The sequence below is a fragment of the Granulibacter bethesdensis CGDNIH1 genome (genome assembly GCF_000014285.2).
Taxonomy (GTDB): domain Bacteria; phylum Pseudomonadota; class Alphaproteobacteria; order Acetobacterales; family Acetobacteraceae; genus Granulibacter; species Granulibacter bethesdensis.
Genome location: NC_008343.2, coordinates 890,172 through 1,120,857, shown reverse-complemented (window position 1 = coordinate 1,120,857; position 230,686 = coordinate 890,172). Strand labels below are relative to the sequence as shown.

Here is a 230,686-nt window from a genome sequence, read left to right as displayed (position 1 = left end):
ATGGCTCCGAAGGCAATTACTGGGGCCATAATGCGGTGATCCGCACCAAGGCCTTTGCCGAACAGGCAGGGCTGCCGCATCTGAGCGGTCGCAAGCCCTTTGGCGGCCATGTGCTGAGCCATGATTTTGTCGAAGCGGCGCTGATGCGGCGCGGCGGCTGGGCCATTCACATGCTGCCTGCTCTGGCCGGAAGCTATGAGGAAAGCCCGCCTTCCCTGACCGACATCGCCATTCGTGACCGTCGCTGGTGTCAGGGGAATCTACAGCACGCCAAGATTCTGCCTGCCCGTGATCTGCACTGGATCAGCCGGGTGCATATGGCAATGGGGATCGGCTCCTATATCACGGCACCTTTATGGTTGCTGTTTCTGGTGCTGGGCATTCTGATCTCCCTGGAGAGTATTTTTGTGCGGCCAGAGTATTTCCCGCATCAGGGACGGGCTCTGTTCCCCCACTGGCCTTCCGTCGACCCCGTGCTGGCCATGTATGTGTTCATCGGCACCATGGGATTACTGCTGGCCCCCAAAGTTCTGGGTTGCATCGTCACCATGCTGAATGGTTCCGAGCGACGCGGCTGCGGCGGGGCGATCCGTCTGGTCCTCAGTATGCTGATCGAGACGGTCATTGGCGGCCTGATCGCCCCCATTGCCATGCTGATCCAGTCCATGGGTGTCGCCTCCATTCTCGCCGGGCGTGATAGCGGCTGGAACGCACAGAGACGGGACGACGGCAGCATTCCCCTGCGTGTGGTCATTCAGACATACTGGCAGCATACCGTCTTCGGTCTGGTGCTGGGCGGGGCAGCCATGCTCGTCTCCTTCCCGCTTTTTCTGTGGATGACGCCGGTTGTGGTCGGCATGGCGCTGGCCATCCCCCTTGTCAGCCTGACCGGAAACCGCGCCGCCGGGATGGCTCTGCGTCGGCTGGGCCTGCTGCTGATCCCCGAGGAATGCAATCCTCCTCGTGCTCTGGTTCGCGCCGGAGAGATCTATCATTCCCTTGCCGATGCTCCGGAGATGGAAGCCGTCATCCGTCTCCGTACCGACCAGACCCTGCTGGCCGCACATCGGGCAATGCTGCCCCCCCCGCGCCGACCGCGCATTGATCCAGTCGATGCCAACATCCTGGTGGCCCGCGTCAAAATTGCGGAGGCCGATACACTGACTCACGCGCTTACCTCTCTCAGTCGAGCAGAGAAAAGCGCTGCTTTGAATGATGTTGACGCTCTGGATGGCCTGGTTTCCCTGCCGGATCGCCAGTCCTGAACCCTATCCGTCTTTGAAGAAGTGAATTTTACGATGCCCGATCAGAACGAAGATTATATCTATGACGAGGCCAGCGGCGAGTGGATCAGTGCCGCAGAAGCCGCCCGGAAAGCTGCTGCCCCCGTGCAGGATGAAACGGTTCAGGTGAAAGATGCAGTCGGCAATATTCTGGCCGATGGGGACAGCGTGACGCTCGTCAAGGATCTGAAAGTCAAGGGTGCCAACCAGACCCTGCCACGCGGCACCGTGATCAGATCCATCCGTCTGACCGGTGACCCGCAGGAAATCGACTGCAAACACGATACGATCAAGGGATTGGTGCTCCGCGCCGAGTTTGTCAGAAAGCGCTGAGGCGCCGCTTTTCTGCATCCATAGTTGACAAGAATGGCGGCGGGATCATTGCATGACCCCATGCCGCCATTCTTTCTTTATCTTCGTACCATCCCGCGCAGCATTCTCCTGCTCCATACCGCTTTGATCGCCGTGAACGGGCTGGTCTGGCTGATCGCCTGGCAGGCTTTTGCCACCCGACCTGTACTGCTTGGAACAGCATTCCTGGCCTGGATTTTCGGGCTGCGGCATGCGCTGGATGCCGATCATATTGCCGCCATCGACAATACCGTACGCCGTCTGATGCAGGCGGGCATTCAGCCTCACCGCACAGGATTATGGTTCTCGCTCGGGCACTCCACCATTGTGGTGCTGGCCTGTGCGCTGATTGCAGTCTCGGCACAGCAATTTCAGACTTTACTGGAGAATATTCGCTTTTTCGGCGGCACTGTCGGCACACTGACCTCGGCCGTATTTCTGCTGTGTATTGCCGTTGCCAATCTGATGATCCTGCGCACGCTGTGGCAGCAGTTTCGTAACGCTCGCCAGCAAACAATGAGTCAGGCGGCATTGAATGACGCGCTGGACAAAAGCAGCCTTCTAAGCCGCCTCTGCCGTCCGGTGTTCGAGCGCATCAGCCAGCCATGGCACCTCTATCCGTTGGGGGTGCTGTTCGGGCTGGGATTTGATACCGCCACCGAAATCGGGCTGCTCGGCATCACCGCCACACAGCGTGCGGGAGGTATCCCGGCTTGGGAAATCATGATCTTTCCAGCCCTGTTTACCACCGGTATGACGCTGGTCGATACGCTCGACAGCAGCTTGATGGCTGGTGCTTACGGATGGGCTTTCAGCAATCCGCAGCGGAAACTATGGTACAATATTACCATGACGGCCATATCCATCACTGTAGCCCTGCTCATCGGATCGGTTGAAACACTCGGTCTGATCGGCGCGCATCTGCATCTCCGCGGGACGATCTGGCAAGATATTGCATCCCTGAACGATGATCTGGCCGATTTCGGCTTTCTCATCGTTGGCGTCTTTATTGTGATCTGGCTTCTTTCTGCCCTGGCCTACCGTCTTGCCGACCTCGATAACTCTGCCCACAGGCAGGAAAGATCGCCAGGCAACTAAAAGCTCCGGTCGAAGGGGGAAAAGATAAGTCTTCCTCTCTCTTCTCTTACAGCCCAGCGCTGAACAGCAAATAGAGAGCTGCCCATATCGGTGTCTGAATTGCAAAAACAAACAGCAAAGCTTGCTTCAGCGCGTCTTTCTGTTCCGGAGAAGACGCTGTCACACTGCTGCGCACGGGGCTGTGCATAAAACCGGAAGCGTAAGAAGAAAGTTGCATGGCCATCGAATGGCACTCCCTTGCTGGAACCTCATCCATTTGTCCGGTGGCAGTAGGGGAAGGAATATTCCTTCCCCTGTTCCGTCACTGGTCGGGACGAAGCGACAAGGGGAGCATGAGACTATTTAGGAGAGGCATTCAATATCAAAAATTCATGCATGCATTGCGTTTCATTTATTATTGAGTTTCCGCATGGGACATTCGTCCTGACCCAATAACACGCAATAAAATTACCCAGCGCCTCGACTCCATCTGAAACGAGTCTGTGATTTCAGCGCCCGCGCCAGGCCGACGCCCCCAGAAGACCTGTGTTGGAGCGCATTACCTGCATGATCGGTACATCATCCAGCAGGGCACGAAACCGCCCTTTTTCCAGAAACGCCTCAATCAGCGCATCGAAATCCATCATGGCGCGCAGACTTTTGCTGACATTTCCAATCAGATACACCCCGCCAATAGCCACTAAATTCAGCACCGCATCCGCTGCCACCGAGCCGAGCACGGCAGAAAAAACCTTGATTGCTTCCCGGCAGACAGGACAGGCCGCCTGCTCGGCCAGCCTTGTGACATCGGCCGGTTTTCCAAGCGCCAGAGAAATGCCCGCACGCTGCGCCAGTGCTCTGGCCATAGCCAGCAAACCCGGACCGGACAGCAGCCGCTCCGACGAGACATGGCCGTATTCGCGCGCCAGTTGATCGCGAATGAAGGTCTGGGTTTCATCACGCGGGCTGAACGTGCAGTGGCCGCCTTCGCTGGCCAAGATCTCTTCTCCATCCTTGCGACGCAGGATGAAGGCCATACCGAGACCGGTCCCCGGCCCAATCACTACTGCGGGATGATGCTCCATGACCTCACCTGATTTGATGATCGTCATTTCCTCATCAGGCGTTACCCGGATGGAGGCCGCCTGGGCTACGAAATCATTGATGATTTCCAGCCTCTTCAGCCCCAGTGCCGCTTCAGTCGAACGAATCGAGAAACGCCAGGGATTGTTGGTAAAAGCGATTTCATCGCCCTTCACCGGTGTCGCAACGGCAAACACCGCTTCCTCCACCTCCTGGCTGAGCGAACCACGTGCCTGCAAATAGGTTCTGGCCGCCAGTTCCAGACTGTCGAATTCCGCGACAGGCAGCTTGTGTTCATGCACAATAACGCCTTCCCCCATCGCCAGGGCGAAACGGACATTCGTGCCCCCGATATCGCCAATCAGACGAGGCGGAAATTCGGTCATGATGTGATCAACCCTGCTAGAAGAATGTCCTGTATCGGACTGCTTTGACGCCAGCACAACAAGCATCGGATTATTAAAAAATCTTATATAAAACAATCTGCTGAGAGCATTATATCTTTTGAGCAGACTGAGGAATGCGTTACACTCACTCCTGTGAACATGCTCGCCCCTCCCCGCGCACTTCTGGCGATCGCCGTCGTGTTCGATCTGATATGCCCCTGGAGCTATCTGGGTGTCAGGCGACTTCGTGAATGCCTTGCCAGACGAGCGGATATCAGCCCCGTGATCGAGTGGAGGCCTTTCCTGCTCAATCCGGACATGAAGCACAGCAGCGCGGGACGCGCCGACCATATCATCCGTAGACCAGGCACAGAAGACCGCACGCAACGGCTGCACCGCTCCATCACCGCGTTAGGGCGTCGGGAAGGGATCAGTTTTCGCTTCGACCTGATCAACACCCTGCCATCCAGTTTTGATGCCCATCGGCTGGTGCGATGGGTCGCGGAGCAAGCCACGGCTTATCACCTCTCCCATAGCAGCGCGGGCCTGAGTAATTTCAACACATCATTTTCCGCCCGTCCTGCCGATGCCGCCGGAGGCATGGTAGAACGCCTGTTTGCCGCCTGCTTCACCGAGGGGCGGGATATCGGGGATCTGGATGAACTGGCGCATATCGCTGCCGAGGCCGGATTCAGCCGGACCGACGCCCTGTCCTATCTGCGCGGCCCGGAAGGGCGCAGCGAAATTCAGCTTGCCACGGCACAGGCTCATCGGCTCGGCATCACTGGCGTACCCTGTTTTGTGTTCGACCATCATCATGCCATTGCAGGCGCACAGGAACCGCATGTGATCGATCGGCTTCTGGATGTCACGATAGCAGCGTTGGAGACCGCTTCAGCCTGTTGACACCGTGAAGCTGCTGGATGTGCTTCCTGAAAGCACGCACTCGGAGGCTTATGTAAGGTGCTGCGCAGCCCGGCTGGCTTTGCCGCATGCCCTTCAGATTGATGAAACAGCGGGGATGCCTCAACAGGGCCGATAGCGTCATCCCTCAGCAAGCGTATCGCGGCTGGCTCGTAGCCGGGCGACCCGGCGACCATCCATCTCCAGCACCTCGAACGTCCAGCCGGCAAAGGCGATCCGGTCCCCGGTTTTGGGCACCCGTCGCAAGATCGCCAGCACCAGCCCGGCTGCCGTGTGATAGCTGCCCTCGGCAGGCAGTTCCGGCAGGGAGAGACGGGATTTCAGCTCATCCGCCGCCATCATCCCGTCCAGAACCATCGTACCTGGCAGCGCATCAGGAGTCTGGGAGGATGTTCCGGTGCTGTCTCCGGCCTCACCGACAATGGCTTTCAGCACATCCGCGGCAGTGACCACCCCCTCGAAACTGCCATACTCATCCATGACCAGCGCCAGACCCAGAGTATCGCTCTTCAGCCTTTCCAGCGCGCCCAGCGCTGTCACGGTATCAGGCACCACCATCGGCTGACGCAGGGAGGCACCGATGGACAAAGGCTGCCCCTCCAGAAGGCGATCGAGAATATGCTTGGCCTGCACCACGCCCACCACATTGTCGATCGAACCCTCACAGACCACCAGGCGGGAATGAGGTGCTTCTTTCACTGCGGCGATGATATCTGCCTCCGTATCGCTCCGGTCGATCCAGGCAATTTCGTTTCGCGGCGTCATCAGGGCGCGGATGGGTTTGTCAGCGAGGCGCAGCACACGCTCGATCATGGCACGCTCTTCGGTTTCCAGTACACCTGCCTGCGTGCCTTCCGCCAGAAGGGCTTTCAGCTCCTCTTCCGTCACCTGCGGCTGGGAAGAACGGGTCAGACCGAACAGGCTCAGGACGACAGAGGATGAATAACCCAGCAGCCACACCGCAGGCCCCGTCACCTTCGCCAGCCACGCCACCGGCCTGGCCACCCTGACTGCAACCTGCTCCGGCCCCAGCAGGGCAAGCTGCTTCGGTACCAGCTCCCCCAGCACCATGGTCAAATAGGTGATGACAACCACCACGATCAGCAGGGCAATATCATTGGAAAAACGGGCCAGAACGGGGATCATGTCCAGATATCTGGCCAGATGATCAGCGATCCGCGCCCCGCCAAACGTGCCGGACAGAATCGCCACCAGCGTAATCCCTACCTGCACGGTCGGCAGAAAACGGTGGGGATCTTCCGCCAGTTCCCGTGCCAGTGTCGCGGTGGGAATTCCTTTCTGTTCCATAACCGACAGCCGGGCGCGACGGGCGGAAACCAGCGCCAGCTCCGCCATTGCAAATAACCCGTTCAGCAGGATCAGCAACAGGACAATCAGAAATTCAACCAGAATGGTCATCAAGAGAGGAAAGATCCTTACCAGGCGGGTAGCATTCTCATCGGGCCGTATTTTAACGCTTCATCCGATTTTGGCGATGTTACCAATGACAGGAAGCAACAGGATTTGCCAAATTATCATAAAAATGAGTCGTCAGCCGCACCGCTTTATAGCCTGATAGGGGATATCCTTTATCTTTCTCCTGCCATAATTGTTCTGTAAGAAGAATAAATCGCCTGATCGAAGAAAGTATGTCAGGCCTGTTTTGGTTGGAAATCGGTTCTCTCAATGGCACAGACTCCCCATCGTGAAGGTAGCAAGGTCGTCCGCACCCACTCCTTTGCCTTTGCCGGGATCACTGCCATCCCTGTGGAAATTCAGGTCCAGATCTCACCCGGCCTTCCCGCTTTTCAAGTGGTGGGTCTGCCCGACAAAGCGGTGGGAGAAGCACGGGAGCGGGTACGCGCAGCCCTTGCCTCCATGGGGCTGGCTCTGCCGCCACGGCGTATTCTGGTTAATCTCGCGCCTGCCGATCTGCTCAAGGAAGGCAGTCATTTCGATCTGCCCATTGCACTGGGTGTGCTGGCAGCAATGGATATCCTGCCAGCCTCCGATAGTGCCGGATATACCAGCCTTGGCGAGCTTTCACTGGATGGAGCCTTGCAGCCGGTGAACGGGGTGCTGCCAGCAGCCATCGGTGCGCATGCAGGCGGTCTCGGCCTGATATGCCCGGAACGGCAGGGCGGAGAAGCCGCATGGTCCGGGGCGGAACGCATCATTGCCGCACCCAACCTGCTGGCCATCATCAATCATTTTCGCGGCACACAGACGTTGCCCCGACCAGAACCGGCTGGTCAGGCGGAGGGATCGGCACTCCCAGACCTCGCCGATGTCAAAGGGATGGAGACAGCCAGGCGGGCACTCGAAATCGCCGCCGCCGGACAGCATAACCTTCTGCTGATCGGCCCGCCTGGCGCAGGCAAATCAATGCTCGCCGCCCGTCTGCCCGGCTTGCTGCCGCCCCTGACGCCATCGCAGATTCTGGATGTCAGCACGATTCACAGTATCGCAGGCATGCTGCGGGATGGCAGGCTGATCACCCGTCCCCCTTTCCGTGAACCGCATCATGGTGCCAGCCAGGCGGCCATTGCCGGGGGTGGACCGCGTGCCAAACCGGGCGAAATCTCCCTCGCCCATCATGGCGTCCTTTTCATGGACGAATTCCCGGAATTTTCCCGTCAGGTGCTGGAAGCCCTTCGAACGCCCATGGAAACCGGACAGGCAACAGTGGCGCGGGCTGCGGCACATATTACCTATCCCGCACGGTTTCAGCTCATTGCCGCCATGAATCCCTGCCGCTGCGGCTATCTCGGCACTCCGGATCGTGAATGCGTGCGCGCACCCGCCTGCGGCGATGGCTATCAGGCCCGGATCAGCGGCCCGCTGCTGGATCGTATGGATATCGTCGTCACCGTCCAACCTGCCACTCCGACAGAGTTGATGCGCGCTCCGCCTGGTGAAAACAGTGCCTCCGTGGCGGTACGGATCGAGGCAGCACGACAGTTTCGAGCCGCACGCCTCCAATCCGGCAAGCGGCAGAATGGTGCAGACCCTTCCCTGTCCCCCGAGGTAGCCGCTTTTGCAGAACAGGCCAGCCTACGCCTGAAATTATCGGCGCGTGGTTTGACGCGCATGATCCGCGTCGCCCGCACAATCGCCGATCTGGCACAGGAAGCAGACATTTCCCGCCTGCATCTGGCCGAAGCTCTCAATTTTCGCGTCCGGCAATGGCGTGGCTAAGGCCACCCCTCCTCATCCAGCCTGAACGCATCCGTAATCCTGCGCACCTGCCCGGCCATATCAACCACAATAACGTCGAATCTCACGCCTTCCGTACCATATTCCGGGTGTTGTGCCAGCACATACGAGGCGGCAGCAATCAGACGTTTGCGCTGGCGTGGGCCCAGCGCATGGGCTGCCTCGCTTAGGGTTGGCCGGTATTTGACCTCGACAATCGCCAGCAATCCGTCCATCTCGGCAAGAATATCGATCTCGCCTGCGGATGTACGCAGTCGCCGACCTAAAATCTGCCAGCCATCTGCTTCCAGTGCCTGTGCAGCGATACGCTCTGCCTCCAGGCCGTCACGGCTCGCCTTACCGCCACGGAGGACCTTTTTATCATGCTGCCAGATACTGTCGTTTGCATGTAAGCTGCAAAACACGCTGTCAGAAGGTAATGACAGACCACCACAGTCATCTTTCTTTTTGTTCATTGGCAGTGCTCAATCATGACAGTCACACGGAAACTGCGGCAGGTATGGGACAGGCTGTTTTTCACAAAACAAAGCCTGGCACGGCTCGCGTTCTGCGTGGCTTTCATAATGCCTTTTTCCCTCGCCGCCGAGACACCCGCACATCGGCCCTCCGCCCCTCATTCGTTTCCTCCGCTGGCCCGGGATGTAACCGCCGCCCATATGATGGTGGTAACGGCCAACCCGTTCGCCAGCCGGGCAGCATTGGATGTGCTGAAAGCAGGTGGCAATGCCATTGATGCCGCGGTTACCGCACAGGCGATGTTGTCACTGGTGGAGCCTCAGTCTTCCGGTCTGGGTGGAGGCGCCTTCCTGCTGTACTACGATGCAGCCACCCGGCAGGTTACCAGCTGGGATGGACGGGAAACCGCCCCTGCCGCCATCCCCCCCACCATTTTCCAGGATGCGACCGGCAAACCGCTCCCGCTGGACAGCGCCGGAATCGGAGGACGCGCCGTCGGGGTACCTGGCGCGCTGAGAATGCTCGAAGCTGTGCACAAGCTGCATGGGCAGCTGCTCTGGAAAGATTTGTTTACCAGCACCATTACCCAGGCGGAAAACGGTTTTCCGGTTTCTGCACTGATGAGCCGGGAAATCCGGGAAGAACAGAACAGCTTGATGGTACAGGAAGCCGCAAGGACTTATTTCCTGCCCAATGGCTCAGTTCCTGAGCCGGGTTACATATTAAAAAATCCCGCTCTGGCAGAAACGATGCGGAGCGTTGCCGAGAAAGGGGCAGATGCCTTGCTGACCGGTCGGATCGCCACCGACATTGTGACAGCGATCCGGCAAAGCCCGGCCTCCGGGACCATGACGATGGATGATCTGGCCTCCTATCAACCCCGTCAGCGCCCGGCCCTGTGCATGCCTGTCAAAATGCGGACAGTGTGCAGCATGGGACCGCCTTCCTCCGGAGGTGTCGCCGTCTTGCAGATACTCTCGATGCTGGAGGGCTTCGATCTGCGGCATCTGCGCCCCGACAGCGCCGAAGCGGCCGATCTGATCATTCAGGCCGAACACCTGGCCTTTGCAGATCGCAACCTGTTTCTGGCTGATCCCGATTTTGTAAAGATACCACTCCGCGGTCTTCTCGACCCGGCCTATCTCCGGCAAAGAGCCAGAATGATCCATCCCCGCCATGCGCCCTCCACGGTAGAGGCGGGCAATCCATCATGGTCCATGCCCGACCTACCCCCCGCCCAGGGTACACAGCCACCAAAACCGGAGCACGGTACCAGTCATATCAGCATCGTCGATGCGCAAGGTAATGCCGTGTCCATGACGACCACGGTGCAAGACGTATTTGGCTCCAAGCTTTTGGTTGACGGATTTATTCTGAACGATGAACTGACCGATTTCGCATTTGTGCCTGAAGAGGCAGGTAAGCCTGTTGCCAACCGGGTTCAGGCGGGCAAAAGACCACGCAGCAGCATGGCGCCAATCATTGTGCTGGATCAGAATGGAAAGCTCGACATGGTTACCGGATCGCCCGGAGGTGGCCACATTATCAGCTATGTCAGTCAGGCCATGCTGCTGTCCATGCGATGGAACCTGTCTCCTGCCCAGGCCATCTCGGCTCCCCATATCGGCACAACGGGTCTGAAATCCGATCTGGAAGCAGGGACTGAAGCCACCTTACTGGCTGATCGCCTGCTCCAGTATGGTCATCATCCTGCGATCATAAGGCTCAATTCAGGTCTCTCCATGATTATCAAAAAAGCAGACGGGCATCTGACAGGAGCAGCCGATCCACGGCGGGATGGTATTCCTTACGGAGAATAAAGAAGTATTAATTATACTTGTTGTCACAAAAATAAATCAACCGGATAAATTTGAAACTAGCATGTGAAACAAATTTTCACAATTCATCGGTTCATTACAAACGCTTCATTACTTAACGCATCATCCGAGTTGATGTTTTAATTTTAATCCCAACAAAAATTCGTTGTTGATCCATATCAAAATCCTGGTACGGTTTTTCTGACATGTTGTCTCTCTGCGCCAATCTTTCTTTTCTGTTTACTGAATTTGATTTTCTGGAACGCTTTCAGCAAGCTGCTTCAGCCAGTTTTTCAGGTGTGGAATGTCTTTTTCCTTACTCTGTACCAGCGGATCATATCGGCTCGATATTGAAAAAAACCGGACTGAAGATGGTGCTTATCAACGCTCCGGCAGGAAACTGGGAGAAGGGCGAAAGGGGTCTTGCAGCTCTTCCTCACCGGCAAGAGGAGTTCAGAGCAGGTTTTTTGCTGGCTCTACGCTATGCCAGAACACTGAACTGTTCGTTTATTCATTGCATGGCGGGCTTGTCTGAAACCAGCCACGACAATGTCGCCATGGAACAGTGCTATGTCTCAAACCTGATATGGGCTGCCCGCCTTGCGGCAGAGTCAAACATAACAATAACGATCGAGCCCATCAGCATCCAGACAATTAATAATTACTATCTAAAAACGGCAGACCAAGCTTCAAGAATAATTTCCTTAACAGGAATGCCTAATATTGGCCTTCAGCTTGATCTGTATCATTTATTTTTAACGGACACTATGTGGGAACAATCACTGAGAAAATGGCTTCCCCAAACACGGCATATCCAGATCGCTGATACTCCCGGCCGTCATGAACCTGGAACCGGAAATATCTCATGGACAGAGATATTCTCAATCATCAGAAATGAAAACTACCATGGCTGGATTAGCTGCGAATATAATCCGTTAACATCGACAGTAGATGGCCTGATGTGGCGGGATAATTATAAAATTTAAGCTTCATGGACACGTTTTTAAGAAATGTATTCTTTCCAGAGACACTTAAACAAATAAGTATTTTATCTTATTTTTGTTACAATTTTGGTTTTTAAATCTCATTTTTTTATATCGTATTTTAGTATAGTTTTAAAACTTGATATACTTTTAAAATCTTTCTGTAGCCCCTATTAGCTCTTTATAGCATTATTCTTTCAAAGCGTAGCAGGACACCCGACATTGATTATGCGTTTCTCGGAAATTGGTCAGCGCCTGCGTGCCTATCGCCTGGAGTCTGGATTACGCGCAGAGGAGATAGCAGCACGGCTGGGTGTCTCAAGAGCCGCGCTGTACCGATATGAAAAAGGTGAAGTCATCAAACTGGATACCGTGCAGAGGCTGGCTGAACTCCTGCAGGTTTCTCCTCTTTCCCTGCTGGGTGTCAGCATTGAGTATCAAAGCCGGCCTGTCGGATATTTCGAACGTGCCCGCCAGATTGAGGAAAATGCTGCCCAATTGCAGTTTGTCGGAGATGCGCTGTGCCATCTGACGATGCTGGATGAAACAGAAGCGTTTCTGGCCGAATCCATCATATCCCGCCATGCCGGACGATCGAAAGCAGACCGGCTTTACGTGGAGCAGCTTGTAAAGACGCTGAAAGAAAGGCGTGCAGCCTATGCCGCCCGAAGACCCAACCTCATTGCAATGTTATCCCCTTCTGCCATTTCTATTATGCTGCAACAGGGTATTGGCGGACCCGATTTATCGGAAGAACTGAAAGCATCCGCCCTTGTCGTGGCAAGACGGGAAGTTGAGCACATGGCCAACCTTCTGGAAACGGAGCCAATGGGATTGCAGTTCGGACTACTGTCACCTGGGGAAATCAACAGCCGTATGGTGATCGCACGGTCTCATTCAACAATACAGCTTGTCCTCAATCCGTTTCACACGGATACCGCACCCGACCTTCAAGAAGGGGTAGCGATCATTTCTTCTGCTGAGGAAATTGTGGTGTCCCATCAAAAAATGGCCGAAATGTGCTGGAAAAATTCAATCAAAGGTCATGAGGGAGCTAAAATTCTTCGGAGTATGCTGGGGTAGTCCTGGCCAAACGTCATCCTGCATGAACTGTACGTGGAATTTGTCCATCCGCTATGACGAGAAAATCGCCATTCCCATCCAAGCGATTTTCTCGTCAGCAAAGGCATGCCAGACAATTTTCTCAGCCTACCCTCCCACGCGGATACAAGAATTAAATTCCACAGTATCGTCTGGAAAGGGCGCCATGCTGTGGAGCCGATCTCATTCCTCAACCGGCGCTTCGATGGCGCACGGTTCAGCCTGCAGAATTGGGAAATCTGGCGACGTGGCAAGGCATCCGCAGTTCGACCATAATCCCCACAGGCGATACCCTCATTCTGATCGAATAGATACGGATTGCGGCACTGTCCGCCAGTCTTGACCCGGTCATGACCGAAATTCCTGCCGGTATGAGCCATTCCGGCGGAAATCGCCCGTTGTGAATGTCTGGAGGAGCCCGGTGTCACCCTGAAAAGGCTGATCCATACCAGGACAGGAAGTCTGAGAGCTGAAAACGAGGACATCCGTATCCGAATCGTTCATGCTCGTCAGGCGATTGAGGCCGCCATCCCCGGTCAGTTCAGCAATGTCGTAACGACGGTTGCCCTGCTCTGGCTGGCAGCACAACGTGACCGGATTATACGCGAGTGGCTCGGAAGGGACGAGTAATGGCAACACTGCCTGTTTTGGTCGACGCTGAGTGGCTACGAGAGTCGATGGGCGCGGCTGATCTGATCATTTTCGACGCAACAAAATTTTTACCCAATCAGGGCCGCAACGGTCATGATGACTACAGGCGCAGCCATATTCCCACGGCTATTTATTTCGATATCGACGCCATTGCCGATCAACAGACCAATCTGCCGCATATGGTTCCCCCACCCGGCCAGTTCGCGGCCCAGCTTGGCGCACTTGGCGTGTCCAACAACAGCAGGGTCGTTTTCTATGATCAGAACAGCATGATGTGGGCTGCCCGCGGCTGGTGGCTGTTCCGGCTGTTTGGTCTGGAGGCTGCCGTACTGGATGGCGGGCTTGATGCCTGGGTTCGGGCCGGTGGCCCGACCGAAAGTGGCGAGATTGCTCCCCTACCCGCTGCATCTGCCTTGTTGACCGACTGGCGCCCGAAATACGTACGAGGCATCGGCGATATCAAGGATAATCTGATATCCGGGGCCGAGCTGGTCTTGGATGCCCGCAGCGCGGAGCGCTTTGCCGGCGCTGCTGCGGAACCGCGCCCGGGCGTGGAATCCGGCCGGATTCCCGGCAGTCTCAATCTGCCTTTCAATCAGGTTCTGGCAGCCAATGGTACTCTGTTGCCGCCCGAGACTTTGCGTCAGCGTTTTGCTGCCGCCGGTATTGATGGCAGCAAACCAGTGATTACAAGCTGCGGAAGCGGCGTTTCAGCCTCCCTGCTCAGCTTTGCTATGGCGGTGGCGGGCCTGGAGGCAGCAGCCATTTATGATGGCTCATGGTCGGAATGGGGCAGCCGCCCCGATACTCAGAAGCAGCGTGATGCAATATAATCGTCCGGGACCGCGCACCCCATCTGATGCGCCCAATGAACATCCCGATACCAGACTGGTGCGGGCTGGCCGACCGGTGGCAAAATACACCGGTGTCGTGAACCCACCCCTCATCCGCGGATCGACGGTCCTGCAACCCGATACAGCGACGCGACGTCGTGAGGGAAAGCGCTGGCTGGAACAGTCCCTGACCTACGGGCTGAACGGATCGGAAACTCATTTCGCGCTGGAAAATGCCATCGCCGAAATCGAAGGCGGCACGCATTGCCAGATCGTATCCTCCGGTCTGGCAGCCTGTACAGTGCCTTTACTCGGTTATCTGAGCGCAGGCGATCACCTGCTGGTTCCGGATATGGTTTATGGCCCGACACGCGATTTTTGCGAAGGTCTGCTCAAACAATTCGGTATAGAAACAACTTTCTATACCGCTACGGCGACTGCACATGAACTCGCCCCTCTGTTCAGGCCGGAAACCAGAGTGCTGTTTCTGGAAAGCCCCGGCAGCCACACCTTCGAGGTGCAGGATGTTGCAGCGCTTTGCGCTCTGGCGCATCAGCACGGGGCGGTGACAATGCTCGATAATACCTGGGGCATTCGTCACTTTCAGCCATTCCAGCATGGAATCGATCTCTCGATTCAGGCGCTGACGAAATATGTCGGTGGCCATAGTGATCTTTTGCTCGGCTCTATCACTGTCAATGACGAAGCACATTGGCGCCGGGTGCGCAGCACGGCCGGGATGCTGGGGCAATATGCCAGCCCCGATGATTGCTGGCTGGCCCTGCGCGGTCTGCGCACCATGGCGGTGCGGATGAACCACCAGATGCAGAGCGCATTGCATATCGCTACCTTCCTGAGCGAACGGCCCGAGATTCAGCGCGTACTCTACCCAGCCCTGCCGGGCGATCCCGGTTATGAGATGTGGAAACGGGATTTCACGGGTGCACCCAGCCTGTTCGGTGTGGAGTTCAAGAGTTCCTTCACGACAGAGCAGAGCGACCGTTTCATCGATTCTCTCTCGATTTTTGGTCTGGGTGCCTCCTGGGGCGGCTATGAAAGCCTGATCATGCCGACCTACGGCACCATCCATCGCAGCCATGACATTCCGCTCGAAGGACCAACCGTACGCATCCATATCGGTCTGGAAGATCCGCAGGATCTGATCGCCGACCTGACACGGGCTCTGGATGCCATGCAGCGATGAGCGACGTGTTCGACATTATTCGCTTCAACGATCAGGGCCTCGTCACTGCTATCGCCCAGCAGCATGACACTGGCGAGGTGCTGATGCTGGCCTGGATGAACCGGGAAGCTATAGAGGAAACGTTGGCGACGGGTCGGGTCTGCTATTTCAGCCGCAGCCGGAACGGGCTGTGGCGCAAGGGCGAGACCTCCGGACAAGTACAGACGCTGATCGAGTTACGGGTCGATTGTGACGGGGATGCCCTGCTGGTGCTGGTCGATCAGCCCGGGGTTGCCTGCCATACTGGACGCCGGAGCTGTTTCTATCGGGCTATGGGCAAGGATGGCACCGTCACCACCCTGACAGAACCACTGATCGACCCTCATACACTTTACGGCAGCTGACAGAACAACTGACCCTTAGCCCTCGTCGAGGCGTTTCGCAGTTCTGGCGTGACGTCTCGACAGATCAAGGTAATGGGGTACGGTATCGGCGAACATGGCCTTGTCCTGCTCGCTGAGGCAGCGCTGGAGTTTCGCGGGAGAGCCGATCCACAACTCTTCCTCGCCTGTTATCTTGCCCGGCGTCAGCATAGCCCGTGCGCCCAGCACGCTGCCGCGGCCCAGTACGGCTCCATCCATCACCGTGGCTCCCATGCCGACAAAGCTGCCATCATGCAGTTCACAGGCATGCACAATAGCGGCATGGCCGATGGTGACATCATCGCCAATCAAAGTCGGATAGCAGACATGGTTCACATGAACGATGGTGCCATCCTGAATATTGCTGCGCGCACCGATTCTGATCCGGTTCGTGTCGCCGCGCAGGACACAGCCATACCAGACCGAGCTGTCCGGCCCGATCTCAACATCGCCAATGATCACAGCCCCCGGCGCAATCCAGGCCGAGGGATGAATGATCGGTGTTTTGCCTTCAAACGCGATAATCACGCGATACCTACTCCAGCCCCAGCATCAGGCGTGCATTCTGGATCGCCGAACCGGAGGCACCTTTGCCCAGATTATCCAACTTCGCCACCAGCACGGCCTGACGCCTGTTTTCATTGCCGAAAACGCGCAGTTCCAGATGATCCGAGCCGGAGGCATCTTCTGCGCGCAAGGTCGATACGACGTCCAGCACCCGAACCTGCCTCGCCGCGCTGTAATGGGTACGCAAGGCGGCTTCAAGATCGCTCGCTGAGGGCCGTCCCGGCAGATCATCGAGATGGAGCGGCACGGAAACCAGCATGCCCTGCGGAAAATGCCCGACCGAAGGCACGAAAATCGGCCGCCGTGTCAGCCCTGCATAGGCCATGATCTCCGGCAAATGCTTATGCTCCAGCCCCAGCGCATACAGCTCGAAAGCGGGACCGCCTTCCTTCTCATGCGCCTCAATCATGTTTTTGCCGCCGCCGCTATAACCGCTGATCGCATTGATGCTGAGCGGCTGATCCGGCGCAATCAGCCCAGCATCAATCAGCGGACGCAGCAGAGAAATGCTGCCGACGGCGTAACAGCCGACATTGGCGACTTTTCCGGCGCTGCGAATCTGCGCCTCCTGATCGGCCTGTAATTCGGCAAAACCGTATATCCAGCCCTCCGCCACACGATGAGCCGTGCTGGCATCCAGCAATTTGGGGGCGTTTCCTCCAAGAGAATCCGCCAGCGCAACCGTTTCCTTCGCCGCTTCATCAGGCAGGCACAGGATGGCAAGATCGACTTCAGCCAGAATAGCACGCTTGGCCTTCGGATCCTTACGATGCTCTGCGGGCAGACTGCGCAAGGAGACACCGGGCAGATCGCCCAGCCTTTCGCGGATGCCGAGGCCGGTGGTGCCACTTTCGCCGTCGATAAAAATGCTGTGTGTCATCTCGATCATGCCCTTCCATCCGCCGCTGCAGGATAGGCACCCGCCCCGCAAAGAAAAGAGGCGAGATAAAGAAAAGGCCGGACATTGCTGCCCGGCCTTTTTCCCACCAACCAGTGGAACTCAGCGCTTGCTGAACTGGAAGCTACGACGGGCCTTGGCCTTACCGTATTTCTTGCGTTCAACGACGCGCGGATCGCGGGTCAGGAAGCCGGCAACCTTGAGAACACTGCGCAGTTCCGGCTCATAGTTAACCAGAGCGCGGCTGATACCATGGCGGACGGCACCGGCCTGACCGGACAGACCGCCACCAGTCACCGTGCAGTACACGTCGAACTGGTTATAGCGATCAGTGACCAGGAAAGGCTGGGTGATCAGCATGCGCAGCACGGGGCGCGCAAAATAAGTGCCGACCTTCTTGCCATTGACCTGAATGTCGCCCTTGCCGGGCTTCACCCAGACGCGGGCGACGGCATCCTTGCGGCGGCCAGTGCCATAGGAACGGCCCTGTGCATCACGCTTCGGCTCACGGGAAGCAGCGGGGACTTCACCGGAAACGGTTGAACCCTGTGCGACCGCGAGATCCTTCAGATCGGCCAGGGTACGGGTCTGTGTATCGGACATAGAGGTCAGACCCTCCGGTTCTTGCTGTTGAGCGCGCCGACATCCAGCGACTTCGGCTGCTGGCCGTCATGCGGGTGGGATGCACCGGCATAAACGTACAGATGCTTCATCTGCTGACGCTGCAGCGGACCACGCGTAATCATGCGCTCCACGGCCTTTTCGACCACGGATTCGGGATGCTTGCCTTCAAGACGCTGGCGGATGCTGCGGCCCTTGATGCCACCGGCATAACCGGTGTGGTAGTAAAAGACCGACTGATCGGCTTTATTGCCGGTCACGCGGATCTTGTCGGCGTTGATCACGACAACGTTGTCGCCGCAATCGACATGGGGGGTGAACTGCGGCTTGTGCTTGCCACGCAGACGGTTGGCGATGATGACGGCAAGACGGCCGAGCACCAGCCCTTCCGCGTCGATCAATACCCAGTCTTTGTTCACCTCCGCGGGTTTCAGCGAGAGGGTGGTCTTCATCTAGGATGTCCTCGAGAATGGCAGTGGCGGACAAAACCGCATGCGTTCGGGTGGCGGCTTATGGCCTGCAATCCCCCGAACGTCAAGCATTTCTTTGTGTGGTATCATGATACCACACACCCTGAACCCCGGTCTGGTGGCGGTGATCGGCGCCACCGGTCGCACCGGTCTGGCGCTTTGCCGCGCTCTGTCAGACGCCGGTATGCCATTCCGCCCCGTGGTCAGAAACCCTGACAAATGGCTTTCCTGCGGTATCACGCAACCCGCCCATGCAGAAAATGACGTGCAGGTCAGAGGGGCCGATGTCACCCGGCCGGATCAGCTTCGTCATGCATTGGATGGTGTCAGCGCGATCGTCGCTACCAGCCATGCCAGCCATAGCGCCACCATCATCGAAGCGGCCCCTGAACAGGCCAGCCTGATCCTGATGGGCAGCACAAGGAAATTCTCTGCTTTCACGGACCCGCATTGCGCGGGGGTTCGCGCAGGGGAACAGGCTTTTCTGGAATCAGGGCGACACGGCGTCATGCTGCATCCCACCATGATCTATGGCGATCCAGAGGAACAGACGCTGCGTCGCCTTGCAAGGCTGATCCACAAAACACACGTTCTGCCGATACCGGATGGCGGGCGCGCCCTGATACAGCCGATTTATCAGGATGACGTCACACGCTGCCTGATCGCCGCCCTGTCGCACCCATGGAACAATGCCTCCACACTCGTTATTGCGGGGCCGGAGCCGGTCTCCTACGCGGAGTGTATCCGCCTTATCGCCCGGATATCCAAAGTGCGTGCGCCCCTGATCCTGCCGCTGCCTGCTTCGCTGATGCTGCATGGCCTTGCGCTGGGGCAGCGCATTCCCGCCCTCGCCCGCCGCCCTTTCATGAGCAAGCTGGAAGGAGAAATTCAGCGTCTGACAGAAAATCGCTCTTTCGATATCACACCGATGCGCCACATTCTGGGGATCGAGCCGATCAGCCTGAAAGATGGGTTGACGCGCAGCTTCAACCCGGCTCAAGCCTGATCCACCGCCCGGCCACGGAGAGACCCCCATGCCGATCAAAGACCGTATCGCCGCTTTTCAGGATGAAATGACGCAGTGGCGGCATCATCTGCACCGTCATCCGGAGCTGTCGCTGGAGGAAACCGCAACCAGCGCCTTCGTGCAGCAAAAATTGCGGGAATTCGGCGTGGACGAAATCATCACCGGGATCGCCGAAACCGGCGTGGTTGCCGTGATCCATGGCCGTGCGGCGGGGGGAACCATCGGCCTGCGCGCCGATATGGATGCTCTGCCCATCAAGGAAGAAAGCGGCAAACCCTATGCGTCTGCCAATCCCGGTGTGATGCATGCCTGCGGTCATGACGGCCATACCGCCATGCTGCTGGGGGCTGCGCGCGATCTGGCCGCGACAAGGAATTTCGCGGGCACGGCCTATCTGATTTTCCAACCCGCCGAAGAACAGATCGGCGGCGGTCGGATGATGGTCGAAGAAGGGCTGTTCGACCGCTTCCCCATGGAGCGTATCTACGGCCTGCATAACTGGCCGAGTTCTCCGGAAGGGGTATTCCAGATGGCCCCCGGTCCGGTCATGGCCGCGGTCGCCAATATCGACATCATCGTCACCGGCAAAGGTGCGCATGGTGCTCAGCCCCAGCGTGGCATAGACCCGGTGGTCGTGGCCGCCCATATCGTGACGGGGTTGCAATCCGTCGTCTCCCGGATCGTCGATCCAACCGACAAGGCCGTGCTGTCGATCACCCAGATCGCAGGCGGCAACGCTTATAACGTCATCCCGGAACGTGTGGAGTTAAAAGGAACCGCCCGCTGGTTCACGCCCGGCTTAGGTGAAGCCATGGAAGCCGCGGCACGGGGCATTGTGAACGGCATCGCCTCGGCCTTCGGTGCGCAGGTCTCCTTTACCTTCGACGTGCTCTATCCGGCGACCATCAACGATGCTGATGCAACGGAACGCGCCTGGAAAGCCGCCAGTGCCGTTGCCACAACCGAGAAACTGCCTGCTCCCTCCATGGGGGGAGAGGATTTCTCCTTCATGTTGAACGTCAAACCCGGCAGCTACATCATGCTGGGCAGTGGAAAGACGACGACCGATCCCGGTCTGCATCACCCCGCCTATGATTTCAACGATGCGATCCTGCCGCTGGGGGCGTCCTACTGGGTGACACTGGTGGAGCAGGAACTGCCGCTGTCCAACCAGCCTCCTCCTTCATCCTGAGCGGCACTGCAACGGATGCGGAACGATACGCAACGCTCCGTGGACTGATGCGTCTGGTAACAGGCGGCTTCGACCATAGCCGTCTGTTACCAACGGGCTGATAGAAATTTTGATCTTATCAATGCTGTCATCATCGCTGCTGCGCGTTCTTCATCCGGCTTTCTGTCTGGGTCTTTTATTATTGTCAGGGGGGTGTTCCCTGTCTGATTCTCACACCGCGCAACGGGCGAGAACGCGATTTGTCGGTCTTTCGGCGGTTGATCTGCAAACCTGTCTCGGCGCACCGGATCAAAAAAACACCGCAGGCGACACCACGATTTTGACATATTATGCCAACTCTACCGGCAATGGCGGCATCAATATCACGCTCCCGATTATCGGGGGTGGATTAAGCGTCTCTGGCGGTGGATACTGTCATGCGACCTTTCGGCTGGATCATGACCGGGTCACGCAAATTCACTATAGCGGCGAGAAAGATGCCCGTGGGGCACCGGATGCGTATTGCGCACCGATCATGCGGCAATGTCTGAATGATCTGGATGCATCCCAACCGGACGCACAGGCGGAACAGCATGTACCTGCCGCGTGGCGTCGCTACTGAACGGTTCCCGGCAATGCACTGTCGCGCCGTATCTGCCGGATGAGTCCCGCATGATCCAGATCGCCGTCCCCCGCTTCGCAGAGAGCACGGTAGAGAGCGGCCGCCGCTTCCGTCATCGGCAGTGAAAGCCCGAGCATTTTCGCCTCTTGCAGAATCATGCGCAGATCCTTGAGCTGGATCGCGGATTTTCCACCCGGAACAAAATTCTCATCCAGCATGCGTTGCCCGTGTTCACGCAGGATGCGGCTATCGGCAAAACCGCCCGCCACGGCATCCCTGAACCGCGCAGGGGAAGCGCCACCGGCTTCGGCCAGCACGAAAGCCTCCGACACCGCCCCGATCGTCACACCGACGATCAACTGGTTGGCCAGTTTCGCAAGCTGACCGGCCCCGATATCACCGATTCTGGTCATGCGGCCCAGCGCGGCAAAAACCGGAGCCAGACGGTTCAGCACCGCCTCCTCTCCCCCCGCCATGATGGCGAGGGTGCCATTCCGCGCACCGCCCTCTCCGCCGGAAACAGGTGCATCGACGTAAAACCGGGGCGATACTTTCTTTGCTTGGGCACGGGCACGCCATGGCTCGATGGAACTCATCACCAGCACGGTGCCATTCTGTGCCATAGTATCGACAAACCCGGTCTCCAGCACCGCATCGCAGGCCGGACCGTCGGACACCATCAGCAACGCGACATCGGCCCCATGTGCCGCATCAGGGGCTGATGTGGCCACCGGCAGACCGAGTTCAGCCGCTCGGACAGGATTGCGATTCCAGACTGTGACTTCATGCCCGGCATCGGCAAGACGGCAGGCCATCCACCGCCCCATGATTCCGGTACCCAGCACAGCGATACGCATCGGTAAGGCCTCACGCATCCATCAATGATGATATTGCCGGGACTATGCTGCTGATGCAGCATGAAAGGGCACTGGGGCGAGCGACGGGACTCGAACCCGCGACATCCAAGACCACAACCTGGCGCTCTACCATCTGAGCTACACCCGCCATGACCCAGTGCTGACCCCCCGGTTTACAACCGCAACCGGATGGGGCGGGGCGTATTTGACCGATCACGTCGCCCGCGTCAACGCCCCCTGAGCAGAAGAGGATCGATTTATGTCCCGAACACCTGCCTTCACCGACTGAAAAAGGCGCGCATTCGGGCAACTCCCTCATCCAGCACCTCATTCCGCTTGCAAAAAGCGAAACGCACAAATCCCTGAGGTGCATCCCGGTCATAGAAAGCTGCAACAGGGATCGCCGCAACCCCCGCCTTTTCTACAAGCAAACGGCAGAACGCCATGTCATCGGCCTCAAATCCCAGCCGACGATAATCGGCGATCAGAAAATAGCTGCCCTGTATGGGCATGACGTCAAATCCGATTTCGGTCAGACCATCATGCAGCCGGTCCCGCTTCTGTCGCAGACTGTCTGACAGTTCGGAAAAATAGCTGTCAGGCGCATTCAGCCCCACGGCCACGGCACGTTGAAGATTGGGGGCAATCGCGAATACCAGATTCTGGTGCACCCGCATCACGACCGACACCAGCGATTTCGGCCCGGTCACATAACCGACCCTCCAACCGGTCAGGCTGAAGGTCTTGCCGGCACTGCCGATGCGAAGGCAGCGATCAGACATGCCAGGCAAGGTGCGCAAAGGAATATGACGCGATGGAGCATACACCAGATGCTCATACACCTCGTCACAGATCGCATAGGCATCATGAGCCTGAACCAGTTCCGCAGTCAGTGCCAACTCATCGGGACCGAATACCTTGCCGCATGGATTCATCGGCGTGTTCAGCAGGATCGCCTTGGTTTTAGGACCGAATGCCTCCCGCAAGGCCTGCTCCGGCAGTGACCAGTCGGGGGCCTCCAGCCTGACGATACGGGGAACCGCGCCGATCATGCGAATGATCGGCAGGTAAGTATCGAACAGCGGCTCGAACAGGATGATTTCATCTCCCTGATCAAGCAGCGCCATCAGGCTGGCAGCCAGAGCCTCACTGGCGCCTGCCGTCACCAGCACCTCCGAATCGGGGTCTACCGTGATGCCGTAATGCCGGGCTTCCGACGACGCCACCGCCTGCCTCAATTCAGGCACTCCAGGCATGGGCGCATACTGGTTGCGTCCGTCCAGCAGAGCCTCTGACGCGGCACGCACAATGAAATCCGGTCCCTCCGTATCCGGAAAGCCCTGCCCGAGATTCACCGCATCATGTCTGGCCGCCAATGCCGACATAACCGTGAATACGGTGGTTTCAAGGGAGGACATCAAGGCATTCAATGGCTTCACGGCACGGCTCCTGTCTGTGCGCAGACTATGCGCGGCAGGCGAATGGTCGGCAATCACCCGCACCTGACTGGTAAAGACAGGTCATTATCGTCAGAGACCATCATATGCCTTGCAAACAGGCAGCCACCGCCCAATGATCAGGCGTCATAGACTGCACAATAATAAAGCATCTCGATATATCCCGCCAAAATCGTGTCGAGTTGCCGGTTGGCATGATGCATGCAAATCTGTTTCCCGAAGCATGCCTTCCGATTTCGGCAAGGCGGATCAATGTGGTAGAATAAGGCCGGCCGAAAATGGGTCGGCACGAAGCCGTGTGGAAACGCGAATGAAAAAAATCGAAGCCGTTATCAAACCTTTCAAGCTGGACGAAGTGAAGGAAGCCCTTCACGAAGTCGGCCTGCAGGGTATCACGGTAATGGAAGCGAAAGGATTCGGGCGGCAGAAAGGCCATACCGAGCTGTATCGCGGCGCTGAATACGTCGTCGATTTCCTGCCGAAGGTGAAAATCGAGGTGGTCTGCGAAGATGATCAGGTTGAACGCGCGGTGGAAGCAATCGTCAATGCCGCCCGCACCGGTCGTATTGGCGATGGCAAGATTTTCGTGACGCCTGTTGAAGATGTCATCCGGATCAGAACCGGTGAGCGTGGCGCGGCAGCAGTCTGATCCCGCACGCCTTGCCTGCCGGTTAATTTTTCACCATAGCCTGGCGTTTTACGGAGGTTGGTGACGTGTTTGCCCGCGTCAAACCCGCAAAACCCGGTTATGGCTGTCTCAAGCATGCGGTCGGCCCTATGGCCGGGGCATGTCAATCAGAAGCCTAATCTAACAGAGGAACAGGGCGAGTATGTCGGAAAAAGACTCGACGCCGGACAGCGTCTCTCGCGTGATGGACATGATCAGGGAAAACGCGGTCGAATATGTCGACCTGCGCTTCACCGATCCCCGCGGCAAATGGCAGCACACCGCTCAGCATATCTCCACCGTGGACGAAGATTCGTTCCGCGACGGTTTCATGTTCGACGGTTCTTCCATTGCCGGCTGGAAAGCCATCAATGAAAGCGACATGGTGCTGATGCCGGATCCGGAAACGGCCGTCATGGACCCGTTCGCCGCCAAGCCGTCCCTGATCCTGTTCTGCGACATCATCGAGCCGAGCACCGGTCAGTTCTACGCTCGTGATCCACGCGCCACCGCCAAGCTGGCCGAGCAGTATGTTCGCACTTCCGGCGTGGCCGACACGGTCTCCATCGGTGCGGAAGCCGAATTCTTCATTTTCGACAGCGTGCGCTTCGGCACGGGCGGCAATTTCGGCACCTTCCAGCTCGACAGCGTCGAAGGCCCCGGCTCCAGCATGAAAGACTATCCGGAAGGGAATATGGGCCACCGTCCGGGTGTCAAGGGCGGCTATTTCCCGGTTCCGCCGGTCGATGGCGACAGCGACCTGCGCGCCGAGATGCTGTCCGCCATGGGCGAGATGGGTCTGGTCATAGAAAAGCACCACCACGAAGTGGCGCAGTCCCAGCATGAGCTTGGCACCAAGTTCAACACGCTGACCCGCATGGCCGACGACATGCAGATCTACAAATACTGCGTGCACAACACTGCCCACAGCTACGGCAAGACCGCGACCTTCATGCCGAAGCCGGTCTATGGCGATAACGGCTCCGGCATGCACACCCACCTGTCGCTGTGGAAAGCGGGCAAGCCGCTCTTCGCCGGCAATGGCTATGCCGACCTGTCCGAGCTGTGTCTGTACTTCATCGGCGGCATCATCAAGCATGCCAAGGCGTGCAATGCCTTCACCAACCCGTCGACGAACAGCTACAAGCGCCTGATCCCGGGCTTCGAGGCTCCGGTGCTGCTGGCCTATTCGTCCCGCAACCGCTCGGCCTCCTGCCGTATTCCGTACACCACCAGCCCGAAGGCGAAGCGCGTCGAAGTCCGGTTCCCCGATCCGGTCGCCAACCCCTACCTCGCCTACTCCGCGCTGCTGATGGCGGGCATGGACGGCATCAAGAACAAGATCCATCCGGGCGACCCGATGGACAAGGATCTGTACGATCTGCCGCCGGAAGAACTGAAAGACATCCCCACCGTCTGCGGCTCGCTGCGTGAAGCGCTGCAGGCTCTGGAAGCCGATCACGAATTCCTGCTGCAGGGCGACGTATTCTCCAAGGATCAGATCGAGAGCTATATCGAACTGAAGTGGAAGGAAGTGTACCGCTTCGAACACACGCCGCACCCGGTCGAGTTCGAGATGTACTACTCCGCCTGATCGCCCGCGCGATTGGAGCGAATGGGAAAAGGGAGCCGGAAGGCTCCCTTTTTTCGTTATACAGCTTCATGCTGCACCAGATTTCAGATGCACAGGAATTGATGGCCATGACTCATCAGGACGACAAAGAACAGCGTTACCAGCGCGGGCGAAAAATGCTGCACACCCTGCATGGGCAGCACGGCCTGGACATCGTCGACGGGCTTGGTGCATTCGCGCCTGACTTCGCGCGTATGATCTATGAATTTCCATTCGCCGATATTTACGACCGCCCTGCCCTCGACCTGCGGTCACGCCAGATTGCAACGATCTCGGCCCTTGCCGCCATGGGCAATGCGCTGCCCCAGCTGGACGCCCATATTGCCGCTGGACTGCATATCGGGCTGACACGGCAGGAAATCATCGAGATCATTATGCAGATCGCTGTCTATGCAGGCTTTCCAGCCGCCATGAATGGTCTGGCAACAGCCCGCGCCGTCTTTGCCCGACTGGATGAGGAAGCCGCTAAGGTTTAAATCCTGCCGCTTAGCGCAGCCATCAGCACCGCCAGGCGGTCTCCAAGGCCTCGCTGCGATGGGTTAATGCTACCGAAAATGGGCCGGGCCAGATCACGGCGGGCCAGCACTGCGGGCAAAGCCGCCGCCATCCAGCCTCGTCCCACCCGGCCACGGCATAGCCGCAATCGCCGCTGCCCCTCGGTTGCCAATGCCTGCAAAGGGCCGGCAGCAATATTGCCTGCCTCATGCGGCGCGCTGGTCAGCGCCTCCGGCTCCAGCCCGGCTGCATGCAGCTCTGCCACTGGTACCAGAACGCGCCCCTGCGCGGCATGGGCACAGACCCCATGCACAACCCCGGCCAGCCCATATACGGCTCCCAGACGGCGCAGGCGCACCTGTTCCTGCTTGCCTGCCCCAAGGATCTGCCCGGCCAGCACAGCGACCTGTCCGGCTGTCTGCTCCAGATAATGCCATAGCGTCAGGGAATCGGGGAAAGACTCCTCCGTATCGGCTTCACGCGCCTCGATCAGAGCCAGCAGCCCTTCCCGATCCAGTTGTCCCGCTTTCAGCGCTGCCCCCAGCGGAGTCGCCAGTTCGTGGCGTTTTTCCACGCCTTCGACTACCTCCCGCCACCATTGCAGACGGATCAGCGCAACAATCGGCGTGCTGGCCACTTCCCTTGCCCGAACCAGTTCATGGTTCAAAGCGTATAGAAGCATGAGGCTTTCACGCCTGTCCGGGGCGGCAAACAAGGACGCGAAAAAACGATCCGGATCATACCGCCTGACAACGTGGGCAGCAGGGCTGAGAACAGGTTCATTCAGTGACGGGGACATGAAAGACCTGTCTTTCTGTCGCCTGTGTGCTTGACGGCGGAAAGCGGCGACAATAGCTCTGGCTCGACCATCAGAGACACAAAACGGAGACTCTGGACATGGCTTTTGAACTTCCCTCCCTGCCCTATTCGCTGAATGCCCTCGCGGCCAACGGCATGTCGCAGGAAACACTCGAACTGCACCATGGCAAGCATCATCAGGCGTATGTGACTGCTCTGAATGGTTTCGTCGAGAAAAACCCGGAACTGCAGGGCAAATCTCTCGAAGAGATCATCAAGGCCACCTATAACAAGGCCGATGTCGCCCCGGTGTTCAACAATGCCGGCCAGCATTGGAACCATATCGTATTCTGGCAGAATCTCAGCCCGAATGGCGGCCGGATTCCTACCCGACTCGAACAGAAGCTCGTCGCGGATTTCGGCAGCGTGGACACGTTCAAGGAACAGTTCAAGACCGCTGCCACCACCCAGTTCGGCTCCGGCTGGGCCTGGCTGGTGCTGGGTTCCGACGGCAAGCTGAAAGTGACCAAAAGCCCGAACGGCGTAAACCCGGTCGCGACCGATGAAGGCAAGGTTCTGCTGGCGCTGGATGTGTGGGAGCACAGCTACTACGTCGATTTCCGCAACCGCCGCCCGGACTACGTCCAGAACTATCTGGACAAGCTGGCCAATTACGAATTCGCTGAAGCCCAGCTGGGCTGAGCGCGATCAGGCATCGCCAGACGGAAAAGGGCCGGTCTCATGACCGGCCCTTTTTGTATCCGGACTCTGATATCCCTGTTCAGCCGAGCGCCTTTTTCAACGCCTCGTTGACCAGAGCGGGATTGCCTTTGCCCTGCATGGCCTTCATCACCTGACCGACGAAGAAGCCGAACAGCTTGTCCTTGCCGGAGCGATATTCCGCCAGCTTGTCGGGATTGGCCTCCAGAACCTGCGCCACCGCCGTATCGATCGCTCCGGTATCAGTCACCTGACGCAGCCCACGGGCTTCGACAATATCCGCCGGATGCTCTCCGGTTTCGGCCATGGCCTCGAACACTTCCTTGGCGATACGGCCATTGATGGTGTTGTCGGCCAGCAGATCGAGCAGACCGCCCAGCGCCTCCGCTGAAATCGGGCTGTCGGTAATGCTGCGCCCGGTGCGATTCAGCACGGCGAACAGATCGCCAGTGATGTAATTCGCCGCCAGACGGGCATCACGCCCCTTTGCCACAGTCTCGAAGAAATGGGCGCTGGCCTGTTCCGCCACCAGCACGCCCGCATCATACCGGGTCAGCCCGTATTCGGAGACGAAGCGCGCGCTTTTTTCATCCGGAAGCTCCGGCAGGGACGCTTTCAGCCCCTCGATCCAGTCCTCATCCAGAACCAACGGCAGCAGATCGGGATCGGGGAAATAGCGGTAATCATGCGCGTCTTCCTTGCTGCGCATGGACCGGGTCTCGCCGCGTGACGGATCGAACAGGCGTGTTTCCTGATCGACCTCCTCCCCTTCTTCCCAAATCGCGATCTGGCGCTTCGCCTCAGCCTCGATCGCCTGCATCACATAGCGGATCGAGTTGACGTTCTTGATTTCGCAGCGTGTGCGGAATGGCTCTCCGGCACGCCGCACCGACACGTTCACGTCGGCACGCATGGAGCCTTCCTCCATATTGCCGTCACAGGTGCCGAGGTAACGCAGGATCGTCCGCAATTTACGCAGATAGGCGCCAGCCTCCTCCGGGCTGCGCATATCCGGCTCGCTGACGATCTCCATCAGCGCAACGCCCGAGCGGTTCAGGTCGATGAAGCTGCGGGTCGGATCCTGATCATGCAGGGATTTACCGGCATCCTGCTCCAGATGCAGCCGGGTTACCCCGATCTGGCGCGTGGAGCCGTCCTGCAATTCGATCTCGATCGTGCCAGAGCCGACAATCGGATGTGCAAACTGGCTGATCTGATAACCCTGTGGCAGATCGGCATAGAAATAGTTCTTCCGGTCGAAACGGCTGACCGGATTGATATGCGCCTTCAGGCCCAGCCCGGTGCGGACCGCCTGCGCGACACATTCCCTGTTCAGCACAGGCAGCATACCGGGCAGAGCGGCATCCACCAGACTGACCTGGGAGTTCGGCTCCGCACCGAACGCCGTTGCCGCGCCGCTGAAGAGCTTGGACTGGCTGATGACCTGGGCATGAACCTCCAGCCCGATCACCAGTTCCCATGCGCCGGTTGCGCCCTCAATCGTGTAGCTCATCTCGTTTCAGGCTCCAGCATTCAGAGTATCGGCGCGCAAAGCGGGGCGATGAGTGAAGGCAGCCGCCTGTTCCAGCGCGGCCGAGACGGCAAAGACCGTTTCCTCATCGAAAGCCCGCCCGATGATCTGCAAACCGAGCGGCAACCCGGTTGTGCTCAACCCGGCAGGAATGGACATGGCGGGCAGACCGGCCAGATTGATCGGCACGGTGAAGACGTCGTTCAGATACATCGCCACCGGGTCGTCGATAGTCTCGCCCTGCGCGAAAGCCGCGCTCGGGGCGGTCGGGGTCAGCAGCGCATCGACCGAGCGGAAAGCCTCCGCGAAATCGCGGGCGATCAGAGCACGCACCTTCTGCGCTTTCAGATAATAAGCGTCGTAATAGCCGGCCGAGAGCACATATGTGCCGACCATGATGCGGCGCTTCACTTCGGCACCAAATCCTTCAGCCCGGCTGCGCTCATAGAGATCGTTCAGATCCCTGTTATCGCTGGAGCGATGGCCGAACCGCACACCGTCATAACGCGCGAGGTTCGAGGACGCCTCCGCCGGTGCGATGATGTAGTAGGAAGCCAGAGCATGCTTTGTATGCGGCAGGCTGACATCCACCACCTCGGCCCCGGCGGCACGAAGCATGGCGGCACCATTCTGCCAAAGCGTGCGGATTTCCTCGCTCATGCCATCAGCGACATATTCGCGCGGCAGGCCGATCCGCAGTCCTTTGACGCCACGCTGACAGGCGGCCTCGAAATCCGGCACCTCACGCATGGCGCTGGTGCTGTCACGCGGATCATGTCCGGCCATGGAACGCAGCAGGATCGCATTATCCCTCACTGTGCGCGCAAACGGACCGGCTTGATCCAGCGAGGATGCGTAGGCCACAATCCCCCAGCGGCTGCACCGCCCATAGGTCGGCTTGATCCCGGCAATACCGCAATAGCTGGCCGGCTGACGGATTGAGCCACCCGTATCGGTCCCGGTTGCCCCCAGCGCCAGATGCGCGGCCACAGCCGCCGCGGAACCGCCGGAAGAACCACCCGGCACCAGCACCGCATCATCGTCGTGGCGTTTCCACGGATTTTCCACCGGACCATAAGCAGAGGTCAGGTTGGCAGACCCCATCGCGAATTCATCCAGATTGGCCTTGCCGAGGATCACGGCCCCGTCACGCAGCATCCGCTCCGTCACCGCGCTTTCGTAAGGCGGCACGAAATTTTCCAGAATGCGACTGCCTGCCGTGGTGCGGATGCCCTCGGAGCAGAACATATCCTTGCTGGCGACCGGAATACCTGTCAGCGCCCCTGCCTCACCGGAGGCAAGAACGCGGTCGGCAGCAGCGGCCTGTGCGCGCGCCTGATCCGGCGTCACGGTGATATAGGCATTCAGACGCGGATTGAGAGCCTCGATCGCGCCGAGATGCGCATCGGTCAGCTCCCGCGCTGAAAAACGCTTTGCGCGCAGCCCGTCCCGGGCCTCCGCAATGGTCAGATCGGTCAGCGCGCTCATTATTCCACCACCTTCGGCACGGCAAAAAACGGTCCGGCACGGTCCGGCGCATTGGCCAGAACCTTGTCCGACAGATCGCCTTCCGTCACCACATCATCCCTCATCGGCGCAACGGCCAGGCTGGTCTCGCCATCCGCCTGTATATCCGCCGGGCCGGTCATCGGCGCGATTCCATCCACCGCACTGACATCCACCGCTTCCAGTTGGTCGACCCAACCAAGAATCGCGTTCAATTCACCTTGCAGCGCACCCAGATCAGCCTCATCCACATGAATGCGTGCCAGCCGGGCGATGCGCCGGACGACGCCGGTGTCCAATGCCATTTGATCGAAACCCTGTTCTTCCCAGAAGCAGCGGACCATAACGGTGCGCATGTCCCTGTTCAACGTGCCCGATCTGCAAAGCCGACTCTCCCGCAATCAAAGGCTGCTCGGAATCGATCCCGGCAGCCGGATTATCGGCATCGCGCTGTCCGACGTCCTGCTGGGGATCGCCAGCCCATACGGTTCAATCAGACGCGGCAAGCTCCGCGTCAATGCAGAGGAAATCGCCGCGATCGCCCGCAAGGAAGAAGCCGGAGGCATGATTATCGGCCTGCCTTTGTCGATGGATGGCAGCTTCGGGCCGGCGGCTCAGGCGGCGCGGGATTGGGCAATTGCACTTTCTGATGCGACCGGCCTGCCGGCCGCTTTGTGGGATGAACGGGAAACCAGCAGCCGGGTACATCAGCTTCTGATCAGTTCCGCCGATCTTGGCCGCAAGAGAAGGGCTGCCGTAGTGGATAAAATGGCCGCTGCCGTGATGTTGCAATCAGCGCTGGACGCGTTGCCGCCTATTTCTCACGCTGCGTCGGATCGCACGCCGCCGCCGTAACCCGCGCCAGCACCAGCATACGCCGGGCTGCGACTCCGGCACCCGCCATATCGCCCGCAACGTGGCGCAACAATGGATGGGTTCCCAGCGCCTGCAAGGCCGCATTCAGTGCCACATCCGTCGTCACCACCGCTGCCGCTGAAAGCGTCACCCGCCGCAACAGGGCCAACGTACCGAGCAGGCCGGGCCGCATCCCATGCAATGCCGCCACCTGACGCACCAGCCGCACGCCACGCCAGGCCACAAAAAAACCGTCCAGCGCAGGCGACGGAATCGCGGCCGTGGCACTGAACACCTGCACCGCCGCGGCACGGGCCAGCGCATCGCTCTCCTCTCGCAACGCCGCGACCGGGCCTGCCCGCAGCAGGGAGGCAATCGCGGCAGAAGACTTCGCTTCCTCGATGGCAGGCAGAACGTCCGCCCCATGACGCGCATGGCGCGACCAACGGCGTGCTGCTTTCCGCGCGGCATCAACATCATTGCCAAGAATGGCCGCCCGTTCCTGATCAACTGCCTTCAGAGCCAATAATCCGCGTGTCTCCCGCCAGAACCCAGCCCCCAGCAGACCGAAACCGGCGAGCGAAACCGCAAGACTGATTCCACCCAGCCATGCACTGCGTGCGAACTGATCCATCACGAAACCGACCGCCAGCAGGGCCGCAAACCCCACTCCCAGCAGCCCTGCTCCGGACGCCATCAACGTCAGCGTGCCGAGAGCAGGGCCGGGATTGAGCGGAATGGACGGCAATGCCTGTTCCAGACGCTCGGCGGGAAGGTGATCTGTCTCCACACGCGGTGCGATGAAGGGTGGGGTTTCAGGCTCCGCGAAGACCGGCTCCTTCAGTCGCGCAGAGGAAGGGGCAGATGCAGGAGACTCACCCTCTGTTTCCACACGTGGGGCAATAATGGGACGGGGCGTGACCGGATCACTCACAGCACATCCTCCAGCAGCCATGCGAGGAGTGTATCGAGACCAAGATGCGGAATGCCGGCCCGCCCACCCGCCGGCAGACGCATCGGCTCAAAATCCGGGGGAGCGAGAAAACGGTGCGCCCAGAATGATGGCTCAGGCGGCCGGTCAGGCACCTCGCCCGGATAGGACCGAGTGATGCGATCACTGCCGTTCAGCCGCCCGCGCACGGCAGAGACAGGATGGCCATCCAGCGTCCACACGAAATCTTCCGTGCAACGGACCGAGGCCATGGCGAAGGCACGTGTGCGCCCTCCACGCGCCGTTTCCTGCCGGAAGCGCTCCGGAACGCTATCCGTCAGCAAGCCCATCAGCGCCGCCAGATTACCGCGCTGACGCTCCGCGACGTGATCCGCCTTGCTGGCGACGAACGCAGCCCGTGCGATCGCGCCGGGCAACAGGGCCGAGCGGAGCCATTCCGGCAAAAATCGTCCGGCCTCACGCAGCAACGGAATGGAATCAGCCCAGCTACCGCGCCAGCGTAACGCCGAAGCCACCGCGCCCAGTGCAGAAGCCGCATCCGCATAAGCATCCGGTCCGGCATGGAGTGCCGATAGCAGATCAGCCATCACCACCAGCCGATCTACATGACCGAAGGAAGGCGCCATCAGTTCATCCCTGATTGCCTGACGATAACGGTCGTAACGCCCGCTCAGCAGTCCACCCAGCCCGCCACGGGCAAGGCTGGGAAAAAATCCCATCCATGGCGGCTCCAATCCCGGCGGAGGCATCAACATCCGCCCCGGCTGAAGAAAGGTCAGACCCTGCTCCCGCAGGCGATGGAGCATGGCGCGATACAGACGCGCACCCTCCTCCGCAATCGCCTCATCGGCAGAAGCCGAGACCGGCAGCGCCTTGACGAAGCCCAGAAATCCGGCGGCCTCTGCCTGCCCTTCCAGACGCGTCAGCACCGCGCCGGACCATTCCTCGTAATCCTGCGCCAGCATCGGCAGATCCAGCAGCCACTCGCCCGGATAATCGAGACATTCGAGGCGGATACGACGCTCCGGCAACATCGAGGCAAGACCGGAGCGACTGATCGTCAGATCAAGCGCGAGCATGGAAACAGTATCGGTCCGATCCGGCCATGCAGGCGGGTCCATCGCAAGAGACGCCATATGGGCGGCGTAATCAAATCTGGGGATGCTGTCCGTGCCGGATGGGGCGATAGCCACATTCAGAGTACGGCCTTGCAGTGCAGTCTGCAAAGCGGGCAGCGCGGCAAGGCCGGCCCCTTGCGCCAGAAGATTGGCCGCCACCGACGTCAGAAAGGCAGTCTTGCCGGAACGGGCCAATCCAGTGACGCCGATCCGTACCACCGATGTACCACCCAGAGCCGGACCGGCAATATCGTCCCAGCCCGGAAGCCTGAAACCGGACAGCGCCATACCGACTATTCCGGTCAGGACCGCTCGATCAGTTCGATTTTATAGCCGTCAGGGTCTTCGACAAACGCAATCACGGTCGTGCCGCCTTTCACCGGTCCGGCCTCCCGCGTGACACGGCCTCCACCCTGGCGGATCGCCTCACACGCAGCCGCCACATCCGGAACACCGATGGCGATGTGACCATACCCCGTGCCGAGATCGTAGCCTTCATCCTGACCCCAATTATAGGTCAACTCCAGACTGCCATCATCCGGCGTCGCCCCATATCCCACGAAAACCAGAGTGTAGCGTCCGGCTTCATTCTCACTGCGGCGCAAAACCCTCATCCCCAGCAAGTCCGTATAAAAACGAACGCTGGCATCCAGATTGCGCACACGGACCATCGTGTGAAGCATGCGGCCCTTCAGCATGAGCGTCTCCTGTTCAGGCAATGTCCGGTTTAAACGCAGCAGGATCGATTCCGATCAGAAAAAGACCACCTTCATCCGCCAGACGCACCATCTCCGCCTGGGCAGTCAGGATCGTGCCCCCTGCCTCGAACGCAATGCCGCGCAGCCCGGCCTCAGTGGCTGCCCGTACCGTGCGCGGGCCGAGGGTCGGCAGATCGGCCCTGCGATCCTGACCGGGTTTGACCAGCTTGATCAGAACACCACCCGGTCCCGGCCGGGCAACCGTCGCGCTGCGGGCCAGCATCGCATCCGTGCCTTCAATGGCCTCGACCGCCAGAGCAATCCCCTGCTGCACGACGCAGCCCTGTCCGACATCCACCGCCCCAAGCGCCTGCACCACCGCGATTCCACGGGTAATATCAAGCTGTGCGGTTTTATCCGGAACCACTCTGGTCATCACACCAGCCGGACCGACAATATCAGTCAACACATCGTGGGCACCGATGACCTGAAAGCCTTCTTCGGCCAGCACCCTCACCACAGCCGCCAGCAAGCCATCATCCCCGGCAAAGGCAGCCTTGCCAATCCGTGTCAGAATGCGTGCCCCTTCCGCATCCGGACGCAACTGCAGGATAGAAGGACGCTTGACCGGTCCAACCAGCACCAGATCGCGGCATCCAGCCTGTTTCAACAGAGCCAGAATACGTCCTGCCGCTCCCACACGAACAAAAGCATGAGGATAAGGCCCAACCACCTCAGGCTCGGCATGGCCTTCCACAGCGATGATGAAAACATCCCGACCGGCACGCATCGCAGCAGCGGCGACGCGACCCGGCAGATCGCCACTGCCAGCAATGATGCCGAGTGCCGGCGGCGCATCCAATGCCATCTTCATATCCGGCACGAAAGAGCCAGCCATGAGACCTCCTTCAAGACCAGCCTCAGCAACATGGGCAAGGCTGGATCAGGCTGGTTCAGCCCCGTCATCACGCACGCCATTGCGAATCAGACCACGATGGCTGGGAGCCGCAATAAATGCCAGCATCTCCGCGATCAGACGATCCTCGCCGTATTCCGCGGCAACACGCTGCACGCGCTCCTGAAACACCCCGTCATCGACTGAGGTATCACGATACAGGATGCGAAACGCCGCGCGCAGACGGTGAATTTCGGAGCGATCATAGCCCCGGCGCTTCAGACCGACGATATTCAGCCCGGCCAGCCATGCGCGATTACCCATCACCATGCCAAACGGGATCACGTCACGCTCAACGCCGGAAACACCACCCACCCAGGCGCAGCGACCGATGCGGACGAACTGATGGATCGCCGCTGCCCCCATAATGCCAGCATGGTCACCAATGGTCACATGCCCGCCCATAACCACATTATTGGCGATGATGACGTTGTTACCGACCTCGCAATCATGTGCGACATGCGCCACTGCCATCAGCAGGCAGTCGGAGCCGACTTTGGTAAGACCGGTGCCCGTGACCGTGCCACGGTGAATGGTGCAATGTTCACGAATCTGGGTGCGAGCACCGATTTCGGTACGGGTCGGCTCTCCACGGTATTTCAGATCCTGAGGAGCCAGACCGACAGAGCAGAACGGCCAGAGCGTTGCCCCCTCCCCGATCACCGTATGACCATCCACAACCACATGGGAGACAAGGGTCACACCATCCGACAGCTCTACATCCGGTCCCACGGCGCAGAATGGTCCGATGCTCACCCCTGCCCCGATTTTGGCCGAGGGGGATATGATCGCAGTGGGGTGGATCGTGGCGGGCTTCAACTCGGTCACTGGATTCATCATGCCTCAGCCTGCTGGGCAGGAGAAGGCCGCAGGATCATGGCTGCGAAACTGGCCTCTGCAACGATCTGCCCATCCACACGGGCTGTGCCGCGGAATTTCCAGACATTGCCACGATGCTGCAAGCGTTCGCACTCAATACGCAGTTGGTCCCCCGGCACCACCGGGCGGCGGAATTTCGCGCCCTCGATGGACATGAAATACACTACGCGCCCTTCAGCATCCGTCCCCAGGGCATCGACCACCAACACCGCTGCCGTCTGCGCCATGCTCTCGATGATCAGCACCCCTGGCATCACCGGATGATTGGGGAAGTGCCCGGCAAAATGACTTTCGCTGGCTGTGACATTCTTGATGCCGATGCCACGCTCGCCCCGGACGATGTCGATCACCCGATCAACCAAAAGAAACGGGTAACGATGCGGGATCATCTTCATGATACCCGCAATGTCGATAATAGTCCGGCCTTCGCCGGTTTCCGGCTGGTTCTCGGAAGGTACGCTCTGGTCCATCAGCCTCAATTCCCTGGCACGTCTATGTGCCTTATCTGCGGGCAAGCCGCCGTAACGTCGCAATCTGGCGGAAGAAATCCTTTGCCGGCTGAGCCGGAGATCCCACGATCTCGGCCCCTGCCGGGACATCCGCCATCACCCCGGCCTGCGCACCGATACGCGCACCGGAGCCGATCTTCAAATGGCCGATCAGTCCAGCCTGCCCTGCCAGAACCACATGATCACCCAAAGTCGTCGAGCCGGAGATACCAACCTGGGAGACGATTACGCAGGCCCGCCCCATTCGGACGTTATGGGCAATCATCACCAGATTATCGAGGCGTGACCCGGCACCGATCACGGTGTCATGCATGGAACCACGGTCGATGGTGCTGTTCGCACCAACCTCCACATCGTTCTCCAGCACCACCCGGCCAAGCTGCGGGACAGTGACGAAGCCTTCCGAGGACGGTGCAAAACCGAACCCGTCCTGCCCGATCCGCACCCCGGGATAAACATAGACCCGATCACCCAGAATGGCATGGCTGAGGCTGGCATGGGAGCCGATGCGGCAACTACGTCCCATCTTGACGCCTGCCCCGATCACCGCATGCGCGGCAATACGGCAATCCGGGCCGATCTCCACCCCTGCTTCGATCACCGCGAGCGGCCCGATCTGGGCAGAGGGATCAATGCACGCGGTTTCATCCACGACGGCGGAGGGATGAATACCTGGCTGCACCGGCGGCAGAGGATAAAACAGGGCTGCAACACGGGCCCATGCCAGATAAGGCTCCGGTACCACCAGAGCAATCACGCCGGCAGGTACCCGATCAACCATATCCGCCTTGATGATCACGGCCCCGGCACGAGTCTGCTCCAGCGCATCGGCATAGCGCCGGTTATCCAGAAAACTGACTTCGGAAGGCCCCGCAATCTGAAGCGGAGCCACGCCCGTCAGGGATAGCGTGCAGTCAGCCGGGATAGACGCACCCACTGCCTCAGCCACTGCTGCGACGTCATACGGACCGCTCCGCGCAAAAAATCGCGGATCGCCGACAACTTCCTGCACGCTCATGATATTCTTTACTTCTTTGCCGGAGGCTTGGCGGAAGGCTGGGCCGATGCAGGCGCAGCCTGATCGGTCTGCTTCGCCGGCTCAGACGGATCAGCCGCATTCACCTTCACAGCTGCATCCAGAACGCTCTTCGGCAGCTTCGCGTCTTCCTCCGTCGGTACCTTACCCGGCGGCGGGATGATCACTTCCGGCAGAATCTTGTTCAGCTGGTCGATCACCTCCTTGGTGATATCGAACTCATTCACATTCAACGCCACCTGCGCACGGTGCAGAACCAGATTCATGTTCCGGCTTTCTGCCACCTGACGGATGACCGCAATCAGAGTGCGCTCGATCTGGCCAAGTGAAACCTGTGCAGCCAACTGAATGGTGCGGTTGCGGTCACGGAATTTCCGCTGGGCTTCCTGCACACGTTCCTGCAACGCACGCTCACGGTTGCGCAGCTGATCGACCGACAGCTTGCCTCGATCCGCCTGGATCTGCTGCTGCATCTGTCGCCACACCTGCTGTTCTTTCTGGGCATCAGCCGCCAGTTCATTGCGGCGCCCACCGATCACCCGCTCCACCTGCTGGGCAGCGGTCGAGCCACGCATGACTTCCGGGACACCAAGCACACCGACAATCGCGGCGGGGGGCTGAGCGCCCTTTGTCAGCTTGGGAAGCTCCGGCACCGGCGGCAGCGGGATCTGCGGCAGAGGAGGTTCACCCTGCTCCTGCGGCTGCCCGGCCATCTCGTCAGAGGGAGGGGGAGCCTGTACAGGAGGGGCAGCGGGACGGGCACGAGGCCCGGGTCCGGCTGCGGCCCCTTTCTGCTGTCCCGGTATAAAATAGCCCTGCGCCAGAACCGGAGCGGAAGGCAGGATAATCGCCGCAGCCAACAAGGCAGAGGCGAGTGTTTGACGTTTTGTTTGCACTAGAACCTCGTGCCGAAACCGAAGCGGAAAATCTGGGTCTGATCGTAGGGTCCCTTAGACACTGGGGCCGCCACGTCAAGATTGATAAGGCCGAAAGGCGTTTGCCAGGACACCCCGACACCGGCACCCACACGGATGATGCCATCATCGTTCAACTCGCCGGGAGTGCCGCCCATGGAGGCCAACGCAGCAGCAGTGCGCTTGTTGGCCGCCTGTGTCAGACTGCCGATATCGACGAAAGCGCGACCGGACAGGCCGAGATCGGCAGAAATCGGGAGCGGGAAGCGTAGCTCTGTAGACTGGGTCACCAGCAAACGACCACCAAGGCTATCGCGGGAGACCGAGTCATGCGGACCGGCACCCCCCGACATAAAGCCGCGGAGATTGGCGCCGCCCATGAAGAAGTGGTCAATGATGCGTTCATTATCATCCGGAGAATAGAGATATCCCGCCCCGGCCGTCAGAGCGATCCCCCAAAGGTGATTGCCGGAGAAATAATCCAGCGGGATGTAATAGCTGCCATCCAGCTTGCCACGGACATAATTCACGCCACCGCCGATACCGGCATAATCAAGGCCAAACCGCACGACGAAACCGGTATGCGGGTTCACCACACTATCGCGATAGTCAATCGTGAAAGTCTGTCCGATCTGCGACAGCAGAGATGATCCAACCTGATCGCGAATGAAAATACTCGCATTGGTCGCTACGTTATAAACGGAGCGGGTGGTGATCGAGTAATCCCAGCTTTGGCGCAGATGTTCGTTGAACGCATACCCCATACGAGCCGAAGCACCGGTCCTGCGCTCGCTATACAAAGCGATACCGGTGTACCGGTTATCAAGAGAGGTATGATAAAGATCAACCCCCGCGACCAGATTACGATCCAGGAAATATGGATCGGTTACGTTCAAATTGGCCTGGCTCTGCGCCTGCGCGATGACGCCGCTGATACCCGCATCAATGCCTGAACCGATAAAGTTGCGCTCGCGCAGACCCACGTTCAGCAATGCACCGGCCGTGGTCGAGAAGCCGCCGCCAAGGGTCAGTTCACCCGTGGATTTCTCCGACACACGTCCGTTCAGCACGACCCTGTCCGCCGTACTCCCGGGAGACTGGGAGATATCAACCGAGTTGAAGTAACCAAGATTTTCAAGCCTGGCACGGCTGCGGCGAACATTCGCGGCATTGTAGGCATCGCCTTCCGCAAGGCGGAATTCACGACGAATGACCTTGTCCTTGGTGCGCGTATTACCGCTGATATCGATCCGTTCAACATAGACACGCGGCCCTTCGGTCACGTCAAACACCAGATCAACGATATGGGTCTCAGGATGACGCAGGATGCGCGGCTTGACCTGAACGAAGGCATATCCACGGTTCTGCACATCATCGCTGATGGCCTGAACCGACTGCTCCACGGCATCGCCGTCATACCAGTGATGGCTTCGCAGGGAGATATCACCCAGCAGCGTATCGCCTTTTACATGGCGCAGCTTCGATTCAACCGTAATCTTGCCGACCTTGTAGCGTTCCCCTTCATCCAGGACATAGGTGATGAAAAAGGATTTGCGATCCTGGGACAGCTCCGCATGGGCGTCGCGTACCTTGAAATCGACATAGCCGTTCTGGAGGTAGAAGCGACGAAGCAGTTCTTTATCGTAGTTGATCCGCTCCGGATTATAGGTGTCGGAACTGGACAGGAACCTCCACCAGCGTGTTTCACGGCTGTCCACAACTTCCCGCAGGCGGCCTTCACTAAAAGCCTTGTTGCCCACAAAGGCGATACGGCTGATCAGTGTGGCGTCACCTTCTGTGATTTCATAAATCACATCCACACGATTATCAGGCAGCCGCACAATCTTCGGCTCCACCGAGGCCGCAAACCGTCCACTCCCCGCATAGGCGGCCAAAATGGCCTGACGATCGGCCTGAGCCTGAAGCGGTGTGAACACGGCACGCTGACGAAGCTGCACGATCTTGCGCAGCTGCTCATCCGTCAGCTTGTGATTTCCCTCAAAAGCGACCCTGTTGATAATTGGATTCTCGACAAGTTTCACAACCAGCGTATTGCCTTGGCGGTCCAGCTTCACGTCAGAAAATAGACCGGTGGCATACAGGGTCTTAAGGCTGTGATCGATTCGCTCCGGATCGAACGGGTCACCGGGCTGCACGGCCATATAGGACAGAATCGTGCCGGTCTCGATCCGGTGATTGCCATCTATCTGGATCGTTTCAATCAAACCGGAACGGGAGGCGGCTTTAACTGCAGAAGCCTGCCGCTTTCCTCCTGCATGGGGTGGCACGGCTCCTGATGAATTACGGCCAGTCTGCGCCATCGCGACGCGATCCAGCGCCATCGGCAGCAGGCAGGTCGTGGCGAGCAACGCAGCACGATTCAATCTCAAGGCGTACCCCCTCGAACGAGTTGCCGCAGACAGGGCAACCATACAGATAAATCAGCACGGTCGGAACACAGGCCGCCGAACCATCAGCTGGCCTAGCTACCTCAGTGCAGCGCAACACGCCATAGCGACTTCCTTCACACTTTGCACATTCGGAATATTCCGCATCAACTGCGTCTTTGAGAGAACGCTCTCCATACCTTCAACCGATCAGATGGGAAAACCAGTGAAACAAACCCATCCGTGCCAGATCATTCCATGTCACAAAGATGAACAGGGTCGCCAGCAGCAGGAATCCGGCCTTAAGCCCGTATTCCTGCGCATGGGGCGACATCGGCCGCCCCCGGATCGCCTCGATCAGGAAAAAGACGAGGTGCCCGCCATCCAGAATGGGGATCGGGAAAAGATTGATCAGACCAAGATTGATCGACAGCAGTGCCATCAGGGAAATCAGGCTGGGGATCCCCAATTGCGCCACCTGCCCGGAAATACGCGCGATCGCCAGCGGGCCGCCCAGCTCTTTCGCGCTGCGCTGACCAGTCATCATCTGCCAGACGCCGGAGAGGATATTTCCGGTTTCCGTCCATGTCTGCGCCACACCCTGAACAATGGCCTGTCCAGGCGCCATGCGTTCCACAGTCACGGCACCGGCACCGATCCCCAGAACGCCAATCGTGAGGCCGTCCGCCACCTTGGCATGCGGCGTCACCGGAATGGTGATTTCCTTCCCGCCCCGTTCGACGCTCAGAACCAGACGCTGGTTCGGGTGCCCCACCACAGAATGCTGGATATCCTCGAACCGGCTGACCTGCATACCGTCAATAGCAACGATACGGTCATCATGCTGAAGTCCCGCCTCGGCTGCAGCGGATTGAGGCAGCACTTCCCCCACGACCGGCAAAGGAATCTGCCGTCCTGCCGTCATGAACAGCGCCGCAAACAGCACAATCGCCAACAGGGCATTGGCCAGGGGTCCAGCCGCCACCACAAATGCCCGCGAACCAACTGATTTTTCAAAAAAAGCCATACCGGGCCGAGGCGGCTGCACAGGTGGCGAGCCGGTATTGACCGGCTGATCTGCGCCCGGATTGTCGCCCGGACGTTCCATGCCGTACATCTTCACGTATCCACCCAGCGGCAGCCAGCACAGCCGCCACTCACAGCCACGCCGATCCCGCCATTTCACCAATGGCTTACCGAAGCCGATCGAGAACGCTTCAATATAAATACCGCTGATCCGGGCGGCCAGATAATGGCCCATCTCGTGCACGAACACGAGCACGCCCAGAACGACGACGAAAGACAGGACAGTGCGGATGGTTTCAGGCAGCATAAAAGCCTCTTTTTCGTCTCAGGCGGCGCAGGACTGCGTCAAGGATGCGGCAACCCGGCGGGCTTCCGCATCAACCGCGAACACTGTTTCCAGCGTTTCCACGGCAGGGGCGCCCAGATGCTGAAGTGTTTTATCCACTGTCTCAGCAATATCCAGGAAGCCAATACGTTTATTCAAAAATGCATCCACTGCGATCTCATTGGCAGCCGAGTAGATCGCCGGAGCACCTCCCCCGGCACGCAGAACTTCGCGGGCCAGACGCAGAGCGGGAAACCGGACCACATCAGGCTCCTCGAAATCGAGGCGCGACACGGCTGCCAGATCAAGGCGCCGCGCCTGTGTTTCTACCCGCTCCGGCCATGCAAGCGTATGGGCGATCGGTATCCGCATATCCGGTGATCCAAGCTGCGCCAGAACGCTGCCATCCTGATAATAGACCAGCCCATGCACCACCGATTGAGGATGGACAAGCACACTAATACGATCTTCAGTCAAAGAAAATAATCTTGCAGCTTCAATAACTTCCAGGCCTTTATTCATCATGGTCGCGCTGTCGATGGAGATTTTGGCCCCCATCGACCAGACCGGATGTTTCAAGGCTCGTTCCGGTGTGGCTGCTTTCATCTCCTCCAGGCTCGCGGTCCGGAAAGGCCCACCAGAGGCGGTTAATACGATCTTGTCCAGTCGTGTGATGTTACCATCAGCCAACGCCTGAAAAATAGCATTATGCTCGGAATCAACCGGCAGCAGGGTTGCTCCGGCCTGTTCGACCGCACGCAACATCACATCGCCTGCACAGACCAGAGCCTCCTTATTGGCCAGAGCAACGCTCCGGCCATGCTTGATGGCCTCCAGGGTCGGTGGCAATCCGGCAGCACCGGTGATCGCCGCCATGGTCCAGTCAGCCTCCAGCGCAGCGGCCGCGACCACCGCATCAGGACCGCAGGCACTGGCAATACCGCTATCTGCCAGACGTTCCTTCAGCACCGGATAGAAGTCCGGATCGGCGATCACTGCCAGCTCTGCCCCCAGCGCCAGCGCCTGATCCGCCAGCAAAGCGGCATTTTTTCCGCCCACCAGCGCTTTCACCTGATAGCGGCTACGATCACCCAGCAACTCAATGGTCTGTGTTCCGATGCTGCCGGTACTGCCGAGAATGGTGATCGTGCGCGGCCGTGCCGCATCATCGACCCGATCTTTCAGACCTGGAACCACTGCCCGTCTGGTTATTGCCACACCGCCACTCCTCGCCCCAACAACGCCGCCAGCACAGCCACCACTGGCGCCGCCGTCAGCAACCCATCCAGACGGTCCAGAAGACCACCATGACCCGGAATCAGTGTTCCGGAATCTTTGACTCCAAAACGGCGTTTCAAGCCGCTCTCCAGCAGATCACCACCCTGAGACACCACCGCAATCAGACAGGCGACCCAAAGCGCGCCGATAGCAGGACCGGAATGCAGCACCGGTGCAATGGCCAGCCCCGTCCCCATCGCAGCAACAACACCACCGACAGCACCGCTCCATGTCTTGCCGGGCGATATGGAGGGAGCAAGCTTTGGCCCCCCGATCAGACGTCCCGCAAGATAGGCTCCGATATCGCTGGCCCAGACGCTGATGACCAGAAAAAGAACATTCGCTCTTCCCACCACCGGGTCATAGCGCAGCCAGATCAGGGTCAGGAGACAGGCCCCCAAATAAGGCACTCCCGCCCCAAGCGTGAGCGGATGCCGTGCCGCCCTGCCCAGCCACACAATCAAAGCCCCACCTATCAGCAGAACAATCAGACCGGTTATGACATGATGGGCAACGGCGATTCCTCCACCCAGCAAAGTGAACAGGGGAACACCACTGCCCGGCCATGCTCGCTCCTTAGCCCCGCAGAGCCGGACCCACTCAACAGAGATACCGAGCGCAGCGATACCCATCAGGACTGCCCAGAACAATCTGCCTTCATACAGGCAGGCCAATGCAAGCGGGGCCATAACAGCCGCCGACAGCAAACGCAGGCGCAGATCCCGCCATTTTCCAGACGACGATGAGGCCGCATTCATCGCCCGTCCGGTCATCTTGTTCCCCCATCGCTCATATGGTGCTGGTGATCATAGCGGACGGGCACCGAAGCGCCTTTCGCGTCGACCAAACTCGGCCAAGGCCTGCTGAAAATGCACGGACGCAAAATCCGGCCACAGCACATCCATGAACACCAGCTCGGCATAGGCTGCCTGCCAGAGCAGGAAATTGGACAGCCGCCTTTCCCCGCTGGTCCGGATGATCAGATCAGGATCGGGCATGCCTGCCGTGGAAAGAAAAGAAGAAAACAGCGCCTCATCGAGCGCTTCCGGCACCATATGACCTGCCGCCAAAGCCTTTGCCGCGCTGCGTACGGCATTGATAATCTCCGCCCGGGCACCATAAGACAGCGCGATCACCAGATGAAGGACGGTATTACCAGCCGTCCGTCTTTCCGCCTGCGCCAGATCGTTCTGAATATCCTGCGAAAACCGGGAACGGTCCCCAATAATGTGCAGGCGAACCCCGTTTTCCGCCAATTCGTTAATTTCGCTGCGAATATAATGACGCAGCAGCCCGGTCAGATCGGTGACCTCCCCCGCCGGACGCCGCCAGTTCTCGCTGGAAAACGCATAGAGCGTCAGCCAGCCGATGCGGGCCTCAATCGCGGCCTGCACCACGCGGCGCACAGCCTGCGCACCCGCACGATGACCGGCAATGCGCGGCAGGCCACGGGCAGCAGCCCAACGGCCATTTCCGTCCATAATGATGCCAATATGCACCGGTAAGGGCGCAGCACCATTCGACAACACGCCTGTCTCCATCGTGGAGGCAGGCGCGAGATCAGGCGCATGAGCGGTTTTTTTCTGGAAGATCAATGAAGGATGCCCTGAAACAGACCCATCAGACCTGCCGAATGTCTTTTTCTTTTTCGACCAACGCGTCATCCACACGCTTGATGTAATGATCGGTCAGCTTCTGGACCTCATCGGACCATGTTTTAGCCTCATCCTCGCCGATCTCGCTCTTTTTTTCGTGGCCCTTGATCTGATCCATGCCATCCCGACGCACAGCGCGGATCGCAACACGGGTACTCTCGGCATAACGCCCGGCAGCTTTTGCCAGCTCGTTACGACGCTCTTCCGTCAACATAGGCAGCGGCACGCGGATCAGCTGGCCCTCAGTCTGCGGATTGAGACCCAGCCCGCAATCACGGATCGCCTTTTCAACCGCGCTGACCAGAGACCGGTCCCAGACCTGTACCGTCAGCATCCGGCTTTCCGGTACGCCGATATTGCCGACCTGTGTCAGCGGAACCTCGCTGCCATAAGCATCGACCCGCACCGGCTCCAGCAGGGCCGGGCTGGCACGACCGGCGCGAAGCCCGGCAAATTCACGACGCAGCGTTTCCAGCGCCCCATCCATACGGCGGGTCAGATCCTGCTTCAGCGTATTGAGATCGGCGGCCATGGTCGCTTCCTCTTTCATTCTGGGCCTGTTTCCGACCGGCATGACCAGCCAAAAATCAGGCGATGGAGCCGGTAGTTGGTCTTACTGAGTTTCCACGATCCGCGTGAAACGGCCTTCGCCGCGGATGACACGTCCGAAAGCCCCGGTTTCGTGGATATTGAACACGATGATCGGCAGATGATTTTCGCGGCAGAGACTGATCGCCGCAGCGTCCATCACAGACAGGTCACGGCTCAACACATCCAGATAGGTCAGTTCGTTATATCTCTCGGCATCCGGGTTTTTACGCGGATCGGCAGCATAGACACCATCGACCTGCGTTCCTTTCAGCAGGACGTTGCAGCCCATTTCGGCAGCCCGCAGAGCCGCGGCCGTATCGGTGGTGAAAAACGGATTACCGGTTCCGGCAGCGAAAATCACGACGCGGCCTTTCTCCATATGCCGCTGTGCACGACGGCGGACATAAGGCTCACAGACGCTGGCCATTGGAATGGCCGACTGAACCCGGGTGGGCACATTCAGCTTTTCCAGCGCCGCCTGCATAGCCAGCGCATTCATAACGGTCGCCAGCATACCGATATAATCGCCCTGCGCACGGTCCATACCGCTGGCTGCGGCAGAAACGCCACGGAAAATATTGCCACCCCCAATCACCAGACAAACTTCAACGCCGAATGCCACAACATCGGCAATGTCGCTGGCAATGGTCTGCACCATCGCCTTGTCCAGCCCGTATTCGCGGCTGCCCATCAGCGCCTCCCCCGACACTTTCAGGAGAACACGTTTATAAACTGGCTGTTCCGTCATGTCTGTTCCATCCACCGGCGGGGCGAACCTAAAGCGTGGCGGCCCGACGTGAAAGCATCATCACAGGCAAATTCGGCTTTTTCTGACCGAACTTCATTTCTTTCCGGCCGCCTGCCTGTCCGCTTTGCCGACAGACAGGCAGAGAAAGGCACGAAAAAGGCTTCTAAAGCCGTTCCAAAGCGGCACCGAGACGCGCGATATCGGCCTCCAGCGCTGCCAGCCGGTCGCGGTTTTCTTCCACGACCTCCGGCTTCGCACGGGCAACGAAATCGGCATTCTCAAGCTTGCGGACTACTTTCGCGGCTTCATCCCGCGCCTTGTCGCGCTCCCGCGTCAGACGTGTCCGCTCGGCATCCAGATCGATCACCCCCTCCAGAGGAATGACGAGAATGGCTTCATCCAGCACGGCCTGGGCACTGCCCTTCGGCAAGGCACCCTCCAGCGATGTCACGGACGAAGCACGGGCCAGCCGGGCAATCTGATCGCGCCACCGTTCCGCCCGCGCCACGGTCTCCGCCACCGCATCTTTCAGGAGGATCGGGGTCAGGGTTGAAGGCGGCACGTTCATCTCGTTACGGACGGTGCGAACCTCCCCGATCAGGCGTACCAGCCAGTCGATCTCCTGACGGGCGGCCTCCCGCGCCGGATCGCTGACGCCGACCTCCGGCCATGGCGCACGGATCAGGCTGAATTCCGGCCCGTAGCCAAAATGGTCCCACAGCGTTTCGGTCACATAAGGCATGGCGGGATGCAGCAGACGCAGCACCACCCCCAGCACATGGGCGGCAACAGCCTTGATCTCAGCCGCTTCCGGGGTATCAGTGGCCAACAGAATCGGCTTCGCCAGTTCGACGAACCAGTCGCAGAAAGTGTTCCAGACGAAGCGGTAGCAGGTGGCGGCATAGTCGTCGAAACGATACGCTTCCAGCGCCTGCGTCGCCGCCCGGATGGCATCATCCGCGCTGGCCAGAATCCACCGCGACAAAGGTAACGTGACAGTCGCGGGATCGAAGCCCGGCTCCGGCTTCACACCGTTCCGCTCACAGAACACGGACGCATTCCAAAGCTTGGTGACGAAGCGGCTGGCATCTTCCACCCGCTTCGGACCAAGCTTGATATCGCGCCCCGGCCCAGCCAGCAGGCAGATGGCAAAACGCATCGGATCGGCACCATGCGCTTCGATCAATGCCAGAGGATCGATCACGTTCCCCTTGGATTTACTCATTTTCTGGCCACGCTCATCACGGACCAGACCATGAATATAGACGTCGCGGAACGGCACCTGTTTCTGTATGTGCAGCCCCATCATCATCATCCGGGCAACCCAGAAGAAAATGATGTCAAAGCCGGTGATCAGCACATCCGTGGGATAATAGCGGGAGAGGATCGAGTCATCCTCCGGCCAGCCCAGCGTACTGAAGGGCCACAGGGCGGAGGAGAACCACGTATCCAGCACGTCCTCGTCCTGCGTCAGGGTCTCGCTGCCCCCATAGGCGGCCTGCGCTTCCTCAGCGGTTGCTGCCACATAGACGCTGCCATCAGGCGCATACCAGGCCGGTATCCGGTGCCCCCACCAGAGCTGACGGCTGATGCACCAGGGCTGAATGTCCCGCAGCCAGGCGAAGAATGTGTTTTCCCACTGCTTGGGGACGAAACGAGTATCACCAGACTCCACCGCAGCCACAGCCGGCTTTGCCAGCTCGGCAGCATTACAGAACCATTGCGTGGTCAGCAGAGGCTCGATCGGCACACCAGAGCGATCACCATGGGGAACATGATGGGTATGTGTCTCGATCGTTTCGAGGAAACCCATCTCCTCCAGACGTGCCACAATCGCCTTGCGGGCGGCAAACCGCTCCTGCCCCTCAAGCCCGGTGACAAAAGCCGGATCGGCTATATCTGTCGCCTCGGTACAGGTAATCTCGGCCAGCGTGATGCGCCCCTCGCGATCCATGATGGACGGCATCGGCAGATCGTGACGGCGACCGACGGCAAAGTCGTTGAAATCATGCGCCGGGGTGATTTTCACCGCCCCTGTGCCCTTTTCCGGATCAGAATACGTATCCGCAACAATCGGGATACGGCGACCGGTCAGCGGCAGGATCACACATTTCCCGATCAAGGCCGTGTAACGCTCATCCTCCGGATGGACGGCAACGGCGCTGTCACCGAGCATCGTTTCCGGGCGGGTGGTGGCAACGATGATACTGCCCTCCCCATCCTCCAACGGATAGCGGATATGCCAGAGATTGCCCCGCACCTCCCGGCTTTCCACTTCCAGATCGGAAATAGCGGTCTGAAGCTGGGGATCCCAGTTCACCAGCCGGCGATCACGATAGATCAGACCCTGCCGGTACAGCGTCACGAAGACATCCCGTACGGCGGCGGAAAGTCCCTCATCCATGGTGAAACGCTCCCGCCCCCAGTCGAGCGAAGCACCAAGGCGACGAAGCTGATGGGTGATATTGCCGCCGCTTTCCGCTTTCCAGCGCCAGACGCGATCCAGAAAGGCATCCCGGCCTATCTCACGCCGGCCTGGCGAACCTTCGGACGCCAGCAGACGCTCTACCACCATCTGGGTCGCAATCCCCGCGTGATCGGTGCCGGGCTGCCACAATACGTCCCGCCCCTGCATACGCCGCCAGCGGACCAGAGAATCCTGCAACGTAAACGTCAGCGCATGCCCCATATGGAGGCTGCCCGTCACGTTGGGGGGAGGAATCATGATGGTAAAAGGTGTAGCCGATGAGGCGGGGTTGGCGGCAAAAGCGCCCCCATGTTCCCAGCCCGCATAAATACGCTGCTCATTGGCAGCGTGATCGAAATTCTTGCTCAGCATGGCGCGTTCATACACGATGAAATCAGGCTGGGAAACCGGTCCACGTGCTCAGCAGATGGCCCCGGCCATCATGACAGGAGAATGGTCATCAGCCCTCCATATAGATCGGGCGGAACGGCATGATCCATTGCCCTTCCGCCCGCCGGATATGATGGCAGAGAAACTGCCGCAGTTTTACCGACCGGGCTGATTAACCGCCTCATCACCCGCACCAAACCAGCGATTTCTGACGGCCCTGTAATAGGCCGTCTCATCATACAGTGGCACAGGCAGATTGAGATCTCTGGCATTCAGCTGCCCGACCGCCTGCGCCACGCCATAAGATGCGTTAATCAACGAGGCGAGGCTGTTCACCAGATTGGTTCTGGATTGCAGCAGGTTCTGCTGTTGCAGCAGGACGTCATAAGTGGTGCGGCTGCCAACCAGCGCTTCCCGCTCAACCCCCTCCACAGCAATTTCGTTGGCACGGACCTGCGCGTGCTGACTCTGAATTGCGGCACGAGCAGCAATCAATGTCTGCCACGCAGAGGTAGCCTGCTGCACGGCTGTGCGACGCGCATCATCGACCTGCTTGCGGGATTGCTGCTCCGCCTGCCTTGCCTGACGAATGGCCGCATATTCAGAGCCACCTTGATAGATCGGAATCTGCGCTGCCAGAGCAACGGTGCCACCTGTGGACTCATAGCCTTTCTGGGATGAGCCAACCATCTGGAACCCGGTCGTCTGCAAGGCCAGAGTGGGCATCAAGGCCGCGTACTGGACATCAATGTTATCCTTGGCGGTTGCATTATCATACAATGCGGCAATGACTTTTGGATTGTTTACGGCTGCGAGCTTGGTCGCCGCATCCTGATCCCTTGCAGGGAGTTTCAACGGCTGAGGCGCATCGAGTGCTTCAGGCAATGCGCCAACCTGCTGGCGATAGGTTGCACGCGCCGTCTGAAGATTGCCTTCGGATGTCTGCCGCAGGGCACGGGCCTGAGCCAGTGCCGCCTCTGCCTGCGCCACGTCGGTACGGGTGATTTCACCCACTCTGAAGCGATCATTCGTCGCCTGCAACTGCCGGGCCAGAACCGATTCATTATTGATATTGATCGCCAGCAACTGCTGCTGCTGCACCACGGAGGTGAAGGCATTGATCGTGTTCATGAACACGGTCTGTTCGGTATCGATCAGCCTTGCCCGCTCCGCCATAACCGTATCCTCGGCCTGATGGGTGCGCGCCGTCACCTTGCCGCCCTGATAGATCGGCTGGGTGAAAGTACCCTGTACGGTATAAAATGGACGTTCCTGCCTGCGCAGCTGATCCAGGGAACCACCAAAAGCACCGAAAGCAAGCTGACCGAACCCATATCCCGGCTGCGCCGCCACCGTTACCGTAGGCCGCCAGCCAGACAGGGCGGTAGGCACGTTTTCATCAGTCGAACGCAGCTTCGCCCGTTCCGCCAACAGCGTTGGATTGGTAGAGTAAGCCGCCGCAAGGGCCTCCCTGAGCGTCACCGGCGGGCGAGCCTGAGCAGTGCCTGCAAAAGCGGCCAGCCCCTCAAAAATCACCACTCCGAGCATCAAAGCACTACGCAACGTCATCTCTAGACCCTTGTCCTTAACAGACCGCCCGTTATGCGGCTGCTTTTATTCTGCGCACGATATCGGAGACCGCAGATATCCCGTATGTCAAAACGAAAAAGCAGGGGCAGCCCGGAATTGCGGTAACAAGCGCGTCATGCAGTCGAATGATTCCACCCAGACAGGCCCGGATGTTCCCTGCTCCACAACCACAGCCTTGCCGGGACCGCCGTCCGGACGCAGCACGGTTACCAAACGGCCATTCTTCCGCAACTGCGATACGATCGCCTCCGGAATGGACGCTACGGCACCTTCAATCAGAATCAGATCCCATGGCGCATGATCCGGGCATCCAGCCTCCAGCTTCCCTGAAAGCAGATTGACCACCGGGGCATGGCGCCCAAGCGCAGTCTGGGCCACGGCACGCAACGTGTCGTCTTCTTCCAGCGCCACCACGGAAACATCACAGGACGCCAGAATGGCGGTGCCGTAACCAGTACCCGCCCCGATCACCAGACAACGTTCCTGCGCCACGGGAGCCGCCAGTTGCAGCAGGCGGGCCGTGATCAGCGGTTTCAGCATCACCCGGTCATCGGAGAGAGGAATGTCGTCATCAATATAGGCGAACTCGGCCAGATGCCTGGGCAAAAAATGCTCCCGCGGCAGATGGCGCATGGCCGTCAGAATACGGGGATCGGTCACCCGGTTCGGACGTATCTGCCCATCCACCATCACCGCCCTGGCATCTGTCGGAGGGGGCTGAAACTCCATCGGAGCGGCGGAATAAACAGGGGCTGCGCTATCCATGGTGACGATCCGTGACCGTTATTGCATCCTCATGATAGCTGCCCGAACGTAGAAGCGCCATGGCCTGCATGTCACACCTCTGGAATGGTTTCATATCATGATACATCCGGTTTTGCAGAAACCCCTCTTGACCATGCCAGGAGCACAGGACATAAGCCAGCCCCTGCCCTGAATACTTGATGGTCCGGTGGCAGAGTGGTGATGCAGCGGACTGCAAATCCGTGAATGTGGGTTCGATTCCCGCCCGGACCTCCACCCCGCTCAGGCGGGGGTGATTATTCCATATGATATTTTTACTGTTCCAGCGTTATCCGCTCAGCCTATCACCCGTACGCAATCAGGTGCCATAGCAACATGAGCCAGAATTTCCCCTCTCCTCCTCCCGGACTGCGCCTGGCGGTTATTCCGGTAACCCCCTTCGAGCAGAACTGCACATTGCTCTGGGATGAGGAAACGAACCGGGGTGTCGTGATTGATCCAGGTGGAGACGTAGCCTCCATCATGGCGGCCATCGACCATCATGGCGTTCTGGTCGAAGGTATCTGGCTGACGCACGGACATCTCGATCACGCAGGCGGCGTTGAGGAGCTGAAAACAGCTCTTCAGGACCGTTCAGGTCTGGCTGTGCCGGTTTCCGGACCGGATCGGCGTGATCAGTTCCTGATGGATGATATCGCCCGCCAATCCGCCGCCTACGGGATTCCGGGCATGAAAAATGCCACGTCCGACCGCTGGCTGGAGGAAGGGGACACTCTCTCCATCGGCAGGCATGTGTTTCAGGTTCTGCACTGCCCCGGCCATACACCGGGCCATATCGTTCTGATTCATCCTGCGCATTTCGCCATTGTTGGCGACGTCCTGTTTCAGGGTTCTGTCGGGCGCACCGACTTTCCCTATGGCAACACTGATGAGCTTCTGAACTCCATCCACACGAAACTACTTCCGTTAGGAGATGAGGTGGCCTTTCTCTGTGGCCATGGACCCGGCTCGACATTCGGTGCAGAGCGGAAAAGCAATCCTTTTCTGCAATAAGCATTCCGCCAAACGCTTACTATCCCCTGCACAGATGACAACCGGACCACTTCCCTCATGTCGCCTATTGCACTGCTGCTGATCCAAAGCCTGATCATTGTGGCCGGGCCAGTCCTGATATGGCACGGCCTGAAACTGCAACGCATTGTACCACTGGCGGTGTTACAGATCCTGTCCGGTATCGCCCTCGGCCCCAGCCTGTTCGGACGTTTTTTTCCTCACGCCTCTGCCTGGCTGTTCAACAGCACCAGCCTTGGCGCACTTAGTGGTCTGGCGGCAATCGCCGTACTTCTGTTCGGTTTCGTGGCCGGACTACATCTCACCCCCGGCAGCATGCGCGACAACAGTTCACGCGGCCAGTCAGGATTGCTGATCAGACTGATCGCAGGCAGCATTCTGGTTCCAACCCTGCTGGGGGGCATTGCCGGGCTGGCATGCGGGTTTTCCTTTCCGCTGGCTGCCGCCACAGGAATTTCCGCCGGCGTAACCGCCCTGCCGGTTCTGGCGGCAATCCTGCGGGAAAATGGCCTCTCCTCCTCTCGCCTCGGTCAAAGCGCACTGAGGATTGCCGCCGCCAATGATGCCGGATTATGGATTCTGCTCGCATTGTTACTTGCAGCCGGAAGCGATCACCGGTTTCTGCTGATCCTGCTGGTCGGTCCGATCTGGTTTCTCGGGCTGTCGAAACTGATACGCCGCGCTTCTCCATGGCTGCTGGGGCATGAAGACCGCCTTATGGCCGTGGCCGGAACCTATGCGCTGGCTTCAGGATTGCTGACCGAATGGCTGGGGCTACAATATATTCTCGGTGCTTTTATGGCAGGTGCGACGATGCCCGTCGCGCTGCGGGAAGATCTGCTGGTCCGACTGGAGTCCACCTGCATCACTCTGCTGATGCCGTTTTTCTTCATGCTGACAGGGCTTCGTACCTCCATCGACCCGCATGCCACCGAATTCTGGATCGTGCTGACGGTAGCCGTGCTGTCTGCCGTCATCGGAAAAATGGCAGGCGTCACCGTGATGGGACGTATCGGCGGAGAGTCCTGGCGCTTTGGTCTGGCCCTCGGGGCGCTGCTCCAGACCAAGGGGCTGATGGAGGTCATCGTCGTCAACATGCTGCGCACCGCACATCTGATCGATGATGACGCTTTCTCCGCCCTGATTGTCATGGCACTGATCTGCACCGCCATCGCCATGCCGTTGGCAAAGGGAGTGCTGCGCGACCGGTCAATTATGGTTGAAGCTGCCAGCTTCCTCCAGCGTCATCGGTCTTGAAACCGGGTGTTTCGCGAAGAAATCCACCGAGCGCCTGATATCCTCGATCAGCAGGGTCGCCAGATCAAAGCCGACCCCATGCCGTACCAGAATACGCTGGATCACCAGATCGTCACGATTGGCGGGCATGGAATAAGCTGGCACCTGCCAGCCGCGGCTGCGTAGCCGATCCGCCAGATCATAGAGCGTGTAGCCACCGATGCCGGTCCCGTCCTTTAACGTCCAGCACAGGGCCGGAATGCCGGTAGACGGGTCTCCATCATACAGGATGTGGAACGGGCCCATCTGGGCGATCTGCTTCGCCAGATATTGCGCGGTGACGTAACAGGCAGACTGGATTTTCGTGTATCCTTCCCGCCCCAGCCGGAGGAAATTATAATACTGGGAGACAACCTGCCCGCCCGGTCGGGAAAAATTCAGCGCAAAGCTCGGCATATCTCCACCGAGATAATTGACGTTGAAAACCAGTTCTTCCGGCAAATCTGCGGCTTCCCGCCAGATGATCCAGCCGACGCCTAGCGGGGCAAGACCGAATTTATGTCCGGATGTGTTGATCGACTTCACACGGGGTAATTGGAAATCCCAGACAAGGTCCGAGGCGCAAAAAGGAGCCAGGAAACCACCACTCGCGCCGTCCACATGAATGGGGATGTCGAGGCCAGTTTCCGCCTGCAATCGATCCAGTGCATCGCTGATCTCTCTGACCGGTTCATACTGACAGGTAAAAGTCACACCCAGAGTGGGGACCACGCCGATGGTATTTTCATCGACTCGCTTCAGTACTTCTTCCACATTCATCAATAAGCGGTCGCCCACGAGCGGAATTTCGCGCAGCTCGACATCGAAATAGCGGGCGAATTTATGCCAGCAAATCTGCACCGGGCCGCAAATGAGGTTGGGCCGATCTGCAGGAAGCCCCGCCGCCTGCCGTGCCTTGCGCCAACGCCATTTCAACGCCAGACCGCCCAGCATCGCGGCTTCTGACGAACCGACCGTCGAGCATCCCATCGTGCCACGCGGATCAGGCGCATGCCACAAATCAGCCAGCATCGCGACACACCGGTTCTCAATCTCGGCGGTCTGTGGGTATTCATCCTTGTCGATCATGTTCTTGTCGATCGACAGGTTCATCAACTCATGGATTTCGTCATCCACCCAGGTTTGGCAGAACGTGGCCAAATTCTGCCGCGAATTGCCATCCAGCATCAGTTCGTCACGGATCGACGCGAAAACATGACGCGGTGCATGCTCTTGCTGCGGAAATGCATATTTGGGCAACGCCACTGCCAGGTCACCGGATGCATACACATCGTCGAGCAGTTCGCTACGCATATTGTTTTCAGGACTATCCGCTTGCAAAACCCTGCTCCCCTCGCTGGTGAAGATAAAGGATGGCCTGACCCTAACGCATCCCGGGACCGGCTTGCGATGGAGCATAGTCTGAAAACGGCAAGTCATATAATTACATGGCGCGCCACACCGGCATGAACAGCTTGGCGGCGAAGGACGGCGGCTACCCTCTCGGCAGCCGCCGCGCGACATTTACTTGGTCGTATAGCCACCATTGACGAGGATGGTCTGGCCAGTCATCCACCAGCCGTCGGAGACGAGGAAGCGGATATAGGGGACGATGTCCTCGATGTCGGTCAGGCCGGTCTTCGAGAAAGCGGAGAGCGCCGCCGCGGTCTTGTGATAGGCCTGCGCATCGGCGCTTTCCTGACCATAGAAGAACGGGGTGTCCATTGGACCGGGTCCGATGGCCATCACCGAAATCCCGCGCTCGCCGAACTCCTTCGAGGCTGCGCGCGTGAAATGTTCGACCGGCGCCTTGGTGCCGGCATAGCTCGCATAGAAGGGCGTGAAGGCCCCGAGCAGCGAGGTGACCAGCGTTACGAGCTTGCCGTTGTCGTTGAGGTGCTTGCCGGCCTCCTTGATGAAGAAGAAGGCGCTTTTGGCGTTCACCGCGCTCATCTCGTCATATTCGGCTTCGGAAATCTCGACGATCGGCTTCTTCAAGACCTTGCCGACCGTGTTGATGGCGATATCAGGCCTGCCGATGGCGGCGACGGCATCGTTAAACAGGGTCTCGACCGCGCCCGCCGTCCTCAGGTCGGCCTGGATGGCGACGGCTTCGGCTCCGGCGGCCTTGAGCGCAGCCACCGTCGCGTCGGCATCGGCTTTCGTGGCCGCGCTGTTGTAGTGGATGGCGATGGCTTTCGCGCCTTGAGCGGCCAGATCGCGGGCAATCAGCCCACCCAGGTTTTTTGCTCCGCCGGCGATGATGACGGTTTTACCCTTGATGCTGTGATCGGTCATGGGGTGGTTTCCTTTGCCAGTACGCAGCCAAAACAACGACCGCTTTCCCAATGGGACCATATCGTCTGGTATTGGACGATAAAGACGATCATTTTGACATGACTTGTCAGAATTTCAGCATAATGGAGGCTCTCCTACCTGTGGATCGAATCGACCTGTTTCGTATTTTCAGCCGCGTGGTTGAATGTGCGAGTTTCACTCGTGCGGCGGATACACTCGGCATGCCTCGCTCCTCCGTCTCGGCGGCAGTCCAGGAACTGGAAGGGCGTGTCGGCGCCCGGCTGCTACATCGCACCACCCGCAAGGTCGCTCCGACCCAGGACGGGGCAGCCTTCTACCAACGGTGTCAGCGAGTGATCGCGGATGTCGAGGACACGGAAAATCTGTTCCGACAGATGGCGGCGCAACCCTCAGGCAGGCTGCGCATCGATGTGCCCGGTCGGATCGGTCGCCTCATCATCGCGCCGGCGCTTCCGGAATTTCTCGATCTCTACCCACAGATCAATATTGACCTCGGGGTTACCGATCGTGCGGTGAACCTGGTGGAAGACAGTCTGGATTGTGTGCTCCGGGTCGGTCCCTTGAGCGATTCGGGTCTGATCGCCCGCCCAATTGGCAGATTGGCGCTGATCAATGTTGCAAGCCCTGCTTATCTGGCACGACATGGAATGCCACAGGCGCTGGACGATCTCGGGCAGCATTGGGCTGTCAACTATGCATCCCCCTCCAGTGGCCGCGTTGAAGATTGGGAATGGATGGAAGACGGCACCCTGCACACCTTACCCATGCGCGGGCGCGTCACCGTGAACAGCGCGGAAGCCTATATCGCGTGCTGTCTGGCCGGCCTCGGCCTGATCCAGATTCCGGCTTACGACGTGCGAAGCCATCTCGATACTGGCGAACTGATCGAGATCATGCCGGAATATCGCGCCGACCCCATGCCAATGACATTACTCTATCCGCACAGGCAGCATCTCTCTCGCCGCTTACAGATTTTTGCTGACTGGCTTGAGGATCTGCTCAAGCGTTATCTGCTCGAACGGTAGGTTCGTAACGTGAAAGCTTATCAATGGTGACGCGTTCGTGCAGCGATTGAGGAAAATCGGTGGTCAAATAGTTCTCCAAGAACGGCAAAATGAGCCAAGTTGGCGCGCCCTGCTGGATTCGAACCAGCGACCCCTCGCTTAGAAGGCGAGTGCTCTATCCAACTGAGCTAAGGGCGCGCAGACGCAGCGGGAACGGGATGCCCGCGGACACTCAATGAGTCCAGTTATAAATTCGCCCGAACCTGAAATTATCCGAATACTGCTTTGGCCTGACCTTGCGGCCATGCGCGGTTTCAATCTCATAGTCGATGCCATTGGCATCGGCATAGGCAATCGCCGCATCGCGTGTGGGAAAGCGCAGACGCACCTGAGTCTGGGTTTCGGCGCCCCCAATCCAGCCCATCAGGGCATCGGGGGTGCGCTTCTGCTCAGCGGTGTAGACCAGCATCCACACATGGCTCCGGGCACGGCCGGACTGCATGGCGGATTTCGGAGTCTGATAGATACGCGCGCGCATTGGCGTCGATTCCTCATTCCCAGTGCCATGATCCAGAATCGGGGCGGCGGGACTCGAACCCACGACCTCCTGTACCCAAAACAGGCGCGCTACCAGGCTGCGCCACGCCCCGCTGATTCCATGGCCGTCATGAACATGTCCGGTCGGGGCGGACCGTATTGTCAGCCGCGCAATAACGCAAGGCTTATAGCATCACATGGCTGCAGATACTGTCCAACTGACCAGATCATCCGGCGTGTCGATGTCGATCAAACAGGCTCCATCCTCCATGGAAAGGCGGCAGAGCCTATGCTGCCAGCGATCCAGCAGAGAGGCTGCCCCCCGGTCACCGCTCAAGCGACTTAAATCTCTGTAAAATCTGGCACCCCACAGAACCGGATTACCACGTTGTCCTTCCCACACCGGTGCCACGATCGGGGCATGGATAGGATCGAATGCCGCCATCAGCCGGTCCATCACCCTATGCGACACGAAAGGCATATCGCCAAGACAGACCAGAACTGCATCCGCCGTTTCCTCAATGGCCGCTATTCCAGCCCGCAAACTGGCAGACAGACCCTGCGCGTAATCGGCTGCCACCATGATTGTCAGATCGCGGGTCGCCAAAGCGGACCGTATTTCCTCCGCATGATCACCCAGCACAACGACGACCTCCGAAGCCCGGCTTTGCAGCGCCTGATCGACGACATGAGTAATCATGGCTCTGCCATCCGGTCCGGGCTGTAACAGTTTATGCCGACCGCCCATCCTTCGCGATAAACCAGCCGCCAGAATGACCACAGCAATCCGGGGTGTAACGGCGGAAGAGATCTGCATGGGATGATAGTCTTCCGGAGTCATCTCATCCAGATCAGGGATGGACGAGGCTGTCCCCACCAGACCACCGACACCCATCGCCATTATATGCTCCGGGCCAGTTCCGAGACCGGCAAAAATCCGATGCAGGATATGATCCACCCCGTTCAGATCCAGCTTGCGGGCGCAACCAGGCATGATCACCACCGGCATCGACCCGATCCGGCACAGGCACAGCAGATTACCGGGATCAACCGGCATTCCGAAATGCACCACCTCCCCGCCCGCCAAAACCACGGCAGCAGGGGCGACATCCTCACGATCCACCACCGCCGAAGCACCAGCCACGAGCAGCACATCCACCGCTTCATCAGTCAACAATTCTACAGCCCGGGCTATCTCCGTTTCTTCATGCGGCACTTGCACGGGCGGCAGCAGGCATCCGCCGAGGCTTTCAATCCTGTGTCTGGTTGCGGTCTCTACCAGACTGTAAAATGTCTGCGGCGTGCCGGGCATCGTCGTGATAATCAGACCGACCCTGAGCATCCGGAACGGATGGAGTTGTAAGGGCAGCCTGCCTTGCAGAAGGATTTCCGCCTGCCGCAAGGCAGCGTCCGGTACAGCAAAGGGGATGATCTTGATGGTGGCTGCAATATCCCGCGGTCGCAGCACATGCCGCTCGGGCACAGTCGCAACGGTCATACCTGGATGCAGGCGGTTGAGCCGATCGATCACAATCGGTTCAATATCGATCAGGCCATAGGCGGTTGCACGCAGATTGACGCGTCCGGTTGCTGCCCTGCCTGCTTTCAGACCGTTCCCTTCCAGCAGGATACCAATGCGGCGAGCGGCCTCATTCTCTGGAATATCGCCAACCTCCAGTCGCGCGCAGACAATCTCTGACACCCCATGGCGGCACAGCAGAGCAATGTGATCCGACGTCAGTACGGTGCCTTTCCGAAGTACCGCATCCGGCAAACGATGCGTATGTGCCAGGACCGCACCGGTTGCCTCCAGCGGAGGAAAACGTCCGAATTTCATGCCGCATCCTGCCGTATCGCAAGCGCAGCCCCATGACGGACAGCCGAAATTTCAGCCAGAATAGAGAGGGCAATGTCCGTAGCGCGCCGTCCACCCAATTGCAGTCCGGCAGGTCCACGAACCCTGCCCAGTGCGGACTCATTCACGCCTTCATCCCGCAATCGCGCCAATCGTGCCGAGTGGGTACGGGCCGATCCCAAAGCGCCGATATAAAATGCCTGCGTCCGTAAAGCCGCCAGCAGCGCGGGATCATCAAGTTTGGGATCATGGCTCAGAACGATCACGGCCGTTCGAGCATCAGGTTTCATCGCGACGATCGCTTCATCCGGCCATGCCACACACAGATTGGCATCCGGAAACCGTTCTGCTGTCAGCAAGGCCGGTCGCGGATCGATCACCGTGCAGGCGAAACCGATTTTTGTCGCCAGTCCCGTCAGTATCTGTGCGACATGGACCGCCCCCACCGTCAGAAGACGCGCCGGAGGATGAAATGATTGCGTAAACTCCTGCTCCGTCAGCACGACGGATGGTCCGGCCTGCCCGTCCACCGGGAGAAGCTTCCATGTTCCTGTTGCCAGCGATCGGATCAAGGAAATCCCCTCCTCTCCCGGTTCACATGCAGCACGAATGGCATACAGCAGAGGAACATGCTCCTGCTGTATAGGCTCCACCAGAATGCGGACCTTGCCGCCGCAGGCCAGCCCGACTTCCCAGGCCCTCTCCTGCGTAACGCCATACTCAACCATACGCAGACGACCCGTGCTGAATGTCGTCATGGCCTCATCCACCACCGCAGCCTCAACGCAGCCACCGCTGACAGAGCCTGCAATACGGCCGTCATCCGCCACAGCCATCAAACTGCCCGGTGGTCTGGGTGAGCTGCCCCAGCTTTGCATCACCGTAGCCAATGCCACTGAAGCACCCTCTTCCTGCCATGCAACCGCCGTTCTGATGACGTGAAGATCGTCCGCGTTATTCATCCGCCCTCTTTCCGCAATGGGCTGTTTCCTTAATCAGAGATGGGCCTGTCCGCAGCGGGCCGCAATATCCGTCCCCTGATCGTCGGAATGAGGATTACTGGGCCAAGGACATTGGCGCGAAACGTCTGACAGAATAGAACCGTCTCAGATCATGCCGTTATCGGAGAACCCGGATCGTGAAGCGTCGTTTCCTGCTGAGTGTGCTGGCTGCCAGCCCGCTGATTATTTTTGCTCCTCAGGCCCATGCTCTGGATGATACAAAGCCACAGCCGGAGATGAAGCGGGAGCCTCTCATTGTGCATACCCATGATGGCCGGTCCGTGCCCTTTAAAGTCGAGGTTGCTCACACGGTGGATCAGCAGACCATCGGTCTGATGTGGCGTACATCAGTCCCGGCCGATGGCGGCATGCTGTTCGACTGGAACGCGCCGCGAAACAGCCAGATGTGGATGCGCAATACGCTGGTTCCTCTCGATATGGTGTTCATCAACGAGGATGGCACGATCCACGCCATTGCCGAGAACACGGTTCCGCGCAGTCTCTCAGTGATCGACAGCAACGGCCCGGTCCGTGCGACGCTGGAACTGGCCGCCGGCACGACCGAGAAAAACGACATCCGTGTCGGCGACAGGATCACCACTCCAGCCATTGCCTCCATGGCCGAAGCTGCCTCTGTTCCCGCCCGTGCTCCTGCGAAAAAGCCGGACTGAAACCCGGTTTATATAGAATGAAAGATCGCCGTATCCACGTCAGGGAAGATGAGTCGGGCGCACACTATTACGCGACCGACCGCATGCCTCCCTCCCTGCCGCCGGTTCCGGTGCGCGATCTGGCGAATGCCTGGGACGCGGCACGGGATGCGGCAGCCGCTCAGCATTGGGGACCTCCCCGGTTTTTCCGCTTTGCCGGGACGGATGACAGACCAGTGGAAATGGCCCTGACCGATGGGGATGCCCGCTGCTGGGCCTCGGCAATCGACGCAACCACCGGGCTGGACACCACACGGGGTATTTCCCTGCTGATCCGCCTGCTCGCCTTGATCGACCTGATGAGCCGTGCGCCGGCCCTGCGGCCCTATTTCTCGATTCAAAAAGGTGAGGTCAGCCTGCATCCTGCCTTGCTGCATCTGGCTGCTACCGAGATATTGACCGACACGGCCGGATTTGATGCCCCCCTGTTCCAGTCGAGGCTGGCGGCATTACCCAGCGCTCTGGCTTCCTCCCTGTAATCGGGAGAGTTTGGCCGAGACAGCAGCCATGACCCGGTTTACAACGCCGCTGCAGCGGTCATACGTCCGCGTCAGGGAAACAGGAGACGAACACATGACCGCAACGCCGTCAGGGCTGAAACGCCTGCTTCTGGTTGCTACAGGCGGGCTGATGATCAGCGGTTGCGCCGCGAGGATGGATGCCAGGCAGACCCAGGTGGCCGCTGCCTGTGCCAAACAGGCCGATGAAATCTTTACCGCCCAGAATCCTGACGCGGTCTACAGTGCCGATCGTTATCATGGCGGCGTCATGGATGCCCCCTATGCCGGGATCGGGGCACCCGGCGTCATTACCTCCGGCCTGTCCGACAGCTACGGTCATAATCGGAACGTCATCAACTGCATCCGTCGCAATGGCGGCAGTGGTCAGCAGCCGGTTGGCAGCCTTCTGCCCAGCACCAACATGCAGTCCAACTCCATGTAAGCCGCCGTGATCAGGGACGTGGCACATCCACACCTGACCGCGCGACGTTCAGCTTGATCAAGGAAATATCATCATGAGCAAAATCATCCGCACGGAGCCGAACAGCATTCTCTCCGCCGCTGTCGAGTATCACGGTTTCGTTTATCTTCAGGGCGTTGTCGCGGAAGACAGCACTCAGGACATTACAGGCCAGACCCATCAGGTTCTGGACCGGATCGACGCCCTGCTGGAACAGCACGGCACCGACGCCACCAGGCTGCTTCAGGCGCAGGTGTGGCTGAAAAACCTCGCTGACCGTCCCGGCTTCAATGCCGTGTGGGAAGAATGGATTGCCGGGCATGGTGGTCACCCCCCGGTACGAGCCTGCGTGCAGGCCGAGTTGGTAGATCCCAAAGGTCTGGTCGAGGTGATGGTCACCGCCTGCCGGTAACGAGTCGAAAATTTACCGAAAAAGGCAGGCCTGAAATATATTTCAGGCCTGCCTTTTCGATTCAGGCGCAGTCATGTGCCCTCTCCACCCCGATAATGACCGCGAGATGGAGGATTCATGAAGAAGATCGTCATCTGACGCAATTTACGGGGTTGTCAGCGACGCAACTCTGTTGCTAACCCATTGAATAGGTAATGGGGTGAACGGGGGTAGCATATGCTGGCATGGGCAACCGGCAAGAAGGTCTTGGGTTACGGAACAGCTATTGCGCTGTCCCTTCCACTTATGACCGGCACCGCTCAGGCACGTAGCAAACATGTTGCGGGTCGACAAGCAGGGGTGTCACATAATCACCATGCATCGTTGCATATAAAACACAGTCTTCAATACGCCTCCCGTCACCGATCTTTCTCCGCCCTTCAATGCGTTCCCTATGCCCGCTCTGTCTCCGGGATTGAACTCAAGGGGAATGCCGCAAACTGGTGGGATGCCGCTGAAGGCGTGTATGCCCGAGGAAACGCCCCCGAAACCGGCAGCATCCTCAATTTCCGTGCCAACGGTCATATGCGTCTCGGCCATGTCGCCGTCGTTGAACAAGTTATTAACAGTCGTGAAGTCTTGATTGACCACGCAAACTGGCGCGGTCCCGGCGCCCGTGGCGGTGTCAGCAAAGGCATCTCCGTCGTCGACGTATCCCCGAACAATGACTGGACCTCGGTTCGTGTAGCGCTCGGTCATTCCGAAACTTATGGAAGTGTCTACCCGACCTACGGTTTTATTTACGACCGTCCTGAGGGACAGTCTGGATCAGCCACAAGGATGGCATCAGCCTCCGTTCCCGACCTGAATCCGCCCCCGCGTAATCTGGCTCCTGCCGGTGGTCGTGTTGCAGCGGTGGTCGGGGGTTCTGACCAGCCAGTCTATCAGGAGGTTGCTCAAGCTCCTTCGTCTTCCCGCAAGCGGGGCATTGATCTCTCCGTTGGCAAACAGATAACGGCCGATCAGACGACAGGTTCAATGAATTTCGGTGCCGACCTGGCCACAGATTCGATCAACCATAATCTGCGTTAAACTATTTCCGGCGACCTCATAAACTGGCATCGCTGTCACTCTAATCGCCGTCACTCTATATGCTGTTTTTGAAACGGGTCTCGTATGCTTCAAAACGAGGCCCTTTTTGCTGGCATGCCGACATGCCAGAAACCATGACATGAAACTGTTTCTTGTCCTGCGCCATCATAGGCTGGCGTGCCTGTGGGGTGGCCTTTCGTTCTCAGCGATTGGCGACCAGCTCTACCTCGTTGCTCTCTCCTGGGCGGCTGTGCAAGCATTTGGGGCCAATGCAGGATATCTGACCGCCTTTCAGGGATTTTGTATTCTATTGGCCGCTTTTTTTGTCGGCCCCTGGGCGGACCGAAAGCCACAGTTCCGGGTGATGATCGGGGCCGATCTGATTCGCATGGTTTCTCTTGCTGCGCTGATCGGCGCATGGCTCATCAAGGGCGGTGTTTCAGCGCCATTTCTGCTTCAAGCCATTCTTCTGATTGCATTGGGACAGGCGCTGTTCAGGCCGGCCCTTCAGGTTGTCCTGCCGCAACTGGTGCCAGATCAGAGCGAGTTGCCAGCCGCCAATGCCCTGATGGACATGACAGACCGTGTTGCCAGATTGCTCGGACCGGTCATGATCAGCATGCTGGCGGGCTTTCTGCCACTGGTGCATTTTTTTACTGCCGATGCCATCACCTTTGCCATTTCAGCCATCGCAGTCTGGCTGACCGGTCGCAATCAGGTTCGTCAGGATGCCGCACCAACCCGCCACATACCGACGCCATGGCATGCCATTACTGCCAATCGCGGACATCCTTTGCTCTGGTATTCCTTCCTTATCGGCCCGGCAATCTGCGGTGCATGGTATGCGATTGTCTATCTGGCCCTGCCGCTGCTGATTACCCGGTTGCAGCCAGGAGCCACCGGCCTGTCATCCTATGGCGCAGTGATTGCCGCCTACGGTGTCGGCAACGTGCTGGGCATGATGATCGTGGGCAACCGTCCCCTCCCCGCCCTCCCCGCCTGCATGATGTTCGGAGGCACGGCATTGGTTGGAGCCGGTCTGGCCTGCATGACATTGGTGGCTTTACTGGCACCTCCTCACTGGATAGCACCAGGCCTTATGATCTGTGCCGCCATCGCCGGTACGGGAGGGCCATTCGAGGATATTCCCATTGCCATCCTGCGTCAGACCGTGCTGAACGCTCATGACGTTCCCGCTTCGGCCCGTGGCTTTCTGATTAGCTATAATGGCGGCATGCTGGCCGGGTTGGCGATTGCGCCCTCTATGCTCGCTCTGACAGGGCCAATCGGATTGATCGCCGGTGGCGGGTTAAGCATCGTCGCCATCGGCATGGCCGGCATTGTGCTCTATTCGCACACACCGGCCAGACAACCGGATCAGCTTCTGCAATGCTCGAACACGAGCACCGAACGCCCCGTCACCTGATACTGATCGCCCACCCGGAACAACGCCCCGCCATCATCATCAGGGATATTCGTGTCGATCAGGAGTCTCCATTCCTCTCCGCCGGGACAATCCGGCAGCGTAAAGGAAACAACATCCTGCCATCCATTCAGGATGATCAACAGGCTGGCATCCTGACCCGGCTCTTTCACCCCGGTCGGCTGGGCACGACCATCCAGCAGCATGGAGAAGGTACGGGTATTCCCGTCCTCCCATTCCTCCTGCGTCATGTCCTGACCGCTCGCGGATATCCAGCGCAACCCTGTGATCCCGGATTCATCACTCTGGTTTTCACCGGGAAATCGCGCTCGCCACAAAATGGGGTGCTGTTGACGTAACGCGATCAGTTTCTGCGTAAACCGGATCAGGGAATGCCCCTTCTCCTGAATATCCCAGTCAACCCAGCTGATCTCGTTATCCTGACAGTAGGCATTGTTATTGCCCTGTTGGGTGCGCCCGAATTCATCTCCTGCCAATATCATCGGGGTGCCGAGCGACAATAGCAGCGTACCCAACATGTTTCTGATCTGGCGCTGGCGTAAGGTTTCAATGTCCTGATCGTCAGTCGGCCCTTCGGCACCGCAATTCCATGAGCGATCGTGATCGCTACCATCGCGGTTATCCTCGCCATTCGCCTCGTTATGCTTGTCGTTATAGCTGACGAGATCATTGAGGGTGAAACCGTCATGGGCCGTCACGAAATTCACGCTGGCCCATGGCTTGCGACCACGATGATCGAACTTGTCAGGGGACCCTAACAGTCTGGGTGCCAGCGCGGCGGCACTTGCCTCACCCCTCCAGAAATCGCGCGTCGTATCACGGAACTGGTCGTTCCACTCCGCCCAACCGGGTGGGAAACCGCCCACCTGATATCCGCCCGGTCCGCAATCCCATGGCTCGGCGATCAGTTTCACACCCGCCAGAACAGGATCCTGCCCCACGGCGCGCAGGAAGCCGCTCTCGGTATCAAAGCCATCCGGCTCCCGCGCCAGAATCGTGCCCAGATCGAAGCGGAAACCATCGACATGCATCTCCGTCACCCAATAACGGAGGCTGTCCGTCACCATCTGAATAACACGCGGATGGGACAGATTGAGCGTGTTCCCGGTGCCGGTATCATTGATGTAAAATCGCTTCTGATCAGGCAGAAGACGATAGTAGGTCGCGTTGTCGATCCCCTTGAAAGACAGGGTCGCACCTTTTTCATTACCCTCGGCCGTGTGGTTGTAGACAACATCCAGAATGACCTCGAGTCCGGCATCGTGGAAGCGGGCTACCATTTCCTTGAATTCAGCCAGCACACGGTTGCGGTCGGCCGCGTAAAGCGGGTCCGGCGCAAAAAAACCGATCGTGTTGTAGCCCCAGAAATTCGTCAGCCCTTTTTCCAGCAGATGGCTGTCACGCACAAAGCTGTGAACGGGCAGCAACTCCACACTCGTCACCCCCAGAGCGCGGATATGATCCAGCACCGGCTTACTGGCCAACCCGGCGTAGGTTCCACGTAAATGCTCTGGAACCTCCGGATGACGCATGGTGTAACCGCGCACATGGGTTTCATAGGTGATCGTGCGGCCCCACGGAATGCCGGGGCGAATCTCCTGCCCATGCCAGTCGAAATTTTGGTCTACCACCACGCATTTCGGCATGAACGCCGCGCTGTCACGCTCGTCGAAAGACAGATCCTCCTGTTCCGAGCCGATCGTATAGCCGAAACAGGCCGGGTTCCAGTTCAGCTCTCCGATATGCACCCGCGCATAGGGATCGAGCAAAAGCTTATGAGGGTTGAAGCGATGCCCGGCTTCCGGCTCATAGGGGCCATGGACGCGGAAACCATAAACCGTGCCAGGGCCCAGGCCGGAGACATAGCCATGGAAAATTTCATCCGTATATTCAGGCAGGGTGATACGCTCTTTTTCCTGCGTGCCGCTTTCATCGAACAGGCACAGCTCCACCTTGGTGGCATGGGCGGAGAATAACGCGACATTGATACCTTCTCCGTCCCAGATCGCTCCGCGTGGATGGGGAAGGCCTTCACGAAGCCGACGCGAAACGATAGATGCCATGATAGAATATTCCCTGCTAAACTTAAAAATCCTGCGATCCACAATTCTGGCCCGCGCATTGAAACGACCGCATGGCATCGTGAGTTGCAGCCATTTCTTTTGCACTCAGCCTTTCAGAAGCAATCCTTCACCATGACATCGTTAACCGTGCAGTATTATAGCCCTCTCCCTCTGTTTGTCGGGTCTGTCTCATCCGCTGCGGCCTCCTCGGCACTGGGGATCATCGGTCTCAACTGCCTCCCTTCCCTGCCGGAAAGCGGGGGGGAAACCGGGCCAGTGAGACTGATGGCTGATCTTCCACTTCTCTGGCCTGAGCGGGTTGGTGCGGAACTGTGGCTTGCCTCTGACGCAACGTCGCGATGGGACAGCCGCCAGATTGGCCCTGATCAGGTCGTCAACGGAGAAAATGACAGGCTGTTTTTTGGCGCGGTCCGTATCAGCAATGATGTACCGCTGCGGGAGGCAAGTTTCCGGGCCTATCAGGCACTTTTCTCGGTCATTGATGAAAAAGGCTTTCCCCATCTGCTCAAGACCGCAAACTATATGCCGCGGATTCATGATATGGATGATGGGACAGAACGGTACCACCTGTTCAATCAGGGCCGGTTTGATGCTTTCTCTGCCCGTGGCCGGGAAGAAACCAGCGCCCCAGCCGCCTGTGCGCTTGGCACCGGCAGCGGAGGATTACTGGTCTATGTTCTGGCAGGGCGTCAGGCGGGCATACCGGTGGAAAATCCTCGCCAGATCAGCGCCTATCGCTATCCTGAACAATATGGGCCGCGCAGCCCGACTTTTTCCCGCGCCACTATAGCCACCACCGGAGAGCATGAGCGTTACCTGTTCATTTCAGGCACCGCCGCCATCACCGGGCACCAGAGCCTGCATCCGAATGATGTTGAGGCACAGACATGGGAGACAGTGGCCAATATTCGTGCCGTCATGCAAGCAGCACAAAATAAGGGATTTCAGGGGGATGCACGGGCACTCAGATTGAAGGCCTACATACGTCACCCCTCTGATCTGCCCGCTGTTCAGAGCATTCTCAATGATGCTTTCGGACCGGGTGCCACAGAATGCATCCTGCGCGCGGATATATGCCGTGCGGAGCTGCTGGTCGAAGTCGAAGGGTACTGTCCGGAACGCTAACCAGAGAAAAAAAGCCGTTCCTGTCGACAGGAACGGCTTTGCACAGATGGTTTCTAAACAATCAGAGCAAGTATCTCATAACGGATCAGTATCCAGGGCATAACCGGCAGCCCGTACCGTACGCACCAGATCAACTTCACCCTCTCCGTTCACGGCCTTGCGCAGGCGACGGATATGCACATCCACTGTGCGCGGCTCCACATGAATATCGGTGCCCCAGACTGAATCCAGCAGTTCCTCACGCGAGAAAACCCGCCGCGGATGTTGCAGGAAGAATTCCATCAGCCGGAATTCGGTCGGGCCGAGATGGATCGGACGGTTGTTCCGATGCACGCGATGGGTTGCCAGATCCATTGTAATGTCATGGAAGGTCAGCATGCCCTTCGCCGTGACCGGGCTGGCCCGGCGCAACAACGCGCGAATACGGGCTTGCAAAGCCTGCATGTTGAACGGTTTGGTGATGTAATCATCCGCGCCTGTATTCAAGGCCCGAACAGCATCCTGATCCTCGACACGGGCGGTCACCATAATGATCGGCAGATCACGGGTGCCGGGTTTCCGGCGTATCTGACGACAGACCTCGATACCGGACAGCCCAGGCAGCATCCAGTCCAGCAGGACCAGATCAGGCTGAACTTCCGACAGGCGATGCAGCGCTTCCTGACCATCAGAAGCTTCCTCGACACGGAAGCCCTGCTTTTCCAGATTATAGCGCAGCATTGTCGCCAATGCCGCCTCATCCTCGACAATCAGCACGGTTGGACGAATCTGGCCTGCTGGAGCCTCCGCAGGACGGGAACGGGTTTCTTCCTGTGCAAAGCGCATGATTATAAAGTCTCCTCGCCCTCGACGATTTCAGGGACCCGTCAGGATGTCGCATCCGGCGACGGACGCGCCACCATATAGGACGTGTTATCACTTTTGGGCCGTTCATCCGGCAAAGGATGACCGGAAACGGTATAGAACACCGTCTCCGCGATATTAGTGGCGTGATCACCGATCCGTTCAAGATTTTTGGCAATAAACAGAAGATGCGTGCAAGGCGTAATGTCGCGCGGATCTTCCATCATATAAGTAATCAGTTCACGGAAGATCGCATTATACATATCGTCGATCGCCGTGTCGGAGCGCCAGACTTCTTCAGCACGGCTGGTATCATTCTCACCAACCGCATCAATGATGGTCTTCATATTCTGCTGAACAAGCTGGCCCATATGAGCCAGACCGGTCAGACTGAAGGGCAGCGAAAACTGGTTCAGCACGATACCGCGCTTGGCAACGTTTTTGGAATAATCGCCAATGCGCTCCAGATCACTGGTAATTTTCAGCGCGGAAAGCACCATCCGCAGATCGATCGCCACCGGCTGGCGCAGTGCCAGAAGACGCACGATGAATTGCTGGATCTCGGTTTCCAACGCATCAATCGCAGGGTCGATATCAATCGCGCGATTGGCGGCTTCCATATCCTTGTTGATGATGGACGTCACTGCCAGAGCAAGCTGGTTTTCCACCATCCCGCCCATGCGCGTGATCATATCACTGAGCTGTTGAAGATCCTGCTCATAGCTTGAAACAATATGGGGTGAACCCAGTTGGTTGGTCATGGCATCAATTCCCGCGGGGTCAGCCGAAGCGACCGGTGATGTATTCCTGCGTGCGCTGCTCACGCGGGTTGGTGAACATGTCGAGCGCCGTGCCGACTTCCACCAGTTCGCCCATGTAGAAAAATGCAACACGATCCGCACAGCGCGCAGCCTGCTGCATGTTATGTGTCACGATGGCGATGGTGAAATCGCGCTTCAGCTCATCCACCAGCTCTTCAATCTTCAGAGTGCTGATCGGATCAAGCGCGCTGGTCGGTTCATCGAGCAGGATGACTTCAGGTTTTACAGCGATGGTGCGCGCAATGCATAGGCGCTGCTGCTGACCGCCGGACATTCCGGCGGCCGCCGTATGAAGGCGATCCTTGACCTCGCTCCATAGGGCGGCACGGGTCAGCGACCATTCGATCCGCTCATCCATCTCCGCCTTGGAAAGCTTTTCGTGCAGGCGGATGCCGAACGCGATGTTCTCATAGATCGACATGGGAAATGGCGTCGGCTTCTGGAACACCATGCCGACCCGGCTGCGCAGTACGTTGACATCGACATCTTTGCCGAGAACGTTCTCGCCATCCAACAGCACCTCACCCTCGGCACGCTGGCCGGGATAAAGCGCATACATCTTGTTCAGGATACGCAGCAATGTGGATTTACCACAGCCGGAGGGCCCGATCATGCCCAGAACCTGACGCTCATGAACATCAAGCGAAATGGATTTGAGAGCCTTGTGCGAGCCATAGTAGAAATCGAGGTTGCGCACGGCAATTTTCGGCTGACTTTCAACCATGACACGGGATGCGGCCATTGCGGCCAGACCGGCAGCAGCACTTCCGCCCGCATCATGGGAAGCCGTTCGGGAAACCTGGGAAACAGTACTTACCATTGTCTCACTGCCTTCTGCCCAGAATGGCACGGGCCAGTATGTTGAGGCCAAGAACGCCCAGTGTAATCAGCAGAGCGCCTGCCCATGAAAGAAGCTGCCAGTCCGAATAGGCGGAACCGGCAAATTTATAGATGGTCACCGGCAAGCTCCCCATTGGCTCTGCCAGATTCACCGACAGGTTGGGATTACCGAGGCTGGTGAACAACAGAGGCGCGGTTTCACCGGCGATACGGCTGATGGCCAACAATACACCGGTTGCTATGCCATCAATGGCGGCCCGATAGCAGATGAAAGTAATCACCCGCCAGCGCGGCGCACCGAGAGCGACCGCGGCCTCCCGCAACTGGGCGGGAAGAAGGCGCAGCATATCCTCGGTCGAGCGTACGACAATGGGAATGACCAGCACCGCCAGAGCCAGACAGCCCGCGATCCCGGAAAATGCTCCCGTCGGCCGCACGATCAGCTGATACATGAACAGACCGACCAGAATGGACGGTGCCGACAGCAGAATATCGGACACGAACCTGACCGCACTGCTCAAGACGGAGCCACGTCCGTATTCCGCGAGATAGGTTCCGACCAGCAGCCCCAGCGGCGTGCCGATCAACGTACCCAGCGCAGTCTGGATCAATGTCCCGACAATGGCGTTGCGAAGACCACCATGGGAGCCGGGGGCGCCTTCATCATGGGTAAAGACAGTCAGTGAAAGACCCGCCAGACCGTTTTTAAGCAGCGTGAACAAAATCAGCGCCAGCGCAGCCAGGCCAAGCAATGTCGCGAAACTGCACAGGCCGACGACAATGCGGTTTATCCACTGCCGTCTGCTATTGAGGCGCAAAGCAGCAGGGCTTTTTGCGACAGGACCATTCCGGGGCATTTTGACGCCCGCCGTGGCCGTGTTGGAAAGTACGGCTGTCATGCTCTGGCTGCCCCGGCTGAACGCGACCGCATCAGAAAGCGGGATGTCGCCAGCACGATAAAGGAGATGACAAACAAAATGAAACCCAACGCGAAAAGAGAGGAAAACTGAAGTCCACCCGGATTGCTTTCCGGAAACTGGAGCGCGACCAGCGATGCAATCGTATTACCAGGACCGAAAATACTGGTGGCGATCCGGTTGGTATTACCGATCACGAAGGTCACCGCCATCGTTTCACCCAACGCGCGTCCAAGCCCGAGCATGATACCGCCTACAACCGATACCCGGGTGTAGGGCACCACAACGGAGCGAACGACCTCCCAGGTCGTACAACCAAGCCCATAAGCGCTTTCCTTGAAAATGCCGGGCACGGTGGCAAACACATCGCGCATTGTTGCAGCTATGAAGGGCACGATCATCAATGCCAGGATCAACGAGGCCGTGAGAATACCATTCCCGTAGGCAGGACCGGCAAAGCGATCTGCCAGCCAGCCTGTCACCGGGCCAAGAACCGCCACGTTTTCCTCGGCATCCGCCAGCGAACCAAAAAACGAGATAATGGAAGGCTGAATTTTGGTCATGAAGGGGACAATGATGAAAAAGCCCCACATGCCGTAAATGATGGAAGGTACAGCCGCGAGCAGCTCAATTGCGATCCCAACCGGACGACGAAGCCATTGCGGAGCCAGTTCGGTTAGATAAACAGCAATTCCAAAGGCAATCGGGACAGCAATTACCAGCGCAATCACCGATGTGATGATGGTTCCGTAAATCGCGACCAGTGCACCATACACGTTATGTGGTGGATTCCAGGCCGATGACACCAGGAATTCAAGTCCGAATGCCCGGAACGCCGGCAAACCGCCGATGAACAGCATCAGGATAATCGCACCCAGCAAAGCCAGTACGAACAGCCCTGCTATTCGCACCAAAGCGCCAAAAATCCTGTCACCGGTCTGTGAGGGCGGCGTTCTTTTTCCATCACCCGGCCCGGATGGATGTAAAAAGACCGCTTTCTTATCTATCTGATGAACTGAGGCCATTCTGCCGCGCGCCGATTAAGGCTCGCCCCATTTGTCATGATCGAAAATAGCGTGCGCCACCTGCATTCAGGCAGGTAAGCCTGCCACCTCGGTACGGCACCCTACAGAGCACCGCACCGAAACGGGGAGAGCATCCCGGTTTGATCAGAAAACCGGCTTGCCATCCGCACCCTTGATACCATCGTGCCAGGCGGCGCGAATGGTGTCCTTCACGGATGCTGGCAGCGGGATGTATTGCAGATCGGAAGCCAGAGCATCGCCATTTTTAAAGCCCCAGTCAAACAGCTTCAGCACGGCAGCGGCTTTTGCGGTGCTGGTGGGGTTGGTCGGCACCAATACGAAAGTGGCGCTTTCGATCGGCCAGGAATTATCGCCTGCCTGATCGTTCAGGTCGATGGCGAAATTCTGCGCCTTGGTCCAGTCAGCCGCCGCAGCGGTGGCTGCGAAATTGGCAGGGGTCGGAGCCACAAACTTGCCGGCCTTGTTCTGCAGCTGGACAGTCACCAGATGGCTTTGGGTCGCATAGGCGGCCTCAACATAGCCGATGCTGCCCGGAATCTGCTGAACGGTGCCAGCCACACCCGCGCTGCCCTTGGCGCCAGAACCGGCGGGCCAGCTGATGGAGGTCGCACGACCGATCTTGGAGGCCCAGTCGCTGTCAACCAGAGACAGGTAATCTGTAAATACGAAGGTCGTGCCGGAGCCATCAGCGCGGTAAACCGGTGCGATCGCCAGACGTGGCAGCTTGATGCCCTTGTTGATTTCCTTGATCTTCGGATCATTCCACTGGGTGATCGTGCCAGCATAGATTGCGGCGATGATCGGACCAGTCAGCTTCAGCTCGTTGCTTTTGATGCCCGGGATGTTGACGATGACGTCAACTGCACCCATAGCGCTGGGGAACTGCAACAGTTTGTGGTCACGCAGTTTATCGGCCGACACCGGCGCGTCAGAGGCACCAAAATCCACGGTGCGGTTGAAAATCTGAGTCTGACCTGCGCCGGAACCGATCGCCTGATAATTCAGCGACACGCCTGTGGAGGGTTTTGCCTGCTCCGACCACTTGTCATAAAGCGGCGCTGCAAAAGAAGAGCCGGCGCCGACAACCTGCTGCGCCTGCGCGCAAGCCGGAGCGATCAAGCCAGCGCCAATCAGCACGGCAGCAATTGCCGAGGGAGCGAATTTCATGCGTCCTCCTGGATAATACCATTTCGAAACGGATCAGACCTGATGGCTGCCATAGCCCCTCAGGCGGTTCCGCTTCCAATACTCCAAAACCGTGCACATTCCTGCGAATCAAGCCGGCTGAAGCGAGGCGGACCCTACGGGGTATCCAAGACGCGACAATGACAAACAGATGACAGTTCTATGACAAACACAGAATGTCACATTCACGGAACACGCCCGCGAATGTGACATCCAGCTATGTTCAGGCATGCCCCATTCAGGCATGCCCCGCGGGCAGAAGCTGTAACAACGCCTCGGCACCCACACGGGTACAGAAGTCACCGAACCCTTCTTCGGCCTGCCGGTCCCGGGCAAAGGCTGCGAACAGCCTGTCCAGTGTCGGCTCGATCTGTTCTTCCTTGATCCTGTCAAGCAGGCGGAAAGACAGTCGCGTGCCTTCGAAATCACCACCAACATAGATCGCGTAATGGCCAGGCATGCGCCCGACCAGCCCGATATCGCCCGCATAAGTGCGTGCGCACCCGTTGGGGCAGCCTGTAATCCGCAACGAAATACGTTCGTTTTTCAGCCCGTGACGGTCCAGCACCTGCTCCAGCCCGGCCACCATCGGGTCTCTCACCCGCTCCGCCTCCGTCAGGGCGAGACCACATGTCGGCAGGGCCGGGCAGGCCAGTGTCCAGCGTGCCAAAGGAGTCAGATCTTCGGTAAGGGTCACACCCGCTTCACGCAGATGGGTCTCGATCGCGGACCGGTGTGCCGGGTCGACATCGACGAGGAACAGATCCTGCTGACCCGTCATCGTGACATTGACCTGATATGTCTGAACAATTTCTCTGATCGCCCGGCGCAGACGCACACCATCCGTATCGGCGATACGCCCGGACGGAACGGGAATACCCAGCCATAGCCGCCCATCTCCCTGCTCGTGCCAGCCCAGCAGCTCCGGCATACGGAACGGCTCCATCGGTAGCGGTTCAGCGAAGGGTTTGCCAAAATAGGTGACCAGCTCGGCTTTCACCCAATCCACCCCGCGGTCATCGACCACATATTTCAGGCGTGCCCGACGACGATTGAAGCGGTCGCCATAGTCACGCTGAAGCCTGATGACAGCCTCGACGCCAGCCAGCAATTCATCAGGTCCGACAGAGCCGATGACCGTCCCCAGACGTGGATAGGTCTCCGGCTTGTTATGGGTCATGCCAAGCCCGCCACCGACCGCCATGTTATAGCCAAGCAGCGTGTCACCTTCGAAAATCGGAATGATCCCGAGATCATTGGTCAACACGTCGATCGTATTATCGGAGGGGGTGGCGATGCCGATCTTGAATTTACGCGGCAGGTAGGTCTCACCATATAACGGCTCCTCCTCTGCCTCCGTGCCCAGATCGGCGCGGGCCGCCTCATCCAGAAAAATTTCGTGGTAGGCATGAGTCTTGGGCAGCAAAGCATGGGACAGGAAATTTGCATCCGCTTCCAGCCGCGCATGCACCGCATCCCGGATCGGGGCCGGGGTGGTTGTCACGTTGCGCACCACATCCCCGCAAGCCGCCTGGGTCGTCAGCAATGTCCTGTTGATGGCGGCAATGGTGGGCTTCAGATTTCCCTTGATAATACCGTGAAACTGGATTGCCTGACGCGTCGTGATACGCAGCGTGCCGTTGGAGTATTCATCGGCCAACCCGTCCAGAGCCAGATATTGCGCGGCGGTCATGCGCCCGCCCGGCATACGGACGCGCAACATGAAGGAATATTCCTTCTCCAGCTTCTGCTGTTTGCGCGCAGTCGCGGTGTCGCGGTCGAACTGCTCGTAGGAGCCATGAAATTTCAGAAGGTTGTAGCCATCCTCACTGACCTGAAGGCCCCCTTCCGCCAGCTCCTCCGCCAGACGACCGCGCAGGCCATGGCTGGTTTCCTTCAGAAGCTCCACGCCACTGCGCTTGGGAGAAACGGTTCCGTCCATGGCTTACGCCCCAATCAGATCAAATTCCGGCAGACCGGATTTCACAATCCGCCCCACAATTCACAAGGGGGGAAAGCCGGTTATTACCCGCCTTCCCCCATATTAGTCAGTATTACCGCTTCAGAGCCAGCGTTACCGCCTGCTCCACCTATTCCGGCAAGTGATCATGCCTCTTCCGGCAGTTTTACAACACGCAGATAAGGCTTCAGGGTCTTCCAGCCCTGCGGGAACTGTTCCTTCGCGGCATCGTCCGAGGTGCTGGGCGGGATGATGGCTTCTCCACCCTTTTCCCAGTTTACCGGCGTTGCCACCTTGAATTTGTCAGACGTCTGAAGGCTATCCACAACGCGCAGGATTTCCTTGAAGTTGCGGCCCGTGCTGGGCGGGTAGGTCAGGGTCAGGCGCACCTTCTTGTTCGGATCAATGATGAACACGGCACGCACGGTCACGTTGGGATCGGCTTCGGGATGGATCATGCCATACAGGGCGCTGACCTTGCGATCCGCATCGGCAAGGATCGGGAATTTCACGGTCTGGCCCTGGGTTTCAGAAATATCAGCTTCCCATCCCTTGTGGTTTTCGCCCGTGTCGACCGACAGGCCGATGACTTTAACGTTGCGCTTTTCCCATTCGGGGGCAAGGCGGGCCGCTTCCCCCAGTTCCGTCGTGCAAACGGGGGTAAAGTCTTTGGGATGACTGAATAAAATGCCCCATGACTGGCCTAGCCATTCATGAAAGCGGATCTTTCCCTGGTTACTGTCCTGCTCGAAATCCGGAGCCGTCTGGCCAAGCTGAATGCTCATTATAGTCCTCCTGGAGTATCGACACCAAAATCACGTTTTTACGTCGGCTTCCACCGATATCACATAGAAAAGATGTGGTTAACGCTTGCAGCCCCATGCCGCATATGCGTATGGAACATGACACACCTCATGCGGGCGGAAACGTGACCAGCGAGCGATCAGATAACAAACGTAATTGGTTCCGCCGCCGGCCGACGCAAGCCTGCCGCAGCCGCCCTTTTCAGCAGATCATCCAATGTGATGGCGGCCAGCTGGGCACGGACGGTTTCTTCCAGCTCTGTCCACAGCCGGTCAACCACAGCGACCTGCAATCTGCCGGTAGGGCCTTCATGACCCTCCCCGTCATCGGCCACAGCGACGGCCACGATGTCGGACACCCTGATATCGCGTTTGGGACGGCCCAGACGGTACCCCCCGCGTGGTCCACGGACACTTTCCAGCAATCCGGCCCGCGACAGGGATTGAAGCAGCGGCTCCATCCCCCGGCGTGCGAGGCCTATACGTTCCGCGATATCCGCGGCACTGACAGTATTGGTACGACTGCCATGGAAACCGACATCCAGCATAACGGAAATCGCCACCATGGCCCTATCACGACGCAGCAGCATGACGAGTCCTTAAATCACCGTTGCAAAGGGTGATATAGAGTTATGACGATAAGTGAAAGCACGAACAGATATGGATCGGCCGGTATGACCAATGAATCAGTCTCTCTGGGCGCCACGCCTGATCAGAATGGCCCCGATGCACAAGGCATAAATCATGAGGGCACGGTATCGGAGGACGGAAAGCCGAGCGAAGCCAAAGCCAGATCACGCGGCACTCGCAACAGGGCAGCCTCCTTGTCCACCACCGATTCTCTTTCTTCAGACGGGCTTCGTCGCCCCCAACCCCGCGGCAAAATCTACGACAGCATTCTCGATATTGTAGGTGGTACCCCTCTGATCCGCCTGCCTCGCCTGACTGTCGAGGACCGGCTGGTGGCCGATATCACTGCCAAGCTCGAGTTTTTCAATCCGCTCGGCTCGGTCAAGGATCGCATCGGACTGGCAATGATCGAGAAGGCGGAGGCCGCAGGCCTGATCCATCCGAGTACCAGCGTGCTGGTTGAGCCGACATCCGGCAATACCGGGATTGCACTTGCATTTGTCGCGGCTTCAAAAGGATACCGGCTGGTCGTGACCATGCCGGAGGGAGCGTCGATTGAACGGCGGAAAATGCTCCGCCTGCTCGGTGTGGATGTTCAGCTGACCCCTGCTCGTCAAGGCATGGCCGGGGCCATTGCACGGGCAGAGGCCATTATTGCCGCCACCCCCGGCGCATGGATGCCACGCCAGTTCGACAACCCCGCCAATCCGGAAGCCCATGCTGCCACCACCGCCGAGGAAATATGGGCTGATACAGATGGCAAGGTTGACATCATCGTCGGCGGTGCCGGTACCGGTGGAACACTGACCGGAATTGCCCATGCGCTGAAACCTCGTAAGCCCGGGTTACGCATCATCGCCGTCGAGCCATCGGAAAGCGCCGTTCTGTCCGGAGACGAACCGGGTCCGCACGGCATTCAGGGAATCGGGCCCGGCTTCCGCCCCACGATTTTGGACATGACACAAATCGATGGCATCATGCGGGTAGCGGAGCGTGATGCTCTGGCCGTGGCCCGGCGCGTGGCACGGGTGGAGGGACTGCCAGTCGGTATTTCCTCCGGTGCAGCCCTGCATGCGGCCCTCGAACTGGCCCGCAATCCCGCCAATGAGGGTCTGCTGATCGTCACGATCATCCCCTCCTTTGCCGAGCGGTACCTCTCCACGGCGCTGTTTAACGGGCTGTAACCGCAAAACCATGAAAATTGATGCGGACGTGCAAATGATGGGCTTCAGGGGCTTGCACGTCCGCCAGATGCCAGATAGAAGGCCCGCACCGCACAAGCAGGATGGGCGCGTAGCTCAGCGGTAGAGCATCGCCTTGACATGGCGGGGGTCACAGGTTCAATCCCTGTCGCGCCCACCATCCTGTTCCCTTCAAAATCAATATCTTCCATTTAACACAGCAAAGCATTTCAAGGCGTTCTTCATGCCTCACGATGCGTCCATTTTCCTCCCACGCGCTTTTGCGGAAACCCGTCATGCGCAAGCTATGATTGTGTGTATCGTCATCAGGACGTAATCGAGAGTATGGATTATCGGGTACTGGATATCAGCCAGGAAGGCCCCCTCAGCATCGTCCGGCCGGCATGCCAGACGGTGCCGATGGTTATTGCTTCCGGTCATTCCGGAAATCTCTACAGCCCTGATTTTCTGTCTATTTCCCGCCTTGATTACGACACCCTCCGCAAAAGCGAGGATTGCTTCGTCGATGAACTTTTCGGTGCAGCGCCCGAATTAGGAGCCCCGATCCTGCGCGCCCATTTTCCCCGTGCGTGGTGTGATCCCAATCGGGAAGCGTGGGAACTGGATCCAACCATGTTCGAGGAAACCCTGCCTGACTGGGTCAATACCGGCAGTGCAAGGGTCGAGGCCGGTCTCGGTACGCTGGCCCGGATCGTCGCTTCCGGCGAGCCGATCTATCGCCGCAAGCTGCTGTTTTCAGAAGCCGCGGCCAGAATCCATGATTGCTGGCAACCTTACCATATCGCGCTGTCACAACTGATTGAGGAAACCTGCAACCGGTTCGGTATGTGTTTGCTGATCGATTGTCATTCCATGCCCTCCCCTGTCGGGCTGCATGGCAACCGGATACCACGCCGTCAGAACGATGCCGACATGGTGTTAGGTGATTTGCACGGAACCTCCTGCGCCAATACCATCACCATGGCTGCGGAGGCCACTCTCCAGCGCCTTGGTTATGCCGTGCGACGGAATAACCCTTATGCAGGGGGCTATGTCACACAGCATTACGGACGCCCCGGAAAGGGCGTGCACGTCCTGCAAATCGAAATTGCCCGAGTCCTGTATATGGATGAGGAGCGTTATCTGAGGAACGCTCATTTCGCATTGATTCGTCAGGCCATGACATCCTTGATGAACGGGCTGGGGGCCACCGCCGCCCTTCTCTCCCGCGCCGCCTGAATAAGCAATCAAGGCAAAAAAATTGGCGGCGCCACGCAGGCACCGCCAAGTTTAGGGAGGAAACGTCCAAGAAAAGCAGCGCTGCGACATAACGCTACGCTACATGAGCGTAGATACGGTGTTTACCCGATTCACACAAGCATTTTTTTGCAGTGCAGCATCTCTAAAATCACAGAACCTGCCTTAATTTCCGCACAATCCGATCCCTGATTATAATCGACCGATCAGAACTTTTACGCATTCATGCCGGCAGAGGTTTTTCCGTTACGGAGGCAGTTCGCTCTCTTCAGGTGAGCATACGCTCCAGGGTCTCAAGCCTGTCAGCCTCTGACGCCGGTTTATCAGTCCGCAGCCTCGCTATTCTGGGGAAGCGCATGGCAATACCGCTTTTGTGACGGCCCGACCTTTGCACTGCATCAAAAGCGATTTCCAGCACGAAAGATTTCTCGACCTCCCGCACCGGGCCGAACCGGGCGATAGTGTGGTTGCGCACCCAGCGATCCAGCACAATCAGCTCCTGATCCGTAAAGCCGTGATAGGCCTTGCCGACAGGTACCAACTCCTCATGCCCACGACCGTCATCGCGCCATAAGCCGAACGTATAATCGGAATAGAAACTGCTGCGCCTGCCATGGCCACGCTGCGCATACATGATCACCGCATCAACCGTCAGCGGATTACGTTTCCACTTCCACCACAAGCCTCTGGGCCGCCCGGGCACGTAGGGACTGTCACCACGCTTGAGCATCAGCCCTTCGATCGAAGCCGCACGCGCGCCCTCCCGCAAGGCAATGAGGGCCTCTGCATTTTCCACCTTGATCAGGCCGGACAGATCCATGCGGAGCGGGGCCGCAACGGCAAACCAGCGCTCGAGATGCTGCCTGCGCTCATCAAAGGACAGGGCCCGCAGATCACGCTCCTGTTCATCGAACAGAATATCATAGAGCCTGACATGAGCCGGATGTTGCTTCAACGAAGCCGGGCCAGGAGATTTGCGGTTGAGTCGCTGCTGAAGATCAGCGAACGGAGCCACCTCTCCTTCCCGTGCAACCAGCAGTTCTCCATCCAGCACGCCGTCGAAATTCATGGTCTCCAGCACATCCGGAAAGGAAGCGGAGATATCATCGCCCGTGCGGGAGAAAATGCGCTTTCCCCCCGGCACGGAAACGAGTTGCACCCGGATACCATCCCATTTCCACTCCACCCGGTATTCAGAGAGGGAAAGAGTCTCCAGATCAGGCTGCTCCAGCGGATGGGCCAGCATGGGAGGACGGAACACGGGCGCACCGGCCGGGTCCGGTCTGGGACCATGCCCCTCGATCCATGCAAACAGCGTCAGATAGGGGGGTGTCAGACCGTGCCACACCTCCTCTATTTCATCCGGCTCGATCCGCCCCTGTGACAATCCGGCCAATGCCACTTTGGCCAGCCTTGCAGAGACACCAACCCGAAGATTGCCAGTCACGAGCTTGAGAATCGCGAACCGTACCGATTCATCCGACGAGTCCAGCCATGCGGATAATGTCTGCGGCAGGTCTATTCTGGTGGCGCTCTGAAGGGTCGTCACGACCTCTGCCAATCCGGGAGGGGCCATCGGAAGGATATCAACAGAGACCGGCCAGATCAGGGAGGTCGTCTCGGCCAGATCACCGACATAATCATAGGACAGGGCAAATAATTCGGGATCGACACGCTGCCCTGCCAATGCGCGAATCAGGCCCGGTTTCGCCGTGGCAAAAGACAGGTTACCTGTCAGCGCCGCCAACCCGTATCCGCGATCCGGATCAGGTTCGGTTTCGAAAAAACGTTGCAGCAGAGCCAGCCTGGCATTGCGCGACGGCGTATAGATCAGACGCTCCAGCAGGGCGGCAAAAGCGATCATACGGACTCTCCGCCCGTTGTAATCGCCTCTGTCCTCTCACTGCTTGTTATCCCGCCCCCCGCCACCGCGATATCGTCATCTTCCTCACCATAGCCGATGAGACGCAGGGCGCGGCCCCTCACCCCCATCAACCCGGCCGCATGGATCAGGGCTTCTTCCCGCCCGTGGGTCACCCAGATTTCAGGGGCCTGCACGTCCCGGATTGTGGCCAGCAAGGCGTCCCAGTCGGCATGATCGCTGATGACCAAGGGCAGTTCGACCCCTTTGGCGCGGGCACGTTGCCTGACCTGCATCCAGCCGCTGGCCAGAACTGGCACAGGATCATGCAATCGGCGCGACCAGCGATCAGCCAGCGCAGAGGGAGGCGCCAGCACGATCCCGCCACGCAAGGCCTCCTTCGGCACAGAGGTCACGGGGCGGAGATCGCCCAACCCCACACCAAGCGCCTCATAGGTCCGGCAGACATTCATCAACGCTCCATGGAGGTAGATCGGCGCAACCCATCCCGCCTGCCGCAGCAGCATGATCAGACGCTGGCATTTGCCCAGCGCGTAGCAGCCGACCAGATGGGTTCGCTCCGGAAAAACCGTGAGATTGTCGCACAGCTTGCGTATTTCCTGCTCTGCCGGAGGGTGGCGAAAGACCGGCAGGGCAAACGTAGCCTCCGTGACAAACACATCGCAGGGAACAGGCTGAAAAATGGCACAGCTCGGGTCGGGCGCACGCTTGTAGTCGCCGCTGATGACTACACGGCTGCCACGCCATTCCAGCACGATCTGCGCACTGCCCAATACATGGCCAGCCGGTTCCATGCGCAGTCCCACATCATTGATCGTGATCTTTTCCCCATAAGACAGTGGCTGCGGAGAGCGGGCTGCACGTTCCACCCCCATGCGGGTTTTCATGATGGCGAGCGTTTCAGGCGTGGCCAGCACCGCGCCATGCCCGGGGCGGGCATGATCGGCATGGGCATGGGTAATGGCGGCACGCTCCACCGGCACCACCGGGTCGATGAACAGATCAGCCGGTTCACAGTAAAGCCCCTGCGGCAACGGCCGAAGCCATGTCTCGGGATGGGGCGCGCTCAGATGCATGAGAAGATCAGGAACATGGACCGGTCCTGGCTGTGCGTGACGTCCGGCAAGACTGAAGGCAGGGCCATATGACGCAGAATGACCGGGAAAGTTCAGTGCCTGTAAGGCGTTCTCTTTTAACCCCTTCTCCTGCGACCATAAGAACCCCATTCTTTCCGCCATGCTTCAAACGACGCTCCCCCCTCGTTTTGCCGCCTGGTTCGAACGGCGCGGCTGGACGTTGCGGCGGCATCAGGCCGCCATGCTTGATGCCGCCGAAGCTGATCGCAGCGCCCTGCTGATTGCCCCGACCGGTGGCGGAAAAACGCTGGCCGGTTTTCTGCCCAGCCTGATCAGTCTGGCCAGACAGGCAGAGCTGCCAAAGGGACAGCCAGAGGGGCTGCATACCCTTTATGTCAGCCCGCTCAAGGCTCTGGCGACCGACATTGCCCGTAATCTGACTTCTCCGGTCCAGGAAATGGGGCTGCCGATCCGGATCGAGACACGCACCGGCGACACCCCATCCGGCCGCCGCGCCCGCCAGCGGGAGACCCCACCGCATATCCTCCTGACAACACCGGAAAGCCTGAGCCTGCTGCTGTCGCTGGAAGACGCCCCCACGTTTTTCCAGGGCCTGCGAACGGTAATCATCGACGAAGTGCATGCGCTGGCCGGCACCAAAAGAGGCGATCAGCTGGCCCTCTGCCTGGCCCGGCTGCGCCGTCTGGTTCCGGGTCTGCGCATGTCAGGTCTGTCCGCCACCGCCGCTCATCCTCAGGCACTGCGCGATTATATCGGCGGCGATGCAATCGTCATCGAGGAAGCGGGTGGTGCTCCCCCCCGGCTGGAGATGATGTTGCCATCCGGCCGGCTGCCATGGTCCGGGCATATGGGGCTGGCAGCAGCCCCCGCTATTCTGGAGCGGATCAAAGCGGCCGCCATGACGATTGTATTCGTCAACACCCGCGCGCAGGCCGAGCTTCTGTTTCAGGCGCTGTGGCGGCTGAATGAGGAAACGCTCCCCATTGCCCTGCATCATGGCAGTCTGGAGCTGGAACAGCGCGAACGCGTCGAACAGGCCATGGCTTCCGGTCTGTTGCGGGCCGTGGTGGCGACATCCTCGCTCGATCTCGGCATCGACTGGGGCGGAGTGGATCAGGTTCTTCAGATCGGCGCGCCCAAAGGCGTCTCCCGCCTGTTGCAGCGGGTGGGACGCGCCAGCCACCGTATGGATGAAGCCAGCAACGCCATTCTGGTGCCTGCCAACAGGTTCGAGGTGCTGGAATGCGAGGCCGCGATCATGGGAGTCTCTGCACGGGAACTGGATGGAGATCCTCCCGGCCCCGGCGGGCTGGATGTGCTGGCGCAGCATCTGCTCGGGATGGCCTGTTCCGCCCCGTTTCACCCGGATACGATGTTCGAGGAAGTGCGGCAGGCAGCGCCTTATCGCATGCTCGACCGCAAGGATTTCGACGATACGCTCGGATTCGTTGAAACCGGCGGGTACACGCTGTCCCATTATGAACAGTGGCACAGGCTGTTTCGGGACAGCGAAGGCCTTCTGCATGTGCGTTCCGACCGTGTGGCACGGCAATGGCGGATGAATATCGGCACCATCGTGCAATCACCGATGATCAAGGTGCGCCTGCGCGGAAACCGGGGCAAACGTGCGGAAGGACGGGGTAGCACACTCGGCGAGGTCGAGGAGTATTTCGCCAGCCAGCTTCGCCCCGGTGATACATTCATGTTCGGTGGACGTCTGCTGCGCTTCGTTCAGCTGCATGATACTGTGCTGGAGGCCGATGAAGGGGGCGATGGCGATCCGATGGTCCCGGCCTATGCCGGGGCCAGATTGCCGCTGACGACCAGCCTCGCCAATCGGGTCCGCGGAATGTTGCAGGATCGACAGGGATGGCAACACCTGCCTGATCCGGTCAGGGAATGGCTGGAGAAGCAGCGCATCCGCTCCCGTCTGCCGGGCCGTAATGACCTGTTGATCGAGACATTTCCGCGAGGTGATCGCTGGTACATGGTGGCTTACTGCTTCGAAGGAAGAAACGCCCACCAGACCCTCGGTATGCTGGTGACGAAGCGGATGGAGCGGCTCGGGATGATCCCGCTCGGCTTCGTCGCCACCGATTATGTGATGGCGACATGGAGCGCACGGCAGCCCACCGGTCTCGACCGGCTGTTCGAGGAAGACATACTGGGGGATGATCTGGAAGCATGGATGGCGGAAAGCTCCATGCTCCGGCGTATTTTCCGTCATGTCGCCGTGGTATCCGGGCTGATCGAACGACAACAGCCGGGGCTGAAGCGCAGCCGACGTCAGGTCACCATCAATACGGATCTGATCTATGATGTGCTGCGCCGCCACCAGCCCGATCATATCCTGCTGCGGGCAACCCGGGCCGATGCCGCATCGGGACTGACCGATATCGGCCGTCTGGCACTGCTGCTGCGCCGGGCACGGGGGCACATCCGGCATATGGCGCTGTCCCGCGTCTCTCCGCTTGCTGTGCCGGTTCTGCTGGAAATCGGCCGTGAAAGCGTTCTCTCCGCCGGGTCGGAGGAAATGTTGCTGGCGGAGGCTGAAGCGCTGGTCGAGGAAGCCATGATGGACGATGAGACGGCCCTCAACAAAAGGGTTTCTCCTCCCCGATATGCCAGCAGGTCATTGTCTGATGGACAAATCATGCAGGATGATCTGTTTGTAGCCCTCCCTCCGGATATTCGGCCCCGTCGCTGACCATGCAGTCTCGTCCAGTCCGCTCCATCCCCGCTTCCATCTCCGCCGGTGGGGAAACATTGCTGCTGGATCCGTCAGGCGCGGTATGGTGGCCGGCCGAGCGGATCCTGATGGTGGCCGATCTGCATCTTGAAAAAGGCTCTGCTGCCGCCATCCGTGGCTCCCTGCTGCCGCCATGGGACAGTGCTGCCACACTGGATGCGCTCGAAAACCTGATCCTGCATTACCAACCGGCGCAGGTCATTGCGCTGGGGGACAGTTTTCACGACCGCTACGGTCTGGAACGCATGCAGCCGCAGGATGCAGCGCGCCTGCATCTGATCAGCCAATCCACGACCTTCCGTTGGGTGCTGGGTAATCATGATCCGGTGGCCAGCAAGGGACTAAGTGGTACCTTTCATACCGAGCATGGCCTGAGACGGTTCATTTTCAGGCACGAAGCCGCACCAGTGCCGGACGGAACCCTGGAATTCTGCGGCCATCACCACCCGAAAGCGAGCGTGCCGGTAAGGGGTACATGGCTGACCCGTCCCTGTTTCGTGTTTTCGGCAGAGAGACTGATGTTGCCCGCCTTCGGCACCTATACTGGCGGGCTGGACATATCCTCCCCGGTGATCGCAAAGCTGTTTCCACAAGGGGGACGGATTTTTCTGCGCGGACATGGGCGGTTGTTCAGTTTTTCAATGCCCCCTGCCCCCATGCAGTCTGCAAACAGCCGCGCCATGCGAAACAGCTGAGACCAACTCGTGATCGATACGAAATGGCTCGCACAACCGCTGGCCGGGATGGTGTTTCTGTTCATGGATCGCCATACTGTCAGATCGCTGGCGACGATGCAGGATGGGTATGGGAGAGAAATTTATTACCGTGACGGACACACCAGCCCTGGACTCCGTCAGTACTTTTCCGCGGCATCCCCCCGCCGATGTTCCAATCCGCGTCATCGGCGATGTGCATGGCGATGCACGCGCGTTTACCCATGCCGTCACCACAGACCGTTTCATTATCCAGTTGGGTGACCTGACGGATGGCGGACCTGAAAACGGCGAAGTTCTGCGGATCATGCTCGACCTGCTTCATCGGGGGCGCGGGCTGTTCCTGCTCGGTAACCACGATCTGAGACTGGCCAGGCGGCTGGCCGGACGATCCGTCCGGCCTGATCCGACGCTTGAAGAAACCTGTGCGCAGATCGATACCCTCCATATCCCGCAGATCATTCATGCGATTGCCCATGCGCCAGCCTGGATTGTCAGCGGGAACCGCATCTTTCTTCATGGCGGTTTTCATACCGACATGCTGCATACCGCCCCCCCTTTCCCGGTTCCCATTCAGGATGGACGCGTCCATGGCGTGCTGGCCCGTGCGCTATATGGCGAACCCACCGGTCAGCTTCAGCCTGATGGTTATCCGGAGCGCAGTCTGCGCTGGGTTGACCGTATTCCGAAAAATCTCATCGTTTACTGCGGCCATGACAATCGCAGCCCGGACGGCCGTCCTCTGACGATGTATGGGCAACGTGGCGGAACAGCGATTTTTCTGGATACGGGGGCCGGGAAAGGCGGCCATCTGTCCTGGATAGACATCGACTCCTGATTGTCCTCCGGTCGTTTCCAGGAGTCTATTTTATGGTCAAAAGGGCAAAAATTCCTTTTTACCATACGGCGGAACAGGCCATGCTCCGTCATGAAGGCCATATCCAACCTGCGCCAGATGGCGCTGCGACGAAACGGGATCAATCCGCAAGCCGATGCGCCAGCTCCTCCTCCTCCGTCACGCCAAATCAGCATGGGACGACCCCAAACTTCCGGACCATGCCCGCCCCCTGAATGATCGCGGCCGGCGTGCAGCCGCAGCCATGCATAAAGCTATCAACGCGCTTGATCTGCGGCCGGATCTCATTCTGGTTTCCTCCGCCCGTCGCACCATCCAGACTCTGGAGGCGCTGGAGCCATGGCCGCATACTCCCCGTATAGAACGGATGGATGCGCTCTATCTCGCCTCATCCGAGCAGATGATCCAGGTTCTGAACAGCGTGCCGGAAACGGTCGGCTGTGTCATGTTGATCGGCCATAATCCCGGCATGCATGATCTGGCCCTGACGCTTGGAAATCCGGCAAGGGACGAGCGCACTGCACGCGCGCGTCTGAACGAGGGCTATCCGACATGCGGGCTGGCACAATTCGAACTGGACCAGCCCTGGTGGGGACTGTTACCCGGCGCGGCGCGGCTGACACGCTTCCTTACCCCCTCTGAACTGCCTGATATGGGCCAACATGATTGATACATCTGCATTGCCTCCAGTCGTGATCGATACCGTGGCTGAGACACCTGCTGCTGAAATGCTGGACCTTGTGCCGGAAACAGAACCAGGCCATGCCCCGGTGACGATAACAATGGCTTTTGATCCGGCCCTGGCAGAACGACTGCCACGCCTTGCACCGCTGTCACGCCAGCGCAAAGGCCGGATGAAAACGCGTTCGTTCCGGCGGATTTATCACGACACACCGGAGGCGGCCTTTTTTGCCGATCATCGGGCTCTGGTTGTCGATGGGGGAATGTGGCGCGTGGAAAGTCTTGCCACCCCCCCTTCGCTGCCCGGTTCGCAACTGGATGAACAGACTCTGATTGCGCCGATCGAAACCTTGCTTGCGTCGTACGGTATCGAGGGCGGAGTCATGCCGATCGCATCCGTGGAAGGACGCCAGCGCAGTCTCGTCCTGAGCGATCAGACACGGATGGACAGTGAAGAACTGACCGTCTTCATTGAAGACGGCACGATCCGTAATCTGACCGACGTGCTTCCCTTTGGCCGCATCCATATCCAGGGCGATGCAAGGGCCATCGCTGCATTGGCATCCGAGCTTCAGGAGAATGAGGAAGCCCGGCTTCGGATTCCGGAAACGCCGCTTTCCATGCTAGCCGTTTCCCACGGACGCGGACTGGCAGCCCGCCCCGCCGCCGGCCTGGCTGCGCCGGAGATTGATCCCGGCATCAGCACCGAAGATGCCGCACGGCATATCATCGGTCATCTGACGTTGGCATTGCTTTACTGGGCGCCACGTATCCGCCTGCTAAAACCAGGCGAAATCGACAAAGCCGCGCTGGAGCCTGTGCACCAGATCCGGGTGACGCTGCGCCGCCTGCGTTCAGCCCTATCGATTTTCTCCGCCGTACTGGCCTGTCCAGAGCTGGATAACGTCAAGGCGCATCTGAAAACAATCGGTACTCTGCTGGGGCCAGCACGCGATTGGGATGTATTTATCAGCCAGACTGGCCAAACCCTGCTGGACACCTTCCCTGACCATGCCGCACTGAAACGTCTGATGGAGCGGGCTGCAAAACAGAGAGAACAGCATTACCACACCTTGCTGGCCAGTCTGGAAACCCCCGGTTTCGACAGGCTGGGGCTATCCCTCGCCCTGCTGTGCCAGGTGCGGCCATGGCGACAGGCGATCCATACGCTCCATGATGAAGTGCGGCATCATCGTGAAGAATACCTGAACCAGCCAATCGAAATCTTCGCCGCCGGGGTACTGAAAAAACGCCTGAAAAAACTGCCCGCCAGCGCCCCGATCTCTGATCTGCCCACCGCCGCCCTGCATGAATTACGCCTGCATGCAAAACGTTTGCGCTATGCTTGTGAATTCTTTGCCGCCTGCTTCCCCCATAAACAGGGACGCCGGATGATCCGCCGGCTGTCAGAACTTCAGGAAGAACTCGGCATTCTCAATGACGGAGCCGTGGCGGCCGGGCTGATGCAGGAAATTGAGGGGAAAGACGGCGTGCAGGGCGCACAGGCCCGCGGCATCGTGCTGGGCTTCTCCGCCGCCCATGGGGCCAGCGCCAGACAGAAGATTATCGCCGCCTGGAAACATTTCCATGCGGCAAAGCCGTTCTGGAACTGATCGACTTTATCCCGGTCCACACGACCTTAACTTGGCAACGGCACCAGGATAGGCATTAATACGTCGCCCTTTCGGGAGAATGGCCATTCCCTGTCATGCAGCACCTCTCTGCGCATTCGGATATCGTAGGTCCGACCGATGTACCTGAAACACAAACGACGCATTTTCACCTCCTCAACCGCCCATAAACGCAGACCGTGGCGGCGATGGGTTATGCTCGGCAGCGTGCTGTCACTGGGCGGGATCGGGGGTATTGCGGTATTTACGCCGTCCCTCCCGTCGGTTTCCCTTATCTCGCTTCAGAATGTGCTCGACCAAATCAGAGGCAGCAGAACGGGGACAGAAACCCAGCGTGATATATCTTTGACTGCTTCACCCGCACAGGTAGCCGTCGTCGATGGAGAGACATTGCGGGTTGCCGATACGGTTATACGGCTGGCAGGGGTTTCCGCCCCCAATCGCGGGCAGCAATGCAGAACGCCTGATGGAAGCCGTTTCGACTGCGGTGCAGCCTCTGCCGAAGCTCTGGCGGAAATCATCAAGAATCGTCCCGTCGAATGTGAAATATTAGGGCACGATACCAACCACCATTCTCTGGCCATCTGTGAAACCCAGACAGAAGGCCAGGGAGCAAATCAGGGGACCGTCATCAATCGTGCAGTGGTTCAGGCCGGATGGGCCAGAGCAGAAACGTATGCGGAAGCACGTGCAGAAACGCGCTCTGCCCCCCTCAAAACATTGGGCCTGACCTCTGATGAGGAACAGGCACGGGCAGCCCATCGCGGATTGTGGCGCACGTATAGGCCGCAGTTTTAAACTTTCGCTGAAGATGGCGCGGCAGGGCTTGCCGTTTTTTTTCGCAAGTGCGAAGATTGCTCCAATAACGTCTCCTATGGAATGATCTTGCTTCTAATGGCATCATTCATCCCATTCGTTACACAGAATCTGAGTCAGGCGGTTTCCAGCCGCTTCTGCCATGAGGTGTTTGAATGAGCGGCTCCCCTACGCGCAGCGTCACCGTCCAGCTGAACGGCACGGATAAGTCGGCAACCTACCCGTTGCTCGACGGCACGCTTGGCCCTTCTGTCTTCGATATCAGGAAGATGCAGGGCGATCTGGGTGTCTTCACCTATGATCCAGGCTATGGCGGAACTGCCGCCTGCGAAAGCAAGATCACATTCATCGATGGTGATGAAGGCGTTCTTCTGCACCGAGGCTACCCGATTGATCAGCTGGCCGAGAAGTCGAGCTTTCTTGAAGTGGCCTATCTGCTGCTGAACGGTGAACTGCCGAAGCCGGATGAACTGACGGAATTCAGCACCGAAGTCATGCGTCGCACCATGCTGCATGAACAACTGCGCAGCGTGTTCCAGGGCTTCCGCCGCGATGCCCATCCGATGGCCATGCTCTGTGGCGTCGTCGGTGCTCTCAGCGCGTTTTATCACGACAGCCTGGACATCACGAATCCCGAACATCGGAATATCTGCGCCCTGCGCCTGATCGCCAAAGTGCCGACCATTGCGGCATGGGCGTATAAATACTCGATCGGCCATCCTTTCGTGTATCCGCGTTACGATATGGGCTATGCGGAAAACTTCCTCTACATGATCAACGGGCGCCCGTCGGAGGATTATAAGGGAAACAAGGTTCTGGAACGGGCCATGGACCGCATCCTGATCCTGCATGCCGATCATGAGCAGAACGCCTCGACTTCCACAGTGCGTCTGGCTGGCTCTACTGGCGCCAACCCGTTTGCCTGTATCGCCGCCGGTATTGCCAGCCTGTGGGGTCCGGCCCATGGCGGCGCCAACGAAGCGGTGCTGAAGATGCTGGCCGAAATCGGTCATGTCTCCAACATTCCTGCCTTCATCGAAAAGGTGAAGGACAAGAACAGCAATGTCCGCCTGATGGGCTTCGGCCATCGCGTCTACAAGAACTACGATCCTCGCGCGAAGATCATGCAACAGACCTGTCACGAGGTGTTGACTGAACTCGGCATCAAGGACGATCCGATGCTGGATATGGCGGTCGAGCTGGAGCGGATCGCGTTGAGCGATGAATATTTCATCAGTAAGAAGCTGTATCCGAATGTCGACTTCTATTCAGGGATCATCCTGAAGGCGATGGGCTTCCCAACCAGCATGTTCACCGTGCTGTTCGCTGTGGCTCGCACCGTCGGCTGGATCAGCCAGTGGCAGGAACTGATTGAGGATCCGGCCCAGCGTATCGGGCGTCCCCGGCAGATCTACACCGGCTATGGGCCGCGCGATTACGTGTCGGCCGATCACCGCTGATCAGGGTGGCGGCCTTGAATGGCCGCCGGTCTTTTCATGAGGATGCAAGCAAAAGCGCCGGGCAACCGGCGCTTTTCGTCTTTCTGCTGCCGCCTTTGTGACAAAGTGAATTATTTTGTCCAAAAACCATGTCCCTATGCTGACCTGAACCGCCCGACAAAGTATGTCAGGAGGGGACAGGGCTGTATTGGCACTTCAGTTTTTTGACCGTAAGGAATTCACTATGCGCGTTGTCTGGACAGCCGGTGCTTTTCTGATCGTGACCACGCTGGCCGCTTGCAGTTCCAGCAGTGGCGGAGGATCCCCACCCCGTAATGAACGCATCATCATTATTCCGGCGGGGCAGAGTGCAGTATGCTCTGATGGTCGTCTGCCGCCCTGCTGATGATCACTGCCGGGGACTGATCGGATGGGCACTGGATCGCCGCCTGATTCAGGCGCCTGATCAGCTGCCCGCTCAATACGACACCGGCCGGTTCCAACGGCACTCCCGCCTTGCGCAGCAGGTCCGCCGACCAGCGATTGCATGTATGGAGCATCGAATACCGGTCACGTGCCACATAAAATGCACCCCGTTTCCCGTCCTCGAAGCCGACCAGCCTCGGCTGACCTTGCGGATCGTCAGCCAGATCGTTCGCCACCCATGAGACCGCAGCTTCTATATCCTGACGGGGCAGCCGTAACCGGCTGACATGCTGCTGACCGTAAGCAAGCTCCGGTGAGACAGTCAGCCCGACCGCCTCGATCACCGCCGGGCCCGGCACTGGTCCCATAATATATTCGGATATGGTCTGCGGCCGGGCCGTCATGAAGGTTCGCTTGCCATATCCAAACACCACTGCCCTTGCATGGGGGAAGATGGTTTTGAAAGTGGCAAGACCACCCGTCAGGTCAACAGCATCGAAACCGATCGCAGTGTGCCAGCCATTGTCGATAACATAGAGAAAGCCGGTATCGACCGTCATATGACATGTCAGGTCACGCTCGGGAGTCAGCCGGGAACTACAGGCGACCAGCAGCGGAACACAGAACAGAGCGGTATAAAGAGGCCGATACCACCGATCCCTTAGTCGCACTCGCAACCAGGCGTCGGGCCATTGGCGCTGCGCACGATATGATGATCGATCCACTCCGCCACCAGACGCCGCGCTTCACTGAGCGGAGCCTCCGGATGATGAATGCGATAAAGCGTTGTGCAGGCCTGAAATGCCACCATGTCAGCACTGCCGCATGCACGCAGTTCACGATAGGCGGTAATGACCGCGCGTTCACACCGGCGTGTAATGTTGCTGACGTCGTTGTTCAAGGCCACATTTCCCGAAGTCGTTGCGAGTCATTCGCAATGACGTTCATTCTATCCTGCTACCCTCCGCGGCGCAAGCAAACAGCACGGGTTTTTCCCATGATCCCCTCAATTCGTCAGGCTGTCACGACCAGACATGGCGGTATGAGCATGGACGGAGCAATCATCAGACGCTAACAGCATGCAGCATCACATGATAACGGCAAGGACGAGAACACATGACCGCGTCGCATCTGACCAGTGAATGGGATCGTGACGCTGCCTTGACCACTGCGCGTCTGCTGCTGGAGATCAAGGCCGTCAATTTCCGCCCGGATGAACCTTATACGCTGACATCCGGCTGGAAATCCCCCGTCTATATCGACTGTCGCCGGATTATCTATTTTCCCCGGGCGCGGCAGAAAATCACCCAGCTCGCCATTGAAAAGCTCAGCCGCCATATCGGCTATGAGACCATTCAGGCCGTAGCGGGTGGCGAGACAGCGGGTATTCCCTTTGCCGCCTGGATCGCGGATGGCATGAACCTGCCGATGGCCTATGTCCGCAAGAAGCCGAAAGGCTTCGGCCGTAACGCTCTGATCGAAGGCGATACTCCGGAAGGGCTGAACACTCTGCTGGTCGAGGATCTGACCACCGATGGCGGTTCCAAGATCCAGTTCGCCCGTGCACTGCGCGATGCCGGGGCGCTGTGCAACCATGCATTCGTGGTATTTTTCTATGGTGTCTTCCCCGGCAGCTTTGAAACCCTGTCGGCCATGGATCTGACGCTGCATCACCTCTGCACCTGGTGGGATGTGCTGGAAGCCTGCAAGGATAAAAGCTATTTCAGCAGCGATGTACTGGCTGGCGTGCGGCGCTTTCTGGATGATCCGATGGGCTGGTCCGCCGCCCATGGCGGTGTTGCCAGCGCCGAGGAAGCCGCTGCACGCAAAGCTGCCTCCGCCCAAAAGGGTTAAATTCCGAAGGCCTGAATCCGAAACGGCATCAGGCAGGGCCGATGATGCAACCTGCCTGGTGCCGCAAACGTCTTCCTGAGCACGGCATCGTGGCAGGATGGAAGCGTATCGAGACATCATCCTGCCCTTGCAAAAGGGGATCGGTATGCGACTCGATGATCAGCGTGAAAGTAACAATATTCAGGATGATCGAGGTACTGGCGGCCCCTTTATTCCGGGTGGGATCAAAATTGGTGGTCTCGGCACAATCGCCATTGTGCTGGTCGGGCTTTATTTCGGCATTGATCCTCGTCTTCTGCTCAGCCTGACGGGAAATGGCGGCCCGGTTTCATCGCCCGTTCCCTCCCCCCTTTCCCCGGCGCAGCAAGCACAAAGCGATCCATCCGGATCGGATCCACAACGTCGGTTTGTCAGTCGCATACTGGCCTCGACAGAAGACGTGTGGAGCACCGTTTTCAAGGCCCATGGAAAAACCTACCAGCCGCCGATTCTGGTACTGTTTGATGGCACAACACGCTCAGCCTGCGGCACGGCACAGTCGGCAATGGGACCATTTTATTGCCCGGTGGACCAAAAAGTTTACCTCGACACATCCTTCTTCCGTGAATTGCAGGAGCGGCTGGGCGCAGGGGGAGATTTCGCCCGTGCCTACGTCATTGCACACGAGGTCGGGCATCATGTGCAAAACCAGCTCGGCATTCTGGGCAAAGTCACTCGCCGGCGAGAAGAAGCCGATCAAGGCACAGCCAATGCACTGTCTGTGCGGCTGGAATTACAGGCCGACTGCTTCGCCGGGGTCTGGGCAAAGCAGGCCAATGATGCCCGGTCTATCCTGGAAAAAGGCGATATCGAACAGGGCCTGAACGCTGCTGACGCGATCGGCGATGACCGCCTGCAAAAGCGTGCACGCGGCTATATCGTACCGGATTCCTTTACGCATGGAAGCTCATCCCAACGGGTGGCCTGGTTTCGCAAAGGGCTACAAACCGGAGAGGTGGAAGCCTGCAACACCTTCACCAGTCCAGCCCCCTGAAGCCGTCTGGCCGTTTTACCGCGCACGCCAGACCGTGTAGTCGGCCACCGCGCACAGGCTGCGACGAAGCGGGGTATCAGGAAAAATATCCAGTGCCCGCTTGGCTTTTTCCGCCATTATCCTGGCCCGTTCGAGGGTGAGGCCGATAGTGTCATGTCTGGCGATAAGGCGCAAAGCCTCCTCCAGATCATCCTCGGTCTGATCGCTCTCGCCAATAGTGCGCTGCCAGAAACGCTTTTCCTCCGCATCACCGGCATGGAAAGCAGCGAGTACTGGCAGTGTGATCTTGCCCTCACGGAAATCGTCACCAACGGTCTTGCCCAGTTTACGCTGATCCGCCGCATAATCGAGCGCATCGTCGGTCAACTGGAACGCAATTCCGAGACTCATACCGTAATCATATAGCGCCTGTTCCTCTTCAGCCGGACGCGCGGCAACCACGGCTCCGACCTGACAGGCCGCTGCGAACAGGGAGGCCGTCTTGCCCTCAATCACTTCCAGATAGCGTGATTCCGGCGTCTCCAGATCATTCTGCGTAGCGAGCTGGAGGACTTCGCCCTCAGCAATGGTTGCAGCAGCCTTGGAAAGGATCGCCAGAACCTGAAGCGATCCGTCCTCCACCATCAGCTGAAACGCCCGCGCGAAGAGGAAATCGCCTACCAGCACGGAGGCGTTATTGCCGAAAACCGCATTGGCACTGGCCATACCGCGCCGCATGCGGCTTTCATCGACGACATCATCATGCAGCAGTGTCGCGGTATGGATGAACTCCACGCAGGCTGCCAGATGGACATGCCGCGGCACCCCACCCGCCAAGGCGGTATCAAATCCACAGAGCCTGGCACTGGCCAGCGTCAACAGAGGCCGAAGACGTTTCCCCCCTGCTGCCACGATATGGGCCGCCAGTTGCGGGATCAGCGGCACCTGACTGTCCATACGATCTATAATAGCCTGATTGCACAGGGTCAGGTCGTCCTGCACCAGTGCGATCAGGCCCGACAAGGCACCTTCTACCCCTTCTGCATCAGACGGCGGCAGGATCATATCTGTATCCGGTGAACTGGCGACGACGCCCAAAGCTGTCTCCTGGACTTGATAAAGCGGTAATCTGATTCAGCCGCAGCCTGATAACCCCAGAGATTACCTCAGCTTGGCATCTCCCCGACATCGCTCACGCACTCTGCTGGATAAGATGTCATAAAAGGTTTTGTGCAGCCACGCACCCTATCGACAGGGATAAAATAGGGTCAAGGCATCCTGATCGACCGATCCTGTCAGAAAACAAGCCTTGCCAAGCCGCCCAACAGGCTCAAAAAACCTCCTCTTATGAACGAAAACAACGATGTCACCGAAGGCAGTCTGCTCAACGGCGCAATTGCTTACCGCCAGTTACGGACTGGTTTCCGCACCGGACTTGAACCGGTTCTGCTGGCAGCCGCGATTCCCGCACGGGCCGAAGAGCGCGTGCTGGAAGCCGGCACCGGTCCGGGAGCCGGGCTTTTATGCCTTGCCCATCGTGTACCTGGCATTCAGGGCACGGGAGTGGAAAAATCCAGCGACATTGCGACACTGGCCCGTCAGAATGTCCAGACCAACCATCTGGAAAACCGTCTGTCGATTATCACGCAGGATATTTTGGACTTTGCACAGGAGATGTCGGGTTCTCCATCAAACTATGATCACGTCTTTGCCAATCCGCCGTGGCATGAGGAAGCATCTTCCCCTTCCCCCGTCGCACTTCGTGATCAGGCGAAACGTCGCCATGCCGGGCTCGTCAGTCAGTGGGTGCAGGCACTGGGCAGCATGGTGAGGCCGCGCGGCTCGATCAGCCTGATCCTGCCCGCTGCACTGATCAGTGAGGCCATGACCAGCCTGCGTGAGGCCAAGGCCGGAGAGATCAGCCTCTATCCGCTATGGCCGAAAGCGGGACGGCGCGCCAAAATCATTATCGTACGAGGCATCAAGGCTGCCCGTGGGCCTGACAGGGTAGAACCCGGGCTGATGCTGCATCAGGAGGATGGCAGCTTTACCCCACAGGCTCATGAGATCCTGCGATATGGAAAAGCACTGGCTTTTTAACAGCGACAGCCGCGAAAACTGGTGGAAGCCAGTCTCAGAAGCTCTTCCCACCCGGATGACGAAGATGCCACAGCCGCTCATGGGCAGCAACGAGAGCCTCGATCGAGCGGCGGCGCGTTACATCCATTCTGGAGACTCGGCGGCTCATCATCATCTCCAGCACCTTGAGAAGACGATCTGCCACATCGAGCTCATTCTGATCACAGGCCTGATGAAAAGCTGACAGGATCTTGTCAGCAAGCTTCCGACTGAAACGCGGGGCACCCGGCACATCAATCTGCGGAACAGAGGACAGGAACTCGCTCATGAATGAGGGGCTTCCGACAGAATCGGGCGCAATGCAGCAGCCAGATCATTCGGGCTCATTCCTCCCGGGAACAGCCGATCAAACGATCCATCGGGACGCATCAGATAAAGATAAGAAGAATGATCCATGCTATAGTCTTTTCCTTCGCCTTTCCTAGCATAATATACATGATATTTTCTCGCAAAAGTTGAAATTTGCGCTTCTGTTCCGGTCAGGCCGATAATGGTGGGGTCAAAATGCGCCAGATAGGCCGCAAGTTCTGCCGGCCTGTCCCGGGCAGGGTCAATCGTGACGAAAACCGGTGCCAGCCGTCCTGAAAGCGCTCCCAGAGCCTTGATAGTTGCAGACATACTCTGCAATTCGGTAGGACATATATCCGGGCAAAACGTATAGCCGAAATAGACCAGCATCCAGCGTCCCCTGAGTGTCTGGTCTGTCACTGTCCGGCCATTCTGATCGGTCAATATGAAAGAACCGCCGATTCCTGCATGGCCATCAACCTCCTGACCGCGCGAGAAATTGGCCTCCTGCCCGGCCCCGCCCCCTTCCCCGAACAGGCCGGCGTGCCATGCCCCCATCACCGCCACGGCAGCAATTACCAGAATAAGTGCACCACGGCGGAAAAAGCGGCTGGCATATAGATCGGTCTTCATCAGGCGCTCTTCCAGAAAAGATGACAGCGAGTTATGGACTGATTTCAGGGCATTCTTGCGGCAAATAAATAAAGAGGGGCCTTAAACAAGACCCCTCTTTATTTTATTTCGTTCATTAGATGCTATTGCGTTATAATATTCCGATTTTGTTTGCAAAATGAGCCTTATGCAAACGCCTCTTCCCATGTCCCGACGGTTGAGGCACGGCTGTATTCTGTAGCACGATTTTCAAAAAAATTCGCATGCTCCACCGCATTGAGCATATCGTCGATCCATGGCAACGGATTACGCTCGACATGGAACAGCGGTTCAAGCCCCAGCTGAATCAGCCTGCGATCAGCGATATACCGGATATAAGATTTCACCTGAGCAGCATCCAGCCCCTCGACAGAGCCGAGTTCGAAGGCCAGATCGATAAAGGCGTCCTCATGCTCGACGATGGTGGCGCATATCTGACGGATCTCCTGGCGTAGATCCTCAGTCCAGATTTCCCTGTTTTCGTCGATAAAAACGTGAAACAGCTTGATGATCGACAGGCAGTGCAAGGTTTCATCACGCACCGACCAGCTGACGATCTGGCCCATGCCCTTCAGCTTCCCGAAGCGGGGAAAATTCAACAAAATTGCGAAAGAGGCAAAAAGCTGAAGCCCTTCCGTGAACGCCCCGAATGCCGCCAGCGTCTTCGCGATCTCACGCTTGCTGTCGACCGAGAAGCTATGCATGTAGTCGTACTTGTCCTTCATCTCCTTGTATTTGAGGAAGGCTGAGTATTCGACTTCGGGCATGCCGATCGTGTCCAGCAGATGGCTGTACGCGGCAATGTGAATTGTTTCGATATTCGAAAATGCCGAAAGCATCATCAGCACTTCAGTCGGTTTGAACACCCGACTGTAATGTTTCATATAACAGTTATTCACTTCGACATCGGACTGGGTGAAAAAGCGGAAAATCTGGGTGACCAGATGCTGCTCCACCTCGTTCAGATTGCGGTGCCAGTCCTTCACGTCATCGGCCAGAGGCACTTCTTCCGGCAGCCAGTGCACCTGTTGCTGCACCAGCCAGGCCTCATACGCCCATGGATAGCGGAACGGCTTGTAAACCGGATTTTCGGTCAGCAGATCAAAGCGGACAGGCACGTCCTGTTCTGCCTGGGGTGCCGCCCCCTGAATGGTCTCATCCGTCATGCCGAAAGCCTTTTTCTTTTTTCGCCGCCGTGAGCCGTCGTGAAGCGATCACACCGTCATGCCATTTTTACTGGCAGGACAGGCATTCCTCATAATTCGTGGTGCTGACCGCCGCCGCTGGAGCGGCCTTTGCCTGATGATCCAGATTGACCGCCTTTTCACTGACGGCATCGGCCCGCTGGATGGACAGGCTGCGGCAATAATACAGGGATTTCAGCCCGCGCTTCCATGCCAGCATATGCACCTGATGCAGGTCTCGCTTATGGACATTGGCCGGCAGGAACAGATTCACCGACTGGCTCTGGCAGATATAGGGCGTGCGGTCGGCCGCATGTTCGATGATCCAGCGCTGATCCAGTTCGAACGCGGTCTTGAACACGGCTTTTTCCGCCTCGGTCAGAAAGTCCAGATGCTGCACGCTCCCTTTGTTGAGGGTGATGCTGCTCCAGACATCCTCATTATCCTGTCCACGCTCAGCCAGCAGTTGCTGGAGATGGCGGTTACGGACCGTAAAGCTGCCCGACAGGGTTTTCTGCAAAAACACATTGGCGGCAATCGGCTCGATCCCAGGGCTGGCATTGCCAGCGATAATGGAAATGGATGCCGTAGGCGCAATCGCCATCTTGTTGGAGAAACGCTCGTTCAAGCCGTAATCCGCCGCATCCGGGCAGGCGCCCCGCTCGGCAGCCAGCATGCGCGAGGCTTTATCCGCCTGCGCACGGATATGCTTGAACATGCGCAGGTTCCACACTTTGGCGACCACGCTTTCGAACGGCACTCGCTCGGCCTGCAGAAAAGAATGGAATCCCATGACGCCCAGCCCGACCGAGCGTTCACGCATGGCGGAATATCGCGCCCGCTCCATCGTATCCGGCGCACGGTCGATGAAGTCCTGCAATACATTGTCCAGGAAAAGCATCACGTCCTCGATAAAGGTCGGATGATCTTTCCAGGCATGCCAGGTTTCCAGATTCAGGCTGGAAAGGCAGCAGACCGCGGTGCGCTGCTTGCCATGCTGATCGATTCCGGTCGGCAGGGTAATCTCACTGCACAGGTTGGAGGTCTTGACCTCCAGACCGGCCAGTTTCTGATGCTCCGGCAAGGCACGGTTCACATGGTCGGAGAAGACGATATACGGCTCACCCTGTTCCATGCGTGCGGTCAGGATACGAATCCAGAGCGCCCGAGCCGAGATCTTGCGGATAACGCTCTTATCCTTGGGGGAAAGCAGCGCCCACTCCTCATCGTGATCGACCGCACGCATAAAGGCGTCGGATAGCAGCACCCCGTGATGCAGGTTCAGCGCCTTGCGGTTGGGATCGCCACCGGTAGGGCGGCGCAATTCCACGAATTCCTCGATTTCCGGATGCCAGACCGGCAGATACACCGCCGCCGAACCGCGGCGCAGAGACCCCTGGCTGATAGCCAGGGTCAGGCTGTCCATCACGCGGATGAACGGGATCACGCCGGAGGTCTTGCCGTTCTGACCGACTTTCTCACCAATCGAGCGCAGATTGCCCCAGTAGGAGCCGATCCCGCCGCCCTTGGAGGCCAGCCAGACATTCTCGTTCCAGAGGCCGACAATGCCTTCCAGACTGTCAGAGGCCTCGTTGAGGAAGCAGGAGATCGGCAGGCCGCGCTTGGTGCCGCCATTGGACAGGACGGGCGTCGCAGGCATGAACCACAGGCGGCTCATATAATCGTAGATACGCTGCGCATGCTCCGCATTGTCGCCGTAATAGCTGGATACGCGGGCGAACAGATCCTGATAGGATTCGCCGGGCATCAGGTAACGGTCGTTCAGCGTCGCTTTCCCGAAATCGGTCAGCAGAGCGTCACGGCTGTCATCCTTGATAATCTGGCCACGGTCTTTCATCTGAACACCGGCATCGATCAGGGCTGCGGCAGAAGCCTCCGTGCCGACCGGGAGAAGCCCGCCGGAAAGACTGCCATCGGCTGCCATAGCCAGCATCGTCGTGGCATGCCTGAATGGTGCCATGAGGCAACTCCCTGAGTTCATTTCATCGCGGGTAACGGATCATGGCGCGGCATGTCTCAAGCCCGCGCCCGAACAGGTCTGGATGCTCTACGTTTGCGCCCTTGCCGTCAACTCATTTTCCCGGCCAAACCCCACATATATTGGTGAGGATCCCCCGTAACACACCATATAGGGTATTATGGATCGTGCGTTATCCCTGTTGTTTCAACAATTTGCAGCCCGGCTTCCCGCCCTGTCGCAGGGTTGGATAGACACCTGAATGACACGGTTGCGCGAAAACATCTCTCCCTCAAACTCCACCTGAAGTCATGGAGAAACAGAGGGTAAAGGCGGCGCGATTCTATTGATTGGAACAGGGCCGATCAGCTTGCCATAGCGGATGCGGCACGCCGGGCCTGCACGATGCGGACCACCTCCGGCTCCGGCCCACCGGCACGCCAGTCGAGCAGTTCCACCATATGCAAGGCTGGAAGGGAGTCACAACCAAGCTGCTTGATGCAGCCAATATTGCCTGCTGCGACCAGATCAGGCTGAAGCGCCCGTAGATTGCCGCGCTTGCGGTCCCTCAGCCGGGTCGCGATGTCCGGTTGCATGATATTATATGTCCCGGCCGATCCGCAGCAAAGATGAGGCTCTACCGGTTCCACCACCTGAAATCCGGCCTGAACCAGGAGATTTTTAGGCTCGGCACGAATCTGCTGGCCATGCTGAAGGCTGCAAGCGGCATGATAGGCTACGGTCAGGGGTGCCTCATCTTCCGGCAACGGAGTCGGAGTATAGCCGATGCGGCAGAGATATTCGGAAATATCCAGCGCCAGAGACGCCACTTTCTCCGCCTGAGCCGCCTCAGCTTCATTCCGGAACATGAAGCCGTAATCCTTGACGGTCGTGCCGCAACCGGATGTATTCACGATGACTGCATCCAGCCCTTCCCCCTCGATTTCCCGGCTCCAGGCGAGAATGTTGGCCCGGGCCGCGGCCATGGCACGGTCATGCTGGCCCATATGCTGGGTTAACGCGCCGCAACACCCCTGCTCCGCGGTCACGACCACCTCCACCCCCAGCCGGTTCAGCAGACGGATGGTCGCTTCATTGATGGAGGGAGACAACACCTGCTGTGCACAACCGGTCAGCAGGCCAACGCGCCGCTTCACAGTCTGCATTCCCGCCTGTCCGCGGTACAGGCCCGGTTTCACGGCATGACCGGACGAAGGGGCCTTTGGGGCCAGGTCCAGCAGAGCGCGCAGACGCTGACCCAGCAGATGGCCTTTCGGCAGAAGGGCCGGAATCACGCCGGCCAACGGGCGGGTGATCCGTGCCATGACCAAAGCCCCCCGGAGCAGCGAGACGCTGGGCAGAACCCGTGCCAGCACCGCCCTCAGCAGCCGGTCATGCCATGGCCGGTGATAGGTTTTCTCCACATGGCTCCGCGCATGGTCGATCAGATGCATATAGTTCACACCGGAGGGACAGGTGCTCATGCAGGAAAGGCAGGAGAGGCAACGGTCGAGATGTTTCACCACCTCCTGCGTGGCTGCACGGCCATTTTCCAGCATGTCCTTGATCAGATAGATCCGGCCACGCGGGCTATCCAGCTCGTCCCCCAGCAGCACGAAAGTAGGACAAGTGGCGGTGCAGAAGCCACAATGCACGCAGGTACGCAGCACCTGGTTGGAGGCCGCTATATCAGGGTCGCGCAGCTGCTCCGGCGTAAAACTGGTTTGCATGATTCTGCTTTTCTCCGCGCCTCACACTGCCGCCAGCCCGATGAATATCGAAGATGACGACCCTTTCTTGCCGAGGATTCCCCTACCCTGTCTATGCCCTTGTTCCAGCCGTCGAAAAGCCGGGTCATGAAGCTGTCAGGTCTTAACTCTCCCTTGCGAAGTGCCGCACAATGGTTCAACCCTGTCCGCCATGACAGAGCGCCCGGCCTCCCCCGCCACCAGAACCAAAGTCAGCCCCCAGGCCATTGATGCCGAGATCATACGACTGACCACAGAACGCGGTCCTGCTTCCTCCATCTGTCCGACCGAAGTCGCACGGGCACTGGCCCCGACGGAGGAATGGCGACGCCTGCTGAGCCAGGTCCGACGGCAGGCGGCCAGACTGGCCAGTGCCGGACTGATCGACGTACTGCGCAAGGGCAAACCCCTGCCACAACCGGTTACACCCGATACCATGCGTGGGGTGCTGCGCCTGCGCGTCCGGCCGAATCCCCCGGAGGAACCGAATTCTTTAACGCAGGATCAGGAACCGGCTCAGGGTTACTGACCGCATCGTGGGCCCGAGCCAAATGGTTACAATATTGATAACCATGAGCCAGCATCACGCCATTCCGGCAACCCTATCTTGAAATGCTTCCCTTTCTGACACTCCATCCGCTTTTCGACCATTCGCTGGCAGGGCAGGTTTCAACGCATGCATGATTTCGGCAAAATTCTACGGGGCGCCTGGCGGCTGACCATTCCCTATTTCCTGTCAGAGGAAAAATGGGTTGCGCTGGGTCTGTTGGCGACAGTGCTCTCCCTCAATCTGGCCCAGAACGGGCTGGATCTGGTCATGAATTACTGGCACGGCGCTTTTTTCAACGCCCTGCAGGAAAAAGACGCCTCCGCCTTCGTGCAGCTGTTCCTGTTCTGGTACAAGGGACAGGCCGGTTTCATTACACTGGCGATCCCGTCGATCATTTTTGGGGTGGCCTCGATCTATCTCCAGCAGAGCCTCCAGATTCGTTGGCGGCGCTGGCTGACCAAGCGCATGATTGATGAGTGGATAGATGACCGGATCTATTACCGGCTGGGTCTGCTGCATCAGGAAAACGATACCGCGACCGATAATCCCGATCAGCGTATCAGCGACGATATCCGCGACTTTACCTCCGACACATTGTCGATCGGCTTCAGCTTCATCTCCAACGCGGTCACGCTGGTGATGTTTCTGGGTGTGCTGTGGTCACTCTCCGGCGCAATGACGATCTTCGGCTTCCATATTCCGGGTTATATGCTGTGGGGAGCCCTCATCTACTCCATCATCGGCACGTTACTGACGCATCTGATCGGGCGGAAGCTGATCTATCTGCGCTTCGTCCAGCAACGTTACGAAGCCAATCTGCGCTTCGCATTGGTTCGCGTACGTGAAAACAGCGAAGGCATCGCCCTGTATCATGGTGAAGCGGAAGAGCGAGCCACCGCGAAATCACGTTTCGGGGATATCGTCATCAACTGGTATGCGATGCTGCGGCGCTATCTGGGGCTGAATTCCTTTTCCAGCGGCTATGATCTGATCGCTTCGGTTTTTCCCTATGTCATGGCAGCCCCGCATTATTTCAGCGGACAGATTACGCTTGGCGGGTTGCAGCGTACGTCGCAAGCTTTCTCGCGCGTGCAGGGATCACTCTCCTGGTTTGTCAGCAGCTATACGACGCTGGCAAGCTGGGGGGCGGTCGTCAGCCGTCTTTCCACTTTTCAGGACGCCCTCAACCAGGCACGCGCAGCAGAACGCAACCGTGCGGCTACCTTGTCGGGCGGGTCAGATACCACAGCGTCCAGCCCTGTTTCGGCCCATCCGAATGATGTCGTCGTCAAAGGATTGAATCTTTCCCTGCCAACTGGCGAGGTTCTGTTGCATCAGGATGAGCTGGTTCTGTCAGCGGGCCAGAATATCCGCATCAAGGGACGCTCCGGCTCAGGGAAATCGACTCTGTTCCGCGCGCTGGCAGGCATCTGGCCGTTCGGCTCCGTGCAGTCGATCCATATTCCGGGGCGCTTCCTGTTTCTGCCACAGCGTCCCTATCTTCCGCTCGGCTCCCTGCGCAGGGCGGTGACCTATCCTCTGAACCCTTCTTCAGTGTCGGATGAGCAGATTGCGGATGCCATGCATGCCATGAGGCTGGATCATCTGATTCCCCGTCTGGACCAGACCGATCAATGGTCGCATCGCCTGTCCGGCGGTGAGCAACAACGTATTGCTCTGGCCCGCGCCCTGCTGGTGCGACCGGACTGGCTGTTTATGGATGAGGCAACCGCCAATCTTGATTCCGAATCCGAACAGGAGGCCTATCAGGCGCTGCGGCAGAAACTGCCAGAGACCACCATCGTCTCCATTGCGCATGGTGAAGCGACCTCCGCTTACCATGACCGGACTGTGATTCTGCATCGACCGGAACCCGATCAGGCAGGAATACTGCGCCCGGCCTGAAACAGCATCGCGTAAGTCTCTCTCCCTGTCCGTCGTGACCAGCGGACAGGGAGGACCAGCTCTGCTATGATACCGGCATGAATGCCGACATTCCCCGGCCCATACGGCCTGTCCTGTGCGGAATCCCGGAAACGACGCTCTGGACCCTGCATGACCGTGCTGCCGAAGCAGCGCGGCCTGATGGCATTCTGCATGATCCTCACGCAATCCGCATGCGCAACGCGCTGATGATCGACTGGATAGCCCGTTTCGGAGCGGCTGACGGATCCTTTGCCGGGCGCAGCCGGGCGATCGACACTCTGCTGACCGACTGGCTGAGCAGGCATCCTGACGGCATGGTCATCTCCATCGGAGAAGGGCTGGAGACCCAGTCACGCCGGGTCGACAATGGCACCTGCACATGGCTTTCAGTTGATCTGCCCGAGGTTATCGCTCTGCGTCGGCAGATGCTGCCGGATACGGAGCGGTTCCGCAGCCTCGGCGTGGATGCTCTGGATACAGGCTGGCTGGAGGCAATTGATCCATCTCGCCCCTGCCTGTTCCTGATGCAGGGGCTGCTGATGTATTTCCCGCCAAATCGTGTCGCTCCATTGCTGCGGCATATGACGAAGCGTTTTCCTGCCTCCATGTTGATATTCGATACTGTGCCGGTCTGGTTTGCCACGCTGACCGCCCATGGGCTTCATAAAACGCCCCTCTTCACCGTGCCGCGTATGCGCTGGGGTATTGATCGCGACCGGATTGGTCCTACGCTTGCCTGCTGGTCCCTGAGCCGACCGCTTCACCTGATTCCCTATGGCGCTGTCAGGGGACGATCATGGATGGCATCACTCGCCCTCTCTCCTCAGAACAGACTGATCTCATCGCAGGGTCGTCGTTTTTCTCGGGATCGGCTGCCGGTGATTGTCACGCTGCCGCCTGCCTGATCATTGCAACCTGCCGGATCATCCGGCCAGACGATAAAGTGATTTTTCCTATGCCTTTTTATCCCCGCACTATCACTGCGTTCCTTGCCTCTCTTCTTCTGGCCGGATGCCAGCCTGCATCGGACAAAACCGCTTTTGTAACGCCTGCCTATACGCTGGACCGTCTGACCGCCGATCTTGCAGCGGAACCGAGTGCCACAAAAGTGTTGCAGCGCTGGTGCATCGGACGCGGGCTGATGCCGCCGGCCAGCCATGTGACGGCCCAGAAACAACCGGCCGGCAAAGTTCCGTCACAGGCGCTCGAGTCTCTACATCCCTCAGCAGGATACGATATAGTCACCCGCCATGTTCATCTGATGTGCGGGCCGCATGTGGTCTCGATTGCGACACTCGCCTACCTGCCGGAAAAACTGACGCCCGATATGAACCGTCAGTTGCTGCTGACCGATCAACCTTTTGGCAAAATCGTTCTGCCACTGCATTTCGAACGCCGACGTCTGGCGAGTGATTCCAAAATTCCTCAATCAACGGTGGGCGAAACACCCATTGAGGCTGACAGCCCTCCCAAACAGGCCATTCTGATCAATCGCGCCCTGCTGACCACCAGCGACGGTCAACCCTTCGCCTATGTCGAAGAACAGTATCAACGGGTCCTGCTGAATGGACCGGTTCAAGCATCCAGCCAGGGCACAGGTGACCACACTCAAAATTGAAGGTGAAATCCCTGCATAGTCTGGCATAGTAAAAACTTTATACGGCCACGCAACAGGGGTGGAGAGTCCCATGTTTTCTCGTTACCGTGCCGTTCCGTGCTTTTTCACTTTGTCCGCCGCTGCCGTGCTTTGCCTGACTGCCCCATGCCCGGCCCATGCCATACCGGATACATGCAGGCAGACCATCAAGGATATCGATATCGGAGATTCCAAACAGGCGCTGAAAAACGTCGATAATGCGCTGATGGAGGCCGATAACCGCGTTCTGTGGGAGGGTGGAGCACCTTTTTATTCCAATCTCGACCATGCCTCGAAACAAATATTGCAGGACGAGGTGATTTCTCTCTGCCGCCGCTATCCTTATCTTACTCTGGAGAAGGCGGCTGATCGGGGAATCTCCCACAAGACACGCAGCAAGGGATACGGACAAACACCAGGCACGCCGCTTTAAATTTTTCATTCCTGTTTCAGATTTTTAAAGGAAACCGATCATGAACAGGCATATGTTTTCTTCATTCCATTCTCTCCGTTTCGTAGGGGCGATCGGTCTGTTTTCCCTACCGGTTGCGGCCCTGCTCAACCCTGCTCAGGCTGCAGAAAATGATCAGTCATTCTGGCCGTCCGGAGCCAGACCGTACATCATCAGCCCGGCCAATGGCGCAGTGGTCTCAAGCCCCTTCACAGTCGTCACCGGGCTGAAAGGACTGGGGATTGCACCAGCCGGTGACGATCAACCGCGCACCGGCCATCATCATCTGCTGATCGATACACCTGCCCCCCAGGGTGAGGCGCTGGAGGAATCCATTCCGAAAGATGCCCACCATGTTCACCTTGGCGGAGGGCAGACGCAGGTTGATATCAAATTGCCGCCCGGCAAACATACGCTGCAACTGATCATGGGCGATGCCGGCCATGTGCCGCACAGCCATCCCCTGCTGTCGGAACCTGTGACCATTACGGTCAAATAACCGGGATCCGGTCTCCGCGCTCAAACCCCGGCCAGGACAGCAAGAACATGCCGTCCGTAGCGGTCAAGCTTCGATGCCCCCACTCCCTTGATACGACCAAGCGTTTCGAGATCGGTGGGGGCAGAAGTGGCGATGTCTCGCAGCACGCTGTCGTGGAAAATTACGTAAGGGGGAACACCCTGCTCCTTTGCCTCCTTCATGCGCCATGCCCTCAGCGCATCGAATTCAGCACGGATCGCATCCGGAATATTGTCAGAAACCGGATTGCTTGCCCTTCTTTCCTCACGCGTACGACGTGCTGGCAGGCGGGAAGCGGTCTCCTGTCGCAGAAAGACTTTCTCCGTACCACGCAGGACCGTTCGGACGCGATCAGGCACCAGCCGTAATCCACCATGGCCTTCCACATCCATATCCAGCATGCCTCTGGCAATCAGCTGCCGGATCACACTACGCCAGAAGGTGGCGGGACGATCCTTGCCAACACCGTAAGTCGGCAAACGGTCATGCTGATGACGCTGGATTCCCTCCGTCAACTCCCCCCGCAACAAGGCCACAATATGCAAGGCGCCGAATACCATGCCGGGCCGCGTATCTCCGGGTCTTGGCTGGCTGGTGCGATAAACCGCAGACAAAACTTTCTGCGCTTCCACCGAACCATCAAAAGTTTCTGGCGGTGCCGCACATAAATCGCAATGACCACATGGCTGCTCCATACTCTCGCCAAAACAGGAGAGCAGCGCCCGCGTTCTGCAATCGGCAGCTTCCGCCAGACCGATCATCGCATCCAGACGTTGCCGCATCACCCGCTTTTGACTGTCAGGCGCCACCGAAATGGACAGGAAATGCCGGGCACGGGCGATATCCTCGCCCCCATACAGCAGAAGTGTCTCACTCTCCTCGCCATCGCGCCCGGCACGACCGATCTGCTGATAGTAGCTTTCCGGACTGTCCGGCATATCCAGATGCACCACAAACCGCACATCAGGACGATCAATACCCATTCCGAACGCGATGGTCGCCACCATCACCACCGACTCCCCGCCGCGGAAACGGGTCAGGGCCACCTGCTTTTCCGATGGTGGCAAACCGGCGTGATAGGTGATCGCATCAATCCCTTTTTCACGCAAACGCTGCGCCGTACGCTCGGTCTTGGCACGGCTGCCGCAATAGATGATTCCCGCCTGATCACGATGCCGGGCCAGAAACGCCATCATCTGCGATGTTTCAGCAATTTTCTCGGCTGCCGCGATGCGCAGATTAGGGCGATGAAATGAAGCCGCATAAACCCGGGCATGCTCCATTCCGAGCGCACGGAGAATATCATCGCGCGTGCGAGCATCGGCTGTGGCCGTCAGGGCAATGCGCGGAACACCGGGGAATCGCTCCGGCAGGCGAGCCAGAGCGCGATATTCGGGGCGGAACTCATGGCCCCATTGCGACACGCAATGGGCCTCATCAATCGCAATCAGGGCGATACGCGATTCCGGCAACCGATCCATCAGACCGTTCAGCAATCGCTCCGGCGAGACGTAAAGCAGATCGAGTCTGGCATCCATCGCCGCCCTGAACACGGCCCGGCCCTGATCGGCTTCCAGCTCCGAATGGAGGGCGGCGGCATTGATACCCAGTTGACGCAGCGCCGCCACCTGATCGTCCATCAGTGCAATCAGCGGGGACACCACAATCGCCATCCCATCCCGGCAGAGCGCCGGAACCTGGTAACACAAGCTCTTGCCGCCCCCGGTCGGCATCAGAACCAACGCATCACCACCCTCAATCACATGAGCGATGGCGTCTTCCTGTAATCCTCGAAAAGCCGGATAGCCGAAAACCCGGCGCAGAACATCCAGCGCCGGGTTTTCCTGTGAGCGACCCGAAAAAGGGTGGAGCAGCCTGTCAAGCAAAGCCAATACCGAATATGCCGGTCATTGGATTACTTGCTGCTGACATCTCCGATATCAATATCCACGCGGCGCTCTGCCACGGCCAGATTGGATGCATCAACCGTGTGGACCGAACGTTCGATTCTGCTTTTAGCAATCCCGTCAGAGACCAGCTGATCCCGCACCGCATTAGCACGCAGCTTGGCCAAAGGTGTTTCCGTGACTGTAGACGCCTGATCAGAGGACTTACCGCCATAGCCTGACACGGTCACCTTCAGACCTGGATACTGCTTTGCGAGCTCCGCGGCATAGCTGACCACCTGAGTGGCCGCCGGATCGAGCACAGCAGAATCCTGCAGGAAGTAAACATTATAGGAACGCTGAAGCGCGGCTGGCTGAGAGCATGCAGCGGCGATCAGGGGCAAGCAAAGCAGGCTTAGGCGGCGCATGGCCGACTCCCTTGTTAAAAAGCTGTACCGTCTTACGACAAGGTGTGCCTCCGAAGGCGATGAGCGTCAACCGGCCTGATGAAAACCGTTGCGTTTCTGTCTACACTCGGCGCTGCGGCCTGCGGCCAGTGTGAAGTCTTTCCTCCGTCCAGCGTGCCAGACGCACAAACGGCAGACCGATCAGAAGATAGGCAGCGCCGATCATCAGACCCGTGCCGAAATAATCATAGTATGTGGTGGAAAGACGCACATAGGTCTGACTGAGTTCAGACAGGGTGATAACAGACAGCAGCGAAGAATCCTTCAGCGCAGAGATGAAATCATTGGTCATCACCGGAATCACCAGCCGGAATGCCTGTGGAATCACCACATGACGCAGGGCCTGGAAAGACGTCATGTTCAAGGCAATGGCTGCCTCGTACTGGCCATGCGGGACCGCACCCAGACCGGCACGGTAGTTTTCCGCCTCATACGCCGCGTAGTTCAGGCCCAGCGCCAGTACGCCAGCGAAAAACGGATCCAGCCTGATCCCCAGATTCGGCAGTCCGTAGAATACGAACAGTACCTGGATCAGCAGCGGCGTGCCCCGCATGATTTCGATATACATCACTGACAGCATACGCAGCGGGGCCGGGCCATATAATCGCGAGACCGCCAGCAACAATCCCATTGCCACCGCCAGAACCATAGCCAGCAGGGAGACTTCCAGTGTTGTGACCGCTGCATGAGCGATCAGCGGGATAAAACCGATATAGCGTTTAAATTTGATCCGCCATGCCGTGGCCGGTGCGTGCGCCTTTACAAATTCATCATAATAAACCGCCGGCTGTGTTATAGAGGTGTGATCCCCGGTGAACGTCTCCATAGCAGGCGTCCAGAGGTTCCACCGCTCCAGAATACGACGGAGGGTTCCATCGGCACGCATTTGGTCAAGAGCAGTATTGATCTGATCGAGCAACACCTGATTACCCTTGCGCACGGCAATACCGTATTCCAGGTGACCGATTGGTTTACCAATGAGTTTCAGGCTGGGATCTGTCGCTGAATAATACAGGGCAATCGGCCAATCGAGCAGAACCGCATCGGTACGGCCATTATGGAGATCGGTATAGGCGTCGATCTCCTCCTCATACACACGCAGGTTGATATCAGGGTGTTTCTGCAGAATCCGCTCGCCCACGCTGGCCTTGAGTGTGCCGACGGCATGGCCGTGGAGTGACTCCAGCGTATCCAGTCCCTTGCTGTCCTTACGGACGACGAGCTGTTCCGACGTTACATAATAGGGCTTTGAAAAATCAACGACCTCACGATGGGCGGGGGTAATTTCCAGACCGTCGATCGAGAAATCATACAGTCCCCGATCCAGGCCGGGGATAAGGCTGTCCCAACCATTCTGAACAAAGATCAGATTGCGATTGAGATGACGCCCGATCTCGTCAACAATGTCTTTTTCATAACCAATCAGGCGATCCTCACGATCTGGATCGTGAAAAATATAAGGTGCATCAGACTGCGCGTCAGCACCCCAGCGGAGATCATCCCCAGCCCGCACCGCTCCGGAATGCAGGCTGAGGAGCAGAACCATCAGGACAGCCAGCATACAACGCATCATGCGAACCGCTTCAGGAAACGGCGCGTCCGGGGATCGCGCGGGTTTTCAAAGATCTCGTCCTCGTCGGACACTTCGATGATTTCGCCACCTTCCATAAACACGATGTAATCGGAAGCATCACGCGCGAAGCGCATCTCATGCGTCACGATCAGCTGCGTCATGCCATCCGCATCCAGATCGCGCATGACCTGAAGCACCTCATCAACCAGTTCGGGATCAAGCGCAGAGGTCGGCTCATCATACAGCATCACTTTCGGCGACATGGCCAGAGCACGCGCAATGGCAGCCCGCTGCTGCTGGCCACCGGACAGCGTGCCGGGATAGCGATCGGCGAATGTGGCCAGACCGACACGGGAGAGCTGATGCATGGCCAGATCGCGCGCCGCAGCCTTTTTCAGGCCTTTCACGATCATCGGTGCCATCATCACATTTTCTGCCACTGTGCGATGCGCGAACAGGTGAAAGCCCTGGAAAACCATGCCGACCTGCTCACGCAGCGCATGGGCACGCTCCTCCATCGCATTGGTCCAGCGCTCATCTGTACCGGACCGTTCCAGTGCAATGCCGGCAACGGATATCCGTCCCGAATCAGGGATTTCCAGAAAGTTAATACATCTCAGGAATGTTGATTTACCGCAGCCTGACGGCCCAATGATCGACACGAGATCTCCTTGCTCTATCTGCAAGGAGACGCCCTTGAGAATCTCGGTACCGTCGAAACTCTTGCGCAGACTGTCGATCTGGACGATCGCATCTTCAACAGGAGAATCCGTCACGATTGCATGCCTTTTCAACCCATCCGGTCAGAAAAGCGGGCAAGCTCCCTCATGTCACGCATGAAATGATGACGTTCTGTTAATTGTTTCAGCTCTTCAGCTCATTGCAGGAACTGCCTGACCGCCAGACAGTCTGTAGATACGGTCCAGCTTCTCAACTCCTGTCAGACGATGGGCGATCAGCAGAACGGTGCGATCGCCGGCTACCTCGTTCAGGGTCAGAAACAATTCACGTTCGGTCTGTGCATCAAGACCGGCCGCCGGCTCATCCAGAATCAGGATCGGAGCATGGGATAACAGCGCCCGCGCCAGAGCCAGACGCCGCCCTTGCCCTCCGGACAGGCGGAATCCGCCTTCACCAACCCAGCTTTCCAGGCCATCAGGCAGGTCGCGAACCACAGCACCCAACTGCGCCGCATCCAGCGCCGCCCAGAGATCGGCCTCCTGCGCATCGGGCCGACCCAGCAGCAGATTGGCCCTGATCGTGTCGTCAAACAGATGCGTTGTCTGGGACAGCCATGCGAAATGGCCTCGCACCATATCGACCGGTAAGGTCGCCATATCGGTGCCTGACAGAAAAATATGTCCTGCCTCCGGCACAGCGAGGCGCATCGCAAGAGCGGCAATGGTCGACTTTCCGGCTCCTGAAGGGCCGAGCAGCGCAACCCGTGCACCCGCGGGCAAATCCAGACTGAGGTCATCCAGCACCAGCGGCCCATCCTGCCGCCAGCGGAACGAGAGATGTCTGAAAGACAGGGCCGCCGTTTTACCGCGTACCGGCCGCAGTCTTTCCTCCCGCAATCTTTCTTCAACATCTGCCACACCCTGCGGCACATTGCTTTCGGGCCTGGAGGCCGCTTCCAGCACGCGCTCCGCGGCAGCGGAGGCATGTCCGGCGAGCACACCGGCACGCGGCAGGCCCCCGATCGCCTCAAACGCAGCAATCGTCAGAAATGCACACCCGATCAAGGCTGCCGGACCAGTCGTCACGACATTGAGCGCGACCGCGAACAGCACAGCCGCTACGCCTGCCTGCCCAAACAGAAATGACGCCGCCGATGCCCATGCGGCACGGGCCGCCCCCTCACGCTGTGCCGTCAGCAGCAGCGCCTGGCGAGCCTGAATATCTGCCAGCATGCGGTCTTCCGCACCACAGGCCCGCACCTCTCTGAGACCAGTCAGGGTATCGAGGGTTGCAATCCGCAACCGACTCATGGAAGTGGTCAGCCTTGCGCCCTGCCCCGCTGCAGTGCGGGCGGAGATGACCGGCAGCACGAAAGCAGCCAGCACGAACAACACACCGACCACTATCGCCAGCATGGCATCCAGCCGCCCCAGCGCGTAAAGCAGCACCGGCAACAGCACCAGCGCCCCGGCAACAGGAACGACAATACGCAGATAAAGCCCGTCCAGCGCCTCCACATCATTGACCAGACGGGACAGCACGTCTCCGGCACGGCGGAAGCCCAATCCGCCTGCGGCATCACGCGCTATACCACGGAAAAACCAGACCCGCAGATCAGCCAGTGCCCGGAACATGGCATCATGCGTGACAACGCGCTCAAGGTAGCGCAACACCACCCTGGCCACACCGGTCCAGCGCAACAGCATGGGAGCGGCCAGCACGCCGAGCATCATGGCGGCCGCCACGGTACGACCTGACAGCATCATCAGCAGCGCCGCAGACAAAACGGCCAGAACCGAAACCACGATCCCGGCCAGCAACCAAGGCAAACGGTTACGCCACAGCGCGGCAACATCCAGCAGCGGGCGAAGAAATGCGGTCATGCCATCACCTTTCCATACATGGTCGGGAATGGTGCGGAAACGACACTGCCATCCCGCAGATCAATCCGATGACCCGGAAAAGCATGCGCAGCCGCGCTATGGCTGGCCAGCAATACGGTGCGGCCAACCGCCAGACGTTTCAGGCTGTCCAGAATATCAGCTTCAGTAACCGGATCGAGATGGGAAGTCGGCTCATCCAGCAGCAGCAGCGGAGCATTGCGAAGATAGGCGCGCGCAATCGCCACGCGCTGCGCCTGACCGCCGGATAGGCCATACCCCCCCTCGCCTATCATCGTCTCCAGCCCGTCCGGCAGGGCGCGGGCAAAATCGTCCACATGGGCATGACGGATGGCATCCAGCAGATCCTGCTCCGATGCTTCCGGGCGGGCGAACAGGATATTGTCGCGGATGGTCCCCGCAAACAGCATCGGTTTCTGCCCGACCCAGGCCGTCAGCCGGGAGAGAGCCGCCGGAACAATATCCGTGATGTCCATGCCGTTCAGGGCCACCCGTCCACTCGTTGGACGGGTAAAGCCCAGCAAAACCTCCATGATGCTTGACTTGCCCGATCCGGAAGGACCGGCCAGAACCACTGTCTCCCCGGCAGGAATACGGAAACTGACATCATGCAGGGCCGGGCCACGTGTCTCGTCCCACACCAGCGAGACATGATCGAACGTGACCGTCACACCACGTGCTTCAATGGTGCGAACCTGAAGAACGGGCTTTTCCGGTGGCTCCGGCAGGGCGGCGATGGCTTCGGCCGCACCGGTTGCGTGCATCTTGTCCTGATAGGCAAGCGAAAAGGCCCGCAGCGGCGCGAAAAACTCCGGCACCAGCAGCAGCACGAACAGCGCCCGCGCCGGATGACCTGCCTGACCGGACAGGATCGCCTGTCCGTAATGCAGCGCCAGACCGACCAGAGCTGCCGCCATCGCCAGATCCAGCACGGCGGAGGACAGAAACGCCACCCGCAACACCCGCATGGTGCGGCGGCGCAACTCATCGGCGGCGCGTCCCAGAGCGATGGCTTCATCCTCGGTCCGCCCGCTCAGAACGATGGTGGCAATGCCGCGCACCCGGTCCAGAAAACGGGCCTGCAGGCGGCTCATCGCCACGAACTGACGGCGGGAAGCGACCGCCGCGCCAATGCCGGAAAGCGCCATACCGAACGGCACCAACAGACCCGCAGCCAGCAAGGCCAGAGCCGCCCGCCAATCCAGTGGCAGGATCGCCAGCAGGATAAGGACCGGCGACAGAATCGCCAGAGAAGCAGCAGGAACCCAGCGGGAGAAAAATCCGTCCAGCGCCTCGATCCGATCCACGGCAATCGCCGCCAGCTCGGCGGAATGATATCCGCGCAGCAAGGAAGGACCAATGGCCAGCAGCCTCGCCATCACCTGATCCCGCAGCCGCCGCCGAGCCGCTGCACCAGCCGCCGCCGCATAGCGCTCCGTCATAGCCCCCAGAAAGGCGCGTATTGCCGCAATTCCCAGAAAAGCCATGGCATAAGGCAGTCCACCGACCATGGCGTGGCCAAGCGTGCCGCCGAAAACCGCTGCCAGACACCATGCCTGCCCCACGGCCAGAATGGTGCCGGTCAGGCCCAACAGGATGACATGGCGCGCATTCCGGCGGGCCAGCCCCCCTTGTTCCTTCAGCCACCCACGGGCAGGAGAATGACGCCTGCCCCCTGCACGCGCAGAGGAAGCGCCTGTCATCGGAGCGGAACCGGAGGAAGAACGGGTTTTGTCACGCATTATGGGCCGCTTCTTAACCTCTCGGCTCTGTCTTTGACAGGGTAATTCCTTAAATCCGGCTTTATGCCCGTGACACACGTATCGACCGGATCGAACGAGTTCCCGTTCAGAGCGTTTGAAAAGAGGATTTGCCGCATCCGGCGGGAAACCGGCATTGGGCTTTTTGTCCCTCCTTTCCATGGCAGGGAAAAGGACGCAGCCTGATGAATAAAAGCTTTTCTCTGGTCGTTAAGGGATACCATGATCACTCTGGAAGACGCCGTCAGGATCGCCACCGCCGCTGAAAAACACGCTCGAAAAATCGGGCAGCCGATGAACATCGCCATCGTTGATGGCGGCGGAAATCTGAAGCTTCACCATCGGATGGATGATGCCTGGCTCGGCAGCATCGACATCAGCATCAACAAGGCGTTCACCGCGCGTGCTTTCGATATTTCCACCAAGGATCTGGCGGGTAATGCCCAGCCTGGCCAGCAGTTCTACGGTATCCAGCAATCCAATCATGGGCGTGTCATGATTTTCGCAGGCGGAATCCCGCTGCGGCGCGATGGCAAAGTGGTCGGTGGAGTCGGAATCAGCGGAGGCTCCGGCGAGCAGGATCAGAGCGTGGCCGAAGCCGCCGCAGCCGCCTTCGAGCAGACGGGAGCCAAACCGCCGGCTCCCAAAACGAAAGCCTGATTATCCGGCTCAGGCGGAGGCGATCTCCAGGGGCTGCCACTCCGGAAACCCCTCCGCCGCCCATGCTTGCCGTGTGGCCTCATCGGGGACAGCTCCGGTCGTAAAGACCGTCTGTGCCCAGCATGGCGCAGCTCGTGGCAGACTGTCAGGCGCGGCAGTAGCCGCAGCGGTAATGGCTATTCTGGCCGCCTGCCGCGCCACCGCCTCTGCCGGATCGAGCCATGCCACCGGACGCGGCATGGCCTGCCGCAACCATGGAAGCAACCGTCCGTAATGCGTGCATCCCAGCGCCACCGCATCAATGTCGGGGATCATACCGAGAATACCGAGCTCGGCCCTGACGGCCTCAACCAGCACCGTTTCGCCACGGAACACAGCCTCCGCATAACCGGCCAGATGACGGGCGCCATGGGCATGAAGCGTACAACCCTGCCCGTGTTCCTGCATCAGGGCCGTCAGATAAGGACGGTCAACCGTCGCCGGGGTTGCCAGCAGACCGATCTGGCGGGTGGCACTGACCGAGGCCGCCCATTTCAGGGGCGGCACACAGCCGATAAATGGCAGATCATGCCGAGACCGCAGCGCAGACAATGCCAGCGTGCTGGCCGTGTTGCAGGCGATCACGACCATATCGGGCCGCAACCGGGCTATTGCCTGCTCCAGCACCGTCAGCACGCGGGTGACCAGAGCCTCGTCACTCATCGCGCCATAGGGAAACCCCGCCGTATCGGCGACATAGCCAAGGGTCGCCGCAGGCAGCATGCGCCGGATACAATCGGCAACGCCAAGGCCGCCAATGCCGGAGTCGAAAACCAGAATATGTGCGTCCGTCTTTCTCACCCGGGTGGGGTGCCTCCTTCATGATCGCGGGTCAAGAGCATATGCCGGATACTGCCCCCGTATGCTTGCCAGAGCTGCCGGTTTCCGCCACTCAATCGGAAAGATGACCGGTTGAGGATAGAATCCATGAACGCGATCCAGGCCATCGCCATTGCTATCCTGCAAGGCGCAACCGAGCTTTTCCCGGTCAGTTCACTGGGGCATGCCGTTGTCCTTCCGGCATTGCTGGGCTGGAGCCTGCCGCAACACAGCCAGACCTTCCTGCCATTTCTGGTGTTTCTGCATCTGGGTACCGCGGCTGCACTGCTGCTGTATTTCTGGCGCGACTGGTGGGCGTTGTTCAGCGGCGTTATCGGCTTTGCCCCGGCCCATCATGTACCGCAAGCGCGACGGATTTTTATGCTGCTGGTGGTCGCAACGCTGCCAGCCATCGTAGTCGGCGGCTTACTTGAGCATATGTTGCGGGCGCTGTTCGAATCGGCCCCGATTGCCGCGTTTTTTCTGGTGGTGAATGGCGGACTTCTTCTGTTCGGGGAGAAATTGCGAGGAGCCGCCAGCCCTTATCCCCAGACCAGCGATCATGAGGTTACAGAGCGCCGCGCCCTGTCTACCCTCACCGTCATGGATGCATTCACTATCGGCTGTTGGCAGTGCGCCGCGCTGATTCCGGGTATTTCCCGCTCTGGTGCCACCATTGTCGGCGGATTATTGCGCGGAATCGATCATGAAGCCTCCGCGCATTTCTCGTTCCTGATCGCATTGCCGATCATTCTGGGGGCCACCGTGCTGGAAGTGCCAAAATTACTGCATGCCGATATCGCACCAGGCGTATTCCAGACCGCCGCCCTGGCTGCCGTAGCAGCCGGCATCACTGCATGGCTCAGCACGGCCTTTCTGATGCGCTATTTCCGGGATCATGACAGTTGGGCGCTGAAGCCTTTCGCTTTTTACTGCATCATAGCGGGCCTTGGTGCGCTGGCGTGGCTGCATTTCGCCTGACACAAGACCGAATCCCAGACAAGGACGTTTCAGATGAACGCTTCTTCTGCATGGACAAGGCGCACGATGCTGTCTGCAGCCCTTGGCTCCGGTCTGGCCATGTCGCTGCCACCTCGCCTGGGCCATGCCCATAACGGCAAGCCGCTGGCAGCAACACCGCTGTCCCGTCTTGATCTGCCCTGGTGGAAACATCGCTGGGAAGAAAAACAACGCGAACTGCGTCAGAAGCCGGTCGATCTGGTGTTCTACGGCGACAGCATCACCCAGAATTGGGAGAAAACCGGCCCCGAACCCTGGCAGAATTTCGCCCCGGTCTGGAACCATTATTATGGTCACCGCCACGCCATCAATCTGGGCTACAAAGGCGATACCACCGCACACCTGCTGTGGCGGATCGAAAACGGGGAAGCCAGCGGCATCAATCCCCGGGCTGCCGTCGTGCTGATCGGTGCCAATAATTTCGGCAAGCTCCGCTGGCCTGCTGAACCGACCCTGCAAGGGATCGACGCCATCATAGAGTCCCTGCATCGCCACCTGCCGAAGATGCAGATTCTGCTGCTGGGTGTGCTGCCCTCCATTCGCAATGAATGGGTCGACGCGCAGACTGTGGCCCTCAACCGTGCCCTGCCCGGTCGCTATGACCATCGTGTGACCTTTCTCGATCTCCGCGCCCTGTTCATGAGCGGGGGAAAGGTGGATCGCACCCGCTTTCTGGACATCCATCTGACACCGCCGGAGCCGCCTCTTCACCCGGATGCAGCCACACAGGCGGCCATGGCGCAGGCAATGGAGCCGCATATAGCCCGTATGCTCGGGGATACGCCGGTGCGCTGAGTGGCGTGGCGGTTCAGCGTTTCAGGATGGATCCGAGAATACCACGCAGAACTTCCCCACCAACCTTGGTACCGACCTGACTGCCCAGGCTGCGGATGACGGATTTGGCAAACGCCTCACCCAGCCCCTGACGCCCACCATGGCTGCCGAGCACATCGCCGAGCCACCCGCCGCCTTCCCCGTTCCGGGACGGGGTCCGGACTTCACGCGGGGCGGGGCGGGAAACCGGCTCTTGCGGAGGATAAGGGGCTGAATCGGCCAGCCCACCCTGCCAACCATTGCTGTTCCAGACCGATCCTTGTCCGGATGATGGCGGCAAAGGTGCCGGTCCCATCGCTGTGCCCCAAGGGTCACCGCCCGGCTCGACCGGCGCAGGAGAAACAGGGGCGGTCTCTTGCTGGCTGGAAGTCGCGCGCCCGGAAAGGCGCTCATAAGCGCTGATCCGGTCAATCGATGCATCGTATTTCGTACCGACCGGACTTTTGCGGATGATCTCTGCCCGTTCCTCCGCCGTAATCGCCCCTATACGGGAGCGGGGCGGCACGATCTGAACCTTCTGCACGACAGAGGGTGATCCGCTCTCGTCAAGGAAAGAAACCAGCGCTTCACCGACTGCAAGTGATCCGATCGCCTCCTCGGTATTCAGCCTCGGATTCTGGCGGAACGTGTCCGCCGCCGCGCGGACTGCTTTCTGGTCCGCTGGTGTAAAAGCGCGCAGCGCATGCTGCACACGATTACCGAGCTGTCCCAGCACAGAGGCAGGAATATCCAGCGGATTTTGTGTCACGAAATAAACTCCGACTCCCTTGGAACGGATCAGACGCGCAACCTGCGTCACCTTGTCCACCAGCGCCTTGGGGGCATCATCAAACAGCAGATGTGCCTCATCGAAGAAAAACACCAGTTTGGGGCGTGCCAGATCACCCACTTCCGGCAAGGTCTCGTATAAAGTGGACAGCAGCCAGAGCAGCACAGTCGCATACAGGCGCGGGCTGTGAATCAGCCGATCCGCCGCCAGGATGTTCACTGCTCCTCGTCCATCCGGCGTGATCAGCAGTAAATCAGCCAGTTCCAGCGCCGGTTCACCGAAAAAGGCTTCTCCGCCTTCCTGTTCCAGTCTCAGCAGGCGGCGCTGAATCGTACCGATCGTGGCCTTGCTGACATTGCCGTATTCTGTGCCCAGCTCCCCGGCCCGCTCGGCCACGTGCGAGAGAACAGCCCGCAAATCCTTGTAATCAAGCAGCAGGAGGCCTTCATCGTCCGCTACCGCAAAGGCGATGGAGAGAACACCTTCCTGTGTGTCATTCAACTCCAGCATGCGTGAAAGCAGGATCGGCCCCATCTCCGCCACTGTGGCCCGCACCTTGTGACCGGAAACCCCGAATACGTCCCAGAATACGACAGGCGCGGCACGATAGCTGTAATCATGAACGCCCAGCCGGGACGCGCGCTGTTCCAGCTTCGGATTGGGGGCGCCCGGCTGCGACAACCCCGCGAGATCACCTTTCACATCCGCACACAAGACCGGCACCCCGGCAGCGGACAGGGATTCCGCCAGCACCTGAAGAGTGATTGTCTTGCCGGTGCCGGTCGCCCCTGCAATCAGGCCATGCCGGTTGGCAAAAGCGGGCAGCAGACGTGCTTCATGCTCACCAGTGCCGACCAGAATGGGGGTTTCTGTCATGAGTCCTGCTCCGTACCGTTTTAAAAAACCGGTCGTCGGAATCCTAGGATGACACCTGCGCCGTGTCATCCACTCGGCACATCACAATCAGGTAAGCGTTTTCCAGAGCATATAGGCGGCAACAACGAAAATCAGCCCGGCAAACACTGTTCCCAGCATGCCGCTGCGCCCGGCCAGATAGCGGCTGACGGCAATCCCGACCATGGATCCAGCAATACCACCGAGAATGAACATAATAGCGAGTGGCCAGTCCACCAGCCCGCTGAACGCATAACTTGCCGCTGTCGTCAGCCCGAAAGCCGTGACCGCAACCAGCGATGATCCTACCGCATTCAGCAACGGCATACCGGTAGAGGCCACAAGACCGGGCACAATCAGAAAACCACCGCCAATCCCGAAAAAACCGGAAAACAGGCCGGTTCCCAATCCGTATGCAAGCACTTTAGGAGCTTTTTCGCGGTTGCACTCCGCTCCCGGATTACCCTCCCGCTTGCGGCCCCTGAGCATCTGTACGGCAATGACAATCATCAGCAGAGCGAACAGAAACAGTAATTTCTGTCCGTTCATCATTTTACCAAGCACAGATCCACCCAGCGCACCAAGAACGCCCGAAGCCGCATACATGCCACCACAGCGCCATTTCACGGTATGCGCCCGCGCATGGCCGATCAATCCTGAAAAAGCATTGGCTGCAACAGCAAGAGCACTGGTGCCAATCGCCATATGCGGCGACGGCACCCCCACCAGATACACCATCAGCGGGACAGCCAGTATCGAGCCGCCCCCTCCCACCACACCAAGTGTCAGCCCGACCAGACTGCCGGACATCGCACCGAGCAGATATTGGGTGGTGCTCAGGATCATCCGATCCTCCCGCTCTACGCGATCAGGCGTCGTTACGTCGGGCAGGTTTCGCGAAAACCTCTTTGCCCTTCAGCATACCGTTCCAATAAAGTGAAGGCAGAACACGTGCTTTCAGAAACCATGCCAGACGTGTCGGACGTAGACCATCCAGCAACCATTTCGGGAATGTCGGCAGCAGCTTGCCACCATAGCCGAATTCCGCCAATACGATCCGGCCACGCTCAACAGTCAGCGGGCAGGAACCATAGCCGTCATAAACATAATCCGGTTCCTTATCATGCAGCGTCGCCAGCACGTTGCCTGCCACAACCGGTGCCTGTTTGCGCGCCGCAGCTGCGGTTTTCGCATTGGATGTACCAGCGACATCGCCCAGCGCATAGATATTCGAAAAACGCACATGACGCATGGTGGCCGGGTCGACCTCCACGAAACCATCTTTTCCAGCCAGTTCGCTGCGGGCTACGACATCAGGCGCGACCTGTGGCGGCACGACATGCAGCATATCGAAACTCCGCTCGATACGCTCGCCATCTTTCTCAAACGTTGCAGTGCGGGCGGGACCATCAACGGCCACCAGCCTTGATCCGAATTGAAGGGAAATGCCGTAGCGTTCGACATATTTCATCAGCGCCGGCACATAGGCCGCCACGCCGAACAGAACGCCGCCCGCATTGTGGAACTGGACATTGATGTTACGGAGCACGCCTGCGCTCTGCCAGATATCACATGACAGATACATTGCTTTCTGCGGTGCACCGGCACATTTGATCGGCATTGGCGGCTGGGTAAAGAGTGCACGGCCACCCCGCAATTCTTTTGCCAGACGATAAGTATAGGGAGCCAGATCGTAACGATAGTTGGATGTGACACCGTTTTTCCCAAGCGTTTCCGTCAGGCCAGGAATGGCATCCCAGTCAAGCTTGATTCCTGCGGCGACGATCAGCACGCTGTATTCAACCACCGTGCCATCCACCAGAACAACCTCGTTACTGGCAGGCGAAAAAGACCGCACGAAAGAGCGCAGCCATTGTGCACCCCCCGGGATCACCGATGCTTCGGAACGGCGCGTAAAATCGGCACTGAAAACACCGGCGCCAACCATCGTCCAACCGGGTTGGTAATAATGCTCCGTAGCGCCATCAATAATGGCAACGGACAGATTTTTCTGACGCTTCAGCAAACTGGCTGCGACCGAAATCCCGGCAGCGCCACCGCCGACAATCACCACACTGAAGGTTTTGCGTCCACCGACCGGCGCAAGCGGCAGAAGCTGGGGGCGAAGCGGTTCGACATTGAAACCTCCACTCTGCGCCAGAGCAACGATTTCATCCGGATCCAGAATGCCAGACTGCGACAAGGCCCAGATCGAAACCGCACGTTGTCCGGTGCGGCAATATCCCAGAACGGGATGAGGCATCGTTCTGAACGCCTCCGCCATTCTGGCCACCGTTGCACTGTCTGCCACCTGCCCTGCGGCCACCGGGAAAGAAGCGAACGCCAATCCATGGCGCGCAGCGGCTTCGGCGATCCGGGTGGATGAAGGCTGGCCTGCTTCCTCCTCATCCGGGCGCATACAGAAAATGCTGCGATATCCCTCGGCCGCGGCCTTTGCCACAGCCTCTTCCGTCAGTTGCGGAGCGGCCGTGAAACTGGAAGTGATTTTATGGAAGGACATCGCGCCATTTCCTGCTGATACAGACTTCTGAAGACAAACACACAGTCATTCGCCAGATCAGCCATTACAGCAGATTGACCGGCACTTTCAGGTAGCGAACCCCGTTCTTTTCCGGCTCGGGCAGACGTCCCCCCCGCATATTCACCTGCACGGAGGGAATAATGAGATCCGGCAGATCAAGCGTCGCATCCCGGGCTTCCCGCATGGCGACAAAACTTTCTTCATCAACGCCGTCATGGACATGGATATTATGCGCCCGCTGTGCGGCCACCGTCGTTTCCCAGGCGAAGTGGTCGCGATGGGGCGGCTTGTAATCATGACACAGAAACAGGCGTGACTCTGCCGGCAAGGACAGCAGACGGCGGATAGAACGGTAGAGCGTCCGCGCATCACCACCCGGAAAATCCGCCCGTGCCGTTCCGTAATCCGGCATGAACAGCGTATCCCCGATAAAGACGGTATTGCCGATGATGAACGCCATATCCGCCGGCGTATGCCCCGGTACATGGAGCGTCATGGCAGGAATGCGACCCAGCGCAAAGCCTTCACCATCCCCGATCAAACGCCCGAACTGCGATCCGTCACGCGCAAAGCTGTCGCCTTCATTAAAAATATCGCCGAACGTGTTTTGTACTGTCCGGATATGCTCGCCAATCATCAGCGTACCGCCAAGCTGCCCGTGCACCCATGGCGCAGCTGAAAGATGATCGGCATGCACATGGGTTTCGATCAGCCATTGCACGCTCAACCCGTTCTGCCGGACCCACTCCACAATCATGGCGGCATTGCCGGTAGAGGTACGTCCTGATGCCGCATCGTAATCCAGCACGCAGTCGATGACGGCGGCCTGCTTGCTGTCAGGATCGAATGCTACATGGCTGACAGTATGCGTTTGACGATCGAAAAAACTTTGCACCACCGGGCACAACCCATCCTGGACGGACTGCACAATCTGCCTGCATGCAGCCCCGATCACCGGATCAGGCGGGGCTGTCGGCATAGAGGAACAAGAAATCTCCGTCACGGCATCGGCATCCTGTGGTCAGGCAGCATCTGACAGCGCCACCGCATTGATATGGATAGGAAGCAAATATACATTGTTTCAGAAAGAATGAAAGTTTAAATTGACCTTCCCCGTTTGCTCCGTGCATGAAAGGTCATCCCGTTCATGAAAGACAGCTCTGGCCGGATGACACCCCCTGTTTCCCCTTCGACACCGATCGAGGAAAAACCGACGCACTCTGCCTGCCCACCCCGATTGGGCGACATTGTTCCCGGCTTTTGTGCCCGCACCACTCACGGGCAGGTTTCTCTGGCTGATTATCGTGGGCGATGGCTGATTTTCTTTTCCCATCCTGCCGATTTTACGCCCGTCTGCACCAGTGAATTCATGGCCATCGCCCGCGCTGCCGACCGATTTGCGGACCGCCAGTGCGATCTTCTGGGCCTGTCCGTTGATAGCCTGCATGCGCACCTCGCCTGGATTCGTGCCATCAAGGCGCAGTTCGGCATCACCATTCCGTTCCCGATTGTCGAAGACCCCTCCATGGTGATCGGTCGCGCTTACGGCATGATCGATCCATCCGCACCCGATTCTTCTGCTGTCCGAGGCACATTCTTCATTGATCCGCATGGCGTGCTGCGCGCCGCGATCTACTATCCGATGCAGGTGGGACGCTCGGTCGAGGAAATGCTGCGTCTGTTGATTGCTTTGCAGGAGACCAGCCGAACCGGCACCCTGACCCCAGAAGGCTGGCAACCCGGTGAGGATACGCTGCTGCCCGCCCCCGTCACGCAGGCCGAGATGGCGGAGATTACGGATCGCTGGCTCTGCCGTTTTCAGTCCTCCGTGCCCTGATGGACAGGTTCACCCTTACCCCGGAACAGGCCACCCGCGCTGCCGGACAGATGCGGCTTTATGCCCAGCCGCAACGCCTGCTGATCCTGTCGATTCTGCTGCAGGGTGAGCACAATGTCGGGGATATCGAAGCCGCAACCACGATCGTCCAGCCCGGGCTGAGCCAGCAACTGAGCGCCCTGCGGCAGGCCGGTATCGTCTCCACAAGGCGGGAGGCAAGACAGGTTTTCTATCGCCTGACCGACGAAATCTGTGCTGCACGCGTACGTGCTGCCCTCACCTTGTTCGGCGAGGCAACCCTGCCCGATAGCGTGACATCCGCCCCCGCATCCCCCCGCACGGCGTATGCGCCCTCATCCGGGGGCGCCATATTCGCCCGGATTGTATGAGATATTCTCCCTATCAACGGACCAGAGACGCAGAAAGATCGCGCAGCACACGTGGAAACAGCGCGGCATCATTCAGCGCCCGCGCAGCAACAAGAGCGCCCTGAATCAGGGCCACCGCTTCTTCCGCCCGCCTATGCGCCGTATGTTCAGCAACCCCGCCCCGCGTCAGGGCGTCCGCCAGCGCATCCCGCCACGCACTGAAATAGGTCATGATCTGCGTCCTGAACCTGTCCCGCGTCTCCGACAGCGCCCAGGCCCCCACCAGACAGACCCGGCCTCCACCACGAAAATAGGCGATACAGGCCTCGCTCATGGCGATTATGGCTGCCTTCGTATCGGTCTGCTCCCGTAGAGGGCGGAATACCTGCTCCTCGAACCAGCGTGCCACATCTGCCAGCACAGCCTCCGCCATATCCTGCTTGCCGCCGGGAAAGAGATGATAGAGGCTGCCCTTTCCAAGGCCGGTTCGCGCGGTGATCAGGCTGAGACTGGCCCCTTCATAGCCATGCTCCCTGAACACCTCGCCCAGCGCGGCAATCACCGACATACGTTCCGGCTGTTCCATCGCCGGGTTACAGCCCTAATTCGGTCAGGCCGGGATGATCCGCCGGGCGCGGTCCCGAACGATCCCATAAAAACAGGCGCTGCTCCTGTGTGATCGGAACATCATTGATGCTCGCATGACGCGCTTGCATCAGACCGTTTGCCGCAAATTCCCAGTTCTCGTTGCCATGTGAACGAAACCACTGACCGTGTTCATTCCGCCATTCATAGACGAAGCGCACAGCAATGCGATGATCGCCATAAGCCCATAGCTCCTTGATCAGGCGATAGTCATGCTCCTTCTCCCATTTCCGGGTCAGGAACGCCTCAATCTCCTGCCTCCCACGCAAAAATTCGGAGCGGTTGCGCCAGACACTGTCAGATGTGTACGCCAGTGCGATGCGTGCCGGATTGCGTCCGTTCCACGCATCCTCCGCAGCACGCACCTTCTTCACTGCATCTTCCCACGAAAAAGGCGGCAAGGGAGGACGGGGCTGATCCTGAACCGTAGCAGACATGAAGGCTTCCTTTGTACCGATCGGTACAATAGAGCTGTCCTGAAAAGATTTTGCAAGCCTGTCTGCTGTCAGGAAATCCGCCCCGGTCTCATCCCAACAGCAATCCGGCCACGGCCCCACTCATGCAGGTCGCCAGCGTTCCGGACAGCACGGAGCGCAGACCGAGTGCTGCGATTTCAGCCCGTCGCTCCGGCACCATGGCCCCCATGCCGCCGATCAGAATACCGGCAGAGCCGAGATTGGCAAAACCACACAGCGCATAGGTTACGATCAGCCGCGCATGCGCATCCAGGGTTCCAGAAGGCAGATGGGCCAACCCATTATAGGCCACGAACTCATTGATGATGGTCTTCTGCCCCATCAGGCCGGCCGCCACCCCGACCTGATCAGACGGGATGCCCGCCAGCCACATCAACGGACGAAAGGGCCATGCAGCCAGCTCCTGCAAACTGGGCGAGCCCGGCATCAGGAACAGAGCATCGTTCACCAGATGCACCAGAGCCACTGCAACGATCAGCACAGTCAGAATACCGATCAGGGGCGCGATACCATCCCGCGTTCCCTTGACCAGCGCATCAAGTGCTCCGGCCGGCGCTTCCTCAACAGAAAGTGATGCCCCCAACCCTTTTTCCTTGCCACGATCTTCAGCCGTATCGAAGGGAACCATCAACGCGGCCATCCCCAGAGCCGCCGGCGTGCTGATCACCGACGCCACGAGAATATGCCCCAACGCGCCCGGCAGGACCGGCCCGATCAGGCTGGCATACAGCACCATCATGGTTCCAGCGATTCCGGCCATGCCGCAGGTCATCACGGCGAACAGTTCCCCACGCTGCATCCCGGCCAGATAAGGACGAATCAGCAACGGAGCCTCGATCATTCCGACATAAATATGGGTTGCCGCCGCCAGTGCCAGCGCACCCGAAATCCCCATCACCCGGCGCAGCAGCAGAGCCAGCACACGGGCAACAAGCGGCAACACGCCCCAGTAATACAGCAGCGCGGACAGAGCGCTGATCACCAGCACAAGCGGCAACACCTTGAAAGCCAGAATGAAACTGGCTCCCGGCATTGTTTCCGCGAACGGTAACGGACCCCCACCCAGATAACCGAACACAAAACCGGTTCCGGCGTCGGTTGCCTCCTGCAGGGTCAGTGCCACCCTGTTTAATCCCAGTAGCAGGACCGCACTACCGGGAATACGCAGCAGAAGCAGCGCAAACACCATCTGGAGTACAAAAGCCGATATCACGACGCGCCACGGCACCCGCGCGCGCCGACATTCCCCCAGCAACCACGCGATCAGAGGAAATGCCGCCAGACCCAGCAGGCCCTGCCATGTCGCCATCACCATCACCCTTGTCTAATGGTGATCTTTGACATGCTGATCATGGGCACCATTGCCCCCGGTCGCCACGACAGCATCCACCGTTTGCGCGCCTGCGTGCTGAAATGTCAGGGTCAGCGGAAAATGATCACCGACTTTCAACCCCTGTTTCAGCCCCATCAGCATGATGTGATAGCCACCGGGGGCCAGACGCACCGTGCCATTGGCGGGAATATCGAGGCCGGAAGCGGTGTCCATATGCATGATGCCATGCTCCATCGTGGTCCGGTGCAACTCTGCCGAACTGGCCACGGGAGTGGAGAAAGACACCACCCTGTCACCCTCTCCGCGCCCTCTGATGGTCAGATAGGCAACGCCAGGACGTTCAGCACCAATGGAAGGACGCGCCCATACCTCACTGATGAGAGGCGGCTCGGCCTGTGCCGAAACAGACCCCAACACACAGGTTCCGATGGCCAGCAATGACAACACCCAATACTGTCGGCTCTTCATGAGTCCCCCTTCATGGATCCGTTGAAATGTCCGAAGTGTCAGAATAAGTCAGCGACTCTGCGGAGCGAGATCGCCGCTGCCCTCCTGTTACAACCGGCGTATGATCTCCGCTACTACGGCATCAGGACTCTGGCCGGCATCCACTGTCAAAGCATGCTCCGTATCGGCAGGCTCTTCCAGTGTCGCAAGCTGGCTGTCCAACAGGCTGGCAGGCATGAAATGTCCGGACCGATGCTCCAGACGCGCCCTCAGAATATCCGCTTTCACCCGCAGATAGATGAGGCGTCGATCTGGCACCCCTGTCAGAACCTGCTCACGATAAAGCCGGCGCAGCAGGGAGCAGGCAAGAACGCCCCCTTGCCCGGATTCAGCCTGCTTTTTGGCCCAGGCCGCAATGGTGGCAAGCCAGGGTGCGCGATCAGCCGCTGTCAGGGCAATGCCCGCTTTCATCCTGGCGATATTGGCTGCGGAATGGAAATCGTCCGCATCCTGAAACACCAGCCCAAGCCGCCGCGCCAGCGCCTGCGCAATGGTGGTCTTGCCGGAGCCGGAAACCCCCATCACCACCAGCAGCATGGATCGACAAACCGCCATAAGGGCTCAGGCCGAACGCTGCCAGCGTGTGACGCCCCCTTCACCAGCGATAATGACGGTTTCTGCACGGTGGATGAAAAATCCGGTCTCCACGACACCGACAATCTCCCGCAACGCCGCATCCAGTGTCTCCGGCTTACGGGAGCCGCCCATCGCTCCGAAATCCACATCAAGGATATAGTTGTGATTATCCGTGACATAAGGAGTGCCATCCGCACCACCCCTCAATACGGTACGGCCACCGAGCGCCTGAATACGCAGATCGGTCGCCTGCCAGCCGAAGGGAACCACCTCGACAGGAACCGGCAGAGACAGATTTTCGGACAATTTGCGATCATCGACAATAATGACCAGCCGCTCACTGGCAGCAGCCACCAGCTTTTCACGCAACAGGGCGCCGCCCATACCCTTGATGAGATTCAAGGTGCCACGCTCTACCTGATCCGCACCGTCAATCGTGAGGTCGATCCGCGGATGGGCACCCAGATCGGTCAGAGGAATGCCGCCAGCCTGCGCCTGCTCCGCCGTGCGGAGCGATGTCGGAATTCCCACGATCTTCAGCCCCTGAGCCACGCGTCTGATCAGCGCATCCACCATGCAGGCAGCGGTCGATCCAGTCCCAAGCCCAACCACCATGCCATCCTGAACAAGGGCTGCCGCCTCTTCCCCCGCCAGGCGCTTCAGCGCATCCGTATCCATCGTTCAGGCTCCCCACAACCATTTTATCCCGATACGGCACGATGATTCTCAGCCGCATCAGGCACATACAATAAACAAGATTTTAAAGTGACATACTCTGCTCAGAAGATGCACTCTCCGTCTGATGCCCCAATATCGCAGAAAGGTCACCAGTATGGCTGCCCTGAGCATGGAACCGGAAGCAAAGGCTATCCGAAGGCAATCGGATTTTCTTTCGCCCGCTCTCCCCTGCTCGATCATGCAGAACAAGCAAATCCGAGTACGGCGCAATCTCACAGCGCAGTGTCACAGGTTTGTCGTGTGAAGGCAGTTGCGGACGACGTGTTAGATGATAGGCTGCATACTCCAGACTGACAGTCCCCACTGACTGCACAGACGACATTTTTCTGAACTGGCAGATAATGGCCCTGGCTGATAACATACCAGGCATATGGCATGCCCTGCACCAATGGCCTCACAACGGGCCTTACCCAATCGTGTATAGGGATGGAACGCTTCTCTTCGTTCGACCGTTCACTGGGAACCCGTCATGCTGCTCCGGCACGCTGATAAGTGGTCTGCTACCTTCCCGGTCGCATCGCTCTGCTCTATTGGCCTGACATCGACATATTACGCGGAAGAGGATTGCCTTGATGGACACGCACCACCCCGATACTCGCGATACGGTTGCAATCAATACCATCCGTACCCTGGCGATGGACGCGGTCCAGAAGGCCAATTCCGGGCATCCTGGTACACCCATGTCCATGGCCCCTGTGGCCTATACACTGTGGCAAAATCACCTAAATTTTGATCCGACGGACCCGATCTGGCCGAATCGCGACCGTTTCGTACTGTCCATCGGTCACGCATCGATGCTGCTCTACGCGCTGTTGCACCTTACCGGCACCGAATCTGTCGACAATCAATACAATACATCCGGCCAGAAAGCGGTGACACTTCAGGATATCGAGCAATTCCGCCAGATGAGCAGCAAGACGCCGGGGCACCCCGAATATCACCATACCAGCGGTGTGGAGACCACGACCGGCCCGCTGGGTCAGGGCGTCGCCAACAGCGTCGGAATGGCCATTGCCGAGAAATATCTCGCCGCCCGCTATAATCGTCCCGGCTACACTTTGTTCGACTACACTATTTATGCCCTGTGCGGCGATGGCGACATGATGGAGGGTGTTTCTGGCGAGGCAGCTTCACTCGCCGGTCATCTCAAGCTTGATAATCTGGTGTGGATCTATGACAGCAACCACATCACGATCGAGGGCCGCACCAATCTGGCCTTCGGTGAGGATGTCGCCGCGCGGTTTGCCGCATATGGATGGGATGTCCATACTCTTGACGACGCCAACGACACTGCGAAGCTTGATGCGCTGCTAAGCCATATCCGGAGCGCCAAAACCGGCAAGCCGGCCTTTATTCTGGTTCACAGCATCATTGGCTGGGGTGCCCCTCACAAGCAGGATACGCATGAAGCTCATGGCTCCCCGCTTGGCGACGAAGAAATCAAACTCACGAAGAAGTTTTACGGCTGGCCGGAAGATGCCAAATTCCTTGTGCCGGACGGCGTTTACGAAACATTCGCCAATGGAATCGGTGCACGCTCTGCCCGTCTGAACAAGGAATGGCGGGCGCTGTTCGCCCGCTACCGCGCGGAATATCCCGATCTCGCCAACGAAATCGATCAGATCGAGAAACGAACCCTGCCGGAAGGCTGGGATAAGGACATTCCGGTCTTTGAAGCCGATGCGAAAGGCATTGCCACCCGTCAGTCCAGCGGCAAAGTGCTGAATGCCGTTGCCAAGCATATTCCCTGGCTGCTGGGAGGTTCGGCCGATCTCGCCCCCTCCACCAACACGCTGCTGACTTTCACGGATACGGCCGGTGAGAATGCGGGGGGAAGCTTCTCGGCTGAAAACCGCCTCGGCCGTAATTTCCACTGGGGTATCCGTGAGCACGCGATGGGGTCAGCGATCAACGGTATGGCGCTGTCAAAGCTGCGACCTTACGGCTCCGGCTTCCTGATCTTCAGCGATTACATGCGCGCTCCAATCCGTCTTGCCGCGCTGATGGAAATCCCGGCGATCTGGATTTTCACCCATGACAGCATCGGCGTAGGCGAAGATGGCCCGACCCATCAGCCGGTCGAACAGTTGATCGGCCTGCGCTCCATTCCCGGCAATATCGTGCTTCGCCCCGCCGACGCGAACGAGGTCGCAGAAGCATGGCGCACCCTGATCCCGTTCCAGCATCAGCCGGTCTGTCTGATCCTGTCGCGTCAAGCCCTGCCGACTGTAGATCGTAACAAATACGCATCTGCCAGCGGTGTCGCCCGTGGCGGCTATATTCTGGCTGACACGGATGGCGCCCCGGATGTGATCCTGATCGGCACCGGCAGCGAGGTGCAGCACTGTATCGCCGCACATGAAACCCTGGCTCAGGAAGGCATCAAGGCCCGCGTCGTTTCCTTGCCAAGCTGGGAACTGTTCGAGCGTCAGGATCAGTCTTATCGCGACACTGTCCTGCCTCCCTCGATCAAGGCCCGCGTTACCATCGAACAGGGTGCGACATTCGGATGGGAACGCTATGCCGGTTCTGAAGGCACGGTGATCGGGATGCACACTTTCGGAGCCTCTGCCCCGCTGGCAGAGCTGCTGAAACATTTCGGCTTTACCCCGCACGCCGTGGCCGAAGCCGCGCGCGAGCAGGTCAAAAAACACGCGAAAGCACGGTGATATCATGAGCGAAACCAAGAACCCCCTCGCCCAGCTCAACGATCACGGGCAATCGCCATGGCTGGATTTCGTCAGCCGCTCCCTGCTGGAAAGTGGGGAACTGGTGAAGCTGATCGAGCGTGACGGTGTACGCGGCGTCACTTCCAACCCCAGCATTTTTGAAAAAGCCATCGGCCAGAGCACGGAATACGATCCGCAGTTGAAGGAAACGCTCGACCGCGGCGATCTGGACATTTCCACGCTTTATGAAACGCTGGCGATCACCGATATCAGCCATGCTGCCGATCAGCTCTATCCAGTGTGGGAGCAGACGAAAGGTCAGGACGGCTATATCAGCCTCGAAGTATCCCCCTATCTGGCCCTGCGCACCCAGGATACGATCGATGAGGCCCGCCGGCTGTGGCAGACCGTCGACAAGCCGAATCTGATGATCAAGGTGCCAGGCACGGAGGCAGGCGTACCCGCCATCGAAACGCTGATCGCCGATGGCATCAATATTAATGTCACCCTGCTATTCTCGCTGAAAGCTTACGATGCGGTCGCCTGGGCCTATATCAAGGGTCTGGAGGCACGCGTCGCAAAGGGGGAAGACATCTCCCACATTGCCAGCGTCGCCAGCTTCTTCGTCAGCCGCATCGACGCCTCTGTCGAGAAAGAAGTCGAGCGCAAGCTGAAAGCCGGAGAAGGCGATGCCGATGTTCTGCGCAGCCTGCAAGGCAAAGTCGCCATTGCCAACGCAAAAATGGCTTATCAGCACTATAAGAAACTGATCGCCGATCCGCGATGGAAGGCACTGGAAGCCAAAGGCGCCCATCCGCAGCGTCTGCTCTGGGCCTCCACCGGCGTCAAGAGCAAGGATCTGCCGGATACGCTCTATGTCGAGACCCTGATCGGCGCCAACACGGTCAATACCATGCCGCCCGCGACCATGGACGCCACCCGCGATCACGGCAAAATTGCAACCACGATCGAGGACGATCTGGAAGCCGCACAGAAAACCCTGCACGACCTCGCCGCACAGGGCATTTCCCTCGATCAGATCACCACTGATCTGGTGGTCGATGGCGTACAGCGTTTCGCTGATGATGCCGACAAGCTCTACGGTGCCGTGGCCCAACGTCGTGCCCAGTTTTTCGATGGTGAAGCCACCCGTAGCGTCATCTCTTTCGGCTCTGACGCGCTGAAAAAAGATGTCGAGACCGAGACCGAAACCTGGCGTCACGACGGCCTGATCCGCGCCCTGTGGCGGGGTGAAAAGACTTTGTGGACCAATGCCGATGAAGACAAATGGATCGGCTGGCTGCACATCGTCGAACAGGAACTGGCTGATGCTGCAACGCTGACCCGCTTTGCTCAGCATGTCCAGGAAGGTGGTTATACCGATGTCGTGCTGCTCGGCATGGGCGGTTCCAGCCTTGGCCCCGAAGTGCTGAGCAAGACTTTCGGACAGCGCAGTGGCTGGCCGATTTTCCATATGCTCGACAGCACCGATCCGGCGCAGGTGAAGGCGATCCGTGATGCGGTGGCGTTGCCGACCACCCTTTTCATCGTCTCCAGCAAATCCGGCAGCACGCTGGAGCCGAATATCTTCAAACAGTATTTCTATGAAGCAGCGGGCAAGAACGGCCGTCATTTCGTCGCGGTGACCGATCCCGGCTCCCATATGGAAGAGGTTGCCCGACAGGATGGGTTTGCCGACATCTTCCATGGCGTGAAGAGCATTGGCGGACGCTACTCCGTGCTCTCCAAATTTGGTCTGGTGCCGGCAGCGGCTATCGGCATCGACGTTCCGGCTTTCCTGTCGAAAACGCTTGAAATGGTTCATGCCTGCGGTCCTTATGCACCTCCGGCACAAAATCCCGGGCTGCAACTCGGTCTTGCTTTGGGCGTCGCGGCGACAAAATACAAACGGGACAAGGTGACGCTGATCGCCTCCCCCGGCATTGCCGATATCGGCGCGTGGCTGGAACAGCTTCTGGCGGAATCGACCGGTAAGCAGGGCAAGGGGCTTATCCCTGTTGCCGATGAACCTCGTCTTGATCCCACCGCTTACGGGAATGATCGTTTCTTTGCCTATATCGCTTTGAAAGACGGTGAAGATGCTGAACAGGCTGCCTTTGTGGCGGCTCTGGAAAAAGCCGGGCATCCGGTGGCGCGTCTGACCGTTCCCAGCACGCTGCATATCGGGCAGGAATTCTTCCGTTGGGAAATTGCGACAGCCGTTGCCGGCGCCATCCTCGACATCAATCCGTTCGATCAACCAGATGTCGAAGCCAGCAAGATCAAGACACGCGAACTGACCGCCTCGGTTGAAAAAACTGGCTCTCTGCCTGAAGAAAAGCCGTTCTTCACTGGTGAGGGCATTGCTCTCTATGCCGATCCGCGCAATGCGGCAGCATTTGGCACCCCCACCAGCCTGGCAGCAGCGCTGAAGATCCATTTCGACCGGATCGGCAGCGGTGATTATGCCGCGCTGCTGGCCTATATCGAGCGTACCGAGGCCCATGAAGCCGCGATGCAGGATATCCGGGCACAGATCCTGAACGCGAAGCATGTGGCAACCTGCCTCGGTTTCGGTCCCCGTTTCCTGCACTCTACCGGACAGGCCTATAAAGGTGGCCCGAACAGCGGTGTGTTCCTGCAAATCACCACCGAAGATGCGCAGGATCAACCCGTTCCCGGCCAGAGCTACGGCTTCAGCATTGTCAAAGCGGCTCAGGCACGGGGGGATTTCGATGTACTGGCCGAGCGTGGGCGCCGCGCCTTGCGGGTTCATTTCACCAGCGGTGTCGAAAGCGGTCTCACGACACTTGCGGACGCAGTCAGACAGGCGCTGTCCTGATCTGATTGTTTATTACGCCTGCGCATAAGACCAAGCCTTATCGATTGTCTGCCCCGGCCATTCTCTACACCGGGGCAGACCAAAACCAGAAGGACTGACGAACCATGCAGATCGGCGTTATCGGACTGGGCCGTATGGGCGGCAATATCGTGCGTCGCCTGATGCGGGACGGACACAAGACTGTCGTCTATGACCGTGCCGCGGATGTCGTGTCCAAATTGTCAGATGAAGGTGCAACCGGAGCATCCTCCCTGTCCGATCTCGTCTCCAAACTGGATACGCCGCGCACAGTGTGGGTCATGCTACCGGCGGGGGAAATTACGGAAGCCACCATCACCGAACTTTCCTCTTTGCTCAGCAGTGATGATGTCATCATTGATGGCGGCAACACTTTCTATAAAGACGATATTCGCCGCGCCAAATCCCTGCGCGAAAAAGGCATTCATTACGTCGATGTGGGCACATCCGGTGGCGTATGGGGGCTGGAGCGTGGCTATTGTATGATGATCGGTGGGGATAAGCCGGTTGTAGAGCGGATCGATTCTGTTCTGAAAACGCTGGCCCCCGGTATCGGTACGATCGAGCGCACGCCGCATCGCGAAGGGTTCGATGCCCGTGCCGAGGAAGGCTATCTGCATTGCGGGCCGGCCGGGGCAGGCCATTTCGTCAAGATGGTCCATAATGGCATCGAGTACGGAATTATGCAGGCTTATGCTGAAGGCTTCGATATTCTGCATAACAAAAACTCCCCCGAACTGCCGGAAGATGAGCGATTTGAGCTGAACACCACCGATATCGCCGAGGTCTGGCGGCGAGGCAGCGTGATTTCCTCCTGGCTGCTGGATCTGACCGCCATGTCACTGGCACAGCATCCGACACTGGATAATTTTTCCGGCTCCGTCTCCGATTCCGGTGAAGGTCGTTGGACCATCAATGCAGCCATCGAGGAAGCCGTACCGGCCCCTGTACTGAGTGCCGCACTGTATACCCGCTTCCGCTCCCGCGAGGAGCATAGCTTTGCGGAGAAGATGCTCTCCGCCATGCGCTTCGGCTTCGGGGGCCATGTCGAGCAGAAAGGCTGATCGTCATGTCCTCCATTCCCAAAATGGGCTGCACGCGGGCGCAGGCTGAAACCAACAGCACGGTGTTCCAGCCCGCCCCTGCCTGCGACATGGTTATTTTCGGGGCAGGTGGTGATCTGACGAAACGTCTGGTGACCCCGTCACTCTACAGTCTGGCAGCATCAAAAATGCTGCCGGATGATTTTCGGGTTGTGGGCGTCGATATCGCCGATCTGGATACGGAAAGCTGGCGTCAACAGCTGACCGACATGATCCATTCTTTTATCGGCAAAAAAGGTGTCGAATTCGAAACAGATTCTATCGACGAAGATGCCTGGAAATGGCTGATGGATCGCTTCACCTATGTTAAAGGTGATTTCTCCGACAGTCAGACATTTAAAAATCTGGGGCAGTCTCTGCGTGATGGCAACCGTCTGTTCTACCTCGCTGTTGCAGACAGATTTTTTGCGCAGGTTATCGAACAGCTTGGCTCCGCCGGACTGACCGAGCAAAAAGATGAAGGGCCATGGCGGCGTGTCATTGTCGAGAAGCCTTTTGGCCATGATCTTGGATCAGCACAGGATCTGAATAAAAAAATCCTTGGTATTCTGAAGGAAAATCAGGTTTACCGGATTGATCATTTTCTGGGCAAGGAAACCGTCCAGAACATCATGATGATGCGCTTTGGAAATGGCGTGTTCGAAAATCTGTGGAACAACCACTTCATTGAACATGTGCAGATTACCGCCGCTGAAACGGTCGGTGTTGAAAAGCGTGGCGGCTTCTACGACCATGCCGGTGCCTTGCGGGATATGGTGCCCAACCATCTGTTCCAGCTGCTGGCTGTAACGGCGATGGAGCCTCCCGTTTCATTCGATGCGGATGCAGTGCGGTCCGAAAAAGCCAAGGTGCTTCAGGCTGTTCGTCTGATGGCCGAGGAAGATGTGGCCGACAATGCCGTCCGCGGCCAGTACGGTCCAGGCACCGTAAAAGGCGCAGACGTTCAGGGATATCGTTCCGAACTGAATGTGGATCCGCATTCAGCCACTGAAACGTTCGTCGCCATCAAGTTGATGATCGACAACTGGCGCTGGGGCAAGACGCCTTTCTATCTGCGCACCGGCAAGCATATGAGCGAACGCTGCACCGAAATCGTGCTGCAATTCCGGCGCCCTCCGTTCACGCTGTTCCGTGACACCGGGATCGAAAATTTACCGCCCAACCAGATTGTCATTCGCATCAGCCCGAATGATGGCATGTCGATTGATTTCAACGCCAAAGTTCCCGGGCCGACCGTGCAAGTGAAACAGGTATCGAGCGATTTCCGGTATTCTGATTTCTTCGAACGTCGTCCGACGACCGGCTATGAAACGCTGATCTATGACTGCATGATCGGCGATGCCACGCTGTTCCAGCGTGCCGATTTCGTCGAGGCAGGCTGGAGGATCGTGCAGCCCATTCTGGATGCATGGGCCAGGCAGACGCCTGATTTCCCGAACTACGCATCCGGCAGCAATGGCCCGAAAGAAGCCGATGATTTGCTGGCGAAAGACGGGTTCCAGTGGAGGGATCTTAATTCATGAGCCAGAATATCCGGCTTGTTCTGAGCGATGTCGATAATACACTCGTCACAAAACAGAAAGTTCTGACCCCGCGAGCAATCAAGGCGGTGCAGGCGTTGCGGGACAAGGGGATCAAATTCGCCGTAACCAGTGGTCGCCCTCCGATCGGGATGCGGATGCTGTTTGAACCCCTCACCCTTGATACGCCGATTGCGGGCTTCAATGGTGGCATGATCACCGATACCGCGCTTCATCCCATTCTGGCCCGCACTCTCAACCCGAATGCTGCGAAGCAGGCTGTCGAGATGCTGGAAGAGGCCGGTCTGGATATCTGGGTTTACACGGAGAAGCAGTGGTATCTGCGCAATCCCGATGCCGCGCATGTAGAACGGGAAGCCTGGACCACACAATCCGATCCAGCCGTGACTGACGATCTGTTTTCACTCCTGAACGACACTGTGAAGATCGTGGGCGTCAGCGATGATGGTGAACGCGTCAAAAGCGCTGAACGGCATATCAAGACCACACTCGGCAATCAGGCGTCAGTCAATCGTTCACAGCCCTATTATCTCGATATCACTCATCCCGATGCCAACAAAGGCGGCGTGGTGCGTTATCTCGCTGAATATTACGGCATTGAGCCTGCGCAGATCGCGGTCATCGGCGATTCAGCAAATGATGTGGAAATGTTCACGGTCGCCGGATTCAGCATTGCCATGGGCCAGGCGGATGATGAGGTTAAGGCGGAAGCCAGCGCCGTCACCAGCTCTGTCGAGGATGAAGGGTTCGCGAAAGCGATGGAGGAGCATTTTCTCTCATGACCAATCCCGGTGCGGCTGCATTGCCAGGACAACTCGTCGTGCTGGATACGGCACAGGCTCTTGCTGACCATGTTGCCGCGTGGCTGGCCGAGCGTATCCAGAAATCTCAGGCCCCGGTGCGTATCGCGCTGTCTGGCGGATCAACCCCCCGGAAACTCTATCAGACGCTTGCGCAGGCCCCGTGGAACAAGCAGATCGACTGGACCAGGGTGCATCTTTATTGGGGTGATGAGCGCTTCGTTCCGCATGATGACCCCGACAGTAACTTCCACATGACGAACGAAGCTTTGCTGTCCCATATCGACATTCCGCCCAGCAATGTTTTTCCCATTCCGGGAGAAGGCGATCCAGTCGTCATAGCTGAACGCTATGAAGCGAGGATGAAGGCGGATTATGGGACTGATACGCTCGATCCGGAAAAGCCGTTTTTCGACGTCGTGTTTCTGGGTCTCGGGGAGGACGGCCATACAGCGTCCCTCATTCCCGGCCAGCCCATTTTGAAAGAGCGCGAAAAATGGGTTGCCGCCGTATCGGAAGGCCGCCCGGAGGTCAGGATCAGCCTTACTTATCCCGCTCTGGAAAGTGCATCCGTGATCGCTTTTCTGGTGACGGGCAAAGGGAAGGCGGAGATTATCAAAGCTGTTCGTGAAGGCACCACCGACGTTCCCGCCACGCATCTATGCCCGCATGGTCAGGTGATCTGGTTTACCGCCGACGGAGCCGCCAGTCCCGAATAGAGGCTGGTGCCTTTAGGAACTGTTTAAACAAAAAGAGCATCTCTGATATTTAGATGGTCAAACCACCATCTAAAACATTTGTGGATAACTCAAAATATTTAATGATTTCAATGGCGTCCCATAGGGGATTCGAACCCCTGTTGCCGCCGTGAGAGGGCGGTGTCCTAGGCCTCTAGACGAATGGGACGAGGCATTGTGAGGGGCGCTCTATACATGCGGCCTCCTGCCAACGCAAGAGGCCGCCGCCCTATTATCTGGCTATCTCAGGAATCTGTGGGGCCAGAACGATCTGCGCGCGCACGGCACCGGTCGCCATATCGACGATCACCACGCGATCAGGGCCACCCCCTTGCAGATGGAGTGCCAGCCTCTTGTCGCTCAGCCCGACACTGGCAATGCGGGAACCGGACGGGGCCGGAACCGAGATGGATTGCGCGCCCTGCTGAAACCAGCCAGCACCGCCCATACGCTGCGGGATCAGGATGGCCAGAGCGACCACTCCCGCAATGATCAGAACACCCATCAGAATAACGGCGGCCTTCAGAAGCTGCTGCATGAACGTCCTTTGTCTTTCCTAAGCGATCATAATTGCGCTATCCGCGCCCCATGCCTGCCACCCCGAACGATCCAAGCCAAGCAGAAATAACGGTCTCCGCCGCCCCCGACGCAGTACCGGAGCGGATTGACCGCTTTCTGGCCATCCATCTGCCCGATATGAGCCGCTCCCGGCTGAAATCACTGATCGAGAGTGGCGCGGTCCACCGTGATGGGCAAAGTGTCCGTGGACCGGCTGAGATGGTGCGTCCCGGCAGCCTGTACCGGCTGCGTCTGCCCACCCCTGCTCCGGCCATTCCCATTGCTCAGCACATCGCCTTCCCGATCCTGTTCGAGGATGACGATCTGATTGTGCTCGACAAACCGGCTGGCATGGTGGTGCATCCGGCCCCCGGTAGTCCAGACGGCACGCTGGTCAATGCGCTGCTGGCCTATTGCGGGGAGAACCTGCCAGGAATCGGCGGAGAAAAGCGCCCCGGCATTGTGCATCGTCTGGATAAAGATACCTCCGGCGTCATGGTTGTCGCCAAGACGGAGTTTGCTCTGGCAGCCCTTTCAGCCCTGTTTGCGGCACGTGATCTGGAAAGGCTGTATACCGCGCTCGCATGGGGTGTCCTTACGCCCCGAGAAGGCGATATTGAAGGTGCCATCGGGCGCGACCCAAGAGATCGCAAGCGCATGGCCATTGTCCGTCATGGCGGCAAACCCGCACTGACCCATTACCGCGCCATGGCAACATGGTATGACGCTGTCACACGGATGGAATGCAAGCTTGCAACCGGGCGCACTCATCAAATCCGCGTGCATCTCTCCGCAAACGGACATCCCATCATCGGTGATCCGGTCTATCTGCGCCGCATTCCAGCCGTCGCAAAGAGTCTGGATCAGGATGTCAAAAACGCTTTGCTCGACTTTCCCCGCCAGGCGCTCCATGCCGGCGTGCTGGGGTTCAGGCACCCACGAACCGGTGAAAATCTGCGTTTCGAGACCCCATTGCCGGAAGATATGATGAGCCTCATCGATTTACTCGATCATAATTCATAGTTTATCATAATTTTAATGTTGACCGGACCAGATTGGTCCTTTATCTTTTTCACACAGACACGGTGCTGTGGGGTGCCCCACCGTGTCGGCCTGTCGTCTTTATCATTGCCTCATGCAGGGATGATGAAGCGACTATAAGGTCTTCCGGACACCCTTTCCGGTCTATCCTCCGGAACCGATGTGCCTTCTGCGCCTTATCATGGGCAGGACACAGCACATCGCCAGACGAAAGGAGCCTGTCCGTGGCCTCTGCCGTCATTAAAATCGCTCCTGAAGGCAACCTTTCCCGTTACCTTCAGGAAATTCGCAAATATCCCATGCTCACCCCCGAGGAGGAGCTGGACCTGTCGCGCCGCTGGCGTGACACTGAAGATATGGGTGCGGCCCATCGGCTTGTCACCTCCCATCTTCGTCTCGTCGCCAAAATTGCCATGGGTTATCGCGGCTATGGCCTTCCCGTTGGTGAACTCATCAGCGAAGGCAATGTCGGGATGATGCAGGCAGTCCGCCGGTTCGATCCGGATCGCGGCTTCCGTCTGGCAACCTATGCGATGTGGTGGATCAGAGCCGCTATTCAGGAATATATCCTGCATAGCTGGTCGCTGGTGAAAATGGGCACGACTGCGGCTCAGAAAAAACTGTTCTTCAACCTTCGCCGTCTGAAGGGGCAGATGCAGGCCATTGATGATGGCGATCTGAAGCCGGAGCAGGTGTCCAAAATCGCTACCTCGCTGAATGTGCCGGAGCAGGATGTGGTGCAGATGAACCGCCGCATGTCCGCCCCGGATCACAGCCTGAACGCTCCGCTGCGTCAGGAAGGCGAAGGAGAGTGGCAGGACTGGCTGGTCGATGATGCCGAGACACAGGAAACCGTGCTCGCGGATACTGAGGAATTGGGTGGCCGCAAAACCCTGTTGGCCAATGCCCTGAAAACCTTGAACGACCGCGAACGCCATATCCTGACCGAGCGTCGTCTGAAAGACGAGCCGACCACGCTCGAAGATCTGTCGCAGCACTACAATATCTCGCGCGAGCGGGTGCGGCAGATTGAGGTACGCGCTTTCGAGAAGCTTCAGAAGGCGATGAAAGCCGAAGTCATCGAACAGCGCCGCATAGCCGATCAGAAGGTCGAGGACTATCAACGCGCCACCGCAGCCTGATCGTCTTTCTTCTGCTTTCCACCCTAACACAGACAAGCGGCCCGGTTTTTCAACCGGGCCGTTTTTACAGGCGTCTCAACCCTCGAACGGGTCTTTCACCAGAATGGTATCATCCCGATCCGGGCTGGTGGAAAGCAGCGTGACCGGAACCTCGGTCAGTTCCTCGATCCGCCGGACATATTTGATGGCCTGCGCAGGAAGATCGGCCCATGAACGCGCGCCCTGCGTGGAGCCGGACCAGCCTTCCATCGACTCATAAACCGGCTTCGCTGCCGCCTGAGCCGCAGGAGAAGCAGGCAGACGCCGGAATGTCTCGCCATTGATCTGATAGCCGGTGCAGATTTTCAGCTCCGGCAGCCCATCCAGCACATCCAGCTTGGTCAGGGCCAGCCCCTGAATACCACCGACCTTCACCGCCTGCCGCACCAGCACCGCATCGAACCAGCCGCAGCGACGGCGGCGGCCGGTGACGGTCCCGAATTCATGGCCGCGATCACCAAGCAGTTCGCCGGTTTCGTCAAATAATTCGGTCGGGAACGGACCAGAGCCGACACGGGTGGAATAGGCCTTGGCAATACCGAGTACGAAATCGACCGCGCTTGGCCCCATGCCGGAGCCGCCTGCTGCTGTCGCCGCGATGGTGTTGCTGCTGGTCACAAACGGATAGGTGCCGTGATCGACATCCAGCATCACCGCCTGCGCCCCTTCGAACAGGATGCGCTGTCCGGCCCGCTTGATCTCATCCAGCCGTTCCCACACCGGTTCCGCATAAGGCAGAATTTTCGGCGCCAGCGCCAGAAGCTGATCGAGCAGCGCCTGCTTCTCGAAAGTTTCAGCACCCAACCCGGCCAGAAGGGTGTTGTGATGCAACAGCAGCTCGTCCAGCTTGGCGGACAGGGTTTCCGGCTCGGCCAGATCGGCGATACGGATCGCGCGGCGGGCAACCTTGTCCTCATAAGCCGGGCCGATGCCGCGGCCTGTGGTGCCGATCTTGCTGTCACCCCTCGCCTGCTCCCGCGCACGGTCGATAGCACCGTGCAGCGGCAGGATCAGCGTCGCATTATCGGCAATGCGCAAGGTCTCCGGCCCTACGGCCAGCCCCTGGGCGGAAACACGGGCGATTTCAGACAGCAGGGCCTCCGGATCGACCACCACGCCATTGCCGATGATGCCGAGCTTACCGCGCACCAGCCCGCTGGGCAGCAGGGACAGCTTGTAAGTCTGATCACCAACCACCAGCGTATGGCCCGCATTATGGCCGCCCTGGAAACGAACCACGACATCGGCGCGGCTGGCGAGCCAGTCCACGACCTTGCCTTTTCCTTCGTCACCCCACTGGGCGCCGATCACGGCAACATTGGCCATGCGCGTTACTCCATGAAATCAGGCAGGCTGCTCTATAACCTGCCATCCACAATGCGCTTGCGCGCTTAAAACACCACGCCGGTATGATCCTGACATATCATCGGGATCAGACCGGCAGGCAAAGAAGCAAAATCAGCTGCCCAATGCATCCGGCACAGCGACCAACGCACTGTCAGCAAGGACATGCACACAGCCCTGCTGCCGTGCCGCTACGAAGTGATCCGATGCATGAGCGCCGGCAACACCATCCAGGGCCGCCACCGTCACAAAGCCCTGACGCCGCAATGCCGCAGCGCGATCCGCATTGGCACCCACCGGAACATATACACGGACAGGGCGATGCTTGGAGGCGACTGCCCTCAGAATGGCTTCCGGATACAGGGTCAGGCCGGATGCTGATTCCGGACCTGCTTCCCCCTGACACATATAGCGGCCACCGCCACCCAACTCCTGCCCCACACCGGGCGCACCGCCTCCGGGGGCGTAAACCGTCATGCAGATACCGGTATGATAGCGGAAGCCACGGAATTCAACAGGATCGACCGTCAGGCGGAGATCAGGCGCACTGGCCTGGATTTCACCCACCGTTGCCGCCAGACGCTCGGCCAAAGCCTGTGCCTCATCCGGCAACGCGGCCCGTTGCAAGGCGGCGAGCGCACCGTCTGCTGGACCGGCCGATAACAGCAGATCACCCAGAATATCGGCGATAGCAGGCCCGACAATGCGATCGGCCTGTTTCTTCACCTCCGCCGCATCCTTGCGATCCAACGCATGCAGCAGGGGTTTCAGACTACCCTCTTCACGCCCGGCCTGCCCCAGTAGCACCGGCACCAGAGAAGGCAGGGTCAGATCGAAACTGACCTGCGTGAGGCCGGCTGCAGCCAGAGCTTCCCGTGCGACCAGAATAAGCTCCGCATCGGCAGAAGGCGTATCAACCCCGATCAATTCTATCCCGGCCTGAGAAACCTGACGGTCGGCGGAAAGGGAACCGGGGCTGACCCGCACACATTCCCCGGCATAGCACAGCCGCAACGGACGCGCAGCCTCGGCCAGCCTTGTGGTCGCGATACGCGCAATCTGGGGTGTGATATCGGGTCTGACCGCCATCATCCGATGGCTGTCCGGGTCCATCAGCCGGAAAGACTGATCTGATACAGCGCCACCCGCTCCGGCGAACAGGGTTTCTTCGAACTCTATCAGGGGCGGCTTGACCCGGCGATAACCATGCGCCGAGAAAACCCCCATCAGGGTCGCTACGCAAACGGCCTCTGCCTCCGCCTCGGGAGGCAACAGATCGCGCAGTCCCGACGGGAGCAGCGCCTTATTGGATGTGATGTCACTCATGCCGCCGGGGGCTATAGCATCCGTCCAGCACCATCAGGAAGGCAGGAGTTTGGCAATTCTCCTCTGTCCAGCAGAATTATAGGGTGAAATGTGCGGCTTCACTCTCGATGACAGCCCGAACCGCAGCCATTACCACTGCCATTGACCGTGATATCTGACAGGCCGATGCGGCAACCTGATGGTTCCAGAGTCGTTCCAGATTACGGAACCCCTTTACGGTCTCGTTACGATCCTCAACAGAAAGACCCGTTTTCATCGTGTCGCCATCGTCAGCCACGTCACCGCCCTCTCGCCCGCCCTCTGGCCCGCCCTCCCGTCAGAGTAATCTCGTCACAAATCTCTATGGCATCGTTGATGGCAGTGCCGATCCCACCAGCAGCCGGATCGGGCTTGGTGCGCTGTCCGATCATGCAGGCAGCAGCGGGCCGGGGTTGATCCTGTTGCTGCTTGGACTGGCCATGCTGATACCGGGACCTGCACCTGTTTTCGGGGGTGCTACCTGTATCATCTCCATCGGTCTGATGATTCGCGGGGATCATCTCTGGATGCCTGATTTTCTGCGTCGCAGAAGCATGGCAAGACACGATATCAATGCCGTCCTGAAGCGTCTGGAGCGGCCTTTGAACTGGCTGGGCCGTCACAGCAGGCCCGGCTGGCTTTGGGCCATGGACGGGATATGGCAGAAGCTGACCGGGCTTGCCTGCCTGAGCAATGCAATCCTCATTATCCTGCCGATTCCACTGGGCAATATGCTGCCCGCTTCCGCCCTGCTGGTCTCTGCCACCGGTGTTTTCGTTCGGGATGGACGTTGGATTGCGGTAGGCTGGATCATGGCTCTGGTAGCGCTGGTGGCCGATATTGCGCTGGTGATGCTCGGCTATACCGCCATCCTGCATCTGATCGGACTGGCATCATGAGTGATAAAGCCGAGGTTGCTCCACCACGGCGAGCCGCCCTGTTCATCAACAGGAAAAGCCGCAAGGGACGAAATGCGGCTGATCAAGTCATCGCCGCTTTGGAAGCCCAAGGGATAAAGGTCGAAATACCATCCTGCCAGGGGCCAGATGACATCAACCACAGTCTGCTCCACCTGCGCGACTCTATCGACTGTGCTGTGATCGGCGGTGGTGATGGAACGCTGAATGCCGCCGCCCCGGCTCTGATGGAGACACAGCTTCCCTTAGGCATTATCCCGCTGGGCACCGCGAATGATCTGGCACGAACACTGAATATCCCTGCCGACCCGGAGCAGGCGGCACGTATCATAGCACAGGGCAAGCAGCATCGGATTGATCTGGGTGAAGTCAATGGAGTGCCCTTTTTCAATGTCGCCAGTATCGGGTTCGGCGTCGCCCTGACCCGTGCGCTGACCAGCGACTCGAAAAAACGGTTTGGAATATTCGGTTACCCGATCGCAGCCCTGCGTGTCGCACGGCGCCTGCGTCCCTTTCATGCTGAAATCCGTCACGGTGGTACGACGACGGTCACTAAAACCCTTCATCTGGCCATCGGTAACGGACGCCATTATGGCGGAGGCATGACGGTCAGCGAAGATGCCTCCATCGATGATGGCAAGCTGGATGTATGGAGTCTGGAAGTTGACAGCGCATGGAGGCTGATCCGCCTGTTACCGGCCCTGTGGCGAGGAACCCAGGGACGCTGGCGTGAAGTCATAACCCTGTCAGAGGAGGCTCTGGAAGTACACACCAGACATCCTCGCAGTATTAATACAGACGGTGAGATCACAACACGCACGCCAGCCGATTTTATTGTCCGGCGTCGGGCAGTGCGCGTATTCGGGCCGTAAATAACATGGACCGGCATTCAAACAGGGCCGGTCCTGATGCTATTCTGCAGAAATTACTTTTTTGTCTTGCTTTCAGCTTCCTTGAAAGCCGCATTATATTTGCTGAAATTGTCCCAGATACCTTTCTGAATAGCGGCGGCGGATTTGCTGATGGCGTCCATTTCCGTCTTCGCCTCATTGCGGACACAGGTATTATAGGTCTGTGCATCTTTCTGGTACTGGTTCACCTTTTTTACGCTCTCGCCGTATTTAGCGTAGTTGCTGAGGTCGATGGCCGGGGCCGACGGCTCTGCCCCGCATTTCGATGGCTTCCAGCCCGTATCGGCGGCCTGCGCCATGGCAGGCAGAACGGAGACGGTGAGCAGAGCAAAAACGAATAGACGCATCATGACCTTACCTTTTCATGCCAGTGATGTTCCCGGCCACGGGAAACACCGTCCAGAGAGAATGCAAGCCGCAAACCGGGCCGCGTAGATAAAACGCGAAAGAGGTTTTAGCGCCAGCCCTCACCCTGCATATCGTCCTGCATCCAAAGCCGGTTTCTTCAAGGCAACTTCCGCTCCCAACCGGCAGAACCCTCCCGCAATTCCATGTGAGAGGCCAGCAGAATACGTCTTGTCATGGTCAGGGCACCTGCTCCGCTCAGCAGGCAGGCGGCACCCCAGTGTCCTCCATTATCCGGCACACCCCATCCGCCGGGAGATCCGACCAACATGAAAAAGACCCCCGATACTACCAGCAGGGCCGCCTTCGCCTTTAATCCGGAGCGCAGAGCAAGAAAGCCGAGAACAATAAAAACAAAATACAGGGCGATGGCTGATGCCCGTATCAGATTCTCCAGCCGGACCCCCAGCGTCGCCAACAGATCCATGGTATGGGATTGGACCGTTTCCACCAGTTCAGCCAGCATTACGAACAAGCTGCCAGGGTCAAGCGCGTAAATCGTCAGGGCGATCACGGCTCCGACAAACCACACGATCATCAAGGAACGGTTATCCATCGTCCACTCTACCCGCTTCTGAGTCTGTTTCATCAGGCGTCATCGCCGGACCGGATCAGGCCATTCCCGAAAAGCGGAGGATCATACCCGTTATCACGAACCCGCGTGAACCGTCAGTGTGACCTGACCTGTTCCTCATGGCCGGACGGGTGAGACCGCCATTGCTGCAAGGCATGCAGGGTGTTGGAAACATGTTTCTCTGGATTACCATCCGTATAGACGTAGATGATCCGACCAGGCTGTCCCGCAGCACCCGGCACGATCACGTATGAGGTACGGGTGGCATGCATGCTGAGCGCATCCGGAAGCACCTGATACTGCCTTAGCACAGCACGATCCGGATCCGCCGCCACCGGAAACTTCCCGCCACACGCGGACTCAGAGAACTTTTCAAGGGTTGTCAGTGCATCCCCAGATACCCCGATGACCGTGGCATGCTGGGCTTTGAAACGCGGCATGGCCTCAGCGAAATCATGGGCCTCCCGCGTACAGCCGGAAGTAAAAGCAGCCGGGTAGAAATAGACCACCACCGGACCGCTCCTGAGCGCCTCGGCCAAAGAAAAACGGAAGGTCTTTCCGGCCAGCGCAGCCTCCAGAGAAAAACCGGGGGCCTGCTGCCCTTCCGCCAGTTCCGCCTGCGCTTTATCAGGCAGACAGACCGTCAGCCCCGTCAGAGCCACCCATCCCGCAAGAAAACCGGGAGCCAACCAGGCCGGGAACTTCATACTGCCCTCACTGCTCAATCACATTGCTCGGCATGAACGCAGCAAACAGCGGGCCAGATGCATACCCCCTCCAGAGTTGCATCCGGCCCATTTGTTCAAACTTCTGAAGCGACTGCGATCAGGCAGCCTTTTGCACATATTCCGACTGCACCTGAGCATAGGCCCAGTCGATCCAGCCCAGCAGACATTCGACATCAGCCGTTTCAACGGTGGCCCCACCCCAGATGCGGAACCCGGCAGGAGCATCACGATAATTGGCGAAGTCGAACCCGGCCCCTTCCGCCTCAATCAACGACACCATCCGCTTTACCGCCGCAGCCTGTTCCACCACATCCAGCGCTGTAAACCACGGTGACACAGGACGAAGGGTGATGGAGGTCGTGGCGCGTGTAGCAGGGTTCTTTGCAAGAAAATCAATCCACGGGGTGCGAGCAACCCAGCGTTCCACCGCCGCGAAATTCGCCTGACTGCGCGCGATCAGCGCCTTCACACCACCGATATGCTCCGCCCATGCGATGGCTGACATCGCATCCTCGACGCAAAGCATGGAGGGAGTATTGATGGTCTCACCCTGGAAAAGACTATCAATCAACTGAGGCTTACCATCCGGACCGGGTTCAGTCAGGCGGAAAATCTTCGGCAGGGGGCGTGGCGGCTGGAAGGTCAGCAAACGCTCGACCGCGCGAGGCGACAACGCGATCATCCCATGCGCGGCTTCTCCACCCAGCACTTTCTGCCAGGACCATGTGACGACATCGAGCTTGTCCCATGGCAATTCCATCGCAAATGCAGCCGAGGTCGCATCGCAGATCGTCAACCCCTTGCGATCAGCCGGGATCCAGTTCGCATCAGGCATTTTCACCCCGGCTGCGGTACCGTTCCAGGCGAAGACGATATCACGGTTCAGGGCATCGACTGCGGATAGATCAGGCAGTTCACCCCATGGAGCGCGGAACAGCCGATAATCAGTCAGATTGAGCTGCGTGGCGACATCCACAGCCCACATTTCGGTAAAGGTTTCCCAGGCCAGCACGTCCACGCCACGCGCCCCGAGCATCGACCAGAGCGCCATCTCCACCGCCCCGGTATCGGAGGCCGGGACCAGCCCGACGATCCAGTCGGCCGGAAGCTCCAGCAGCGCGTGGCTGCGACGGATCACTTCGTTCAGACGGGCCTTCGGCGCGACCATACGGTGATTACGACCCAATAGGGATACATCCAGCGCCGCGAGCGACCAACCGGGATGCTTGGTGCATGGGCCGGAGGAAAATTGCGGATTGGCCGGACGCTGGACCGGCTTCGCTGAGAGAGCCATGAGAGGAAACGCTCCTTGTTACCGTACCTGGTCACCATGCTGACGCTTTTTGACCATAGCGGTCATTGGCATTGAACAAAGGCGACCTGTACAAAACAGGCTCTACTCTTCGTCACAAAGGCATGGTTATGCCAAAACCGAACGGCTGGGCTGCCGGAGCATGGATGCTGTCTTACCCCTGCCCCAGCTTCCTCCCCGATTGATGCTCAGACATCAGTCGGAGCAACAGCTGAAAAGCCGAGGCTTGGGGAGGCCTCGTCGGGGTTTTCATCGTGCCGGACCTCGACCGTTTCGGCCCGGTTCAGCATGGCAAGCGCAATTTCACGCTCCCCCATCACTACGAAATCAGCCCCGTATTCCTGAAGATGGCGGACTTCGTCATCGAAATGCGCGCGGCAGACGATCTCCAGATTCGGATTCCGCTGGCGGGCTTGCTCGACGATCTGCCCAGCCTCGAATGCGTTGGGGATCGCGATCAGCAGCAGCCTCGCTTCAGTCACATTGGCGAGATCGAGAACATTCCCACCGGCAGCATTGCCGAGGAACACATCCGCCCCATGATCGCGCAGGTTACGGGCAAGCTCGTTATTTTCCTCAATGACAACCAGCGGCTTGCCGCCTTCCAGCAGGGCGGCGGCAATCAGGCCACCGACACGGCCTGCCCCAACCAGAACAGCATGCTGCCGGAGGGTGGTTGGAACCGGCGTATCGTCCGGCTCTTCGCTCTCTGGCTGAGCGGGGATCTTGTCTTCTGTGGGCGTAGTCAACGCGCTTACTGTCTCCTGCTGAGCGGCTGCAACGGCCTGACGTCGCCGCTCATAGAAGGAAAACAGCAGAGGATTGAGGAAGATCGAGATGATGGAGGCACCCAGGATCATATCCTGTCCCTCCTTCGGCATCAGCCCCAGAGAAACACCGAGCGATGCCAGAATGAAGGAGAATTCGCCAATCTGCCCCAGCCCGGCGGCAATCATCATCGATGCACTCATGGACTGGCGAAGGGCGCGCAGGATCAAAAATGTCACCAGCGGCGTGCCAATCACAACCACCGCAACCGTAACCATCACCTCCACCGGCTGACGGATCAGGATAGACGGATTGACCAGCATACCAACGGAAACGAAAAACAGCACTGCAAACGCATCACGCAGCGGCAGGCTTTCCTCTGCCGCGCGTTGGCTGAGCTGACTTTCGCTCAGCACCACGCCGGCAAAAAATGCTCCCAATGCGAAGGAGACGCCGAACAGTTCAGAAGCCGTGAATGCAACGCTCAAGGCAATCGCCAGCACCGCCAGACGGAAAATCTCGCGCGAACCGGTATGCGCGGCATAGTGCAGCACCATGGGGATCACGCGCTTGCCGATCACCATCATCAGCACGATGAAAGCGATGACTTTGCCAAGCGTCAGACCGATGGTTTCCAGCAACGGCAGAACATCAATCTTTCCACCCTTCAGTACTCCGGTCAGTGCAGGCAGCAGCACCAGAATAAGGACAGTGACCAGATCCTGGATAATCAGCCAACCAATGGCATGACGCCCCTTGGCTGTTTCCATCAGGTGGCGGTCCTGCAGGGCACGCATCAGCACGACAGTACTGGCGACAGAAAGGCAGAAGCCAAAGACGATCGCCGCCCCCACCGACCAGCCGAACAATAACGCAGCACCAAATCCCAGCAGGCTGGTACAGGAAACCTGCAACAAGGCGCCCGGCACAGCAATATTTTTAACGGCCTGCAAATCCTTGACGGAAAAATGCAGCCCCGTGCCGAACATCAACAGAATCACACCGATTTCAGCCAGTTGCGAACTGAGTGTCTGATCCGCAACAAAGCCCGGCGTAAAAGGCCCCAGCGCCACGCCCGCCAACAGATACCCGACCAGCGGAGGCAGGCGCAGCCGATGCGCCGCTGTTCCAAACAGAAAGGCCAGACCGAAACCGATCACGATCATGGCAATCAGATTATTGTCATGCGCCATGATACGGCCCCCTGTTCTCGTTGCATTCTGAGTGTAACGTGCCAGATCGCAATGGGGCGAGATTTTACTTTGTCTTTTTTCCTCACCGGCTTGTGATAAAAAAATATGACCCGCACTGAACCTCCGGCAGAAAGCATGACAGCTCAGGATATTCAGTCTTCTGCTTCGACCAGCACCCGCCAGACTGTGTTTTCTCAGGCAACGGAGAACGCCCAGAAACGATTCGGCTCCTATCAGGCGCTCCGCCAGAAAACATTCCGATCCAGCATTGACCAGCCTCTTGCCGATTTCATTGCCGAACGGGACAGCTTTTACCTCGCGACCTCCAGCGCCAATGGACAGCCTTACCTACAGCACCGTGGTGGAGCAGTCGGTTTTCTGCGGGTTCTGGACAGTTCAACGCTGGGCTTTGCCGATCTGAAGGGAAACCGGCAGTACATCACCACCGGCAATCTGTCGGAAAATCCAAAATGCTGCCTGTTTCTGATGGATTATGAGGAACGCCACAGGGTCAAGATATGGGGTGAGGCTCGTATGGTTGATGACGACCCCGCTTTGCTGGACAGGCTGCGCGTCGATTCCTATGCCGGGCATCCGCTTCAGGCCTTTATCATGCATGTCACCGCCTGGGATTCAAACTGTGCGGCGCATATCCCGATCAAAATTCCCGTGCAGGCAATGGCTGCCCGCATTGCAGCGCTGGAAGCGAGAATTGCCGGGTTGGAAAAGGACAATTTCGATCTCTACGCACGATGCCGCGCGCTTGAAAACGAGGGCTGAGGATAAACGCTTCATCCATTCAGGCGGGATGACCAGTCCTCGACCACCCCGACTTCCAGCCGGCGCAGCACGGCGCGTTGCCAGCCTTCCGGCAGATGCGGCAGCGCGGCCATCTCCGACAGCTCATCCCGGTTCAGTGAATCGACATACAGCACGTTCCATACGCGCCGCAGCGTCCATTCTGGAGAGCGGCGTTCAAGAAGCTGGAACTGATCCCCGGCACGAATCATCCCTTCTTCCAGCACCCGATAATACCAGCCCGTACGCCCGGTTTCCTGCACACGCAGCGCCATTTTTCTGAGGCCGAAGCGTGCATTCAGCTTCCAGCAAGGCTGACGCGACTGCGAGACCTCCAGCAAGGCACCCCCAAGGCGGAACACATCCCCAAGCGCCACATCCTCCTCCATGATACCGAGGGAGGATAAATTCTCGCCAAAGCCGCCGGGACGCAGCAAAGGGTGTTCCCCTTCTTCCTGTCGCCACATGGCATAATGCTCGACCGGGTAGTGATGCAGCGCCTTGTCGGGGCCGCCATGCACGCGGCGATCCGCCTGATCGTCCTCAGCGAACCCGTTCCGATATGCCTGCAAGGCCCCCGCAACCGGGCGCTTGTCGATCGCGCTCGGCACCTGCCGCTCCCCCAGTGGAGCAGAGCGTCCAACCAGAACATGCAGTAGGGAGCCATTCGGATGTTTCATCCGCAGATCATGCCGCCTGCGCCTGTTGCGTCAAGCGAACAAGATTGCCCAGCAGGGTTTTCGCAACCTGCACACGCTCTGCCACAGTCATGTCGTAGACCAGCGCCAGCTTGTGATCAGGCCGCAATTTGAGGCCCTGCCCCGGAACACCCCCCGGTCCCTGAACACTGGCGAGCCAGGCGATCAGACCGGCCGGGTTGGCAAAATGATTGCCCCGGAACTGTACCACCATGCCTTTCGGCCCGGCCTCCAGCTTCTCCACCCCGGCCAGACGGCACTGCCGTTTGAGCGATACCACCTGAAGCAAGTTTTCGACCTCCTCCGGCATGGGGCCGAACCGGTCCACCAGTTCCGCCGCCATGGCTTCGGTCTCCGCATCCGATGCCAGCGCACCGATGCGACGATACAGGCCAAGGCGCACCGGCAGATCGCGCACATAGGTTTCCGGGATCAGCACCGGCAGACCCAGACCGATATTCGGCGTCCAGTCGCGTGCCGACTCCCGATGGCTGGCATGGCGCATATCAGCGACCGCATCTTCCAGCATCTGCTGATAAAGCTCGATCCCGACCTCGCGGATATGGCCGGACTGTTCGTCACCCAGCAGATTACCCGCACCGCGAATATCCAGATCGTGGCTGGCAAGCGTAAAGCCTGCCCCCAGCGTATCCAGCGTCTGCATCACTTCCAGCCGCTTTTCCGCCGCGACCGACAGACGATGCGCCTGCGGCCAGGTCAGGTAGGCATAGCCACGCTGCTTGCCACGCCCGACCCGTCCGCGCAGCTGATAAAGCTGCCCCAGACCGAACATATCGGCACGATGGATGATGATCGTGTTCACCGCCGGCATATCCAGCCCGCTTTCGACGATATTCGTCGCCAGCAGAATATCGTGCTTGCCGTCACCGAATTCGGTCATCACCCGCTCAAGCTCGGTGGGGGCCAACTGCCCATGCGCGGTGATCAGCTTCGCCTCCGGCACGATTTCCGCCAAACGTTCCGCCATACGGCCCAGATCTTCCAGACGCGGGCAGACACAGAAAACCTGACCACCCCGGAAACGCTCGCGCTGGATCGCCTCCCGGACCACCACGCTGTCGAATGGCATGATGAAAGTGCGCACCGCCAGCCGATCCACGGGCGGTGTCGCGATGATGCTCATCTCCCGCACCCCGGACAGGCTGAGCTGAAGCGTGCGCGGGATCGGCGTTGCCGTCAGCGTCAGCACATGCACATCGGCCCGCAATGCTTTCAGCTTCTCCTTGTGGGAGACCCCGAAATGCTGCTCCTCATCCACGATCACCAGGCCGAGATCGGCAAACTGGACCGTCTTGGCCAGCAGCGCATGCGTGCCAACCACGATATTCACCGAGCCATCCGCCAGCCCCGCCCGCACCTGGCTGGCTTCCTTGGCCGTGACCATGCGGGAGAGCTGGGCAACCGTCACCGGCAGTCCTTCGAACCGTTTGGCGAAGGTCCGGTAATGCTGCCGCGCCAGCAGGGTGGTCGGCACCACCACCGCCACCTGTGCGCCCGTCATCGCCGCCACGAAAGCCGCCCGCAAGGCGATCTCGGTCTTGCCGAACCCGACATCGCCGCAGATCAGACGATCCATTGGACGCCCGGAAGCCATATCCTCCAGCACATCGGCGATGGCCCGCGCCTGATCCTCCGTCTCCGCGAATGGAAAACGGGCACAGAACTCATCCCACGCGCCTTCCTGCGGGGTCAGCATCGGTGCTTCACGCACCTTACGCTCCGCGGCGATCCGGATCAGCTCTCCGGCCATATCGCGGATACGCTGCTTCATCTTCGCCTTGCGGCTCTGCCAGCTGACGCCGCCGAGCTTGTCCAGCGCCACACCCGCCGTTTCCGCACCGAAACGGGACAGCATCTCGATATTCTCGACCGGCAGGAACAGCTTGTCGTTACCGTCATACAGCAGGCGCAGACAGTCATGCGGCGCACCACTGACCGTCAGCGTCACCAGCCCGTCATAGCGACCAATGCCGTGATCCTGATGCACCACCAGATCACCCTCGGCGATTTCGGTGGCCTCGGCGATAAACTGGTCCGCTCTTTTGCGCTTGCGCGGCGGACGGGCGATACGCTCGCCCAACAGATCCTGTTCGCTGACCACACCGATTTTTTCGGCCAGAAATCCGCGTTCCAGCCCCAGCACCACCATCGCCGCCGTATCGAAGGGCAGGTTGCGCGCGCCCTCGAACGTTCCGGCGGTCTCTGCCTTTATGCCGTTCTCACGCAGCAGATGCATCAGCCGCTCGCGGGAGCCGCGCGACCATGCGGCCACGATCAGTCTCCGGCCATCTTTCGCCCATTGCTGGGATGCATCCCGCAATTGCTGAAAGGAATTGCCGCCTTCAGTCGCGGCTGTTTTCGCGAAGAGCGCACCGGAGCGGCCACCGCCATCCACGCCCTGTGCTCCATCCGGCCGGTCGAACACGGAAAAAATCACCGGCTGCCGCGGATTGATCGCCGCATCCCATTCGGCACGGGTCAGATAGAGCCGCTCCGGTGACAAGGCCCGATAGGGTGTTTCGCCCTCCCGCACCGGAGCATGGCGGGCATGAAAATGATCCTCGATCATCTCAAGACGGGATTGCAGAACATCCTCGCCCTGATGGTCCAGACTCACCACCGCGCCGGGCACATAGTCCAGAAGGGTTTCCATGCTTTCGTGAAACAGGGGTGCCCAATGCTCCATACCGGCATGACGCCGCCCATCGGAAATGCTCAGATAGATCGGATCCTGCGCCGCGTCCTGACCGAATACCTCCCGCCAGGCAGTGCGAAAACGGGTAATACTGTCCTTGTCGAGGGGAATTTCGCTGACCGGTCGCAACACCAGCCGCTCCACCGCCTCACCGCTGCGCTGGGTAGTGGGGTCGAAGCGGCGGATGCTTTCAATCTGATCGCCGAACAGGTCGAGCCTGATCGGCTCAGCCTCACCGGAGGGGAAAATATCGACGATTCCACCCCGCAGAGCGTATTCCCCGGCCTCCATGACCGTGCCGGCGCGCACATAGCCGTGCTGGTCCAAAAACCGCGCCATCTCATCCGGGTCGGCCAGATCGCCTACCCCCAGATCAAGCCCCGTGCCATGAAACTGGCCCCGTGGCGGCACACGCTGCACCAGCGCATTGAATGTCGTCAGCACGATTCGCGGAGAATCAGGCATCTCCGCCAGCCGCGCCAGCGTGGCAACACGTTCACTGACCAGCTCCGGATTAGGGGAAACACGGTCGTACGGCAGACAATCCCAGGCGGGGAAAGTCAGCACCTCGACCTTTGGCGCAAAAAACCGCAGCGCCTCGGCCAGACGCGCCACACGGGCATCATCCCGCGCCACATGCACGATCACCCCACCCGTCTCCTGACGGCGGCGATTGATCAGAACCGCATCCCAACCCTCGGGAGCACCGTAAACTGTCAGCATCGCGGGTCTCCGTTCAACGTCCGGCGGCGTCCTTCATCGCACGGAGCAAAGAGGTGTCATGATCCGGCGGGATCGGCCTGCGCCCGGTCAGCCAGTCCGCAAGGTCAGGATCGGGCAGATCCATGATTGCTTCCAACGCATCCAGCTCCGCTTCGGAAAACTGTTCCAGACGGGCCGCGACATAACCGCCAATCAGAATGTCGTTCTCATGCGTGCCACGATGCGTGGCACGGAACAGCAAACGACGGCGTCGTGATTCCAGAGCGGGATCAGGAACAGGGGAAAGATCGGAAAGGGGGGTTTCATGGACCATCAGGCCGGTTCATATAGCCGCATGGCAGGTTTTGTCAGCCCGCCATGTCAACGATCCGGTCATGATCTGCGATTCAGTGTAAAATACCGGTTCACATCAGGGAGATCACGCACCGGTGGAGAGCGATCCTTTTTCCACCCTGTTCGCTCCGTTGACCTCCCTGCCCGGCATCGGTCCGACTCTTGCCCCGCTGCTGGAGAAAGCCTGCGGCGGTCCACGCGTGCTGGATCTTCTGTTTCACCTGCCGGATGGGTTCACCCGTCGTACAGCCATCAGCGCTTTGCGGGAAGCTCAACCCGGCACAGTGGTGACGATCGCGCTGGACGTCGTGGCGCATCATGCTCCGGCTACCAGACGGCAGCCATGGCGTGTGAAAGTCATGGACCGGGAGGGATGCGAGGCAGATATCGTGTTCTTCAGCCGCGCCCGGTTGGATCGTTTGCCGATCGGCACCCGGGTCGCAGTTTCCGGCAAGGCCGACCGGTTCGGTGAAAAAATCACCTTTCCCCATCCTGACCATATCGTCCCCATCACCCAGATGGACACCATTCCAGCCATCGAGCCGGTCTGGCCGCTTACGGCCGGACTGTTTCCGGGCCAGATCCGGCGTGCGCTGAAAGAAGCACTTGGCTGCCTGCCCGATTTTCCGGAATGGATTGATCCGCATCTGCTGGCGAAGAAATCCTGGCCCTGTTTCGGTGCCGCGCTGCATGCGCTGCATCAGCCGGAGCAGATACCGGATCAGTCCCCGCATGACCGGCTGGCCTATGACGAGTTGTTCGCCCACCAGCTGGCCATGGCATGGATGAAACGCCGCGAGCGACAGCGCCCGGGCCGGTCTCTCTCCGGCGACAATACCCTGCGGGAAGAAGCTCTCATCCGGTTCGGCAAGCCCATGACCGGTTCGCAGCTTCAGGCCCTGTCGGAAATTGACGGCGATATGGCGGCCCCAAGGCGCATGCTGCGGCTGTTGCAGGGCGATGTCGGCGCCGGCAAAACGCTGGTAGCGCTGATGGCGATGCTGCGTGCGGTAGAGGCGGGTACGCAGGCAGCCATGATGGCGCCCACGGAATTACTGGCGCAACAGCATTACCGCACCCTGTCGAAACTTTCCCCCGTACAGGTCGGATTGCTCACCGGCTCGGTCAAAGGGGTGGCGAGGCGCAATCTGCTGCTGGGCATCCAGGCCGGGCGCATCAAGATCATCGTCGGGACCCATGCGCTGTTTCAGGACAGTGTGCAGTATCGTGATCTCGGCCTCGCCGTGATTGACGAGCAGCATCGCTTCGGGGTCGAGCAACGCGGCATGCTGGGCAGCAAAGGCAGCCGGACCGATGTGCTGGTGATGACCGCCACCCCGATCCCCCGCACCCTGCTGCTGACGCAATGGGGTGAGATGGATGTCAGCCGCCTGACCGAAAAACCGGCTGGGCGCCAACCCATCCGCACCACCCTGCACCCTCTGAGCAAACTGGACGCCGTCATCGACGGTATCGGCCGGGCGCTGGACAAGGGCGACCGCGTCTACTGGGTCTGTCCACTGGTCAGCGAAAGCGCCGTCAGCGACATGGCCGCGGCAGAGGAGCGTTTTGCCGTGCTGCGTGCCAGGTTTGGCGAGAAGGTCGGTCTGGCGCATGGCCAACAGGACAGTGCCGAACGAGAGGCGGCGCTGTCCGAATTCGCCGCGGGCCGCACCAGCCTGCTGGTGGCAACGACTGTGGTGGAAGTCGGCGTAGACGTACCGGAAGCCAGCATCATGGTGGTAGAGCATGCCGAGCGGTTCGGGCTGGCGCAGCTGCATCAGTTGCGCGGGCGGGTCGGCCGTGGTGCTGCGGCCAGTTTCTGCCTGCTGTTGCATGAAGACGGCATGAGCGAAACCGCGCGCCGCCGTCTGACATTACTGCGGGACACGGAAGATGGCTTCCTGATCGCCGATGAGGATTTCCGCCTGCGGGGAGGAGGCGATCTGCTTGGGAAGCGACAATCGGGCCTGCCCTCCTGGCGGCTGGCCGATACGGACCGCCATGCAGCGCTGTTGCGCATCGCCAGCCGGGATGCGGCCTATCTGCTGGATCAGGACCCCGGCCTGACCGGCCCTCGTGGACTGGCTGCACGCTCCCTGCTGCGTCTGTTCGGCCGGGGAGATGCCCTGCGCAATCTGGATGCCGGTTGAACCGTTCTTCTCACGGCCCATGTGAAACAGGGAGGCAGACTATGAGCAGACTGAAACAGCATTCCCGGTGCAGGGGGATCAGCACCGCCCTGTTTGTTTCCATTCCGGTTTTTCTGGCAGGCAGTCTTCTTTCCTTACCCTGCCCGGCCCAGACAGCCACTTCATCATCTGTCCAAAGTTCGTCTCCCCAGACTGCGGCACAAACCACTGTGCAGCAGAGTAGCCCGACCACTGAAACAGCCAGCCGCCCTGCAACCAGTGCCGTGAATCGTGCCACGGACGATACCGCTGCACGCCCGGCGGAAGGCAGCGCCGTGATGACGAATACGAACCCGGCCGCCTATCCCGCGGCCATGAATAATGGCGGCAGCACGGCAACTAGCACGCCTGCCATGCTCCCCTCTTCCTCAGCCGCATCGGCCGGAAGCAATTCCTCGGCCTCAATTGGTCCGGGAAAAAGCAATGCCACTACCGGTTGCAGATCACAGAGCAACGGACTTGGCCCCGTCGTCATAGGGGCAGGTATAGAAGACTGTGAAAGTGCCCCTTAGTCGGATGGTGTATTCCGCCCCCGCAACAGGCGCAGTGCCAAACTCGCTGCGCCCGCCGATACATCGGCCCAGGTAACCTCGAAATCTTTCAGGCCGCCATAATACGGGTCGGCGACCGACTGTCCCTCCCGTCCGGGCACTTCATCCAAAAGCAGGCTGAGGGAAGCCAGGCAGTCCTTCGGGCGCAAACGGCGCAAGGCCGCCAGATTGTCGCGGTCCAATGCAATGATATGGGTAAAACGCTTAAAATCATCCGCGCTGATCTGTCTCGCCCGATAGTCAGAAATATCCACTCCATGACGCCACGCTATGGTCTGCGCACGGGGATCAGGGGGTTCTCCTGCGTGCCAACCTCCCGTCCCGGCAGAATCAATATCTACCGTCAGGCCGGCACGCTGCGCCTCCCTCCGAAAAGCAGCCTCTGCCAATGGAGAGCGGCATATATTACCCAGACAGACAAACAGAACTGCGCCAGAAGACTGTTTCATGATCCAGTCTCTTGTCAGGGGTGCTCGAATCTGATCTCGACCCGGCGGCTTTCCTGATTGTTCCATTCCGGCTGGGTCTGTCCATGACCGCGCGCTGTGATCCGGGCCTGCGGAATACCGGCCTTGATCAGATCCTTGCGAATGGTGTCGGCACGCTCTTCAGACAGATCATGATTATCCTTGGCCGAGCCGACAGGGTCCGTATAGCCGACCACAATGATATTCTGATCGGGATGATCCTTGGCGTAGGTCACCGCCACTTTCAAAATCGGCAGGCTGTCCGTTTTCGGTTGAGACGCATCGGGGGCAAAGAATATGAAGTAATTCTGCGCCGGATGATGAAAACAGGCTGTCAGCAACAGCAATGCCGCCACGCTCAGAATGCCCGCTATTCGCCGACTGCAACTCCTGAACCGGCCCGTCCTGTCGAAGCCGCTCCTGTCAACCAGCGTCATCGTCTGCATCCTGTCCTGATGTTGTCGCCCTGATAAGGCCGATCCGGGTTACAACATCCTGTCCCGGATTTCGTTTCACTGCCGTTTTACAAGCGATGAATCAATCGTCTCCTGCAACCGGGCCAGATCGAATTTTTCAACCTCATGCAGCAGGCTGACGAATTGACTGGCCAGATGCTCGGCCAGAATACGTCCTTTCTCTGCACTGGCCGCTCTGGCATCCCCGCATGCTCCGCCGGGATTCAGATCCTGCGCCGTCCAGGCATAGGGAATCCGTCCTGTCGCCGACAGATGCCGATGAGAATCATCACGATGCGCCGGCACGAAATCATCGATCCGTGACAGGCGCAATTGATCAGGCCGCAGATGCATCATCAGGGATGTTTCCAGCGCCCCCCCATGGATGCCCGTCGACCGTTCCAGCGGCGAGAATAGACCATCCGGCACACCGAGCTTGGTCCAGCCACACACTGTGACGAACATGCCGAAACGGATACGAAGCTCCCGCGCCACGATATCGAGAATCTGCGGCTGCCCGCCATGAGAATTCAGAAACACCAGACGCCTGAACCCGGCACGCGCCACACTGGCCCCCAGATCCCGCAATACAGCCAACAGCGTATCCGCGGAGAGGGTCAGCGTACCGGGAAAAGCGATATGCTCCTCACTCCATCCCACCGCCTGCATCGGCAGTGCCAGCACCTGCATGTCGTCGGGCACGCGATCGAGAGCAAGCTTCAGCAGCCCCTCATTAATGGCTGCATCGACCCATAACGGCAGATGCGGCCCATGCTGTTCCACCGCCGCAACAGGCAGAACAGCAATGGCGGCCTGCTTATCGAGGGCGGCAATCTCGGGCCAACTCATATCCTGCCAATAACGGAGGGGTTTATCGGCGGTCATGCTTGTTTCCCCTCCCGTTGCGTGATCATAGGCTCTGGCTTCAGCCAGCCTTGCCGAGCACATCGAATTGCTTCAACCGGCGGAGGGTTTCCTCCATCTGGTCGAGCGGGATCATATTCGGACCATCGCTCGGTGCCCGATCCGGATCGGGATGGCATTCGATGAACACGGAGGCAACGCCGACGGCCAGAGCTGCGCGTGCCAAAATCGGAGCGAAGGTACGGTCTCCGCCCGATGCCGTGCCCTGACCACCCGGCTGCTGCACTGAATGCGTGGCATCGAACACCACCGGATAGCCGGTCTGCGCCATGATCGGCAGCGCGCGGAAATCCGTGACCAGCGTGTTATAGCCGAAACTGGCGCCACGCTCCGTCAACAGCAGATTGTGATTGCCGGTCGACGCAATTTTCGCAGCTACGTTCCGCATGTCCCAAGGGGCCAGAAACTGCCCTTTCTTGACATTGATCGTGCGACCGGTTTCTCCGGCTGCCAGAAGCAGATCGGTCTGACGACACAGAAAAGCCGGGATTTGCAGAATATCGACGGCTTCTGCCGCCGGTTTGCACTGCCCGATATCATGAATATCGGTCAGCACCGGAATGTCGAAGCGCTCCCTGATCCCGGCCAGAATATCGAGGCCGCGCTCCATCCCGACCCCACGCGCGCCACCGACACTGGTTCGGTTGGCTTTGTCGTAGCTGGCCTTGAACACCAACGGGATGTCCAGCCGCGCACAGATCGCATGCAGTTCCGCCGCCACACCTTCCGCATGTGCGCGGCTTTCAATCTGGCACGGCCCCGCGATCAGAACGAAGGGAAGATCATTGCCGAAGCGCACATTGCCGACCGTGACAATCCGCGCCTGCCCATTCTCACCGCGATCAGACAAGACGCGCCTGCCGGACCGCAGCGGCCACAAAACCGGAGAATAACGGGTGCGGATCAAACGGCTTGGATTTCAGCTCCGGATGATACTGCACGCCAACGAACCATGGATGATCGGCATATTCGACGATCTCCGGCAGCACCCCATCCGGAGAGAGACCGGAGAAGCGCAGGCCGACGGCTTCCAGCTGCTCCCGGTAATGGATGTTCACCTCATAGCGATGGCGATGACGCTCCTGCACCACCGGCACACCACCATAGGTTTCACGGGCCAGCGATCCCTCGATCAGCGCCGCCGGATAGGAACCCAGCCGCATCGTGCCACCCAGATCACCGGATGCCGAACGGCGCTCCAGATCATTCCCCCGCGCCCATTCGGTCATCAGGCCGACAATCGGCACCTCACACGGGCCGAATTCGGTGGAGGACGCATCCGGCAGCCCGGCCAGGTTCCGTGCCGCCTCAATCACCGCCATCTGCATGCCGAAGCAGATTCCCAGGAACGGAACCTTGTGTTCACGGGCAAAGCGCACCGCCTCGATCTTGCCTTCGGCTCCACGCTCACCGAAGCCGCCCGGCACCAGAATACCGTGCACCCCTTCCAGGCGCTGCACGGAGTCGGCCTGTTCAAAAATCTGGCTATCCACCCAGTCGATCTCGACCTTGACACGATTGGCGATACCGCCATGAACCAGCGCCTCGGCGAGGCTCTTATAGCTGTCGAGCAGGGTGATGTATTTACCGACGATCGCGATCTTCACCACGCCATCAGGGGCGCGCACAACATCGGCGATTTCTCGCCAGCGGGTCAGATCCGGCTCCCCCCCAATCGGAAGATTGAAGTGCCGCAGAACCTCCCGGTCCATGCCTTCCTCATGATAGCGGATCGGCACGGAATAAATGGTATCGACATCCAATGCCGAGACGACCGCTTCCTGACGCACATTGCAGAAATTGGCGATCTTGCGACGCTCGTTTTCCGGGATCAGACGGTCACAGCGGCACAGCAGCATGTTGGGCTGGATACCGACATTCTGAAGTTCCTTCACCGAATGCTGGGTCGGTTTGGTCTTCAGCTCCCCCGCGGAAGGAATATAGGGCACCAGCGTCAGATGTACGAACATGGTGCGTGACGGGCCAAGCTCGTTGCCGAGCTGACGGATCGCCTCAAGGAAAGGCAGGCTTTCAATGTCGCCGACCGTTCCACCGATTTCGATCAGGGCGAAATCGAGATCCTGGTTCAGATCACGTGTCACCGCATCTTTGATCGCATCGGTGATGTGCGGGATCACCTGCACCGTGGCACCCAGATAATCGCCGCGCCGCTCCCGCGCGATCACATCGGAATAGATACGCCCGGTGGTCGCATTATCGGATTTGCGGGCATGCACACCGGTAAAACGCTCGTAATGGCCGAGATCGAGGTCGGTTTCCGCCCCGTCATCGGTCACGAACACTTCACCATGCTGATACGGACTCATCGTGCCCGGATCGACATTGAGATAAGGATCAAGCTTCCGCAGACGGACGGAATAACCACGCGCCTGTAATAGCGCCCCAAGGGCCGCCGAAGCGATTCCTTTCCCGAGGGAAGAAACCACGCCGCCGGTGATGAATACAAACCGCGTCATGAGATCTCAATCTTCTGTGGCAAAGGAACGGAACAAACACTGTGCGTGAGGAGACGCGCCCATCATCAATTCGCCGGCACCTGTGGTGCCGAAGGAGTCTTGGGAACAGCCGTCTTTGCATCCGGCGCGGCAGGCTGGCTACCGGCGGGGGGATGCGCAGGCGGGGCAGCGGGCAATGACGGGCTGGAAGGTGCAGCAGGCGTGCCCTGACCGAACAGTACGGAATGGCCGACACCCGCCGTACCGCGATTGAGCAGCGCAAGCGTCAAAGAAAGCAGCATGAACAGCGTCGCCAGAATCGCCGTGGTGCGTGTCAGCAGATTGGCGGTGCCGCGACCGCTCATGAACGATCCCATTCCCTGGGAGCCGCCAATGCCCAGACCGCCCCCTTCGCTGCGCTGGATCAGAACCACGCCGATCAGCGCCAGAGTCACGAACAGGTGGATTATCAGCAGCACGGTATTCATAAGCAGCCTTTCGCGGCCGGGGGCCGGTTATTCCAGATGATCTTTCCAACCATATAGCACGGTCAGAGCCGAGGATCGTCTTTCAAAGCCATCATGCCGACATGACAAAGGCCCTGTGACCACGGGGTGACCGTAACGGGATGACCTCAGCAGGTAACCGGCGCGGTTTCTACAGATATGCCCGGACTCTGCAAAGCATTCCGTTACGCAAAATGCAGACATCCCCCATGCCGGTATGCCCGCCCCTTCCTGCATGCCGGCTTTCGGTCAGGCAGAAGCCTCAGCAATGGCCAGAAAATCCTGTGCCGACAGGCTCGCCCCCCCGACCAGCGCACCACCAACCTCCGGCACGCGCAGCAGGCTGGCCGCATTCTCCGGCTTGACCGAGCCGCCATATAAAATCCGGACGCCCCGCCCGGCTTCTCCAAACTGGCGAACCAGTTCCTCCCGGATGAAGGCATGCATCATGGCCACATCCTCTACCGTCGCTGTGCGCCCGGTACCGATGGCCCAGACCGGCTCGTAGGCGATAACGCCATTCGAGTCCGCTGCAAACCCGTCCGGCAGGCTGCCCTTGATCTGCCAGCCAACAATCTCCGTTTCCCGGCCGGAGGCACGCTCATCCTCCGTTTCACCGACACAGACAATCGGGGTCAGACCGAACTGACGAGCTGCGATGACTTTCTCACGCACCGTTTCGCTCAATTCACCATGATCGCGGCGGCGCTCGGAATGACCCAGAATCACCCAGTGCGCGCCTGCCTCAACCAGCATTTCCGCAGACAGATCGCCCGTATGCGCGCCGGAGCGGGCCATATGACAATCCTGCGCCCCGACCTCAATCCCGCTACCGGCCAGAACCGATGCCGCCTGTGCAATCAGTGTCGCAGGCGGGCAGATCAGCATGTCGCAATTCCGCAGCGCGTGAGGAGCCGCATCCCGCAGGGCCTGCAACAACGACTCCGACGTACTGCGCAGCCCGTTCATTTTCCAGTTTCCGGCAATCAGCTGGCGCATGGCGTATCGGGACCCTTCCGAAATCTAACAACCGTCTTTCTGCGGCATGGACGGTCTCTCAGTAAGGGGGTTTCCAGCAAGACGCAAAATGCAACCAGGCTTTATCAGGACCAGCGAGACCATTTCCCTGACGGTCAAGCCGCATTATGGTGCCGGCCCTCATACGCTCCATGGATACCTGCCCCATGCTCGCTACCTTTCGAAACTCTCTCAATGCGTGGCCTGTGCGCCTGTTGTTCGGCCTTCTGGTGCTGGCCTTCGTGGGATGGGGATTCTCCGATGTCTGGACCCAGGCCACCGGGGGCGGCGCACTCGTCACCGTCAATGGCAGCCGGATCGAACCTCAGGCTTTTCAGGCCACCTACCAGAGAGAGCTGAATCGCGTGCGCCAGCAGATGGGCGGGGGACGGCAGGACGTGCCGCCCGACATCCGCAAAATGGTGGCCCAGCAGGCTTTGCAGCAGATGGTGACGGAGACAGTGCTGGATGACCTGACCAGAAAAATGGGGCTGACCACACCGGATGCCGATATCCGGCAGGCGACCTACGCTATGCCTGCCTTTAAAAACGATCAGGGCCAGTTTGATCAGGCACGCTTTCAGGCGGTGCTGAACAGTGTGGGGCTGACGGAAGACAGCTATGTCGCCTATTTGCGGCGCACTATAACGGAACGGCAGCTTCTGGACGCGATCCGCGCCGGAGCCAGCGCCCCCAAAATTCTGGTGGCTCCGCTCTTCGCCTGGCAGAAGGAGCAGCGCAGCGGAGACATGATCGAAGTCCCGGTCTCCGCAGCACCCGCCCCGCCCCAGCCGACTGACAAGCAGCTGGAACGTTACTGGGCCAATCATCCCGCACGCTATACCGCCCCGGAATACCGTCGGATCAAGGCTATCGTCCTGACCCCGGAAACGGTCGCCAAAGCCATAGAGGTGCCGGAAAAAGACCTCCGTGCCTGGTACGACGCGAATGGCATCCATTTCGACACACCGGAAAAGCGGGATGTCAGCATCGTTCTGGTGCCGGATGAAGCAAAGGCCAAAGCGCTGGCAGAGCAATGGGACAACGGTGCCGACTGGAAAAAGATCAGTGCTCTGGCCAACAGCGATGGCGGCAGTGCAGTGGAACTGACCGGCATCACAAAGCAACAGCTGCCGGTGCCTGATCTCATGCCTCTGGCTTTCGAGACCACGAAAACCGATCAGATTGCCGGGCCGGTTCACGATTCGCTTGGCTGGCATGTCGTGCGTGTCGGCAAAATCCAGCCTGCCACCCATCGCAGCTTCGAGGAGATGAAGGAGGAGATTAAGCAGATTCTCTCCACCCAGCGCGCCATGGAGCAGATCTATGACCGCTCCTCCCATCTGGACGAGGCGTTTGCGCAGGGATCGACGCTGGATGACAAGCTGCCGGATGCCGATGCTGTGGCAGCGATCTCTGGTCAGCTGGACATGCAAGGCAATACACGCGAAGGCACCCCGGCCCCCATCCCCGGCTCGGACCAGTTGAAACAGGCACTCATCACCGCCGCGTTCTCCATGAAAAAAGGTGATGCGCCCCATCTGGTACCCGTGACACCGCAAAGCCAGCCGGGTACGCCGGCCGGACCAACCACCTATTTCGCCGTGCAGGTAGAGGACATTATTCCCGGCGCCCTGCGTCCTTTCCCGGAGGTCAAGGCCGAAGTGACCGCGGACTGGATACAGGATAAACGCCACCACAGTCAGGAAGAGGCCGCTACCCGTGCCATGCTCGCCCTGCAGGAGGGAAAGTCGGTGGCTGATGCCGTCACCCTCTCCGGCGGCACGCTGAAGCAGATTCCCCTGCTGACACGTAAAGGCGAAACCGGCGATGTCAGTGCCGACACCCGGCGCGCCTTGTTTGCCCTCAAGCTCAATGACTCTACCATGGTGAACACGCCGGATGGCTTCGCGATCATCCGCCTGACCCGTATTCTCAGCCCGACCGAAAAGGACGACCCTGCTGCCTTCTCGCAGGCACGGGAACAAATCACGCAAGGGCTGGCCGAGGATCTGGAAAATACATTCCTCGCATCGCTGCGGTCCAAAGCCGATGCGCGGGTCAATAACGCTCTGCTGCAACGGATTATGCAACAATGACGCCCCCGCCTTTTTTCCCGGATTTCGAAACCGTCCAGGCCGCCTATGATCGTGGTGAGGGCGTGCTGGTCTGGGCGCAGGCAGTGGCCGATCTGGAAACACCGGTCTCCGCCTATCTGAAGCTGGCCAACGGGGAGCCGAACTCTTTCTTGCTGGAAAGTGTCGAGGGAGGCGCCACGCGCGGGCGGTATTCCATTATCGGCCTGCGCCCCGATCTGCTGTGGCGGTGCCGGAATGGTCAGGCTGAAATCAACCGGTCCGCCCTGACCGACGCCGACTCATTCACACCCGAACCGGACGCACCGCTGGATAGTCTGCGACGCCTGATCGCCGAGACCAGGCTGGATATCCCGGATGGTCTGCCCGCCATGGCGGCCGGGCTGGTCGGCTATCTCGGCTATGACATGGTGCGGCAGATGGAAGTGCTGCCCACCAAAAATCAGACCATATTGGACGTGCCGGAAGCCATTCTGGGCCGCCCTTCCCTGATGGCGATTTTCGATACGGTCAAGGATGGCCTGACCCTCGCGGCGCCTCTCTTCCCGCGCTCGGATATCAGCGCACGGGACGCTTATGAACGGGCCTGCGCAACAATCACGGCTGCCCTCACCCGTCTGGCGGGTCCTCTGCCTGCCTGTGCCATGATGACAGGCGCGCCTCAGGATGGCGGCGGCACGATCGAGCCTTCCTCCAATATCAGCCGCGAGGATTTCGAGGCCGGTGTCGTGCGGGCGATCGACTATATCCGTGCCGGAGATGTGTTTCAGGTCGTGCCGAGCCAGCGCTTCTCAACACCCTTCTCCCTGCCACCGCTCGCCCTGTATCGGGCCTTGCGAAGGATCAACCCGGCCCCGTTCCTGTATCATCTGGCTTTCGACGGCTTTGCCGTAGTCGGCAGCAGCCCGGAAATCATGGTTCGCCTGCGCGATGGGGAAGTCACGATCCGTCCCCTTGCCGGCACCAGACGGCGCGGCGCAACCCCGCAGGAAGATAAGGCGCTGGAACAGGAGCTTCTTGCCGACCCCAAGGAACGGGCCGAGCATCTGATGCTGATCGATCTCGGCCGCAATGATGTGGGCCGCGTCTCCGAACTCGGCAGCGTACGAGTCACGGAGAGCTTCGTGATTGAGCGGTTCAGTCATGTGATGCACATTTCTTCCGAAGTGCGCGGCAGGCTGAAAGCGGGTCTGGATGCGGTCGATGCGCTCTGTGCCGGGTTCCCTGCCGGCACGCTGAGTGGGGCCCCGAAAGTCCGGGCGATGGAAATCATCGAGGAGCTGGAACCCGACCGGCGCGGGATATACGCTGGCTGTATCGGTTATTTCGCGGCTGATGGCACCATGGATACCTGTATCGGCCTGCGCACCGCGGTGGTAAAGGATGGCATGATGCATGTGCAAGCTGGATGCGGGGTCGTGGCCGACAGCGATCCCGCTGCCGAATATGAGGAAACCCGGCAGAAAGCCCGCGCCCTGTTCCGTGCCGCCGAAGAAGCAATCCGCTTTGCCGCCGCAACCCAAGACGCACTGAAATAACCGCGCCATGTCCCCTGCGCCACTTTATACCATCGGCTATGAGAAAACGGCACAGCGGGACGTGATCGAGGCTCTGCTTCAGACCGGGGTCAAAACACTGATTGATGTCCGGGATCGCCCGTTATCCAGACGGGCCGGATTTTCAAAAACCATCCTTGCCAACAGCCTGGCGGAGCACGGAATTTCTTATGTCCATCTCCGCCCTCTTGGCACCCCGCCGGAAGGACGGGAAGCTAACAAGAGGCGTGACTGGCCTCGCTTCTGGTCCATCGTGGACGAAAAACTGATCACACCGGAAGCAGAGATGGCCCTTCAGCAAGCTGCAACACTTGCTGGTCAGGCACCGTGCTGCCTGCTTTGTTACGAAACCGATCCTCATATCTGTCACCGGCTGCGCGTTGGTGAAGTCCTGCAAAAGCGGCATGGTTTTCAAATGCATCACCTTTTCGCCACCGGGATTGCTTCGTGAGCACGTTTGAACAGTCCTGGTTCGAACGCGCCCGCGCTGCCCACCGGGAGGGCAGGCTCGAAGACGCCGAAAATGCATACCGACAGGCGTGGCGGGAAAATCAGTCTGATCCTGCGCCGGCGCATCTTCTGGGATTGCTGCTGATCGAACGGCAGGAATACGCCGCCGCAGCCGCAATTCTGCGGCAAGCTGTGAAACTGGCCCCTCAGGATAGCGCAATCCAGAATACGCTGGCCCATGCCTGTCTAAAGGATTTGCGGCATGAAGAAGCGGAAACCGCGTTCCGCAACGCCCTGCATCTGGAGCCGAACCGGCCGGATTATGCGGTTGGCCTGGCCTCCCTGCTGCACGATCTGGGGCGCAGTGAGGAAGCGGTCACCCTGATGCGGGGGGCGGTGGCCGCCAGCCCGGATCATGAAGCGGCAGAGGAAGCACTCGGCACACTTTGCGCCGCGACGGGTGCACTCGAAGAAGCGGTTCCCTATCTGACCCGCGCCGTCTTGAGGCAGCCCGATAACCCCGATCTGCTGCTGTCTCTGGCCGGTGCGTGCAAGGATCTCGGCCGACCGGAGGAGGCAGAACCGCTGCTGCGTCGGGCATTGGCGCTCAGGCCCGGCCACCCGACAACAGAATTCAATCTCGGCTATGTGCTGATGCTGCTCAGCACGATGCAGGAAGGGTACGCGCTTTATGAGGCGCGATGGCACCGTGATGGGCGGCAACCACGCCCCTTCCCCTGCCCCCGCTGGGAAGGGCAGGACACACAGGGCCAGACCATCCTGCTATGGGCCGAGCAGGGTATGGGAGATACGCTGCAATTTGCACGTTATCTGCCGGTTCTGGCCAGAAAACACAGGATTGTGGTGGAGGTGGATCAACCGCTGGTCAGGCTGATCAGACATATTCCCGGCATTATCTTCGTCGTGCCACGCGGTGCGGCCCTGCCGCATTACGATCTGCATTGTCCGCTGCTCAGCCTGCCGCATGTGATGAATGACCCCTATATTCGCAATGCAGAGCCGGTCCCCTATCTGTCTGCATCTTCAGCAAATGAAGCTCAGTGGAAAAATACATTCCAGCAGATATTGACCCCCCGGCCGGGTGATGCCCTGATCGGTATTTGCTGGGCTGGCAGCATCCGGGATAATGATGCCGAACACCAGCATTGGAATGCCCAGCGCTCCCTGCCTTTGTCTGCTTTTGCAGCATTTGCCCAACTCCCCGGCGCTCATTTCATCTCGCTCCAGAAAGGGTCACCGGCGCAGCAAGCGAAATACCCTCCCGCCGGGATCAACCTGCTTGATCCAACCTCACATCTCTCCGATTTCGCAGATACTGCAGCACTGATCATGGCGCTCGATCTGGTGATCACAGTGGATACATCGGTTGCCCATCTGGCCGGTGCCCTTGGTAAACCCGTGCTGATGCTGAACCGTTTCACCACGGACTGGCGCTGGCGCATGCATGGCAACCGCACCGCATGGTACCCCTCCATGCGGATCGTCCGGCAGCCAACACCCGGTGACTGGGAGACGGCACTGGGAGAAGCTCGCTCCATCCTCACCCGATTTCTGGTCGCTTTCAGGAATGGAGAGGCTGATTCCCTTCATGACTCACTGCAAAGCGGCTCAGCGTCAGAAACATTTCCGGCATGACAACAACGGGCTGGGCGCGGGGATTGAAACGCGCCACGATGAGAACAACAAAGGCAGAGATGCAGAGGATAATACACTCTGTGTTCAGAGCAGATAACCAAGCGGAACGCCGGGTGCGGTGACGATGATCCTTCTGATCGACAATTACGACAGCTTTACCTTCAACCTGGTACAGTTTCTGGGCGATCTCGGCGTGACCTGCGATGTGCGCCGCAACGATCACATCACCGTGGAACAGGCCATTGCCCTGCGACCGGAGGCGATCGTGTTGTCCCCCGGCCCCCGCGCCCCGGAACAGGCGGGAATTTGTCTGCCGCTGGTGCAGGCCGCGGCTGAACACACTATCCCGCTATTCGGGGTATGCCTTGGTCATCAGACGATCGGTCAAGCCTTTGGTGGCGTTGTCTGCCGGGCGCCTTATCCGCTCCATGGGAAGACCTCCCCCATTCATCATGGGGGGCAGGATGTTTTCTCCGGCCTCCCCGACCCGTTCGAGGCCACCCGCTATCACAGCCTGATCGTCGAGCGGGAGACCTTGCCGGACGTGCTGGAAATTACCGCCGAGACGGAAGATGGTCTCATCATGGGGCTGCGCCATCGCTCCCTGCCGATTTGCGGCGTGCAATTCCATCCGGAGAGCATCGCCAGCCGCCATGGCCATGCCATTCTGGCCAATTTTCTTGCCGCCGCCCGGGGGGAAGCTGTTCCAGCCATCCTGCCGCCGCGTCTTGCCGCCTGATTTTTCCGATGACCTCCTCCCCTGTTCCGGTGCAGACCGATCTGCGCCCAGTTCTGTCGCGCCTCGCCAAAGGCGAACATCTGAACGAAGAAGAAGCCTTCGCAGCCTTTGATCTGATCATGCGTGGTCAGGCCACATCCTCCCAGATTGCCGCGCTGGTTATGGCCTTGCGTCTCCGCGGGGAAACAGAAGCTGAAATGGGCGGGGCCGTGCGGGCGCTGCGGTCACATATGATCCCCATCAAAGCACCGGATGGCGCTATTGATGTCTGCGGCACGGGCGGTGACGGTGCGGGAACGCTTAACATATCCACTGCCGTCACCTTTGTCGTGGCCGGATGCGGCATTCCAATCGCCAAGCACGGCAACCGTGCCCTCAGTTCCCGCTCTGGCGCCGCCGACGTCCTGACAGCGCTGGGCGTGCAGATCGACCTCGGCACGGAGCGGCAGGAAGCCATTCTGCATGATGAGCACTGTGCGTTCCTGTTTGCCCCCCATTTTCATCCTGCCCTGCGCCATGCTGCGGAGGCGCGTTCACAGCTTGGCATCCGCACCCTGTTCAACCTGATCGGCCCGATGGGGAATCCTGCTGGCGTCAAGCGGCAGTTGACCGGTGTTTTCGATCCGATCTGGGCCGCGCCAATGGCCAGGGTACTGGGAGAGCTTGGCACGGAGACATGCTGGATCGTCCATGGCCTCGGCCTGGATGAACTGACGCTGGCCGGCGAAAGCCAGGTCACCGCGCTGGAAAACGGCAGCCTGCGCCAGTTCAGTGTAACCCCGGAAGAGGCCGGCCTGCCCCGCGCACCGCTGGATACCATTCAGGGTGGCGATGCGGACCACAACGCCCGGGTCCTGCAGGCCTTGCTTGACGGAGCCGACGGACCATATCGTGATACTGTCTGCCTGAACGCGGCGGCCGCCCTGATCGTCGCCGGACAGACCGGCACGCTGAAAGAAGGGGTCGCCCTTGCCCGCCGATCCATTGATGATGGATCAGCATTATCGGCCCTGAACAGGCTTCGGGCAGCAACCAATGCAATCCCTTGATCCCTTTGATTTTATCGGGACACTGAAGAAGCCCGTTTTTACCATCGCCATGACGGTGGTATAGGCCTGTTGCTTCTTCATTCGTGCCTGTGACTACTTTCGGAGCCATGATGACAACACTTCCCGCCTCACAGCCGGATCAGACCACGCCAGCCGAAACCGGGGCCGCCACGCCCACCGGTTACGATGTGCTGGCCCGTATCTGCGCCGATACCCGCAAGGAAGTGGCGCAACGCAAAGCGTTGCTTTCCAAAGAAACGTTGATCAACCGTATTCGTGATCTGCCTGCCCCCCGTGGCTTCGGGCAGGCACTGAAGGATGCCGTGCTTCAGGGTGGCTATGGTCTGATCACCGAGATCAAGAAAGCATCTCCCTCCGGCGGGTTGATACGCCCGAATTTCAATCCGGCCGAACTGGCCAAAGCCTATCAGGTCGGGGGCGCGACCTGTCTGTCCGTGCTGACCGATGGACCGTATTTTCAGGGTGATCCGGACCATCTGGTCGCTGCGCGTGCCGCCGTGTCCCTGCCGGTACTGCGCAAGGATTTTATCCTCGATCCCTGGCAGATCTATGAAAGCCGCGCCATGGGGGCGGATTGCATCCTGCTGATCATGGCCGCACTGACCGATGACGAAGCACGGGAACTGGAAGAAACAGCCCGTCATCTTGATCTGGACGTGCTGGCTGAAGTCCATGACGAAGCCGAACTCGATCGTGCACTGGCCCTTCAGACGGGACTGATCGGCATCAATAACCGCAATCTGAAAACCCTGAAAACAGACCTCTCCACCACCCTGAACATCGCGCCTTTGCTTCCGCCCGACCGGTTTCTGGTCGCGGAAAGCGGCATCCGCACGCATGAAGACATACAGCGCCTGGCGGCAACAGGCGTACGCAGCTTTCTGGTCGGCGAAAGCCTGATGCGGCAGCAGGATGTCACCAAGGCCGTGCGTGAGCTGATAGGCATCGATGCTTCATCTTCTGTCCCGCCCATTGCCTGACATGCAGGATAAGCATTCTCCCCGCCTGACCCATTTCAATGCCGCCGGGGAAGCGGCTATGGTGGATATTGCCGACAAACCGGTCACGGACCGGCTGGGTGTAGCCCGTGGACGGATCACGATGCAGCCATCCACATGGGCGATGATTCAGGAAGGCAGTGCCAAAAAGGGCGATGTGCTGGGCGTTGCGCGGCTGGCCGGGATTATGGCGGTCAAGCGGACGGCTGATTTGATCCCGCTTTGCCATCCGTTGCCAGTCACGGCAATCACGGTTGATTTCCGAAACGATACGCCGGGAGAAGTCGAGATTGAGGTGCGGGTGCGGACCTCCGGGCGCACAGGCGTTGAAATGGAGGCCCTGACCGGGGTCAGCGTCACTGCCCTGACCATCTATGATATGTGCAAAGCCGTTGATCGCGGCATGATTATCAGCGACATCCGTGTGGTTGAAAAATCCGGCGGCAAGTCAGGTCATTTCCGACAGGATTGAACAAAGAATCATGATCCCGGTCGAAGAAGCCCGCGCCCGTATTCTGGCCTCCGTCTCCCCCACCATGGCCGAGACGGTCTCAATTGCCGAAGCGCATGGTCGGGTACTGGCTGTCAGTGTGCAGGCACGGGTGACCCAACCTCCCCATGATGTTTCGGCCATGGATGGCTATGCAGTACGCTGCGCCGATGCAGTGGCGGGAGCCAGACTGACCGTCATCGGCGCGGCTCCAGCCGGACATCCGTTCAGCGGCAGCGTGGAAACCGGTCAGGCAGTTCGCCTTTTCACCGGCAGCGTTGTTCCACAAGGCTCAGATACCATTCTGTTGCAGGAAGAAGCGCAGCGACAGGATGATATCGTTATTCCTGCCGAGACCATACGGCCTGATCGCCACATCAGACGGCAGGGACAGGATTTCACCACAAATCAAACCGTGCTGGAATCAGGGCGTATCCTGACAGCGCGGGATATTGGTCTTGCCGCTGCCGCCAATAGTCCCTGGCTGGCGGTTCATCGCCGCCCTCGCGTTGCGATACTGGCAACCGGCGATGAAATCGTACTGCCGGGGGAGCCAGTACCACCGGGTGGGATCGTCAGCTCCAATTCCCACATGCTGGCCGCCATGATCCGTGCTGCTGGCGGAGACCCGATCCTGCTTCCGCTCAGCGGGGATGACAGCGATACCATCCGCGCCCGTGCGGAAGCCGCCACAAAATCCGATCTGCTGATCACCATCGGCGGGGCCAGCGTGGGCGACCATGATCTGGTACGCTCAGCATTGGGGGAGCGCGGGCTGACGCTGGATTTCTGGAAAATTGCCATGCGACCAGGCAAACCGCTGATGCATGGACAACTGGCCGGAACACCTTTGATCGGTCTGCCGGGCAACCCCGTCTCGGCTTATGTCTGCGCCCTGCTCTTCGTGCTGCCTGCATTGGAGGTGTTACGCGGTCTGCCTGACACTCCCTTGCGGACACAGCCGGCACGACTGGTGGCCCCCTTGCGAGCCAATGATCATCGCACCGACTTCATGCGCGGGATCATAACGCAGACGGAATCCGGTCCGGTTGTCGAATCCTTTCCTGTGCAGGATTCTTCAATGATCAGCGCCCTGGCACGGGCCAACGCGCTGATCATGCGGGCGCCCCATGCGCCACAGGCCGCAGCGGGAGAGATCGTGCCAGTCCTGCCACTGGAGAGTACCGGATTATAAAGGACGCTTGACGCGACAGAACGAACTTATGTAGAACATCTTTGTTGCCCGTTTGTTCTTTTGTGCGCTTTTTTCCTTTCGGAACGGTCTTGAAAGGCCTTCTGCATGCTGACACGCAAACAGTATGAGCTGTTGCTGCTCATTGATGGCCATCTGCGTAAAACAGGCTTTTCCCCCAGTTTTGAGGAAATGAAAGCGGCGTTGAACCTGAAATCCAAATCAGGCATTCACCGCCTTATTTCAGCTCTGGAAGAACGCGGCTTTCTGCGCCGCCGCCATCATCGCGCCCGTGCGCTGGAAGTGATCCGCATGCCGGAAGCCGCCAGCATGCCGGTGCCGAAAACAGCCCCTTCGGCTCCGTCCTTTGCCTCGCCTCCGGCTTTTACACCGAACGTTATTCAGGGGAGTTTCTCCAGCCGGATCGCGGGGGTACGGGCGGCTCAGGATGCCTCGGCCGTGCAGCTTCCGCTTTACGGACGCATTGCCGCCGGTATGCCGATTGAGGCATTGCGGGACACCAGCGCCTATCTCAGCGTGCCGATCGATATGCTTGGCAATGGGGAGCACTACGCACTGGAAGTTGCTGGCGATTCCATGATTGATGCCGGTATTTTCGATGGCGATACAGTGATTATCCAGCAATCGGACCTTGCCGAAAACGGGCAGATCGTCGTCGCCCTGATCGATGATACTGAAGTCACACTCAAGCGCCTGCGGCGACGCGGCAAGTCGGTGGCACTGGAACCAGCGAATGAACGCCATGAAACCAGAATTTTCCCGGCTGATCGGGTGCGGGTTCAGGGAAGACTGATTGGCTTGCTTCGCCGTTACTGAGGGATTGTCTCATCAGTCCGGGCCAGCGGCGCTTTCCACTGGCCCGGGCTGGTATCAGGTGGTGGTTGTACCCATGGCCGGTCCCCGCGCCATGCCCGGTCTGTCAGCACAGAGATCCTGCCGGGCCTGAACCATACCGCAATGCTGCCTTCCTCTCGTATCTGCGACAGGGAGATCACGGGCTGATCCCGACACTGGCTGCTCCAGCCATCCAGAATGACGGCAAGCGCTCCGGGCTGGCATATCTCCGTGCCCTCTCCCGTTTTCAGAAAGACCCGCGGGGCGCCTGGCACCGGTGTGACGAGACAGCCGCTCTCACCACATCGCGCCATGTGCGTGGCAAGACGCCCCGCCACGGAAAGCGGCGTAAAATCTTTCACACCCCAATAAGCCTGCCATGCCTCCGTCAGCAGGGGCGAACTTCCCTTGTCGAAGGCAAAAACACGTGGACCGGCTTTGACAGCAACCATACGTGCATCCGCTGATATCAGGAGGTCGGCATGCACAGTTAGCCAGACAGACGCTATCCCCGCCACCATTACCGGCACACCGCACAACCGGACACGACCACGCCAGAGGCACAGCCAGATCAGCCCGGCACTGATCATGAACAGTCCCCAGCCTGGCATTGGCGGCACAGCAAGGACGGCAGCCGGCAAGGCTGCGACCAGTTTCGCAACGGTCAGGATCAGCCTGATTCCGATTCCCATGACAACAAAAACGGGTCGATCAAGGCCAAGCGGCATCAGTGCCATGGCCAGCAGACCGGCAGGCATGACCCAGAATGCCATCAGTGGCACCGCGATCAGATTGGTCGCCACGAAATAAAGCTGGAGCTGCCCGAAATGATAAATTCCATACGGAGCCGATGCAGTGCCTGCCAGCAAGCTGGTCAACGCCACCGCCGTCAGATGATGGAGCACACGCCGCCCGGCCAGACTGGCCAGCCATGGTCCCAACGCCTCATATCCGGCTGCCAGAGCCATCACGGCAGCAAAACTCATCTGAAAGCTGACCCCGGTGACTTCATACGGCCAGATCAGGACAATCAAAGCCGCAGCAATCGCCAACCCTCGCATGGACAATGCCCTGCGCCCCAGAAACAGAGCGAGACAGGCAATCATCGCCATCACCGCACTGCGTATGATCGGCACATGCAACCCGGTCAGCACCGCGTAGGCGATCCCCGACAGCAAGGAAATCACGGCGGCAATCTGTCGGCACGGCCAGAACAGCGCCATATATTCGCTCCGGGTCAGCAGCCAGCGCGTCACGGCAAAGATGGTCCCCATGACAATCGCGATATGCAGACCCGCAATGGCCAGCAAATGAGCCAACCCCGTATCCCGAAACAGAATACGGATAGATTGCGGAATGGAAGCCGTATCGCCGGTCAACAAAGCCGTTGCCACCGCTCCCTCATGCCCCGGCAAAGCTGTGCGAACGTGCTCGGCGATCATTTCCCGCACTCTGGCCAAACGGATCGAGACCGCATCCTGCCGCGATACCAGATGCGAAACAGGCGCCAGAGCAAAACCGAAAGCCCCTATCCGGGAGAAAAATGCGTCTCTCTGCCGATCCATCGCACCCGGATAAGCAGGCCATGGTGGCGGTCTGATCAGCGCCCGCACCGATATCCGGTCACCTGACTGAAGGCTCGTATGGTCTCCATCCCGCACTCTCAACCGCACCGAACGCTGCCAATGCGTCACCCCATCCAACCAGGGAGCGGCGACAACAATCCTGCGCCAGTCTGGTCCGGTCTCAACCGCGGTCACCATCCCTTCCACAATCACGGCCCTGTTTGGCACAGGCTCCAACGGCAGAGCGGTCAGAGTGGCGTGTTGCCCTGCGCTCCATCCCAACGCCATCGCCAATCCCATACCAGCCACCGCGCGCAGGATCGGGCTTAACCAGCCTGCCACGAGCAGGCAGATCATCAGTCCAAGAGCAGCGAACCCCATCCATACCGGTGGCTCCGTTGGCGCCAGAAAATACAGATAATCCCCGGTCACCATGCCGACCGGCAGCCACAGGGAAAAGCGTCCGAACTGCTGACCGGCCAACACCCCGGCAGCATCCCGCGCACTCTGACTGGCCCGGCGGAGATAAATCAGTGGCTGCACTGCAATCGGCTATGAAATATGCGAATGGAAAGGTTACGCGGCTTTGCACTCCCTGACCACGCACAAGCATGTTAGAGGCGGTGACATGACCATTCGCACCCGTTTCGCGCCCAGCCCGACCGGCCTTCTGCACGTCGGCGGCGCCCGTACCGCTCTGTTCAACTATCTGTTCGCCCGCCACCATGGCGGTGAATACCTGCTGCGGATCGAGGATACTGATCGCGCGCGCTCCACCCCGGAAGCGGTGCAGGTCATTCTGGACGGTCTGGACTGGCTTGGCCTGTCACCGGATCAGGAACCGGTTTTCCAGTCCACCCGTGAGACACGTCATACTGAAGTCGCTCACAGCCTGCTGGAACGCGGTATGGCCTATCGCTGCTTTCTCTCCCCGGAGGAATTGCAGGCCCAGCGTGATCAGGCCGCCGCTGACAAACGCCCGCTGCGGATCAACAGCCCATGGCGCGACCGCGACCTGTCCGAAGCCCCGTCAGGGATTGCTCCGGTCATTCGTCTCCGCGTACCGCAGGAAGGCGAAACCGTGGTCGATGATCTGGTGCAGGGACCGGTTCGTGTCGCCAATGCCGAGCTGGATGACATGATCATCCTGCGCAGCGATGGCACCCCCACCTATCTGCACGCGGTCGTTGTGGATGATCACGATATGGCCATCACCCATGTCATCCGCGGTGACGACCATCTGACCAACACATTCCGCCAGGTGCAGATCTTCAAGGCTCTCGGCTGGGATCTGCCACGTTTTGCCCATATCCCCCTGATCCATGGCGCCGACGGAGCCAAACTGTCTAAGCGCCATGGCGCCGTCAGCGTGCTGGAATTCGAACGAGAAGGTTTCCTGCCGGAAGCCCTGTGCAATTATCTGCTGCGTCTGGGCTGGGGACATGGAGATGCGGAAATTCTCTCCCGCGATGAGCAAGTTGCCCTGTTTGATCTGGACGGGGTTGGCCGTGCCGCCAGCCGGATGGATTATGCCAAGCTTACTCATCTGAACGGTGTTTATCTGCGGGAAGCCGATGATCAGCGTCTGACCACCGATCTCTGCCGCCGTCTGGACCTCTCCCCTGACAGCGATGCCTCCAGCCGGATTAGGCGGCTGATGCCGAAGCTCAAGGAACGGGCGCGGACATTGGTGGATCTCGCGGAAAGCGCCCGCTTCGTCATCGAACGCCCCTCCGGCCCGAAAGACGCGAAAGCGGCGGCTCTGCTCTCCGATGAAGCACGCGGCTGGCTACGCGCCCTGCTGCCGCAATTGCAGGCTACCGATTTCTCAGCCGCCGCGGTGGATCAGGCCCTCCGCGCCTTCGCCGAGGAACACGGGCTGAAACTCGGCCAGATCGCCCAGCCGCTGCGGGTTGCCCTGACCGGTGGCACCACCAGCCCGCCCATTGATGCAACGCTGGAAGCTCTTGGTGCCAGTGAAGTCACTTCCCGGATAGAAGCCGTATAACCAGCCAGACGAGAGGCTCGTGAAAACAAAAACCGCTTTCACCCGATCAAGGTGAAAGCGGTTTTTTGCAGTCATAAGCAGAGAATTTCTTATTCTGCCGCAACAGCCATCACTTGTGTCTGGATGGAAGCCAGCTCAGGATTGGGACGGTCATCCCATTCCCCCTTCCATGCCTCGAACACCACCGGGACGGATTTCGATGTGGGCGTGTTACTGCGCAGAGCACGACGTGTTGCGGGAATCAGCGGGTTGGTCTCCGGATAGTAAGCCGCACAGCATCCGGCAGGAATATCGTAATCTACCAGACGGAAACCGCCGACACGCCGTTCCAGCCCGTCTTCGCTGACAGTGCGCATCGCAACGATGGCCCCTTCCTCGAAACCGAGCCGCTCACGATCGGCCGCATTAATGAACACCACCATGCGCTGACCGAACACACCGCGATAACGATCATCCAGACCATAGACCGTGGTGTTATACTGATCGTGACTGCGGATTGTGGCCAGTTCCAGCACATCCTCCCGATCCTGAGGCATCTCATTTTCATCGATGCCTTCATGCACCAGGAAATTCGCCTTGCCATTCGGCGTATTCCACTCACGGTAATCGACCGGAGAATACAGACGGAAGCCACCTGGTTGGCGGATTTTCTGGTTAAAGCCGGTGAACAGTTCCGGCATCACCGCTTCAATCGCGTCACGGATACGGTCATAATCCTCACTATACGACTGCCACGGAATATCGTAACGCCCCTTCAGCGTTGCCTGAGCAATACCGCAGATAATAGCGACTTCCGAGCGCAGATGCTCCGAGGCCGGCATGTTCAGGCCACCCGAAGCGTGGACGTTGGACATCGAATCCTCCACCGTCACCATCTGCGGACCTGAACTCTGGAAATCGATTTCAGTACGGCCAAGGCAAGGCAGCAATAGCGATGTATTGCAAACCACCAGATGACCGCGATTGAGTTTCGTGGCGATCTGCACGTTCAGGTCAAGGCGACGCATCGCCTCCGCCACACGCTCCGTATCGGGAACCGCGAGGCTGAAATTGCCACCAAGGCCGATGAAGGCCCGTGCATGACCTTCGAACATCGCGTCGATGGCTTCTCCGACATCGTGGCCATGCTCACGCGGGGGGTTAAAGCCGAATGCGCGCTGCAACCCGTCCAGAAAAGCGGGTTTCGGTTTTTCATAGATCCCGACTGTGCGATCACCCTGCACGTTGGAATGGCCGCGCACCGGGCAGGCACCGGCTCCGGGCCGCCCCATATTCCCGCGCATCAGCAGCAGATTGATGATCTGCTGAATATTGGCGACGCCCGTGCGGTGCTGGGTAATACCCATCCCCCAGACAGCAATACAGCTTTTGGCCTGAATATAAATGGACGCGGCTTCCTCGATCTGCGCCCGGCTCAGGCCGCTGGCACGCTCGATTTCTTTCCAATCCGTCGCACGGATATCGGCCTCGACCGCTTCAAAGCCATGGGTGTGGGTCTCGATGAACGCGACATCCAGCACACGGGGTTGACCGGCGGCACGGGCAGCATCATCGGCCTCCAGCACCACTTTCATGATGCCCTTGACGGCGGCCATGTCACCACCGATGCGCACCTGATAATAATGCGAACTGATCGACACCGGCTTGATCAGATCACCCAGATGTTGCGGAGACGCAAAACGCTCCAGCGACCGCTCCCGGATCGGGTTGAAGGAAACGATCTTCGCCCCCCGCTTTGCGGCAGCGCGCAGATCATTCAGCATGCGCGGGCTGTTGGTGCCGGGATTCTGGCCGAAAATGAAAATGGCTTCGGCTTTTTCAAAATCGTCGAGCTGCACAGTGCCTTTTGCAACGCCGATACTGTCGGGCAGCGCCACGCTGGTGCTTTCGTGGCACATATTGGAGCAGTCGGGGAAATTGTTGGTTCCGTAAGCCCGCACGAAAAGCTGAAACAGAAACGCAGCTTCGTTGGAGGCACGGCCCGAAGTATAAAACTCAGCCTGATTGGGGTCGGGCAAACGGTTCAGAGCATCTCCGATGGTCCGGAATGCATCCTCCCAGGAGATCGGCGTGTATTGATCGGTGGCCCGGTCATAGATCATCGGGTGGGTCAGACGACCAGCATCTTCCAGTTCGTAATCGCTCCAGCCGAGCAGTTCCGTCACAGTATGCCGTGCAAAGAAATCCAGCGTCACACGCTTCTTGGTGGCTTCCCAGGCAACCGCTTTTGCCCCGTTTTCACAATACTCAAAAGAGCTGGTGTGCTTCGGATCAGGCCAACCACACCCTGGGCAGTCGAACCCTTCCGGCTTGTTCATCGACAGCAACGCCTTGTTGCCGCTCAGGAAAATCTTCTGGCGGCACAGATGCTTTTCCACAGCCTCAAGCGCACCAATGCCTCCGGCTGGTCCGTGATACGGTTTGATCTTTGGCTTGGCCGCCATGCTCAATACTCCTCACGATGCCGCACCGGATGGATGCTGGCGGCTTTGCAGCGGGATAGGCGTGAAAGCGCACATGCTGCGCTGCACCAATACCAATTTAGTCCTGCACGCTGCTGAGGAGTAGACAGCAATCAGGCATATAATTTTTGCATAATCCGCAACAATCGCGTATGGCTTTCCATAAACGCTGAAAGGCCCAGCCATGGATATGCTGACTGACCTGGGAAATCGCTTTTCTTACATTTGAATAAAGCGACTTAAACTCTCATTGCCTTGACTTTATAAGGTAATTTTAGTGAAATATTCGTCCTGTTTTGTAAAATCTTAGGTCAAAAATGCAAAATAAGAACAACCCCAGAATGATTACCAAAATGATGGAACGTTTCCCCCTCATTTCCGAAGTAATCCATAGAATACGCAATACAGAATTAAAATTAAACAAAAATCAAGATTTAATTTTAGAAAATCAACGCAAAATAGAATTAATTTCTAATCAATTAATAAATACAAATGATGAAAACAAAATTTCCCTTGATAATTTTAAATCAGAAATTGATCATTTAAAGCATAAAAATAAAGCTCTTCAATTGGAAATTGATGATACAAAACAGAAAATTTTAACACAATCTCCAAAGAAAGATAAAGAATCTCCTTTACCAAAAAATCAATATATTCTCCATACGCCTGAGCGATATGGCACTAATCTTTCAAAATATATTGCAGAAGGCGGTCTTTTTTCACCTGAGCGGCTTGTTTCATCTGATTGCTACTCTGACGGAGATATGGTGAGATTTTTTTCATTCATCATGTTTTTTGATATTTTGATTGCTGAAAATATAACCGGTGATTTGCTTGAACTTGGTGTCTGGAAAGGCGATACTGCCGTTCTTCTTGCCGATTTTGCCCGCAAACGGAATGTGACGGCTTGGCTTCTTGATACGTTTGAAGGATTTGATCAGCGGGATCTTGCGGAAAATGAAGATCATCTTTCTGCAGCTTTTAAAGATACCAGCCTTGCAGCTGTTCGCAAGCGTATCGGAGAGGAAAGCGTTCGTTATATTCAGGGATATTTTCCAGATACGGCAAATCAACTATTATCCGACAATCAATATTCTTTTGTTCATATTGATTGTGATCTTTATGCCCCCATTCTCAGTGCACTCGAATATTTTTATCCCAGAATGGTAGAAGGCGGCTTTATTGTTATGCATGACTTCATGAGTCTGACCTGGGAAGGGCCTACGCGAGCCATCAATGAATTTTTTGCGGACAAACCTGAAAAAATCATTCCGGTTGCAGACTTTGCCGGAACGGTAGTGGTGCGAAAACTAGGCTAATCCTGCATACAATTGATGGTCTTTATTTGCCACTGCCATACAAAGGGCAGTGGCAATATTTACCGTATTCCATCATATTTTCAAAAAATAATTCTTGGAAAGAAGCACATTATAATTTTCAATTAGATATCTAGCTCAAAATAAATATACCTTTCTATCTCATACAGAATTCCGCAACCAAAATACTTTATCGTATTCATTCTGCAGCGCATAATCTGCTATCAAACTGGCATTCTAATGACATTTCTATCGGAGAAGCCCTGCCATGGATATGCTAGCAACCATGCAGATGTTTGTCCGGGTTGTTGAATTCGGCAGCTTCTCCCGAGCGGCAGGTGTTACGGGAGTCCATATCTCTGCCATCTCACGTGGCATTGCGTCGCTCGAAGAAAATCTCGGGGTCGATCTGTTTCATCGTAGTACGAGACGGGTCCATCTGACGGAACCAGGACGTATTTTCTATCAGCATGCCCGTAGCGTGCTGCGGGAGGTCGAAGAAGCCCGCGCTGCCGCCTCCGCCCAGCAAGGGCATCCGCAAGGACTGCTGCGTCTTGCTTTGCCAGATGCGTTCGCCCGGCTGCATATCGTACCGCATATGCCGGAATTTCTGGCGACCTATCCGGATATCAGACTCGACATGTCCTTCAGCGATGTGCGGGTTGACCTGATCGCGACCGGAGCCGATGCAGCCATCCGGATCGGTCCCTTGCTGGACTCATCGCTGATCGCCCGCAAGCTGGCACCGCACCGGCGGGTTATCTGCGCCTCCCCGGATTATCTCGACCACCGCCCTGCTATCCGCCATCCCGAGGATCTGGTGCAGCACAACTGTCTGATTTATTCGCTGCAACCTTCGGGGAACTGGTTTTTTCATCATCCGATCAGCGGGGAAGAAGTGGCCGTTCCAGTTCGCGGCTCCATTCGTGCTGATGATTCCGAGCCTTTGCGTGGCTGCGCTTTGTCCGGGCTTGGTATTGTGCTGCTGCCGACATGGCTGGTTGGCAATGATCTGCGCTCCGGACGGCTGTCACCCGTGCTGCCAGACTGGAATGCCATGATTGCGACCCAGCCCAGCGGAATTTTCGGCCTTTATCCTCCGCATCGGCAGGTGCCGCCGAAAATACGGGCGTTTCTGGATTTTCTGCAAACCCGTTTCGGGCGGCCACCCTACTGGGAGCAGGAACTGGACGAACCTGACACCTACGCACCGTCCTGAGCACCCATGCCCCCACTAGCCCCGCTGGGCTGGGGGGGATAGTCTGCGCCGTTTTCAACCGACCGGATTCCTGGAATTGGATTTCGTCAGACCCCACCTCCTCGCTATTGAGGGACTGCACCCGCCCGAGATTCATGCTTTGCTGGATCTGGCGGAGAGCTATGCTCTGCTCAACCGCTCCGGCAAGACGCAGCGGGATCTGCTGCGCGGTCGTACGCTGATCAATCTGTTCTTCGAGGACAGCACCCGCACCCGCACCAGTTTCGAGCTCGCCGGCAAGCGGCTGGGGGCAGACGTCATCAACATGTCGGTCTCCACCAGCAGCGTGAACAAGGGGGAGACGCTGCTCGACACGGCCTCTACCCTCAATGCGATGCACTGCGATCTGCTGGTCGTACGGCACAGCCAATCCGGCGCGCCTAATCTGCTGGCGCAGAAAGTGGATGCTGCCGTGATCAATGCCGGGGACGGCACGCATGAGCATCCAACACAAGCATTGCTGGATGCATTGACCATCCGCCGTCACAAGGGCCGCCTGGAAGGACTGACCGTGGCGATCTGCGGCGATGTGCTGCATTCCCGCGTAGCACGCTCCAACATCTATCTGCTGGCCTCGCTGGGCAGTCAGGTGCGTCTGATCGGGCCGCCTACCCTGATACCGGGCGCCGCTGATCGTCTGGGGGTCGAAGTCTTTCACGATATGGATCGCGGGCTGGATGGCGCGGATGTGGTCATGATGCTGCGGCTTCAGCGGGAGCGCATGAAAAGCGGTCTGGTGCCCAGCGAGCGTGAGTATTTCCGCTTCTTCGGCCTCAACGAGGCCCGGTTGGCGAAAGCGAAACCGGATGCCATCATCATGCATCCCGGCCCGATGAATCGCGGTGTCGAAATCGAAAGCCGCGTTGCCGATGATCCGGTGCGCAGTGTCATCAAGGAACAGGTGGAAATGGGTGTCGCCGTGCGCATGGCCGTGCTGGACGCGCTGGCCCGGCAAAGGAGCCGCCTGCCTTCCTCCCGCCCGGTCTGATGTCCATCTCCTCATGGTCCCTGCCCGGCCTGCCGCCATTGCCGGATGATGGCGCGTGCGATCATCTGGCCGGTCGCATGCTGCCCGCGCTGCAACTGCACGCCCATGACGGAACGATACTTGATCTGGCCGGGCTGCGCGGCCTGACGATTCTGTTCGTGCATACGCTGATCGGCCGCCCCGACCGCCCCAACCCGCCGGACTGGGATCAGCTTCCCGGTGCGCATGGCTCCACACCACAGGCGCTGGGCTACCGTAGCCTGCACGAAACATTTCAGCGGGAAGGGATCGCTATTTTCGGCCTCAGCGCACAGGATAGCGATGCCCAGCTTGAGGCCGCCACCCGGCTTGATCTGCCATTCCGACTGCTCAGTGATACAGATGGGGCTTTCGGCAATGCGCTGGCATTGCCCCGCTTTACCTCCGCCGGAAAATCCCTGACGCAGCGTGCCACCCTGATCCTGCGCGATACGCTTATCCTCACCGTGCTATATCCCGTGCCCGATCCGACAGAAGATGCCGGCACAGCGCTTTCCCGGCTGCGGAGCCACCGCTTATGACCAATCCTCCCCACTCTGATCTTCTTTTGACCCATGTGCGGCTGCTGGACCCGCAAAGCGGCCTCGATCAGCCCGGCTCCCTGCTGGTGCGGGATGGCCGGATTGCTGATTTCGGACCGTCCCTGGGCCGCCCGGATGGGGTCGAGGAAATCGACGGTGATGGCTGTGTGCTGTGCCCCGGACTGGTGGATATCCGCGTCGGCCTCGGCGAGCCGGGGCATGAATATCGGGAGACCATCGCCAGCACCGCCCAAGCCGCAGCGGCAGGTGGCATCACCACCATCATCACCCTGCCGGATACCAGACCCTCGATCGACGATCCGGCGCTGGTTCACCTCCTGCGCAGCCGTGGTGAAGAAACCGGCAGCCTGAGCATTCTGCCCTATGGCGCGGTCACCCGCGGCTGCCGGGGGGAAGAGCTGGCCGAGCTGGGCTTGCTGCACGAGGCCGGAGCCGTGGCCTTTACCGACGGCACCTCCGCCATTGCCTCCGCCCGGATGATGCGGCTGGCCCTGTCCTACGCCCGCGGTTTCGGGGCAAAAATCGTGCAGCACCCGGAAGACCCCAGCCTCGCCGCAGGCGGGGCTGCAACCGAGGGGGAACTGGCCACCCGGCTCGGCCTGCCCGGCATCTCTCCAGCAGCCGAAGCGATCATGATCGCCCGTGACATCAGACTGGCGGCACTCACGGGCGGAAGTGTCCATTTCGGACATGTCTCGACCGCAGAGGCCGTATCCCTCATCCGCCGGGCTAAAAATGAAGGTATCAACGTTACCTGTGATACCGCGCCTCCCTATTTCGATCTCAACGAGACTGCCATCGGCGAGTGGCGCAGCTATGCCAAGCTGTCACCACCGCTGCGTGCCGAGCAGGACCGGCTGGCCATCGCGGCAGGGCTGAAGGACGGCACCATCGACGCGATCGCCTCCGATCACCAACCGCGTGATGCGGATGACAAGCGGGTACCCTTCGCACAGGCCTCCCCCGGCGGAGTCGGGCTGGTGACGTTGCTCGGCATCACGCTGGCGCAAGTGCACGGTAACGGATTGCCGCTGTCGCAGGCCATTGCCATGCTGACCAGCCGCCCGGCCGGCCTGTTCGGGCTGGAAGCAGGAACGCTGCGGCAGGGCGCTCCGGCCGATCTGTGCCTGTTCCACCCGGAGAGGGCATGGCAGGTTGAAGCAGGAAAAATGCCCGGCAAAGCACAAAATACTCCCTTCGACGGCAGACCGCTGGAAGGCCGCGTCATCGGTACCTGGAAAGCAGGCAGGCGGGTATTCGGATGAACGGCACAATGACCAGCTATTGCCTTGCCCTGCTGGGTGGTTATCTGCTCGGCAGCATCCCGTTCGGCCTGATCCTGACCAGGCTGAGCGGGGCGGGAGACATCCGCAAGATCGGGTCCGGCAATATCGGGGCCACCAATGTTCTGCGTACCGGTCGCAAGGGGCTGGCTGCCACGACCCTGCTGCTGGATGGCGGCAAAGGCGCTGCTGCGGCGCTGCTGGCTGTGCATCTGGGCGGCTGGGCGCTGGCACTGCCGGCCGGGATCGCCGCCGTGATCGGGCATCTTTTTCCCGTATGGCTCGGGTTTCGCGGTGGGAAAGGGGTGGCAACCGGGCTTGGCGTGCTACTGGCAACTGCGTGGCCGGTTGGTCTCATCTGCTGTGCTTTATGGTTTGCGGTGGCGCGGACAATCAAAATATCCTCTGCCGCCGCGCTCTGTGCCTTTGCCTTCGCGCCGCTGCTGGCGCTGGCCGTGGGCGGGATGGGGCTGGGACCGCCACCTCTTGCCCAATCCCACTGGCAGGCAGCCGCTGCTTTCATGCTGATCGCCGTTCTGGTCTTCCTCCGGCATGCTGACAATATCGCACGGCTGCGCGCCGGGACCGAATCCAGAATCGGCACCAGATCCTGAACCCTCCGTCATGACGCCCCACGATGCCCTCGACCGTCTGCGCCTTGCCCGCACCGAGGGGATCGGCCCGACCGCCTATGGCAGGCTGATCACCCGTTTCCGCTCTGCCGGGGCGGCTTTGCGTGCCCTGCCCGGCCTGCCCCGTGCGGCCTCCCTGATCATCCCGTCGGAAGAAGCCATCCGGGCGGAAATGGAGGCTCTGCAACGCTTTGGTGGCCGGATGATCTTCCTCGGCACGCCTGATTACCCTGCTGCGCTGGCCGCCACGGCGGATCCTCCGCCCGTCTTGTCGGTGCTTGGGGATATCGGCCTGCTATCGCGGCGGTGCATTGCTATGGTGGGTGGACGCAATTCCTCCATCAATGGCCGAACCATTGCGGGTGATCTGTCACGTACATTGGCCTCCGCCGGGCTGGTGGTTGTCTCCGGGCTGGCACGAGGCATTGATACGGCCGCCCATATCGGAGCAATGGAGACCGGCTTGACCATCGCGGTCGTAGCCGGCGGACTCGATTGCCCCTATCCGCGTGAAAATATCCGTCTGCAATCGGTCATCGCCAAACGAGGAGCCGTCATCAGTGAACTACCGCTCGGCACAGCCCCGATTGCCCGGCATTTTCCACGGCGTAACCGGATTATCGCCGGGCTGTCGGAAGGCGTCATTCTGGTGGAGGCCGCCCTTCAATCCGGCAGTCTGATTACAGCACGCTGCGCACTGGAGGCCGGACGGGAAATTTTTGCCGTTCCCGGCTCCCCGCTCGATCCTCGCTGCCGGGGATCGAATGACCTGCTGCGTCAGGGCGCCTGGGTGACGGAAACCGCCGAAGATGTTCTGAACAACCTGCCCGTAACCTCCAGAACCACCAGAACAGCACCACAGACACCGGATTTGTTTCTTTCTCCCTCTGGGCCTGCTCCGTCTGCGAAACAAAAACCGGGTGGTGCGTTTACCGTGTCAGAAACGAACGGGTTGAAGGAAAAAATCCTCTTGCTGCTTGGTCCTGACCCTGTCGCAGTTGACGATCTGATACGCCGCTGCCAGTTGTCTCCATCCGAGGTCGTGGCAGCGTTGCTGGAAATGGAACTTTCTGCTCACGTCGTATCGCTCCCGGGGAACCGCGTCGCCCGCTTGGCCGGTGCCTCATGACGTTGCCATAATTGGAATACTCATGACGGACGTTGTTGTCGTCGAATCGCCTGCCAAGGCCAAAACGATCAATAAGTATCTGGGTGGGAACTATACCGTCCTGGCCAGTTTCGGTCACGTGCGCGATCTCCCCCCAAAGGATGGCAGCGTCCGCCCGGATCAGGACTTCGCCATGGACTGGGAGGCTGATGAACGCGGCCGCAAACAGGTCGCGGCCATTGCCAAAGCCCTGAAAGGAGCGGAGACGCTCTATCTGGCCACCGACCCGGATCGTGAGGGCGAGGCAATTTCATGGCATGTCCGCGCCATGCTGGAGGAAGCCCGGGCCCTGAAAGGCGTCGAGGTCCGCCGCATCACCTTCAACGAAATCACCCGCAACGCGATCCGCCATGCCATTGAGCATCCGCGTGATCTGGATCAGCCACTGATCGAAGCCTATCTGGCGCGCCGGGCGCTGGATTATCTGGTGGGTTTCACCCTGTCGCCGGTGTTGTGGCGGAAACTGCCGGGCAGTCGCAGCGCCGGGCGGGTGCAATCGGTGGCGCTGCGCCTGATTTGCGAGCGGGAAGCCGAGATCGAGGTTTTCCGTCCGCGCGAATACTGGACCGTCGAGACCCATTTCTTCACCCCTGCCGGCGCGCCTTTCACGGCACGGCTGACCCATCTGGACGGCAAAAAGCTCGACCAGTTCGATCTGAACACCGAAGCGCTGGCCATGCGCGCGCGTGCGCTGGTGGAACAGGGCCAGTTCCATGTCGGCATGATCGAGCGCAAGAAGGTCAAGCGGAATCCGCCGCCGCCCTTCACGACCTCGACCCTCCAGCAGGAAAGCAGCCGCAAGCTGGGCTTCGGCGCACAGGCCACGATGCGGCTGGCGCAACAGCTTTACGAAGGCGTGGAGATCGGTGGCGAGACGGTCGGTCTGATCACCTACATGCGAACCGACGGCGTGCAGATGGCGCGGGAGGCTATGTTCTCGATCCGCGACCATGTGAAGGATTCTTACGGTCTCGACTACCTGCCCGCCGCGCCGCGTGAGTATTCCAGCAAGGCAAAGAACGCTCAGGAAGCGCATGAAGCCATCCGCCCCACCGATGTCGAGCGCACACCGGACAGCGTGGCCCGCTATCTGAACCCCGAACAGCGCCGGCTCTACGAGCTGGTGTGGAAGCGGGCGGTCGCCAGCCAGATGCAATCGGCAGAACTCGATCAGGTGACAGTCGATATCTTCCCCCAGACCGGTGACGCGAAATCAGTGCAGTTGCGTGCCACCGGCTCCATCATCGCCTTTGACGGCTTCCTGAAACTGTATCGGGAGGGGCAGGACGATACCGAGGAAGAAGAAGGCCGCATGCTGCCGCCCATGGCAGAGCGTGATCCGCTGCGTCAGGACCGGGTCGATGCCAGCCAGCATTTCACCCAGCCACCGCCGCGCTACAGCGAGGCCTCACTGGTCAAGCGTATGGAGGAGCTGGGGATTGGCCGTCCCTCCACCTATGCCTCGATCCTGTCCGTGTTGCAGGACCGGAATTACGTCCGGCTCGACAAGCGGCGTTTCCATCCGGAGGATCGCGGGCGGCTGGTAACGGCGTTCCTGACCAGCTTTTTCGAACGCTATGTGGACACCAACTTCACCGCCTCGCTGGAAACGCAGCTCGACGAGATTTCCGATGGCCGCGCCGACTGGCGTCAGGTCATGCAGGCGTTCTGGCAGGATTTTTATCAGGCGGTCGAACAGACCAAAGACCTCAAGATCAGCGATGTGATCGACGCGCTGGATCGTGATCTCGGACCGCATTTCTTCCCGACGCGGGAGGACGGCACTGATCCACGCATCTGCCCGGCCTGCGGTGACGGGCGGCTGGGTTTGCGGCTGGGGCGGCATGGCAGCTTTATCGGCTGCTCCAACTATCCCGGCTGCTCCTATACGCGACGTCTGGGCATCGACGGGGCGGAAGGGGAGGCCGAGACCCTCAAGGAAGGCATGCGGGTGCTGGGTCAGCATCCGGAAACCGGAGAGGACATCACCGTCAAGCGCGGCCCATATGGCCTGTATGTGCAACAGGGCGAGGCGGAGGAAGGCTCCAAAAAGAAACCGCGCCGTGCCTCCCTGCCGCGTGGAGTGGATGGAGAGACCATCCTGCTGGATCAGGCGCTTGGCCTGCTCTCCCTGCCCCGTCTGGTTGGCATCCACCCGGAAACCGGGGAACCGATCGAGGCCAATCTCGGTCGGTTCGGCCCCTATGTGAAAATGGGCGGGATCTACGGCAATCTGGACAAGGATGATGACGTGCTGACGGTGGGGCTGAACCGCGCTGTCGATGTGCTGGCCAAAAAGATGGCCAGTATCCGCACGCTCGGCACCCATCCGAAAGACAAGGAGCCGGTGGTGGTGCGCAAGGGCCGTTTCGGCCCCTATGTCCAGCATGGGCAGGTGGTCGCCAATGTACCGCGTGAAATCGAGATGGACGATGTCACGCTTGATGATGCGCTGGGCTGGCTTGCTGAAAAAGGCAAACCTCTCAAGGCGAAAGGCGGTCGCAAGGTCGCAGCCAAATCATCCGGCAAAAAAGCCGCTTCTGCTGATGGCAATGAGGCCCAGCCATTGAAAAAAGCCACGGCGAAAAAAACGACCAGAGCAGCAGGCGCAGGCAAGGCAGCGGCCAAAAAATCAGGGACGCGCAGCGCTACGGCCAAAACGGCGAAAGCGGAGCGCTAGGTGGCGCGTCGTCTCAAACCGGCCAAAGGATCAGCCGCCAAAGGACCATCTGGGGGAAAGGCTGGCAGGAAATCCTCCCGCCCATCCTCGCAGGCGGTCCGACCGGTCCCCGGCCATGAACCCGGCACGATGCCGAGCCGGGAGGCCATTCGCCGTTTTGTGGCGGAAGCCTCCGGCCGGGTCGGCAAACGGGAGATTGCCAAGGCATTCGGACTGGGAGCCGCCGATAAGCTGCACCTGCGTGATCTGCTGAAAGACATGGCCTCGGAGGGCAATCTCGCCCCTGCCGGGCATAAGCGCTTCATGCCTGCCGGGGGGAGCATGCTCCCTCATGCCAAAGGGAGTTCCCATCTGCCGGAAGTCGCCGTGATCCTCATCACCGGCACGGATCGGGATGGCGACGCGGTCGGCCGCCCGGCCGAGTGGCCTCGGGAAGCCGGGCCTCCCCCCTCCGTCCTCATGCACCCGGAGCCTCGGGGACGTCCGGCGCTTGCACCTGGGGAAAAAGTGCTGGCCCGGCTGCGCCCGATCGGCCATGGCCGCTATGAAGGCCGCACTATCAAGCGGCTGGGTGGCGATACACCGCGCCCCATTCTGGGGGTTTACCGGTTGTCGGAACCCGTCACCCTGGTCCCACGCTCGACCCGGACCTCCCATGCCGCAAGACAGATGCTGGCACGACAGAATGCCTCCACAGCACAACCGGAAGGCAGGGTGGTGCCGACAGATCGCCGCTCCAAGGCCGAATGGCTTGTTCCTGCCGGCGAGGAAGGGGGGGCGGAACCGGGTGACATTGTGCGTGCCATGCCTCTGCCCCATACAGGGTACGGGCTGAAACCGGCCCGGATCATTGAAAAGCTGGGCAAGATCGGGGATGCCCGCTCGGTCAGCCTGATCTGCATCGAAACCCACGATATTCCCCAGATTTTCCCCGACGAGGCCCTTTCCGAAGCCCGAAAAGCCCGCGCCGTTCCACTGGAAAAGCGGGAGGATTTGCGGGACATTCCTCTCATCACCATTGATGGCGAGGATGCTCGGGACTTCGACGATGCCGTTTTTGCCGAACGGGCAGAGAATGACGGATTCCGTCTGATCGTGGCCATTGCCGATGTGGCGCATTACGTACGCCCCGGCTCGGCACTGGACCGGGAAGCGTTCAAACGCGGCAATTCCTGTTACTTCCCGGATCGCGTCGTGCCGATGCTACCGGAAGCGCTCTCAAATGGCTGGTGCAGTCTGCGCCCGGACGAGGATCGCGGCTGCCTGTTCGTGGAGATGATGATTAATGCCGGCGGTGGCAAGATCCGCCACCGCTTCGGACGCGGGCTGATGCGCAGTACCGCTCGCCGCACCTATGAGGAGGTGCAGCAGGCCCATGAGGCAGGCGATGAGACACTCGATGCGCTCTACGGCGCCTACCACGCTCTGATCAAGGCCCGCACTGCGCGCGGTACGCTCGACCTTGATCTGCCGGAGCGCAAGGTGATCCTCAACGAGGCCGGATCAGTAGACGCTATCATTCCGCGCCCCCGTCTCGACAGCCACCGGCTGATCGAGGAATTCATGGTGCTGGCCAATGTCGCCGCAGCGGAGGAGCTGGAACGGCTGCATCGTCCCTGCATGTATCGTGTCCATGCACCGCCGAGCGACGAAAAGACCGAGGCCCTGCGCGGTTTTCTGGACAGTTTCGGCATTTCCCTGCCTCCCGCCGGGCAAATTCATCCTCGCGATCTGGACCATATTCTGAAGCAGGTGGCCGGGACGGAACATGCCGCGCTGATCAACGAGACCATGCTGCGCAGCCAATCTCAGGCGGAATATAATCCTGACAATATCGGCCATTTCGGGCTGGCGCTCAGTCGCTATGCCCATTTCACCAGCCCGATCCGCCGCTATGCCGATCTTCTGGTGCACCGTGCCCTGATTGCCGGGTTAAAACTGGGTGTTGGCAGTCTGGAGGACGATGAAGCCAGCCGCTTCGTCGACATCGCCGAGCATATTACCGCAACCGAACGCCGTGCGGCCATGGCGGAACGCGATGCCATCGACCGTTACCTGGCCGCCTTCATGGCCGACAGGGTTGGCGCCCGCTTTGCCGCCCGCATTTCCGGTGTCACCCGCTTCGGCCTGTTCATCACAGTCGAGGAAAACGGTGCCAGCGGGATTGTCCCGATTTCCTCTCTCCCCGACGATTTCTGGATTCATGATGAGCGTGAGCAGGCCCTGATCGGCCGTAACAGCCGGGCCGTATGGCGTCTGGCGCAGAGCGTCACTGTGCGCCTTGCGGAAGCCACGCCGATTACCGGGGGGCTGGTGTTCAACTTGCTGCCGGGTGCTTCATCTTCTGCGTCCTCCCGCCCAGACAGCACAGACCGGACAAATACTCAGGACCGGTTCAGCAGCCGCAAGCGTGGCAGTCCGGGACGATCCAGACGGTGAAAAAAGCGCGCAGCATCAGAACAGATCTGCGACGCAGGCTGGCCCTGAGGCTGGCACTGGCCATGCTGTTGATGTGGCCTGCCATGGCACAGGCGCAGATGGACGCCGCCACGCCCCAGCCTACCGCCACGGATCAGGAAACCGCGTTCGCCCAGACACTGGCCGCCGATGTTTTCAGCAGTGCCTTCACTTTCATGGCCCCCCGCACTCTGGAGGCAGTGCCGGCCCCCACCCTTGCTTTATGGGGGCTGCGTGGCCTGACCGCGATTGATCCATCCCTGTCCACGTCGATGGATGAACACAATGTGATTTTAACGCAGAGCAGCAGGCTCGTGACAGGGATCGAACGTCCCCCCTTCACCGACTATGCGGCCTGGGGAAAGCTGATTGCCCGTATGGCGGCCTCTGCCTGGACCGTTTCGCCCCAACTGCGTCATGCACAGACTCAGGGGATCATCAACAGCGTGTTCGACGAGGTGTTCAATCACCTCGACCCTTACTCCCGCTATGAGCCACCCCGCGATGACGATACATCCGTGACAGCTCAAGCCGGAATCGGCGTTACATTGGCGCGACGGGGGCATGGCTTCATCATCCGTACCGTGGCCACCGGAACCGCCGCCGAGGCGATCGGACTTCAGCCGGGACAGAGCATCATCGCGCTGAATGGACATCCTCTGGAGGCTGAAACCGTCTCCGCCGCCGAAGCACAGTTGCAGGGGCCGGAAGGATCAACGGTCCGGCTGACCGTATCAGGCGGCCCCAGCCATCAACTGGCCCGCGACATCCAGCTGCGCCGGGCGGAGCCGCAGCAGAATACGGTGACGGCCAGCCAGTCGGGCAACCTGCTTGTGCTGCACATCACCAGTTTCAGCCATTCCACCGGGCAAGACATCGCCAACGCATTGAGCCAGTTTCTGCGTCAGCGAAAAAGCAGACGTACCCTACGGGGCATCGTCCTGGATCTGCGCGGCAATCGCGGCGGTCTGGTCAAGGAGGCCGCCGCTGCCACCAGTGCCTTTCTGGGTGATGATTCGTTGATCGCCACAATGAGCGGTCGCGATCCTCAGGCCAACCGAATCTGGCAGGCAACCGGGGATGATCTGACCGGTACGCTCCCCGTCATCATCATCGTGGACGGACGCTCGGCCAGCGCCTCGGAAATTCTGGCGGCTGCTCTCGCCGATGACCGCAGGGGCGTCGTCATTGGCAGCACGACCCTCGGCAAGGGACTGGTGCAAACGGTCTCCCCCCTGCCGGATGGCGGCACGCTGTTCATTACATGGAGCCGGGTTCTGGCACCCCTCGGCTGGCCCATTCAGGGGCTGGGCGTCATGCCTCAGGTCTGTACCAGCACGGGCCATGTCGCGCTGGATGCTCAATTGATGGCCCTTCAAAATGGTCAGTTGCCGATGATGGCGGCCCTGACACGCAACCGCATGGCCCGCGCGCCGATGCCCGCCGCGGAAATGATGGATATCCGCAACAGCTGCCCGGCAGCGGAGGGTAGCGATTCCGATATGGAAGCGGCCCATTTCCTGATGGACCATCCGGCTGCCTATGCCGCCGCGCTGATTCCGGCCACGCTGGGGCTGAATCTGCCCCGATAATCGGCCGTCAAGGCAGCTATTCCTTATGCTCGGGCCTGAATTATCATGGAAACGATGCGAAAAGCTTGACCTGAGGCCCCGGTATGAGCATGTTCCGGCGCTTCGAGAGGTAGCGAGTCATGGCCAAAAGCAACACTGTTCAGATCAAACTGGTTTCCACTGCCGATACCGGCTTCTTCTATGTGACCAAGAAGAATGCCCGCGCCCAGACCGGCAAGCTTGAATTCCGCAAATACGACCCGGTCGTGCGGAAGCATGTGACCTTCAAGGAAGCCAAAATCAAATAATTCCGGTCGCAGTTTTTCTGCGGCTCTCCAGGGCCTGCCGGACTGATATCTGATCAGCCCGCATCGTCCTGTCAGCCTGACCTGCCTTTACCCCGCGTGCCCATGGTACGCGGGGTTTTGCGCGTTCCTGACCATAAGACGGATTTCTATTAGCCTCTCTGATCGGAAGACGCATTTCATATCTTTGCGACAAGAATTTTATGGAGTATTCACTAATAATATTCCAACAAATCGGAAATATTGCAGTATTATGACAATACAAGTCGAGACTACTGCCACAAATATGAAACAATCACCCAAACAAAAATCCAGCAATGTTTCAAATACAGCACTTTTTCTGAAACGTTGGCTGGCCAATCCCTTGCAGATGGGATCGGTTATTCCTTCATCCCCGGCACTTTGCCGCAGGGTGGCCGCTCAGATTCGCCGTAACCATGACCAGATCGTACTGGAACTGGGTGCCGGAACAGGCGTGATTTCCAAGGCCTTGCTGGAAAGCGGTATCCCCCCGGAGCGGCTGTTTGTGGTCGAGATCGTACCGGATATGGCCGTTCATCTCCGCAAGGCCCTGCCAGGTGTTCAGGTGATCGAAGGGGACGCACGGGAACTGCCTGCTCTTCTGCCTGCGCAATGGCACGGTCGGGTTGGCAGCATCGTATGCGGTATTCCGCTGGTTCTGCTGCCATTCCCGGCCCAGAAACGGTTCATAGATGCGATGGAAACCGTCGCACCAGGAATGGGGTTCTTGCATTACAGCTACTGTGCGACCTCCCCCCTTCCCGCCCGCAAGCACGGGCTGACGGGAAAGCGGGAAGCATGGACACCCCTGAACTTCCCCCCGGCCAGCGTCTGGCGCTACCAGCCGCAAAAAGGCTGATCCCATCCCTGATCATCAGCCCGCCACAGGCAGAGGGTCGGGCAGAGGGTCGAGCAGAGGCGGAAGCAACGGGCGGATCAGGTTACAGGCGATGTTGTCTGGCCAGAGCCGAACAACACGTCACGTTCGGCATCGGTGATCGGCGTGGTCTGGCGGCGATCCTGAAGAACGGACATCCCCCGTTGCACAGCATCACGGGATGCAATGCGGTCGTGCCATCGCCGCACCGCAGGATAATCATCCAGAACAGACAATTTCGCGGTTATGGCCGTGATCCACGGAAAGGTAGCGATATCAGCGATGGAATACTCCGTCCCGGCCAGATAATCAGCCTCCTTCAAGCGTGTCTCCAGAACACGATGCAGCCGCAAAACTTCGTTCTGATAGCGTTGTACGGCATAGGGGATGGTCTCAGGCGCGTACGCTGAAAAATGGTTCCACTGGCCGAACATCGGTCCGACACCGCCCATCTGAAACATCAGCCACTGGATCGCCTTCAGCCGCCCCACCGGATCAGCGGGCAGAAGGCACCCGGTTTTCTCCGCCAGATAAATCAGGATCGCACCGGATTCCCATAAGGTCAGCGCCTGTCCATCAGGACCATCAGGATCAATGATCGCCGGAATTCGATGGTTTGGCGTGATACTGAGAAATTCGGAGGAAAATTGGTCACCCTTCCGGATATCGACCGGAATGACGCGGTAAGGCAGACCCATCTCCTCAAGAGCAATATGAATTTTTTGACCGTTTGGCGTAGGCCATGTCCATAATTCGATCATACTTGGCAGCCTTCCCCTGTCTGTAGCACATTGCCTGTCTGACATGGTTCATCCTCTTCGAGATGGTACAGCAAGTGCCATCAACGATAAGGTGCCACACTGATCACGATGCAACTCTTTGACCCGACAGATTCGAAAGAAGGCTTCGATGGCCCAGATCATTCCTGTCAGTACTTTTGATGGTGTCGTATTCGGCGCTACAGGCGATCTCACTCTTCGCAAACTGATGCCGGCCTTGTATCGGCGGCTGCGTGACGGGCAGATTCCACCCGATAGCCGCCTGATTGGAGCGGCACGCTCCGATCTCAGCAGCGAAGACTATGCCAATACGGTGCTGGAGCATCTGCGCAAACACATCAAGGGGGATGAGTGGCAGGAGGAAACGGTCAGCCAGTTTCGTTCGATGCTGCATTACCGGCATGTGGATGGCAAAAGCGGTGACGGGTTCGAGGCTCTGGCAACATTGCTGGATGAACAACCGGATCGTATCCGAGTCTATTACATGGCCACTGCCCCTGCCCTGTATGGCGACACATGCGAAAATCTCGAGAAAGCCGGACTGGTCACCGAGCAGTCACGCGTTGTTCTGGAAAAGCCGATCGGGCAGGATCTGGACTCGTCCCGCGCGATCAACGACGCAGTTGGCAAGATCTTTGCCGAGCGGCAGATTTATCGCATTGACCATTTCCTTGGTAAGGAAACAGTTCAGAACCTGATCGCGCTCCGCTTTGCCAATTCGATTTTCGAGCGGTTGTGGAACGCCGATAATATTGATCATGTCCAGATTACCGTCTCGGAAACAGTCGGTGTGGAAGAGCGCGCCGGATATTATGACGGCTCCGGCGCGATGCGGGACATGATCCAGAATCACCTGCTGCAGCTTCTCTGCGTGCTGGCGATGGAACCGCCGGTTTCTCTGGAAGCAGACGGGCTGCGTGATGAAAAGCTGAAGGTTCTGCGTGCCCTGAAACCGCTGGCCGAGCATGAGGTCGCGCTGTCCACCGTGCGCGGCCAGTACGGGAAAGGGGCGATTCAGGGTCGTGCGGTCAACAGCTATGTCGATGAGGTCGGACATCCAACAACGACCGAAACTTTCGTAGCCCTGAAAGCGGAAGTCAGATCATGGCGCTGGGCAGGCGTGCCGTTTTACATGCGCACCGGCAAGCGCCTGCCGCAGAAAGTCAGCGAAGTCGTCATCCAGTTCAAACATGTCCCGTACTCGATTTTCCCTTCGGACAGCACGGAGTTACAGGCGAACCGGCTGGTCATCCGTCTGCAACCGGATGAAGGCATGCGGCTGGTGACGATGCAGAAAGATCCCGGTCCGGGTGGGCTAAGGCTGCGACCGGCACGGCTGAACATCAGTTTTGAGGAAGCATTCGGCATGCGCTACCCGGATGCGTATGAGCGCCTTCTGATGGATACGGTGCGCGGCAACCCCTCCCTGTTCATGCGCCGTGATGAAGTGGAAGCCGCCTGGATATGGAGCGACCCCATTCTGGAAGCCTGGCGCAACAGCACGGAAGGCCCACGCATGTATCCGGCCGGAAGCTGGGGGCCGACTGCCTCCATTGCCCTGATAGAACGCGATGGGCGCACGTGGCATGAGGATTGGCAGGATCCCTGATTAAAAAACAGGGTTGTCTGCCTCTTCCCTGCTGGCGCAACCCTGCGTTTATCCCGCCGTTAGCAAAGGATGGCACCCTCCGCGCGCAAGAAAAAATGGTTGATCAGCACAGCTTTTGTGTGCGGAGGCGCAGTTGCGCTGATCCTGTTGTGGGACTGGAACTGGTTCAGGCCGCTTGTGGCATCTCAGCTCAGTCAGGCGCTGGGCCGGAACGTCAGCCTGACGCATTTCAATCTCCATCCCGGGCGGATCACCAGCGTTGAATTGGAGGGAGTGCGGGTCGCCCAGCCTGATGGATTCCCTATGCCTCCCTCTTCCGATGGGAAACAGTCAGGCCAGCAGAACACCGAAAACGAGTTCGCCCGGATAGAACACCTGGAAATAGAGGTTGATGTCTTGCGCTATTTGCAGGAGCACCTCATTGCCATTCCTCGCATTGCCCTGACGAAACCGGCGTTTCACCTGATCAGGACGGAAGACAATCGCAATAACTGGACATTTCCGTCCGGCAAAAACGAAGACAAATCAGACGCAGATACCCATAAGCGTGCCAGCCCTGAAATCGGAACCCTCCATATAGAAGGTGGCTCCATCCTGTTTCAGGATGCCCCGTTAAAAGCCGATGTTTCGATTACCCTGGCAACAGGCTCGGACAGTACCGGCAAGAATGCTCTGATCGCAGAGGCCAAAGGCAGCTATGCCGGGCAACCGATGACTGGCGGGCTGGTTGCGGGAGACGTGCTGACCTTGCGGCAGGACCATACGGTCTATCCTTTGTCACTCCATCTGGAGAACGGCCCGACCAAAGGCTCCCTGCGAGGCACTATTGCCGATCCACTGCATTTCGCCGGTGCCGATCTGACATTGACGCTGAAGGGAGCCGATATGGCGGCCCTGTATCCGCTGACCGGAATCCCCATTCCCCAGACTCCGCCTTACGATATTGAAGGCCATATGACCTATGCGGAGCAGCGCATCAGGTTCGAGAATTTTACCGGCCATGTAGGATCAAGCGACCTCAACGGTTCGATTATCGTCGCACCATCCGGTGCCAGGCCGGTGGTTACGGCCGATCTGCATAGTCGCAAGGTCGATCTAGATGATCTGGGCGGCTTCATCGGCTCCACACCCGGAAAAACCACGACACCCGGGCAAACGCTGGAGCAGAAACGAGAAGTCGCCAAGGCAGAGGCCAGTCCTCAGCTTTTTCCTACACGCCCCATCAACATTCCCAAACTCAAAGCCGCCGATATCCATCTCCGCTATAAAAGCCAGTCCATTCTCGGTCGATCAATGCCGCTGGATAATGTCGCAGTCGTCATGGATATCGTGGATGGCCGTATTCAGCTTCATCCCCTCTCCTTTGGTATCGGCAACGGGGATGTCACCAGCACGATTAATCTATCACCGGATGGAAACACGATTGATGCTGATGCCAGCATTGCCTTTCACAAAATTTCCTTGCAACGCCTGCTTAAATCAGTGTCCGGTTTCACAGGCGGTGGCCAGATCGGCGGAGAGGCCAGCATCAAAACCAAAGGTAATTCCATTGCCGCGATGCTGGGACATGGCGATGGCTATCTGCGCCTGACCATGGGACATGGCGGTAATATCAGCGCATTGCTGGTCAATCTTTCCGGCCTTCAATTCGGCAATGCCGTGCTCTCCGCACTTGGTATTCCCTCCAAAGCACAGATACGCTGTATGATTGCAGATTACACCCTGCAGCAAGGGGTGATGGATACGCGGTTGTTCGCCATCGACACAACAGAGTCCGACATACGGGGCACCGGTAAGATCAACCTCCGTACGGAAACACTGGATTACGCAATACGGACGGAAGCAAACCATTTTACGATCGGGTCACTGCCCACTCCCATCAATATTGGCGGCACCTTTAAAAATCCTTCCATTACGCCAGGCGCGGAGCTTGGAGTCCGGGCAGGAGCTGCGATTGGTCTTGGCATCCTGTTTCCTCCGCTCGCCCTTTTACCGACCATCCAGACGGGAATCGGCTCAGTGGATGACTGCAAAGGGCTTGTCGCACGCCATACAAAGCGGAAATAATCGCCCTCCTCTCAAAAAGGCGATCTCGATGGAGCACTCCGCTTTCGGGCAAACGGCAGACGGCCGGAAAGCCTCCCTTTTCCGGGCCGGTAATGAGCATCTGCAGGTTGCCTTCACCGATGATGGTGCGCGGATGGTCTCCATCATGAGCAGAGACCGTCATGGCGCATGGGATCATGTGCTGCTTGGTCATGACAGTGCTGAAGCCTATGCGGCGGAAGGCGGCTCGCTGGGTGTCGTGCTGGGCCGCTATGCCAACCGGATAGCAGGAGGCGATTTACGGATTGATGGTGCTCATCATCGTCTGGCCACTAACGAAAACGGCAATACACGCCATGGTGGCCCTGATGGTTTCGGAAAAAGGCTCTGGGAGGTTGTCCGGCATGACGCGGAAAGTATTACCTTCGGTCTGAGCAGTCCGGACGGCGATCAGGGCTTCCCGGGGGAAGTCTATGCAGAAGCAGAATACAGGCTGGCGGGTGATACACTCTGGCTGACATTGACAGCACAGACAGACAAACCGACTGCGATCAATCTCAGCGTACATCCGTATTTCAATCTGGGGACTTCGGGCACAATCCACGATCATATAATCCAGATTGCTGCCACACAGTATCTGGCAACTGATTCTGCCCAGATTCCGTTTTCTCCGCCGCGTTTCGTTGCAGATACGCCATTTGATTGCCAGCAGCCTGCCGTGTTGGGCGCAATCCTGTTATCAAATCATCCGCAATTGAAAATCGCAGGCGGCCTTGATCACTGTTTCTGCCTTGATGGTCGGGTAACCGAGAATCCGCGTAACGTGGCAGGGCTGTATCATCCCGATAATGGCCGCCTTTTGCGCATCATGACAACGCAAGCGGGTTTGCAGGTCTATACAGGCAATAATCTGACTGGCCAGTTTAAAGGGCTGAACGGTCTGCTTCATCAGCGCTATGCGGGGATTGCACTGGAAGCACAGAACTACCCGGACGCCCCGCATCACAGCAGTTTTCCCTACTCGATCGTCAAGCCAGGTGAACTATATCGGCACCAGATCGGGTTTCAGTTTACCACTGGCTGAACCGCCTTATTGGGCGGTGCGTGCATCCCTCACCTGATCTGCCGTGACAGTTCCACGCACGCCACTGAAGTGGCCAAGCACATAGTTCGAGAGAACGGCCAATTCCGCATCGGTATGTGACAGGCCAAAGGAAGGCATGAACGCATGCACGGTCGGGATGCCGTTTTTCTCTATATCCAGCACAGAACCATCAAGCAGAATGCGAACGAGATTAGTACCCTCCGGATCGGAGACGGTAGCTGCTCCGGCAATAGCGGCATAGTTCGTCTGCCGCCCTGCTCCGCTGAGTGTGTGGCAACTTTTGCATGCACCGGCAAAGAGGCGGCCACCCTCGCTGTTTGCGGAAGCAGCGGGATCCGGCATTTTCGCCTGCTCTGGAGCAGGCGCAACACCGACACCATCGGCAATCGGCGGCACGGCTTTCAGATAAACCACCATGGCGTGAATATCATCATGGGTCAGCCGGCTGAGGCTGTAACTGACCGCTTCTGCCATCGGTCCAGAGGCGCTGCCCCGACCATCGCTATGACCTGTGGCCAGATAGGCTTCAAGCTCACTCTCGGACCAGTCACCAATTCCCTGCTTAGGATCGCTGGTAATATTGTAGGCTTTCCAGCCCTGCATCGTTTCACCTGAAAGGGCACGGCTGTTTTTCAGGCCATAGGTCCATCCACGCGGCGTGTGGCATTCCCCGCAATGGCCGAGCGCCTCCACCAGATAGGCACCCCGATTCCATTCCGGAGATCTGGAAGAATCAGGTTCAAACCGTCTTCCCGGATTGTTCAGCATGTTCCACCCCACCATCAACCAGCGCTGGCTGAAAGGAAAACGCATGTTGTTTGGAGGGGAGACAGCATGAACAGGCTTGAGACTGAACAGATACGCCTTGATTGCCAGCACATCATCCCGTGACAGTTTCGTATACGACGTATAAGGAAAAGCCGGATATAAATGTCGGCCGCCACGCCCTACTCCATCCCACATGGCTGAGACGAACTCATCATCCGTATACTCGCCGATTCCTGTCTCCTTATCCGGCGTGATATTCGGCGCATATAAAACGCCCATCGGCAGCTTGAACTCCCGACCGCCGGCGAAAGGAACACCTCCTTTTGCCGTATGGCATGACTCACAATCCGCGGCCGTAGTCAGATATTTTCCTTTTTCAACCAGTGCGTCATGCGCACTATCCGCGGCATGGGCGACACCATTGCCCGCCACACAGGTCGCTATTGCAAAAGTCGCCAATCCTGTCGTGATGGCACGCCCAAGCCCCGACAGTGGACCGGAGGAAAATGTGGAACAGGAATCCTGATGAGCAATTTCTGTAAAATCAGACATCGAAATGCATCCCTTCCTGTCACGCTCACGCATCCGCCAGCTGTCCCAGACCAAGCGGTAAACGCCGGATACGCTTTCCAGTCGCCGCAAAAACAGCATTTGCAATGGCAGGGAATGCTGCCGCAGTACCGGTTTCTCCCAAACCGCCGGGATCTTCGGTGCTATCGATCAGCACGATGTCGATCGGAGGAACCTCATTCATCCGCAGCATGCGGTAATCATTGAAATTTGATTGCTGAACACGGCCTTTTTCAAGCGTGATCTCGCCATAAAGTGCAGCCGTCAGGCCGAAGACCAGCCCACCTTCAATTTGCGCCCGAACGGAATCCGGATTGATTGCGCGTCCACAATCCATCGCTGCAACCAGCCTGTGCAGACGGACCGTTCCATCCGGCTTTACTTCGGCATCGCACACGACTGAGAGATAACTACCGAAGGCGTTTTGTACCATGATGCCCCGCCCGTGGCGCGGCGGAAGGGACGTTCCCCAGCCTGCCTTTTCAGCGGCTGCGTTCAGCACACCAAGTGCACGAGGATTTTTATGCAACAGAGCACGGCGGAAATTCAGCGGATCCTGTTTGGCGGCAGCGGCAAGCTCATCCACAAAGCTTTCCACCACAAAAACATTATGTGCCGGTCCGACACCCCGCCACCACGCGACAACGACACCGGGTGGCTCGTGACGCACCCATGAATTACGCATGTTTGGAATATCGTAGGGTGTTTCAGCACATTCTATCAGATCGGGATCAATACCTGTTTTCGGCATGGCCACTGGTGCCCACCGTGCCAACACACTGGCGCCCGTGGTTTTGTGCGTCCATGCTATAACCTTGCCATCCGCATCCAACCCACCGGATAAGGTATCGTAATAGTAAGGCCGAAGCCGATCGTGACGAATATCGGTCTCCCGCGTCCAGATCAGCTTTAACGGATATGAAACCTGACGGCCGAAAGCAGCGGCCTGACGGACATATTCAGCCTCCAGCCGACGCCCGAACCCGCCCCCAATCATATGATTATGGACCTGAACCTTATCTTTGGGCAGGCCGGTCACCTGCACGACTTCCTCCTGCGCACGCGCCGGAACCTGAGTGCCACACCAGACTTCGGCACTTTCCTTACTTACATGGACTGTGCAGTTGATCGGCTCCATGGGGGCATGAGCCAGAAACGGCAATTGGTACACCGCCTCAATCCTGCTGGTTGCCCTGGACAATGCGCCTTCCGGATCGCCTACCTTGCGCGCTGTCAGGCCATCCGTTCTGGAAGCAGCCTTATGGCCCTCCACGATCTCGGCCTGTGAGACCTGCGCATTGGGTCCCTCGTCCCAGACGATATGGAGTGCTTCTACCCCCTGCTTTGCAGCCCAGAAATGGTCACCCACCACAGCCACAGCGTGATCCAGCTTGAGAACATCCCGCACGCCGGGAACAGCCCGCGCCGCATTCTCATCCATCGAAACCAGTTTCCCGCCGAGGACGGGGCATGTTTCGACTGTCGCAACCTTCAAACCGGGCAGCTTAACGTCGATCCCATATACGGCCGTGCCATTGACCTTTGGGGGCGTATCCAGACGCCGTTGCGAATGACCGATCAATGTCCAATCTTTCGGATCCTTGAGCGGCACATCTTTCGGCACCGGCAAGGTGACGGCAACAGCCACAAAATCCTTGTATGGTGCACTGCGACCAGAGGCCTGGTGGCTGATCACGCCACGCTTCACAGTGCATTCCCCGGGCGGCACGCCCCATTCACGGGCGGCAGCCTGCACCAGCACGCTGCGTGCTGTAGCGGCGGCCATACGAAATTCCTTGTAGTCGCCGCGGATCGACGTCGAACCACCGGTCGCCTGCATCTGAAGGAGCGGCGACGCATACAGTTTGTCATCCGGCGGTGCGAACTGGGGGCTGATCTGGTCGAGACCGACCTCCAGTTCCTCAGCCAACAGCATGGACGCTCCCGTCCAGATGCCCTGCCCCATTTCTACATCACGCATGATCAACGTGATACCGCCATCCTGTGCCACACGAATAAAGGCATTGGGTGCAAATGAGTGCTCGGCCTGCTCCGTAGCCCCTTCTGCCTTTGCATGGCGGCTGCGCGGCAGCCATGTACCGATAACCAGAGCGGCCCCTCCGGCCAGAACACCGCGACGGGAAAGAGGAGTATGATTCATGGCTTTCTACCCCCTTATGCCTGCGCTGCCTGTTTGATGGCACGCCTGATGCGGGGATAAGTGCCGCAACGGCAAATATTGCCGCTCATGGCCGCATCGATATCGTCATCTGTGGGGTGGGGATGAGCATTCAACAGTGCGGTTGCCGCCATGATCTGCCCGGACTGGCAGTATCCACACTGCACGACCTCGATATCAAGCCAGGCTTTCTGAACTTTCGCCCCTGCCGGTGTATCGCCGACCGCCTCAATCGTCATGATCTTGTGACCGGCGGCTTCTCCCAACGGAAGGGTACAGGAGCGAACCGCTTCCCCGTCCATGTGAACGGTGCACGCTCCACACAGAGCAATACCGCAGCCGAATTTCGTGCCTGTCAGCCCGGCCACATCCCTTAATGCCCACAACAGAGGCATGTCCTCCGGCAGATCGAACTGGTGATCGGCGCCGTTGATATTCAACGTAATCATGAGGAACTCCTCCCCGCAGGCATAAAAGGTCACACACGACAAATAACCTGCCATAAGCCGGACAGGCACAGAATCGCAGAATATCCTTATAGAACGTCCGTTATGATAAGGGGACTGTTTTATAAGGATACAAATCAATTGAACAGGTCAAAACGACCTGCCCCACGATACGCATCGAACGCAGAAGGTTTAAGGAGGTTCCGAAGGGGGGGGTGGAAAGCCCTGTCAGAGGAACTTCAAGAGAACGAAACCACCCACCAATGCCAGCGCGAACAAAGTCGTCACCAGGGTCAGCCTCTTTTCAACAAAATGACTGACGGGGGCACCGAAACGGCGCAACAGCGCGGCTTCCAGAAAAAAACGCAGCCCACGGGTCACCAGACTCGCGAGCATGAAGATACCGAAATTGAAATGCGCTGCGCCGGAGCCGATCGTAACGATCTTGTAGGGGATCGGCGTCAATCCTTTCAGCAGGATTACCCACAGGCCGTACTGCGCATAGGTTTCCTGAAAACGCGTAATGGCATGTTCGTAATGGTAAAGTTCCAGAATAGGTCTTGCCACGGCATCCAGCAGGGCAAAGCCAATCCAGTATCCCAACGCTCCCCCTGCAACGCTGGCCACCGTACAGATCAGGCCGAAGCGCCAGGCGCGTTCCGGTCGCGCGACGCACATGGGAATCAGCAATGCATCGGGAGGGATGGGGAAAAAGCTGCTTTCAGCAAATGCAATCACCCCAAGCCACCATGCTGCACGCGGGGAAGAGGCCAAGGACAGGATACGATCATATAGACGGCGCAGCATTCGTCAGGGCCATTCCCACGGTTCAGGGGGATGCCAATGCCATGCGATACCCTCCCCCCTCAAGGGGATGATCAATTATAAAGACAAATAGAATTATTTTGTTTGAAAATTTCTTATCATGCTGCCATAAAAACATAAAATTTCGCCCTCGCAACACTTAACAAGCTGGCGGGGGTTTTGTAGAAAGAAAATCAATGCGGGGATGAGTTTCCCGCAATGTTAGGGAGCCTAAGCATTATGAGTGGAACCGCCCTCCAGCCATCGGGTTCCCGTTGGCTGCAGCTGGCGCTTGGCGTCGTCTGCATGGTGATGATTGCGAACCTTCAGTACGGCTGGACCCTGTTTGTCCTGCCTATCGACAAGGCGCATCATTGGGGACGCGCTGCCATCCAGGTAGCATTTACGGTTTTTGTTCTGACGGAAACCTGGCTGGTACCAATCGAAGGCTGGCTGGTTGACCGCTATGGTCCCAGACTGGCCGTTCTGGCGGGTGGTGTGCTGATCGCTGCTTCCTGGGCTATCGACAGCATGGCCGATTCGCTGACCGTGCTCTACACCGCCGCTGCGATCGGTGGTGTCGGATGCGGGCTGGTTTATGGTGCTACTGTCGGTAACGCTCTGAAATGGTTCCCGGACAAACGCGGTCTGGCTTCCGGCATCACTGCCGCAGGGTTCGGCGCTGGCTCGGCTGTTACCATCGTGCCGATTTCATCCTGGATTGCCTCTCACGGTTATGAATCCGCCTTCCTGACCTTCGGTCTCGGGCAGGGCATCATCGTGATGATCGCCTCCATGTTCCTTGTCGCCCCGCAAAAGGCACCTTCCGCCATCGATACCGGCCGCCCGACAGGAGAGCTTGAAGGCAAGACGCCGGCTCAGACCCTGCGCCATCCGGTGTTCTGGCTGCTGTATCTGATGTTCGTGCTGGTCTGCACCGGCGGATTGATGGCAACGGCCCAAATCGCGGTCATCGCCAGAGATTATGGTGTTGATCAGATGCCGGTGACCCTGCTTGGCCTCACATTACCCGCGCTGACTTTCGCCCTGTCGCTTGATCGCGTTCTGAATGGTCTGACACGCCCGTTCTTCGGCTGGGTCTCTGACCGTATCGGTCGTGAACTGACCATGTTCATCGCGTTCGGGATCGAGGCCGTGGGTATTTTCGCCCTGCTGCATTATGCGCACAGCCCGGTTGCCTTCGTGATCGTCACCGGTCTGGTGTTTTTCGCCTGGGGTGAAATCTACAGCCTGTTCCCGGCCACCTGCACCGATACGTTCGGCCGGCGATATGCCACCACCAATTACGGCATGCTGTATACAGCCAAAGGCACCTCCGCCCTGCTGGTTCCGGTCAGCTCCATCATCACAGCCCATACCGGAAGCTGGGAGGCCGTGTTCTATGTCGCCGCCGCCAGCAATGCTCTGGCTGCCATTCTGGCCTTGTTTGTGCTCAAGCCACTACGCCACGCCAACATCCGGGCGATGGAAGAAAACGGGCTTTCCCTGTCTCCCGTATCTTACGACTGAGACGGACCTATCAGGGCCGGGCGGCCATCATTGCATCCGGCCCTGATAACAACCTTACGAAGATTTACTGCTTTGCGCCTGCTCCGGCGCACGATCCGCCTCTACCGGGGTGGCAGAGCCTGCGGATCGTCTCACGCATAACCGCTCATGACATCGAGGGGATACGATGACCGAGTATTTCGCTGACACGATTCAGGGTCTGCTGACACGCGGCGCCGCTGATGCGCCCGCCATTGGCGCGCCCGGTCGCACCGCATTGACCTATGCAGGGCTGCGCACGCTGGCCGCCCGCACGACCGAAACGCTGGGCAAGGCCGGGATCGGCCGCGGTGACCGCGTGGCCATCGTGCTGCCGAACGGCCCTGAAATGGCTGCCAGCTTTATTGCCGTGGCTCATGCCGCCACCACCGCGCCGTTGAATCCCGCCTATAAGGAAGAAGAATTCGACTTCTACCTGTCCGATCTCAACGCCAAGGCGCTGGTGATCCAGCGCGGCATGGAAAGCCCGGCGCGCATTGTCGCGGCACGCCGCTCCATCCCGGTGATCGAACTGGACCCGATCGAGGCTTCCGGGGCGGGTGATTTTTCACTGGCGCTGCCGGAAGGGCTGAGCGGTGAGCCTTCCACGGCAGGCATCCCGCAGGCCGAGGATATCGCGCTGGTTCTGCACACTTCCGGCACCACCTCACGTCCTAAAATCGTACCGCTGCGTCAGGTCAATGTCTCTGCATCCGCGATCCATATCGCCGAAACGCTGGCGCTGACGCCCAATGATGTGTGCCTGAACATCATGCCGCTGTTCCACATTCACGGGCTGATCGCCGCCACCCTGTCATCCCTCGCCGCCGGCGCATCCGTGGTGGCAACCCCGGGCTTCAATGCATTCAAGTTCTTCTCCTGGTTCTCTGAAGCAAACCCGAGCTGGTACACGGCGGTTCCAACCATGCATCAGGCCATTCTGGGTCTGGCCGGACGCAATAAGGACACCATCGCCAGAAGCCGGCTGCGCTTTATCCGTTCCTCCTCCTCCTCCCTGCCGCCGCAGGTGATGAAGGATCTGGAGGATGCGTTCTCCGTACCAGTGCTGGAAGCGTACGGCATGACCGAAGCCGCCCATCAGATGTGCTCCAATCCGCTGCCCCCGCGCGCACATTATGCCGGCAGTGTCGGCATTGCTGCCGGTCCCGAAGTCGGAATCATGGATGATGATGGTACCATCCTCGGCCCGAACCAGCTGGGGGAGGTCGTGATCCGCGGCCGTAACGTCACGGCAGGATATGAAAACAACCCGGATGCCAATCTGAAGGGTTTCCATAATGGCTGGTTCCGCACCGGCGATCAGGGCAAGATTGACGAAGCCGGGTATCTGTGGCTGACCGGCCGTATCAAGGAAATCATCAATCGCGGCGGTGAGAAGTTCAGCCCGCTTGAAGTTGATAACGTCGTGATGGAACACCCGGCGGTGCAGCAATGCCTGACCTTCGCCATTCCGCATGACAAGCTCGGGGAAGAAGCCGGCCTCGCCATTGTACTGCATGAGGGCCAGACCGCTGATGAGCACCAGATTCGCGACTATCTCAGCCAGCGTCTGGCCGCCTTCAAGGTGCCGCGCAAGATTGTGTTCCTGACGGAAATTCCAAAAGGTGCCACCGGCAAGCTGCAACGCATCGGTCTGGCGGAAAAACTGGGGCTGACGGCGTAAGCACCCGTCTTTTCCAACGCATAAAACAAGGCGGTGCAGATGGTTTTCCTACTCTGTGTCGCCTGACCCGCCATGATGAACACGGCCCGGTATGGAAGGCCGTCATAAGCAAGGATCGAGACGATGAAAGTCGCCATTTTCGGCGCCGGTGCCATCGGTGGATTGCTCGGCTTCAAGCTTGCGAAAGCCGGAGTGGATGTCACCCTCGTGGCACGCGGGCCGCAGCTTGCCGCCCTGCAACAGAATGGGCTGACCCTGATCCGCGATGGTGAGCGTGACACCGTCGCCGTGCGCGCCGTCGGCAGTGCGGCGGAGGCCGGAATTCAGGATTACGTGTTCGTGACGCTGAAGGCGCATTCGTTGCCCGGCGCCGCCCCGTCCATCGCACAGATGATGGGACCGGACAGCGCACTCGTCACCGGCATCAATGGCGTGCCCTACTGGTATTTTTACGGGCTGGAAGGCGAGCACGCCAATCGTCGGGTGGAAAGCGTCGATCCGGGTGGAAAATTGTGGGACATCATCCCCCCCAGCCAGGCGATTGGCTCCGTGGTCTACCCGGCCTCCGAAGTGGTGGAGCCGGGGGTTATTGAACACACTTATGGCGATCGCTTCTCACTCGGCGAACCGGATGGCAGCCGTTCGCCGCGTATCGAGGCGTTGAGCAAGGCCATGATTGCCGCCGGTCTGAAAGCGCCTATACGTCCGCGCATCCGTGATGAAATCTGGGTCAAGCTGTGGGGCAATCTCTGCTTCAACCCGATCAGCGCACTGACCGGCGCGACGCTGGACATCATCACCACCCGCCCCGACCTGCGCCAGACCTGCCGGGGCATGATGGGGGAGGCCCAGATCGTGGCTGAAAAGCTCGGCGTGCGCTTCGGCATCGATCTGGAAAAGCGCATCGATGGCGCGGCCGAGGTCGGCGTGCACAAGACGTCCATGTTGCAGGATCTGGAACGTGGCCGCCCAATGGAAATCGACGCGCTGCTGGGCGCGGTGGTGGAGCTGGGTCATGTCACCGGGACACCGATGCCGTCCTGCGAGCTGGTGCTGGCCCTGGTACGGGAACGCGCCCGCCAGTCCGGCTGCTACGAAGACCCGCAGCCTGCCGCCTGAATCAAACGGAATCCAATCTGTAACGGAAAAGGGGGCAGTCAGCCCCCTTTTTCTGTTTCACGGTCCCGGAAAGGCAACATAAGCAGCCAGCATCAGCACGCCCCCCATAGCCAGCGTCGCATGCAGCCCGACCAAAAGAATGGGCGGCCTGCGTCCGACCCAGCGGCAAACCAGCATCCCCATAGCGATCATAAAAGCCGTCGCGATCAACCCAAATGCCATACTACCGAATTGAGCCACACCAAACGCGGCTCCCCTCACCGGCTCATTCTGTCCACGCCACAGCAAAAACAGGCTGCACATCCCGGCTATCGCATGCATGAAGGCAGGCAGTGCGCGCAGCACCACGGAGGAAGCAGGCCGCGCCAGCATCCAGGCGGCCACAACTCCGAGCGCGCCCGTCAAGACGAGCATCTGAAAAGCCGCTATCATCTCGCCGTCATGTCCTGCACGAATCCTGTCCTGCCACCTTGTCTGCCACGGCCTGCCCTCCGATGAGCGGTATCGCGATCATCGGTGCGGGGCCAGCCGGATTATGCGCCGCCGAGCATCTTTCCGCCCTCGGCCATACAGTCCATGTCTATGAGAAAATGCCGTCCCCCGCCCGCCGCCTGCTCATGGCCGGACGCGGCGGCCTCAATCTGACCCATTCCGAACCGCTGGCCGATTTCCTGACACGCTATGGCTCCGCGTGCCCGTCACTGGAAGCAGCGCTCTGTGCTTTTCCACCCGATGCCCTGCGTCACTGGGCCGAGGGGCTGGGCCAACCCCTGTTCGTGGGCAGCAGCGGACGAGTCTTTCCGCGGGCGATGAAAGCCTCTCCCCTGCTCCGCGCCTGGCTGGAGCGACTGACTGCACAGGGTGTCATCATCCATACCAGGCATGAATGGCGCGGATGGCAGCCGGATGGCTCCCTCCTGATAAGCGGCCCGGATGGCGCTCCCCACCAGTTACCTCCTGTTGCAGCCACCCTGCTGGCCCTTGGCGGAGCCTCCTGGCCCAGGCTGGGCAGCAATGGTGACTGGGTGACGTCTCTGACAAAAGCCGGGCTGCCGGTCGCACCGCTGAAACCCGCGAATTGCGGATTTTCCAAACCATGGACACCGTTTTTCATCAGCCGGCATGAAGGAACGGCTCTCAAAAACATCGCCCTGTCCATTGCCGGAGAACCCGATCAGACTGCGCGAGGCGACCTGATCATCACCGCTTACGGGCTGGAAGGCGGCCCGATTTACGCTCTTTCCGCCCGCCTGCGCGACCTGATCGAACGGAATGGCCATGCCGATCTCTGCCTCGATCTGCGCCCGGATATGGCGAAAGACATTATGGCAGCCAAACTCGCACGCGCCCGCAGCAGGGAATCTCTCTCGAACACGTTGCGCAAAGCCCTGACCCTGTCCTCTGCCGCAAGCCATCTGTTGAGGGAAAGTACGGTCTCACCACCAGCCGATCCAGGGTGCCTTGCCGCTCTGATCAAGTCTCTGCCCCTGCGTCTGACGGGGGTACAGCCTCTGGAACGCGCCATCTCCACTGCTGGTGGTGTGCGATGGGAAGCCGTGGATGAGCAGTTCATGATCCGCAGCAGGCCCGGCCTGTTCGTGGCGGGTGAAATGCTGGACTGGGAGGCTCCAACTGGCGGATATCTGCTTCAGGCATGCTTTGCCACCGGCCGAGCCGCCGCCAGCGGTATGGCTCACTGGCTGGAAAAACAATCATCGCTTTGACCAAAACCTGTCAGAAAGGAGATCTCCGCATGGCCTCCATCGCTGTATCGCAGGTTCCGCTGCTGTCCCTGAATGATGGGCACGCCATTCCCCAGATCGGACTGGGCGTCTATAAAATCATCGACCATCAGGTCGAACCGGCTATTCATACCGCGATTGAAGCCGGATACCGGCTGATTGATACCGCCTCTTTCTATGGCAATGAGGAGCAGACAGGAGCTGCCATTGCTGCCTCCTCTGTTCCTCGCAGCGAACTGTTCATCACGACCAAGCTCTGGAATGACGATCAGGGCTATGATCAGACTTTGCACGCTTTTGATCTCAGTATGGAAAGACTGGGGCTTGAATATCTGGATCTCTATCTGATCCATTGGCCTGTGCCTGCGCGTGATCGTTATGTAGACACATGGCGGGCGTTGATACGCTTACAGAAAGAAAGCAGAGTAAGGTCGATTGGCGTTTCCAATTTTCAGCCAGCCCATTTGCGCCGCCTGATTGATGAAACGGGCGTGATACCCTGTCTCAATCAGGTGGAGCTACATCCGGCCCTGTCTCAACCCGCCTTGCGTGCCTTTCATGCCTCACTAGGCATCGTGACGCAGGCCTGGAGTCCTTTGGCCCGCGGAAGTATACTGCATGACGAAAGGCTTGTGACTATTGCAGCCAGACATCAGCGCAGTCCCGCACAGATCGTATTGCGGTGGCATCTTCAGAATGGCAGCGCGGTCATCCCGAAATCAGCCACGCCAGCCCGCATAAAAGACAATATCGCCCTGTTCGATTTCAATCTGGATGCCACCGACATGCGGATGATCGATGCCCTGCGCACAGATTGCCGGACCGGAGCAGACCCGGATACCGCACACTGAGCCAGTCTCCACCCGAATTCTCTTCTGCAGGAGACTGAATAGCCCTTGTCCTGTGCCGGAAATACCATGATACGGACATTCGATTCTACCCCGTGCCGTTCCATACGCAACCCATTCACTGAAGCCCATCCTTCAGCACAGGACCGGACAATTCCCTATCATGTTTCAGCAAGTTCTCAGGCCCGTTTCGGACAGTCTGCCATTGTCTTTTCTGGTGGCGATCCTTCCCATCGCCACCGTTCTCATCCTGCTCGGTGTGGTGCGGCGGCCAGCCTGGCAAGCTTCCCTTGCCGGACTGGTCGTTGGGCTGCTCTGCGCCGTTCTGATCTGGCAATGCCCACCTGGCATCGCGTTCAACAGCATTGCCGCCGGAATGACGTTCGCACTGTGGCCGGTCATGTGGATCGTGTTCAACGCGCTGGTACTCTATAATGTCGCTGTTCAATCACGACGCTTCGACGCATTCCGCGACTGGGTGATCGACCATCTGCCGGATGATCGGCGGGTGGTTCTGATCGTTATCGGTTTCTGCTTCGGGGCGCTGATGGAAGGCGTTTCCGGTTTCGGCACCCCTATCGCCATTACCAGCGCCTTGCTGGTGCTGGTCGGCTTTCCGCCGATCGAGGCTCTGACCTACACCCTGATCTTCAACACCGCACCCGTCGCTTTCGGTGCACTGGGAGCACCGGTGACGGTATTGGGGCAAGTCACCAGCCTGCCTGACACCGTGCTGGCTTCCATGGTCGGGCGGCAGTTGCCACTGCTGGCCCTGCTGCTGCCTTTCTATGTGATGGCCGTTTATGGTGGCCTGCGCTCGGTGCGTGCACTCTGGCCGGTTTTGCTTGTATCAGGCAGCAGCTTTGCACTGGGACAGTTCGTTTCTTCCAACTTCATCGACTACAAGCTGACCGACGTTCTTTCATCCTTGTCCGCCCTTGCCGCCACTATCGGTTTCCTGCGGATATGGCAGCCTGAACCTGATCCTGCTTTCCGTATTGATCGCAGCCAGACCGCCGCAAAAGCGCAATCCGATCGTGCGCCGATACCATCATGGCAGGGTTGGCTGCCCTGGCTCACCGTCTCCGCGGTGGTGATCATCTGGACGTCATTACGCATCTTCGAGATCGGGGCACATAAAATTCCCTGGCCAGGGCTGGATCATGCCGTATTTATAACCCTGTATGGCAAACCTTATGCGGCCAACTGGGTGTTTCAGCCCCTGGCCAGCGGTACGGCCATTCTGCTGGCCGCCATCCTGACCTCGCTGATGGTTGGCATCGGACCACGCGGTTTCCTCAATGCCATGGTGGCAACATGGCGGCAGACACGCATCGCCATTCTGACTGTCGCGCTGATCATCGGCCTCGCCTATCTGATGAATTACTCAGGCATGACCTATACGCTTGGTCTGGCCGTTGCGTCGGTAGGGCCGGCTTTTCCGATCCTTTCCGCTTTTCTCGGCTGGATTGCCGTGTTTTTGTCCGGAAGCGATACATCCGGCAATGCCCTGTTCGGGAATTTACAGGTCGTGGCTGCCAATCAGCTGCATCTGAATCCTGTGCTGTTCGCTGCGACCAATTCTTCGGGGGGTGTGATGGGAAAGATGATCTCCCCACAGAATATCGCCACCGGTGTCGCCACCACCAATCTGAAAGGTCAGGAAGGCGCGGTCCTGGCCCGCACCTTCTGGCACAGCATCATCCTGACTCTGGTGCTCGGTATGATCGTTGTCGTCATGCAGTATGTGACCCCCTGGATCATTCCGGAATAATACCATCACCGTTGTCATGATCAGTGGCATCATCAATGGCGAGAAACAGCCTTGTGATGCCGCTGCCCGCGACAGGCGGAGACCGATGCAGCAAGGCTGGTTTCTGCACCGTTTCCGCCCGACGGCCCCGCATGATGGTCACAGTACCGGTCTGTGCCTGACGAATAGCAGAAGCAGGCCATGCTTTCCCCTGCTCCCATTCTGTTGCCATATCGGGGTGAATCCACTGTGTGCCCGGCCCACGATATGTACAGGTCAGGCGATGGTGAACATGATCCGCATGAAAGCGGCGGCAGGCATCGGTGCGGATGGCTTCCAACCGCACCAGAAGTTCCTTCGCGCCAGTGATGGCCTGAAACAGACGCCCAAGCGCCAGTATATCCTGCGCCAGCCAGACCCTGAGCCAGGCCGGGCCGAAAGCGGCATCCCGGCAGACCTCCTCCACTGCAGCTGCCATTCCTGACGAAGGCCCGATCACACGCATCTCCGGCAGGTTGCAGTCAGGTGTATATTCCAGCGCATGCGCCACCACCTTATCCAGTTGGCGAGGGAAAAAACCAGCCGCCCCATTCTCTAACGCGGCAGCCATGATGCGATGCGCTGTTTTCTCACAAAACGGGCTGATGTCCGGCATTGGCTCATCACAAAGGAAACGCGGGCGGGCGAGAGACGCGGAAGAAAGGCACAAACTCGTCATGGCAAATCCTCACACCAGCCATAAAGCCGAAAACAATAAAGTTATGTTATAACATAACAAACAAGCCATCAATCCAATGCATCTCCAAAATTTACATAAAGATATATTTATATCCGCATTGACTGATGAGATTCTTTTTCCTAAGCATGCCTGGTCGTGGTTCTGCGGGTCCGTCAAAGACGAACGCCGGAGCCAAGAGGGAATCCGGTGCGCATCAGCAAAGCCGGAGCTGCCCCCGCAACTGTAAGCGGCGAGCCTGCATCCACCGACGTCACTGAGGCTTCCGCCTCGGGAAGACAGGATCGCAGGCAATGACCCGTGAGCCAGGAGACCTGCCACGACACCATAATCGTCCCTGGGCGGGGTGTCCCGGTGGTGCGCCTGCACGCCCGTTTTCCAATCCGCGATCACGGGTAACTTTGCATGCGTCCGCTCGGCCTTTGCTTCCATCTTCTGGAGTGTAAGCCGATGTCTTTTTCTTCTCTGCCAGTCAGTACGCTCGGTGTGCCGCGGATCGGTCCGCACCGTGAACTGAAATCTGCACTGGAATCTTACTGGTCAGGCGCATCCGATGCCGATGCGCTTCAAAAAACCGCCACCGCTTTACGGGCGGCAAACTGGGCCAGACAATATGGTCTCGGTGTAACCGTCATACCGTCGAACGATTTTTCGCTTTACGATCATGTGCTCGATACCACCGTGATGGTCGGAGCAATCCCCGAGCATTATGGATGGACCGGCGGCAAGGTCTCACTCGACACTTACTTTGCCATGGCGCGTGGAAATGCTTCTGTCCCCGCGCTGGAAATGACCAAATGGTTCGACACAAACTATCATTTCATGGTGCCGGAACTGCATCGTGATCAGCAATTTTCCCTGACTTCCTCCAAACCACTCGATGAGTATCTGGAGGCCAGAGCACTCGGTCTGGAAACACGCCCGGTGCTGCTGGGACCGGTTACGTTTCTGACTCTCAGTAAAAGCAGGGACGGCAATTTCGATCCGATTTCGCTGATCGACAGACTGCTTCCCGTTTATATCGAAATTCTGTCACAGCTTCACGATGCTGGTGCAGAATGGGTTCAGATGGATGAGCCATGCCTCGTGCTCGATCTGGACACCGTTACGAAAGCGGCGCTGCGTCATGCGTATTATACGCTGCAGCAGGCGCTGCCATCCCTCAACATCATGCTCACCACCTATTTCGGCAGCATTGTCGATATGCTGGACACTGTTCGTACGCTCCCCGTCGCGGGTCTGCATCTCGATCTGGTACGGGCACCGGAACAGCTTGATCATGTGCTGTCGGCAATGCACTCACATCAGGTGCTTTCATTGGGCGTTATCGATGGAAGGAATATCTGGCGCACTGATCTGGCGGCAAAGCTCAATCAACTGGAACGCGTGGTGGCAAAACTGGGCAAAGATCGGGTACAGATTGCAACATCCTGCTCGATGCTGCATGTGCCAGTTGATTTACAGGCTGAAGCCGATCTTGATTCAGAAGTCAGACAATGGCTTGCCTTCTCCGTGCAGAAAATGGAGGAATTGACGACGCTCGGTCTGGCTCTGGCAAATGGGCGTGATGTCGTTTCCCATGCTCTTGCAGCATCATCAGATGCGGCATCACATCGCAGATCCTCCAGAAAAGTGCATAGTGAATCTGTTCAGAGCCGCATTGTATCCCTCTCGCCTGAAATGGCGAAACGGCAGGTTCCGTTCTCTACACGGGCGCAGGAACAGCGCGCAGCGCTGAAACTCAACCTGTTCCCAACGACAACAATCGGTTCCTTTCCACAAACGGATGCTGTGCGTAAGGCACGGGCCGATCATGCGAAACAGCGTATCAGCACGGAGGAATACACCGCTTTTCTGCGTCAGGAAACCGAACAGGCAATACGGTGGCAGGAAGAAACCGGCATTGACGTGCTGGTGCATGGAGAATTCGAACGCAATGACATGGTGCAGTATTTCGGTGAACAATTGAACGGCTATGCCTTCACCACACATGGCTGGGTGCAGAGCTATGGATCACGCTATGTGCGGCCGCCGATCATCTTCGGCGATGTCTCCCGTCCCCATGCCATGACGGTTGACTGGGCCTGCTACGCACAGTCTCTGACAGAGCGGCCCGTCAAAGGCATGCTGACCGGACCGGTGACAATGCTGCAATGGTCGTTCGTACGTGACGACATTCCTCGCGAAAAGGTCTGCCAGCAAATCGCTCTGGCGCTTCGTGATGAGGTTTCTGATCTGGAAGCAGCAGGAATCAAAATCATCCAGATTGATGAACCTGCTTTTCGTGAAGGATTGCCGCTCAAAACCTCCGAATGGCAGCATTATCTGGACTGGGCTGTTTCCTGCTTTCGCCTGTCATCAAGCAGTGTCCGAAACACGACCCAGATCCATACCCATATGTGCTACTCTGAATTCAACGACATCATGGATGCCATTGCCGCGATGGATGCCGATGTCATCTCCATTGAAACATCGCGCTCCAAAATGGAATTGCTCGATGTATTCACCGATTTTCGCTATCCAAACGAAATCGGGCCGGGTGTCTATGATATCCACTCCCCCCGTGTCCCGAGTGTCACTGAAATGACAGACCTTCTGCAAAAGGCGCTGCGTCATCTCTCGCCGGAACAGATATGGGTCAATCCGGATTGCGGACTGAAAACCCGTCATTGGAAAGAGGTCAGACCAGCACTGGTTAATATGGTTTCTGCCGCCCAGGCGCTCCGTAATATTTTTGTGCAGCCGGCAGAATAAGATAAAAGTGGACGATCAAATCATGATCGTCCACTTTCTCGCTTATACGCTGTGGAAATAACGCTGGTATTCAAATCCCGTCACATGGTCCATCAACCACTGCTCGAAGGCTCTTACTTCCGCATGCCCCCTTGCCGCCATATGTGCGCAGAATGCATTTCCAAACCAGCGTGTTACGCGCTCTGATTCTTCCCATGCAGTCAAAGATTCCTTGATCGTACCCGGCAGATCACCCACATCATCAGACAATACGTCTGCGTTCTGAATGCCATCCAGCCCGGCAGCCAGCATGGCGGTGATCGTCAGATACGGATTGACGTCGGCACCCGGCACGCGGTGCTCCAGCCTCATCATCCCGGACGTGGCTCCAGGGATGACACGCACAGCGCTCATCCGGTTTTCGATGCCCCAATCGGCCCGATCAGGTGACCATGCCGCCCGATCCATGCGTCGATAGGCATTGATTGTCGGGCGGAACAGCAAATGTGCATCCCGCATGCCGGACAGCAATCCCGCAAGATAAGAGCAGCCCAGTGCGGACAGATTTCCTCCATCTGCGAATACATTCTGTCCATCCCGCCACAGGCTTTGATGATGATGCAGACCGCATCCGCTCTCAGACCCCGGCGGACGGGAGCGCGCCATGAACGTCACCAGCAATCCCTTCTCCGCACAGAGCTGGCGCAGCACGGATTTCATGCGCATGGCATTATCCGCTGCCAACAATGGCGTTTCAGCACCAAGCGCGATCTCGTAAATGCCCTGCCCGTATTCGCTGACGATGCTGGCCACACGGATGCCCAACACATCAAGCCGTGCCATCAAGGCCGCAGCAAAATCAGGAAAACCCCTGTCACGATGAAGATCATAATTGACCGCCCCACAGCCGTACGGAGTCAGGGCATCAAACCGACCTGCCTGAACCAGCGCATCATCCGCATGGAAAAGCGTGCATTCATATTCCAGCCCGAATCGCGCCTCGAACCCCATTTCCTCTGCCCGCCGTTGCTGGAGGCGCAGCAAGTAACGCGGATCGACCGGACATGGAGAGCCATCAGGCAGATAGGTATTCAGAAAAACCGAGGCAAAACCCTGATCCCAAGGGTGCCATCGCACCGTATCCGGATCCGGCAGCGCCAGAATATTGGCGAAGCCATCCTCCCGCCGTCCCACCACCCCGTCATAGAGCGGCTCATGGACAGGTGCGCCATCTGCCGGGCTGGAGGCATACAACATCGCGTTGAATGCCTCCCCCTCGGTCGCGAACCGGAGCGGCGTGATCTTGGTGCGCAGGCTGCCATTGAGATCAGGCGCCTGCACCAGCAACGCAACAACGCCTTTATCCCGCAATACCTGCTCCGCCGTCAGCAGCGCCTGACACCGGTCAGCGGCATCCCGGGATAAAGATGTTTCTGTCACGCTTCGAGCAGGAACAGCTCACCTCGGCCGATCACGGCACCATCGCCGGCATAGCGGGATGCCGCGCGACTGGCCAGACGAGCCGCTTTCCGGCTGACAGGGTCCAGCGTGCGCACCAACAGACGGGTGAACACCAGATCCGGCGCATGCACCGGGATGAAGGTCGGCAGAACCTCCGCCGTTGCCCCCAGCACCAGCGTTCCACGACGCATCAGATAGCCCGGCAGACCATGCGCCTCACCACAGACAACAATCGTGCCGGCGGCCATGCGGCTGCCTACGGCTTCACCGGCATCGCCCTCAATCACGATCACGCCGCGCCGCAGCCGATCCCCGGCCCGTGGCCCGGCATCCCCCCGGACCACAACCACGCCACCTGCCATGCCATACTGCTCGCCCGCCGCAGGAGCGCCGAGGCGTTCCGCCACATCACCGGAAATCTCGATCAGACCGTTTTTCAGCCCGGAGGCCGCATAAGGTCCGGCACTGCCGAGAATCTGCAATACACCGCCCTTCATGCCACGACCGGCATAGGCCCCGGCATCGCCATCCAGCAGCACGGAGCCGCTGGCCATGCCTGCACCGACGTAATCCAGCCGGTCGGAACCGCCCTCGATCACAATCTGCTCGCTACCGGTTCCACGCAGTTTAAACGCGTCACCGACTGTCACCACTTCACGAGTGGTGTTGATTTCCAGCTTTTCGATGGCGGCCTTGTTGAGGCCATCCAGCTTTTCCGGCGTCAAGGCGGACAGATCGAGGCGCTGCTCCGGGTCCGCCTTCAGAGTGAGACGAATAGTCACCGCAGCAACTCCCGCAGCTTGAAATGATGCCTGCCCAGCTTGCCACCGTAATTACCGGCGGAAATACGGGATGCGCCTTTATCAGGCCCCAGCTTCATGATTGCTTCCATACCGGCCCGCATGGCATCGGCCACCGCCTCTGCCGTCAGACCGTCGATCACGATTTCCAGTACGCTGCGCGTATCATCATCCAGATCGGTTTCCACCTGGCCGTGCAAGGTCGGGCAGAAACGATGATTGGTGGAGGCCGGCAGCATCTTGTATTTCGATCCGACCTTGGAGCCGGAACGGACAATTCCACCCGGAAAAGGCATGATCACATCCGGCACCACTTTCATGGCCTCGACCGCGGTTTCCGCCGCCAGCAGCGTCGCGGCGGGGGAGCGGCCCAACAGGATGAGATTGCCGCCACCCACTGCGTTTTTCGTGTAGCCTGTGGTGCCTTCGCATACGAATTCGCCGTCCATGACGGGAATACGCCAGAAACGCCGGCCATCCAGCTTCTTCGCGATTTGCCAGCCATCCCCGAAATAGCGCAGCAGGCTGCCGATCTTCATCTTCTCCGGCCCGGGAATACCGACATCATAGCAGGCGGCACCCGGACAGGTCAGAACGCATTGGCCGACACGATTTTGCAGTTGTTTCTGCATTTCGTTCCAGCCCATGCCAAACATCAGCACCCGCACGCCGGGGCGTCCATCCGGAGTTTCATCCGGACGGAGTTCGCGGTCGATCCCTGCCTCGATACCGCAGGCAATCACCGATGTCGCGAAGCCGGTCATCGTCTCCGCCGCCTGACGCGCCCATTTGCGGTTGGTGCCAGTCACGATCACGCCGGTCGCGCGCATATCAAACGCTTCGGCGAAGGTATCGTCCACCACCACTTTCGTAACGCGTGCGGCACGCGGCGTCTTGATTGCCGTCGGTTTTGCCGATGCTGCCGAAATTTTCTTCTTTGCAGCCTGTTCCACGACAATCGGTGCGACAGGCTTTGGCCGTACAGTACGGCCAGCATTGGGCGCTTTACTGGGCGCCTTGCTTCCTTTGCCCGGGCTTTTGCTCATTGGGCGCATTCCACTGTTTCAAAGCTCTTGAGATGACCGGGTACATCGAACAGCGTATGCGGCACGCCATAGACCTGTTCGTAATACCCTTTCAGACGCCGGTCGACACTTCTGTCGAATTCGGGCTGCAATGTGAAGCACGTGCCGAACACCGTACGCTGCGTCCTGCCATCCTTGACGACCAGTTCGCCGTTACGGAAAACATAGGCTGCGTCACGGAACATGGCAGCCCTGTCCTCCTGCGGACGGTACACCGACACATCCGCCTTCGATCCGATAGCGAGGTTACCGCGATCAGACAGGCCCAGCAGACGCGCCGGAGCGGCGCGGGTCATGATCGCGATCTCGCGCCAGTCATACTCACGGTTCAGAGAAGGCAGCGTGGTGGCGTCCAGCGCGTCTTTCGGCAGCGTCTCCATCCATTGCGCACGCAGATCGCGGCTCATCAGCAGGGCCATGAGGTCCGGATAAGCCGTGAACGGCGCCCCATTAGGATGATCGGTCGTGAAGAACAAACGCCACGGATCATTGACCAGCAGGAACAGCTCAAGCCCCGCCGCCCATTGCAGTGCGTTGACGAAGCTGGTGCGCTTGTAACGATAAGGCACGACGCCGCCGCCATTGCCGTCCCCATCCAGGATCGACCATTTGCGCGGGAAAGCGGCCACGCGGCCATCGAACTGGCGCAGCACATCGGAAGAAATGGTCACCGTCTGACCGAACATGACCTGCCCGACATCGGCGGTCACATTCGGGCGGCTGTTCATTTCCTCCGCCAACCGAGCGGCAGCAGAGGAGAATTTGCGCGGACCTTCGGTACCGTAGGAATAGAACTGGAGATGCGCGAAATGGACCGGCAGCCCTTCCGCCGCATCCATCGTTGCGATCGCGGTTTCCACATTCCCGGCCATGCCGAGATTGTTGCAGTGCAGATGAACCGGATGGGGAATACCGAGCACGTCCCGCGCCCGCTGAGCCGCCTTGAAAATCTGGCGGGAAGAAACGCCGTAGCTCGGCACTTCATCGTCCAGCGAGAAGCTGCGCAGGTTTTCCTTGAATGCCGCCGCACCGCCCGGATTGATGACCTTCAGGCCCAGCCCGCGGGCAGCCGTGATGTTGCGGGCAACATAATCGGCCAGTGCCGCGTCACTCTCCCCATCACGCACCAGCCGCAGGAAATAGTCATCATTCCCCAGCACCGTCAGCGTTGCGGTGTCAATAAAGGGGATACGTGACAACTCGGCATGGGCCTGCACCGCCACATGCGGGGAAATAGCCGGCTCCACCACGGTGGTGAAGCCCATCTGCACATACAGACGCCCGACCTCATGCGGGATCGGCGTGCCATCGAAGCCGCCTTCCTGTCCGATCAGTTCGGGCAGCAACAGCTTGGCCGTGTTCACATTGGTGCCGGCGATGTGGGAGTGGATATCGATCCCCCCGGCCATCACCACGCAGCCGCTGACATCCACCACCTCATCGGCCCGACCATTGGCGGGAGCCTCGACAATCCGGCCATCCTGAAGCCATAGATCGGCCACTTCATCACGATCGCGCGCCGGATCGACGATCCGTCCGCCTTTCAGAACTGTCAGCATCAGCCTGCCTCATATGCCGCACGCAGGCGGCCCAGAATAGTGGCGACATCCGGACGCGCACTCCGCGATGCAGCGGAAGAGGCCGGATGGTCGATCTGCCCGCCCACAGCCCCTGCGAACAGGATCGCATCATGATCCACACCGGGCTGTCCGACGGCAAAGGCAACCGCCGCCTGCTCCGGCGCTTCATCACCACTGGTCAGGGCGATCACCGGAACGGGGGTATCAGGCGGCAATTCGTAATCGAGCGCGTCGATCCAGAGGAGGCAATCCGTCTCATCCTCGTCGATCAGTCGCAGCAGGTCGAAGCGCCATGGATCATGTTCGGCTCGCCCGCGACCGAAACCCAGACGCGGCGGCAGACCGGTGATCCCGGCTACGGTCTGAATGGCACCCTGAACATTGCCGGGGCCTGCCACCGGCAGGGCAGCATAGCGCGTTGTAGCGTTCAGATCATTGACGAGACCACCCAGCATTTCCACCGACAGCGCATCCAGTGTCTCGGAAGACCACAGGATCGCACCATAGGATGAAGCCTTCAGGGTTTCCGCCAGCGCCTGCACGGCTTTCAGCCGCGCTGCCGGCAGACGCACGGTCCGTCCGGCCACGGCGGCACGCAGCGCGCCGAGAATGACGGGAAGCTCTTCCTCATTCACTTTCAGGTCGCTGCCGGAGGATGCTCCGATACGGATGATCTGGCGCTCCCCACGATGAGTGGCGATGGTCGGCGCCTCGTCCAGAGCCAGATCGGCGGCGAAATTCGGCCATATGGCCTCCACCCCGTCACCGACCAGCACCACGGTCTGCGCCTGGGCGCGGACCTGCAAAGGCGTGACTGTCACCAGTCCCGTCTCCCGCAGCAGATCAAGATCGCGGAAAGCCGCTTCCGACGCGGCATGGTCCAGCGTGCCGCCGACCGCCTCCGCCAGCGCCACCGCAGCTTCCAGTCCTTTCAGGTCGGTCGCCAATCCGCCAATCGCCGGGCTGCGTCCTTCGCGCAGCAATTCGACGGCAGCGTCAACCGCGTCATCCAAACTGGCCTCGCGGCCGTCAATCCAGGCCAGGGCGCCCGCAGCGTCCCCCGTGTCACGTATCGCCATCGCGCTCACAACGGTTCAGGTATCGTATTTCACATAAGCAAAACGCTGGTCACCGGATGGTGTCCCTTCCAGCGGGCCGTCATCCTTGCCCGGCTGCCATTGCACAACCTGTTCGATCATGCGAGCCAGCGCGAAATCTTTTTCAGTGATGCCCTTTGCAGTGTGGGTCTGCAAGCGCACCTCGACCCAGGCATAGGACGCCGTGATATCCGGATGATGCCACGCCGCTTCCGCCAGATGGCCGACCGTGTTGATGACCATCAGAGTCGCTTTCCAGCTTGCCGTCCGATAGGTCCTGCGAATCCAGCCATTCTCATATCGCCAATGAGAGAGGCCGTCCTGCAGGCGCTGCTGTATCTCGGCCTCTGCCAAGGCGGTTTCACGCGCCGTCATCGGCATCTCCCTCCGGTTAGCCTCGCCGCCCGTCAGACAGGCGCAGGAAAAGCGGGCGTGGTCTTGCCCCCCGCCCGGTGAAAGTGGAACATGCGTCATGCACGCTGTTCCGTCCATCCCATCCGATCCACGTCTTCGCTGCAAGACCGGTTTTATTCATTCCGATTATCACTCTTACGCCATTGCGAAACGATGACACGTTCAGTACGCGTTCGATGCGCGGCCAGACTGCATCTCGGTTTTCTCGATCTGCACGGCGGTCTTGGCAGACAGTTCGGCAGTATCGGACTGGCGCTGGATTCGCCCACAACAACGCTCAGCATTCAGCATGCCGATACCATGCATGTCGAAGGTCCGGAGCGGGATCGCATCATTCGATATCTCGATCAGCTGAATGTAAAATCCTCTTACACCATCAGGGTCGAAAGTGCGATTCCATCCCATTCGGGTCTCGGCTCCGGCACACAGCTTGCGCTTGCCCTGAGTGCAGCCCTGCGCAAAATCGAAAACCGTCCCTCCCATCCACGCGAAGATGCAGCGCTGCTGGATCGCGGTGCACGTTCCGGCATTGGCGTCGCCCTGTTCGAACAGGGTGGTTTCGTCATGGATGGTGGACGTGGTTCCAATACCGATGTGCCGCCGATGCTGCTGCGTATGCCGGTACCAGATGATTGGCGCTTCATCCTGATTCTGGATGACGATCAGTCAGGCCTCGCTGGATCGGCTGAACTGGCTGCGTTTGCCGACCTGCCCCCGATGACGGAAGAAGTCTCCGGGCAGATATGCCGCCAGGTCGCCATGGGGGTGTTGCCCGCGCTGGCGGAAGGCGCCATCGCACCCTTCGGAGCCGCCATCACCCAGGTACAGCGCCTGATCGGCGATTATTTCGCCCCCGCGCAGGGAGGACGCTTCGCCAGCCTACGCGTGGCCGAGGCGCTCGATCTATTGCATGGCTGGGGGGCCGCCGGCGTGGGACAAAGCTCCTGGGGACCGGCCGGTTTCGGCATCATACCGAATGAACAGGAGGCAGAGCGTCTGGCCGCCCTGCTGCGCGCACGGATGCCATCGCTGAAAGTCTCGGTGCAACGGGCGCTCAATCAGGGCGCACAGGTGGAAGCCACCTGACGCAATGCCACGGAAATGTCTCTGAATCGGAGATACCAATCTGGATTATTGACCATACCGATTTGCAGGACGATGCGGATCGGATAGAGGAATAACACCACCATCATCGCGCGCGGCTGGATATGTCTGTTCTCTGGTCCGTCACCATGATCCCGATCATGGTCCGCGCGAGCCGGGCGGATTGATCAAGACGCACGACACAGGAGAGCAGCTCTCATGGCTGACAAGACCATCCTGCACATGCTCACGCCACTGAAGCAGATGAGTCCGTTCGACGTGAACATGGCGCTGGATGCGGGGTTTGACGCCGTCATCCCGTATGTGGACGTCACCAACGACCAGGTGAACGGTCTGGTTCAGGACGCAATTTTTTCCCGCCCGCCGCGGCTCGGCCCGAAAACAGGGATTTTTATCGCCGGGCGTAATGCCGGTCAGGCGCTGGACTGGATCGACGAATCCAAAAAGGCATTGGTCCCCCCATTCGGCTGTTCGGTTTATGCCGATCCGGCAGGCTCCTTCACCACCGCCGCCGCAATGGTCGCCCATGTGGACACCATGCTGCGCAAGGAGTTCAACCAAACTTTGAAGGGGCTGAAGGTTGCCGTGTTCGGTGCGACGGGGGTGGTTGGCTACGCATCCGGGGTCATCGCCGCACTGGAAGGCGCGCATGTGATCCTCGCCGGGCATAACGGCGCCAAGCAGGTCAGCGAATCGGCCAGGGAAATGCAGGATCGCTTCGGTGTCACGGTCGAAGCCGTGGATGCCAGCACCGAGGAACTGAAAGGCGACCTGCTGAAGCGCGTCGATGTGGCGATGACCGCCGCAAAGGCCGGGGTGCAGGTCATCAGCTCCCTGCTGCTGAAAGACGCACCGCATCTGCTGGTCGTGGCGGACGTCAATGCCGTGCCGCCGCTGGGTGTAGCCGGGCTGGATGTGAATTCCGGCCGGGTCAAGCTGGGCGAAAAGACCATCGGCATCGGCGCGCTGGCCATCGGCCATACCAAGTACCGGGCACAGTTCGAACTGTTCAAAAAAATGCTGGAGAGCGACAAGATCGTCTCCTTCGACTTCCGCGACGCGTTTCATCTGGCGCGTGAGATCGCTTCCGCCAGCTGATCTGCGCAGAGCAGGGACTACCGGCAGCGCTGATATGGCAACAGAAGCAGCAAAACCGGGCAGTCCCGTTCTGATTATCGCCTTTTCCGGGCGGGCTCTCGCCTCTGCCGCCCGGCGGGAGGGATTGGTGCCGCTGGTGTGCGATCTGTTCGGTGACAGCGACACCATCGCTCTTGCCGAACAGCACACCCTTCTACCCTTCCGTCCGGATCACGGTATCGATGCGCATGCACTGGCTTGCATGCTGGATACGCTTTGTGCCGGAAAGACCCATCCGCTGATCTGGGGAAGCGGGTTCGAGGACCAGACCAGCGTCCTGGAAAGTCTGCAAAAGCACCATCCCTTGCAGGGCACACCTCCCCCCCGCATCGCCGATCTGAAAAATCCGCTTTTTCTGGCCACTCTGTGCCGGGAATACGCCGTTCCATTCCCTGCCATCAGCCTGTCTCCACCGCCGCGAGAAGCATTTACCGACCATTCCTGGCTGACCAAGCGAATCGGTGGTTCCGGCGGAAGCCATATCCACCCGGTGCGTGGCCCGGGCTCTGCCAAGCCTGGTCGCTACTACCAGCAACACGTCAAGGGCATACCGATCTCGGCTCTGATGCTGGGTCGCCCTATGCATGCACCACTGCTGATTGGATGGAGCCGGCAATGGA

General features: G+C 58.9%; 208 protein-coding genes, 6 tRNA genes and 1 riboswitch (2 of these 215 only partly in view). Of the genes, 103 read left to right on the top strand and 111 right to left on the bottom strand.

The features are described from left to right. The 3 genes in view from mdoH to GBCGDNIH1_RS17400 are tightly spaced (at most 60 nt apart) and all read left to right on the top strand, a layout consistent with a single transcriptional unit that may run on beyond the window. A protein-coding gene (gene mdoH / locus GBCGDNIH1_RS17410) for a glucans biosynthesis glucosyltransferase MdoH (protein ID WP_050748534.1) crosses the window boundary here: on the top strand, nt 1–1,265 show its 3' portion. The gene continues 880 nt to the left of window position 1, outside the view; 1,265 of the gene's 2,145 nt are visible here — the last part of the coding sequence; its start codon lies beyond the left edge, outside the window; its stop codon occupies nt 1,263–1,265. A 33-nt stretch (nt 1,266–1,298) separates the two neighbouring features. Then, nucleotides 1,299–1,616 (top strand): alkylphosphonate utilization protein, encoded by a 318-nt coding sequence (locus GBCGDNIH1_RS17405; protein WP_025286473.1) that lies wholly within the window; start codon nt 1,299–1,301, stop codon nt 1,614–1,616. Between the two features lie 60 nt (nt 1,617–1,676). Then, nucleotides 1,677–2,732 (top strand): HoxN/HupN/NixA family nickel/cobalt transporter, encoded by a 1,056-nt coding sequence (locus tag GBCGDNIH1_RS17400; RefSeq protein WP_025319093.1) that lies wholly within the window; start codon nt 1,677–1,679, stop codon nt 2,730–2,732. Between the two features lie 46 nt (nt 2,733–2,778). Here the strand turns inward: GBCGDNIH1_RS17400 and GBCGDNIH1_RS24750 are convergent, their stop codons facing one another. Both GBCGDNIH1_RS24750 and glk read right to left on the bottom strand, forming a co-directional pair. Then, complete coding sequence (locus GBCGDNIH1_RS24750; protein ID WP_155760862.1) at nt 2,779–2,955, bottom strand: hypothetical protein; 177 nt, start codon at nt 2,953–2,955, stop codon at nt 2,779–2,781. A 265-nt stretch (nt 2,956–3,220) separates the two neighbouring features. Then, nucleotides 3,221–4,180: a glucokinase gene (gene glk / locus GBCGDNIH1_RS17395; protein WP_025286471.1), complete on the bottom strand. Its 960-nt coding sequence runs from the start codon at nt 4,178–4,180 to the stop codon at nt 3,221–3,223. A gap of 159 nt (nt 4,181–4,339) precedes the next feature. Here glk and GBCGDNIH1_RS17390 point away from each other — a divergent pair, with 159 nt between their 5' ends. Beyond that, nucleotides 4,340–5,086: a DsbA family oxidoreductase gene (locus GBCGDNIH1_RS17390; RefSeq protein WP_025286470.1), complete on the top strand. Its 747-nt coding sequence runs from the start codon at nt 4,340–4,342 to the stop codon at nt 5,084–5,086. A gap of 138 nt (nt 5,087–5,224) precedes the next feature. Here the strand turns inward: GBCGDNIH1_RS17390 and GBCGDNIH1_RS17385 are convergent, their stop codons facing one another. Further along, nucleotides 5,225–6,523 carry a hemolysin family protein gene (locus tag GBCGDNIH1_RS17385; protein WP_172823000.1) on the bottom strand — a complete coding sequence of 433 codons (1,299 nt, stop codon included), beginning with the start codon at nt 6,521–6,523 and terminating at the stop codon, nt 5,225–5,227. Nucleotides 6,524–6,790: 267 nt separating this feature from the next. Here GBCGDNIH1_RS17385 and GBCGDNIH1_RS17380 point away from each other — a divergent pair, with 267 nt between their 5' ends. Further along, the gene (locus tag GBCGDNIH1_RS17380) at nt 6,791–8,302 is read left to right on the top strand and encodes a YifB family Mg chelatase-like AAA ATPase (protein ID WP_011631683.1); all 1,512 of its coding nucleotides are present in this window, start codon (nt 6,791–6,793) and stop codon (nt 8,300–8,302) included. Here the strand turns inward: GBCGDNIH1_RS17380 and GBCGDNIH1_RS17375 are convergent. Further along, entirely contained in the window at nt 8,299–8,775 is a 477-nt protein-coding gene (locus GBCGDNIH1_RS17375; protein ID WP_011631682.1) for a YraN family protein, read from the bottom strand. The two genes, GBCGDNIH1_RS17380 and GBCGDNIH1_RS17375, sit on opposite strands and share 4 nt — an antisense overlap. Nucleotides 8,776–8,790: 15 nt before the next feature. Between GBCGDNIH1_RS17375 and ggt the strand changes: the two genes are divergently transcribed. From ggt to hisI, 6 genes are all read left to right on the top strand, one after another. Beyond that, a complete protein-coding gene (ggt, locus tag GBCGDNIH1_RS17370; protein WP_011631681.1) occupies nt 8,791–10,596 on the top strand; it encodes a gamma-glutamyltransferase in 1,806 nt (601 codons plus the stop codon). A 203-nt stretch (nt 10,597–10,799) separates the two neighbouring features. Then, nucleotides 10,800–11,579: a hydroxypyruvate isomerase family protein gene (locus GBCGDNIH1_RS17365; RefSeq protein ID WP_011631680.1), complete on the top strand. Its 780-nt coding sequence runs from the start codon at nt 10,800–10,802 to the stop codon at nt 11,577–11,579. Nucleotides 11,580–11,804: 225 nt separating this feature from the next. Then, nucleotides 11,805–12,659: a helix-turn-helix domain-containing protein gene (locus tag GBCGDNIH1_RS17360; protein ID WP_025286463.1), complete on the top strand. Its 855-nt coding sequence runs from the start codon at nt 11,805–11,807 to the stop codon at nt 12,657–12,659. A 647-nt stretch (nt 12,660–13,306) separates the two neighbouring features. Continuing rightward, nucleotides 13,307–14,161, top strand: coding sequence for a sulfurtransferase (locus GBCGDNIH1_RS17350; RefSeq protein ID WP_043452773.1), 855 nt, complete (start codon nt 13,307–13,309; stop codon nt 14,159–14,161). After that, on the top strand, nt 14,151–15,365 hold the full coding sequence (gene metC / locus GBCGDNIH1_RS17345; protein WP_011631677.1) for a cystathionine beta-lyase: 1,215 nt from the start codon (nt 14,151–14,153) through the stop codon (nt 15,363–15,365). The genes GBCGDNIH1_RS17350 and metC overlap by 11 nt, the downstream gene beginning before the upstream one ends. Further along, the gene (gene hisI / locus GBCGDNIH1_RS17340; RefSeq protein WP_011631676.1) at nt 15,362–15,748 is read left to right on the top strand and encodes a phosphoribosyl-AMP cyclohydrolase; all 387 of its coding nucleotides are present in this window, start codon (nt 15,362–15,364) and stop codon (nt 15,746–15,748) included. The genes metC and hisI overlap by 4 nt, the downstream gene beginning before the upstream one ends. Nucleotides 15,749–15,763: 15 nt before the next feature. On the opposite strand, the gene GBCGDNIH1_RS17335 is transcribed toward hisI, so the two are convergent. From GBCGDNIH1_RS17335 to rplM, 4 genes are all read right to left on the bottom strand, one after another. Next, nucleotides 15,764–16,294, bottom strand: coding sequence for a gamma carbonic anhydrase family protein (locus tag GBCGDNIH1_RS17335; RefSeq protein ID WP_011631675.1), 531 nt, complete (start codon nt 16,292–16,294; stop codon nt 15,764–15,766). Between the two features lie 7 nt (nt 16,295–16,301). Next, nucleotides 16,302–17,213 (bottom strand): N-acetyl-gamma-glutamyl-phosphate reductase, encoded by a 912-nt coding sequence (gene argC, locus GBCGDNIH1_RS17330; protein WP_043453804.1) that lies wholly within the window; start codon nt 17,211–17,213, stop codon nt 16,302–16,304. Nucleotides 17,214–17,333: 120 nt separating this feature from the next. Further along, nucleotides 17,334–17,834, bottom strand: coding sequence for a 30S ribosomal protein S9 (gene rpsI / locus GBCGDNIH1_RS17325; protein ID WP_011631673.1), 501 nt, complete (start codon nt 17,832–17,834; stop codon nt 17,334–17,336). Nucleotides 17,835–17,839: 5 nt separating this feature from the next. Next, a complete protein-coding gene (gene rplM, locus GBCGDNIH1_RS17320) occupies nt 17,840–18,304 on the bottom strand; it encodes a 50S ribosomal protein L13 (RefSeq protein WP_011631672.1) in 465 nt (154 codons plus the stop codon). 106 nt (nt 18,305–18,410) lie between these two features. Here rplM and GBCGDNIH1_RS17315 point away from each other — a divergent pair, with 106 nt between their 5' ends. From GBCGDNIH1_RS17315 to GBCGDNIH1_RS17305, 3 genes are all read left to right on the top strand, one after another. Continuing rightward, nucleotides 18,411–19,328, top strand: coding sequence for an SDR family oxidoreductase (locus GBCGDNIH1_RS17315; RefSeq protein WP_025319101.1), 918 nt, complete (start codon nt 18,411–18,413; stop codon nt 19,326–19,328). A 28-nt stretch (nt 19,329–19,356) separates the two neighbouring features. Beyond that, a complete protein-coding gene (locus tag GBCGDNIH1_RS17310; protein ID WP_011631670.1) occupies nt 19,357–20,541 on the top strand; it encodes a M20 aminoacylase family protein in 1,185 nt (394 codons plus the stop codon). Nucleotides 20,542–20,662: 121 nt separating this feature from the next. Further along, nucleotides 20,663–21,142 (top strand): hypothetical protein, encoded by a 480-nt coding sequence (locus tag GBCGDNIH1_RS17305; RefSeq protein WP_025319102.1) that lies wholly within the window; start codon nt 20,663–20,665, stop codon nt 21,140–21,142. Here the strand turns inward: GBCGDNIH1_RS17305 and GBCGDNIH1_RS17300 are convergent. From GBCGDNIH1_RS17300 to GBCGDNIH1_RS17290, 3 genes are all read right to left on the bottom strand, one after another. Then, entirely contained in the window at nt 21,136–22,017 is an 882-nt protein-coding gene (locus tag GBCGDNIH1_RS17300) for an NAD(P)-dependent oxidoreductase (protein WP_011631668.1), read from the bottom strand. The two genes, GBCGDNIH1_RS17305 and GBCGDNIH1_RS17300, sit on opposite strands and share 7 nt — an antisense overlap. Nucleotides 22,018–22,071: 54 nt before the next feature. Continuing rightward, a tRNA-His gene (locus GBCGDNIH1_RS17295) sits at nt 22,072–22,147 on the bottom strand. 130 nt (nt 22,148–22,277) lie between these two features. Then, a complete protein-coding gene (locus GBCGDNIH1_RS17290; protein ID WP_025319103.1) occupies nt 22,278–23,438 on the bottom strand; it encodes an aminotransferase in 1,161 nt (386 codons plus the stop codon). Between the two features lie 328 nt (nt 23,439–23,766). Here GBCGDNIH1_RS17290 and GBCGDNIH1_RS17285 point away from each other — a divergent pair, with 328 nt between their 5' ends. The 3 genes from GBCGDNIH1_RS17285 to GBCGDNIH1_RS17275 all read left to right on the top strand — a co-directional run bounded on the left by GBCGDNIH1_RS17285 (nt 23,767) and on the right by GBCGDNIH1_RS17275 (nt 26,232). Then, entirely contained in the window at nt 23,767–24,105 is a 339-nt protein-coding gene (locus tag GBCGDNIH1_RS17285; RefSeq protein ID WP_025286451.1) for a P-II family nitrogen regulator, read from the top strand. Nucleotides 24,106–24,286: 181 nt separating this feature from the next. Continuing rightward, complete coding sequence (gene glnA, locus GBCGDNIH1_RS17280) at nt 24,287–25,717, top strand: type I glutamate--ammonia ligase (protein WP_011631664.1); 1,431 nt, start codon at nt 24,287–24,289, stop codon at nt 25,715–25,717. A gap of 107 nt (nt 25,718–25,824) precedes the next feature. Further along, on the top strand, nt 25,825–26,232 hold the full coding sequence (locus GBCGDNIH1_RS17275; protein ID WP_025319104.1) for a carboxymuconolactone decarboxylase family protein: 408 nt from the start codon (nt 25,825–25,827) through the stop codon (nt 26,230–26,232). On the opposite strand, the gene GBCGDNIH1_RS17270 is transcribed toward GBCGDNIH1_RS17275, so the two are convergent. Further along, the gene (locus tag GBCGDNIH1_RS17270) at nt 26,229–27,050 is read right to left on the bottom strand and encodes a squalene/phytoene synthase family protein (protein WP_011631662.1); all 822 of its coding nucleotides are present in this window, start codon (nt 27,048–27,050) and stop codon (nt 26,229–26,231) included. The genes GBCGDNIH1_RS17275 and GBCGDNIH1_RS17270 overlap by 4 nt on opposite strands. 98 nt (nt 27,051–27,148) lie before the next feature. Between GBCGDNIH1_RS17270 and GBCGDNIH1_RS17265 the strand changes: the two genes are divergently transcribed. Further along, complete coding sequence (locus GBCGDNIH1_RS17265; protein ID WP_011631661.1) at nt 27,149–27,751, top strand: superoxide dismutase; 603 nt, start codon at nt 27,149–27,151, stop codon at nt 27,749–27,751. A 79-nt stretch (nt 27,752–27,830) separates the two neighbouring features. Here the strand turns inward: GBCGDNIH1_RS17265 and gatB are convergent, their stop codons facing one another. The 3 genes from gatB to gatC are packed head-to-tail and all read right to left on the bottom strand — an operon-like array spanning nt 27,831 to nt 31,111. Next, the gene (gatB, locus tag GBCGDNIH1_RS17260) at nt 27,831–29,282 is read right to left on the bottom strand and encodes an Asp-tRNA(Asn)/Glu-tRNA(Gln) amidotransferase subunit GatB (RefSeq protein WP_011631660.1); all 1,452 of its coding nucleotides are present in this window, start codon (nt 29,280–29,282) and stop codon (nt 27,831–27,833) included. 6 nt (nt 29,283–29,288) lie between these two features. Then, nucleotides 29,289–30,788, bottom strand: coding sequence for an Asp-tRNA(Asn)/Glu-tRNA(Gln) amidotransferase subunit GatA (gatA, locus tag GBCGDNIH1_RS17255; RefSeq protein WP_011631659.1), 1,500 nt, complete (start codon nt 30,786–30,788; stop codon nt 29,289–29,291). Further along, nucleotides 30,788–31,111, bottom strand: a complete 324-nt coding sequence (gene gatC, locus GBCGDNIH1_RS17250) for an Asp-tRNA(Asn)/Glu-tRNA(Gln) amidotransferase subunit GatC (protein ID WP_025286446.1) — start codon at nt 31,109–31,111, stop codon at nt 30,788–30,790. Before gatC ends, gatA begins: the two co-directional genes overlap by 1 nt. A gap of 49 nt (nt 31,112–31,160) precedes the next feature. Between gatC and ruvX the strand changes: the two genes are divergently transcribed. Next, nucleotides 31,161–31,661, top strand: a complete 501-nt coding sequence (gene ruvX, locus GBCGDNIH1_RS17245; protein WP_025319107.1) for a Holliday junction resolvase RuvX — start codon at nt 31,161–31,163, stop codon at nt 31,659–31,661. Here ruvX and GBCGDNIH1_RS17240 read toward each other — a convergent pair. The 18 genes from GBCGDNIH1_RS17240 to GBCGDNIH1_RS17155 form a co-directional block, all read right to left on the bottom strand. Then, nucleotides 31,621–32,595: a DUF697 domain-containing protein gene (locus tag GBCGDNIH1_RS17240; protein ID WP_043452771.1), complete on the bottom strand. Its 975-nt coding sequence runs from the start codon at nt 32,593–32,595 to the stop codon at nt 31,621–31,623. The genes ruvX and GBCGDNIH1_RS17240 overlap by 41 nt on opposite strands. After that, entirely contained in the window at nt 32,592–34,019 is a 1,428-nt protein-coding gene (locus GBCGDNIH1_RS17235) for a YcjX family protein (RefSeq protein WP_011631654.1), read from the bottom strand. Before GBCGDNIH1_RS17235 ends, GBCGDNIH1_RS17240 begins: the two co-directional genes overlap by 4 nt. A 14-nt stretch (nt 34,020–34,033) precedes the next feature. Continuing rightward, entirely contained in the window at nt 34,034–34,429 is a 396-nt protein-coding gene (gloA, locus tag GBCGDNIH1_RS17230; protein WP_043452769.1) for a lactoylglutathione lyase, read from the bottom strand. Nucleotides 34,430–34,442: 13 nt separating this feature from the next. Further along, entirely contained in the window at nt 34,443–35,327 is an 885-nt protein-coding gene (locus tag GBCGDNIH1_RS17225; RefSeq protein ID WP_011631652.1) for an LpxI family protein, read from the bottom strand. Between the two features lie 45 nt (nt 35,328–35,372). Next, nucleotides 35,373–36,221 (bottom strand): acyl-ACP--UDP-N-acetylglucosamine O-acyltransferase, encoded by an 849-nt coding sequence (lpxA, locus tag GBCGDNIH1_RS17220; protein ID WP_025319111.1) that lies wholly within the window; start codon nt 36,219–36,221, stop codon nt 35,373–35,375. Beyond that, complete coding sequence (fabZ, locus tag GBCGDNIH1_RS17215) at nt 36,221–36,733, bottom strand: 3-hydroxyacyl-ACP dehydratase FabZ (protein WP_011631650.1); 513 nt, start codon at nt 36,731–36,733, stop codon at nt 36,221–36,223. Before fabZ ends, lpxA begins: the two co-directional genes overlap by 1 nt. 31 nt (nt 36,734–36,764) lie before the next feature. Beyond that, a complete protein-coding gene (gene lpxD / locus GBCGDNIH1_RS17210) occupies nt 36,765–37,790 on the bottom strand; it encodes a UDP-3-O-(3-hydroxymyristoyl)glucosamine N-acyltransferase (protein WP_011631649.1) in 1,026 nt (341 codons plus the stop codon). Between the two features lie 8 nt (nt 37,791–37,798). Further along, the gene (locus GBCGDNIH1_RS17205; RefSeq protein WP_011631648.1) at nt 37,799–38,704 is read right to left on the bottom strand and encodes an OmpH family outer membrane protein; all 906 of its coding nucleotides are present in this window, start codon (nt 38,702–38,704) and stop codon (nt 37,799–37,801) included. Further along, nucleotides 38,704–41,154 carry an outer membrane protein assembly factor BamA gene (gene bamA, locus GBCGDNIH1_RS17200; RefSeq protein WP_011631647.1) on the bottom strand — a complete coding sequence of 817 codons (2,451 nt, stop codon included), beginning with the start codon at nt 41,152–41,154 and terminating at the stop codon, nt 38,704–38,706. The genes GBCGDNIH1_RS17205 and bamA overlap by 1 nt, the downstream gene beginning before the upstream one ends. A 157-nt stretch (nt 41,155–41,311) precedes the next feature. Further along, nucleotides 41,312–42,442: an RIP metalloprotease RseP gene (gene rseP, locus GBCGDNIH1_RS17195; protein ID WP_011631646.1), complete on the bottom strand. Its 1,131-nt coding sequence runs from the start codon at nt 42,440–42,442 to the stop codon at nt 41,312–41,314. An 18-nt stretch (nt 42,443–42,460) separates the two neighbouring features. After that, on the bottom strand, nt 42,461–43,672 hold the full coding sequence (dxr, locus tag GBCGDNIH1_RS17190; RefSeq protein ID WP_232449707.1) for a 1-deoxy-D-xylulose-5-phosphate reductoisomerase: 1,212 nt from the start codon (nt 43,670–43,672) through the stop codon (nt 42,461–42,463). Continuing rightward, nucleotides 43,669–44,511: a phosphatidate cytidylyltransferase gene (locus tag GBCGDNIH1_RS17185; protein ID WP_011631644.1), complete on the bottom strand. Its 843-nt coding sequence runs from the start codon at nt 44,509–44,511 to the stop codon at nt 43,669–43,671. Before GBCGDNIH1_RS17185 ends, dxr begins: the two co-directional genes overlap by 4 nt. A gap of 33 nt (nt 44,512–44,544) precedes the next feature. Beyond that, on the bottom strand, nt 44,545–45,279 hold the full coding sequence (locus GBCGDNIH1_RS17180) for an isoprenyl transferase (protein WP_011631643.1): 735 nt from the start codon (nt 45,277–45,279) through the stop codon (nt 44,545–44,547). A 79-nt stretch (nt 45,280–45,358) separates the two neighbouring features. Continuing rightward, on the bottom strand, nt 45,359–45,925 hold the full coding sequence (frr, locus tag GBCGDNIH1_RS17175; RefSeq protein WP_025286432.1) for a ribosome recycling factor: 567 nt from the start codon (nt 45,923–45,925) through the stop codon (nt 45,359–45,361). Nucleotides 45,926–46,006: 81 nt separating this feature from the next. After that, complete coding sequence (gene pyrH, locus GBCGDNIH1_RS17170; RefSeq protein WP_038511570.1) at nt 46,007–46,732, bottom strand: UMP kinase; 726 nt, start codon at nt 46,730–46,732, stop codon at nt 46,007–46,009. A gap of 163 nt (nt 46,733–46,895) precedes the next feature. Then, nucleotides 46,896–49,571, bottom strand: coding sequence for a valine--tRNA ligase (locus tag GBCGDNIH1_RS17165; protein ID WP_025319118.1), 2,676 nt, complete (start codon nt 49,569–49,571; stop codon nt 46,896–46,898). A gap of 174 nt (nt 49,572–49,745) precedes the next feature. Further along, on the bottom strand, nt 49,746–51,158 hold the full coding sequence (locus GBCGDNIH1_RS17160) for a TolC family outer membrane protein (protein ID WP_011631639.1): 1,413 nt from the start codon (nt 51,156–51,158) through the stop codon (nt 49,746–49,748). An 87-nt stretch (nt 51,159–51,245) separates the two neighbouring features. After that, entirely contained in the window at nt 51,246–51,944 is a 699-nt protein-coding gene (locus GBCGDNIH1_RS17155; RefSeq protein WP_011631638.1) for a protein-L-isoaspartate O-methyltransferase family protein, read from the bottom strand. 181 nt (nt 51,945–52,125) lie between these two features. On the opposite strand from GBCGDNIH1_RS17155, the gene GBCGDNIH1_RS17150 reads away from it, so the two are divergent. From GBCGDNIH1_RS17150 to GBCGDNIH1_RS17140, 3 genes are all read left to right on the top strand, one after another. Further along, nucleotides 52,126–52,199, top strand: a tRNA-Cys gene (locus GBCGDNIH1_RS17150). Between the two features lie 99 nt (nt 52,200–52,298). Next, complete coding sequence (locus GBCGDNIH1_RS17145) at nt 52,299–52,976, top strand: MBL fold metallo-hydrolase (RefSeq protein WP_011631637.1); 678 nt, start codon at nt 52,299–52,301, stop codon at nt 52,974–52,976. Between the two features lie 57 nt (nt 52,977–53,033). Then, nucleotides 53,034–54,251 (top strand): cation:proton antiporter, encoded by a 1,218-nt coding sequence (locus tag GBCGDNIH1_RS17140; protein ID WP_011631636.1) that lies wholly within the window; start codon nt 53,034–53,036, stop codon nt 54,249–54,251. Here the strand turns inward: GBCGDNIH1_RS17140 and GBCGDNIH1_RS17135 are convergent. Further along, a complete protein-coding gene (locus GBCGDNIH1_RS17135; protein ID WP_043452764.1) occupies nt 54,204–55,583 on the bottom strand; it encodes a glutamate decarboxylase in 1,380 nt (459 codons plus the stop codon). The two genes, GBCGDNIH1_RS17140 and GBCGDNIH1_RS17135, sit on opposite strands and share 48 nt — an antisense overlap. A gap of 210 nt (nt 55,584–55,793) precedes the next feature. Next, nucleotides 55,794–56,567: an SDR family oxidoreductase gene (locus tag GBCGDNIH1_RS17130; protein ID WP_025319121.1), complete on the bottom strand. Its 774-nt coding sequence runs from the start codon at nt 56,565–56,567 to the stop codon at nt 55,794–55,796. Nucleotides 56,568–56,707: 140 nt separating this feature from the next. Here GBCGDNIH1_RS17130 and GBCGDNIH1_RS17125 point away from each other — a divergent pair, with 140 nt between their 5' ends. Continuing rightward, nucleotides 56,708–57,613: a LysR family transcriptional regulator gene (locus GBCGDNIH1_RS17125; RefSeq protein ID WP_025319122.1), complete on the top strand. Its 906-nt coding sequence runs from the start codon at nt 56,708–56,710 to the stop codon at nt 57,611–57,613. 100 nt (nt 57,614–57,713) lie between these two features. On the opposite strand, the gene GBCGDNIH1_RS17120 is transcribed toward GBCGDNIH1_RS17125, so the two are convergent. From GBCGDNIH1_RS17120 to GBCGDNIH1_RS17100, 5 genes are all read right to left on the bottom strand, one after another. Continuing rightward, a tRNA-Arg gene (locus GBCGDNIH1_RS17120) sits at nt 57,714–57,790 on the bottom strand. Nucleotides 57,791–57,824: 34 nt separating this feature from the next. Next, entirely contained in the window at nt 57,825–58,130 is a 306-nt protein-coding gene (locus GBCGDNIH1_RS17115) for an ETC complex I subunit (protein ID WP_011631633.1), read from the bottom strand. A gap of 38 nt (nt 58,131–58,168) precedes the next feature. Next, nucleotides 58,169–58,242 (bottom strand) — tRNA-Pro (locus tag GBCGDNIH1_RS17110). A gap of 80 nt (nt 58,243–58,322) precedes the next feature. Further along, nucleotides 58,323–59,966 (bottom strand): NTP transferase domain-containing protein, encoded by a 1,644-nt coding sequence (locus tag GBCGDNIH1_RS17105; RefSeq protein WP_011631632.1) that lies wholly within the window; start codon nt 59,964–59,966, stop codon nt 58,323–58,325. Beyond that, the gene (locus tag GBCGDNIH1_RS17100; protein ID WP_011631631.1) at nt 59,963–60,946 is read right to left on the bottom strand and encodes an XdhC family protein; all 984 of its coding nucleotides are present in this window, start codon (nt 60,944–60,946) and stop codon (nt 59,963–59,965) included. The genes GBCGDNIH1_RS17105 and GBCGDNIH1_RS17100 overlap by 4 nt, the downstream gene beginning before the upstream one ends. A gap of 176 nt (nt 60,947–61,122) precedes the next feature. On the opposite strand from GBCGDNIH1_RS17100, the gene GBCGDNIH1_RS17095 reads away from it, so the two are divergent. The 6 genes from GBCGDNIH1_RS17095 (at nt 61,123) to GBCGDNIH1_RS17070 (ending at nt 65,564) form a co-directional block, all read left to right on the top strand. Beyond that, on the top strand, nt 61,123–61,656 hold the full coding sequence (locus tag GBCGDNIH1_RS17095) for a DUF192 domain-containing protein (protein ID WP_011631630.1): 534 nt from the start codon (nt 61,123–61,125) through the stop codon (nt 61,654–61,656). 17 nt (nt 61,657–61,673) lie between these two features. Continuing rightward, nucleotides 61,674–62,174: a hypothetical protein gene (locus tag GBCGDNIH1_RS17090; RefSeq protein WP_011631629.1), complete on the top strand. Its 501-nt coding sequence runs from the start codon at nt 61,674–61,676 to the stop codon at nt 62,172–62,174. Nucleotides 62,175–62,268: 94 nt separating this feature from the next. Then, nucleotides 62,269–62,637, top strand: coding sequence for a hypothetical protein (locus GBCGDNIH1_RS17085; protein WP_011631628.1), 369 nt, complete (start codon nt 62,269–62,271; stop codon nt 62,635–62,637). A 73-nt stretch (nt 62,638–62,710) separates the two neighbouring features. Then, the gene (locus GBCGDNIH1_RS17080) at nt 62,711–63,067 is read left to right on the top strand and encodes a RidA family protein (RefSeq protein WP_011631627.1); all 357 of its coding nucleotides are present in this window, start codon (nt 62,711–62,713) and stop codon (nt 63,065–63,067) included. Between the two features lie 216 nt (nt 63,068–63,283). Then, the gene (locus GBCGDNIH1_RS17075; RefSeq protein WP_011631626.1) at nt 63,284–64,138 is read left to right on the top strand and encodes a CHAP domain-containing protein; all 855 of its coding nucleotides are present in this window, start codon (nt 63,284–63,286) and stop codon (nt 64,136–64,138) included. 139 nt (nt 64,139–64,277) lie between these two features. Beyond that, nucleotides 64,278–65,564 (top strand): MFS transporter, encoded by a 1,287-nt coding sequence (locus GBCGDNIH1_RS17070; RefSeq protein WP_043452761.1) that lies wholly within the window; start codon nt 64,278–64,280, stop codon nt 65,562–65,564. Here GBCGDNIH1_RS17070 and glgX read toward each other — a convergent pair. Continuing rightward, nucleotides 65,516–67,645, bottom strand: coding sequence for a glycogen debranching protein GlgX (gene glgX, locus GBCGDNIH1_RS17065; protein ID WP_011631624.1), 2,130 nt, complete (start codon nt 67,643–67,645; stop codon nt 65,516–65,518). The two genes, GBCGDNIH1_RS17070 and glgX, sit on opposite strands and share 49 nt — an antisense overlap. 132 nt (nt 67,646–67,777) lie before the next feature. Here glgX and GBCGDNIH1_RS17060 point away from each other — a divergent pair, with 132 nt between their 5' ends. Further along, nucleotides 67,778–68,791, top strand: coding sequence for a hypothetical protein (locus tag GBCGDNIH1_RS17060; RefSeq protein ID WP_072563895.1), 1,014 nt, complete (start codon nt 67,778–67,780; stop codon nt 68,789–68,791). A gap of 75 nt (nt 68,792–68,866) precedes the next feature. On the opposite strand, the gene phoB is transcribed toward GBCGDNIH1_RS17060, so the two are convergent. From phoB to GBCGDNIH1_RS17015, 9 genes are all read right to left on the bottom strand, one after another. After that, a complete protein-coding gene (gene phoB / locus GBCGDNIH1_RS17055) occupies nt 68,867–69,616 on the bottom strand; it encodes a phosphate regulon transcriptional regulator PhoB (RefSeq protein WP_011631622.1) in 750 nt (249 codons plus the stop codon). Between the two features lie 41 nt (nt 69,617–69,657). Continuing rightward, a complete protein-coding gene (phoU, locus tag GBCGDNIH1_RS17050) occupies nt 69,658–70,395 on the bottom strand; it encodes a phosphate signaling complex protein PhoU (RefSeq protein ID WP_011631621.1) in 738 nt (245 codons plus the stop codon). A gap of 19 nt (nt 70,396–70,414) precedes the next feature. Continuing rightward, nucleotides 70,415–71,197, bottom strand: a complete 783-nt coding sequence (pstB, locus tag GBCGDNIH1_RS17045; RefSeq protein WP_038512947.1) for a phosphate ABC transporter ATP-binding protein PstB — start codon at nt 71,195–71,197, stop codon at nt 70,415–70,417. 82 nt (nt 71,198–71,279) lie between these two features. Then, nucleotides 71,280–72,152, bottom strand: coding sequence for a phosphate ABC transporter permease PstA (gene pstA, locus GBCGDNIH1_RS17040; protein WP_043453776.1), 873 nt, complete (start codon nt 72,150–72,152; stop codon nt 71,280–71,282). Nucleotides 72,153–72,190: 38 nt separating this feature from the next. After that, on the bottom strand, nt 72,191–73,123 hold the full coding sequence (gene pstC / locus GBCGDNIH1_RS17035) for a phosphate ABC transporter permease subunit PstC (protein WP_231130855.1): 933 nt from the start codon (nt 73,121–73,123) through the stop codon (nt 72,191–72,193). A 258-nt stretch (nt 73,124–73,381) separates the two neighbouring features. Next, nucleotides 73,382–74,425 carry a phosphate ABC transporter substrate-binding protein PstS gene (gene pstS / locus GBCGDNIH1_RS17030; RefSeq protein ID WP_011631617.1) on the bottom strand — a complete coding sequence of 348 codons (1,044 nt, stop codon included), beginning with the start codon at nt 74,423–74,425 and terminating at the stop codon, nt 73,382–73,384. Between the two features lie 256 nt (nt 74,426–74,681). Further along, nucleotides 74,682–76,385 carry an NADPH-dependent assimilatory sulfite reductase hemoprotein subunit gene (locus tag GBCGDNIH1_RS17025; RefSeq protein WP_011631616.1) on the bottom strand — a complete coding sequence of 568 codons (1,704 nt, stop codon included), beginning with the start codon at nt 76,383–76,385 and terminating at the stop codon, nt 74,682–74,684. A gap of 164 nt (nt 76,386–76,549) precedes the next feature. After that, nucleotides 76,550–77,188, bottom strand: coding sequence for a peroxiredoxin (locus GBCGDNIH1_RS17020; protein ID WP_011631615.1), 639 nt, complete (start codon nt 77,186–77,188; stop codon nt 76,550–76,552). 158 nt (nt 77,189–77,346) lie between these two features. After that, nucleotides 77,347–77,796: an RrF2 family transcriptional regulator gene (locus tag GBCGDNIH1_RS17015; protein ID WP_011631614.1), complete on the bottom strand. Its 450-nt coding sequence runs from the start codon at nt 77,794–77,796 to the stop codon at nt 77,347–77,349. A gap of 84 nt (nt 77,797–77,880) precedes the next feature. Here GBCGDNIH1_RS17015 and cysK point away from each other — a divergent pair, with 84 nt between their 5' ends. The 3 genes from cysK (at nt 77,881) to GBCGDNIH1_RS17000 (ending at nt 80,256) form a co-directional block, all read left to right on the top strand. Further along, the gene (gene cysK, locus GBCGDNIH1_RS17010) at nt 77,881–79,020 is read left to right on the top strand and encodes a cysteine synthase A (RefSeq protein ID WP_157691988.1); all 1,140 of its coding nucleotides are present in this window, start codon (nt 77,881–77,883) and stop codon (nt 79,018–79,020) included. A 103-nt stretch (nt 79,021–79,123) separates the two neighbouring features. Continuing rightward, a tRNA-Val gene (locus GBCGDNIH1_RS17005) sits at nt 79,124–79,198 on the top strand. A 164-nt stretch (nt 79,199–79,362) separates the two neighbouring features. Further along, nucleotides 79,363–80,256 carry an N-formylglutamate amidohydrolase gene (locus GBCGDNIH1_RS17000; RefSeq protein WP_038511580.1) on the top strand — a complete coding sequence of 298 codons (894 nt, stop codon included), beginning with the start codon at nt 79,363–79,365 and terminating at the stop codon, nt 80,254–80,256. Nucleotides 80,257–80,542: 286 nt separating this feature from the next. Here the strand turns inward: GBCGDNIH1_RS17000 and GBCGDNIH1_RS16995 are convergent, their stop codons facing one another. Both GBCGDNIH1_RS16995 and GBCGDNIH1_RS16990 read right to left on the bottom strand, forming a co-directional pair. Continuing rightward, nucleotides 80,543–82,138: a cisplatin damage response ATP-dependent DNA ligase gene (locus GBCGDNIH1_RS16995; protein WP_011631611.1), complete on the bottom strand. Its 1,596-nt coding sequence runs from the start codon at nt 82,136–82,138 to the stop codon at nt 80,543–80,545. Next, nucleotides 82,135–83,232, bottom strand: a complete 1,098-nt coding sequence (locus GBCGDNIH1_RS16990; protein WP_157691987.1) for a ligase-associated DNA damage response exonuclease — start codon at nt 83,230–83,232, stop codon at nt 82,135–82,137. Before GBCGDNIH1_RS16990 ends, GBCGDNIH1_RS16995 begins: the two co-directional genes overlap by 4 nt. Nucleotides 83,233–83,392: 160 nt before the next feature. On the opposite strand from GBCGDNIH1_RS16990, the gene GBCGDNIH1_RS16985 reads away from it, so the two are divergent. The 7 genes from GBCGDNIH1_RS16985 (at nt 83,393) to GBCGDNIH1_RS16955 (ending at nt 92,159) form a co-directional block, all read left to right on the top strand. Then, complete coding sequence (locus GBCGDNIH1_RS16985; protein WP_011631609.1) at nt 83,393–85,960, top strand: ligase-associated DNA damage response DEXH box helicase; 2,568 nt, start codon at nt 83,393–83,395, stop codon at nt 85,958–85,960. A gap of 2 nt (nt 85,961–85,962) precedes the next feature. Continuing rightward, nucleotides 85,963–86,697 carry a ligase-associated DNA damage response endonuclease PdeM gene (gene pdeM, locus GBCGDNIH1_RS16980; protein ID WP_011631608.1) on the top strand — a complete coding sequence of 245 codons (735 nt, stop codon included), beginning with the start codon at nt 85,963–85,965 and terminating at the stop codon, nt 86,695–86,697. Between the two features lie 103 nt (nt 86,698–86,800). Beyond that, the gene (locus tag GBCGDNIH1_RS16975; RefSeq protein ID WP_011631607.1) at nt 86,801–87,553 is read left to right on the top strand and encodes a metallophosphoesterase; all 753 of its coding nucleotides are present in this window, start codon (nt 86,801–86,803) and stop codon (nt 87,551–87,553) included. A gap of 154 nt (nt 87,554–87,707) precedes the next feature. Continuing rightward, on the top strand, nt 87,708–88,241 hold the full coding sequence (locus GBCGDNIH1_RS16970) for a SixA phosphatase family protein (RefSeq protein ID WP_011631606.1): 534 nt from the start codon (nt 87,708–87,710) through the stop codon (nt 88,239–88,241). After that, nucleotides 88,234–89,865, top strand: coding sequence for a CHAD domain-containing protein (locus GBCGDNIH1_RS16965; protein ID WP_011631605.1), 1,632 nt, complete (start codon nt 88,234–88,236; stop codon nt 89,863–89,865). Before GBCGDNIH1_RS16970 ends, GBCGDNIH1_RS16965 begins: the two co-directional genes overlap by 8 nt. 363 nt (nt 89,866–90,228) lie before the next feature. Further along, the gene (locus tag GBCGDNIH1_RS16960) at nt 90,229–90,681 is read left to right on the top strand and encodes a thermonuclease family protein (protein ID WP_157691986.1); all 453 of its coding nucleotides are present in this window, start codon (nt 90,229–90,231) and stop codon (nt 90,679–90,681) included. A 173-nt stretch (nt 90,682–90,854) separates the two neighbouring features. After that, entirely contained in the window at nt 90,855–92,159 is a 1,305-nt protein-coding gene (locus tag GBCGDNIH1_RS16955; RefSeq protein WP_011631603.1) for a citrate synthase, read from the top strand. A 329-nt stretch (nt 92,160–92,488) separates the two neighbouring features. Here GBCGDNIH1_RS16955 and GBCGDNIH1_RS16950 read toward each other — a convergent pair whose 3' ends face one another. Together GBCGDNIH1_RS16950 and GBCGDNIH1_RS16945 are read right to left on the bottom strand one after the other, a co-directional pair. Then, the gene (locus tag GBCGDNIH1_RS16950) at nt 92,489–93,124 is read right to left on the bottom strand and encodes a DUF2459 domain-containing protein (RefSeq protein WP_050748411.1); all 636 of its coding nucleotides are present in this window, start codon (nt 93,122–93,124) and stop codon (nt 92,489–92,491) included. 101 nt (nt 93,125–93,225) lie between these two features. Continuing rightward, nucleotides 93,226–93,465, bottom strand: coding sequence for a hypothetical protein (locus GBCGDNIH1_RS16945; protein WP_025286396.1), 240 nt, complete (start codon nt 93,463–93,465; stop codon nt 93,226–93,228). A gap of 215 nt (nt 93,466–93,680) precedes the next feature. Between GBCGDNIH1_RS16945 and GBCGDNIH1_RS16940 the strand changes: the two genes are divergently transcribed. Together GBCGDNIH1_RS16940 and GBCGDNIH1_RS16935 are read left to right on the top strand one after the other, a co-directional pair. Then, nucleotides 93,681–94,418, top strand: a complete 738-nt coding sequence (locus GBCGDNIH1_RS16940) for an orotate phosphoribosyltransferase (RefSeq protein ID WP_011631600.1) — start codon at nt 93,681–93,683, stop codon at nt 94,416–94,418. Nucleotides 94,419–94,515: 97 nt separating this feature from the next. Continuing rightward, nucleotides 94,516–95,451, top strand: coding sequence for a KPN_02809 family neutral zinc metallopeptidase (locus GBCGDNIH1_RS16935; protein ID WP_011631599.1), 936 nt, complete (start codon nt 94,516–94,518; stop codon nt 95,449–95,451). Nucleotides 95,452–95,466: 15 nt separating this feature from the next. Here GBCGDNIH1_RS16935 and GBCGDNIH1_RS16930 read toward each other — a convergent pair whose 3' ends face one another. Next, entirely contained in the window at nt 95,467–96,495 is a 1,029-nt protein-coding gene (locus tag GBCGDNIH1_RS16930; RefSeq protein WP_043452758.1) for a polyprenyl synthetase family protein, read from the bottom strand. A 282-nt stretch (nt 96,496–96,777) separates the two neighbouring features. Between GBCGDNIH1_RS16930 and GBCGDNIH1_RS16925 the strand changes: the two genes are divergently transcribed. Next, complete coding sequence (locus tag GBCGDNIH1_RS16925; protein ID WP_011631597.1) at nt 96,778–97,530, top strand: tRNA1(Val) (adenine(37)-N6)-methyltransferase; 753 nt, start codon at nt 96,778–96,780, stop codon at nt 97,528–97,530. A 34-nt stretch (nt 97,531–97,564) separates the two neighbouring features. Here the strand turns inward: GBCGDNIH1_RS16925 and GBCGDNIH1_RS16920 are convergent, their stop codons facing one another. The 5 genes from GBCGDNIH1_RS16920 to glcF form a co-directional block, all read right to left on the bottom strand. After that, nucleotides 97,565–97,837, bottom strand: coding sequence for a hypothetical protein (locus GBCGDNIH1_RS16920; RefSeq protein ID WP_025286392.1), 273 nt, complete (start codon nt 97,835–97,837; stop codon nt 97,565–97,567). Next, nucleotides 97,834–98,490: an SCO family protein gene (locus tag GBCGDNIH1_RS16915; RefSeq protein ID WP_011631596.1), complete on the bottom strand. Its 657-nt coding sequence runs from the start codon at nt 98,488–98,490 to the stop codon at nt 97,834–97,836. The genes GBCGDNIH1_RS16920 and GBCGDNIH1_RS16915 overlap by 4 nt, the downstream gene beginning before the upstream one ends. 164 nt (nt 98,491–98,654) lie before the next feature. Then, nucleotides 98,655–99,674 (bottom strand): ribonucleotide-diphosphate reductase subunit beta, encoded by a 1,020-nt coding sequence (locus GBCGDNIH1_RS16910; RefSeq protein ID WP_011631595.1) that lies wholly within the window; start codon nt 99,672–99,674, stop codon nt 98,655–98,657. A gap of 67 nt (nt 99,675–99,741) precedes the next feature. Then, entirely contained in the window at nt 99,742–101,550 is a 1,809-nt protein-coding gene (locus tag GBCGDNIH1_RS16905) for a ribonucleoside-diphosphate reductase subunit alpha (protein WP_050748529.1), read from the bottom strand. 485 nt (nt 101,551–102,035) lie between these two features. After that, nucleotides 102,036–103,400, bottom strand: coding sequence for a glycolate oxidase subunit GlcF (gene glcF, locus GBCGDNIH1_RS16900; RefSeq protein WP_011631593.1), 1,365 nt, complete (start codon nt 103,398–103,400; stop codon nt 102,036–102,038). 190 nt (nt 103,401–103,590) lie between these two features. Here glcF and GBCGDNIH1_RS16895 point away from each other — a divergent pair, with 190 nt between their 5' ends. From GBCGDNIH1_RS16895 to GBCGDNIH1_RS16870, 6 genes are all read left to right on the top strand, one after another. Further along, the gene (locus GBCGDNIH1_RS16895; protein WP_050748528.1) at nt 103,591–103,947 is read left to right on the top strand and encodes a DUF3253 domain-containing protein; all 357 of its coding nucleotides are present in this window, start codon (nt 103,591–103,593) and stop codon (nt 103,945–103,947) included. Between the two features lie 147 nt (nt 103,948–104,094). Further along, nucleotides 104,095–105,873 (top strand): ABC transporter ATP-binding protein/permease, encoded by a 1,779-nt coding sequence (locus GBCGDNIH1_RS16890; protein WP_011631591.1) that lies wholly within the window; start codon nt 104,095–104,097, stop codon nt 105,871–105,873. Nucleotides 105,874–105,950: 77 nt separating this feature from the next. After that, nucleotides 105,951–106,799 carry a class I SAM-dependent methyltransferase gene (locus GBCGDNIH1_RS16885; RefSeq protein WP_011631590.1) on the top strand — a complete coding sequence of 283 codons (849 nt, stop codon included), beginning with the start codon at nt 105,951–105,953 and terminating at the stop codon, nt 106,797–106,799. Between the two features lie 50 nt (nt 106,800–106,849). After that, nucleotides 106,850–107,512 carry a hypothetical protein gene (locus tag GBCGDNIH1_RS16880; protein ID WP_011631589.1) on the top strand — a complete coding sequence of 221 codons (663 nt, stop codon included), beginning with the start codon at nt 106,850–106,852 and terminating at the stop codon, nt 107,510–107,512. Nucleotides 107,513–107,582: 70 nt separating this feature from the next. After that, nucleotides 107,583–107,963, top strand: coding sequence for a hypothetical protein (locus GBCGDNIH1_RS16875; RefSeq protein ID WP_025319193.1), 381 nt, complete (start codon nt 107,583–107,585; stop codon nt 107,961–107,963). Nucleotides 107,964–108,003: 40 nt separating this feature from the next. Then, nucleotides 108,004–108,480: a DUF4399 domain-containing protein gene (locus tag GBCGDNIH1_RS16870; protein WP_011631587.1), complete on the top strand. Its 477-nt coding sequence runs from the start codon at nt 108,004–108,006 to the stop codon at nt 108,478–108,480. A 20-nt stretch (nt 108,481–108,500) separates the two neighbouring features. On the opposite strand, the gene recQ is transcribed toward GBCGDNIH1_RS16870, so the two are convergent. The 6 genes from recQ to cydD form a co-directional block, all read right to left on the bottom strand. Beyond that, the gene (gene recQ / locus GBCGDNIH1_RS16865) at nt 108,501–110,390 is read right to left on the bottom strand and encodes a DNA helicase RecQ (protein ID WP_011631586.1); all 1,890 of its coding nucleotides are present in this window, start codon (nt 110,388–110,390) and stop codon (nt 108,501–108,503) included. A 23-nt stretch (nt 110,391–110,413) separates the two neighbouring features. Beyond that, complete coding sequence (locus GBCGDNIH1_RS16860; protein ID WP_011631585.1) at nt 110,414–110,812, bottom strand: OmpA family protein; 399 nt, start codon at nt 110,810–110,812, stop codon at nt 110,414–110,416. A gap of 100 nt (nt 110,813–110,912) precedes the next feature. Further along, the gene (locus GBCGDNIH1_RS16855; protein ID WP_011631584.1) at nt 110,913–112,424 is read right to left on the bottom strand and encodes an ABC transporter substrate-binding protein/permease; all 1,512 of its coding nucleotides are present in this window, start codon (nt 112,422–112,424) and stop codon (nt 110,913–110,915) included. Beyond that, entirely contained in the window at nt 112,421–113,200 is a 780-nt protein-coding gene (locus tag GBCGDNIH1_RS16850; RefSeq protein WP_025319195.1) for an amino acid ABC transporter ATP-binding protein, read from the bottom strand. The genes GBCGDNIH1_RS16855 and GBCGDNIH1_RS16850 overlap by 4 nt, the downstream gene beginning before the upstream one ends. Before the next feature lie 96 nt (nt 113,201–113,296). After that, the gene (gene cydC / locus GBCGDNIH1_RS16845) at nt 113,297–114,988 is read right to left on the bottom strand and encodes a thiol reductant ABC exporter subunit CydC (protein WP_011631582.1); all 1,692 of its coding nucleotides are present in this window, start codon (nt 114,986–114,988) and stop codon (nt 113,297–113,299) included. After that, the gene (gene cydD, locus GBCGDNIH1_RS16840) at nt 114,985–116,709 is read right to left on the bottom strand and encodes a thiol reductant ABC exporter subunit CydD (RefSeq protein WP_050748527.1); all 1,725 of its coding nucleotides are present in this window, start codon (nt 116,707–116,709) and stop codon (nt 114,985–114,987) included. Before cydD ends, cydC begins: the two co-directional genes overlap by 4 nt. A 279-nt stretch (nt 116,710–116,988) precedes the next feature. On the opposite strand from cydD, the gene GBCGDNIH1_RS16835 reads away from it, so the two are divergent. Continuing rightward, on the top strand, nt 116,989–117,426 hold the full coding sequence (locus tag GBCGDNIH1_RS16835) for a GlcG/HbpS family heme-binding protein (protein ID WP_011631580.1): 438 nt from the start codon (nt 116,989–116,991) through the stop codon (nt 117,424–117,426). A gap of 9 nt (nt 117,427–117,435) precedes the next feature. On the opposite strand, the gene murI is transcribed toward GBCGDNIH1_RS16835, so the two are convergent. Further along, nucleotides 117,436–118,266, bottom strand: coding sequence for a glutamate racemase (murI, locus tag GBCGDNIH1_RS16830; protein WP_011631579.1), 831 nt, complete (start codon nt 118,264–118,266; stop codon nt 117,436–117,438). Between the two features lie 126 nt (nt 118,267–118,392). Between murI and GBCGDNIH1_RS16825 the strand changes: the two genes are divergently transcribed. Together GBCGDNIH1_RS16825 and GBCGDNIH1_RS16820 are read left to right on the top strand one after the other, a co-directional pair. After that, nucleotides 118,393–119,265, top strand: coding sequence for an undecaprenyl-diphosphate phosphatase (locus GBCGDNIH1_RS16825; protein ID WP_025286377.1), 873 nt, complete (start codon nt 118,393–118,395; stop codon nt 119,263–119,265). Between the two features lie 33 nt (nt 119,266–119,298). Beyond that, nucleotides 119,299–120,099: a platelet-activating factor acetylhydrolase IB subunit gene (locus tag GBCGDNIH1_RS16820; RefSeq protein WP_011631577.1), complete on the top strand. Its 801-nt coding sequence runs from the start codon at nt 119,299–119,301 to the stop codon at nt 120,097–120,099. 13 nt (nt 120,100–120,112) lie between these two features. On the opposite strand, the gene GBCGDNIH1_RS16815 is transcribed toward GBCGDNIH1_RS16820, so the two are convergent. The 4 genes from GBCGDNIH1_RS16815 to GBCGDNIH1_RS16800 form a co-directional block, all read right to left on the bottom strand. Further along, a complete protein-coding gene (locus tag GBCGDNIH1_RS16815; RefSeq protein WP_043452754.1) occupies nt 120,113–121,783 on the bottom strand; it encodes a helicase HerA-like domain-containing protein in 1,671 nt (556 codons plus the stop codon). A gap of 87 nt (nt 121,784–121,870) precedes the next feature. After that, entirely contained in the window at nt 121,871–122,647 is a 777-nt protein-coding gene (locus GBCGDNIH1_RS16810) for a sulfite exporter TauE/SafE family protein (protein WP_011631575.1), read from the bottom strand. A 22-nt stretch (nt 122,648–122,669) separates the two neighbouring features. Further along, a complete protein-coding gene (locus tag GBCGDNIH1_RS16805) occupies nt 122,670–124,322 on the bottom strand; it encodes a bifunctional protein tyrosine phosphatase family protein/NAD(P)/FAD-dependent oxidoreductase (RefSeq protein WP_011631574.1) in 1,653 nt (550 codons plus the stop codon). Nucleotides 124,323–124,386: 64 nt separating this feature from the next. Further along, entirely contained in the window at nt 124,387–125,322 is a 936-nt protein-coding gene (locus GBCGDNIH1_RS16800) for an MBL fold metallo-hydrolase (RefSeq protein WP_043452753.1), read from the bottom strand. Nucleotides 125,323–125,490: 168 nt separating this feature from the next. On the opposite strand from GBCGDNIH1_RS16800, the gene GBCGDNIH1_RS16795 reads away from it, so the two are divergent. Then, entirely contained in the window at nt 125,491–126,180 is a 690-nt protein-coding gene (locus tag GBCGDNIH1_RS16795; protein WP_011631572.1) for a peroxiredoxin, read from the top strand. Then, nucleotides 126,180–126,569, top strand: a complete 390-nt coding sequence (locus tag GBCGDNIH1_RS16790) for an ArsR/SmtB family transcription factor (protein ID WP_011631571.1) — start codon at nt 126,180–126,182, stop codon at nt 126,567–126,569. Before GBCGDNIH1_RS16795 ends, GBCGDNIH1_RS16790 begins: the two co-directional genes overlap by 1 nt. 13 nt (nt 126,570–126,582) lie before the next feature. Here GBCGDNIH1_RS16790 and GBCGDNIH1_RS16785 read toward each other — a convergent pair whose 3' ends face one another. The 6 genes from GBCGDNIH1_RS16785 to rpiA form a co-directional block, all read right to left on the bottom strand. Beyond that, on the bottom strand, nt 126,583–127,134 hold the full coding sequence (locus GBCGDNIH1_RS16785; protein ID WP_011631570.1) for a TetR/AcrR family transcriptional regulator: 552 nt from the start codon (nt 127,132–127,134) through the stop codon (nt 126,583–126,585). A 7-nt stretch (nt 127,135–127,141) separates the two neighbouring features. Next, nucleotides 127,142–127,630 carry a DUF1348 family protein gene (locus GBCGDNIH1_RS16780; RefSeq protein ID WP_011631569.1) on the bottom strand — a complete coding sequence of 163 codons (489 nt, stop codon included), beginning with the start codon at nt 127,628–127,630 and terminating at the stop codon, nt 127,142–127,144. A gap of 88 nt (nt 127,631–127,718) precedes the next feature. Further along, nucleotides 127,719–128,978, bottom strand: coding sequence for a NupC/NupG family nucleoside CNT transporter (locus tag GBCGDNIH1_RS16775; protein WP_043453742.1), 1,260 nt, complete (start codon nt 128,976–128,978; stop codon nt 127,719–127,721). 15 nt (nt 128,979–128,993) lie between these two features. Further along, nucleotides 128,994–129,470: a copper chaperone PCu(A)C gene (locus GBCGDNIH1_RS16770; protein ID WP_011631567.1), complete on the bottom strand. Its 477-nt coding sequence runs from the start codon at nt 129,468–129,470 to the stop codon at nt 128,994–128,996. 87 nt (nt 129,471–129,557) lie between these two features. After that, nucleotides 129,558–130,064, bottom strand: coding sequence for a gluconokinase (locus GBCGDNIH1_RS16765; protein WP_011631566.1), 507 nt, complete (start codon nt 130,062–130,064; stop codon nt 129,558–129,560). Nucleotides 130,065–130,070: 6 nt separating this feature from the next. After that, nucleotides 130,071–130,763 carry a ribose-5-phosphate isomerase RpiA gene (rpiA, locus tag GBCGDNIH1_RS16760; RefSeq protein WP_011631565.1) on the bottom strand — a complete coding sequence of 231 codons (693 nt, stop codon included), beginning with the start codon at nt 130,761–130,763 and terminating at the stop codon, nt 130,071–130,073. A gap of 632 nt (nt 130,764–131,395) precedes the next feature. Here rpiA and tkt point away from each other — a divergent pair. From tkt to pgl, 6 genes are all read left to right on the top strand, one after another. Then, complete coding sequence (tkt, locus tag GBCGDNIH1_RS16755) at nt 131,396–133,492, top strand: transketolase (protein WP_043452750.1); 2,097 nt, start codon at nt 131,396–131,398, stop codon at nt 133,490–133,492. Nucleotides 133,493–133,496: 4 nt separating this feature from the next. After that, on the top strand, nt 133,497–136,334 hold the full coding sequence (locus GBCGDNIH1_RS16750; protein ID WP_011631562.1) for a bifunctional transaldolase/phosoglucose isomerase: 2,838 nt from the start codon (nt 133,497–133,499) through the stop codon (nt 136,332–136,334). Nucleotides 136,335–136,438: 104 nt separating this feature from the next. Continuing rightward, a complete protein-coding gene (gene gnd / locus GBCGDNIH1_RS16745) occupies nt 136,439–137,416 on the top strand; it encodes a phosphogluconate dehydrogenase (NAD(+)-dependent, decarboxylating) (protein ID WP_011631561.1) in 978 nt (325 codons plus the stop codon). A gap of 5 nt (nt 137,417–137,421) precedes the next feature. After that, entirely contained in the window at nt 137,422–138,978 is a 1,557-nt protein-coding gene (zwf, locus tag GBCGDNIH1_RS16740) for a glucose-6-phosphate dehydrogenase (protein WP_011631560.1), read from the top strand. Then, nucleotides 138,975–139,778 (top strand): Cof-type HAD-IIB family hydrolase, encoded by an 804-nt coding sequence (locus GBCGDNIH1_RS16735; RefSeq protein ID WP_011631559.1) that lies wholly within the window; start codon nt 138,975–138,977, stop codon nt 139,776–139,778. The genes zwf (GBCGDNIH1_RS16740) and GBCGDNIH1_RS16735 overlap by 4 nt, the downstream gene beginning before the upstream one ends. Further along, complete coding sequence (gene pgl, locus GBCGDNIH1_RS16730) at nt 139,775–140,515, top strand: 6-phosphogluconolactonase (protein ID WP_011631558.1); 741 nt, start codon at nt 139,775–139,777, stop codon at nt 140,513–140,515. The genes GBCGDNIH1_RS16735 and pgl overlap by 4 nt, the downstream gene beginning before the upstream one ends. 111 nt (nt 140,516–140,626) lie before the next feature. Here the strand turns inward: pgl and GBCGDNIH1_RS16725 are convergent. Both GBCGDNIH1_RS16725 and GBCGDNIH1_RS16720 read right to left on the bottom strand, forming a co-directional pair. Beyond that, nucleotides 140,627–140,702, bottom strand: a tRNA-Glu gene (locus tag GBCGDNIH1_RS16725). Nucleotides 140,703–140,765: 63 nt separating this feature from the next. Next, on the bottom strand, nt 140,766–141,071 hold the full coding sequence (locus GBCGDNIH1_RS16720; RefSeq protein ID WP_011631557.1) for a hypothetical protein: 306 nt from the start codon (nt 141,069–141,071) through the stop codon (nt 140,766–140,768). Between the two features lie 50 nt (nt 141,072–141,121). Between GBCGDNIH1_RS16720 and GBCGDNIH1_RS16715 the strand changes: the two genes are divergently transcribed. Both GBCGDNIH1_RS16715 and rpoH read left to right on the top strand, forming a co-directional pair. Then, a complete protein-coding gene (locus GBCGDNIH1_RS16715) occupies nt 141,122–142,114 on the top strand; it encodes an RluA family pseudouridine synthase (protein WP_011631556.1) in 993 nt (330 codons plus the stop codon). A 236-nt stretch (nt 142,115–142,350) separates the two neighbouring features. After that, a complete protein-coding gene (gene rpoH / locus GBCGDNIH1_RS16710; protein WP_408606543.1) occupies nt 142,351–143,274 on the top strand; it encodes an RNA polymerase sigma factor RpoH in 924 nt (307 codons plus the stop codon). A 75-nt stretch (nt 143,275–143,349) separates the two neighbouring features. On the opposite strand, the gene GBCGDNIH1_RS16705 is transcribed toward rpoH, so the two are convergent. Continuing rightward, a complete protein-coding gene (locus GBCGDNIH1_RS16705) occupies nt 143,350–144,639 on the bottom strand; it encodes an adenylosuccinate synthase (RefSeq protein ID WP_011631554.1) in 1,290 nt (429 codons plus the stop codon). Nucleotides 144,640–144,771: 132 nt separating this feature from the next. Continuing rightward, nucleotides 144,772–145,983, bottom strand: coding sequence for an ATP phosphoribosyltransferase regulatory subunit (locus GBCGDNIH1_RS16700; protein ID WP_011631553.1), 1,212 nt, complete (start codon nt 145,981–145,983; stop codon nt 144,772–144,774). A 257-nt stretch (nt 145,984–146,240) separates the two neighbouring features. Here GBCGDNIH1_RS16700 and GBCGDNIH1_RS16695 point away from each other — a divergent pair, with 257 nt between their 5' ends. Both GBCGDNIH1_RS16695 and GBCGDNIH1_RS16690 read left to right on the top strand, forming a co-directional pair. After that, a complete protein-coding gene (locus GBCGDNIH1_RS16695) occupies nt 146,241–146,900 on the top strand; it encodes an exopolysaccharide biosynthesis protein (RefSeq protein ID WP_011631552.1) in 660 nt (219 codons plus the stop codon). Beyond that, nucleotides 146,897–147,790, top strand: a complete 894-nt coding sequence (locus tag GBCGDNIH1_RS16690; protein ID WP_011631551.1) for a lipid kinase — start codon at nt 146,897–146,899, stop codon at nt 147,788–147,790. The genes GBCGDNIH1_RS16695 and GBCGDNIH1_RS16690 overlap by 4 nt, the downstream gene beginning before the upstream one ends. A 53-nt stretch (nt 147,791–147,843) precedes the next feature. Here GBCGDNIH1_RS16690 and GBCGDNIH1_RS16685 read toward each other — a convergent pair whose 3' ends face one another. The 5 genes from GBCGDNIH1_RS16685 to ybaL all read right to left on the bottom strand — a co-directional run bounded on the left by GBCGDNIH1_RS16685 (nt 147,844) and on the right by ybaL (nt 152,809). After that, nucleotides 147,844–148,179, bottom strand: a complete 336-nt coding sequence (locus GBCGDNIH1_RS16685) for a hypothetical protein (protein WP_011631550.1) — start codon at nt 148,177–148,179, stop codon at nt 147,844–147,846. 155 nt (nt 148,180–148,334) lie between these two features. Continuing rightward, on the bottom strand, nt 148,335–148,823 hold the full coding sequence (locus GBCGDNIH1_RS16680) for a hypothetical protein (RefSeq protein WP_011631549.1): 489 nt from the start codon (nt 148,821–148,823) through the stop codon (nt 148,335–148,337). Nucleotides 148,824–148,903: 80 nt separating this feature from the next. After that, on the bottom strand, nt 148,904–149,515 hold the full coding sequence (locus GBCGDNIH1_RS16675; protein WP_025286350.1) for a peroxiredoxin: 612 nt from the start codon (nt 149,513–149,515) through the stop codon (nt 148,904–148,906). A 118-nt stretch (nt 149,516–149,633) separates the two neighbouring features. After that, entirely contained in the window at nt 149,634–150,830 is a 1,197-nt protein-coding gene (locus GBCGDNIH1_RS16670; protein ID WP_011631547.1) for a phosphoserine transaminase, read from the bottom strand. A gap of 206 nt (nt 150,831–151,036) precedes the next feature. Next, nucleotides 151,037–152,809, bottom strand: coding sequence for a YbaL family putative K(+) efflux transporter (ybaL, locus tag GBCGDNIH1_RS16665; RefSeq protein ID WP_011631546.1), 1,773 nt, complete (start codon nt 152,807–152,809; stop codon nt 151,037–151,039). Nucleotides 152,810–152,914: 105 nt separating this feature from the next. On the opposite strand from ybaL, the gene GBCGDNIH1_RS16660 reads away from it, so the two are divergent. Then, a complete protein-coding gene (locus tag GBCGDNIH1_RS16660) occupies nt 152,915–153,589 on the top strand; it encodes a pyridoxamine 5'-phosphate oxidase family protein (protein WP_011631545.1) in 675 nt (224 codons plus the stop codon). A gap of 11 nt (nt 153,590–153,600) precedes the next feature. Here the strand turns inward: GBCGDNIH1_RS16660 and GBCGDNIH1_RS16655 are convergent, their stop codons facing one another. The 3 genes from GBCGDNIH1_RS16655 to GBCGDNIH1_RS16645 are packed head-to-tail and all read right to left on the bottom strand — an operon-like array spanning nt 153,601 to nt 158,057. Beyond that, nucleotides 153,601–154,287 carry an MOSC domain-containing protein gene (locus GBCGDNIH1_RS16655; RefSeq protein WP_011631544.1) on the bottom strand — a complete coding sequence of 229 codons (687 nt, stop codon included), beginning with the start codon at nt 154,285–154,287 and terminating at the stop codon, nt 153,601–153,603. A gap of 7 nt (nt 154,288–154,294) precedes the next feature. Continuing rightward, nucleotides 154,295–157,744, bottom strand: coding sequence for a transcription-repair coupling factor (gene mfd / locus GBCGDNIH1_RS16650; protein WP_011631543.1), 3,450 nt, complete (start codon nt 157,742–157,744; stop codon nt 154,295–154,297). 13 nt (nt 157,745–157,757) lie between these two features. Continuing rightward, nucleotides 157,758–158,057, bottom strand: coding sequence for a succinate dehydrogenase assembly factor 2 (locus GBCGDNIH1_RS16645; protein ID WP_011631542.1), 300 nt, complete (start codon nt 158,055–158,057; stop codon nt 157,758–157,760). A 115-nt stretch (nt 158,058–158,172) separates the two neighbouring features. Here GBCGDNIH1_RS16645 and recG point away from each other — a divergent pair, with 115 nt between their 5' ends. Beyond that, entirely contained in the window at nt 158,173–160,230 is a 2,058-nt protein-coding gene (recG, locus tag GBCGDNIH1_RS16640) for an ATP-dependent DNA helicase RecG (RefSeq protein WP_011631541.1), read from the top strand. Between the two features lie 41 nt (nt 160,231–160,271). After that, complete coding sequence (locus GBCGDNIH1_RS16635) at nt 160,272–160,781, top strand: hypothetical protein (RefSeq protein ID WP_025319221.1); 510 nt, start codon at nt 160,272–160,274, stop codon at nt 160,779–160,781. On the opposite strand, the gene GBCGDNIH1_RS16630 is transcribed toward GBCGDNIH1_RS16635, so the two are convergent. From GBCGDNIH1_RS16630 to tpiA, 7 genes are all read right to left on the bottom strand, one after another. Next, on the bottom strand, nt 160,778–161,269 hold the full coding sequence (locus GBCGDNIH1_RS16630; RefSeq protein ID WP_011631539.1) for a low molecular weight protein-tyrosine-phosphatase: 492 nt from the start codon (nt 161,267–161,269) through the stop codon (nt 160,778–160,780). The genes GBCGDNIH1_RS16635 and GBCGDNIH1_RS16630 overlap by 4 nt on opposite strands. Before the next feature lie 14 nt (nt 161,270–161,283). Beyond that, the gene (locus tag GBCGDNIH1_RS16625; RefSeq protein ID WP_157691985.1) at nt 161,284–161,724 is read right to left on the bottom strand and encodes an OmpA family protein; all 441 of its coding nucleotides are present in this window, start codon (nt 161,722–161,724) and stop codon (nt 161,284–161,286) included. 75 nt (nt 161,725–161,799) lie between these two features. Continuing rightward, a complete protein-coding gene (locus GBCGDNIH1_RS16620) occupies nt 161,800–162,627 on the bottom strand; it encodes a creatininase family protein (RefSeq protein ID WP_011631537.1) in 828 nt (275 codons plus the stop codon). Between the two features lie 40 nt (nt 162,628–162,667). Beyond that, entirely contained in the window at nt 162,668–163,516 is an 849-nt protein-coding gene (gene kdsA, locus GBCGDNIH1_RS16615) for a 3-deoxy-8-phosphooctulonate synthase (protein WP_011631536.1), read from the bottom strand. After that, on the bottom strand, nt 163,509–165,143 hold the full coding sequence (locus tag GBCGDNIH1_RS16610) for a CTP synthase (RefSeq protein WP_011631535.1): 1,635 nt from the start codon (nt 165,141–165,143) through the stop codon (nt 163,509–163,511). The genes kdsA and GBCGDNIH1_RS16610 overlap by 8 nt, the downstream gene beginning before the upstream one ends. Before the next feature lie 65 nt (nt 165,144–165,208). Then, nucleotides 165,209–165,610 carry a preprotein translocase subunit SecG gene (secG, locus tag GBCGDNIH1_RS16605; RefSeq protein ID WP_011631534.1) on the bottom strand — a complete coding sequence of 134 codons (402 nt, stop codon included), beginning with the start codon at nt 165,608–165,610 and terminating at the stop codon, nt 165,209–165,211. Between the two features lie 267 nt (nt 165,611–165,877). Next, nucleotides 165,878–166,627, bottom strand: a complete 750-nt coding sequence (tpiA, locus tag GBCGDNIH1_RS16600; RefSeq protein WP_011631533.1) for a triose-phosphate isomerase — start codon at nt 166,625–166,627, stop codon at nt 165,878–165,880. Between the two features lie 185 nt (nt 166,628–166,812). Here tpiA and GBCGDNIH1_RS16595 point away from each other — a divergent pair, with 185 nt between their 5' ends. From GBCGDNIH1_RS16595 to lexA, 10 genes are all read left to right on the top strand, one after another. Further along, on the top strand, nt 166,813–168,744 hold the full coding sequence (locus tag GBCGDNIH1_RS16595) for a SurA N-terminal domain-containing protein (RefSeq protein ID WP_072563893.1): 1,932 nt from the start codon (nt 166,813–166,815) through the stop codon (nt 168,742–168,744). Next, a complete protein-coding gene (trpE, locus tag GBCGDNIH1_RS16590; RefSeq protein WP_011631531.1) occupies nt 168,741–170,279 on the top strand; it encodes an anthranilate synthase component I in 1,539 nt (512 codons plus the stop codon). The genes GBCGDNIH1_RS16595 and trpE overlap by 4 nt, the downstream gene beginning before the upstream one ends. A 7-nt stretch (nt 170,280–170,286) precedes the next feature. Further along, complete coding sequence (locus tag GBCGDNIH1_RS16585) at nt 170,287–170,748, top strand: DUF488 domain-containing protein (protein ID WP_011631530.1); 462 nt, start codon at nt 170,287–170,289, stop codon at nt 170,746–170,748. Then, nucleotides 170,745–172,403: a tetratricopeptide repeat protein gene (locus GBCGDNIH1_RS16580; RefSeq protein ID WP_011631529.1), complete on the top strand. Its 1,659-nt coding sequence runs from the start codon at nt 170,745–170,747 to the stop codon at nt 172,401–172,403. Before GBCGDNIH1_RS16585 ends, GBCGDNIH1_RS16580 begins: the two co-directional genes overlap by 4 nt. Before the next feature lie 124 nt (nt 172,404–172,527). Beyond that, entirely contained in the window at nt 172,528–173,142 is a 615-nt protein-coding gene (locus tag GBCGDNIH1_RS16575; RefSeq protein ID WP_025319228.1) for an anthranilate synthase component II, read from the top strand. An 8-nt stretch (nt 173,143–173,150) separates the two neighbouring features. Continuing rightward, nucleotides 173,151–174,191: an anthranilate phosphoribosyltransferase gene (gene trpD, locus GBCGDNIH1_RS16570; RefSeq protein ID WP_011631527.1), complete on the top strand. Its 1,041-nt coding sequence runs from the start codon at nt 173,151–173,153 to the stop codon at nt 174,189–174,191. A 107-nt stretch (nt 174,192–174,298) separates the two neighbouring features. After that, the gene (trpC, locus tag GBCGDNIH1_RS16565; protein ID WP_080504483.1) at nt 174,299–175,192 is read left to right on the top strand and encodes an indole-3-glycerol phosphate synthase TrpC; all 894 of its coding nucleotides are present in this window, start codon (nt 174,299–174,301) and stop codon (nt 175,190–175,192) included. Further along, nucleotides 175,161–175,682 (top strand): cyclic pyranopterin monophosphate synthase MoaC, encoded by a 522-nt coding sequence (moaC, locus tag GBCGDNIH1_RS16560; RefSeq protein ID WP_050748407.1) that lies wholly within the window; start codon nt 175,161–175,163, stop codon nt 175,680–175,682. Before trpC ends, moaC begins: the two co-directional genes overlap by 32 nt. Nucleotides 175,683–175,692: 10 nt before the next feature. Next, nucleotides 175,693–176,895, top strand: a complete 1,203-nt coding sequence (glp, locus tag GBCGDNIH1_RS16555; RefSeq protein ID WP_011631524.1) for a molybdopterin molybdotransferase MoeA — start codon at nt 175,693–175,695, stop codon at nt 176,893–176,895. Nucleotides 176,896–177,000: 105 nt separating this feature from the next. Next, the gene (lexA, locus tag GBCGDNIH1_RS16550) at nt 177,001–177,729 is read left to right on the top strand and encodes a transcriptional repressor LexA (RefSeq protein WP_011631523.1); all 729 of its coding nucleotides are present in this window, start codon (nt 177,001–177,003) and stop codon (nt 177,727–177,729) included. Here lexA and GBCGDNIH1_RS16545 read toward each other — a convergent pair. After that, the gene (locus GBCGDNIH1_RS16545) at nt 177,723–179,855 is read right to left on the bottom strand and encodes a ComEC/Rec2 family competence protein (RefSeq protein ID WP_011631522.1); all 2,133 of its coding nucleotides are present in this window, start codon (nt 179,853–179,855) and stop codon (nt 177,723–177,725) included. The two genes, lexA and GBCGDNIH1_RS16545, sit on opposite strands and share 7 nt — an antisense overlap. Nucleotides 179,856–179,940: 85 nt before the next feature. Here GBCGDNIH1_RS16545 and gltX point away from each other — a divergent pair, with 85 nt between their 5' ends. Next, nucleotides 179,941–181,320: a glutamate--tRNA ligase gene (gene gltX / locus GBCGDNIH1_RS16540; RefSeq protein WP_043452745.1), complete on the top strand. Its 1,380-nt coding sequence runs from the start codon at nt 179,941–179,943 to the stop codon at nt 181,318–181,320. An 89-nt stretch (nt 181,321–181,409) separates the two neighbouring features. Here the strand turns inward: gltX and GBCGDNIH1_RS16535 are convergent, their stop codons facing one another. Next, nucleotides 181,410–183,764: an FdhF/YdeP family oxidoreductase gene (locus tag GBCGDNIH1_RS16535; RefSeq protein ID WP_011631520.1), complete on the bottom strand. Its 2,355-nt coding sequence runs from the start codon at nt 183,762–183,764 to the stop codon at nt 181,410–181,412. 371 nt (nt 183,765–184,135) lie between these two features. Here GBCGDNIH1_RS16535 and GBCGDNIH1_RS16530 point away from each other — a divergent pair, with 371 nt between their 5' ends. The 12 genes from GBCGDNIH1_RS16530 (at nt 184,136) to GBCGDNIH1_RS16475 (ending at nt 198,901) form a co-directional block, all read left to right on the top strand. After that, nucleotides 184,136–185,101, top strand: coding sequence for a TylF/MycF/NovP-related O-methyltransferase (locus GBCGDNIH1_RS16530; protein ID WP_157691984.1), 966 nt, complete (start codon nt 184,136–184,138; stop codon nt 185,099–185,101). A gap of 265 nt (nt 185,102–185,366) precedes the next feature. Continuing rightward, on the top strand, nt 185,367–186,317 hold the full coding sequence (locus GBCGDNIH1_RS16525) for a LysR family transcriptional regulator (protein ID WP_011631517.1): 951 nt from the start codon (nt 185,367–185,369) through the stop codon (nt 186,315–186,317). A 76-nt stretch (nt 186,318–186,393) separates the two neighbouring features. Beyond that, entirely contained in the window at nt 186,394–187,344 is a 951-nt protein-coding gene (locus tag GBCGDNIH1_RS16520) for an aspartate carbamoyltransferase catalytic subunit (protein WP_011631516.1), read from the top strand. Next, nucleotides 187,344–187,904 carry a redoxin domain-containing protein gene (locus GBCGDNIH1_RS16515; protein WP_011631515.1) on the top strand — a complete coding sequence of 187 codons (561 nt, stop codon included), beginning with the start codon at nt 187,344–187,346 and terminating at the stop codon, nt 187,902–187,904. Before GBCGDNIH1_RS16520 ends, GBCGDNIH1_RS16515 begins: the two co-directional genes overlap by 1 nt. Further along, entirely contained in the window at nt 187,901–189,190 is a 1,290-nt protein-coding gene (locus tag GBCGDNIH1_RS16510; protein WP_011631514.1) for a dihydroorotase, read from the top strand. The genes GBCGDNIH1_RS16515 and GBCGDNIH1_RS16510 overlap by 4 nt, the downstream gene beginning before the upstream one ends. Next, nucleotides 189,187–189,822 (top strand): glycerol-3-phosphate 1-O-acyltransferase PlsY, encoded by a 636-nt coding sequence (plsY, locus tag GBCGDNIH1_RS16505; protein WP_011631513.1) that lies wholly within the window; start codon nt 189,187–189,189, stop codon nt 189,820–189,822. The genes GBCGDNIH1_RS16510 and plsY overlap by 4 nt, the downstream gene beginning before the upstream one ends. A 10-nt stretch (nt 189,823–189,832) precedes the next feature. Then, a complete protein-coding gene (dprA, locus tag GBCGDNIH1_RS16500; RefSeq protein ID WP_011631512.1) occupies nt 189,833–190,969 on the top strand; it encodes a DNA-processing protein DprA in 1,137 nt (378 codons plus the stop codon). 22 nt (nt 190,970–190,991) lie between these two features. Next, a complete protein-coding gene (topA, locus tag GBCGDNIH1_RS16495; RefSeq protein WP_043452743.1) occupies nt 190,992–193,688 on the top strand; it encodes a type I DNA topoisomerase in 2,697 nt (898 codons plus the stop codon). After that, nucleotides 193,689–196,127, top strand: coding sequence for a ribonuclease R (rnr, locus tag GBCGDNIH1_RS16490; RefSeq protein WP_011631510.1), 2,439 nt, complete (start codon nt 193,689–193,691; stop codon nt 196,125–196,127). It begins immediately after the preceding gene. After that, complete coding sequence (locus GBCGDNIH1_RS16485) at nt 196,124–197,737, top strand: S41 family peptidase (protein WP_011631509.1); 1,614 nt, start codon at nt 196,124–196,126, stop codon at nt 197,735–197,737. Before rnr ends, GBCGDNIH1_RS16485 begins: the two co-directional genes overlap by 4 nt. Nucleotides 197,738–197,856: 119 nt before the next feature. Then, a complete protein-coding gene (gene rpmG, locus GBCGDNIH1_RS16480) occupies nt 197,857–198,024 on the top strand; it encodes a 50S ribosomal protein L33 (protein WP_011631508.1) in 168 nt (55 codons plus the stop codon). A 409-nt stretch (nt 198,025–198,433) separates the two neighbouring features. Beyond that, nucleotides 198,434–198,901 carry a class I SAM-dependent methyltransferase gene (locus tag GBCGDNIH1_RS16475; protein WP_232449680.1) on the top strand — a complete coding sequence of 156 codons (468 nt, stop codon included), beginning with the start codon at nt 198,434–198,436 and terminating at the stop codon, nt 198,899–198,901. A gap of 77 nt (nt 198,902–198,978) precedes the next feature. Here GBCGDNIH1_RS16475 and GBCGDNIH1_RS16470 read toward each other — a convergent pair whose 3' ends face one another. After that, entirely contained in the window at nt 198,979–199,680 is a 702-nt protein-coding gene (locus tag GBCGDNIH1_RS16470) for a glutathione binding-like protein (protein ID WP_025319240.1), read from the bottom strand. A 148-nt stretch (nt 199,681–199,828) separates the two neighbouring features. Here GBCGDNIH1_RS16470 and zwf (GBCGDNIH1_RS16465) point away from each other — a divergent pair, with 148 nt between their 5' ends. From zwf (GBCGDNIH1_RS16465) to GBCGDNIH1_RS16455, 3 genes are all read left to right on the top strand, one after another. Then, a complete protein-coding gene (zwf, locus tag GBCGDNIH1_RS16465) occupies nt 199,829–201,307 on the top strand; it encodes a glucose-6-phosphate dehydrogenase (RefSeq protein WP_025286311.1) in 1,479 nt (492 codons plus the stop codon). Nucleotides 201,308–201,376: 69 nt separating this feature from the next. Next, nucleotides 201,377–203,374: an AsmA family protein gene (locus tag GBCGDNIH1_RS16460; RefSeq protein WP_011631504.1), complete on the top strand. Its 1,998-nt coding sequence runs from the start codon at nt 201,377–201,379 to the stop codon at nt 203,372–203,374. A 28-nt stretch (nt 203,375–203,402) separates the two neighbouring features. Continuing rightward, entirely contained in the window at nt 203,403–204,437 is a 1,035-nt protein-coding gene (locus GBCGDNIH1_RS16455) for an aldose epimerase family protein (RefSeq protein ID WP_011631503.1), read from the top strand. Nucleotides 204,438–204,443: 6 nt separating this feature from the next. On the opposite strand, the gene GBCGDNIH1_RS16450 is transcribed toward GBCGDNIH1_RS16455, so the two are convergent. From GBCGDNIH1_RS16450 to GBCGDNIH1_RS16435, 4 genes are all read right to left on the bottom strand, one after another. Further along, nucleotides 204,444–205,778 (bottom strand): cytochrome c, encoded by a 1,335-nt coding sequence (locus GBCGDNIH1_RS16450; RefSeq protein WP_011631502.1) that lies wholly within the window; start codon nt 205,776–205,778, stop codon nt 204,444–204,446. Between the two features lie 25 nt (nt 205,779–205,803). Then, nucleotides 205,804–207,957 (bottom strand): xanthine dehydrogenase family protein molybdopterin-binding subunit, encoded by a 2,154-nt coding sequence (locus tag GBCGDNIH1_RS16445; RefSeq protein ID WP_011631501.1) that lies wholly within the window; start codon nt 207,955–207,957, stop codon nt 205,804–205,806. 14 nt (nt 207,958–207,971) lie between these two features. Next, on the bottom strand, nt 207,972–208,424 hold the full coding sequence (locus GBCGDNIH1_RS16440) for a (2Fe-2S)-binding protein (RefSeq protein WP_025286308.1): 453 nt from the start codon (nt 208,422–208,424) through the stop codon (nt 207,972–207,974). A gap of 225 nt (nt 208,425–208,649) precedes the next feature. After that, nucleotides 208,650–209,228 (bottom strand): YqaA family protein, encoded by a 579-nt coding sequence (locus GBCGDNIH1_RS16435; protein WP_011631499.1) that lies wholly within the window; start codon nt 209,226–209,228, stop codon nt 208,650–208,652. Nucleotides 209,229–209,465: 237 nt separating this feature from the next. On the opposite strand from GBCGDNIH1_RS16435, the gene oxlT reads away from it, so the two are divergent. The 3 genes from oxlT (at nt 209,466) to GBCGDNIH1_RS16420 (ending at nt 213,576) form a co-directional block, all read left to right on the top strand. Continuing rightward, nucleotides 209,466–210,755, top strand: coding sequence for an oxalate/formate MFS antiporter (gene oxlT, locus GBCGDNIH1_RS16430; RefSeq protein WP_038511611.1), 1,290 nt, complete (start codon nt 209,466–209,468; stop codon nt 210,753–210,755). A 166-nt stretch (nt 210,756–210,921) separates the two neighbouring features. Next, entirely contained in the window at nt 210,922–212,457 is a 1,536-nt protein-coding gene (locus GBCGDNIH1_RS16425) for an acyl--CoA ligase (protein WP_011631497.1), read from the top strand. Nucleotides 212,458–212,580: 123 nt separating this feature from the next. Continuing rightward, complete coding sequence (locus GBCGDNIH1_RS16420; protein WP_011631496.1) at nt 212,581–213,576, top strand: 2-dehydropantoate 2-reductase; 996 nt, start codon at nt 212,581–212,583, stop codon at nt 213,574–213,576. Nucleotides 213,577–213,633: 57 nt separating this feature from the next. On the opposite strand, the gene GBCGDNIH1_RS16415 is transcribed toward GBCGDNIH1_RS16420, so the two are convergent. Further along, nucleotides 213,634–213,990 carry a hypothetical protein gene (locus GBCGDNIH1_RS16415; protein WP_157691982.1) on the bottom strand — a complete coding sequence of 119 codons (357 nt, stop codon included), beginning with the start codon at nt 213,988–213,990 and terminating at the stop codon, nt 213,634–213,636. Between the two features lie 80 nt (nt 213,991–214,070). Between GBCGDNIH1_RS16415 and GBCGDNIH1_RS16410 the strand changes: the two genes are divergently transcribed. The 3 genes from GBCGDNIH1_RS16410 to GBCGDNIH1_RS16400 all read left to right on the top strand — a co-directional run bounded on the left by GBCGDNIH1_RS16410 (nt 214,071) and on the right by GBCGDNIH1_RS16400 (nt 217,940). Further along, nucleotides 214,071–215,300 carry a TIGR03862 family flavoprotein gene (locus GBCGDNIH1_RS16410; RefSeq protein WP_025319247.1) on the top strand — a complete coding sequence of 410 codons (1,230 nt, stop codon included), beginning with the start codon at nt 214,071–214,073 and terminating at the stop codon, nt 215,298–215,300. A 29-nt stretch (nt 215,301–215,329) separates the two neighbouring features. After that, nucleotides 215,330–216,169, top strand: coding sequence for an aldo/keto reductase (locus GBCGDNIH1_RS16405; RefSeq protein WP_011631493.1), 840 nt, complete (start codon nt 215,330–215,332; stop codon nt 216,167–216,169). A 160-nt stretch (nt 216,170–216,329) separates the two neighbouring features. Further along, entirely contained in the window at nt 216,330–217,940 is a 1,611-nt protein-coding gene (locus GBCGDNIH1_RS16400; RefSeq protein WP_011631492.1) for an L-lactate permease, read from the top strand. On the opposite strand, the gene GBCGDNIH1_RS16395 is transcribed toward GBCGDNIH1_RS16400, so the two are convergent. Beyond that, nucleotides 217,927–218,529: a DUF1826 domain-containing protein gene (locus tag GBCGDNIH1_RS16395; RefSeq protein WP_157781202.1), complete on the bottom strand. Its 603-nt coding sequence runs from the start codon at nt 218,527–218,529 to the stop codon at nt 217,927–217,929. The genes GBCGDNIH1_RS16400 and GBCGDNIH1_RS16395 overlap by 14 nt on opposite strands. 248 nt (nt 218,530–218,777) lie before the next feature. After that, nucleotides 218,778–218,992: riboswitch (cobalamin riboswitch) on the top strand. A 113-nt stretch (nt 218,993–219,105) separates the two neighbouring features. On the opposite strand from GBCGDNIH1_RS16395, the gene metE reads away from it, so the two are divergent. Further along, complete coding sequence (metE, locus tag GBCGDNIH1_RS16390; RefSeq protein ID WP_043452738.1) at nt 219,106–221,409, top strand: 5-methyltetrahydropteroyltriglutamate--homocysteine S-methyltransferase; 2,304 nt, start codon at nt 219,106–219,108, stop codon at nt 221,407–221,409. A gap of 42 nt (nt 221,410–221,451) precedes the next feature. Here metE and GBCGDNIH1_RS16385 read toward each other — a convergent pair whose 3' ends face one another. The 6 genes from GBCGDNIH1_RS16385 to GBCGDNIH1_RS16360 are packed head-to-tail and all read right to left on the bottom strand — an operon-like array spanning nt 221,452 to nt 227,885. Beyond that, nucleotides 221,452–222,828 carry a glutamine synthetase family protein gene (locus GBCGDNIH1_RS16385; protein WP_011631489.1) on the bottom strand — a complete coding sequence of 459 codons (1,377 nt, stop codon included), beginning with the start codon at nt 222,826–222,828 and terminating at the stop codon, nt 221,452–221,454. Continuing rightward, on the bottom strand, nt 222,825–223,631 hold the full coding sequence (locus GBCGDNIH1_RS16380; RefSeq protein ID WP_011631488.1) for a formylmethanofuran dehydrogenase subunit C: 807 nt from the start codon (nt 223,629–223,631) through the stop codon (nt 222,825–222,827). Before GBCGDNIH1_RS16380 ends, GBCGDNIH1_RS16385 begins: the two co-directional genes overlap by 4 nt. After that, nucleotides 223,628–224,695 carry a formylmethanofuran--tetrahydromethanopterin N-formyltransferase gene (fhcD, locus tag GBCGDNIH1_RS16375; protein WP_157691981.1) on the bottom strand — a complete coding sequence of 356 codons (1,068 nt, stop codon included), beginning with the start codon at nt 224,693–224,695 and terminating at the stop codon, nt 223,628–223,630. Before fhcD ends, GBCGDNIH1_RS16380 begins: the two co-directional genes overlap by 4 nt. Beyond that, nucleotides 224,692–226,293, bottom strand: coding sequence for a formylmethanofuran dehydrogenase subunit A (locus tag GBCGDNIH1_RS16370; RefSeq protein ID WP_011631486.1), 1,602 nt, complete (start codon nt 226,291–226,293; stop codon nt 224,692–224,694). Before GBCGDNIH1_RS16370 ends, fhcD begins: the two co-directional genes overlap by 4 nt. Then, nucleotides 226,293–227,393: a hypothetical protein gene (locus GBCGDNIH1_RS16365; protein ID WP_050748405.1), complete on the bottom strand. Its 1,101-nt coding sequence runs from the start codon at nt 227,391–227,393 to the stop codon at nt 226,293–226,295. Before GBCGDNIH1_RS16365 ends, GBCGDNIH1_RS16370 begins: the two co-directional genes overlap by 1 nt. A 15-nt stretch (nt 227,394–227,408) precedes the next feature. Beyond that, nucleotides 227,409–227,885: a 4a-hydroxytetrahydrobiopterin dehydratase gene (locus tag GBCGDNIH1_RS16360; RefSeq protein ID WP_196768636.1), complete on the bottom strand. Its 477-nt coding sequence runs from the start codon at nt 227,883–227,885 to the stop codon at nt 227,409–227,411. 93 nt (nt 227,886–227,978) lie between these two features. Between GBCGDNIH1_RS16360 and GBCGDNIH1_RS16355 the strand changes: the two genes are divergently transcribed. The 3 genes from GBCGDNIH1_RS16355 to GBCGDNIH1_RS16345 form a co-directional block, all read left to right on the top strand. Continuing rightward, nucleotides 227,979–228,911, top strand: a complete 933-nt coding sequence (locus tag GBCGDNIH1_RS16355) for a beta-ribofuranosylaminobenzene 5'-phosphate synthase family protein (RefSeq protein ID WP_025319255.1) — start codon at nt 227,979–227,981, stop codon at nt 228,909–228,911. 216 nt (nt 228,912–229,127) lie between these two features. Beyond that, the gene (locus GBCGDNIH1_RS16350) at nt 229,128–230,027 is read left to right on the top strand and encodes an NAD(P)-dependent methylenetetrahydromethanopterin dehydrogenase (protein ID WP_011631482.1); all 900 of its coding nucleotides are present in this window, start codon (nt 229,128–229,130) and stop codon (nt 230,025–230,027) included. Nucleotides 230,028–230,061: 34 nt separating this feature from the next. After that, nucleotides 230,062–230,686, top strand: partial view of an ATP-grasp domain-containing protein gene (locus tag GBCGDNIH1_RS16345; protein WP_011631481.1) — the 5' portion only. The gene runs 527 nt beyond the window's last position; 625 of the gene's 1,152 nt are visible here — the first part of the coding sequence; the start codon lies at nt 230,062–230,064; its stop codon lies off the right edge, out of view.

Excerpts from the sequence above, each read along its gene's own strand:
- topA (WP_043452743.1), top strand. The coding sequence starts at position 190,992 with ATGACGGACGTTGTTGTCGTCGAATCGCCTGCCAAGGCCAAAACGATC.
- tkt (WP_043452750.1), top strand. The coding sequence starts at position 131,396 with ATGGACACGCACCACCCCGATACTCGCGATACGGTTGCAATCAATACC.
- cydC (WP_011631582.1), bottom strand. The coding sequence starts at position 114,988 with ATGACCGCATTTCTTCGCCCGCTGCTGGATGTTGCCGCGCTGTGGCGT.
- GBCGDNIH1_RS16700 (WP_011631553.1), bottom strand. The coding sequence starts at position 145,983 with ATGAGTGACATCACATCCAATAAGGCGCTGCTCCCGTCGGGACTGCGC.
- GBCGDNIH1_RS17390 (WP_025286470.1), top strand. The coding sequence starts at position 4,340 with ATGCTCGCCCCTCCCCGCGCACTTCTGGCGATCGCCGTCGTGTTCGAT.
- GBCGDNIH1_RS16995 (WP_011631611.1), bottom strand. The coding sequence starts at position 82,138 with ATGATCGCTTTTGCCGCCCTGCTGGAGCGTCTGATCTATACGCCGTCG.
- rpsI (WP_011631673.1), bottom strand. The coding sequence starts at position 17,834 with ATGTCCGATACACAGACCCGTACCCTGGCCGATCTGAAGGATCTCGCG.
- lpxD (WP_011631649.1), bottom strand. The coding sequence starts at position 37,790 with ATGAGCGTGCAGGAAGTTGTCGGCGATCCGCGATTTTTTGCGCGGAGC.
- GBCGDNIH1_RS17225 (WP_011631652.1), bottom strand. The coding sequence starts at position 35,327 with ATGGCTGGCTCTTTCGTGCCGGATATGAAGATGGCATTGGATGCGCCG.
- tpiA (WP_011631533.1), bottom strand. The coding sequence starts at position 166,627 with ATGCGCCAGCTGATTGCCGGAAACTGGAAAATGAACGGGCTGCGCAGT.
- GBCGDNIH1_RS16535 (WP_011631520.1), bottom strand. The coding sequence starts at position 183,764 with ATGGCGGCCAAGCCAAAGATCAAACCGTATCACGGACCAGCCGGAGGC.
- pstB (WP_038512947.1), bottom strand. The coding sequence starts at position 71,197 with ATGGCCGCATCCCGTGTCATGGTTGAAAGTCAGCCGAAAATTGCCGTG.
- GBCGDNIH1_RS16515 (WP_011631515.1), top strand. The coding sequence starts at position 187,344 with ATGTCCATCTCCTCATGGTCCCTGCCCGGCCTGCCGCCATTGCCGGAT.
- metC (WP_011631677.1), top strand. The coding sequence starts at position 14,151 with ATGCAATATAATCGTCCGGGACCGCGCACCCCATCTGATGCGCCCAAT.
- secG (WP_011631534.1), bottom strand. The coding sequence starts at position 165,610 with ATGAATACCGTGCTGCTGATAATCCACCTGTTCGTGACTCTGGCGCTG.
- GBCGDNIH1_RS17285 (WP_025286451.1), top strand. The coding sequence starts at position 23,767 with ATGAAAAAAATCGAAGCCGTTATCAAACCTTTCAAGCTGGACGAAGTG.
- frr (WP_025286432.1), bottom strand. The coding sequence starts at position 45,925 with ATGGCCGCCGATCTCAATACGCTGAAGCAGGATCTGACCCGCCGTATG.
- GBCGDNIH1_RS16705 (WP_011631554.1), bottom strand. The coding sequence starts at position 144,639 with ATGGCCAATGTTGCCGTGATCGGCGCCCAGTGGGGTGACGAAGGAAAA.
- GBCGDNIH1_RS16720 (WP_011631557.1), bottom strand. The coding sequence starts at position 141,071 with ATGCAGCAGCTTCTGAAGGCCGCCGTTATTCTGATGGGTGTTCTGATC.
- GBCGDNIH1_RS16825 (WP_025286377.1), top strand. The coding sequence starts at position 118,393 with ATGAACGCGATCCAGGCCATCGCCATTGCTATCCTGCAAGGCGCAACC.
- GBCGDNIH1_RS16365 (WP_050748405.1), bottom strand. The coding sequence starts at position 227,393 with ATGGCGATACGTGACACGGGGGACGCTGCGGGCGCCCTGGCCTGGATT.
- GBCGDNIH1_RS16905 (WP_050748529.1), bottom strand. The coding sequence starts at position 101,550 with ATGAAAGACCGTGGCCAGATTATCAAGGATGACAGCCGTGACGCTCTG.
- oxlT (WP_038511611.1), top strand. The coding sequence starts at position 209,466 with ATGAGTGGAACCGCCCTCCAGCCATCGGGTTCCCGTTGGCTGCAGCTG.
- GBCGDNIH1_RS16435 (WP_011631499.1), bottom strand. The coding sequence starts at position 209,228 with ATGCTGCGCCGTCTATATGATCGTATCCTGTCCTTGGCCTCTTCCCCG.
- glnA (WP_011631664.1), top strand. The coding sequence starts at position 24,287 with ATGTCGGAAAAAGACTCGACGCCGGACAGCGTCTCTCGCGTGATGGAC.
- GBCGDNIH1_RS17085 (WP_011631628.1), top strand. The coding sequence starts at position 62,269 with ATGACCGCAACGCCGTCAGGGCTGAAACGCCTGCTTCTGGTTGCTACA.
- GBCGDNIH1_RS17275 (WP_025319104.1), top strand. The coding sequence starts at position 25,825 with ATGACTCATCAGGACGACAAAGAACAGCGTTACCAGCGCGGGCGAAAA.
- GBCGDNIH1_RS16990 (WP_157691987.1), bottom strand. The coding sequence starts at position 83,232 with ATGCATCTGAGCGCGCCCCATCCCGAGACATGGCTTCGGCCGTTGCCG.
- GBCGDNIH1_RS16675 (WP_025286350.1), bottom strand. The coding sequence starts at position 149,515 with ATGAAGTTCCCGGCCTGGTTGGCTCCCGGTTTTCTTGCGGGATGGGTG.
- GBCGDNIH1_RS16660 (WP_011631545.1), top strand. The coding sequence starts at position 152,915 with ATGACCCGCACTGAACCTCCGGCAGAAAGCATGACAGCTCAGGATATT.
- GBCGDNIH1_RS17025 (WP_011631616.1), bottom strand. The coding sequence starts at position 76,385 with ATGGACGGAACCGTTTCTCCCAAGCGCAGTGGCGTGGAGCTTCTGAAG.
- GBCGDNIH1_RS16630 (WP_011631539.1), bottom strand. The coding sequence starts at position 161,269 with ATGAAACAGTCTTCTGGCGCAGTTCTGTTTGTCTGTCTGGGTAATATA.
- GBCGDNIH1_RS16835 (WP_011631580.1), top strand. The coding sequence starts at position 116,989 with ATGATCACTCTGGAAGACGCCGTCAGGATCGCCACCGCCGCTGAAAAA.
- zwf (WP_025286311.1), top strand. The coding sequence starts at position 199,829 with ATGGCCCAGATCATTCCTGTCAGTACTTTTGATGGTGTCGTATTCGGC.
- cysK (WP_157691988.1), top strand. The coding sequence starts at position 77,881 with ATGACCAATGAATCAGTCTCTCTGGGCGCCACGCCTGATCAGAATGGC.
- GBCGDNIH1_RS16685 (WP_011631550.1), bottom strand. The coding sequence starts at position 148,179 with ATGATGCGTCTATTCGTTTTTGCTCTGCTCACCGTCTCCGTTCTGCCT.
- argC (WP_043453804.1), bottom strand. The coding sequence starts at position 17,213 with ATGACACACAGCATTTTTATCGACGGCGAAAGTGGCACCACCGGCCTC.
- ybaL (WP_011631546.1), bottom strand. The coding sequence starts at position 152,809 with ATGGCGCATGACAATAATCTGATTGCCATGATCGTGATCGGTTTCGGT.
- GBCGDNIH1_RS16970 (WP_011631606.1), top strand. The coding sequence starts at position 87,708 with ATGCGCCAGCTCCTCCTCCTCCGTCACGCCAAATCAGCATGGGACGAC.
- GBCGDNIH1_RS16895 (WP_050748528.1), top strand. The coding sequence starts at position 103,591 with ATGACAGAGCGCCCGGCCTCCCCCGCCACCAGAACCAAAGTCAGCCCC.
- GBCGDNIH1_RS24750 (WP_155760862.1), bottom strand. The coding sequence starts at position 2,955 with ATGGCCATGCAACTTTCTTCTTACGCTTCCGGTTTTATGCACAGCCCC.
- hisI (WP_011631676.1), top strand. The coding sequence starts at position 15,362 with ATGAGCGACGTGTTCGACATTATTCGCTTCAACGATCAGGGCCTCGTC.
- GBCGDNIH1_RS16965 (WP_011631605.1), top strand. The coding sequence starts at position 88,234 with ATGATTGATACATCTGCATTGCCTCCAGTCGTGATCGATACCGTGGCT.
- glp (WP_011631524.1), top strand. The coding sequence starts at position 175,693 with ATGATCCCGGTCGAAGAAGCCCGCGCCCGTATTCTGGCCTCCGTCTCC.
- GBCGDNIH1_RS16985 (WP_011631609.1), top strand. The coding sequence starts at position 83,393 with ATGCTTCAAACGACGCTCCCCCCTCGTTTTGCCGCCTGGTTCGAACGG.
- GBCGDNIH1_RS17400 (WP_025319093.1), top strand. The coding sequence starts at position 1,677 with ATGCCGCCATTCTTTCTTTATCTTCGTACCATCCCGCGCAGCATTCTC.
- GBCGDNIH1_RS17130 (WP_025319121.1), bottom strand. The coding sequence starts at position 56,567 with ATGACCGATCACAGCATCAAGGGTAAAACCGTCATCATCGCCGGCGGA.
- GBCGDNIH1_RS16925 (WP_011631597.1), top strand. The coding sequence starts at position 96,778 with ATGAACGAAAACAACGATGTCACCGAAGGCAGTCTGCTCAACGGCGCA.
- GBCGDNIH1_RS16420 (WP_011631496.1), top strand. The coding sequence starts at position 212,581 with ATGAAAGTCGCCATTTTCGGCGCCGGTGCCATCGGTGGATTGCTCGGC.
- lexA (WP_011631523.1), top strand. The coding sequence starts at position 177,001 with ATGCTGACACGCAAACAGTATGAGCTGTTGCTGCTCATTGATGGCCAT.
- GBCGDNIH1_RS16625 (WP_157691985.1), bottom strand. The coding sequence starts at position 161,724 with ATGACGCTGGTTGACAGGAGCGGCTTCGACAGGACGGGCCGGTTCAGG.
- GBCGDNIH1_RS16510 (WP_011631514.1), top strand. The coding sequence starts at position 187,901 with ATGACCAATCCTCCCCACTCTGATCTTCTTTTGACCCATGTGCGGCTG.
- GBCGDNIH1_RS16575 (WP_025319228.1), top strand. The coding sequence starts at position 172,528 with ATGATCCTTCTGATCGACAATTACGACAGCTTTACCTTCAACCTGGTA.
- GBCGDNIH1_RS17265 (WP_011631661.1), top strand. The coding sequence starts at position 27,149 with ATGGCTTTTGAACTTCCCTCCCTGCCCTATTCGCTGAATGCCCTCGCG.
- GBCGDNIH1_RS16930 (WP_043452758.1), bottom strand. The coding sequence starts at position 96,495 with ATGATCCTGCCGCCGTCTGATGCAGAAGGGGTAGAAGGTGCCTTGTCG.
- ruvX (WP_025319107.1), top strand. The coding sequence starts at position 31,161 with ATGTCCCTGTTCAACGTGCCCGATCTGCAAAGCCGACTCTCCCGCAAT.
- gatC (WP_025286446.1), bottom strand. The coding sequence starts at position 31,111 with ATGGCATTGGACACCGGCGTCGTCCGGCGCATCGCCCGGCTGGCACGC.
- GBCGDNIH1_RS16855 (WP_011631584.1), bottom strand. The coding sequence starts at position 112,424 with ATGATGCGTTGTATGCTGGCTGTCCTGATGGTTCTGCTCCTCAGCCTG.
- GBCGDNIH1_RS17060 (WP_072563895.1), top strand. The coding sequence starts at position 67,778 with ATGACATCGTTAACCGTGCAGTATTATAGCCCTCTCCCTCTGTTTGTC.
- GBCGDNIH1_RS16735 (WP_011631559.1), top strand. The coding sequence starts at position 138,975 with ATGAGCCAGAATATCCGGCTTGTTCTGAGCGATGTCGATAATACACTC.
- GBCGDNIH1_RS17405 (WP_025286473.1), top strand. The coding sequence starts at position 1,299 with ATGCCCGATCAGAACGAAGATTATATCTATGACGAGGCCAGCGGCGAG.
- GBCGDNIH1_RS16800 (WP_043452753.1), bottom strand. The coding sequence starts at position 125,322 with ATGCCGACAGCCCCGCCTGATCCGGTGATCGGGGCTGCATGCAGGCAG.
- GBCGDNIH1_RS17365 (WP_011631680.1), top strand. The coding sequence starts at position 10,800 with ATGTTGTCTCTCTGCGCCAATCTTTCTTTTCTGTTTACTGAATTTGAT.
- ggt (WP_011631681.1), top strand. The coding sequence starts at position 8,791 with ATGACAGTCACACGGAAACTGCGGCAGGTATGGGACAGGCTGTTTTTC.
- trpE (WP_011631531.1), top strand. The coding sequence starts at position 168,741 with ATGACGCCCCCGCCTTTTTTCCCGGATTTCGAAACCGTCCAGGCCGCC.
- GBCGDNIH1_RS16395 (WP_157781202.1), bottom strand. The coding sequence starts at position 218,529 with ATGGCTGCCGCGTTAGAGAATGGGGCGGCTGGTTTTTTCCCTCGCCAA.
- GBCGDNIH1_RS17090 (WP_011631629.1), top strand. The coding sequence starts at position 61,674 with ATGAAAGATCGCCGTATCCACGTCAGGGAAGATGAGTCGGGCGCACAC.
- GBCGDNIH1_RS17140 (WP_011631636.1), top strand. The coding sequence starts at position 53,034 with ATGTCGCCTATTGCACTGCTGCTGATCCAAAGCCTGATCATTGTGGCC.
- GBCGDNIH1_RS16585 (WP_011631530.1), top strand. The coding sequence starts at position 170,287 with ATGTCCCCTGCGCCACTTTATACCATCGGCTATGAGAAAACGGCACAG.
- pdeM (WP_011631608.1), top strand. The coding sequence starts at position 85,963 with ATGCAGTCTCGTCCAGTCCGCTCCATCCCCGCTTCCATCTCCGCCGGT.
- phoB (WP_011631622.1), bottom strand. The coding sequence starts at position 69,616 with ATGCGCTTTGCACAGGAAGAAACCCGTTCCCGTCCTGCGGAGGCTCCA.
- GBCGDNIH1_RS17000 (WP_038511580.1), top strand. The coding sequence starts at position 79,363 with ATGGATTATCGGGTACTGGATATCAGCCAGGAAGGCCCCCTCAGCATC.
- GBCGDNIH1_RS16370 (WP_011631486.1), bottom strand. The coding sequence starts at position 226,293 with ATGCTGACAGTTCTGAAAGGCGGACGGATCGTCGATCCGGCGCGCGAT.
- GBCGDNIH1_RS17300 (WP_011631668.1), bottom strand. The coding sequence starts at position 22,017 with ATGCGTGAGGCCTTACCGATGCGTATCGCTGTGCTGGGTACCGGAATC.
- GBCGDNIH1_RS17115 (WP_011631633.1), bottom strand. The coding sequence starts at position 58,130 with ATGCGCGCGCGTATCTATCAGACTCCGAAATCCGCCATGCAGTCCGGC.
- GBCGDNIH1_RS16750 (WP_011631562.1), top strand. The coding sequence starts at position 133,497 with ATGAGCGAAACCAAGAACCCCCTCGCCCAGCTCAACGATCACGGGCAA.
- glcF (WP_011631593.1), bottom strand. The coding sequence starts at position 103,400 with ATGCAAACCAGTTTTACGCCGGAGCAGCTGCGCGACCCTGATATAGCG.
- GBCGDNIH1_RS16880 (WP_011631589.1), top strand. The coding sequence starts at position 106,850 with ATGCCTTTTTATCCCCGCACTATCACTGCGTTCCTTGCCTCTCTTCTT.
- GBCGDNIH1_RS16455 (WP_011631503.1), top strand. The coding sequence starts at position 203,403 with ATGGAGCACTCCGCTTTCGGGCAAACGGCAGACGGCCGGAAAGCCTCC.
- GBCGDNIH1_RS16940 (WP_011631600.1), top strand. The coding sequence starts at position 93,681 with ATGACCGCGTCGCATCTGACCAGTGAATGGGATCGTGACGCTGCCTTG.
- GBCGDNIH1_RS17020 (WP_011631615.1), bottom strand. The coding sequence starts at position 77,188 with ATGAGCATTCAGCTTGGCCAGACGGCTCCGGATTTCGAGCAGGACAGT.
- GBCGDNIH1_RS16470 (WP_025319240.1), bottom strand. The coding sequence starts at position 199,680 with ATGATCGAATTATGGACATGGCCTACGCCAAACGGTCAAAAAATTCAT.
- GBCGDNIH1_RS16915 (WP_011631596.1), bottom strand. The coding sequence starts at position 98,490 with ATGAAGACCGATCTATATGCCAGCCGCTTTTTCCGCCGTGGTGCACTT.
- GBCGDNIH1_RS16955 (WP_011631603.1), top strand. The coding sequence starts at position 90,855 with ATGAGCGGCTCCCCTACGCGCAGCGTCACCGTCCAGCTGAACGGCACG.
- GBCGDNIH1_RS17375 (WP_011631682.1), bottom strand. The coding sequence starts at position 8,775 with ATGAACAAAAAGAAAGATGACTGTGGTGGTCTGTCATTACCTTCTGAC.
- GBCGDNIH1_RS16415 (WP_157691982.1), bottom strand. The coding sequence starts at position 213,990 with ATGCTCGTCTTGACGGGCGCGCTCGGAGTTGTGGCCGCCTGGATGCTG.
- gnd (WP_011631561.1), top strand. The coding sequence starts at position 136,439 with ATGCAGATCGGCGTTATCGGACTGGGCCGTATGGGCGGCAATATCGTG.
- GBCGDNIH1_RS17385 (WP_172823000.1), bottom strand. The coding sequence starts at position 6,523 with ATGACCATTCTGGTTGAATTTCTGATTGTCCTGTTGCTGATCCTGCTG.
- GBCGDNIH1_RS16595 (WP_072563893.1), top strand. The coding sequence starts at position 166,813 with ATGCTCGCTACCTTTCGAAACTCTCTCAATGCGTGGCCTGTGCGCCTG.
- GBCGDNIH1_RS16620 (WP_011631537.1), bottom strand. The coding sequence starts at position 162,627 with ATGACCGCCGATAAACCCCTCCGTTATTGGCAGGATATGAGTTGGCCC.
- GBCGDNIH1_RS16770 (WP_011631567.1), bottom strand. The coding sequence starts at position 129,470 with ATGAAGAGCCGACAGTATTGGGTGTTGTCATTGCTGGCCATCGGAACC.
- zwf (WP_011631560.1), top strand. The coding sequence starts at position 137,422 with ATGTCCTCCATTCCCAAAATGGGCTGCACGCGGGCGCAGGCTGAAACC.
- GBCGDNIH1_RS16530 (WP_157691984.1), top strand. The coding sequence starts at position 184,136 with ATGATGGAACGTTTCCCCCTCATTTCCGAAGTAATCCATAGAATACGC.
- GBCGDNIH1_RS16460 (WP_011631504.1), top strand. The coding sequence starts at position 201,377 with ATGGCACCCTCCGCGCGCAAGAAAAAATGGTTGATCAGCACAGCTTTT.
- GBCGDNIH1_RS16805 (WP_011631574.1), bottom strand. The coding sequence starts at position 124,322 with ATGTCCTTCCATAAAATCACTTCCAGTTTCACGGCCGCTCCGCAACTG.
- rseP (WP_011631646.1), bottom strand. The coding sequence starts at position 42,442 with ATGCTGCCTGAAACCATCCGCACTGTCCTGTCTTTCGTCGTCGTTCTG.
- GBCGDNIH1_RS16450 (WP_011631502.1), bottom strand. The coding sequence starts at position 205,778 with ATGTCTGATTTTACAGAAATTGCTCATCAGGATTCCTGTTCCACATTT.
- GBCGDNIH1_RS17235 (WP_011631654.1), bottom strand. The coding sequence starts at position 34,019 with ATGGCGCTGTCCGGTTTCAGGCTTCCGGGCTGGGACGATATTGCCGGT.
- gatA (WP_011631659.1), bottom strand. The coding sequence starts at position 30,788 with ATGAGCGCGCTGACCGATCTGACCATTGCGGAGGCCCGGGACGGGCTG.
- GBCGDNIH1_RS16635 (WP_025319221.1), top strand. The coding sequence starts at position 160,272 with ATGAGCAGACTGAAACAGCATTCCCGGTGCAGGGGGATCAGCACCGCC.
- GBCGDNIH1_RS16715 (WP_011631556.1), top strand. The coding sequence starts at position 141,122 with ATGCCTGCCACCCCGAACGATCCAAGCCAAGCAGAAATAACGGTCTCC.
- metE (WP_043452738.1), top strand. The coding sequence starts at position 219,106 with ATGTCTTTTTCTTCTCTGCCAGTCAGTACGCTCGGTGTGCCGCGGATC.
- GBCGDNIH1_RS17155 (WP_011631638.1), bottom strand. The coding sequence starts at position 51,944 with ATGGATAGCGCAGCCCCTGTTTATTCCGCCGCTCCGATGGAGTTTCAG.
- GBCGDNIH1_RS16890 (WP_011631591.1), top strand. The coding sequence starts at position 104,095 with ATGCATGATTTCGGCAAAATTCTACGGGGCGCCTGGCGGCTGACCATT.
- glk (WP_025286471.1), bottom strand. The coding sequence starts at position 4,180 with ATGACCGAATTTCCGCCTCGTCTGATTGGCGATATCGGGGGCACGAAT.
- GBCGDNIH1_RS16810 (WP_011631575.1), bottom strand. The coding sequence starts at position 122,647 with ATGATCCTGAGCACCACCCAATATCTGCTCGGTGCGATGTCCGGCAGT.
- lpxA (WP_025319111.1), bottom strand. The coding sequence starts at position 36,221 with ATGAATCCAGTGACCGAGTTGAAGCCCGCCACGATCCACCCCACTGCG.
- GBCGDNIH1_RS16645 (WP_011631542.1), bottom strand. The coding sequence starts at position 158,057 with ATGGTCCATGAAACCCCCCTTTCCGATCTTTCCCCTGTTCCTGATCCC.
- GBCGDNIH1_RS16885 (WP_011631590.1), top strand. The coding sequence starts at position 105,951 with ATGAATGCCGACATTCCCCGGCCCATACGGCCTGTCCTGTGCGGAATC.
- GBCGDNIH1_RS16425 (WP_011631497.1), top strand. The coding sequence starts at position 210,922 with ATGACCGAGTATTTCGCTGACACGATTCAGGGTCTGCTGACACGCGGC.
- GBCGDNIH1_RS16790 (WP_011631571.1), top strand. The coding sequence starts at position 126,180 with ATGGACAGGTTCACCCTTACCCCGGAACAGGCCACCCGCGCTGCCGGA.
- GBCGDNIH1_RS16445 (WP_011631501.1), bottom strand. The coding sequence starts at position 207,957 with ATGAATCATACTCCTCTTTCCCGTCGCGGTGTTCTGGCCGGAGGGGCC.
- fhcD (WP_157691981.1), bottom strand. The coding sequence starts at position 224,695 with ATGAGCAAAAGCCCGGGCAAAGGAAGCAAGGCGCCCAGTAAAGCGCCC.
- GBCGDNIH1_RS17305 (WP_025319102.1), top strand. The coding sequence starts at position 20,663 with ATGCTGTCATCATCGCTGCTGCGCGTTCTTCATCCGGCTTTCTGTCTG.
- GBCGDNIH1_RS17135 (WP_043452764.1), bottom strand. The coding sequence starts at position 55,583 with ATGCGTAGCGAACTGCTCGACGATGTGTATGCATCCGGTGACCTGGCA.
- GBCGDNIH1_RS17310 (WP_011631670.1), top strand. The coding sequence starts at position 19,357 with ATGCCGATCAAAGACCGTATCGCCGCTTTTCAGGATGAAATGACGCAG.
- GBCGDNIH1_RS16775 (WP_043453742.1), bottom strand. The coding sequence starts at position 128,978 with ATGGCGACATGGCAGGGCCTGCTGGGTCTGGCGGCATTTCCTCTGATC.
- GBCGDNIH1_RS16860 (WP_011631585.1), bottom strand. The coding sequence starts at position 110,812 with ATGCGCCGCCTAAGCCTGCTTTGCTTGCCCCTGATCGCCGCTGCATGC.
- GBCGDNIH1_RS17270 (WP_011631662.1), bottom strand. The coding sequence starts at position 27,050 with ATGTCCCCGTCACTGAATGAACCTGTTCTCAGCCCTGCTGCCCACGTT.
- GBCGDNIH1_RS17080 (WP_011631627.1), top strand. The coding sequence starts at position 62,711 with ATGAGCAAAATCATCCGCACGGAGCCGAACAGCATTCTCTCCGCCGCT.
- dprA (WP_011631512.1), top strand. The coding sequence starts at position 189,833 with ATGACGCCCCACGATGCCCTCGACCGTCTGCGCCTTGCCCGCACCGAG.
- GBCGDNIH1_RS17185 (WP_011631644.1), bottom strand. The coding sequence starts at position 44,511 with ATGACCGGACGGGCGATGAATGCGGCCTCATCGTCGTCTGGAAAATGG.
- GBCGDNIH1_RS16815 (WP_043452754.1), bottom strand. The coding sequence starts at position 121,783 with ATGACAGAAACCCCCATTCTGGTCGGCACTGGTGAGCATGAAGCACGT.
- GBCGDNIH1_RS16680 (WP_011631549.1), bottom strand. The coding sequence starts at position 148,823 with ATGAAACAGACTCAGAAGCGGGTAGAGTGGACGATGGATAACCGTTCC.
- GBCGDNIH1_RS16785 (WP_011631570.1), bottom strand. The coding sequence starts at position 127,134 with ATGGAACAGCCGGAACGTATGTCGGTGATTGCCGCGCTGGGCGAGGTG.
- GBCGDNIH1_RS17075 (WP_011631626.1), top strand. The coding sequence starts at position 63,284 with ATGCTGGCATGGGCAACCGGCAAGAAGGTCTTGGGTTACGGAACAGCT.
- glgX (WP_011631624.1), bottom strand. The coding sequence starts at position 67,645 with ATGGCATCTATCGTTTCGCGTCGGCTTCGTGAAGGCCTTCCCCATCCA.
- GBCGDNIH1_RS17180 (WP_011631643.1), bottom strand. The coding sequence starts at position 45,279 with ATGGAGACAGGCGTGTTGTCGAATGGTGCTGCGCCCTTACCGGTGCAT.
- bamA (WP_011631647.1), bottom strand. The coding sequence starts at position 41,154 with ATGGTTGCCCTGTCTGCGGCAACTCGTTCGAGGGGGTACGCCTTGAGA.
- fabZ (WP_011631650.1), bottom strand. The coding sequence starts at position 36,733 with ATGGACCAGAGCGTACCTTCCGAGAACCAGCCGGAAACCGGCGAAGGC.
- gatB (WP_011631660.1), bottom strand. The coding sequence starts at position 29,282 with ATGAGCTACACGATTGAGGGCGCAACCGGCGCATGGGAACTGGTGATC.
- GBCGDNIH1_RS17315 (WP_025319101.1), top strand. The coding sequence starts at position 18,411 with ATGATACCACACACCCTGAACCCCGGTCTGGTGGCGGTGATCGGCGCC.
- pstS (WP_011631617.1), bottom strand. The coding sequence starts at position 74,425 with ATGAAATTCGCTCCCTCGGCAATTGCTGCCGTGCTGATTGGCGCTGGC.
- GBCGDNIH1_RS16400 (WP_011631492.1), top strand. The coding sequence starts at position 216,330 with ATGTTTCAGCAAGTTCTCAGGCCCGTTTCGGACAGTCTGCCATTGTCT.
- GBCGDNIH1_RS16525 (WP_011631517.1), top strand. The coding sequence starts at position 185,367 with ATGGATATGCTAGCAACCATGCAGATGTTTGTCCGGGTTGTTGAATTC.
- GBCGDNIH1_RS16950 (WP_050748411.1), bottom strand. The coding sequence starts at position 93,124 with ATGACGGTCGATACCGGCTTTCTCTATGTTATCGACAATGGCTGGCAC.
- GBCGDNIH1_RS16610 (WP_011631535.1), bottom strand. The coding sequence starts at position 165,143 with ATGACGCGGTTTGTATTCATCACCGGCGGCGTGGTTTCTTCCCTCGGG.
- GBCGDNIH1_RS16410 (WP_025319247.1), top strand. The coding sequence starts at position 214,071 with ATGAGCGGTATCGCGATCATCGGTGCGGGGCCAGCCGGATTATGCGCC.
- GBCGDNIH1_RS17160 (WP_011631639.1), bottom strand. The coding sequence starts at position 51,158 with ATGACGTTGCGTAGTGCTTTGATGCTCGGAGTGGTGATTTTTGAGGGG.
- gloA (WP_043452769.1), bottom strand. The coding sequence starts at position 34,429 with ATGCTGAAGGGCCGCATGCTTCACACGATGGTCCGTGTGCGCAATCTG.
- phoU (WP_011631621.1), bottom strand. The coding sequence starts at position 70,395 with ATGACCAACCAACTGGGTTCACCCCATATTGTTTCAAGCTATGAGCAG.
- GBCGDNIH1_RS16780 (WP_011631569.1), bottom strand. The coding sequence starts at position 127,630 with ATGTCTGCTACGGTTCAGGATCAGCCCCGTCCTCCCTTGCCGCCTTTT.
- plsY (WP_011631513.1), top strand. The coding sequence starts at position 189,187 with ATGAACGGCACAATGACCAGCTATTGCCTTGCCCTGCTGGGTGGTTAT.
- GBCGDNIH1_RS16875 (WP_025319193.1), top strand. The coding sequence starts at position 107,583 with ATGTTTTCTCGTTACCGTGCCGTTCCGTGCTTTTTCACTTTGTCCGCC.
- pgl (WP_011631558.1), top strand. The coding sequence starts at position 139,775 with ATGACCAATCCCGGTGCGGCTGCATTGCCAGGACAACTCGTCGTGCTG.
- GBCGDNIH1_RS16360 (WP_196768636.1), bottom strand. The coding sequence starts at position 227,885 with ATGACGCATGTTCCACTTTCACCGGGCGGGGGGCAAGACCACGCCCGC.
- GBCGDNIH1_RS17100 (WP_011631631.1), bottom strand. The coding sequence starts at position 60,946 with ATGAATAACGCGGACGATCTTCACGTCATCAGAACGGCGGTTGCATGG.
- trpD (WP_011631527.1), top strand. The coding sequence starts at position 173,151 with ATGACCTCCTCCCCTGTTCCGGTGCAGACCGATCTGCGCCCAGTTCTG.
- GBCGDNIH1_RS16920 (WP_025286392.1), bottom strand. The coding sequence starts at position 97,837 with ATGAGCGAGTTCCTGTCCTCTGTTCCGCAGATTGATGTGCCGGGTGCC.
- rplM (WP_011631672.1), bottom strand. The coding sequence starts at position 18,304 with ATGAAGACCACCCTCTCGCTGAAACCCGCGGAGGTGAACAAAGACTGG.
- GBCGDNIH1_RS17350 (WP_043452773.1), top strand. The coding sequence starts at position 13,307 with ATGGCAACACTGCCTGTTTTGGTCGACGCTGAGTGGCTACGAGAGTCG.
- rpmG (WP_011631508.1), top strand. The coding sequence starts at position 197,857 with ATGGCCAAAAGCAACACTGTTCAGATCAAACTGGTTTCCACTGCCGAT.
- GBCGDNIH1_RS17070 (WP_043452761.1), top strand. The coding sequence starts at position 64,278 with ATGAAACTGTTTCTTGTCCTGCGCCATCATAGGCTGGCGTGCCTGTGG.
- GBCGDNIH1_RS17165 (WP_025319118.1), bottom strand. The coding sequence starts at position 49,571 with ATGCTGAGCAAGAATTTCGATCACGCTGCCAATGAGCAGCGTATTTAT.
- GBCGDNIH1_RS16355 (WP_025319255.1), top strand. The coding sequence starts at position 227,979 with ATGACACGTTCAGTACGCGTTCGATGCGCGGCCAGACTGCATCTCGGT.
- trpC (WP_080504483.1), top strand. The coding sequence starts at position 174,299 with ATGATGACAACACTTCCCGCCTCACAGCCGGATCAGACCACGCCAGCC.
- pyrH (WP_038511570.1), bottom strand. The coding sequence starts at position 46,732 with ATGACGGAACAGCCAGTTTATAAACGTGTTCTCCTGAAAGTGTCGGGG.
- GBCGDNIH1_RS17105 (WP_011631632.1), bottom strand. The coding sequence starts at position 59,966 with ATGAAATTCGGACGTTTTCCTCCGCTGGAGGCAACCGGTGCGGTCCTG.
- GBCGDNIH1_RS17360 (WP_025286463.1), top strand. The coding sequence starts at position 11,805 with ATGCGTTTCTCGGAAATTGGTCAGCGCCTGCGTGCCTATCGCCTGGAG.
- GBCGDNIH1_RS16935 (WP_011631599.1), top strand. The coding sequence starts at position 94,516 with ATGGAAGCGTATCGAGACATCATCCTGCCCTTGCAAAAGGGGATCGGT.
- GBCGDNIH1_RS16655 (WP_011631544.1), bottom strand. The coding sequence starts at position 154,287 with ATGAAACATCCGAATGGCTCCCTACTGCATGTTCTGGTTGGACGCTCT.
- GBCGDNIH1_RS16440 (WP_025286308.1), bottom strand. The coding sequence starts at position 208,424 with ATGATTACGTTGAATATCAACGGCGCCGATCACCAGTTCGATCTGCCG.
- mfd (WP_011631543.1), bottom strand. The coding sequence starts at position 157,744 with ATGCTGACAGTTTACGGTGCTCCCGAGGGTTGGGATGCGGTTCTGATC.
- GBCGDNIH1_RS17145 (WP_011631637.1), top strand. The coding sequence starts at position 52,299 with ATGAGCCAGAATTTCCCCTCTCCTCCTCCCGGACTGCGCCTGGCGGTT.
- GBCGDNIH1_RS16795 (WP_011631572.1), top strand. The coding sequence starts at position 125,491 with ATGAAAGACAGCTCTGGCCGGATGACACCCCCTGTTTCCCCTTCGACA.
- GBCGDNIH1_RS16975 (WP_011631607.1), top strand. The coding sequence starts at position 86,801 with ATGGGTATGGGAGAGAAATTTATTACCGTGACGGACACACCAGCCCTG.
- rpiA (WP_011631565.1), bottom strand. The coding sequence starts at position 130,763 with ATGGATACGGATGCGCTGAAGCGCCTGGCGGGGGAAGAGGCGGCAGCC.
- GBCGDNIH1_RS16690 (WP_011631551.1), top strand. The coding sequence starts at position 146,897 with ATGAGTGATAAAGCCGAGGTTGCTCCACCACGGCGAGCCGCCCTGTTC.
- gltX (WP_043452745.1), top strand. The coding sequence starts at position 179,941 with ATGACCATTCGCACCCGTTTCGCGCCCAGCCCGACCGGCCTTCTGCAC.
- moaC (WP_050748407.1), top strand. The coding sequence starts at position 175,161 with ATGCTTCATCTTCTGTCCCGCCCATTGCCTGACATGCAGGATAAGCAT.
- GBCGDNIH1_RS16405 (WP_011631493.1), top strand. The coding sequence starts at position 215,330 with ATGGCCTCCATCGCTGTATCGCAGGTTCCGCTGCTGTCCCTGAATGAT.
- GBCGDNIH1_RS16870 (WP_011631587.1), top strand. The coding sequence starts at position 108,004 with ATGAACAGGCATATGTTTTCTTCATTCCATTCTCTCCGTTTCGTAGGG.
- GBCGDNIH1_RS16670 (WP_011631547.1), bottom strand. The coding sequence starts at position 150,830 with ATGGCTCTCTCAGCGAAGCCGGTCCAGCGTCCGGCCAATCCGCAATTT.
- cydD (WP_050748527.1), bottom strand. The coding sequence starts at position 116,709 with ATGACAGGCGCTTCCTCTGCGCGTGCAGGGGGCAGGCGTCATTCTCCT.
- pstA (WP_043453776.1), bottom strand. The coding sequence starts at position 72,152 with ATGCCCCGGAATGGTCCTGTCGCAAAAAGCCCTGCTGCTTTGCGCCTC.
- GBCGDNIH1_RS17380 (WP_011631683.1), top strand. The coding sequence starts at position 6,791 with ATGGCACAGACTCCCCATCGTGAAGGTAGCAAGGTCGTCCGCACCCAC.
- GBCGDNIH1_RS16910 (WP_011631595.1), bottom strand. The coding sequence starts at position 99,674 with ATGACGGATGAGACCATTCAGGGGGCGGCACCCCAGGCAGAACAGGAC.
- GBCGDNIH1_RS17015 (WP_011631614.1), bottom strand. The coding sequence starts at position 77,796 with ATGCTGCTGCGTCGTGATAGGGCCATGGTGGCGATTTCCGTTATGCTG.
- GBCGDNIH1_RS16350 (WP_011631482.1), top strand. The coding sequence starts at position 229,128 with ATGGCTGACAAGACCATCCTGCACATGCTCACGCCACTGAAGCAGATG.
- GBCGDNIH1_RS16820 (WP_011631577.1), top strand. The coding sequence starts at position 119,299 with ATGAACGCTTCTTCTGCATGGACAAGGCGCACGATGCTGTCTGCAGCC.
- GBCGDNIH1_RS16765 (WP_011631566.1), bottom strand. The coding sequence starts at position 130,064 with ATGGCGGTTTGTCGATCCATGCTGCTGGTGGTGATGGGGGTTTCCGGC.